Below are 228,624 nucleotides of genomic sequence, written 5' to 3' on the forward strand. Positions count from 1 at the left end.
CGAAAACGCTGGTGAATGTGCTTTACGGCACCCAGACCGGCAATTCCGAAATGCTGGCCGAAGAGGTTGCGACCCGCGCCCGCGCCATGGGGTTCGACGCCCGTGTGCAGCCAATGGATGATGTGACGCCCGACGCACTGGCGGCGATGCGGCACGCGATCCTGATCTGCTCTACCTATGGCGAGGGCGAGATGCCCGACAGCGCCGCGCTCTTTTGGGACGCGCTGACCTCTTCCGCCGCGCCCCGGCTGGAGGGGCTGCATTACGCGGTGCTGGCGCTTGGCGATACCGGCTATGACGGGTTTTGCCAGGCCGGCAAGCTGATGGATACAAGGCTGGCGCAGCTGGGCGCGCAGCGGATGGCCGAGCGGGTCGATTGCGACATCGACTTCGAGGCCCCGGCCAATGCCTGGATCGCCGCCACGCTGCCGCTGATCGGCGGAAAGGCCGAAGCGCTGGTGGCAAGCACCGCCCCGGCCGGGGCAAAGCCGGGTTACAGCCGCAAGGCACCCTTTGCCGCCCGCCTGGCGGTCAACCGGCTTTTATCGGGCGCGCACTCGTCGAAAGAGATCCGGCATTATGAATTCGACCTCGGCACCTCGGGGCTGAGCTATGAGGCTGGCGATGCGCTTGGCGTGGTGCCGGTCAATGACCCAGGCCTGGTGGCTTCGGTGCTGGAGCAGGTCGGGGCTGGCCCTGACACCCTGGTTGCGGGCCAGGACCGCCCGTTCGGCACTTTGCTGACGGATGCTTTCGAGATCGTCACGCCGTCGCGCGAGATGGTGGCGGCGATCGGCGCGCGGGCCAATGACGAGGCGCTGAGCCATGTCCTTGCCGGCGGCGACCGGGAGGCGCTGGACGCCTGGCTCCGGGATCGCGACCTGCTGGATCTCCTCAGAATGCTGCCGAAGGGCGGCATGGATGCCGGCACGCTGACCGGCCTGCTGAAGCCGCTGCAACATCGCGCCTATTCGATCTCATCAAGCCCGAAAGAGGCGGCGGGATCGGTGCATCTGACCGTCGCGTCAGTGCGCTGGAGGGCCGAAGGCCGCGCCCATGGCGGCGTCTGTTCCACCTTCCTCGCCGACCGCGCCGGTGAGACGGCGGGGATATTCGTGCAGCCGAACAAGGCCTTCCGCCCGCCCGTCGATGATGAGGCGCCGATGATCATGGTCGGCCCCGGAACCGGCATCGCGCCCTTTCGCGCCTTCCTTCAGGAACGCCGGGCGCGGGGCGCGAAGGGGCGCAACTGGCTTTTCTTCGGCGATCAGCACCGCGAGAGCGACTTCATCTATGATGGCGAATTGTCGGGGATGGCAGAGCAGGGCCTGCTGACCCGGCTGGATCTGGCTTTCTCACGCGATCAGGCCCAGAAGGTCTATGTCCAGACCAGGATGCGGGAAAATGGCAAAGCGCTGTTCTCCTGGCTTGAGGAAGGCGGCTGTTTCTATGTCTGCGGCGATGCGACCAGGATGGCGCGCGATGTGGATACCGCCCTTCACGAAATCATCGCCACCCATGGAGGGCTCGGCCCCGAGGCCGCGACCGACTATGCCAACGGCCTGAAACGTGCGAAGCGCTATCTGCGCGATGTATACTGACCGGAGGCATTACCAGGGCTGGGGCCAGGACTTGCGCCAGGGCTGGGGCACCGAACGCGGATAATGCCTTATGGCGATGCAAAAGACCGGCCGGGATTGCCCTGGTCCTGCCAGAGCCGCAGCCATCGCGCCGCCTGGGCCCCGGCGCAGCCTGGCCGGGCTGGCCGCAAGCGGCGCGGCGCTCTCTGAATGGGAGGCCGGGGTGCTGACCCTGCTTATGCCGATATTCGCGCGGGTTTCGGGCGCCACCACCGGCCGCCATGCCCTGATCAGCGAGCGCGGCGCCTATGGTCCGGTGCGACTGGCCGGGCAGTGGCTGGCGATTTGTGCTGCGGCTGATTGCGGGCCGGGGCGAGCGGCTGGTGATACGCGCGGCCGATCCGGCGCGGCGCCAGCCCGCCGGGCTGCATCTGTTCGACGCGGAGGGGCGGCTCCGCCACCGGCCTGAGATCGCCGTATCCGAGGATCTGATCCTTCTGGCCTCGCTTGATCGGGAACCCGGCTGCGGGGCGCCGCCGGATATTCCGGCAGAGGATCTTGCCCCCGTTACGCGGCCCGCCCCGATCCCCGGGATCCACCGCGCCCGTCCGGCTGGCGCGGAATGGATGTCCGTGCGCCTGGCCTCAGCCCGCATCCGGCAGCGCGAAGGCGATCACATAATCGCCCCGATCAGGGGATTGCCGCGCGCCGCCGGCGACCACGATGATATATTGCCTGCCGGTTTTCGGCGACACATAGCGCATCGGATTGGCCTGGGCGCCGACCGGCAGCGGGCCTTTCCACAACTCTTCACCCGTCGCCATGTCGATGGCGCGCAGATAATAGTCCTGGGTCCCGGCATAGAAGGCGATGCCCGAACCGGTCACCACCGCGCCCGACAGCGTCGGCATCCCGATCGGCACCGCAAGGCCGGGGCGGATGCCGCCAGGGCTGATATCCTCCAGCGTGCCGGCGGGTTTCTGCCAGACCAGTTCCGGGATTTTCAGGCTGATCGCGGCAAAGACGCCCCATGGCGGTTGCTGGCAGGGCAAGCCGGGGAACGAGTTGAACGTCTCATGGTCGATGACAAAGGGCGTCCCCACCATCGGACAGGTCGAGCCGACACCCTGGCCAGAGCTCAGCGCCTCGAAATCAACGCCTTCGGCAGGGGGCAGTGTCACCACCTGCGGCATGCGGATATCGTTGAGGAAGAGGTAACCCGAGGCGCGGTCCAGCGCGGCGGAACCCCGGTTGAAACCGCCATAATAGCCCGGACAGATCAGCGTCGACTCCAGCTGCGGCGCGGTGAATTTCCCCTTGTAGTTCAGCTTTCTGAAGGCGATGCGGCAGGAAAGCTGATCGAAGAAGGGGGTGCCCCCATATCCACCTCGGTCAGGGGCGCTGCGCCGAAAGCGGCATCCCGGACGACGAGGGCCGGGTGGGCGCGACATAATCGCCAAAGGCCACTTCTTGCGGCACCGGGGGCTCTTCGACCACCGTGACCGGCGCGCCGGTGCGGCGGTAGAACATGAAGATCTGGCCGCGCCTGGTGATCTGACCAAGGGGGGCGTGCCGTCAGGCAGGTCGTAAAGCGTCGTTGCGAGCCGATATCGTAATCCCAGATATCGTGATGCGCGGTCTGGAACAGCCATTTGTCGCGGCCCGTGGCCAGATTGACCGCCACCACCGCCGAGGAATATTTATCCGTCAGCGCCGGGCGGTCACCGCCCCAGAATCGGGCTGCTGATTGTCATCCGGCAGATAAACGAGGCCAGGCGCCTCATCCACCGCCGGATGGGTACACATATTCGGGGTCGATCGGGTATAGGCCTCGCCCTCGGGCGGCAGTTTCGCAATCGCGGGATTGCCCAGATCCCAGGCACAGACCAGCGCATCAGTGTCTGCCGAGAAGGCTCGCACCACGCCCGAGGGCTCGTCCAGCGCACGACCGTCAAACACCCAGCCGCCGACCACGATCAGATTGCCCACAACGGCCGGCTGCGAGGGATAGGCCCAGGAGAAGCGCGGCCCGAATTTCACATCGCCGATCCCGACCATCATCGAGACTTTGCCATCCTGGCCGAAATCGCGGCAGATCGCGCCGGTATTGGCATCATAGGCGATCAGGTCCGCATCCATCCTGGCCTGGATGATGCGGCGCGAACACAGCGCGCCCGGGGCCGGAGCGATACGGGTCTCGCCCTCGGCCGGATAGACCTTCGTGACCTTCGCCGCCTCGTAAAAGGCCACGCCGCAGCAGCGGTTCCAGACGGTTCTGGTGTTTTTCAGCTCTTCGCGATGCTTCTATTTTGCGGCCCGATATCGACATCATCGGCGATGATCTCGGAGGTGGGCGAGCAGTAAATACAGCTTATCGCCGACCTGGATCGGGGTGTTTTGATCCTCGGAGGCGCCGGTCGCCAGCGCGCCGGTACGCGCCTGCCAGGCGATTGTCAGGTCAGACACATTCTTTTTGGTGATCTGGTCAAATGGCGCATAGCGTGCGCCATCGAGGTCATAGCCATATTGCGTCTGGTTGACGGAGCCGTCATTGACCATCGACACCGCATCCGGGACGGGCCCTGGCGGTGATCACGCCATGTTCGAGGAAGGCGGCAGAGGCACCGAAGACCAGCGCCAGCGCAGATACGCCCGCCACCGCGAAAGACGGCAGCCGCCGGTCATCAGCGGATTGATCAGCCCGGCGATCAGCCCCATCACGAGGAAGGGCGCAAGGTGCGGCACCAGCGCTCAGTAATTCGCGCCCGCCTCCCAAAAGGCCCAGGCGACGGTGCCAAGGGTGACCAGCGCCATCACAAGCATCGCGACCGGTTTCCTGAGGATGTTCAGCACCCCCGCCACCACCAGCCCGGCGCCGGCGATCAGGTAATACCAGCTGCCGCCCAGCGAGATCAGCTGAGCGCCTCGCATCGCCAGCCAGAGCCCGGCCAACACCATCAGCGCCCCCGGCAGCCAGAAGACAAAACGACGCCCGCCCGGGCCGCGCTCCCCGGGATCAGAGAGTTTATCCATGAGTGTCCTCGTTGTTCCCAGTGTTCCGCCAGGACGTGCCGCCAGAGGCTCTTTACAGGGTCAGTCTGGAACGGGGTGCATCATAAGACCGAAACCATACCGTTTCTTTAATGAAAATCGGAACGGATGAAAAACACTTGGTCGCAGCATCCGGGCCCTCGCGGTCTTGCGTCAGAGGCGCATCCCCGCCCCGGCGCGGCCGCCCTCCTGCGCGCGGGCAGGGGTGACGCCGAAGGTGCGCTTGAAGGCGGTCGAGAAATTCGCCGGGCTGGAATAGCCGGCGATAAAGGCGGCCTGGGCCACATTGGCGCTGCCCCGGCTCAGCGCGGCAAAGGCCGCCTCCAGCCGCTGCGCGCGGATGAATTCGCCCGGGCTGCAATCGAGCTGCCGCCGGCAGAGCCGTTGCAAACTGCGCAGCCCGAGGCCGCAGGCGCGGGCCAGCGTCTCGGGACCCAGATCGGGATCGCCCAGATGGCCGGCAATATAGCCCGCCAGCACCGCGATTTTCGGATCCGGCCGCGCGCCCTCGGCCGGGCGCGGCGCGGCCAGTGCGGGCTCCGCCGCCTCCAGCGCGGCGCGGTACAGCTCGATCCCGCGCGACATCAGCACCAGATTGCCATGGCCGGGCCGATGCGCGTAATAGCTGCCGCCCCGGTGGTCATCGGCGATTGCCTGGGCCAGCGCCAGCATGGCCGCATCGGGGCGCCATTGCCGCCAGGAGATGCCGCCCGAGGGGCTGTGCCGCATCTCCGCCCCCATGCCGTTGACCTCACCCGCATGATCCAGCCAGTCGGGATCGGTGGTGATCGCCAGCTTGATCAGCGGCTGGCCATAGCTTTCCAGATATTGCAGTTCTGCCTCGACCCCGATCCGCAGCAGAAGCGCCCTGGGGCCGGGATCGCCGGGGATCACAGTCGAGAGCAGGAACTCGGTCTCATTGACGCGAAAGCGCTGATGGCCGTTCAGCATCAGAAGCAGCATCTGTTTGGGCGTGATCCTGGCCGGGCCAGGGTCTTCGACCCCGTTCACCGTTTCATGCATGACGCCGATCCTCAGATTGCCAGGATAGCGAAACACCGTCATCTCTGTCCTCCGCGTCTGGCCGCGCCGCCATCCTGGCGCCCCGCCAAACAAGATTGTCGCCCGGTCAAAGCTCTGCCGCATGGAGCAGTGGCCCCGAGTTCTATAATAATCGTGTAAAATACTCAACAACTCTCCCCTCCGGCAAAACGGGGGCGGAGAAGATGTGCCGAAGGACGAAAGGGACAGTTCATGGCAGGCGGCAAGATGCTTCACCGCGCAATGGGAATTCTGCTGACGACCAGCGCACTGACCGTGCTGGCGCCGGTTGCGCAGGGGCAAACCACGGAAAATCTCGGGACGGTGGTGCTGGAGGCGACGGGCGGCTATGCGGCCGGAAAATCGCGCGCGGGCACCAAGACCGAGACGCCGCTTGAGGAAACGCCGGCCTCGGTCTCGGTGGTGACCGAAGAGCAGATCGCAGATCAGTCGTCGAAATCGGTGGCCCAGGCGCTGCGCTATACGGCGGGCGTCACTGCGGAATATCGCGGCGCCTCGAATATCAGTGACGAGGTCTATATGCGCGGCTTCGGCTATGTGCCGCGATATGTGGACGGGCTGTCCTTTGGCGGTTCGGGGCAGCAGATCGACACCTGGCTTCTGGAAAGCGTGACGGCGGTGAAAGGGCCGGCCTCGCTGCTTTACGGCCAGGCCAATCCGGGCGGGCTGATCGACAGCACCACCCGCAAGGCGAATGGCAGCACGATCAACCGGATCGGCTTCTCGACCGGATCCGGATCACGGGCCGAAGCGCGGTTCGACTTTGCGCGGCCGGTCGAGGGCACCGACTTTTCCTGGCGGCTGGTGGGGATCGCCGCCCAGGCCGATACCCAGGAAGAGGGGCTGCAGACCCGGCGCCTGTCGCTGGCGCCCTCGTTCCGCTGGACGCCGACCGATGCCACCTCGCTGACTGTCTTCGGCATGTATCAGCGCGAGCCCGATGCCGGTTACCGCAATTTCCGTGAATATGCCGGGACGGTGGCACCGACCGCCTATGGCTTCATCCCCGCCGATTTCCTCGTTGGCGACCCGGATTTCGAACTCTCAAGCCGCACCTCTTATGCGCTTGGATTCGAGCTGGAACACAAGATCTCGCCCAATCTGACCCTGCGCAGCAAGGGCCGCGTCTCAAGCGGGGAATGGACGCAGCGCACCCTGGTCTGGGGCGCGCTGGCGGCGGATGGCCGCACGATCTCGCGCACGGTGACCGAGAGCTGGTCGGATACGCGCCAGGCCTCGCTTGACACCCAGGCCGAGCTGAAATTCACCACCGGCGCGGCAGAGCATCTGCTGCTTGCGGGCTTTGATATCCAGTATACGCGCGGTCATTCGACCAGCAGCTATGGCGCCGCAGTGGCCCCGATCGACTGGACTGATCCCAGTTCCGGCGCGATCGGCACCATCGGTGCCCCGCGCGGCACCAGCGACACCCTCAGCCGGGTGCGCCAGCAGGGCCTTTACCTCCAGGACCAGATCACCTGGGGCGGGCTGCATGTCCAGGCCGGGCTGCGCTATGACTGGGCCGAAAACAGCGCGGTCAACAATCTGGCCGGCGCCACCACCAGTTTCGATGCCGAAGCGCTGTCCGGTCGCCTTGGTGCGCTATACGAATGGGGCAATGGTTTCGCCACCTATGCCAGCTATTCTACCTCGTTCGAGCCGGTGACCCAGGTGCCGCTGGCCGGCGAGGATGCGTTCAAACCGACCGAGGGCGAACAGGTCGAGATCGGCCTGAAATGGGTCAACAGCGATGAGACGCTTTCGGTGACTGCGGCGCTTTACGATCTGCGCCAGCTTAATGTGCTGAAAGCGGTGCCGGGCACCTCGCCCAGCCGTTTCGAGCAGGTCGGCGAGGTCCGCAGCCGGGGGTTCGAGCTTGAGGCCCAGGGCCGCGTCAGCGACGCTTTCTCGCTGATCGGTGCCTATTCCTATAATGACTCGCGCATCCATAAATCCACCAATGCCAGCGAGATCGGGCTGCGCAATGACCGGGTTCCGGTGCATCAGGCCTCGCTCTGGGGCAAGTATGAATTCGACAATGGCTGGGATCTGGCGCTTGGCCTGCGCTATATCGGCAAGAGCTATGACCGCACCAATTCCTGGAATGCGCCCGGCGTGACGCTGATCGACCTGGCGGTGGGCTATGATGTCGGGCAGCTGGACAGCCGTTACGAGGGGCTGAGGGCGCAGCTGAACGTCTCGAACCTGGCGGATGAGTTCTATGCCGCCTCCTGCGCCGGTCGTTATGCCTGTTTCGTCGGCAACGAGCGGGTGGTGACGCTGGGCCTTGATTACCAATGGTAAGCTGCGGGGTCAGAATGGGGCGGGGCCTGCTTGCCTCGTTCCTTATCGCCGTCACTGTCTTCGGCCCGGGAAACACCCGGGCTGAAGACCTGTCCGGGCCGCTGCTGGAAACCGGAATTCCGGTGACCGCGCCGCTGGCGGGGGGGGCGGGCGTTTACCGTATCACCGCCAGCCCGGGCGATTATATCGCGGGCGAGATCCAGGGCAGTGGCGCCGCCCTGACCGCCGATCTTCTGTTCCCCGATGGCAGCCATTTCCGCCGCATCGCCGAGGCGGCGACCGGCAGGACGCGGTTTCAGATCGTCTCGGAAAGCGAGGGGCTTTTGCTGCGGATCAGCGGCAGCGGCACTGCCCGGGTGCAGATCGACGCCCGCGTGACGCCGGCGGACCAACAGCCGGCGCCTGCCGCCTATCTCAGCCCCCGCATCGAAGCGCTGGCCGATCATCTGGCCGCCGGAGGCTCTGCCGAGGCCTTCTGGCAGGAGGTCGCGGCCCAGGGCACGCCGCTGGTCGAGACCATTGACGGGCAGAGCGTGATGACCTTTCTTTGGCGCGGCGCCTCGCGCAATGTGCGGCTGCTGGGCGGGCCTGCCAATGACCATATCTGGCTTGCGCGTCTGGCGGAAAGCGATGTCTGGTTCGCCAGTTTCAAAGTGCCCCCGGCCACCCGCCTCGCCTATCAGCTGGCGCCGGATGTACCCGATATTCCCGGCACGCCCCGCACCCGGCGCGGCGCGCTGCTGGCGACGGCGCAGGTCGATCCGCTGAACCTGAACCCGGCGCCCGGCAATGCACCGGACCGTTTCGCGCTGGAATCGACCATTGCCCTTGCGGCCGCGCCCGAGCAGCCCGGGACGCCCCCGGCCCCGGATGCCGATCCGCTGATCACCAGCTTTACCTTTGCAAGCACGCAGCTGGGGAACAGCCGCGAGATCACCATCAGCCATCCGCGCGGGCTGGACCCCTCCGACCCGCAGGCGGTGCTTTTGTTCCTTTTTGACGGTGAAAAGGCGCTGAGCGAGATACAGGCGCCGCAGATGCTGGAGACGCTGACCCGCGAGGGGCGGTTGCCGCCGGTGGTGGCGGTGCTGATCCCCTCGATCGACACCGAAACCCGCTCGCGCGAATTGCCGGGGAATGACGCTTTCGCCGATGCCCTGGCACGCGAGCTCTTGCCCGAAGTGCTGACCCGCACCGGTCTGCGCCACGACCCCGCCCGCACCGTGCTGGCCGGAGCCAGCTATGGCGGCCTTGCCTCGGCCTGGGTGGCGATGCGCCATCCCGAGGCTTTCGGCAATGTCCTTTCAATGTCGGGCTCGTTCTGGTGGGCGCCCGAAGGCGCAGATACCGACGGCACGCCCTTTGTGGCGGCCAGGATCGCCGCTGCCCCGCCGCTGCCGCTGCGGTTCTTCCTGTCGGCCGGGACATTCGAGACCGGGCGCGAGGCGACTGCCGGCATCCTGGAGACTTCTCGCATCTTGCGCGACACTTTGCGGATGAAGGGGAATACCGCGCTTTGGCGCGAATATGCCGGCGGCCATGATTATGTGATCTGGCGCGGCGCGCTGGCCGATGGGCTGATCGCGCTGTTCGGGCAATAGCGGCGCTTTATGCCGGCCCCCGGGCGGGCCGGTAATCCACCGCCTGTTCGGATCGCAACGCCACTGGCACCAGATCCGCCGCGGCCAGATCGACGATCAGCAGGGCCTCTCCTCTCGCGCCGGCACTGGCCAGCGGCTGACCGTCCGGCCCGGCAATCACCGACAGGCCGCCAAAGGTCAGATCCCCCTCGGGGCCGACAAGATTGGCATAGGCGACAGTGCAATTCCCTTCAGAGGCGCGGGCCGGCACCAGGATGCGCTGCACATGTTCGAACCCGGCCGGATTGGCGGTTGGAACAAGGATCAGCCCGACGCCCGCGCGCGCCAGCGCCCCGGCATGCTGTGGGAATTCAACATCATAGCAGATCAGCATCGCCAGCCGCCGCCCCTCAAGGCTGAAGACCGGACAAAGCGTGTCACCGGGAAGAAACGAGCTCCGCTCCATCGGGCCGAAGAGCTGGATCTTGCGATAATGCGCCAGCACAGCGCCATCGGGGCCGATGGTGGTGGCCGCATTATAGACCCTGTCACCGTCGCGCTCGGCCCAGCCGAAACAGAGACCGCAGCCCTGCCTGGCCGCCTCTGCGCGAAGCCTGGTGACCCAGTCTCCGTCCAGTGGCTGCGCGAGGCTTTGATGCAGATCGGGGCGGTTATAGCCCGGCAGGATCAGCTCTGGCACCAGCAAAAGCCGTGCCCCCGCCGCCGCAGCCGCCCGCAGCTGCGTACAAATCGCCGAAAAAACCGCCTCAATGTTTCCATTGCCAGGCGTCGCCTGCCAGAGTGCCAGCTTCATCCGGGGCCTCCTGCCCGTTACTCTCGCCCAAGCCTGCCCCAGTTTGCTACACTCTGCAAATCATCAGCCAGAAAACCCGGTGACCATGACCTCTGACAAGCCTGTAACCGCCTTTGGCCCGGATTTCCCCTTCGCCTATGATGACTGGCTGACCCATCCGGCCGGGCTGGGTGCCATCCCGGCGGCGCGGCTTGGCGAGAAGGTCGCTGTGATCGGGGCAGGGGCCGCGGGCATCATCGCGGGCTATGAGCTGATGAAGCTGGGCCTGCACCCCGAGATCTACGAATCCGGCAAATTCGGCGGCCGGTTGCGGTCAGAGCTGTTCGAGGGCACCGATGATGTCATCGCCGAGCTGGGCGGCATGCGGTTCCCGGTCTCGTCGCGCGCCTTTTACCATTATGTCGATCTGCTGGGCGTCGAAAGCCGCCCCTTTCCGAACCCGCTGACCGAGGCCGCCGGCTCGACGGTGATTGATATCGAGGGCGAGACGCATTTCGCCCGCAGCCTCGACGATCTGCCGCAGCTTTACCATGAGGTCGCCGCCGCCTACCGCGCCGCGCTTGAGGAACATGCCGATTTCCAGGCTCTGACCGAGGCGGTCCGCAACCGCGATGTGGTACGGCTCAAGGCGCTGTGGGATCCGCTGGTCGCGAAATGGGATGAGCGGACATTCTACGATTTCGTCACATCGTCCAGCGCGTTCCAGGCGCTTGGCTTCCGCCATCGCGAGGTCTTCGGCCAGGTCGGGTTCGGCACCGGCGGCTGGGACAGCGATTTCCCCAATTCGATGCTTGAGATCCTGCGCGTCAACCTGCTCGAACTGGATGACCATCAGCGCTATATCGTGGGGGGTGTCGAGGGGGTGCTGCACCGGCTCTGGCAACAACCCGCGAACCCGGCGCATTGGCCCGGGGGCACCACGCTGGCCGGGCTGAATGGCGGCGCGACGCTGGGGCGGGCTGTGCGGATCGCGCGCGGCGCCGGGGCTGGCTTCACCGTCACCGATCAATGGGGGGTGGCGCGCGAGTATCCGGCGGTTCTGGTCACCTGTCAGAGCCATTTGCTGACCACTTCGGTCGCGGTGGATGAGGCGCTGTTCGACCAGAAGCTCTGGATGGCGCTGGACCGCACCCGCTATATGCAGGCGGCAAAAACCTTTGTCATGGTTGACCGGCCCTTCTGGAAGGATGCGGGCCCCGACGGCCGCCCGCTTCTGTCGATGACGCTGACCGACCGCAACACGCGCGGCACCTATTTCTTCGACAATGGCTCCGACCGGCCGGCGGTGATCTGCCTGTCTTACAGCTGGATGACCGATGCGCTGAAAGTGCTGCCTTACGGGCCGGAAAAGCGGGTCGAACTGGCGCTTTCGGCGCTGGAGCGGATCTATCCCGGCGTCGATATCCGCAGCCATATCCGCGGCAATCCGATCTGCGTCAGCTGGGAGGCGGATGACAATTTCCTTGGCGCTTTCAAGGGCGCGCTTCCGGGGCATTACCGCTATAATCTGCGGATGTATGGCCATTTCATGCAGGCCGATATGCCGCAAGGCCAGCGCGGGATCTTCCTCGCGGGCGATGGCATCAGCTGGACGCCGGCCTGGGTCGAGGGGGCGGTGCAGACGGCGCTGAACGCGGTCTGGGGGATTATGACCCATTTCGGTGGCAAATCGGACACCGCCAATCCCGGCCCGGGCGACCTTTGGGAGGTGCTTGGCCCGGTGGCGGCTGAAGAGCCACAGCGGCGGGGCTGAGGGGTCAGGGCAAAGTCAGCTCGGCCTCGCCAAGCGGGGCGAGCAGTGCGGCGACCTCTTCCGCCGGCACCGCGCCCGGGGCGTGGCGCCAGACCGGGCGGCGATCCTTGTCGATCAGCTGGGCGCGGACGCCTTCGCCAAGATCGGTTGCCCCTGGATCGGCCGCGCGCCAGGTGAAACGGTATTCGTCGCGCAGGGCGGTCCGGATACCGGCCCCTGCCGGAAAGCCGCGCAAAAGCGCCAGCGATGCGGCCATCGACAAGGGCGAATTGCGCGCGATGGCCGCCGCCGCCTCATCCGCCCAGCCGGCGCCGGTCGCAAGCAAAGCGAGGCGGGCGGCTTCGGCATCCTGCCCCGACAGTGCCATGTCGATCTGATCCGCCTGGGCCGCAAGCGGGCTGTCAGAGGCGGGCAGGGCGGCCTCTGCAAGGATGCCGGGCGCCGCCCCGTCGCAAAGCGCCGCGATCAGCGCGGGCCATTCGGCCCCGGCGATCACATGATCGGCGAAACCGGCGTAAAGCGCATCACCCGGCCCCATCCGCGTGGCGGTCAGCGCGAGAAAGGCGCCGAGATGCCCCGGCGCCCGCGACAACAGCAGGGTGCCGCCCACATCGGGGATCAGCCCGATATTGCATTCGGGCATCGCCATCCGTGTCGAAAGGCCAATGATGCGCGCCCTGACATGGCAGCCAAGGCCGACACCGCCGCCCATGACAAAACCCTGCATGAACGAGATGACCGGCTTCGGATAGTCTGCCAGCCGCGCATTCATCCGGTATTCATCGCGCCAGAAGCTGCGCCCCGCCTGCGCGTCTCCGGCCATGCCTGCGCGCCAGACGGCGGCCACATCGCCGCCAGCGCAGAAGGCGCGTGCCCCTGCGGCGTCGATCACGATCCGGGTGACGGCAGGGTCATCGGCCCAGGCGATCAGGGCGGCGTCGATCACCTGCACCATCGCATGCGTCAGCGCGTTCAGCGCCTGCGGCCGGGTCAGCGTGATGCGGCCGGCACAACCCTCAATACGGCAATGGACATGGGGGCTGTCACTCATCTTGCGGTCTTTCCAGGGTGGTTTTCCATCAGGCACGGGACCAGGCGCCCTCGGGCACCAGCGAGAGAGGGTCGGCGGGGCGCTCACCCGGGGGCGGATCAAGCGCGGCCAGCGCCGTCACCTTTGCCGCCCATGCCTCAAGCAGCGCCGCTCGGTCTTCGGCGGAGATGCGGGGCACGCCATGGCTGACAAAGGGCGGCGCCACCTCGAAGCCCATATAGTCCAGCGCCAGCCGGCTGATCGGGCGCAGGATCGCGTCGATCGGGCCATAGACGCCATCGGGGGCGAAACGGGCCGGGGTGCCGCCGGTGGTGACGGAAAGCACCGCGCGGCGCCCGCGGAACAGGCCGGTGCCGAACCGGGCACCGTCGACATAGGCAAAGCCGTAAGCCATCACCCGGTCGATCCAGCCTTTCAGGATGGCCGGCGGGCCGCCCCACCAGAGCGGGAATTGCAGGATCAGCAGATCCGCCGCCTCCAGCCGGGCCTGTTCGCGGGCGATCTCGGGGGCGAAGCCGGCATTCCGGCAGGCATTGGCCTGTTCGGACTGATAGTGAAACCGGTCGGGATCGGCGGCGGCGGTGAAATCATGCCAGCCCGCCGCCGGGTCAAACCCCTCGGCGCAAAGGTCGGACAACACGACCTGATGCCCCGCCGCCCGCAAAGCCGAAGCCGCGCGGGTGCTGAGCGCCTGGTTGAACGAGGCGGGTTCGGGATGGGCGGTGACGATCAGCACCGATTTGGCTGTGCCCCCCATCAGAAACCCACCTGATCGCCGCCCTTCAGGCCCAGCATCGCGCGCGCCTCGGCGGGGGTGGCGATCTGCAGGCCCAGCCCCTCAAGGATCGCGCGCGCGCGGGTGACCTGTTCGGCATTGCTTTCTGCCAGCCGCCCCGGCCCGGCCCAGAGCGAATCCTCCAGGCCCACACGGATATTGCCCCCCATGGCGGCGGCCATGGTGATGACCGGCAGCTGCGCCCGGCCCGCACCCAGCACCGACCAGTGATAATCGGTGCCGAACAGCCGCTCGGCGGTGCGGCGCATATGGGCGACATCCTCGGGATGGGTGCCGATGCCGCCCAGGATGCCGAATACCGATTGCACGAAGAAGGGCGGTTTGATCAGGCCCCGGTCGGCGAAATGCGCCAGTGTATAAAGATGCGCGGTGTCATAGCATTCCACCTCGAAGCGGGTGCCGTTATCGGCGCCGATCTTCAGGATGGTCTCGATATCGGCAAAGGTGTTTTTGAACACCCGGTCGCGGGTCGATTCCAGATAGGCCGGCTCCCAGTCGTGGCGGAAGTCTTTGAAGCGGCCCAGCATCGGATAGAGGCCGAAATTCATCGACCCCATATTCAGCGAGGCGACTTCGGGCGCGAACCTCGCCACCGGCTGCATCCGTTCCCCGACCGTCATGGTCGGAGCGCCGCCGGTCGTGAGGTTCAGCACCGCATCCGAGCGCTGGCGGATAACCCTGAGGAAGGGCTCGAACAAAGCCGGGCTCTGGTCAGGGCGCCCATCTTCGGGGTTGCGGGCATGGAGATGGATGATCGCCGCCCCCGCCTCGGCCGCGCCGATGGCGGCATCGGCGATCTCTTCCGCAGTGACCGGCAGATGCGGTGACATCGATGGCGTATGGATACCCCCCGTCACGGCACAGGTGATGATGACCTTCTTTGCAGGTGCCGCCATGGATCAGACCCCCTTTGCCAGCAAAGCTTTGGCGGAACCGCCCACGACCTGGCGGATCACCGTATCCGGCACGCCGGCGTCGATCAGATCCGAGACGATCATGCGGAACCCATCGACCGGCTTTGGCGCCTGGGTCAGGCCGAGATCGGATCCGAGAATGGTCATCTCCGGCCCTGCAAGGTCGATCAGATGCACCAGATCGGCGGTGATGTGCTGTCTTGCCCGGCTGGGAATGAACATGCAGATCGAATGTTCCATATAGACACCCATCGCGACCAGCGCACGAATATCGTCATCCGAGCAGCCGATCAGATAGGTCGGATGGTTCACCATCATCTTCTGAACGCCGCGCTTTTTCGCCTCTTCGAACATCAGAAGCTGTTCGGTCACTGGCAAATGGCCGCCCGCAAGAATGATATTGCCGCCCGCGATCAGGTCGAGGCATTTCAGCAGATCATCGGTCAGCCTTCCATTGGCATCGACCCCCGACAGCGGCACCGGCGGCATCATGGGGCGCGCGGTTTTCGGAAAGCTTTTGGCGGCATAGGCCTCGATATGGTTTTTCGCCGAGAAGGTCGGCATCCAGACGATCTGACCGCCAAGCGCCACGCAATGTTCGACCGCATAGGGGTTGATGCCGCCAAGCGCATTGTTCAGCGCGACGCCGGAGTAAAGCCTGATCTTTTTGTCGGGGAAAACATCGTTCAGCACCGCGACATGGTTCATGCCGGGATAATAGTGATCCTTGTAGAGCAGCACATCGAAGCCCGCCTCTTCGGCCGCTTGCATCGCCTCGGTATGGCCCAGGATGCGGGGCATGGCGGCGGGGCCGGAATGGCAATGCAGGTCAACCGCGCCTTGCAGCAGGCGGGCGACATGGGCGGTGCGCTCGGCCGTCATCTCGGGCAGCGCAACGATGGTGGGCAGGGGGGAAGTCACGTCGGCCATGATTGGTCCTTTCAGTTTGCGCCTTTGCGCACATCGGCAAGGGCCTTTGCCGCGCCCACGCGCAGAAAGCCCTGATCAGAGGAGGTGATAAAGACAGAGGCCCCCATTTCACGGTAACGGCCTGTGTCTTCGGTGCCGCCGGACATGATGGCAACGGGTTTGCCGTGCCGTTTGGCGGCTTCCATGATGCGGGTGCAGGCCTCGATGATCTCGGGCGCTTCCATGCCGCTGGCGCCCATGGCGACGGTCAGGTCGCCCCGGCCGATGAACGCGGCATCCAGCCCGGGGGTCGAAAGGATTCCGTCCAGATCGTCCAGCGCCCCGGGATCTTCGATCATGGCGATGAAAACGGTTTCGGCATCGTGCTTTTCCACATGGTCCCACAGGCCGAGGCCACCAAAAGCGCCGGCGCGGGTGGTGTTGGAAAAGCCTCGTTTGCCGCCGCGATACCGGCAGGCGGCAGCCATTTCCCGCGCCTTTTCCGCCGAGGAGACATGCGGGACCAGCACTCCGGCCGCCCCGTCATCCAGCACCGACAGGATACGCGAGGCCACCGGGTCCGAGACCCGCACGAGGCCCGCGATACCCGCAGCCCGCGCGCCCAGCAAGGCGGTGTCGATGGTCACCCGGTCCCATGGCGCATGTTCCTCGTCCAGCACGACGAAGTCAAAACCCAGCCCGCCCAGAAGCTCCACCGCATGCGGGATCGGGAATTTGCAGAATGTGCCGATCAGGGGTTCGCCGGCCAGCAGGCGGCTGCGAAAAGCGGGGGTGTCGGTCATGTCTTGTCCTTTCTTCCCATTACGGCGTGGGCATCATCAGCTGCGGCAGCGCCAGGGTAATCGGCGGGATCAGCGCGATGGCGGCGAGAAGTGCGAGGCAGATCAGGAACATCGGGAAGACCGCTTTTGATACCGCGCCCAGCGAGGCCCCCGAGATCGCGCAAACCACAAAGAGACAGACCCCGACCGGTGGCGTCACCATCCCGATCACCACATTCAGCGTCACCATCACGCCGAACTGCACCAGGTCCATCTCGATCATCGTGGCGACCTTCAGCAGGATCGGCATGGTGATGATCATCACCGAGATCGGCTCAAGGAATTTGCCAAGGATCAGCAGCATGACATTGATCAGCAGCAGCACCACCAGCTTGTTGTCGGAAATCGACAGCAGGCTTTCGGCGAATTTGGTCGGAACCTGTTCGACCGTCAGGGCGAATGCGACGATCGAGGCCATGGCGAGGATAAACAGCAGGCCCGAGGTGGCGATCGAGGTGAAGACAAGCGCCTCCCAGATCTTCTTCATCGACAATTCGCGATGCAGCGCGCCGACGATCAGCGCATAGGCGACAGCCACGGCGGCGGATTCCGTCATGGTGAAGATGCCGGATTTGACGCCGCCGACAATGATCACCGGCAGCATCAGCGCGGGCAGGGCGGCCACCAGCGCCTGGCCGCGCGCGGTCCAGTTGGCGCGCGGCATGGCGGGGTAATTATGGCGGTGGGCCTGCCAGGCGGCATAGACCAGCAGCGCGATGCCCAGCAGGACCCCCGGCACGATGCCCGCGATGAAAAGCTGCGCGATGGAAACACCCGACAGCACACCGAAGATGATCATGGTGATCGAGGGCGGGATCAGCGGGTCGATGACCGAAGACATCGCCACCAGCGCGCCGCCATAGGCTTTGGGAATGCCCTGCTTGTCCATCGCCGGGATCATCAGCGACCCGATGGCCGAGGCCTGGGCAATGGCGCTGCCGGAAATGCCGGCAAACAGGACAGAGGCCAGCACGGTGACCAGCGAAATACCGCCCTTGTAATGCCCGATCAGCGCATTGGCGAAACCGATCATCCGGCTCGACAGCCCGCCCAGATTCATCAGCGCTCCGGCCAGCAGAAACAGCGGAATGGTCAGCAGCACGAACTGATCGACGCCCGCAAGCATCCGTTGCGGCATGGCCTGGACCAGCATCCAGTTATCGGTGAGCCAGAGATACAGGATCCCGCCCGCGCCAAGCGCCAGCGAAATCGGAATCCCCAGCACCAGCAGAACGATGAAGATACCCAGAAAGCTGATCATGGCTGTCCCTCTTCAGGATTGGCAGCGGAAAGGGGGGCAATCACGGATTTCGCATGCGGGTCCGGCCTGCCGGTCGCAAAGGCCCAGAGATCATGGCCAAAGCTGCCGATGAGATGCACCAGCAAAAGCCCGCACCCGACCGGCACCGCGACATAGACCCAGAAAACCGGCAGACTGGCCGGCTGGCCGGTAAGGCTTTGCCAGATGAAATCAACGGCGGGGATGCTTTGCCCGGTAAAGCGGCTGGCATAGGTCAGGCCATGGTCGACCATCAGCCACAGGAACAGCCAGACCGGCAGCGAGATCACCAGCCGCAACACAAGCAGCATGCCGCGTGACAGCCGGTGGCTCAGCAGATCCAGCGCCACCAGCTCGCCCTGGTGATATGCAAGGCCGATCAGCAGGAAGGTCTGCCAGATCAGGATATAGCGGCACAGCTCTTCGGCCCAGATGATCGAGCCGCCAAAGAGATAGCGCGCCGCGACCTGGGCGACCATCACCACGACGACGACCAGCATCGAGACACCGGCAAAGACTTTCAGCGCCGTGACATACCCCGACCACAGCCGCAGGACTGCAGCTGCCGGGGCCCCGCCGGCGGGCGGCGAAGCAGAAGGGTTCATGGGCAGTTTCCGATGGGTTCAGGGGATGCGGGCCACCCGGGCGGCCCGCAGTTCAGGAAGGGTGACAGCGATCGGGCTGATGCCGCGCGGCCAGGAAATCAGGTCGTCGCCTGCGCGACCCTGATGAATTCCGCAATCAGCGGGGATTTGGCCGACCATTCGGACACGAGGGGCTCTACCAGCATGCGCATCTCTGCCAGATCGGTCAGCTCATGGATCTCGACCCCCTTGGCCCGCAGCGCATCGCGGCCTTCCAGGTCCTGCGTTTTGGCATAGAGCATGGTCGGCGGGATCGCATCGCGGCCGGCCTGGCGCATCGCCTGTTGCAGTTCAGCCGGCAGACCGTCGAAGACCGGCTTGTTCACCGCCATCACCGCATGCCAGGGGTAATGCCCGGTCAGGGTGAACTGCTTGCCCACCTCCCACAGGTTTTCACCAAGGATCGAAGAGACGTTGATCTCAAGCGCGTCCAGAACACCGGTCTCCAGCGCACCGTAAACCTCGCCGTAAGGCAGGCCGATGGGGGCGGTCCCCAGCTTCTCCCAGATTTCCTTATGCAGCGGCACCGGCACGATGCGGGTCTTGAGCCCGGTGAAATCGGCAAGGCTCAGCACCGGCTTTGTCGTCGACAGGAAGTTGCGCTGCCCGATATCGACTGTGCCCAGCCCGACAATGCCGGTATCATCCAGATCCGCAAGGATCTGCGCGCCGATATCGCTGAGCGCCATTTTCTCCATATGATCGTAATCGCGCACCAGGAAAGGCAGCTGCCAGGCATTCAGCGCCGTCTTGCCCGTCACCATCGGGAACAGCACGCCGGAACAGGTGGACAGCTGGATCGCGCCCGAGATGGTGGATTCCAGCAGCTGCTTGTCATCGCCGAGCTGGCGGTTGGGGAAAATCCGGATATTGAAGGCACCGGGCGCCAGCGTCTCCAGCGCCTTCTGGAATTCCAGCGCGAAGATGTGGTTGGGATGCAACTCGGCCGAAGCATGGGCCAGCATCATATCGACCTGCGCGGCGCGCAGGATGGATGGTGCAGACATGGCAACGGCCATCGAGCCCGACATGGCGAGCATCTGGCGGCGGTTCAGCATAACTATCCTCCCGTTTCGTAGTGCAGAACACTTGATGCAAAAATAGATTATCTGTTCTGAAATATGTCAAGATAATTCTTTGTAGCGACTGAATCAGTCTATTTACACGGATTATCAGACAGATCGCGACTCATTGCGCGGAGGATTGACATTTAATGAAGCATTCGTTCTGTTATACGAAACGTTAAGAGGCGCCAAAATGTATGACACAACCGATCCGCGCAGCAAACTCACCGGCAAACCGGCTGCAGCCGCGACGGCAGCGGGCGCCGGCTTTGCCGATGCCGATCTCGGCCTGTTCTGCGAGACTGCGCCGCAGATCGAAGCCCCGGGCACCAGAACCTGGATCACCCGGGGGCAGAATTTCCTCGTCGCCCATAGTGAGACACAGCCCGGCGCCGTGCTTGAGCGCAGCGCCCAGCCCGACGAATATGCGCTGATCCTGTTCTCGCCCGACACGCCGGCGATCATCACCGCCGGGGGTGAACGGGCAGAGGTTCCGGGCCATTCGCTGGTCTTCATTCCGCCGGGCGACAGCCGGGTCGGTCTGCCCGTGGGTGGCAAGGTTCAGCGGGTTTTCTCCTGCGTTCAGAATGACCTGTCGGCGCTTGCCTCGAATGCCGCATCCTTCGTGACCCGCAGGCCGCAGATCCCGGCCTGGCAGCCCTGGCCCGCGCCGAAAGACGGCTGGCGCATCCGCAGCTACAGCCTTGATGTGGCGCCGCAGCCGGGGCGGTTCGGGCGGATCTTTCGCTGCTCGACCCTGATGATCAATATCATCGACCCGCAGGTCGGGCCGCGCGACATCACCCGGCTTTCGCCGCATCACCATGACGATTTCGAACAGGGCTCACTGGCGCTGGAGGGCAGCTTCGTCCATCACATGCGCTGGCCCTGGACGGTGAATATGAACGACTGGCGCGAAGACCGGCATCCGCTGTGCCATGCGCCCTCGCTGACCGTGATTCCCGCCCCTGCGATCCATACATCGCGCGGGGTCGGTCAGGGCGTGAACCAGCTGATCGACATTTTCGCGCCACCGCGCGAGGATTTCTCGAATCAGCCCGGTTGGGTGCTGAATGCAGATGACTATCCGATGCCAACCTGACAGGGGCCAACCTGACAGGGACGCGACCGGGATCAGTGTAAGGGTGGCTAAGATGCGCGACGGCAATGAGGACAGCGAGAAGGCAGGCCGCGATGGGGCAGCCAGCCGCGGCGGCACCATCCAGGCGGTCGAATTCGCGCTGCATATCCTGGAATTCATCGTCCAGGCTCAGGCCTCTGTCGGCGTGTCCGAGCTGGCCCGCCAGTTCGGCACCACCAAAAGCCGGATCTACCGGCATTTGCAGACCCTGGTATCGGCCGGCTATCTGCTGCGCGATGCCGATACCGAACGCTACGGTATCAGCGCGCGGCTGATGGCGCTTGGCCAGGCCGTGGGCGAGAACTTCGAACTGGCCTCGGCCGCGCGCTTCATCGCCCGCGACCTGCGCGACCAGCTGGGCCATGCGGTGACCGTCAGCCAGCGTGAGCCCGGCGGCATGCGGGTGCTGCTGCTGATCGCCAGCCGCTCGGATATCGAGATCAGCGTCAAGCCCGGCTCGCTGCTGAGCCTGCATGGCAGCGCCCAGGGCAAGGTCTGTCTGGCCTTTGGCGATCAGCTGCTCTTGCCCCGGATCTGCGATTCCGCGCTCGAGAAACACACCGCCTATACGATCCTCGACCCCGAACAGCTGCGCGCCGAGATCGAGATGGTGCGCCGTCAGGGCTGGGCGGTGGCCCCGAATGAGACGATGGTGGGGCTGAACGCGCTGTCGGCGCCGATCTTCGATGCGCTCGGCTCTTATGTGGGCGCGGTGACGATGGTTGATTCCATCCAGTTCCTCGGGCCAGCACCCGATCAGGAGCATATAGCCGGCATCAAGACGGCAGCGGCGCGGATCTCGGCCAATCTCGGTTATCGCGGCCAGCCCGGCGGCGCGCCGTAACCGCACGCGTCCCTTATCTGGCGGCTGCAGGATTCTGCTCCGGGGCGGAAAGCGGCGCGCCCACAGGATGCTCATTCCCGGGCGGATCAGGCTCCGGTTGCGCGGCGTCCTGGGGGGGCAAGAGGGGGCGGATCGGGCGGCGCCAAAGGGTGAGCCTGAGACTCGGGCAACCGGGGTGATGCGGCGGGCGGTTCAGCGGGGGCGGTTGGGGCCGCCCCGGATCGGGCACCGGGAACAGACAAAAGCTGCAAAAAGACCAGCGCGAGACCTGCCAGCAATGTCAGATACCGCGCCAGCGCGCGATCAATCGGCCCGGGCTCCAGCGGCACCGGGTCATGGCCGATCCGCCTTTCGATCATCAGCACCGGCCGCATCCCGCGATTGCCAGCCTCGACATAAAGACCCATGCCCTTATCCAGCTGCGTCAGGTCGATCAGCAGATCCACCAGCAGCGGGCTGTCGCCGTCACACTGCGCCAGGCTGACCACGTCGAAAGGGTCGATCTGACCCTCAGGCGTGACCACATCGGCGCCGCCGGACACACGCCCGACAAAGCGGTATCTGCCGCCGGCCAGAAATGGTTCGCGCTGCTGATGGACGAAAGCCATGGAAATCCTGCGCACTTTGCTGCGCTTTTGCCGGCCTGGCGGGTGGCGGTGGATCAGACCGCGCCGGGCCTGAACAGCTGGCTCGACGCAGAGTTCCCTGGCCTCAGTGCGCAGTTCGACGCCTATTGTGGTGATCTGGCGCAATAGTGCCGCGACCGCAGTGAAACCATCCCCGACCATGCCCTGACCGAAGGCAGCCCGACTTATCTTACGCAAATAGCCCTGCTGATGACCCGTGAGCGCGGGGGCTGTGATGACAGGCGGCAGCGGATCCTGCTGCGCGCCGCCGCCATTGATCCGGCGGGATTTATGGCAAAGTCGGCGCTGGCCGGGCTTCCCGACAAAGCGGTTTGCGCCGGGGAGGCGCCGGAGTGCCTGACCGTTCGACAGCATCTCGACACCTCGGACGAACTGGTCGCGACGCTTGATGACCATTTCCCGCTGACAAAGGAAGCCTGGCACCATGCGACCGACGAGGACCTGGACTGGCTGCGGCAACGGGCGACCAGGGCAGGCTCGGCCACCGCGCGTTTCTGGAGCGCAAATACGCTGATCAACGGGCCGAAGCTGCCGAGTGAGATGAAGGATGCGGACGCCGAATTCGCCACCCGCGCCACCATCGGCTTTCTCCTGTCGAAAGCATCGGCCGCCACGGATATGGCGACCCGCTGCACCGCCGCGACCAGGCTGTCGGAACTGTCCTCGACGGATCGCTATCATGGTACGCTTGACACCGATGCGCTGACCGATCTCGGGCTGTTGCTCCTCGCCTGTTGCGGCGGGTTTGAGTCGGAAAGGCCTGACCTGGTCCTTTGGTTCCATTATCAGGACGAAGCAGTCACCCGGGCGATCCAGCGCCGGCTGGGCGTCACCCCCTATGGCCGTTTCGGCGCGCTCAGCTGGCAGGCGGCCGATACCATGGGGGAGATCCTGTTCGGGCATGCCCAGGTCCCCGCCGCCGATGGCTCGGTTGTGGAAACCGTCTATGTCTCAACCGCTCCCGATAAGGTCCAGGGCCGCGCTGCGCGGCTGGATGGTGGAAGAGGCGCTGGAAAGGGCGCGCACCGCTTTCGGAATGTAGCGGCCCCTTCCGTCTGCCCTGATCAGCTGAGAACGATCCCGCCATCGACATTCAGCGTCTGGCCGGTGACAAAAGCGCTGTCATCCGAGCAGAAGAACGCCACCGGCCCCGCCACATCCTCGGGTGCGCCGATGCGGGCCATGGCGGTTTTCGCCTTCCAGGCATTGCTGATCGCCGGATCGTCCAGGTTCACCCGCCCCATATCGGTCAGGATGATGCCGGGGCAAATGCAATTCGCGGTGATGCCAAGCGGTCCGACCTCTTGCGCCAGCACGCGGGTAAAGCCCATGACGGCGGCTTTCGAGGCCGAGTAATGCGCCTGTTCCGGCGCGCCATGTTTGCCACCGATGGACGAGATGTTGCAGATCCGCCCGTAACCCTGCGCCTTCATCACCGGCAGCAGCGCCTGGATGACAAGGAAGGTGCCCTTGGCATTCACATCCATCACGGAATCCCAGTAATCCTCGGGGCAGTGTTCGACATCGGACGCCCGCAGGATGCCCGCATTGTTGACCACCGCATGAACGGTGCCAAGCCGCGCCACGGCATCCGCCACCATCGCCTGGACCTGCGCCTTGTCCGAGACATCGGCGTAAAGCTCCTCGACCCGGCGGCCCATGGCGCGTGCCTCATCCGCCGTTTCCTTCAGAGCCGCTCCCTGCGCCTCGATATCATTCAGCGCCAGGTCAAAGCCGCGCGCTGCGAGGCCAAGCGCAATCGCCCGCCCGATGCCCCGACTGGCGCCGGTGACCAGCGCGATCCTGCCATTTCCGCTCATATCAATCTTCCCTGTCAGAGTGCGGTATAGCCGCCGTCCACGGTCAGGACGGTGCCGGTGATGTAGCTGGCGGCGTCGGAGGCAAGGAACGCCACCGCCAGCGCGATCTCGCGCGGGGTCGCCAGACGGCCCATCGGAATCCCGGCCAGCCAGGTGTTGAACCATTCGGGTTTTGACCGTCCCAGTAGCGTCAGCTCCGTCGCGGTATAGCCCGGCGCCACCGCATTGACGCGAACCTTGCCCGCCCATTCGACGGCCAGAGACTTGGTGATCATATTCACCCCGGCCTTGGCGGCGTTATAGGCGATCTGCGGCTGCGGATGGACGACGATCTCGGCGGCCATCGAGGAGGTGTTGACCACCGCCCCCTTACCCGCCGCCACCATATGGCGGCCAAAGGCACGGGCGGTGTAGAAGACACCGTTCAGATCGACGTCGATGACCCGCTGCCAGTCGGCAATGTCGATCTCCAGCGCCGGGCCGTTCTGCACGATGCCGGCATTGTTGACGAGGATCATCGCCGGGCCATGCTCTGCCGCAAGCCGCGCCGCTGCGGCCTCGGCCGCCTCCGGATCGGTCACGTCGAGCGCCAGCGGAATCGCATCCAGCTCACTCGCCAGCGCATGGGCGGCATCGGGGTTGCGGTCGGCGATGACCACTTTCGCGCCCGCCTCGGCCAGCACCTCGGAAATCGCCCGGCCAATCCCCGCCGCGCCGCCGGTGACCACAGCCAGCCGGCCCGAGAGATCGAATTCGCGGATCATGCGAGTGCCCCTTTCAGCGCCGGATAAAGCGCCAGGTAATGTTGATAAAGTTCCGCATAGCGGGCGGTGTTCTTCGGATCCGGCTCGATGCTTTGGCCCGGGCGCACCATGGCGGCGATCCCCTCGTCAATCGAGGCAAACCGCCCCGCGCCATGCGCCGCCAGCACCGCCGATCCGGTCGAAGGCGCATCGGGCGAGGCCGGGATCCGGACCGGCAGCCCGGCAGTATCGGCATGGATCTGCATCCACAGGCGCGAGGCTGTCGCGCCGCCGCCCACGGTAATCTCGGTTGAATTATAGCCGCCCGCTTTGAACGCATCGAGAATGGCGCGGGTGCCGAACCCGATCCCCTCCATGATGGCGCGGAAGACGTGATGCGGCTCATGCGCCAGCGTCAGCCCCACAATCGCGCCGCGCGACAGCGGGTCGGTATAGGGGGTGCGGTTGCCCTGGAAATGGTCCTGGACGATCAGCCCGTCAGCGCCGGGCTCCAGCGCTGCCGCCTTCTGGTTCAGCTCGGTCAGATCGAGATTGCCACCGCAGAACCGCCTGAGCCAGTTGATCACCGACCCGGTCGAGGTCTGGCCGCCCTCGACGATCCAGCGCCCCGGATAGACGATATCGGGATAGGCGCCCCAGACGCCCGGCGCATGCAGCGGCGCCTCGGTCACCCCGAATTGCAGATGCGACGACCCGGTGATCAGCGCCAGCTGACCCGGCTGCGCGACGCCAAGCCCGATCATCCCGATCAGCGCATCGGCGCCGCCCTGCACCACTTTCACCGAGGTTTTCAGCCCAAGTGCATTGGCCGCCGCCACTGTCAGCGTGCCGACGACCTCGCCCGGAGCCACCACCCGGGAGGGCCATTTCTGCGCCAGATCCTCAAGCCCCAGCGAGGCGAGGATTCCCGTCGCCCAACCGCCATTGCGGCTGGAATAGTGCCATCTGAGCCCCGCATTATCGAGGCTGGCACAACGCTCGCCGGTCAGGCGCAGCACGAGGAAATCCTGGTATTCGCAGATCGTCGTCGCGGCGTCATAGACCGCGGGTTCATTGCGCTTCAGCCAGAGCGATTTGGGGATCATCCATTCGGCCGAGACCGGCCCCTGACCGGCCCCGTTGATCGCCAGAGCCGCGTCGCCGGTGGCGAGAACCGCATCCGCCTCGGCATGGGCGCGCACATCCATCCACATCAAAGCGGGGCGCAGTGCGCGGCCATCGCGGTCCAGCGCCACCACGGTGCAGCAGGTGGTGGCAAAGCACATCGCCTCGACCTCGGCGGCGTCGATCCCGGCCTCGGCAATGGCGCCCGCCGTGGCGGAAACCAGCGCCGCCCACCAGTCTTCCGGATTCTGCTCGGCCCTTGCGCCGGGGGCGAAACGGGTCTCGTAAGCCACCGCCTTCTGGCCGAGGCACTTGCCCGAAAGATCGTAGATCCGCGCCCTGAGGCTTTCGGTGCCGCCATCGGCGGTCAGGTAATAGCCCATCTTTCCTCCCCTTCGCACCGCTCCCCCGGTGCAATTCCCTCAGCTCAGCGCACGAAACGCGTCAAGCGCTTTTGCCGCGTACATGATCGCCGGGCCACCGCCCATTTCGACCGCAACCTCCAGCGCTTCGACCAGGGCGGCCTCGTCAGCGCCATGCTTTCGCGCGGCATCAAGGTGGTAAAGGATGCAATCCTCGCAGCCTTTCGCCACGGCAACCGCCACCGCCATCAGCTCTTTCTGCGCCGCCGAGAACTGGCCCGGCGTGGTGGCCTGACGGCTGATCGCGCCGAAGCCCTGCATCAGCGCGGGCGCGGTTTTGGCGAAGGCCCCAAGCCGGGCCTTTGCCGCCGCGAGTTTCTCTTTCGTCTCAGCCATCGCGGCCCCCTTTCAGGATCAGATCGGCCACCTCACGCGGGGCATCCCATTGCGGCATATGGCCGGTGGGCAGGAAATGCGCCGCGACCCGGCCGGGCAGGTTCAACGCATCACTGGCGGCAACGATCCGGTCTTCGATACCAAAGACAGCCGTGACCGGGATTTCACCCGCAAGCTGCGCAAGCGGGCGCAGAATGTCGATCCGCTGCCGGCCCGAAACGGTCGCAAGGCCCTGTGCCAGAGCGATCAGCCTGCCCTTCGCCATCTCACCCGCCATCTGCGCCAGCACTGCCTCTGACAGCGCGCCGCCATTCGGACCAAGAAGCCGCAAAAGATGCGAGACCTCGCCCGCAGTTCCGGCCCCGGCCATACCATGCACGAATTCCGCACCGATTTCCGGCCCGCAGCCCGCCGGGGTCAGCAGCACCAGCCGCGCGACCTTTGCGCCAAGCCGGCCGGCAGCGATCACCGCGACGGCGGCACCAAGGCTGTGGCCCACAAGCGTCAGCCGCCCCGGCAGCGTTCCGGCCAGCCGCGTCACCGCATCGGCCAGCGCGCCGCTGTCAGGCGCGGCGAGCGTGGTGGCGCCATGACCCGGCAGGTCCGGCACCACGGCAATGTGCCCCGCCCGCGCAATCGCCGCCGTCAGCTGCGCCCATGCCGAGCGTTCGCCGGCAAAGCCGTGGATCAGCAGGAAGGTCTCGCCGCCCTGGCCGGTCACGCTGTAAACCAGCCGGCCGCCGGGCAGGTCCAGACCCGCCTCACCGGCGGTGACGGCAAGGGTGACGGTGCCCGCCCTTTCAACATCGGCCCGTTCGATCCGGCCCCGGCGACCGGTGCCGGTCAGAGCCTCCAGCGCCAGGCCTTTTTGCCGCGCGAGGCGGCGGGCCAGCGGCGTTGCGCGCAGTTTCTCGCCCTCGGCCCGGGTCGTGACGGCAACCACAGGCGCGGCGGCAACCGGGATGGGCGCGGGCGTTTCCCCGCCGACAAAAGGCTCGACCTCGCCCTCGACCTCGGCGATGGGGGCACCGACCGGAAGCTTCTCGCCCGGCTGTGCCAGAGCCCGCAGCAGGCGGCCATCGTAAAGCGCCGGCACTTCGGCCACGGTCTTGTCGGTCTCGATCTCAAGGATCGCGTCGCCCCGGGCGTAAGTGGCACCCTCGGCCACCATCCAGCCGACGATCACCCCCTCCTCCATCGTCTCGCCCAGACGCGGCATGCGAAGGATCGACGGGCCAGCCGTCGCAGCGGGGAGGGCCGGCACTGGCCCGGTTTCGGGCGCATCGCCCGACAGCTCGGCCCATTCCGCCGCCACTGCAACCGTCGCGCGGGCGATGGGGCTGCCGACCGCAATCCGGTCGCCCGGGCCTGCCAGCGTCTCGTCGATCACCCCATCGCCAAGCGCGGGGAATTCCACCACGGTCTTATCGGTCTCCAGCTCAAGGATCGGCTGGCCGCGCCTGAAACGCTCGCCAGGCGCCACCATCCAGCCGACGATCAGCCCCTCTTCCATCGTCTCGCCGAGACGGGGCATCGTGAGGGTCAGGCCCGTCTCACTGAGGCCCGTCTTACTGAGGCCAGTCATGCCGGCACCTTCCCGAGCATTTTCAGCCCGGTCTCATAGATCAGCTGTGCGCCCGGCACCGAACCGGTTTCCAGCGCGGTTGAGACGGAGATCGGGATATCCTCACCCGCGACCCGCACAACCGGGTCTTCGAGATAGTCGAAGCATTCCTCGGTGATCCGGGCCGACAACTCGGCGGCGACACCGGCGGTCATCACGCCTTCGGACACCACCATCGCGCGGCCGATGCGGCTGACCGCCTCGCGGATCGGGTCGAAGTCCAGCGGGTTCAGGGTGCGCAGGTCGATCACCGTCGCCTCGATCCCCTGAGCCGCCAGTTTCTTCGCGGCCTCCAGCGCATAGTGCAGCTGGCGAGAATAGGTGACGATCACCAGATCCTTGCCCTCGCGCCGCACGGCCGAGGTGCCCCAGGGCAGGGCGGGGGCGTCCAGATCGACCGTCTCCTTCATCGTATAGAGCGCCTTGTGCTCGATGAAGACGACCGGATCGGGCTTGGTCAGCGCCTGGCGCAACAGGTGGTAGGCATCGGCCACGGTCGCGGGCATGGCCAGACGCAGGCCGGGGGTGTGCATCACATAGGCCTCAAGGCTCTGGCTGTGCTGGGCTCCAGCCGAGCGACCGGTGCCGCCCTGTGTGCGCAGAACCATCGGCACACCGATCTGGCCGCCGAACATATAGCGGATCTTCGCGGCCTGGTTGCCCAGCTGGTCCATCGTCATGCCGATGAAATCGACATACATCAGTTCCGCCACCGGGCGCAGACCGGCCATCGCGGCGCCAACGGCGGCCCCGATGATCGCGGGTTCGGAAATCGGGGTGTCGATCACCCGCTCGCCGCCGAATTCCTTGATCAGATCCTTGGTCACGGCATAGGCGCCGCCGTAACGGCCGACCTCTTCGCCCATGATCACCACATCGGGGTTTTCGCGCATCGCGTCGATCAGCGCCTGGCGCAGGGCGTCGCGGTAGGTAAGTTCCTGGAGTGCCATCGTATATTCTCCTCAGTCCCGGGCCAGAACGCGGTCGATGCGGGTGCGCACCGGCTCGGGCTCGGGCTCTTCGGGGGCATAGACATCGCGGAACATGGTCGAGAGCGGCGGCTCTTTCTGCGCGATGGTGAAGTCGATGGTCGCATCCATCTCGGCGCCGACCTCGGTTTCCAGCGCGGTCAGCTCGGCCTCGGTCGCAAGGCCGCGTTCCAGGAGAGCGGCGCGGGCGAAGGCGACCGGGTCCTTCTGGCGACCCTGTTCCTCTTCCGCCGGGTCGCGGTAGGGGGATTTGTCTTTGCGGGCATGGCCGTAGAAGCGGTAGCAGTCGATCATCAGGAAGGCGGGTTTGCCCTGGCGGACGCCCGCGACCAGGCGGTCGGCGGCTTCGGAAACCGCCTCGACATCCAGCCCGTCCACCCGTTCGCCCACCAGCCCGAAGGCCCGGGCGCGTTCGTGGATCTCCGGGTTGGCGGTGGCCTGGTCGATCCTTGTGCCCATGCCATACTGGTTGTTGATGCAGACGAAGAGGCAGGGCAGGCTCCAGAGGGCCGCCATGTTCATGCTCTCATACAGGATGCCCTGGCCGGTGGCGCCGTCGCCGAAGAACGCGGCCGAGATCTTGCCGCTGCCATGGTGCCGCGCCGCAAGCCCCGCGCCGACCACTGCCGGGATGCCGCCGCCGACAATGGCGTTCGCACCCAGATGCCCCAGCCCCATATCGGCGATATGCATCGAGCCGCCTTTACCGTGGCAGTAGCCCGCCTCTTTACCGCCGATTTCCGCCATCATCCGGTTCGGATCGGCGCCGCGGGCGAGAAAGATGCCGTGGCCGCGGTGATGGGTGGTGAAAGTGTCGCCCTCGACCATCGCGGCGCAGACACCGGCGGCGGCGCTTTCCTCGCCGATCGAAAGGTGCAGCATCGAGCCTGCCGACTGGCCGCGCACAAAGAGCTCGCCCACCCGTTCCTCAAAGGTGCGGATGCGCAGCATCATGCGGTAATGGCTGGTCAGATCCGTATTCGGCCTGGGCGCCGGCGTGTGAGCCACGGGCTTGGTCATCGCCTTATTCCAATCTTTACAGGAGGTTGAGTTTCGTGCTGCGCGAGACGACCGCGACCGCGACGAGAATGATGGCGCCCTTCACGATGGACTGGATATAGGTGTCCATTCCCATCAGGTTGAGGCCGTTATTGATGATCCCGATGAAGAGCGCCCCGAAGAAGGTGCCCAGAACCGTGGCCGTACCCGGGCGCAGCATGGTCATGCCGATGAAGACCGTGGCCAGACCATCCAGCAGGTAACGTTCACCCGCATTGGGCTGGCCCGATCCCAGCCGTGCCGCCAGCAGCATCCCCGCCACGACGGCGAAAAGCGAGCAGACGACCAGCGAGGCGGCGCGGTAGCGGCGCACCTGGACGCCCGAAAGTTCCGCCGCTTTCTGGTTGCCGCCGACGGCATAGATGTAGCGGCCAAAAATGGTGCGCTCCATCACGAACCAGGCCACAGCCACCGCGCCCAGCATGAACCAGGCCAGCACCGGAATGCCCAGAAGCCGCCCCTGGCCCAGCCAGAGATAGCTGTCGGGCAGCCCGCCATAGATCGCGCGCCCGCCGGTCATCAGGAAGTTGATCCCGAACAGGATCGAGCCCGCCGCCAGCGTCGCGATCAGAGACGGAATACCGATCACGGTGACGAAAAACGCATTGCAAAGCCCGACCAGAAGCCCCGCCCCAAGCCCCGCCAGCAGCGCAAGCGGCAAAGGCGTGCCGCCGACCAGCAACAGGGGCACCAGCACCCCCGCCAGCCCCACGGTAAAGCCCACCGAGAGATCCATCTCACGCGCGGCAAAGCCAAAGGTCAGCCCGGCGCCCACGATGGTCAGCATGGAAATCTGCTGCGCGATGTTCATCACATTCTGCGAAGTCAGAAAGCGGCCAACAAACAGGCTGAAGCCCAGCACCATCAGAGCCAGCACCACCAGGGTCGAATAACGCTGGATGTGATCCTTGCGGACAAGGCCGAAAACCCGGTCGATCTGCGGGGAGGTGGCGATCTCGCTCATGCTGCGGTTCCTGACATGGCGGCGATGAAAATGGCCTCGGAGAACCGCTCCTGCGGGATTTCCGGGCCGGGCCGCTGATTGGCAAAGGGGATGACGCGATGCGCCACGGATTCGATTTCAAGAAGGTCGGAAGAGGCGATGATGATCCCGACCCCTGTGGCCGCAAGGCGGCGCATCTCGGCATAGATCTCGGTCTTGGCGCCGATATCGACGCCCTCGGTCGGCTCGATGAAGATCATCACCCGGTAGCGCTCACCCGCGCCATAAAGCCATTTCCCGATCGAGATCTTCTGTTTATTGCCGCCAGACAGCTCTTTCAGCAGCTGACCAGAGCTGTGGGCTTTGACATTCATCAGCCGCATGACGCGGCCCGCCTCTGCCTCTTCGCGCCGGGGCGACAGGATGCCGGCACCGATGCTGCCCTGTTCGGGATGCACCATTGCGAGGTTCTCGCGCAGCGTCCATTCGCCGATCAGCGCATATTCCATCCGGTGATCGGGGACGAGCGCCACCCCCGCCGCCTGCATCTGCGCCGGGCGCCCCGGAGCGATGGCCTTCCCCGCCACCTCCATCCGTGCAGCGCGGGCACCGGCCGAATTGTGCAGCGAGCGGGCAAAGCCGAAATGGCCGGCGCCGGTCAGCCCGATCAGCCCTACGATCTCACCGGCGCGCAGGGTGAAGTCCGGCACCTCGACCGCGCCGACATGCCAGCCTCGCAGCATCAGCACCACCGGACCCTGCGCCTCGCTCGCGGTGGTTTTGGCCTTGAGCGCGGCACCGCCGGTGCGGCGCAGCATCAGCTCGACCAGCTTTTCCTCGCTGAGGCTGGCGGCGGGTTCGGTGCAGATGTGGCGCCCGTCGCGCAACACGGTGATCGTGTCGGACAGGGCTTTGATTTCCGAGAGGAAATGGCTGATCAGCACCACACCGACACCGCGTTTCGGCAGGCTGCGGATGATCTGCCAGAGCTGTTCTTTCTCGCGCGCGGGCAGCGTCGCGGTCGGCTCGTCGAGGATGACGATTTTTGGGTTGCCGCGCAGCGCCCGCACGATCTCGATCACCTTGCGCTCGGCCATCGGCAGATCGCCCACCGGGCGCGACAGGTCGATGGAAACGCGGGGAAACCATTCGCGCAGCAGATCCGCCGCCTGCCGGCGCAGTGCCCGGGTGCGGATCAGCGCACCGCCGAGGCGCGGCTCGTGACCCAGCAGGATATTCTCGGCCCCGGTCAGGCCCGAGACCAGATTGCCCTCCTGACTGACATGGGCGATGCCATGGGTCAGCGCCCCATGCGGCGAGCCAAGCCGCACCGGCCGCCCGCCAATCACCACCTGGCCGGTCGTCGGCGTCAGGCTGCCGCCCAGCACATTCACCAGCGTCGATTTACCAGCGCCGTTCTCGCCGATCAGCCCATGCACCTCGTCATCCCGGAAGGTGACACTGACGCCATCCAGCGCGCGGGTGCCGGGAAACTGCATCACGATATCGGTAAGCCGGATATCCATTCGGTGACCTTCGATGACAGGGGTTGCGGACGGGGAGAAAGCCGGACGGGGCCGCGCGGGCGGAGGGGAGTGCCCCGCCCGCGCGGCCCCGATACAGTCTCAGATCAGGGGATGACCCGGATCAGAGGAGGTTCGTGATCACAGGAAGTCCTGGCAGTTCTTCTTGGTGATCAGCGGCGCGTCGAGATAGACGATTTCCGAAGGGATCACCTCGGCAGCGGGCTTGCCTTCGACCACGATGGCGTCGATCCATGCCGCGACCTGGGCGCCCATCTCTTCAAAGGGCTGGGCCACGGTGGCAATCAGCTGGCTGTCGGGTTTGCAGACCTCGGCAATCGCTGCCGGGTGGCCGTCAATGCCGATCACCTTCACATCGGTCAGACCAGCCGCGTTCAGCGAGTTGACCACCGCCTGGGCAGGTTCATCCCAGGGCGCCCAGACCGCGTCGATATCGGTGCCGAAGCGCGCCGCAAAGTCTTCCATCGTGCGGGCGGTATCCTCGAAGAAGGCGGTGTAGTTGATGTTATGCTCGGCCAGCACCTTCACGCCGGGATATTCCTTCAGCACCACCTCCATCACATCGCCGCGTTTGCGGGTGCCGTGATGCTCGGCCATGCGGAAGAATACCAGATTGCCTTCGCCCTTCAGCTGGTCGAGCAAATAGACCGAGACATCCGAAGACATCGCCCAGTTATTCGTCGTCACATCGACCACAACGCCGTCGACAAAACCGGAATCCACGGCGAAAACCGGGATATTGGCGGCTTTGGCAGCATCCAGCGCCGCGCGGCTGGCGCGCAGATCGGCCATGGTCACCACGATGGCGTCAACGCCGCGATTGGCCGCGTCCTGGATATTGGTCGCCGTTGCCTCGCCCGAGCCGCCGCTGTCGAGATAGCTGACATTCCAGTCCGACTTGCCATTCTCGGCGATCCAGGCCTCGAACCCGGCTTTGGTGCGCTGATCCGACTGCGCGGCGGCGTTCGAATTCACCATCACGATGTCCAGCGCCTGCGCCGCAGTGGCACCGGCAAGCAACGCTGCGACAGAGCAAACGAATCCGATACCGGAAATCCGGTTTTTCATATGCAAATCCTCCCTGAGCCAGATAACCCGGGGCAACCTGGTGCCGGGCGGGTTTCTGGTTTTCCACGCCGGTCCTCTTCCGGCAGGTTAAGCCTGAGCCAGTCGATTACAGTTGTCAATACGGATTACATTTGTCACGATGCAAGAATGAGGCGGAGGAATGAGAATGGCGGCTGCAATGGTGGAAACGCCGGAAGATGAAGTGCTTATGGCGCGGGCGGCCTGGCTTTATTACATCGGCGGCCTGAACCAGGAGGCGACGGCAAAGCGGCTGAACACCACCCGCGCCCGGGTCAACAAACTCTTGTCAGATGCCCGCGACGCAGGCCTTGTGAGCATCACGATCAACCCGGCCAATGTCGGATTGCTGCCGGTGGAGGAGCTGATTCGCACCCGATACGGGCTGGATTTCTGCATCTGCACCCCGGCGCTTGGCCCGGAAAAGGGCGATGAGACCGACCGCATCCTCGCGCCTTTCGCCTTCCGCGCAGTCGGTGCTGCCGCCGCCGCTCATCTGCGTCGCCACCTGGCCGAAGAGCCGCGGGCGGTGATCGGCACCGGCTGGGGGCGCACGCTGGAGCAGATGACGCTGCAAATGGCAGGCGTCACCGCGCCGGGTGCGCGCTTCATCAGCCTGATGGGCTCTCTGACCGCGAATTCGGCCTGGAACCCGTTCGAGGTGGTGCAGTCGCTGGCGCGCAGCACAAGGGGCGAGGGCTATTTCCTGCCCGTCCCCTTCATCGCCGACACGCCCGAAGCGCGTTCGGTGCTTGTCTCGCAGCAATCGGTGCAGGACGCGCTGGATCTGGGTCGTCGCGCGACGATGGCCTATATTTCCCTTGGCGAGCTGCGCGAGGATTGTCTTTTGCGCCGCCAGGGCATGATCACCGGCGACGAACTGGCCGAGCTGCGCTCCAGGGGGGCGGTCGGCGACACCAATGGACTCTTCTTCGATGCGGCGGGACGGGGGGTGGACCATCCGCTCAATCACCGCACCATCGGGCTGGGGCTGGAAGATCTGCGCCAGATCCCGACCGTGGCCCTGGTGGCCGGACGCGCCAAACTCGAAGCCGCGCGGGGATTTCTGGCAAGCGGCATCGTCAGCGGCCTGATCATCGACGGCGACACCGCGCTGGAACTGGCCGGAAGCGCCCCCGCCTGAGCCTTGGGCGGGCCACAGGGAAAGCCCCGGCACTGATCGCGACCTTCTTCCCGGATTGCCGATATTGGCGGTCTCCGTTTCGATCCCCTTCCGCTCCGGAGGGTCATGCCCGGTCAGGAAAGAGGCCCATGTCTTTTCCTGTCCCCGAAGGAGCATCCGGCGCCTGCCGGATCGCCCGGTTCAGATGTCCTGCGCCTGGCTCTTGTGTCAGAACGGGCCATGCGGGGCCGCCTGTTGGCGCCAGGGGCAAAGGTCATGGCGGTGACGGTCGTTTATCGCGCCCGCACCGGGATCACGGCCGGGGATGGCAGCCGTTCAGTCCCGGGATCCGGCGGGTCTCGTCAGGCCTCCTGCCCGCCCTTCACGCGCAGGATATCCTCGGGCAGACCAATTACCCGCAGCAGAAGCGAAGGACGGCTCAGCGCGACATAGATCAGCTCATCCTCAAGCAGCTGGTCTATATCGACCAATACCACGCATTTCGCCTCAAGCCCTTTGAAACGTCGCACCGTGTCGCACCAGATCCGGGTCTTGCCCCTGGGATCAGAGGCCGAAACCGGCACCGCCCCGCCGATCTGCGCCTGAGAAAAGAGGATGCATCTATCGCGGGCGCCGCCGGTCAGGATGGCGATATCCGAGGCCTGGAGCTGCGCCGTTTTTGTCAGATCGGCGACAAAGACACTGGCATTATTATAGGCCTGCTCTCTGGATCTGACTTCAATCCAGTCCACCGGCTGCCCCGCCGGCCCGGCCGAAAGCGCGCCCCGCGCATCATACCAGGGTTTGAGGCTGCGGTGAATGGCACGGGTGTTGCGCAGATTGCGGATCAGGCGGAATGACAGTTTCGGCAATTCATCGGCAAAACCCTGACCGCCGCCGTAAATCCGCTGATTATCATCATAAAAGACGTGGAATATGCTGGTATCCAGGTCTTTCAGTGACAGCCGCAGCGCATCATACCAGGGGCGTTCAAAGTCCTGGCCCTCGTCGATGATGATCGCGTCAAAGGCCAGACCGGGGCGCTGCTGCATCGCCTGTTCAAGCGCTCCGGGCAGAACGCGGCTGTAAAACGCCGGGTCCTGAACATTGTCGAGCGGCACTTTCGCCAGATGCGCCACCTTGCCGCAAAACTCGTGAAACCCGGCAATGGTCAGGTTCTTCACCTCGCCCACCAGGCCCTTGAGATGGGCCGCCAGCGCGGTGTTGAAGCAGGTCAGCAGACTGCGCTGGCCGTCTCTGGTGCAGCGCATCGCTTTTTCCAGCGCCAGCAGGGTCTTGCCGGTGCCCGCGGCGCCCGCAATCGCCATTTGCGGATTGCCGGCCAGCGAGTCCAGCACATAGGCCTGTTCGGCGGTCAGGAACCCGATCTTCTTCATGTCATGCGCCAGCGCGCTTGCCAGATGGGGGCGCAATTCGAATTCTGCCGCGATGATCTCATGCAGCGCCCGCATCCCCTCCGGGCCAGGCGCATCGCAGGCGGCCGCCCCGCGCGAAAGGGTCTCACGCACCCAATCGCCCAGCCGGCCCGCGCCGATCTCATTGCTAAAGGCGAACAGCTCCAGCGGGGCATCGGCCCCAAGCGGGCGTATGGGGCGGATATTGTCGGGCAAAACGACGCCATGGCAGAGGTTGAGCTGACGGCGCTCCAGGCCCGAGACCTTCTTCAGCCGGTTGCGCAGCTCATATTTGCCCTCCATCGCCTGGGTGATGGGGCTGCGTTTCAGGTTATAGGGCGTGCCGCTGTGGGACTCCGAAACCCATTGGCCCTGATCGTCGCAAGAGACCGTGCCGCCCTTCACTTCCAGCGCCAGAATGCCCAGGGTCGGATGGGCGATGATGAAATCCACCTCGCCGTCGCGGCCGGTGCCATCGGGGCGGAAGCGATGCCAGGGGCGCGACCAGTAAACCGTAAAATCGCCCCCCAATTCCCGGTCAAGCGAGTCATAAACCTGCCGCTCGGCCTGGCGCTTTGGATCACTCACCAACAGATCCGGAATCGCGGATGGAACCATTTTAGCCATTTATTTCAGGTCCTGCAGGAAAGAAGGCAAGGGATTGCGCGGTGCCCTGACCTTCGGTCAGGTCTTCGGGCCTGCCGGTCACAAATGCACGGTCGAGATATTGGTTGAAATGTTCGCAAGCGGTTTCGGGCAGGAAGGCGCAGGCATGGCATGCCGCGTGATTGCCGCTGTCGAACAGCGCGGCAAGCCCGTCAGAACAGAGCGGGTCCGAGGAACACCAGCGCGTATCGGCCACCGCTTTGCGCAGGGTCGCGCCAAAGCGGTCAGACCGGCCCTCGCGCGACAGGCCCCCAAGCGTGCCATCCGCCCCGGGCGCCGAGGTATAGATCAGGAATCCCGCCATGTCGCTGCCCTCTGCCCCGGCATAAAGCCGTTCGCGCACCGAGGAACCGGAATAACCGCAATCAAGGGCCAGCCGGTCGATCACCGCATGGCAAAGCGTATGGATCAGCACAAAGCGCGCGCTGAGCGGCCAGGGCGGAACCGGCGTGCCTCCCCCTTTGCGCCGCTGCATGGGCCAGCTGAGCGTTCAGCTCCTGCACCCGCTCCCGCACCGGCGTACGCGTCTCCCATTCGCGTAGGCGGGCAAGGTCCAGCGCCACGAAAATCCCCTCGCCAAAGACCTCAACCGCCGGCAGCCAGTTCTTCCTGGCGGCGGAAAGCTTTGCCGGTTCGCGGGCCTGCGTCTCCTGGCCCCGGGCGGATAGCCTGGTGAACCCGGTCAGAACCCGCACCTCGCGCAGACGTTCGACCCGGACCAGATGGCCCAGAAATCCCTCCAGCCCCGGGGGGAGCGTCTCGCATTCGATCCTGAAATTGCGATCCGTTACGCCCTGACCCGGCGGCGTTACCAGACGGCCATATTCCTCGGCGCGCAGATCGGTCCCTTCGCCCTGCTGGTTGCGCTCCAGAATGCGCCGGATCTGCGCCTCCATCTCACGCCGCGTCATCGGCGGGCCGGTCCATTCCTCATCAAGCCCGGTATCTTCGATCACGCCGCGGATATAGGCCGGATCGCTGACCGCCCTGAAAGCCTTCCAATACTGTTCCTGCCGGATGAAATGGCTGAATTCCTCGCTGAAGGGCGGAATATCAATGGCGCTTTCAACGATGGGAAACCAGGCATTGGAGGCGCCGCGCTGGATGACGGCCGCCGGGTGGGTGCAGGCCTCACGATGGGCATTGGGCAGCCAAGGGATCTGCAAACTGTAATCAAAGCCTGGACCAGCCGCAAACGGGTGATCGAAGCCGAAGGCGAGCTCCTTGCCCGGGTCTTTCGCAACCGGGCAGGGGCACGGGCCAGGGTCGAGAACCAGAGTATGGCCGCCGCGCAACGGGGTCTTGTAGAGGCCGATGAGCGGCGCGCGACACTGGCGCTTCTGATGGCCAAAGCGCGGATTGAATGCACGACAGAGCTGATTGCCAAAGCCATCCAGCCGCAAGCGCCCAAATTTCTGCATGCCTGTTTGCACTTCGTCGCACCGGAAAACAGCTGAGAAGCAAACAAATCGCGTCGCAGCCAGGCGTTGCTCTGGCCTCTGCACACCGCATTCCCTGCTTGCCGCGCGCGCCCTGCCGAACCGAAAGGCCGCAAGACAGATCCAATGCGGAGATTTCCGGGTGGAAATCTGCATCGGCTCATCTGTGGATATGCCGCAGGGAAATCGGGGCCGAAGGGGTCCTCGTCCGGCCTGAAAACGGCCTTCGGTCCCGAGACCGCAGGGGATTTTTGACCGGCGCGGGCAAGGGCCTTGTCGGTCAGATCGGGGCTCAGGTGTTCTGATGCCGCGCTCGATGGGGTCGAGGACAAAGGGCCCAGGGAAGGGTGGGGCTGTTGCTGAGATGGGACATGGCAGACCCCTCTGCCCATCTCTGCTTCAGGCCGCATCAGGCCCGGCTGCGAGGCGTGAAATCGTTCTGATCTTGGCAATCTTGCGATATTCGCGCGGCGTCATGCCGGTTTCCTGCCGGAAGGTGCGGTTGAAATTCGACAGGTTGGAAAACCCCGCCTCAAAGCCGGCATCGGTGATCGCGATATCTGTCTCAGCCAGAAGGCTGCAGACGCGGGAAATTCGTACCGCGCGCTGATAGTCCGTGAAGGTCATTCCCGTCAGCGCCCGGAAACTGCGCGAGAAGGCCGAGGGCGCCGCCCGGACACTCCTTGCCGCCTCATACATGGTGATGGCGGGGTTTGACTGCAGCAACTGGATGGCATCATTGACGCGGGCGTGGCGGCCGCTGGCATGCGGCGCATAGCCCGAGACAAAGCCAGGACTGGCCAGCAGCCTGATATTCTCTGCCCGGGCAAAAAGCGCCAGAATCCCGACAAAGAGGCCCAGCCCCTGGGCGGGCGGCGCCTGCTCCAGCGCAATCATCAGCGCGCCTGCCTCAGCGGCCTCTTCTCCACGCAATTCGATGCCCCGTTCTGCCAGCGGCAGAAGCGTCTGAAGCGGGCGCAGTTCCGCGAGGCGCGGCCCGGCATCCAGAAGATGCCCGGCATTGAATTGCAGCACATAGTCACGGCCAGGCGCGACAAGCCCGGGGGACACCCAGTTATGCGGCAGATTGCTGCCGCAAAGCGCGATATGACCGGGTTCAAAACTGCCGATATGGTCACCGACATAGACGAAACCGCGGGCTTCGGGGATGAAATGGATCTCCCATTCGGGATGGTAGTTCCAGGTACAAAGCGGGTGCGGGTAGTCATCGCGCCGTATCAGATAGGAACGCTCCTCGGGAATGCGGATGCTTTCGCGCGTAGCCTCGGTGGGGCGGAGCGCCAGCGGCAGAGGCGAATCGCTGTCTTCCGACAGATCGACCAGGCGGTGCCGCTGCAGCCTTGTTTGCGCCAAAGGTGGTGATTTCTGCATCTGCAAACGCTGTTTTCTGGTAGATTACTGCATAATAGTATCAGAAATGCGCAAGTGAAAAGCTAGTGACAACGACGCTTTCAGGAAACTCTTAAGGAGCACATTCGGGGAAAACCCCGGGCTCTTGGGAGGAGACCACTGTGAAACGGACATTTGCATCCGCCAGCATCCTGGCGGTTCTTTTTAGCACTGCCGCCTGGGCGGAACCTATCTGCAACAATGACTTGCGCATTCTGGCGCAGCCCCGGGACGGGCTGACCCTGCTGGAGGAATATGTCGATGAATTCGAAGAGCTTTCCGGAGCGGGCTTTGAGATCGACTATCTGAACGAGAATGACCGTCGCGCGAAATCACAGGCCGATGCCTCGACCGTCGGCAGCTACGATGTGTATTATGTTGATGAGGCCAACCTGCCGCTCTTTGCCTCTTCGGGCTGGATCGTGCCGCTGGACGGCTATTACCCTTCTGAATACGATTATGAAGATTTCGACGCCGGGATGCGCACGGTCGCCAGCTATGAGGGCAAGCAATGGTTTGCCCCGATCCAGGGCGGCGGCGATCTGCTGGTCTGGCGCACCGACCTGCTGGAGGCGGCCGGAATCGCGCCGCCCACGACCTGGGAAGAATACACCGCCGCCGTGGCCGCGCTGCATGATCCCTCGAAGGGGATCTACGGCGTCGCCCTGCGCGGCCAGCGTGGATCTGGCGCGAATGTCTGGCGCTGGCTGCCGCTGTTTGCAGCCAATGGTGGCAAATGGGTCGATGAGAGCGGCGCCTTCGCCTTCAACTCGGAGGCCGCAGTCAAGGCGACCGAAGAGTATCTGGCTTTGTTCAAATATTCCGCGCCCGGCACCCAGACCGGATCGTTCGATGAATCGACCGGGGCTTTCCGCTCCGGCAAGGTTGCGCTGATCATCGAATCCGCACCGCTCGGCGCGATGTCGAAAGACCCGTCGCAAAGCCAGGTCGTGGATGTGGTGGCTTTCGCGCCCCCGCCCACACCGCTGCCGGGCTCGGGCTATGCCCATGGTTTCGCGATTGCCAGCAAGGCGAACCCGGATGATGCGGAGAAGGCCTGCGCCGGCCTGTTTGTGGCCTGGTCCACCTCGAAAGAGCAGGAGGCACGTCGTCTGGCCAAGGGGCAGCCAGGCGAGCTGACCCGCAAGAGCACTTATGAAAGCCCGGAATATGTGGCGACCTTTGGCGAGAACCTCTCGGTCGCCATGGCCGCAACGGGCGCGAAGACCGAGGTGCTGTTCTGGCAGGATCCGCGCTGGCAGGAGCTGGGCAATGCCTGGGGTATCTTGCTGGAAGAGCTGATCACCGGCTCGCGCACCGATGTGAAGGGCGCGCTGAACGAGCTCGATACCTTCGCCAAATCTCTCTGAGTGCAGTGACGCGTGCGGGGCACCTTTCCAGGGTGCCCCCTATTCCCGACTTCCGGGGGGAATCCGATGAGACAAAGAACAGCCCTTCCCTATCTCTTCCTTGGCCCCGCGCTGGTGGTGCTGGTCATCCTGGCCGCAGTTCCAACCATCTATGCGGTCAATATCTCGCTGCAAAACCGCACCCTCAGCGCGCCGGATGCCGATTACGTCTGGTTCGCCAATTATCTGCGTCTTTTCTCGGATGACCGCTTTCTGAACGCGCTCTGGGTCTCGCTGAAATGGGAACTGCTGACGGTCTCGGCCACGATGGTGGTGGGGATTGGCCTCGCACTTGCGATGTTCGAGGCGGCGAACGCGCGCTGGCGGGCGATCCTGTGCCTGCTTTTCATCATCCCGGTTTTGCTGCCGCGGGTCTGTGCCGCTTTCGTGTGGAAATTCTCATTCCATCCGCTTTACGGCGCCACGACCTGGCCGGTGCGGGCGCTGACCGGCGAAACGCCTGATCTTCTTGCGACACCCTGGGGCGCGATGTTGGCCGTGGCCTTTGTCGATGTCTGGCAATGGGGGCTGTTTTTCGCTGTCATCATCCTGAAACTTCTGGAATCCCTGCCGCCGCAACCGATCGAGGCCGCAAGGATCGACCGCGCTAAGGGCTGGGAAATCCACAGCTTCATCACGCTTCCGATGCTGAAATTGCCGCTGATATCCCTGGTGCTGGTCAAGGCAATCGAGTCGCTGCGCTCTTTCGATCTCGTCTATGTGATGACGCGGGGCGGGCCAGGAATTTCGACAGAAACCCTTGATATGTATGCCTATTCCCAGGGCTTCATCGAGGCCGGCAATATCTCATATGCCTCATCTATGGCGGTGATTATGATGGTGCTGACCGTGGTTATGTTCACCACGATCTGGAAGCGGGTGCAGAAATGAAGCTTTCAACCCTTCTTCTGCGCCTCTTGCTGATATTGGCCGGGCTGCTCGTTGTGCTGCCGCTTTTGTGGACGCTGCTCAATGCCTTCAAGACCAATGCCGATCTGCTGGTCTCGACGCCGAAACTGTTCTTCACGCCGGTGTGGGACAATATGGATTATGTGCTGAACCGCCGTTCAGTGGCGCGGGCGCTGGTCAATTCGCTGATCATCTGTTCCTCGGCGGTGGCGCTTGGTGCGCTGCTTGGCGTGCCGGCAGCCTATGTGATCGCGCGGTACAAAAACCGGGTCACGCGTGAGGCCCAGTTCTTCGCCCTGTCGCTGCGCTTCCTTCCGCCGGTCGCGGTGGCGATCCCGATGATGGTGATCTGGCTGGGCCTTGGCCTTTATGACAGCCGCCTGTCGCTGATCGTGACCTATATGACGATCACGGTCTCGATCACGATCTGGCTGTCAATCCCGGCCTTCGAGCGGGTGCCGATGGCCGTCGAAGAGGCTGCCCGCGTCGACCGTCTTGGCCCCTACGCCACCTTCTTCCTGATCGCATTGCCGATTGCGCGGCTCCAGATCCTCTCAGCCATCGCGTTTTCCTTCATCCTGGTCTGGAACGAGTTCCTGCTGGCGATGATGCTGACCACCTCGCGGGCCAAGACACTGCCGATCATAGCCTCCGAGATGTCGCAGCTTGGCATGAATGTGCCCTGGGGCATCCTGAATGCCGCCGTGGTGCTCTTGTCGCTGCCGCCTCTGATCCTGCTTGCGCTGATCGGCGCCGGGATGAACTCCGCTTTTTCCAGAAAATCCGCTCAGGACTGACAAAAAATGAAAGCTCTCGTTCTTGAACGTGTCGGCGAACTCGCCCTGCGCGATATCGACCTGCCGACCCGGATGGGCCCCGATGATGTGCGCATCCGCCTGCATACGGTGGGAATCTGTGGCTCGGATGTGCATTACTATACCCATGGCCGGATCGGTGATTTCGTGGTGAACGCGCCGATGGTGCTGGGGCATGAGGCTTCGGGCACGGTGATCGGGGTTGGCGCGAATGTCCGCCACCTGGCTGTCGGAGACAGGGTCTGTATGGAGCCGGGCATTCCCGATCCGACCTCGCGTGCCACGAAGCTCGGGATCTACAATGTTGATCCGGCAGTGACATTCTGGGCGACGCCGCCGGTGCATGGCGTTCTGGTGCCGGAAACCGTGCATCCGGCCGCCTTCACCTACCGCCTGCCCGACACTGTCTCCTTTGCCGAAGGCGCGATGGTCGAGCCTTTCGCCGTCGGCATGCAAGCCGCCAAACGCGCGCGGATCGAGCCGGGTGATACCGCCGTGGTGATCGGCGCGGGCACGATCGGCATCATGGTGGCGCTGGCAGCCCTTGCCGGAGGCTGCGCGCGGGTGCTGATCTCGGACCTGTCCGCAACAAAGCTTGCCATTGCGGCCGGTTATAAGGGGATCACCGGCATCAATATCCGCGAGATGTCGCTGCCCGAAGTCGTCGCGCGCGAAACCGAAGGCTGGGGCACCGATATCGTTTTTGAATGTTCGGGCGCCGCCCCGGCGATGAAGGATCTGTTCCGCATCCTGCGCCCGGGCGGCACGGTGGTTTTCGTCGGCCTGCCACCGGATCCGGTGGCGCTGGACATTTCAGGCGCCACGGCCCGCGAATGCCGGATGGAGACGGTGTTCCGCTATGCCAATGTCTATGATCGCGCGCTGGCCCTGATCGGCGCCGGCAAGGTGGATCTGAAACCGCTGATCTCGGCCACCTTTCCGTTCGAGGACAGCATTGCCGCCTTTGAACGCGCGGCCGAGGCGCGGCCCGAAGATGTGAAACTCCAGATCCTGGTCAATCCGGCAAGCGAGGCTGAGTGAGATGGCACATGTAGAATGCCGCAATATCCGCAAATCCTATGGCGGGCATGAGGTTATCCGCGATTTCAACCTCTCGGTTTCCGACCATGAATTCGTGGCTTTTCTTGGCCCTTCGGGCTGCGGGAAATCGACGATCCTGCGCATGGTGGCAGGGCTGGAGGAAATCTCCGGCGGCGATCTGATGATCGGGGGGGCGCGGATGAATGATCGCGACCCAGGGGATCGCGGCATCGCCATGGTGTTCCAGAATTACGCGCTTTATCCGCATATGTCGGTGCGCGGCAACATCACGTTCGCGCTTGAACGCGCGGGCGTGGCAAAAGATGAGATCGCGCGCCGCCTTGGCGCGGTGGTCGAGACGCTGGGGCTGGGGGCCTATCTTGAGCGCAAGCCGACCGAATTGTCGGGCGGTCAGCAGCAACGCGTCGCCATCGCCCGCGCGATGATCAAGACACCCGAGGTCTTTCTGTTCGATGAACCGCTCTCCAACCTTGATGCGCGGCTGCGCGGGCATTTGCGGGTCGAAATCGCAAAGCTGCACCGTGCGCTGAAAACCACCTCGATCTATGTCACCCATGACCAGCTGGAAGCGATGACTCTGGCGGACCGGATCGTTCTGATGAACCAGGGCCGGATCGAACAGATGGGTACGCCGGAAGAGATCTATACCCGTCCCGCCACACTGTTCGCGGCGGGGTTCATCGGCACGCCGAACATGAATTTCCTCGAATTAGAGGCCGCCGAAGGCCGGCTTCGCGATGGGGTGCTGGACCTTGCGGCTCCTTTCGCACTGGCTCCGGGAAAAGTGACGCTGGGGATCCGGCCGGGGGCGGTTAAGCTGGTCGCCGAAGGAGACCCCGGCGCCTTCCCGGTCCTGGCCGAGCGGGACGAATTCCACGGTGAAACCCGGCTTCTGGCGCTCAGAAGCGGGTCGCAGAGTTTGCTCGCAGCGATTCCTGCCACAGTAAGAATTGCCGAGGGCGAGCGTCTGTGGGCCAGAGTTGAGGAAGCGGCAATGCATGTTTTCGATACAGGCAGCGGCATGCGCCTCGCCGCATGACCGGCGGCTTCCGAAGGCTTACACCAAGGCATCTGCCCGGCACGTCCGGCAGCAAAGGGCAGCTGGTGTTGCACACCTGGCTGGTGATGGCGGTTTGATTGCAGATCTCCGCGCCGGCGGAGAGGTTCAGTGCCAAATCACCCTGCAGCGCGCGCCGCTGCCGGAACCGGCCCGCACGGGAGGCCAGCATCCAGGGGATGGCCCAGGGCGGTCTGATCAGCTCTTCGCCTGCCTGGCAGACACAGACCTCGCGTTTCGGATCACGGGCGAAACCGGTCTTCACACAGATGCCCCTGGCAGCATTACCGTGATGGCCGGGCGCAGCACGGTGGTGGTGATGCCCGTGAATAACCCTTGTCGGCAATGGCGTGCAGGTCGTCGCGGTGGCGGCCTCTTTGGCTGCGATCCCCATCGGGCTGAGCTGGTCGCGGTCAAACCCTGACCGGAGACCTCATGCACGACGATGATGGGGCTCCCGACAACAATGGCGCGTTGAACAGTATAGCCGGCCATGCTGCTGTTTCGGGCGCTCGTCGCCATTGCGCGGGCGTCCGGATCGGTGAGGGAGAACTGCCGGTCCGGGGCATCGGCCAGGGCTTTGCCTGTCGCCTGCAGTCGCACTATTGCCTGCCGGATGCAGCCGTAGCGGCGGGTCAGGAGCATGGCGGGCTACCGCCATGCAGGCACGCCCAGGCCGGCGATTTCCGCACGGCACGTTGATCTGCTGCGAGATTCGGGGCGCGTCGGTTCCTCCCGCTGCAGGTCTGCCGCTGCCCGCGCGTGGCCAGAACATGCCAAACGGTCTGGTCGTCGATGGCCCCAAGGGCTGGCTGCAACCGGCCACCACCGGCTTCCTTGCCTGTGTTTCGACCATCAAAGGGCAGAGATCGCGCGCCGTAACAGGAAGATGACGTGTCGGGCATAAAAATTATTGACTGATTGGTAAAAATAACCGGTGCTATAAGTCAGGAACCCGGAGTGCGCCATGCCCTATGAGCTTGCTACAAACTTCACAGGTCTTCAGTTCGTAAACCCCTTCGTTCTGGCCTCTGCGCCGCCGACCGAAAGCAAAGCCAAAATCCTCAGGGCATTCGAGGCGGGCTGGGGAGGGGTCGTCACCAAGACCATCGGCATGCACCCGGTTGAAAACGTGGCCGGTCCGAAAACCATCTATCAGCGCGCCAGCGACACCAAACCCTATGTCTCGCGCTACAAGCGGCCTGACACCGTGTCCCATTCATCCTGGAACTGGGAACTGATCTCGGACCAGCCGCTGGATCTGTGGCTGCCGGATCTGGAAGAGATCAAGACCACTTATCCGGACCGTATGCTCATCGGCTCGATCATGGCCGGCGCCGGCGGTGAAGAGGAAATGGAACACTGGCGCAAGCTCGCCCGGTCTGTCGTGGCAGCCGGATGCGATGCGATCGAGCTGAACATGTCCTGCCCCCATATGGACCGCAAGGATATGGGCGCGCATATCGCCAATGATGAGACGATCATCCGACAGGTGCTGAGGGCCGTGAAAGAGGCGGTTTCCGTTCCGATCTGGGTCAAGCTGACGCCGTCCTCCTCGTCGCTGATTGACGGCGCGCGCGCGGCCTATGACGCCGGTGCGGCCTCGATTTCACTGTGCAACACCTTCCCCTCATTGCCACTGATGGACCCCGAGACCCTGAAATTCGAGGTCGAGGTAGACGGGTTCGTCACCTCCGGCGGCCTCGGCGGGCTGGCCATCCTGCATCAGGCGCTCCAGCGGGTTTCCGATATCGCGCGCGCCTGTCCCGACAAGGCGATTTCCGGCATAGGCGGGATCCGTGGGTTTCGCGAAGCCTTCAACTTCATTGTCCATGGGGCCGGAAACCTGCAGGTCTGCACCGCAGCGATGGAGGACAAGGGCAGCGGCGGCGTCGGCACCAATCTCATCAAAGAGCTGACGGGCGATCTTGGCGACTACATGGAGCGCAAGGGATATGCCTCGATTGAAGAGTTTCGCGGGATTGCCTGCGAAAGGGTCGTCGAACATTCCCGGATCCGCCGCAAAAGCGAGGCCTATAACGGCGGCTACGAGCAATCCGCTTAGCCGCGCCCCGTATTGTACGCCGCTGGAACTGCGCGCATCCCACCGGTTGCGCCCGGTGCAGGGGGGTGGTGGGACACAGCGCCCGTCAGGCTCTGCGTTCCCCGGACCGCAGATCAGGAGAACCCGGAGGAAACCTCAGGACGGACCCAGACCATCGCATCCGGTCCACGCGGGTCGACAGAATAAAATTCCGGCCGGACGCGAAGATTGCCGCAGATCCTGACCTGGGTATCCGGTTCGCGCGCCCCCTGGCGCCCGGGATGCTGGTGTCGGCGATCAGGGCAAAGATCTCTCGGCAACAGTCGTGTTTCGTAATCGTTTCCTGGCTCCCAGCTTCCGGCTCTCATCGTGATGGGTTCTTTGGACCCTGGTGCTTGTTGGAATAGATTTTCTCCATGGAGACTACATTGGAGGTTCTCCCGTTTGGCGGTCGTGGCCGTCGGAACCGGAAGTGGCCTGATGAGGTGATGGACCGCGTTGTGCCGTGGGCGCTGTGGAGCGGCCCGAGATCATCGCGGGCGCGGTGGCGATCCGTTTGGAAACCGGAGCCTCGGCGGAGCGGATTGCGTCGGTCGTGCGCGCCCTGGCTGCCAGCCCATGATGTTCCCCTTGAACCGGGTGCGGATCATGGTCGCGACGAAGCCGGTCGATTTCCGGAAGGGGCATGACGGCCTGGCTGCACTGGTGTCGTCGGTGCGGCGCAAGGATCCGTTCACGGGCACGGTGTTTATGTTCCGCTCGCGCCGGGCTGACAGGCTGAAGCTGCTTTAGTGGGATGGCACGGGTCTGGTGATGGCCTGCAAGCAACTGGAGGAGGCGCAGCGCGCGGCGGTTCAGGCGTTGCTGGAAGAGGTGGCGGCCCTCAAGGATATCACCAGACGCCAGGAACATCTGATCGCCGAGCTGAACCATGCGCAGCATGGCAAGCGGTCGGAAAAGCTGACCGAGGCTGAGCGGCAGCTGGCGTTCGAGGACTTGTCCATCGCGCTGGCTGAGGCGGAGGCGGAGAAGGAAGAGCGGGCCGCCCAGGCGGGTGACGGAGCAACAAGGCCTGCCCCCAACGGCATAGAGCCCTTCGCCTGTCTCAAGGCCACCCTCACTGCGATCGCCAAAGGCCATCCGCAAAGCGACATCGACGATCCCCTGCCATGGAACTTCAAGCCGTAAAGCTAAGCCGCCGGTCGGGGCCAGCGAACGCTTACAGCCGTTCCTGACCAGGGCGAGCCATTATGCGCCTGGTTCAGGAGCAATGGCGGGCGGCCCTGCCGCACGCCCCGAAAGTGTCGGGAATCAAGCCCTGGAACGCCCTTGGTTCGAGTGACCAGGCCAGGGTCCACAGACCAGCGCCAGAGCGGCACCGGCCTGTGACTGCTGCGCCCGCTTGCGGCAAGGGGACAGGTCAGATGGACGGTATCGGAAAATAAGGTGATGCTCCGGGCCAGCGAATCCGTCGATATCGACTGGCCGGCCAAAGCCTCCGCCGCGCAATCCTTTGGCCGGCCGCAGGGCCGTCTTTCGGGGTGCTTGATGCGCGCTGCCGCACATCTTCCTGACGCTGGCGGCGGGAACTTTCTACGGGTTGGCCAGTCTGTCATTCCTGACGGCGGCCAATCCCGGCCATGTCCAGCGAAAGACGGAAAGGCGATGGCAGAGCGGAAGCGTACACCTTCCGGCGGCAGATGCCTTCAGAATACAATTGCCAAAGGGCATCGGGAAGGCAGACGCGTCCGGTGCCACCTTCTCTTCACCAAAATTACATCTGTCCTGCCGCAACGAGAAAAATGCCCTACCTCTGCGGCAGCAAGGGTAGGGCCGCCCGCCCGATAAGCTGTCTCTGATCGCATTTCACAAGTGCGGGCAGAAACAGACCAGGCTTTACTGAGTATCCGGCGTGCTGCCGCCGCCGCCCGCAGCAACGGCAAGACCAACAGCCGCCGCTGCCGCCGCCGCTGCACCACCGCCAAGACCGACAGCGCCCGCAGCGAGCGGAGCGAAGCCCGTTGCTTCTCCGCAACGCACAATTATCCGGTTACTGGTTTCGCTTTCGTAGGACGCTTCCGTGACAGCCTTATCCGCCCCGCAGCTTCCAAGTTCAGTTGCATAGGCGACCAGCTCCTCCGTGGACATGCGGCCCTGGCTGGCCGCGACAAGAGGAGTGAAAACGAAACCGAAGGTTACAAATACAGCCGGAACAAAAGGTCTCATGGATGCCTCCTTCAATAGATAGATGAGACTGCTATCACAGAACACGCCGGGCGCCTAGTCACTGTGCGAGACCAGGTGAACTGAACAGGCTGCACCCGCATCGCCGCCAATCTGCCCAGAGCAGGGCCCGGGCACTTATAGTGGACCCGGGAGCGTCGCGAACCACCTTTGGATATGGCGAACGGCGTTCCCGACAGTTTTAATCGAAAGCCAGAAGTTTTGTAGTCAGCCATTCATCGCGGCTCTGAAATGTCGGAATTGCGATTCCCGGATTGAAGTGTTCGCCGCTGTTCCGAGGCGATTAAGAGCTATCTGTCCCAAGGTGTTTTTGCGCTGTCTGCAAGTTTCATCGCCGCTATCCTCATCATCCTTACCAGACGCCTGCATGGCCGGTTCTCGCTGGACAGTGATCCAGGCGTGCAGAATCTGCATAAGATCCCGACCCCGGGAATCGGCGGTGTAGCCCTTCTGGCAGGCGCCGTCGCCGGTGGTCTTGCCCAGCCAGCGGAATCGGCAACCCTCTGGTGGCTGGTCTGCCTTGCCACTTTACCGGCGTTCATTTCCGGTCTTGCCGAAGACATCACCAAACGGGTCGGGGTGAGGGAACGGCTCGCGGCCACGATTATCGCCGGCCTGATCTTTTGACTGCTGACCGGCTTCCAGATCCGCGCAACCGGGATTCCGGGGCTGGACCAGGTTCTCGCTTTCGGGGTTCCATCGCTCTTGTTCACCGCCTTTGCCATCGGAGGCATCGCCAATGCCTTCAGTCTTATCGACGGGATGAACGGCCTCGCCTCTGGCACGGCGATCATGATTCTCATCGGCTTTGCGCTGATCAGCTGGCAACAGGGCGATACCGCGATGATGGGCGTTTGCCTGGCGGCGATCGCAGTCATGCTGCCGGCGCGAAATCCCGAGCTGTCGCCGCTTATGCCACTGCTGGCTTTGGCCTGTCCGGTGATTGAAACGCTGGTCTCGATCCATCGCCGCCTTGTGCGCGAGGGCGGCCATCCGGGCCGGCCGGACCGGTTGCATCTGCCCAGCCTTGTTTAGCGCAGCGTAGCGCGCGATCTGGCCCAGACTCTTGGGGGCGCCGCAACTGCGCAACCGCCTTACATCTGTTCCTATCTGGGCATTGCCGCTGCTGACCTCGGCACTGAGCGTCCTCTGTGCGACCAGCAGTTCAATGGTCCTGGCAAGCCTGCTGATCGTCATGCTGTTCTATCTGAGCGCCTGTCGCCGCGTCGCGCTGATCCGCAAAGGGCCGGTGCGGCGCGGGCTATGGCTGCGCTTGTTCGCGCTTGACTGAAGGATTGCCGAAAACGGCGCCTGCGACAGCCGACAATACGCCAAGGCTGTGACCTGCTTTTGCCGGCCCCTCACCGCAAAGGCCAGCGCAGGCTTCGGAACCGGCGCCGGATCGCGTTTGCCGTAACATTCAGGCTTCCGGATTGCCGCAGCCGGTGCCGGGTTTTCCTGTGGGTGGATTGGATTCGGGCATTGGCATCAGGTGGCTCTTCCCCTATCCAGACAGGAGTTAGTCAGGAGCCTGGTCATTGGGTCAATGACCGTCCTATTGCCTGTTGACCCGATGTTTCCATCGAAAACTAATTTGTCGGAGCTGGAATGAAAATCTGGATTGCCGTCCTCCTTGCTTTGGTGTCGCTTGCGGCCTGTGATGTGACCCGCACGGATTTTCCCGTCCGCACCGAGGCTGTGCGGACCGAGGTGGAAGAGCTCGCGACCAATGTCGCCATCGTCAAGCTCTCGGCGGATAATATCGAGGCCTTCAACAAGCCGCGCAACCTTGGTGGCTCACGGACAACGATGCCCTCGGGTGATGGCTGGGATTATAAGGTCGGTGTCGGCGACGTGCTCGACATCGTGGTCTGGGACTATCCCGAACTGACGATGCCGGCCGGCGAAGGGCGCACGCCGCAGGAATCGGGTCTGCGCGTGCAGGCAGATGGCACCTTCTTTTACCCGCATGTCGGCCAGATCCAGGCGCGTGGCCGCAACCCGGAACAGATCCGCAGCGATCTGACGCGACGGCTGGGCGAATTCATTCCCAATCCGCAGATCGAAGTGCGGGTCGTCAGCTATAAATCCCAGGCGATCTCGGTGACCGGCGAGGTCAGCAAACCAAGCCGCCAGGCGCTGACCGATGTGGCACTGACCCTTCTCGATGCGATTGACGCGGCCGGCGGCCTGACCGCCGAGGCCGATGCCAGGGCCGTGCTTGTGCGCCGCCAGGGCCGCAGCTTTACCGTCGATCTGGAGGCCTTCCTTGAAAACGGCGTGGGCGCCAACAATCCGACGCTGCGCGCGGGTGATGTCGTCTCGGTGCCGCGCCGCGGCCTGCAGGAGGCCTATCTGCTGGGGCAGATCGTCAAACCCTCGACCGTCGATCTGACGCGCGAGAATGTCACCCTGACCCAGGCACTGACCCGGGTGGGCGGCCTGCGCGAGGAAAGCGCCGATGCACGCGGCATCTTTGTCTTCCGTGACACCCCGATGGGGATCACCGTCTACCAGCTCGATGCCTCGAATCCGGCGGCCTATCTGATCGGCACAAGGTTCATCCTGCATCCGCAGGATGTGATCTACGTTACCTCTGCGCCGCTCCATCGCTGGAACCGCGTCATTTCCAGCCTCCTGCCGACCCTTGCCACCGTGCGGGCGGCAGATAGTATCAGTACGAATTGAGGGCAGGAGATGTTCGGCCCGGTTCTTATTGTGTGCGTTGGAAACATCTGCCGTTCACCTCTGGGCGAGCGGGTTCTGGCGGCGGCGCTGCCCCAACACCCCATCACATCGGCCGGGCTGGCGGCTGTGGTCGGCCACGGCGCCGATGAAACGGCGGCCATGGTGGCGGCCGAATCCGGGATCAGCCTGGCGGACCATGTCGCCCGACAGCTGACCGCAGAGATCGGCGCCGCGCATGACCTGATCCTGGTGATGGAGCCCGGGCACCGCGGTGAAATCGGGCGCCGTTTCCCGCAGCTTGCCGGCCGCACGATGCTGTTCGACCACTGGACCGGTGCGATAGGGATCGCCGATCCCTATCGCAAACCCGCAGATTTCCACCGTGAGACGCGCGATCTCATCCTCGCCGCCGGGGCCGCATGGGCCACCCGGCTGAAATCCTGAAAGAGGAAAGAGCCGCCATGCCAATGACTGACCCGCTTTCGGGAAACCTCAGCAGCAATGACCGCGATCCGGAGCTTTTCGAGATCCTCGGCCATCTCTGGTCCGGCAAATATCTTATCGCGGCGGTGACCATTCTGGCGCTGGCGGTCGGTGCGTTTCTCTCCTTGCGGGCAAACTCGGTCTATCAGGCCAGTGCGCTGATGCAGCTGGAGACGCGGTCCGGCGCGCTTGCACTGCCCGAGGGGATGCAGGAACTCCTCGGCGGTGACAGCAAAAGCGGTGTCGCGACCGAGACCGAATCCGAGATTATCCGCTCGCGCATGGTCATCAGCGCAGCGGTCAGCGAACTGGATCTGCAAAAGCAGATCACGCCGCTGCCCCTGCCGATCCTGGGCCAGCTGCCGCGCAGGCTGAGCCTGCCCGATACCGGGATCGCCCTGCTGGCGCCCTATCAATGGGGCAATGAGCGTCTGACCGCAGACCTCTTCACGGTTCCCGATCGCTGGCTCGGGCAGAGTTTCACCGTCACGGTCACCGGGGCGGACAGCTACAGCCTTGTCCTGCCGGATGGCAGCAGGCATGACGGCCGCCTGCGCGCGGAACTGGTCCTCGCGGAAAGTGGCGTGCGGCTCGGGATTGACGATATCAATGCGCCGGTCGGGCGGCGGTTCATCCTGAAGCGCCTGTCGCTGGAACAGGCCGTGCGCGAGGTTCAGCGCGAATTCACCGTCACTTCGACCTCGCGCAACTCGTCGATCCTGCGGCTGCGCTTCAATGACCCGGATCCCCGCCAGGCCGAGCGGGTTCTGGATGCCATCGCCCGCGCCTATGTTGCGCAAAACATCTCGCGCAGCGCCGCCGAGGCAGAGAACAGCCTTTCCTTCATCGAGACCCAGCTGCCTTTGGCCCGAACCGAGGTCGAACGCGCCGAGCAGGCGCTGAACACCTATCGCCAGGAGCAGAACTCGATTGATGTCGATTACGAGACGCGCAGCCTGCTGGAACGGGCGACCCGGATCGAAGGCGAGCTGAACGCACTGACACTGCAGGAAGAGGAACTGCGCAAGCGCTATACGATCAACCACCCGACCTACCAGCTGCTCATGGAGAACCGCAGCGGGCTGGAACGCGAACTGGAGCAGGTCCGCAAAGAAACCGCAGGGCTTCCGGAAACGCAGAAAGAAATCTTCAACCTGACCCGCGATCTCGATGTCGCCCAGCAGGTTTATTTCCAGCTGCTGAACCGCGCCCAGGAGCTGCGGGTGGTGCGGGCCTCGACCGTCGGCTCGGTCCGGATCATCGACACCGCCTATGCCGATGGCAGCCGGGTCAGCCCCCGCACCGGACTTTATCTTGCCGTGGCCGGCGGCCTCGGTCTGGTTCTGGGCGCGGCAATCGTGCTCTTACGGCGGATGTTGCGGCGCGGGATCCGTGGCAGCGAAGAAATCGAAAAGCTTGGCCTGCCCGTTTTCGGCACGGTCAGCTATGCCCCCGGCGCCTCCGATCACCGGCGCCAGCGCGGCGACCTTCCGATCCATGCGCTGGAACATCCCGAGGATCTGGTGGTCGAGGCCATGCGCTCTCTGCGCACCGCACTGCGCTTTGGCATGCTTGATACCGGGTCGAAAGCGGTGCTGCTGACCTCGGCCGCGCCTGGTGCGGGCAAAAGCTTTACCGCGATCAATCTCGCTGTGGTAACGGCTCAGGCCGGGCAGCGGGTCTGCGTGATCGACGCCGATCTGCGGCGCGGCTATTTGCGGCGCTACCTGAAACAGCCGAAAAATACCCCCGGGCTTGCCGAATATCTCTCCGGTGAAAAACAGCTGCAAGAGGTGCTGCATGAAGGGCCTGTTCCCGGCGTTTCCTACATCCTGACCGGGCGCTACCCGCCCAACCCTTCCGAACTGCTGATGCGCGACGGGTTCCGGACCTTGCTTGACGAGATCAACCCCCATTACGACCTGATCATCGTCGACAGCCCGCCGGCCCTCGCCGTGACAGATCCGGTGGTGCTGGGGCGCTATGTCGGCGCGACGATCCTCATCACCCGCCATCTTGAGACTATGGCCGGCGAAATCGAAGCGGTGCGGCGCAGTTTCGAGACCGCTGGCTCCAGGCTGGCAGGAGCCGTGCTGAATGGGTATAAACAGGAAGAGGGTAGCCGCTACGGCGGACATTATCAGTATTACAATTACCGCTATTCCTATCGCAGCGAACGCGAATGATTTTCGCCGGCTACCCGCATTAAGGAAAACCAATGACGGATCTCAGGCTGCCCCGCCGGATGCCCTGCTGCGCGACCCTGACCGGCGCCCTGCTTCTCGCCATGGTGGCCGGTGTGGCAAAGGCCGAGGCGCCGTCTCAGATCCTGTCCTGGGGCTATAACAGCTTTGGCTCCCCCGGGCTGATCGACATGCCCACGGCGCAAAGCCGCGAGGATGGCGAATTCGGCCTGACCCTGAGTTATTTCAGCAACCAGACCCGCGCCACGCTGACCTTCCAGGTGTCGGACCGGCTCTCGGCCTCGTTCCGCTACTCCAATATCGAGAACCTGCGCCCCAATCTTGCCTTGCCGTGGAAGATCGAAGACCGGATCGACCGCAGCTTCTCGGTCCATTACCGCTTTATGGATGAGGGGATCTGGCTCCCGGCTATGGCGGTCGGCATCAATGACCTCGTGGGCTCGGGGATCTATGGCGGTGAGTATGTCGTAGCCACCAAAACCATCAATCCAAGGCTGCGCGCAAGCATCGGTCTCGGCTGGGGCCGGCTTGGCAGCTATGGCGGCTTTTCCAACACGCTGGGCGTGGTCAGCAGCAGCATGAAGACGAGGCCGAACCATTCCGACGGTCTGGGCGGGACCTTCGAGCCGGAACTGTGGTTTCGTGGCGATGCCGCGCTTTTCGGCGGCATCGAATGGCAGGTGAATGACCGGCTGCGGCTGATCGCCGAATATTCCTCGGACGCCTACGAGCGCGAGGACGGGCTGGCTTTCGACCATAAATCGCCGGTCAATCTCGGCGTTGAATGGCGTTACAGTGATCGGCTGAACATCTCGGCCAATTACCTTTACGGGTCTGAAATCGGCATCGGGCTGAACTGGGCCTTCAACCCCAAACGGTCGCGCCATGGCAGCGGACGTGAGGCTGCGCCACCGCCGGTGCTGCCGGCCTCTGCGGCTGCGGCAAAGAGCTGGGGCGATATCAGCCAGATCGGCTTCGAGGGCCGGCTGAGCCGGGACCTCGGCCGCGAAGGCCTGGATCTGGAGGGGCTGGAGGCGCGGGGCACTCTTTTGCGCGTCAATATCCGCAACAACCGCTATGCCATCGCCGCGCAGGCCGTGGGTCGGGCGGCCCGGGTGATGAGCCGCATCGCCCCCGCCGAGGTCAGCCGGTTCGAGATCATCCTGTCGCAAAACGGCATGCCGGTCACGTCGGTTACGGTTCAGCGCAGCGATCTGGAGGAGCTGGAGTTCCACACCGTCGCCCCTGATCTGCTTCGGGTCAACACGGTGATCACCGATACGCGCGATCCGCTGAACCGCCCGGGCGGCATTTACCCGCGCTTCAGCTATGGGCTCGCCCCCTATCTGACGCCCAGCTTCTTTGACCCCGATGATCCGCTGCGCCTTGATGTCGGGGTGGCGCTGAATGGCCGGTTCGAGCCGCTGCCGGGCATCGTCTTCTCGGGCCAGATCCGCCAGAAGATCATCGGCAATCTCGACAAGGGGGACCGCGCCTCGACCTCGGTGCTGCCCCGGGTGCGCTCGGAATCCTATCTCTATTACAAAGGCGGCGACACCACGCTGCAGGATTTGACCGGCGCCTGGTATTTCCGCCCTGCTCCGGATTTCTTTGGCCGTGTCACCCTGGGCTATCTCGAAAGCATGTTCGGTGGCGTCTCGACAGAAATCCTGTGGAAGCCGCAAAACAGCGCGCTCGCCCTTGGTGTCGAGATCAACTATGTGCGCCAGCGCGATTTCGACCAGATGTTCGGTTTTCAGGATTACGCGGTCACCACCGGCCATGTCTCGGCCTATTACGAGATGGCCGGCGGCTATCAGGCACAGCTGGATGTCGGCCGCTACCTCGCCGGTGATTTCGGCGCCACGCTGACGCTTTCGCGGGAATTCGACAATGGCTGGAAGGTCGGGCTTTTCGCCACCAAGACCGATGTTTCCGCCGAGGATTTCGGCGAGGGCTCTTTCGACAAGGGCGTCTTGCTGACCATCCCGCTTGACTGGGTCACCGGACGCGCCACGCAGGAAAGGATCAGCCAGACCATCCGCCCGGTGCAGCGTGACGGCGGCGCCAGGCTGATCGTGCCGGGCCGTCTTTACGAAGGGGTGCGCAATCTGCAGGCCACCGAGCTTGATCCGACATGGGGGCGGTTCTGGAAATGATGATGCGTGCTGTCGCCGGATTCTGCCTGACGCTTCTCCTTGCGGCCTGCCTGCCCGGCCAGGGCTCTGCACCGCCGCCGCAGAACCTGCGCTTTACCCCCGGCGAGACCGCGATGCGCCTGGGACTTCCGGCGCATGGGGTTGAAATCAACATGAAGCATGCCGGCGATAACGGGCCGGTTCGGAACTGGCTGAGCGCGGACAATTATACCGTGTCAGAGCATAAGGGCGTCGTCGTCGCCACGCGCGGCTTCGGCTTTGACCTGATGGCAGCCGATCCCGGGCCGACATTGTCGGCAATCGCTTCGGGATCGAACGAGATCTATTCCCGCCGCATGCGTTATCTGACCGCTGATAATCACTCGACCTGGTTGCAGGCCGGTTGCAAAATGACGGAAGCAGGCTCTGACAAGGGCCTGCGGCGCTTTGACGAATCCTGCGAGGCGCGCGGCAATAAATTCACCAACAGCTATTGGGTCGGCCCCGAGGGCACGATCCGCAGCACAAGGCAATGGATCTCCACCGGCACCGGCACAATGGTTCTGAGCTGGATCCGCATGTAAGCTGAGGAAAATCTTCTCCAGGCAGAAGATTTTCCTACTCAGTCAGGCTCCAGGGTATAATACTGCTGTTCAGGAGCCGGTTTCGCCGGACCCCTTCTCATTACTGAGGGAATGGCAGCATGATTTATCTCCATATCGGGGTGCATAAGACCGGCACGACGACCCTTCAGGCCTTTCTGGAACAGCGCGGCGACCGCCTGCGCGACCAGGGGCTGCATCTATTCCAGGGCAGCATTATCGCCTCGAACCATATCGAACTCTATCTCTCCTGCCTCGATGAGGGCCGGGATTCCCTTGCGCTGCAATCGCTGAAGATCGGCTCGCTGGAGGCGCTGCAACAGCGCACCCTTCCCCTGGTCGCGGATCATATCCGCAAGGCGCATGATGCGGGCGATCATGCCCTTTTCACCTCGGAGGGGCTGTCCCTTTTGCGCAGCCCGGCCGAGCTGGCCAGGCTGCGCGTGATGCTCGGCGGTGGCGCCGTCCCGATAACGGTCATCTGCGCGCTGCGCGATCGCGAGGATTATCTTGAAGCCTATCGCAAGCAGATCCTGAAAGTGCCGGGCCGCAAACCCTCTGCTGACCCGAAAAGTTCGCTCTATGTCGAGCCGGACAGCTGGCTGGCAGATTTCCAGGCCCTGTTGCGCATCTATGGCGAAACCTTCGGGCGCGAAGCGATCCGTGTCGTCGATTACGATGCCGAAACGGCCCGCAGCGGCGATGTCTTGCAGGCGCTCCTCAGGGCGATGGACCTGCCCGAGACCCTGATCCCGGCGCCGAACACGATTCGGCGCCAGAACACCAGCTCATGGTGGAACCGGATACGCCAGAGCGGCGTCCGCCTCGCCCATAATGTCGGCCTGCGTTAAGACGCATATCGCATTAAGAATTTCCGGATCGGGAATTCCGACTTCCGATACAGAGCAAAATGCTCTAACAGCGGCGGTGCGGCAGCTGTTAACGAGGGGCCGCCCGGGGGCAGCGGATTAAAGATATCCGTGCCCGGGCGGGAAAGAAGTATTTTAGTCACCCGGCTGCCTTGCCCATCGATTCTGCTCTTATCGAGCACCCGAAATTAACATGACCATCAGCGAGCCCGGACCATATGCCATCAAAACGGGAAGAACCGCCTCGCGCCAGGGGCGGAACGGCTGAGTGATGCATGTTCTGATGTCGGTCAATGCGGCCTGGAATATTCGCAACTTCCGTATGCCGGTGCTGCAGCATCTGCTGGATGAGGGGCACCGCGTCACCATTCTCGCACCGCGCGATGAATCGGTGCCGGAGCTGGAAGCGCTTGGCTGTCGTTTCATCGCGCTGGAGATGGATGCCAAGGGGCTCAATCCTCTGAAAGGCCTCGCATTGCGGAGACGGCTGGCGCGCATCTTCGCGTCCGAGAAACCCGATGTGATCCTGTCCTACACGATCAAGAACAATATCTTCGGCGCGCTGGCGGTGCGGCGCAGCGGCATCCCTTTCGTGCCGAATGTCTCGGGGCTGGGCACCGCCTTCCTGTCGGGCGGGCTGCTGCAACGGGTGGCCGAAGGGCTGTACCGCCGCGCTTTCCGCCGGCTTGATACGGTCTTCTTCCAGAATGACGAGGATCGCGACCTCTTCCTCGCGCGCCGCCTGGTGCGCCAGGATCAGGCACAGCTTTTGCCGGGCTCGGGGATCGACCTCGACCATTTTCCGGCCACCGCAATGCCCGAGCCCGCCCGCCCGCCGGTCTTTCTGATGATCGCCCGGCTGCTGCGCGACAAGGGCGTGATGGAATATGTCGGGGCCGCCCGCCTGATCCGCGCCCGCCATCCCGGCGCGCGGTTCCAGCTGCTTGGGGCGACCGGCAGCGAGAACCGCACCGCCATCGGTCCCGAAACGGTTGCCGCCTGGGAGGCCGAGGGCGTGATCGAATATCTCGGCACCACCCGCGATGTGCGCCCCTTCATCGCCGCTGCCGATTGTGTTGTGCTGCCCTCTTACCGGGAAGGCGCGCCGCGCACCCTGATCGAAGCCGGTGCCATGGCCCGCCCGGTGATCACCACCGATGTGCCGGGATGCCGGTCGGTGGTGGCTGTGGGCGAGACGGGCCTGCTCTGTAACCCGCGCGACGCCGAAAGCCTGGCGCAGAGCTGCCTTGGTTTTCTGGCGCTTTCACCGGATGACAGGCGGAAGATGGGCCTGGCCGGACGGCAGCGGATGGAGCGTCTTTATGACCAGCAGATCGTGGTCGACGCCTATAAGACTGCGATAGGCGAGGCCGTTACCCGCAGGCAGAAGGAGCAGGCATGACCGGAAGCCTTGTCATTTCCCTTGATTTTGAGCTGCTCTGGGGGGTGCGGGATCACGCCACACGCGGCAGCTATGGCGCCAATATTCTTGGCGGGCGCAAGGCCATTCCCCGGATGCTTGATCTCTTTGCCCGTCACGGGATCCGGGCGACCTGGGCGACTGTCGGCTTTGTGTTCTGCGAAAGCCGCGAAGAGCTTTTCGACGCGCTGCCGCCCGAAGAGTTGCGCCCGCGTTATGACAATCCGGCACTCTCGAATTACCGCTATCTTGATGAGGTCGGTAAAGACGAGGCCGCCGATCCATGGTATTTCGGAAAATCGCTGGTCCGGAAGATCGCGGACACGCCTGGCCAGGAGATCGGCACCCATACGCTTTCGCATTGCTATTGTCTTGAAAGCGGCTTCACGCCCGAGGCATTCGACGCCGATCTGAGCGGGGCAAAGAAGCTGGCCTCGCGCCAGGGCATAGATCTGCAATCTGTCGTTTTCCCGCGCAACCAATATGCGGATGCTTATCTGGATGTCTGCCGCCGCCAGGGGCTGAAAACCTTTCGCGGTAATCCGCAATCCTGGGCGTATCGCCCGACGGGAGGCAGCGGCCAGACCCGGCTTCGCCGCGCCCTGCGCCTTGCGGATGCCTATAGCGGTGTGCTGGGATCACATATTGCCCGGACCAGCAGCGAAAACGGCCTGACCAATGTTCCGGCGAGCCGCTTCCTGCGCCCCTGCGCCGGAAAGCTGGCGCCGCTTCACCCACTGCATATCAGGACAATCTGCCGCGGCATGACCAGAGCCGCCCGCAGCGGCTCGGTTTATCATCTCTGGTGGCACCCGCATAATTTCGGAAAATCAACAGAAGAAAATATTACGGCGCTACAACAGATCTGTATGCATTTTGAAAGACTAAGGTCAGATTACAATATGTGCTCTCTCCCCATTAATTCATTCATGGAGAACGCCGATGACGCCTGAAGCTGGCGAAAATTATATCTTCCGAGAGGCCTCTCTGCAGCGAGAAGGTTTCGCACTTTACGAAAAAATTTTCGCCAATAATGAAATGCCTCGCAAGGATAATTTTCTGGAGTGGAGATACCAGAAAAATCCTGGCCATACGACAAGTGCGATTAATATAGCATTCCATACGAGTACAGGTGACCCTGCTGCGGTCTATGCAGTTATGGGAGTGAATTTTTGCATAGATGGCACGCGGGTTCCCGGGGCTCAGTCTCTCGATACCCTGACCGACAGGAATCACCGAGGGCAGGGCCTCTTCCCGAAACTCGCCCGGCTTACTTTTGAGGACGTAGAGAAAAAGGGGAGCGGCCTGATATACGGATTCCCCAATCATAATTCCTGCGGAACATTCCAAAAACATCTGAACTGGAACATATATGGTGCCGTCGATTTTCTGATCTGCCCAATCAGACCGGGATATTTCCTGCAACGCGCACTGAAGCTACCCTCTGCTATCCGATCTCTTCCCGGCCTGAGACTTCCGGTTCGCGCTGCGACCGTAAAAGGAATTACGCTGCACGAGGTTACATCTTTCAGTGACGACCATACTTATATTTGGGAACAGCGGTCGAAAAAAATAGGTATCGCAGTCGATCGATCTTCAGATTATCTGAACTGGCGCATTTTCCAGCGGCCTGATGGGAAAAAGTACAAAATTATCGAGGCCCGCGCCGAAGAGACTGTCCTCGGATATGTCATCTGGTGCATCGAGGACAAGCACGGGGGACGTGCAGGATATCTTATGGAGTGCCTTACCCTGGAAGGGAATGACACCATTTCAGCCATGCTCATTCGTCACGCATTGCGAGCGATGTCGGCGGAAAAGGCAGACTTCGTCCTTGCGTGGAGTCTGCCTCACCTTCAGGAACGCCTGAACCTGACACGCAGCGGTTTTCACAGCCTTCCTGTGCGCTTCCGTCCGACCCAGCTTTATTGGGGCATGCGAAGCAACGGTGGCCGTCCATCGGAATACAAGTCTTCTGACTGGTATATCAGCTATCTCGATAGCGATACCGTATGAAACATAAGTGAGCTCAGAATGCCTTCACGTCAAAATCACGTCCTCATCACCGGAACGGCTGGTTTTATCGGCTTCCACCTCGCGAAACTGCTGTTGGCCGAAGGGTTCCGCGTTCACGGCTATGACGGGATGACGGATTACTATGATGTCCGCCTCAAGCAACGCCGCCACGCGATGCTGCTCCAGGATGGAGCATTCTCGGCCACCGAAGGGATGCTGGAAGACCAGAAGCTCTTTGACCAGGTTGCCGATGAATTCCGCCCCGATGTGATCGTCCATCTCGCCGCCCAGGCCGGCGTGCGCTACAGCCTGGAGAACCCGCGCGCCTATATCGACGCGAATATCATCGGCACTTTCAACGTGATGGAGGCCGCGCGGCGGCTGGAGGTGCAGCATCTGCTGATGGCCTCGACCTCTTCCGTTTATGGCGCGAATGAGGAAATGCCCTTCATCGAGACCGAGAAGGCCGATACCCAGCTGACCATCTATGCCGCCACCAAGAAGGCGACCGAGAGCATGGGCCATTCCTATGCCCATCTGTGGAACCTGCCGGTGACGATGTTCCGCTTTTTCACGGTCTATGGCACCTGGGGCCGCCCCGACCTGGCGCTTTACAAATTTGTTGACGCAATCCTCGATGATCGCCCGATAGACATCTACAACCATGGCGACATGTATCGCGATTTCACCTATGTGGACGACCTCGTGCGGGGCATTCGTCTGTTGATTGACGCCGTGCCTGTCAGGCCCGCCTCGAAAGAGGAAATCCGCGAAGGCGACAGCCTCTCGCCCGCCGCGCCCTATCGTGTTGTCAATATCGGCAATTCCGACAAGGTGCGTCTTCTTGATTTTGTCGATGCGATTGAGGAGTGCCTCGGGAAAAAGGCGATCCGCAATTACATGGAAATGCAAAAAGGCGATGTGCCCGCCACCTGGGCCAATGCCGATCTGCTTCAGCATCTGACCGGATACCGCCCGCAAACAGATTTTCGCGACGGGATAAAACGCTTTGTCGATTGGTTCAGGGAGTATTATGAAAAATGAACAGGCCACGGCAGAAAGCCGGTATGTCTGCTGCGAGGGTCATTATTCATCGCCTGTTCCCGTTTCCCCTGTTCAACACTCTCACAGCCCGCATTTTTCAACCCTTCCACAGCCCCTCCGCGCATGACGGAGAGGTCTCGATGCCCGGCAGTCGTAACAGGTTGATATCCGGCCTGGAATGCTGGCACGGGCGCCAGACATGTCCGCAGTCGGGCAAATATTCGATGATCCGGGATACCAGATTTGCAAGTGGAGGTTACAGCGTTTTGACCATATTGCTACGGCAAAGTGCGAAAGAAAAGCGCTGTTTATTGCCAGAAACCCTGAGAAATCACGGGCAATTGGGCGGTCGGTCACTTTACCTTCGGAGCGCGCTGCATGACTAAAGATACACCCGTCGCCGTGATCGGCCTTGGCTATGTCGGCCTGCCTCTGGCGGTCGAGTTTGGAAAATCCCGGCCGGTCATCGGCTTTGATATCAACGAGGCCCGGATTGGCGAGCTGACTTCGGGGCGCGACCATACGCTTGAGGTCACGCCCGAAGAACTGGCAGAAGCGAAACATCTGCGTTTCAGCTCGGATATCACCGATCTGGCCGAAGCGCGGATTTTCATCGTCACCGTCCCGACCCCGATCGACGCGCATAAGCGCCCCGATCTGACACCGCTGATCCGCGCCTCGGAAACCATCGGCAAGGTGCTCAAACGCGGCGATATCGTGATTTACGAATCCACCGTCTATCCCGGCGCGACCGAGGAAGACTGTGTGCCGGTGCTCGAACGTGTCTCGGGCCTCAGGTTCAACACCGACTTCTTTGCCGGCTACAGCCCGGAACGCATCAATCCGGGCGACAAGGCGCATCGGCTGACCACGATCCGCAAGGTCACCTCGGGTTCCACCCCGGAAGTGGCCGAGGTGGTCGACGCCCTTTATGCCTCGATCATCACAGCAGGCACCTGGAAAGCGGCCTCGATCCGGGTGGCCGAGGCCGCCAAGGTGATCGAGAACACGCAGCGCGACCTCAATATCGCGCTGATCAACGAACTCGCGCTGATTTTCAGCCGCATGGGGCTGGATACCGAAGCGGTGCTGGAGGCAGCGGGCACGAAATGGAATTTCCTGCCCTTCCGTCCCGGTCTGGTGGGCGGCCATTGCATCGGGGTCGATCCCTATTACCTGACCCACAAGGCCGAGGCGCTCGGCTATCACCCCGAGGTGATCCTGGCCGGACGGCGGATCAATGACGGGATGGGGGCATGGGTCGCGGGCCAGATGGTCAAGGCGATGCTGCGGCGCCGCATCCATGTCGAGGGCGCGAAGGTGCTGATCCTTGGGCTGACCTTCAAGGAAAACTGCCCGGATCTGCGCAATACCCGTGTGGTCGATGTCTGGCGGGAGCTGCGCGAATATGGCGTCGAGGTCGATCTGCATGACCCGCTGGCCGACCCTGACGAGGCAAAGGCGGAATATGGCATCGACCTGGTCGCCACTCCGGAAAACCGGGCCTATGACGGTATCATTCTCGCGGTCTCGCATGAAGAATACCGGGTATAACGGCCAGGTCAACGGCTATATCGCGCAAGGGTTCAACCCGCTGGCCGCGATGCCGGATAAGAACAAGACCTCCAAAGCGCTGGCGAACCTCAAGTTTCTGGTGATCATCGACCCGCTGGCGACCGAGACCTCGAATTTCTGGCGCAACGAAGGCCGGTTCAATGATGTCCCCACCGGGGAGATTATGACCGAAGTGTTCCGTCTGCCCTCGAACTGTTTCGCGGAAGAGGACGGCGCGATTGTGAATTCGGGCCGCTGGCTGCAATGGCACTTTGCCGGGCAGGAGCCTCCGGGTGAGGCGCGGCACGATCCGGCGATCCTTGGCGGCATTATGATGGAGCTGCGGCGCCTTTATGAGGTCGAAGGCGGCGCCTGGCCCAGGCTGCGCGGGCGGTGGCTTTGCCGCCGAAGACCGATGAGGAAACGACATATTGCCCGATCTGCGGATCGCATCCGGTGGCCAGCCATATCCATAGCGGTGACCGCCAGGGGATGCGATACCTTCATTGCGCGCTTTGTGAGAGCGAATGGCATATGGTGCGGGCGAAATGCTCGTGCTGCGGCGATGCGGGGCAGCTGGATTACCTCAGCTTTGACACGCCCGAGGCGGCGATCCGGGCCGAGGCCTGCAATGCCTGCGGCGGCTATCTCAAGGTGATCAGCGCTGAGCGCGATCCCGATATCGAGACGGTGGCCGATGATCTGGCCAGCCTCGTGCTGGATGACGTGGCGGTGGCCGGGGGCTATGGCCGCACCGGGTTCAACCCTTTCGCGCTGCCGGGCTGAGCGCGGCCCTGAGCGTCCCTGAATGGTTCGGTGATTTCACCGCAATGGCTTTTCCCCAATGCGGGCACAGGGGATAAGTCTGGATCCGGGATCGGATCGGTGGAGCCATGGCCACGTTTGACTATATCATCATCGGGGCGGGCTCGGCCGGCGCGGTTCTGGCCGACCGGCTGAGCGCCTCGGGCCGCCTTTCCGTCTTGCTGCTTGAGGCGGGCGGCAGTGACCGGCGGTTTATGATCCGGATGCCGGCGGGCTATGGCCACAGCTTTTACAATCCGAACGTGAACTGGTGTTTCTGGACCGGCCCGCAAGAAGCGCTGGCAGGGCGACAATCCTACTGGCCGCGCGGCAAGGTGCTGGGTGGGTCGTCCTCGATCAATGCCATGGTCTGGGTGCGCGGCCAGAGCGGCGATTTCGACGACTGGCAGGCGCATGGCAATCCGGGCTGGGGATGGGATGATGTGCTGCCGCATTTCCGCGCCATCGAGAGCTGGGAAGGCGGCGAGGATGCCTTTCGCGGCGGCTCGGGCGGGGTCAGGGTCAGCAGCATGGCAGGATCGGTGCATCCCCTCAGCCACAGCTGGCTGGCGGCGGCGAAAAGCGCGGGTTTCGCGGAAAGCCCGGATTATAACGGCGCCACGGCAGAGGGCGTTTCGATCTACCAGATCAGCGCGGCAAAGGGGCTGCGGTCTTCCTCGGCGACGGCTTTCCTGCATCCGGCGATGCGGCGGGCCAATCTGCGGGTGGAAACCGGCGCGCTGGTCCATCGGGTGGTGACCCGGGACGGGCGGGCCACGGGGGTCGAATACGCGCAAAACGGCCAGATCCTGACCGCAACGGCGCGGGCCGAGGTGATCCTTTCGGCGGGGGCGGTGCTCTCGCCGGTGATCCTGCAACGCTCGGGGCTGGGGCCGGGGGCTTTGCTGCAGGAAAAGGGCGTTGCGGTGATCCGCGACTTGCCAGCGATTGGCGCTAACCTCCAGGATCATCTGGGGATCGACTATCTGTTCCGCTCGCGCGTTCCGACGCTGAACAGCCAGCTCAGGCCGTGGTTGGGCCGGGTCATGCTGGGGCTGCGTTATATGCTGATGCGCGACGGGCCGCTGGCGATTTCGGTCAACCAGGCGGGGGGGTTTGTGCGCTCGCGCCCCGGGCTCGACCGGGTGGATCAGCAGCTGTATTTCTCGCCGGCCAGCTATTCGAAACCGACGCCGGGGCGGCGGCGGCTGACGCTGCCCGACCCGTTTCCGGGGTTTTTCATCGGCATCCAGCCCTGCCGGCCGGAAAGCCGGGGGCGGATCAGCCTGGCCTCGGCAGACCCGCATGATGCGCCGCTGATCGAGCCGAATTACCTTTCCGCGCCCGGAGATATGGCGCAGATGATCGACGGTGTAAGGCTGATCCGGCGCATTGCGGAACGGCCCGAGATTGCCCGCTATATCGAGGCCGAAATGCAGCCCGGCCCGGATATCAGCGATGAAGAGGCGCTGATCGAAGATATCCGCGCGCGTTCGGGCAGCGTGTTCCATGCCTGCGGCACCTGCCGGATGGGGCCGGATGACGGCAGCAACGCCGTCGATGCGCAGCTGCGGCTTTACGGGGTGGATGGACTGAGAGTGGTCGATGCCTCGGCCTTTCCGAATGTGACCTCCGGCAATATCAACGCGCCGGTGATCATGCTGGCCGACCGGGCGGCCTCGCTGATCCTGGCGGGGAACTGATCTGGCCGCTGATTTGCGCCTCAAGGACTGAAGCCAGTACATCAACCCCGCGCTGGATCGCGCGGGGAGGGATGGCGGTGACGCCCAGCACGAGGCCCGCAGGGCAGGGGTCGGGGCCAAAGCGAAAGCGGTCCAGCCCCGAGACCACCAGCCCCGCCGCCTCGCAGCCCGGGACCACGCCGGTCTCGGTCAAAGCGGGATGGGCGAAGGTGGCGATCCGGTGGAACCCCGCCACCGGGCGCGAGGGCAGCGCCATCAACCCGGTCAGCCGGGCGGCGGCGGCATCGGTAAAGGCGTTGTGGCGGGCGGCATAGATCTCGCGCATCCGGCGCAGATGGGTGGCGAAATGACCCTCTGCGATAAAGCGGGCCAGCACGGCCTGGCTGTCCAGCGACACGCCTTGCAGGAAGGCGCGCGAGAGATGCGAAAAGACATCAACCAGCGGCGGCGGCGCGATGTAGAACCCCAGTCGCAGCGCAGGAAACAGGTTCTTGGAAAAGGTGCCGACATAGATCACCCGATCGGCGCGGTCGGCGCTTTTCAGGGTCGGCAGCGGGCGGCCATCATAGCGGAATTCACCGTCGTAATCATCCTCGACGATCCAGCCGTCGCAGTCATAGGCGGCGCGCAAGAGCGCCGCGCGGCGGGCAAGGCTCATCTCGGCCCCGGTCGGATGCTGATGCGAGGGCGTGACAAAGGCCAGCCGGAACGCGGGCGCGCGGGCAAGGCCCTCCCCGACATCCAGCCCTTCGTGATCCACCGGCACCGGCACCAGATCGGCGCCGCAGGCGATCAGGCTGTTCCTCGCCCCGATGGCGCCGGGGTTCTCGAACCAGACCGGGTCGCCGGGGTTCAGCAGCACCCGGCCGATCAGGTCAAAGGCCTGCTGCGCGCCGGCGGTGATGAACACTTGTTCAGGGTCGCAGGAAACGCCGCGATTGGCGCGCAGGTGATCGGCAATGGCGCGGCGCAGATCCGGGTCGCCCTCGGGTTCGGTATAGCCGAGGATGCGGCCGCGGGTCGATCTCCAGTGGCTTGCCGTCAGCCTGGCCCAGATCGCCAGCGGGAAACTGTCGAAATCCGGCAGGCCGGTGACAAAGGCGCGCGGTTGATGCGGATGCGGCAGGCGCTGGCGAAAGCGCTGCGAGGCGGCGCCGATGGTGGTTGAAAGCCGGGTGGTGAGGGTCTCGGGCGGTGGCTCGACGCCGATTATCTCTTGCGGCAGATCCGTGCCGGCCTGGGCCGAGACATAAGAGCCCGAGCCGGTCCTCGCCTCGATCAGCCCTTCGGACAGCAGGCGGTCATAGACCGCGACGGCAGTGGTGCGCGAGATGTCGAGATCCAGCGCGAGGCTGCGGCTGGACGGCAGCCGCCGCCCGGCGGGCAGGTCTCCGGCAAGGATCAGCCCGCGCAGGGCGGCATAGACCTGCAACGTGACGGAGGCAGGCAGGCTGCGGTCGATGCGCAGATCGAAAAGCAGCTCTCCTGACGAGCGTTTCACCAATCCTGTAACCCTCCCCGCGCGGCCCCAGGCTGCAACCGGTTTCCGATAATTTCGAAAGTGGACCTTATCCCCCCTGTCCGGGCCGGGGCAATCTCCTGCTGACAGGCAACCCGACGCGAGGAGAAAGCCGTGAAGATCACCCGTATCGAGACCTTTTCCTCCCGCTATATCGGATTCGTGCGGGTCACCGATGCCAGCGGCGCGCAGGGCTGGGGTCAGGTCTCGACCTATAATTCCGATATCACTGCCCAGGTGCTGCACCGCCAGGTCGCGCCCTGGGTGCTGGGGGTGGAATTCGACGATCTCGATGCGCTGACCGACAAGGTGTTCGAGCGCGAGCATAAATTCCCCGGCTCGTATCTCAAGCGTGCCATCGGCGGCTTCGATACCGCGCTCTGGGATCTGCGCGGCAAGCTGGCGGGCCTGCCGGTCTGTTCGCTGATCGGCGGCAGCCCGGGGGGATTGCGCTGCTATGCCTCTTCGATGAAGCGCGATATCACGCCCGCTCAGGAGGCCGAGCGCTTCCGCCGCCTGCAGGGCGAATTCGGGTTTGACGCCTTCAAATTCCGCATCGCCGCAGAATATGGCCATGATATCGACGAATGGCCGGGCCGGACCGAAGAGATCATCCCGACAATCCGCCGCGCGCTCGGGCCGGATGCGAGCCTGCTGGTCGATGCCAATTCCGGCTTTTCGCCCAAACGCGCCATACAGGTCGCGGATATCCTGATCGACAACGGGATCGAACATTTCGAGGAGCCCTGTCTTTACTGGGAGCTGGACCAGACCGCTGAGGTCACCCGCGCGCTGGCGGATAAACCCATCGCCGTCACCGGCGGCGAGCAGGATTGCGAAATGCCGGTCTGGCGGCAGATGATCGAGGGCCGGGTGGTCGATATCGTGCAGCCGGATATCCTTTACCTTGGTGGTATCAGCCGCACGCTGCGGGTCTGCGAGATGGCCCGCCAGGCCGGTCTGCCGGTCACGCCGCATGCTGCCAATCAGGGGCTGGTGACGCTTTTCACCATGCATTTGCTCCGGGCCATTGAAGGGGCGGGGAAATATCTCGAATTCTCGATCGAAGGAGCGGATTACTATCCCTGGCAGTATGGACTTTATGCAGAAGACCCTTACCGTGTTGAGGGTGGCCATGTCACGGTCAGCGACCGGCCGGGCTGGGGGGTTGAGATAGATCCGGAATGGCTGGCGAAATCGGCCTGGGCTGTCTCGGACGCGGCGGATATCTGAGGGGAGGCTATGGCGGGAAAGCGGTCTGGTCATTCATCGAAAACGGACCTTAGCCCCCGTCAGGATGGGACACATAGTCCTTGCATATAACACGAAAGAGCCAGGCCCCGATGCCCGGCCCATACCAACAAAGGGAGCGAACCATGACTGTGAGGAAAAGCCTGACCGCCAGACTGCTGGCCGCCACGATCTGCGCCACGGCCCTGTTGCCCGGCGCCGCCATGGCCGAGACGCTGCGTCTGCTGACCTGGGGCGGCTATGCCCCCGACAATGTTATCGCGCTGTTCGAGAAGGAATATCCCGATATCGACGTCGAGGTGACGCTGTCGAACAACGAGGAAATGGTTGCCAAACTGCGCGCCACCGGCGGTGCCGGGTTCGACCTTGCCCAGCCCAGCCATGACCGCATCTTTGCTGCGCAAAGCGAGTTCGACATCTATAAGCCGCTTGATCTGTCGAAGATCGAGACCGGCAAGATGCAGGCCAATCTGCTGGAGGCCGTGAAGGCCAATACCACCATCGACGGCGGGGTCTATGCCGTGCCGCATCAATGGGGCACCACCGGCCTTGTGGTCGATGTGACCAAGGCGCCGGATGTGAAAGACTGGGCCGATCTGTGCAAAGAGGAATACAAAGGCAAGACCTCGATGCGCCTGCGCCGGACCATCCTTCTGGGGATGGGCTTCTCGCTCGGCTATGATCCGTTCGCGCTTTACAACGACACCGCCGCCTATACCGAGATGCTCGACAAGGTGGCCGAGAAGATGATCGCCTGCAAATCGGTGATCAAGACCTACTGGAATGGCGGTGATGACCTCTCGACGCTCTTGCTGTCGGGTGAGGTTGTGGCCTCGGAATCCTGGGATTCGACCGCGTTCAAGCTGTATGGCGAGAACCAGAACCTCGTCTATGTGCCGCCGTCCTCGGGCGCGCTGACCTGGATCGACACCTTTGTGATCCCCTCCAAGGGCCGCGCCGATGATGCCGCCTATAAGTGGATCAACTTTGTGATGCGGCCGGAAATCGTGACGATGATGTCGGATTCGACCGGCGCGATTGCTGCGGTCGAGGGCGGGATCGAGCTGCTTCCCGAGGCGAAGAAGGCTGCCGTCAAACTGGCCTTTGACGATGCCGCCATCGCGAATATGAAGTTCTTCGCGAATATCCCTCCGGGGCTGGAAGACATCGAAGGCAAGGTGCTGGAACGTATCAAGGCGGCCTCGGGCAACTGACACCTCGGTTCCTGAGCCGGTGGCAGGCGGTGCGCCGCCTGCCTTCGCGTTTTCCCCTCTTTCATGGGCGCCAAATGCACGATCTGGAATGTGTGAATCTGACCAGGATTTTTGGTCGCCATATCGCGGTGAATGATGTCTCTTTCACCGTGCCGCGCGGGTCGTTCTTTTCGATCCTCGGGCCCTCGGGCTGTGGCAAGACCACGCTGATGCGGATGATCGCGGGGTTCGAGACACCGGATTCCGGTGATATCCGCATCAAGGGAAAATCGGTGCTGGAGGTGGCGCCGAACAGGCGTTCGGTCAAGATGGTGTTCCAGCACCTGGCGCTGTTTCCGATGATGACGGTCGGCGAGAATATCGCTTACGGGCTGAAATGCCGGGGCGAGAACCGGTCGGATATCACCCGCAAGGTTGCCGATGTTCTGGCCAGGATCGGGTTGCCCGGGGTTCAGGACAAGCAGATCTCGCAGCTTTCGGGCGGGCAGAAGCAACGCATCGCCATCGCGCGCTGCATGGTGCTGGAGCCGGATGTCCTGCTGCTGGACGAGCCGCTCGGCGCGCTGGATCTGAAGCTGCGCGAGCAGATGAAGATCGAGCTGAAGCTGCTGCAGCACCAGTTCAACACCACCTTCCTCTATATCACCCATGACCAGTCCGAGGCGCTGGTCATGTCCGACAATGTCGCGGTGATGAATGCCGGGCGCTTCGAGCAGATCGGCACTCCGAAAGAATTGTACAACCAGCCCGGCTCGGGCTTTGTTGCGGGCTTTGTCGGCGATACCAATCGCTGGCTCGGGCGGGTTACCGGCCTCAGCGGTGACGAGGCGCGGATCGCGCTGGACGCTGGCCCGGAAATCATCGCCCGCGCCGGCGGGGCTCTGGTCGCAGGCGCGCGGGCCGAGATCTTCTTTCGCCCCGAAACGGTCTCACTGACCCCGATCGAGGGCGCCAACCAGCTTTCGGGCGTGGTTGACAGTCTTTTGTTCAACGGCGCCAATTCGCGGATCCTGTTGCGCAGCTCCGACCGGCTGATCGAGATCGCCCAGGGTGTGATGGATGCGACCACGCCGGTTGCGCGCGGCGATTCTGCGATCGCCTGGTTCCGCCCTGCCCATGCGCTGGCCTTTGCCGCGCCAGAGGCGGGCTGAGGCGATGAAAAGCTCTGACGCCAGCCGCCTGACGCTGATCCTCCTCTTCGCGCCTTTCGCGCTGTGGATCATATTGCTGATCATCCTGCCGCAGATCGGGGTCGGCTGGCTGTCCCTGCGCGAAAAGCTGGGGCCGCGGGAATATGCGTTCGGTTTCGGCAATTATCTCGATTTCTTCCGCGAGCCGATCTACTGGAACACGCTTTTGCGCACCGCCTGGATCTCGGTGCTGGTCACCATCCTCGCGCTGCTGATCGGCTTTCCGGTCGCCTGGTATATCGCGAAAATCGCGCGGCAGCGGTCGCGCGCGGCTTTGTTCCTGATGTGCCTGATTCCGCTTTGGGTGTCGGACCTGGTGCGCGCTTTCGGCTGGATCCTTTTGCTGCGCGAGACGGGGATCGTCTCGGGCATGTTGCAATGGGCGGGGCTGAGTTCCGGCCCGGTCGAATTGCTTTACAACGACATCACCGTGGTGATCGGCATGGTCTATACGGTGGTTTTGTTTATGATCGTGCCGCTGGTCTCGACGCTGGATGGTATGGACAATGCGCTCTTAGAGGCCGGCTACAATCTCGGCGGCAGCCGGATGACCGTGTTCCGCCGCATCGTCATTCCCTATGCGATGCCGGGGATCGTGGCGGGCTGCATCATCACCTTCATGCTGGCGGCGGGCAGCTATCTGACGCCGATCCTTCTCGGCGGCAAAAACTCCATGTGGTTCACCGAGCAGATCTACGAGCAGTTCGTCACCCGCTATAACTGGGAATCCGGCGCGACTTTCGGCGTGCTGCTTCTGGTCTTCACCTCGGCCGTGGTCTGGCTTGGGCTGCGGCTGACGGGGCAGAACCTTGCCTCCACCGTGGCGAAGGAGTGAGCAGATGAACGTCGCCGCCCCCCGCTCCGGTCTGATGCGTGGCCTTTATATCGGCTATATGCTGGCCTTTTTCTTCTACCTCGCCGCGCCGCTGGCCGCCGCCGCGATCTTTGCCTTCAACGATTCCCAGTTCCCGGCGCTGCCCTGGAAAGGGTTCACCCTGAACTGGTTTTTCGGCAGTACCGAGCCTCAGATCGGCCTGTTCAACGACCGCCGCCTGATGGCGGGGCTGATCAATTCGCTCTGGATCGGGGTGATCGTCTCGGCACTTTCGGTGGTGATCGGCACCTGCAACGCGTTTTTGTTCGAGCGGAAGAGCTTCCCCTTCAAAAGCGCGCTTTATGTGCTGATGATCGTGCCGCTGGTGATCCCGGGTGTGATCCTCGGCATCTCGATCCTGGTGTTTTCCAGCATGATCGCCAATGGCGTCAGCGATGCCTTTTGGTGGGAATGGGATTTCCTGCGCCCGGGCGTGTTGCTGGTGATCCTGGGGCAGTTGTCATTTCTGGTGACGATCACCACGCTGGTGATCTCGGCCCGGCTGCGGAAATTCGACATCGCGCTGGAAGAGGCGGCGCTGAACCTTGGCGCGTCCAGGGTCAGGGTGCTGGCAACAGTGACGCTGCCTTACCTCGCGCCGGCGCTGTTTTCCGGCTTTGTGGTGGCGTTTCTGGTGTCGTTCGAGAATTTCAACACGACGCTGATGCTGGTCGGCTCGGATGCTCCGCTGACGATCACCATGTATGACCGCATGGTCAAGGTCGGCTCGACGCCGGTTCTGAATGCGGTTTCGGTGTTCCTGATGATCGGCTCGGGGCTGCTGGCGCTGGCCAGCGTCTTCGCACAGCGCCCGCGTCGCGGCGAGGGCTGAGCCCCGCCGCGCGCTGATGTGTCAGCGCAGGGCCGCTTCGATATTGCCGCCATCCACGGTCATCACATGGGCGGTGGTGCGGGCCGCGCTTGCCAGCGCAGTGAAACCCTGCGCGACATGGCTCGCCTCGACCTCGCGGCCGAGAAGATTTCCCCCCATATAGCTGGCCTCATCAAGGCCGCGCGCGGCGGACCGCGCCGCGATCATCTCGCCGGTCAGGAGGCCCGAGCGGATACGGTCCGCATTGATCCCGTTCACGCGGATCCCCTCGGATCCCAGTTCCAGCGCCAGCTGGCGCAACAGGAAGAAGGTTGTCGCTTTGGGCAAGCCATAGGCGCCGAAATTCCTGCCCGGGTTCACCGCCTGTTTCGAGACATTGATCAGGATCTGCCCGGCATCGCCCGCGCCGCGGGTGCCGCGTGCCGCGGTCTGGGCGCGGAACACCGCGACAGCCGCGCGGGCAAAGGCCTGATGGGCAAAGAAATTCAGCTCGAAACTCTGCCGCAGGATGTCATCCGGCAGGGTTGCGATCTCGCCATTGATCGCCGCGCCGGCATTGGAGACGAGGATATCAAGCCCGCCGAACCGCGCCACACAGGCCTGCACCGCAACCTCTGCCGCGCCTTTCAGCGTGATGTCGCAGGCAATCCCGCCATGGTCGCGGCCAAGGGTCTTCAGCGCGGTATCAAGCAGCGCCTCGTCCCGGTCGACAAGGAACAAAGCCGCCCCTTCCGCTGCAAAGGCCCGAGCCGTGGCGAGGCCAATCGCGCCTGCGCCGCCGGTGACCAGCACCACCTTGCCCTGAAAGCGCGGCGGCTTGCCTTTGCCAAGCTTGGCCTGTTCCAGCGACCAGTACTCCATCTCGAACAGGTCGCGCTCGCCAATCGGATAAAACCCGCCAAGCCGCTCGCCATCCGCCATCACGCGGGTGGTCTGGCTGCCGATATCGCCCGCAATCCGCGCCGCCGCCGCATTGGCGCCGATACCGACCACGCCCTCACCCTCGATCCAGGCGAGGCCGGGCATCGGCGAGAGCATGGTCTTCGGCGTTGCGGCCTGGGGCGCCTGGCGGTCAAAATAGGCGCCATATCCGGCGGCGAAATCGCTTACCGCCTTGCGCAGCGCATCGGGGCCACCGGCCAGGGTCTCGCGGGTGATCACCAACGGGTTGCCCTTGGTGCGGATCACATGATCCGGGGTTGCCACGCCGCGTTTCGCCAGCGACGCGAGATCGCCCCGCAAGGTAAAGGCGCGGATCGCATCATCGGCGCGCAGATCGAGGACCGGCATTCCCGCAGTCTCGGGCAGACAGGATGCCAGCGCGCCGCGCAAGCCCGCCAGCACTTCGGCCAGCCGGGGCGGCGGCAAAGCCGCGCCGGGCCAGACCGGGCCGGGGCGGCGTTGGGCCAGCCAGGCCTCGACCTCATTGGTGTGGGAAATCAGCCGGTCGTAAGAGGCCTTCGCCCCGGGTCCCCAGGTGAAATGGCCGTGATTGACCAGCAAAAGGCCCTCGGCTTCGGGATTCGTGTCATAGGCATCCGCCGCCGCCTTGGCCAAAGCAAAGCCCGGCATGATATAGGGAAGCAGCGTCAGCCGGTCGCCGAAAATCTCACGCGTGGCCGCCGCGACCTCGGGCAGGTTCGCGAGTGTCAGAAAGGCCGTCGCATGGGTGTGATCGACATATTTATGCGGGATCCAGGCATGCAGCAGCGTCTCGACCGAGGGGTTGGGGCCTGAACTGTCCATCAGATTGGCGCGCTGCACGTCGACCATCGCCTCGTCGGACAGCGCGGCCAGCCCGCGCAGCCGCGAAAGCGGCGCCATGCGCACGGCGGGCAAACCGGCGGCGGCAATCGTCTCGAGATCCCAGCCCGAGCCCTTTACATGCAGCACATCGACGGTGTCGCCGTAAACGTCGACGGCCTGCGCCTTCATCGAGGTATTGCCGCCCCCATGCATGACCATATCGGGGTCGCGCCCGATGATACGCGAGGAATAGACCCTGAGCGCCAGTTCCCGCGCCGCCGGATCGGACCCCGCCGCATCCTGCAAAGCCCGCGCCTCGGCCTCATCCCAGAGATTCACCCTCATTTGCACCCTCCCCGGTGGATGATTAAGACTGCCTGCTCACAGGCGATTGCAGGACTGTCCGGCATTGTCTACAAATGTCAATTATACCTGTCAAACGTAGAATGGAGTCAGCGGTGACCCCCACCTCCCGGCGGCGCACAATCGGCCAGGTCAGCGGCGAGAATGCCGTGATCGAGGTGGCCTGGCTTTATTACCACGAGGGGCTGAACCAGAAGGACATTGCCGAAACGCTGAGCATCTCGCGCGCGACGGTGGTGAATTATCTGCAGGAGGCGCGCGAGCGCGAGCTGATCCGGATCACCCTGGCGGCGCCGGCCTTTACCACGCATCGGCTGGCTTCGGATCTCTGCTGCCGCTTTGGTCTGAAAGCGGCCTATGTGGTCCCCGATGAGGGCGCCGGGGTCGAGGATGCCTTTCGCCGGGTGGTGAAAGGTGCTGCGCTCTGGCTGCCGGATCTGCTGGCGGCGGGCGACAATCTGGGCGTGGCCTGGGGGCGCACCGTATATGACCTCGCCGAGGCGCTGGAGATCACCCGCACCGAAGAGATGACCGTGTTGCAGCTGGTTGGCTCGATGGCGACGCCTTATGGCTTTACCGCCGAGGCCTGTTCGACCCGGCTGGCGCAGCGTCTCGGGGCGCGCTGTCTGAACCTCCACGCCCCGGCGATCCTGTCCAGCGCCGAGCTGGCCGGCGCGCTGAGGGCCGAGCCGATCATCCGGGTGCAGCTTGATGAGATCGAAAAGCTGAACAAGCTTTTGTTCTCGGTCGGCACTGCGGCAGAGGACAGCCATATCGTGTCCAGCGGTCTCGCGACCATGGAGGATCTGGCGCATTACAGGGCGCATGGCGCGGTGGGGGTGATCTGCGGCCGGTTCGTCGATGCCAAAGGCCGCCCGATCCCCGGCCCGATGGAGGATCGCATGATCGGCATCCCGCTGGAGCGGTTGACGGGCCTTGATATGGGCATTCTGGTGACCCCCGGCCATGACAAGGTTCAGGCCACGATGGCGGCGATAAGGGGCGGTTATGCCACGCATCTGGTCACCGGGTTGACCGTGGCCGAGGCGCTGCTGGCGCAGGATCTGTAACCCCGCGCCAGCCCATTCCTGTGCCATCATCGTTTCAGCGCGGCGGCCTTCAGATCGCCGAACATCGCCTCCATCGCGTCCGCATCTGCGGCCACAACACCGCGCTCGGTGATCAGGCCGGTGACCAGCGCCGCCGGTGTCACGTCAAAGGCCGGGTTGCGGCCGCCTGTGCCGTCGGGGCTGATCTGCACCTGGATGATTTTCCCCGAGGCGTCTTTGCCCTGGACATGGGTGACCTCGGTGTCCGAGCGCTCTTCGATGGGGATTTCCTTCACCCCGTCCACCACCGTCCAGTCGATGGTGGGCGAGGGCAGCGCGACATAGAAAGGCACGCCATTGGCCTTTGCCGCCAACGCCTTCAGGTATGTCCCGATCTTGTTGCAGACATCGCCCTGGGCGGTGGTGCGGTCGGTGCCGACGATCACCAGATCGACCTCGCCATGCTGCATCAGATGGCCGCCTGCATTGTCGACGATCAGATCATGGCTGACGCCCGCCGAGTTCAGCTCCCAGGCGGTCAGCTGGGCGCCCTGGTTGCGGGGCCGCGTCTCATCGACAAAGACATGCACCGGAATGCCGGCGAGGGCGGCGTGATAGATCGGCGAGGTCGCGGTGCCCCAGTCGACCGTCGCGGGCCAGCCCGCATTGCAATGGGTCAGGATATTGACCCGTTGCCCCGGCTTTCTGGCCGCAATCTCGCGGATCAGCGCGAGGCCATGTTCCCCGATCCGCCGGTTGATCTCGACATCTTCATCCGCGATCTCGTCGGCGCGTTTCGCCGCCGCAGCCGCGCGGGCCCCGGGCGCCAGCGGGCGCAGCAGCCGGTCCATCTCATCCAGCGCCCAGCGGAGGTTGATCGCGGTGGGGCGGGTTTCGTGCAGCACCTCCCAGGTCTCAGTGAGGGAGGCATCCGAGGGGTCGCGCGCCATCTGATCCGCCACGCCGTAAGCCGCCGTCGCCCCGATCAGCGGCGCACCACGCACCCACATATCGCGGATCGCGACCGCATAATCGTCGCGCGTGGTCAAAGGTACGATGCGCAGCTCATGCGGCAGCCAGCGCTGGTCGATGATCATCACCTGGCCCGTCGCCTCGCGCCAGATCGAGCGGTAGGGTTTGCCATTGATCTTCACAGGTGGTTCTCCTGGGCAATGCGCCGCGCAAGGTCGAGCACGGCAGGGGTTCCGGTCAGGCCATTGCGGCCATGGATCAGCGCAGTGCCAAGCGCCAGCGCGCGTGTCTCGCAGGCGGCGCGGGTGGGCTCGTCGCTGATCCGTTCGAAATCGGCATTATGGGCGAGGCCAAGGACGCGGCGATGGATCTCGACCCCGCAGAACCCAAGCGCATCGCGCCAGATCGCGCCGAGGCGTTCGGTGCGGGCGATCTCGCTGGCGAGGCTGTGGCCCTGATCCTCGTAAAGTGTCGCCTGGTAGAGGATGCCACTCCGCTCTTCGCGCCAGAGGCGGGTGAATTCGGCCTCGAACATGGTCCAGATGGTCTCGGTGACGGCAAGCAGCCAGTCCTGATAGACGGCCCTTGCGCCGGGTGTCGTCTCATGCCCGGGCTGCGCCATAAAGGCCATCAGGAAGTTGGAAATCAGCATGCCCACGTCAAAGCCAATCGGGCCGTAAGTGGCGAATTCCGGGTCGATCACGCGGATATCGTCGTCTGAGACCATGATCGAGCCGGTATGGAGATCCCCGTGCAGCATCGTCTCGGCCTGCGAGGTGAAGGCCATTTTCAGATGCTGCGCCGCGACTTTCAGCGTCATATCGCCCTGGATCCGGGCGATGGCACCCTCAAGCCCCGGCGTGTGCCGGTTCAGACTGGCATTGAAGTACGGGTCAGAAAAGACAAGGTTTTCTGTGATATCGCACAGCTCGACATTGCCCGCAAACAGCGCCAGATCGGCCTTTTTGTCGGCGGTTTTCATCGAGAGATCCGAGCCCCGGAACAGCGTCCGCGCGCAGAATTCCCCCAGTCTTTCGCCGAGGTTTTCGTAGCGTTTTCCCTGGATCAGCCCATGGCGCAGGATGATATGGGGCGTCAGGAATTCCATCACGACAATGGCCTGCGTCTCGTCGAAATACCAGATCTCGGGCACCGAGCCAGGGTCGCGCGCCTCCTGCCGGATCAGCGCGTTATACTCAAAGAAGCTGCGTTTCAGCGGCAGCGGCCAGGATTCCCCCACCAGCCGCACATAGGGAAGCGCCTGTTTCACAATCGCCGCGCCCAGCCTGCCGCGCAGGATGAAAACAAGGTTCAGGTTGCCATCGCCAACCTCCTCGACCTGCCAGCTGTCAGCCGGGCCAACACGGTCCAGCAACACATCCAGCCCGCCCAGACGGGTTGGCAGCGTCTCGGGCGTCAGCGCCCGGTAATCAGACGGAATCACGGTCTCTCCTCCCGGAATCGGGGCCTTGCGCGGAAGGTGCAGGGCCCTTGTCCTGTTCGGCCAATGGGCGGATTCCTCCTGCCGCCCACTGGCTTCGCAGCTCAGAATTTCCATTCTTCCGGCATTTGTCAAACGTTATTGACTTTTGAATAATCACAGCGATAGCCTGGGGATGGGAGAGGAGACCACCGTGCCGCAGGATGCCATCGTTATTACGGGGCTGACCCGATCTTTTGCGCGCAACCATGTGCTTCGCGGGGTGAATCTGACCCTGCCGGCGGGCAAGGTCACCGTGTTGATGGGCGCGAACGGCGCGGGGAAATCCACGCTGGTCAAGATTCTTTGCGGCGTGCAGCGGCGGGATGCGGGTCAGATCACACTGGACGGTATGCCCTTTGATCCGCCAGACCCGGCCGCTGCGCTGCGGGCCGGGGTGGTGACGGTGCATCAGAATATCAATGACGGTGTGGCACCCGATCTCGACGTGGCCTCGAACCTCTTGCTGGATGAACTGGCTGCGGGCTCGTCCTTCTTTCTGAATACCCGCCGGATGCGTGAAGAGGCGCGGCGGATTGCCGGTGCCGTGGGGCTGGAGGTCGATGTTTCGCGCCCGGTGCGCGAGCTGGTGCTGGCTGACCGCCAGCTGGTTTCCATCGCGCGGGCCATGTCGCATCACCCGCGGCTGTTGATCCTGGACGAGCCGACCTCGTCGCTTTCGGCGGCAGAAACGGAACGCCTGTTCACATTGATCGACCGGCTCAGGGCCGAGGGGGTGGCGATCCTTTATATTTCCCACCGCATGTCGGATATCCGCCGCCTTGCCGACCGGATCGTGTCGATGCGGGACGGTCAGATTTCCGGCCAGTTCGAGGGGGATACCCTTGATTACGCTGGCGCGGTGCGCGCCATGCTGGGCCATGAGATCACCGAGGTCGATATCGCCATTCCGCCCCAGGGTCGCGCCGTGATCGAGGCGCGCGCGCTGCGTCTGCGGCCCGATTCGGTGCCGTTTGACCTCAGCCTGCATGAGAATGAGGTGGTTGCGATCACCGGCCTCGTTGGTTCGGGGAAGTCGGCCTTCGCCGAGGTGCTTTACGGCGTCTCCCGCGCGGTCGGGGGGCAGATCACCCTGGACGGAAGCGCCTATACGCCGCAGAATCCCGGCGTGGCGGTCAAAGCGGGGGTGTTCCTTTCGGCCAAGGACCGGCTTTTGAATGCGGTGATCCCGGAATTCGACATCACCCGCAATATGACGCTGCCCTTCCTGTCGCGCCATGCCGGGCTGTTGGCGCTGCTCCGCCCCGGCTCCGAGCGCGGCACCGCGACAAGGATGATCGGTGAGATGGGGGTCGTCTGCCAGAGCCCGAAGGACAGCATCCTGACGCTTTCCGGCGGCAATCAGCAAAAGGTCGTGGTCGCGCGCTGGCTGGCCGAAGCCTCGCGCCTTCTGATCCTCGATGAACCCTTCCAGGGCGTCGACATCCAGGCCCGCCGCGATATCGGTCGCCATATCCGCGCCAGTGCCTCGGGGCGTGCCACGCTCGTCCTTTGCGCCGAGATCGACGAGGCGCTGGAGGTCGCGGACCGCATCCTTGTGATGAGCGAGCACTCGATCATCGGCGCCCATCGCAACCAGAATATCGACCTTGGCCTTGTCATGGCGCAGGTCACCGAATCCGCCGCAGGACATGTCGCATGAAAAGAGACTTCAATTTTACCGATTTCGCGATCCGCTACGGGTTTCTGATCCTGATGGCAGGGCTGGTGATCGGGTTTTCCATCGCGCAGCCGGCCTTCCTGACCGCGCGGAGCGGCGTGTTCATCCTGCAATCGGTTGCGATCACCGGCATTCTGGCGCTTGGGGTGACGGCGACGCTGGTGGTCGGCGGGTTTGATCTGTCCATCGGGGCGGTGGCGACTTCGGCCCTGATGCTTTCGGCCTATACGATGGTGATCTGGGATCTGGGCGCGGTCGAGGCGGTGGTGTTCTGCCTGGCGATGGGGGCCTTTGTCGGGTTGGTGAACGGGCTGCTGATCGTCAAGATGCGGGTGCCGGATCTGCTGGCGACGCTAGGAATGATGTTCCTGCTGATGGGGCTGCAGCGCATCCCGACGGAAGGAAATTCCATCTCGACCGGTATGTCGCTGCCTGATGGCAGCACCGCGAGCGGGGTCTTCTCGCCCGGCTTCCTGATGCTGGGGCGGCATCGGCTGGATTTCATCCTGGATGATCTGGTGCCGCTGTCGGTGGTGTTCCTGATCGTGATCGCGCTGCTGGTCTGGGGGTTTCTTGAACTGACCCGCCATGGCCGCGTGATGTATGCGATCGGGTCGAACGCCAAAGCCGCGAGCCTCGCGGGGATCAACGTGAATTTCTATCGCGTGCTGGCCTATGTGATTTCGGGCACACTGGCCTCTTTCGGCGGCATCCTCTTGTCGGCGCGGCTGGGGCGCGGCGATGTGGCCTCGGGGAACAACCTGCTGCTGGATGCGGTCGCTGCCGCGCTGATCGGCTTTGCCGTGCTGGGCGCCGCGAAACCGAACGCCTTTGGCACCGCCATCGGTGCGCTGTTTGTCGGCATCCTCTTGCAGGGTCTGACGATGCTGAACGCGCCCTATTACACCCAGGATTTCATCAAGGGCGCCGTTCTCGTCGTCGCCCTCGTTTTTACCTTCGCGCTTTCCGGTCGGGGAGGCCGGGCGCGCGGCTAGTCACGCCGAATAATGGAGAAGAGGGAGGAAACCATGATCTCCAGACGGATGTTTGCAGGGCTTTTGGCCGGGGTCGCGCTGATCCCGGGGCTGGCGGTGGCGCAGGATGCGCCGGCGCCGTTCGACAAGCCGGGCGAGGTGAAGATCGCGCTGGTGCGCTATCTTTCCACCGGTGATTTCTTCCAGGCCTATCTTTCGGGTGTGGAAAAGCAGTCAGAGGCCCTGGGCGTCAGCCTCCAGGTGTTTGACTCGCGCCAGGATGCGGCTTTGCAGGCCGATATGGTCGATCAGGCCATCGCGCTTGGGGTTGATGGCATCATCATCCAGCACGGTCTGACCGAATCGATGAAAGAGGCCGCGCAGCGCGCCGTCGATGCCGGAATCAAGGTCGTCGCTTTCGACGTGAATGTCGAAAACGCCGCCATCCCGCAGGTCGAACAGTCTGACCGCGACCTGGCACGTCTGGCGCTGGAACAGGCGATCAAGGATCAGGGTGAGACCTGGACCGCCGGTTACGTCTATGTCCCCGGCATTGCGCCGCTTGACCGCCGCGACGAGACCTGGAAAGAGTTCAAGGCGAAATATCCGGGCATCACCGAGAAAGCGATGTTCGGCACCATGGACAACCCGATCGCGAATTCGGTCGCGAACCAGGCGCGCTCGGTGCTGTCTGCCAACCCCGACATCCAGGTCGTCTTTGCCCCCTATGACGAATTCGCCAAGGGCGTGAAGATCGCCGTCGACGAGGCCGGCATGGGTCAGGATGTGGCGATCTATTCGGCGGACGTGTCGACCGCCGATATCGCGCTGATGCGCGAGGAAGGCTCCAGCTGGAAAGCCACCGCCGCGACCAACCCCGCCGTGGTGGGTGAGGTCTCGGTGCGCACGCTCGCGCAGCTGCTGGCGGGCGAAGAGGTCGGCGCACAGGTCATCGTTCCGCCGACGCTGATCACCCAGGCCGAACTGAATGAGCTGAACATCTCGAATATGGAAGAGCTGGGCGCGAAGATGCCGGCCTTTGTCCATGCCGAGGTCTCGGTCAGCCCCTGGATGAAGCTGCCCGCACGTTGAACACTGACCGGGGCCGGCCTGTCCGGCCCCGCCTTTCCGCGATGAGGCCACAGATGCAAAATTCCCGAACCACCGAAGATGTGGCCCATGGCATCCGCTGCCGCGTTTTTGAGCACACGATGCGCAACAATGGCGGCTATCTGAGCCAGGCCTGTTCCGCTGCCGAACAGCTGGCGTTTCTTTACAACGAGGCGCTCAATCTCGGCCCCTCGACCATGCCGCTGGTGCCGCCGCCTTTTGGTGGCGTGCCCTCTGCCGGTAACCATGATTACCGCACCGGCGCCGGTTATAACGGGCCCTTTGACATGGTGCATGACCGGCTGTTCATCGCGCCTGCCCATTACGCGCTGGTGGCTTATGCCTGCCTGATCGAGGTGGGTCGCATGGCCCCCGAAGGGCTGGAAATGTTTAACCAGGACGGATCTTCGGTCGAGATGATCGGCGCCGAACATTCCCCGGGGATGGAGGTGCATAACGGCACGCTCGGCATCGGGCTCTCCACCGGCGCCGGCCTCGCCTGGGGCCGCAAACGCAAAGGCGAGACCGGCGAGGTTTGCGTCTATATGTCGGATGGTGAGGTCCAGGAGGGCCAGACATGGGAGGCGGTTCAGGCCGCCGCCCATCACGGTATAGACAATCTCTGGGCGCTGATGGACGTCAACCGTCAGCAATGCGACGGCGCAATGGATTCTGTTATGACCGTCGGCGACATCGCCACCAAATTCCGCAATTTCGGCGCTGTGGTCGCCGAGGTCGATGCCCATGACCTGACCGCTCTGCGCGAGGCCAAAGCCACGCCCCATGCGGGCCAGCCGCTGATCATCCTCGCCCATTCCAGCCCCACGAAAGGCATGGACTTCCTCATGCGTCGCTTTCCGCGTCTGCATTACGTCCGGTTCAAATCCGATGAGGAACGCTGTGAGATGAACATCGCCATCGCCGCCGGGCTTGGCATCGAGCCTGTCGATCTGGGGGAGCACTGAGATGGAAATGGTAAACCGCCCCTATGCCAAAGCCTTCGAGGATTACGCGGTGCAGCACCCCGAGGTGCTTTGCCTCTCTGCCGATCTGACCTCCAGCTGCGAGATCGACGGCTTTCGCGACCGGCACCCGGGCCAGTTCCTCTCGCTCGGCATGGCCGAGCAGAACATGCTGTCTTTCGCGGGCGGGCTGGGGCTGGCGGGCTTCCGGCCCTTCCTGCATTCGTTTGGCGTCTTCCTCTACCGTCGCCCCTATGACCAGCTGATGGCCTCCATCGCCTATCCGCGCCGCCAGGTGCGGCTGATGGGCTTCCTGCCCGGCATCACCACGCCGGGCGGCATGACGCATCAGGCGATCGAGGATATCTCGGTCATGCGCACGATCCCGAATATGACCGTGCTGGAAGCGGGCGACGCCACCGAGGTCGAGAGCATCGTTGCCGCCGCTGACAGCGTTGATGGTCCGGTCTATTGCCGCATCCTGCGCGGCGCGGTGCCGCGCCTGTTCGATACCCCGCTGGAGATCGGCAGGATCCGGGTGCTGGCCGAAGGCACGGATGTGCTGATCATCACCGCCGGCATCACCACCGAAGAGGCGATCCGGGCGCGGGCTGCGCTGAATCGGGCGGGGGTCTCGGTTCGGCACCTGCATCTCAACACGCTGAAACCCTTCGACGCCGCGACGATCCTCGGCCATGCGGAGGCGGTGAAACACGGCGTCATCACGCTGGAAAACCACCTGGTGACCGGCGGCATCGGCTCGATGGTGGGTGAGGCGCTGGCCGAGGCGGGGCTGCCGCGCCGGTTGATCCGGCTGGGCTTGCAGGACACCTATGCGCATGGCGGTTCGCGCCATTATCTCATGCGCTATTACGGTATGGATGCGCTGAGCCTTGTTCGCGCGGCAGAGCGTCTGACCGGTCAACAGACCGGCATTGATGAGGAGGCACTTGGTGCGGTCCGGGTCGAGGCGGTGCATTCGGTGGTCAAGGCCGAGGCGCTTTGATGCGTTTCACCGTCACCTACCGTATCCGCGCCGCAGACCTGGCCGATGCCCGCGCCCGCGCGGAGGCCGTCGCGCTGGAGCAGACGGTCGAGATCCCGCGGGCGGTGGTGCCCAAAGGCTATGTCAAGGATGAAATCCTTGGTCGGGTCGAGGAGGTCGGCACCCTGACCGAGGGGGTCTTTCAGGCAAAAATCTCTTACTCGCCCGACAGTGCCGGGGATGAATTCAGCCAGTTCCTGAATGTGGTTTTCGGCAACAGCTCGATCCAGCAGGGGATCCGTGTCACCGGGGTCGAGCCGGGCGAGACCATGCTGAAGCGCTTTCCGGGGCCGCGTTTCGGGATCAGAGGCATCCGCGCGCGGGTGGGTCGTGCAAAGGGCGGCATGATCGCGCCGGTGCTGAAACCGATGGGCCAGCCGCCCGGGGCTTTCGCGGCGCTGGCGGCGGGTTGTGTGCGGGGTGGTGCCGATATCATCAAGGAAGATCATGGGCTTGCTGGCCAGGCCACAGCGCCGTTCGAGGCGCGGGTCGAGGCGGTGGCGAAAGCCGTGGCCCGCGCCAATCGTGACCATGGCCGCAGCGCGATCTATATCCCGAACCTCTCAGGCCCCGCCGATCAGATCGAGGCGCGGCTCAGGTTCGCGCGGGATGCCGGGGCGGGGGGTGCCATCGTTATGCCGGGGCTTCTTGGCTTTGGCATGGTGCATAGGATCGCGCGGGATGCGGGGCTTGACCTGCCGGTGATGACGCATCCGTCCTTCCTTGGCCCCTGGGTGCTGTCGCCCGATACCGGCATGGATCACGGGGTGATTTTCGGCACGCTTCCGAGGCTGGCAGGGGCGGATATTTCGGTTTTCCCGAATGTGGGGGGACGTTTCGGCTTTTCAGCCGCAGAGTGTAGCCAGATTGCCGATGCCTGCCGTGATCCGGCCGGGCCGGGGGCTTTGACGCTCCCCAGCCCGGGCGGCGGCATGAGCGTTGGGCGCGCCGGCGATATGGTGCGGATGTATGGCCAGGATGTGGTCTATCTGCTGGGCGGCAGCCTGCTGGCCGATCCGCCCAATATCCACCTGGCCGTTGCCGCGATGCGTGAGGCAGTCGACCGGGCCGAAGAGAGCTGAGCCTCAGCCCGCCGCGCTGCCGGGGGTGAACCGCCGCTCCAGCGCCTGGCCGTTTTCGTCGAACAGATGACAATCGGCGGCGTTGAAGCCGATGGTCACCGGCCGATCCGCGACGACATGCTGATCGCCGGGCAGGACGGTGCAGAAGGGCGCGGCGCCCTCGCCCTGGCTGGCCCAGGCGATGGTTTGCTGGCCGAGATGTTCGACCACCGAAGGCGTCACGGTCAGGGTCATCTCGCCTCCGGTCAGCAGCAGATGCTCGGGGCGGATGCCCAGCGACAGGGTCTTTCCGACCGCATCAGGGGGCGCATCGACCGGGATCGTCACCGCCTTGCCCTGCCAGTCGATCGCCGCGCCGGCATCGGTGGCGGCGGTGCAGGTCACGGGCAGGAAATTCATCCGCGGATTGCCAATGAAGCCGGCGACAAAGGTGTTTTGCGGTTTGTGATACAGCTCAAGCGGCGCGCCGACCTGGGCGATATAGCCCGCATTCAGCACCACGATCCGGTCGGCCATGGTCATGGCCTCAATCTGGTCATGGGTGACATAGATCATGGTGGCACCCAGCTGTTTATGCAGCCGGGTGAGCTCGATCCGCATATCCGAGCGCAGGGCGGCATCGAGGTTCGACAGCGGCTCGTCAAAGAGGAAAATCCCGGGCTCGCGCACGATGGCGCGGCCGATGGCGACGCGCTGGCGCTGACCGCCGGACAGCTGGCCGGGCTTTTGTTGCAGCCGCTGATCCAGATGCAGGATCCTGGCCGCCGCCGTGACTTTCTCGCGGATCACCGCCTCGGGCGCCCTCTCAACACGCAGCGGGAAGGCGATATTCTCGAAGACGCTCATATGCGGATAAAGCGCGTAAGACTGGAACACCATGGCAATGCCGCGTTTCACCGGCGGCAGATCGTTCACCCGCTTGCCGTCGATCACGATATCGCCCGAGCTTGTATGTTCCAGCCCGGCAATCATCCTGAGCAGCGTGGATTTCCCGCAGCCCGAAGGCCCGACAAAGACGACGAACTCGCCCTCGGCCACATCGAGACTGACCCCTTTCACGACCTCGAACTGGCCGAAGGTTTTCACCACGTTTTTCAGCGACAACTGGCCCAAAGAGCGGATCCTTTCAATGCGGGGTTCACGGCGGCAGGGGAGAGATGCCGCCGTGACAGGGCCGGGACCGGCCAGAAAGAGAAAGCCGGTCCCGCAGCTGTTACTTATACTCTTCCAGTGCAGCGGCGGCCTTGGTCAGCGCCGCCTGCGGTTCTGCGGTGCCGGTCACGACGGACTGGACCATCTCGATCATCACGTTCTGGAAGCCTTTGTAATCGGTGAACAAAGGCTCGGGTCCGCCGAATTCGATCCCGTCGATGAACGGTTTCCAATAGGGAGAGGCCGCCAGCATCGCATCCACCGCCGGGCTGGGGCGCAGGGGCGTCAGACCGGCGGCGCCACCGGCCTCATATTCTTCCTGAACCCTGGACGAGGTGATGAATTTCGCGAATTCGATGGTTTTTTCCTCGACGCCCGACCCTTTGAACACCGCAAGGCTGTCGGTGATCAGAAGCGTGCCCTTGCCCTTGGCCGAAGGCCCCAGCGGCAGGTCGGTGACACCCCATTCGACCTTGGTATCTGCAAGCAGGAAGGCCGCGCCGACCGAGGCCTGGATCATACCCACCTGGCCATCCAGGAAGATCGCGCGGATCTCGTTCTGCTCATAGGCGGTAGCGCCTTCGACCGAGTAGGGCGTGATGTCCTTATAGGCCTGGAGCGCGGCCAGAACATCCGCATTGTCGATGGTCACATTGCCTTCGGCATCAATGACCTGGCCGTTATTGGTGTAGACCCAGTGCAGGAACTGGTGAACGGTATTGTCAAAGGTCTTGGCGGGCAGGCCATAGCCGGCCTTGCCGGTTTTTTCCTTGATGGTTTTGGCGAATTCGATCTCTTCCGCCCAGGTGGTCGGGGGCTTTTCCGGATCAAGCCCGGCCTCTTTGAACAGACCCTTGTTCCAGTAAAGCGCCTTGGTCGAAAACGCGATCGGCACGCCCCATTGGGTGCCGTCAAAGGTCACGGTGTCGACGATATGCGGGTAATACCCCGCCTTTTCCTCGTCCGACATCGGCACTTCGACGATCAGATCATTCAGCGCGAATTCCTTCAGCGTACGCGAGCCGACATAGGCCATCGAGGCGGGCGAGCCGGCGGCCGCGAGCGTGGTCGCCTTGTCCTGGCACTGGCCCCAGCCGACAACCTCGGGCTTGACGGTCCAGCCTTCATTGGCGGCTTCCCACTCCTTGATATATTTCTCATGGACCGGGTCCATCTTGTCGCCGCAATAAATCCAGCTGATTTCCTCGGCCAAAGCGGGCAGGGCGGTGGTACAGGCCAGCACCACGCCGATCAGGCTTTTCTGAAACAGGTTCGACACGTCACATACTCCCGGTTGTGAAGGGTTTTTGTTATTTCACCGCACCAGCGGTCAGACCGCCGACGAGATATCTTTGCAGGAAGAAGATGATGACCATTGCCGGGGCGATGCCCACGAAGGCGGCGGCCATCAGCTCGTTCCAGACCACGTCCTGCTTGCCGAAAAAGGCATAAAGACCAATCGGCAGCGGCATATATTCGGTCTTGGAATTGAAGGTCAGCGCGAAGATGAATTGCTGCGAATAGGCGCCGATGAAGGTGACGATCGCGACCACGATGATACCGGGGCTGGCAATCGGCAGGACGACGCGGCGAAAGGTGTAGAACTGGCTGGCGCCATCGGTCCAGGCGGCCTCGTTCAGCTCATTCGGGATGCGCATCATATAGGTGCGCAAAAGCCAGATCGCCGAGGGGATCAGGAAGGCGGCGCCCGGGATGATCATCGCCCAATAGGTGTTGAGCATGCCCAGAGAGCGCATCAGCCGGAACAAGGGGATCAGCAGCACCGCGCCCGAGAACATGGAAACCGCAAGGAACCCCCCCAGCACCAGCCCCATGCCGCGGAAATCAAAGCGCGCAAAGGCATAGGCGGCGGGCACGACCAGCAAGAGCACGATCAGGGTTGAAACCGTCGAGATCAGGAAGGAGTTGAACACATACCAGGCAAAGCCCGGCACCCTTTCCCACATGGTGACATAGGCGGTGAAAGAGCCGTTTTCCGGCCAGAAGCTGTAAGGGGTCGAAAACAGCTCTGCCAGCGGTTTCAGGCTGACCAGAAAACCCTCGATAAAGGGTGCCAGCAGGAAGAACAGGAAGACGAAGATCCCGGCATAGATCGCGATCACCTCCCACCAGCGGTAGCGGTCGATCATCGGGGTGTTTCTGTCATGGAACAGCGCCATGGATCACTCCTTCCCGCCCAGGTTCTGCAGCTTTCGCGTCACCCGGAAATAGGCGAGGCAGAACAGCGACAGGAAGATGCAGATCACCACAGCCCTCGCGGCGCCCTCGCCGTATTTTTTCGACCCGATTGCGGTGTGATAGGTGTCGATGATCATCGTGGTGGTCGAGCCCGAGGGCCCGCCTTGCGTCAGGATCCAGATGATGTCGAAGGAGTTGAAGGTCGCGATCAGCGACAGCATCGACATGGTGATGACGGCCGGCATCATCAAAGGCAAAGTGATGCGGCGAAAGCGGGTCCAGCGGCTGGCGCCATCGGCCCAGGCAGCCTCATAGAGGTCTTTCGGGATCGCCTGGATCGCGGCGAGGAAATAGATCGTCACCATCGGCACGCCGATCCAGACATCGGTGACGATGGTGGCCCAATAGGCGGTCTCGCCGTAAGCCAGGAAGGCCACCGGCCCGTCGGTCAGGCCAAAGCGCTGCAACAGCCCCGAGATCATCCCGAACTGGCCGTTATACATCCAGCCCCACATGAAGATGCCAATCGCCATCGGTACGATCCAGGGTGGCATGGTCAGGATGCGGAACAGATGCCGGCCCGGCACGGCGGCGTTCAGCAGCACCGCGCCAAAGGTGCCGATGATCATCTTCAGCGCCACCGAAAAGAAGGTCCAGGTGAAGGTGCGCCAGATCACACCGAGGAAGGTCTCGTTGAAGATCTTCTCGTAATTGGCGGTGCCGACATAGTTGGTCACCTTGCGCAAGGACGCATCGGTAAAGGAAAGGCGGAAGGTCTCAACCAGGGGCCAGGCCACGATTACCAGCACATAGAGGATCGCCGGCGCCAGCAGCGTCCAGGCGAAGATCCAGGCGGCGCGTGAGCTGGTCATGCGGCCCCCTTCCGCGTCAGGGCCTCGTCATAACGGTCCCAGACCGGGCGCAGATCGACCACCTGGCGGGAATGCCGCGCCTGATCCATCGACAGCGCCAGCACCCCCGCCTCCAGCGCGTCCAGCGTCGAGACCGGCAGCGGCGCGCCTTTGGTGACATTTGCCACGATCCCGGCGGCCATTTCCTCATCGGCACCGTAATGCTGCGACAGCGCCGTCGCCTTGTATTCGCGGTCGATCAGCCGCTTTTCCGACAGAACATCGGTCACGCGGAAGAAGCCGCGAATGAAATCGCCCTCGGCCTGGGCTTTGGTGCCAAAGGCGGCAAAGCGACGGAACTGGTCGGGCGCGTTCAGATTGGTGTGGAAATTCATGCCCACGCCATTCGCGTATTCCACAATCGCGACCTGATAGTCGATGATATCGCCATCGGAATCGAAGACCTTGTCCGACCCGTTCCAGCCCGAGGGCTTTTTGTGGAACAGATCCATGTCATTGACGCCGTAGGTCCGGGGATCATTCGCCGGGATAAAGGTCTTCCGGCCACCGAAAGAGGCCACCCGCTCAGGGCGCGCGCCGATCAGGCCGTTATAGAGGTCGAGATCATGGCAGCATTTCTCCAGCATGAAGCTGCCGGACCATTTCTCATAACGCCGCCAGTCGCGCATGAAAAACGCACCGTGATACGGGTAGATATGCTCGGCTGCCTCGACCGAGACGATATTCCCCAGCGTGCCGGCATCGCGCGCCGCCAGCACGTCGCGGTACAGCGGCGCATAGCGCAGGACGAGGCCGACCGAGAGGTTTTCATGGCCGTAACGCGCCAGCAGCCGCGCCAGGGCATAAGTGTCCTCAATCGACGAGACGATGGGCTTTTCGCTGAAAACCTTCACTCCGGCCTCAAGCCCCAGGCGGATGTGATCCAGGTGGAAATGGTTCGGCGAGCCGATCATCAGAAGGTCAAAGCCGCCGGCTTTTATCAGCGCTTCGGGGCTGGCATGGGAAATGCCCGGCGATATGCCATGTTCGATCAGCTGCGCCATGCCGGCGGGGGCAGGATCGTAGTAGCCCACGATCTCGAATTCCGGATCCATCTCCCGGAATACATGTCCAAGATAGCCGAGGCGAAAGCCGAGGCCGATGATCGCGACTCGCATTACTTGCTCCCTGCGGAGAAATTCTTTTTCTGCATAATGGAGGGTTGCGCGGCATTGCGTCAATGAATTTTCTGCATTCGCCCTAAAATATGTAATTTGTTTTCATGTCTGCGGTGAAAAATCGGCCGAAGCCCCGAAACAGGGCCGTCAGGGCAGGGCTGCGCGGGGTCAGGGCTGGCGCAGGCGGTTAAGGCCAAGCACTGCTGCGCCGACAAGGCCGGGCTCGATAGGGCATTCGGCGGGAACGATCAGCGGGCGGTGCAACTTTTGCAGGACGCGCGCGCGCACGGCCTCATCCAGCGCCGCCAGCAGCGGGCGGGAATTCGAGAGGCCGCCCCCCACCGCCATAACCCCGGCACCGAGCATGTTCTGGACCATGGCCAGCGGCCCGGACAGCAGCTCAAGCCAGACCCCGATGCTGCGGGATGCCGCCGGCGCCCTCGCCTGCCAGGCGGCGATGATCTCTTCGGCGGTGGAGGTCTCGCCGCTCAGGGTCAGATGCAGTTTCTCCATGCCGCGCGCAGAGCAGACCGCGTCGAGGCAACCGGTCAGCCCGCAGCCGCAGGGAAAGGCGGGCAGCACGGTGTTGCCGATGATCCGCTGTGCCACCGGGCCATGACCCCATTCGCCGGCGAAGCCGCCCGAGCCGTTGATCAGGTCTCCGCGCACCACGATGCCGCCGCCGACCCCGGTGCCAAGGATGATGCCGAACACCACCGCATGGCCGCGCCCGGCGCCGATGGCGGCCTCGGCCAGGGCAAAGCAATCGGCGTCATTGCCCAGCACCACCGGCAGGGAAAGCCGTGCCTCCAGCTCGGCCTGGAGGCGGCGCCCGGTCAGGCAGGGGATATTCGCCACTGTCGCCTGCCCGGTTTCGGGGTCGATCACCCCGGCAATGGAAAAGGCGAGGCATTCGGGCCGCTCAGGCGCGGCGTCGATGGCGGCCTGCAAAACGGCGGTAAAACCCGCGAAATCCTGGCCCGGGGTCGGCACACGGCCTCTGGGGCGGATATCCTCCAGGCTCCAGGCCTCGGCGATCTTGATCGCGGTGCCGCCAATGTCGAAACAAAGGATCATGGCCGCATCCCCCCGGAAGGGGTGCCGCCGGCGGGGCGGCCCGCGATCCAGCTGCCGGTCACGTTCAGCCCTTCATCAAGGCAGATCAGATCCGCCCTGGCGCCGGGGCGCAAATGGCCGCGATCAGCCAGGCCAAGCGCCGCTGCCGGTGCCGCCGACCCCAGCCGCAAGGCCGCCGCCAGGTCAAGCCCAAGCCGCTGGTGGCAATAGCGCACCGCATCCGCCAGCGCGATATCGGCGCCGGCGAGAGTGCCATCGGCAAGCGTCAGCCGCCCCGCGCTGCGGAAAATCTGCCGCCCGTTCAGGGTGAAGCCCGTCAGATCGCTGCCCACCGTCGCCATCGCGTCCGATACCAGAAAAATCCCCTCCGGCTGTGCCCTGAGCGCGACCAGCATCGCCGCATCGGCAACATGAAAGCCGTCGGCGATCAGCCCGGCACAGAGGCCGGGCAGGCTGAGCGCGGCGCCCACGAGGCCCGGGGCGCGGTGGCCCAGCTGGCTCATCGCGTTGAAAAGATGGGTGACCATGCCGGCGCCCGCCGCGATATAGTCGCGTGCGGTGTCATGGTCGCAATCGCTGTGGCCGAGGCTGACCGTCACCCCTGCCGAGGCAAGGGCGTGAACCTGCCGCCGCGTCGCCGATTCCGGCGCCAGCGTGACGATCAGATGCGGAAGCTGCCCGGCTGCGGTCAGGATCGCGGCAAGATCCGCTGCCTCCATCGCCCGGATCAGCGCCGGGTCATGGGTGCCCTTCTTCGCCAGCGACAGATGCGGGCCTTCGAGATGCAGCCCGAGGAAACCCGGGCAGTCCGCAACCCCGGCAGCCGCGACCGCGCGGGCAGTGACATCCGGCCGGTCGGTGATCAGCGTCACCATGGTCGCGGTGGTGCCAAGGCCGGCATGGGCGGCGCAGATCGCCCGGATGCCCTCTGGCGTGGGGTCATTGTTGAAGAGCACCCCGCCGCCGCCATTGACCTGGAGGTCGATATAACCCGGCGCGATCAGGCCGGGCAGGCGCGGGCCCTCGGGCGCCTCATGCGAGGGGAGGATGCTGGTGACCCGGCCAGCTTTGATACTGATCGCGGCATTCTGGTGCCAGGCCTCGCCATCGAAGATCCTTGCGACGTGAAAGGTTCCGCTTCCCATGCTCACCAGACCGTGCCCCTGGCCGCCAGCGGCTCCACCCGGGTCACCACGCCGTTTTTGTGGAACACCATCCGGTCGAAAAGGTTCGAGACCACGCAGGTATGGTTCGGCACCACCCGCACCAGATCGCCCACCTCTGGCCGGGCGCCGGTGCAGGCGCTCAGATCGACCACGGCATGTTCCTCGGACAGCCCGGTGATGCGCGCGCCGGGAAGACCCTCGATCTCGCCGTAATCGGTAAAGCCCAGAAGGTCCGAGGTCAGCGCTTTTGATCCGCAATCAAGCACCGCCCGCGTGGGCGTAGGGCGCGAGACCACGGTGGCCAGCACATGCATCGCCAGATCCCCTGGCGCGCATGCGCCGGCCCGGACCATCGAGCGGTCATTATAGACATAGGTTCCGGCGCGGTGTTCGCTCGCCGAGGGCACCAGATGCGCCTGCCAAAGATCGGGCGAGCCGCCATTCGTCCGCATCGGGCAGGGAATGCCGACCGCCGCCAGCAGCGCCATGGTCTCTTGCAGGAAGGTCTCGACCCGGGCGGCGGCGCCTGGCGCGGGATAGGTCATCAACCCGCCGAAGGTCAGGCCGGGCGCCGCATGGATCTGCTGCGCCAGCGCGAAGGCATCCTGAGGCGTTTGCACCCCGCAGCGCCCGCCGCCGGTATCGCATTCGATCAGCACGGTGAGGGGTTTCGCGCCCGCAAAAGCCGCGGCCAGCCCGGCCACCGTCATCGCAGAATCCGCCGTTACCGCCAGATGTGCCACCTGAGCGTTCAGCGCCACCAGCCGTGCCAGCCGCGCCGGGCCAAGGATGTTATAGGTGATCAGGATATCGTCGAAACCGGCAGCGGCGAAGGCTTCGGCCTCGGTCAGCTTCTGGCAGTTGATGCCCACGGCTCCGGCCGCGATCTGCTGGCGGGCTATGGCGGCGATCTTATGGGTCTTGATATGGGGGCGGAAATTCAGCCCATGCGCGGCCATATACTCCTGCGCCCGCGCGATATTGGCGGCGAGACGGTCTTCGTCGATCACCGGCAGCGGTGTGGGCAGATCTGCCAGCGGGGTGCCCGGTTCGGGCCAGGGAAAACCGGATGCCGCAAAATCTGGGGGTGGAACGCTCATTGCGCCTCTCCGAAAGGGTCTTCCATGCGCGGCCAGATATCCGTCCGGACCAGCCGATAGGGATTGGTTGCCGGATTATTCGGATAGGGTTTCCCGGCGCTGCAATAAAGCACTTCCGCAGCGATGGGTGCAAATGCTGCGTAGAAATGGTTGGTCGATTTGATCACGAGGATCTTTTGCGCCAGCGGGTCGATCCCGAGCGCGGTGAAAAGCGAGGGGTCATAGCTTTGCACCCGCACGGTGTTGAGGATGACCTCGATCCCGGTTTCCTGGCCGGTATTGTCCAAAAGCGCGATCCGCGCCGCCGGGCCAAAGAGCGCGATGCTTTCGCCAAAGCGCATCTCGGCCCCGGCATTCAGCCGGACGACCCGGATCAGCGCATCACAGGGCTCGCCGGTCTCGGGCGCCGATTTGGCGCCGAAGCGCAAGGGCATTTCCGCGCCTTCGCCAGCCACGAAACACAGCTGCACCGCGACCGGATCCCAGATGGTGCCGATCGCCACGCCCCGCGCGCGCGCCGCCAGCAATTCCTTGAGGATGACCGTGGCATCCCCCGCCGTACCGCCGCCCGGATTGTCCCACATATCGGCGATCACCACCGGCCAGGCCGTTGCCGCCATCGCGCGCGAGACGGCCTCGTGCTCGTCGATCTGCGGCATCATATGCTTGCCGCGATTGGCAAAGAGCATGCGGCCGAGTTCTTCGGCCAAAGCCGAGCCATAAGCGGCATCGCCATCGGTTATCGCCACCATTTTCGTGCCCATTTCAGGCACGTCGCCGGCCATGAATCCATGGATCGCCGACAGCGAAAGCACCTTCGGATCGGTGGTCTCGATCCTGGTCATGCGGTCGACAAAGCTGCGCATCGGCTCGCGTGATGTTGGAAAGACGTCGATCATCCGGCAGTCAAACACCGAGACCACCGGCGTAACCCGACCTTCGAGCGTGTCGGTCAGGATGCGCCAGAGATCCTCGGCCCGCTCGACGAAATCGGTATGGGGGAATTCCTTGAAGACGGTAAAAAAATCCAGCGCGGCGACGCGTTTGGCGGTCAGATGGCTGTGCGGGTCCATCTCGGCGCAGAGGATCACATCCGGGCCGATCATCTCGCGGATGCGGGTCAGGAAGTCGCCCTCGGGGTCCAGATGGCCCTGGGCCACCATGGCGCCATGCAGGCCCAGCACCACCGCATCCACCGGCAGCGCGCGGTGGAGTTGCGCGAGGATCTCGTCCCTGAGCCCCTCATAGGCGCCGCGCGAGATCAGCCCGGCCGGGTCGGCCCAGGCGGCGGTGCCCTCGATCAGCGCCCATCCCTTTTCCGCGCAGACCCGCCGCCCGACCGGGATCGGGGCGGTGCACAGGGTCGGTGTCACCGGATGCTGGCCCGGGGCTGCGTAAAGCGAATCCTCAAATCCTTTGCGGTCGATCACAATGGGCGAGAAGGTGTTGGTTTCGGTGGCAAGCGCCGCCACGAAGATCCGCCTGGAGGTGCCGTTGGGGCTGCTGCTGCTGGCCATGATCAATCCCTGATATGAGGCAGATAGCCCACAAAGCCCGCGATCTTCCAGTCCCCACTTTCCCGGCGGCAGATATAGAGCGTTTGCCAGTTCATCCGGTCGCGGCTGCCATCAGCGCGCGGCAGCCAGCCGTTGAACTTCTTGCGCACCAGCGCGGCATCGCCGGTGATCTCGATCTCTTCCAGCCGGGTGGCGGCGTAGATATGCGGGCGCGGATCGCCGTCAAACCGCCCGGCGGCGCGGTCGGCCAGATGGGCCTGTGCCTGGTGCAGCCATTCCTCGCGGTAAAGCGCCAGGCTGGGAAAGGCGAGGGTAAAGCCCTGGGGGTCGGGCTGATGATTGCCCGAAAGGCCGATAAAGGGCCCCTGGCTGAAGTCACCCGCCACCCTGTCCCAGTCGGCACTGGTCCAGGCGTCGATATCGCGGGGCACCAGCATTTCCCAAATGGCGCTGCGATCCTTGTCCGCTTTGGGAAAAGGGTTCGCGAACGGGTCGCGCTCTGCGGTCATTTGGCTCGCTCCGTGAAAATTATTTCAGCTTGTCCGCTTATTATCTGGAGTATTCGAAAGGATCATGGCTAAATGTCAAGAAGAAACGAAAATTAATTTCGGACTCCAGCACATGCTTGACCAGGCCGTTCTGACAGGTTTCCTGGGGGGTGAAACTGCCCCGCCCCGGCCTGCGACCGCATGGGCGCGGCCCGCAGCCTTATGGTCATGGAGATCCGAATGAACAGCCCGAACGAGACCATCAGCCAGACCTCGCCGGAACTGATTTCGGCGCTCAGCGATGAGGAGGGGCGGCTTTCCACCATGGAAAAGCGCCTGGCCGAGGTGGTTCTGGCGGATGTGACCTATGCGACCAATGCCTCGATCACCGAGATCGCGGCGCGGGCGGGCGTGTCGCCGCCGACGGTGACGCGGTTCTGCCGGCGGCTGGGTTGCTCCAGCTTTTCGGATTTCAAGGTGCAGCTGGCGCGCTCGGCCTATGTCGGTCTGCGCTATCTCAAGCCGGAATCGGTGACCTCGACCCCGGCCGAAGTGGCCGAGGATATCGTGACCAAGGCGCAGAACGCGCTGTTTCAGATGCATCGGGCGCTGGATCTGACCGCAGTGGAACGCGCGGTGGCGCTGATCTCGGAGGCGCAGATGGTGCATGCTTTCGGCTCGGGCGGCAATTCGGCGATGATCGCGAATGAATTGCAGAACCGGCTGTTCCGGCTGGGGATCCGCATCTCGGCCTCGAATGATCACGGCATGCATCTGATGATCGCGGCAGCGGCCGAGCCGGGGACGGTGGTGTTCGGCTCGTCCTTCACTGGCCGCAACCACGAGCTGGTGCGCTGCTTCGGGCTTTTGCGTGAGCGCGGCATTCCCACCATCGCGATCACCCAGACCGGCACCCCGGTGGCCGAGGCCGCCGATGTGGTGATCCCGGTCGATCTGCCCGAGGGGCGCAATATCTTCCGCGCCACATCGACCCGTTTCGCCTTCCTCGCAGTGGTCGATATCATCGCGAACCTTGTTGCCTATGCCGACAAGCCCCGCTCTGCGCGGATCCTGCGCGGCATCAAGGAACAACTGATCCGCCACCGCGACGGCGACGACCGCCAGCTGCTGGGCGACTGAGTCCGGGCCGGGGGCGCTGGCGGCCGCCCTCTGGTCTTTGTCATCCTGCCGCGAAGGATGTGACTTTTGGACCCGCGCCCCATTGCTCCGCGTCTCGCTGTCGTCACCGGCGCCGCCGGTGATATCGGCCGCGCCATTGCCCGGCGCCTGCGCCAGGACCATGACCTCGTGCTGATGACCGATCTCGATGCCAGCGCCGCAGCCAGCGCCGCGACAGAGCTGGGCGAGGGCTTTCTGCCCTGGCAGAGCGATGTGACCGATCCGGCAAGCTGCGCCGCGCTGGCTGTCGGGGCCGCGCGCCTGGGTCAGCTGGTCACGCTGGTCAATAATGCGGGCGGCGTAAAGGCTGCGGGGCTGCATTCGACCACGGTGGCGGACTGGCAGGCGGATCGGGCGCTGAACCTTGATGCTGCCTTCCTGACCTTTCAGGCGCTCGCGGATCAGCTGATTGCAGGCCAGGGGTCGGTGGTCAATATCGCCTCGGTCAACGGGCTGGGCGTCTATGGCCACCCCGCCTATTCCGCCGCCAAAGCCGGGATGATCCATCTGACGCAGCTGATCGCAGTGGAATATGGCCGCCATGGCCTGCGCGCCAATGCGGTGGCGCCCGGCACCGTCCGCACCCGCGCCTGGGAGGCGCGCGCCGAACAGAATCCCAATGTCTTTGCCGAGGCGGCGCGCCATTACCCGCTGGGCCGCATCGCGCGCCCCGGGGATGTGGCCGAGGCGGTGGGATTCCTTGCCTCACCGCTGGCGGCGGCAATCACCGGCATCTGCCTGCCGGTCGATTGCGGGCTGACCGCCGGCACGCCTTCGCTGGCGCGTACCTTTACCCAGTCGCCGGACTGGTAAGTCGGGAGAACGCAGATGCTGATTTTGGAAAACTCCTGGGCAGAGGCACCGCTGCCCGCCGGCACCTGGTCGCTGCGGCTGACCAATCTGTCCGAGGATGTGCTGGCGGGGTTCACGCTGTCACTGACCTCGATCACCCGGGTGGTGGCGGGCTATGAGATCACCGGCGGGCGCCTCGCCGGGCGGCATGCGAATTTCCACCTTTTCGCGCCGCCTGAGGGGGTGGCCATCGCCCCGGGTGAAAGCTGGTCTTTTGCGATCACCGGGCTGAACCGCTCGCCCTTTCACCGCAATGATGCGGCAAAGACGGCCTGGGTCACGCTGGCGGATGGCAGCCATGTGGATTGTGTGACCGGCGATCTGATGTCTGGCTCTTCGATCCCCGCCCCGCCGCCGCCCCGCCTGCCCGAGGGGCGGCTGACGTTGCCTTTCGCGCTGATCCCCTGGCCGAATGCGATCACGGCGGCGGCGGGGCCAGAGACAGAGCCGCCGCCCGTGATCCTGCACCTCGCGCCCGGCACCAGCCTGGCCGATCAGCGGCTGGCGCTTTCGGTGGCAGAGCTGCATCGCCGGCTTTTCCCGGCGGGGCGGCGGGTGTTCCAGCTCTCGCCCTGTCCGGGCGCGCGGGAGGTGGCATTCGCCTATAGCGCCGCGATCCCCGAGGAGGGTTTCCGGCTGGATTTCGGCGCAGCGATCACGCTGACCGCCAGTTCGGCGCTGGGGCGCCGTTACGGGCTGATCGCGCTGGCGCAGATGCTGCATGGCGCCTTCAGCGACCCGAAATTCCGCTTTCCGGCCAGCGGCAGTATCGAGGATGCGCCCCGCTATGGCTGGCGCGGTTGCCATCTGGATTGCTCGCGCCATTTCTGGCGGTTTGATCAGGTGAAGCGCGTGGTCGATATCATGGCCTGGAACCGCTTCAACCGCTTTCACTGGCATCTCACCGATGATGAGGCCTGGCGGGCCGAGATCCTCGCCTATCCGGAGCTGACCAGCATCGGCACCACGCGCGCGGCCGGTCTGCCCTTGATGCCGCCGCAGCTGGGCGACGGGCCGGGCCGGGTCTCGGGCCATTACAGCCAGGATGAGATGCGCGCGCTGGTGGCTCATGCGGCCGGCCTTGGCATCGAGGTGATGCCCGAGATCGAGACGCCGGGCCATGCGGCCTCGGTTGTCGCCGCGCTGCCGCAACTCGTTGACCCGGATGAGCCGCCGGAAAGCTATCACCCGGTCCAGGGATTCCCGAATAACGGTTTTAACCCGGGAATCCCTGAGACCTTCACGGTGCTGGAAACCATCATCGACGAGCTTTGTGCGATCTTCCCGTCGCGCTGGTTCCATATCGGCGGCGATGAGGTGGCGCGGAATGCCTGGCTCGACAGCCCGCGCGCGCGGGTGCTGATGCAGCGCGAGGGGCTGGCGGGGACGTTCGGGCTGCAAAGCTGGTTCCTGCGCCGGATCAAGGCGATGCTTGAGGCGCGCGGCAAGATCCTTGTCGGCTGGAACGAGGTCGCGCATGGCGGCGGGGTGCCGCCGGAAAACACCCTGCTGATGGCCTGGGAAAAGCCCGAAATCGGGATTGCGCTGGCGCGCGAAGGCTATGATGTGGTGATGACGCCGGGCCAGGCTTATTACCTCGACATGGTGCAGGGGCCGGACTGGCTGGAAAACGGCGCCGGCTGGGCCGGGCCGGTAAGGCCGGAACAAAGCTACCGATATGAGGCGGCGGGCGATTTCCCCGAGGGTCTCGCGCATCATATGAAGGGCGTCCAGGCCTGTATCTGGTGCGAGCATTTCACCACCGATGCCTGGTTCAACGACCTTGTTTTCCCGCGCCTGCTGGCGGTGGCCGAGGCCGGCTGGACCCTTCCCGGGAACAAGGACTGGCTGCGCTTTGCCGCCCAGGCCCGGCTGCATCCGACACTCTAGGAGGCTGACATGCGTATTGCCATTGGTGGCATCCATACCGAATGTTCGACCTCTTCCCCGGTTTTGATGCGGGCTGAGGATTTCCGTGTGCTGCGGGGGGCGGCGCTGACCGAAAGCGACTATTTCGCTTTCCTGCACCGGCATCCGGTCGAAATCGCACCGCTCTTTCACGCGCGCGCGGTGCCGGGCGGCCCGGTCTCGCGCGAGACCTATGAGACGTTCCGGACGGAATTCCTCGCTGCTCTGGAGGCGGCGAAGCCTTTCGATGCGGTCTGCCTCGCCATGCATGGCGCGATGAAGGTCGAGGGCGTGTGGGATGCCGAGGGCGACTGGATCGAAGCCGTGCGCCAGGCGGTCGGGCCGGATATGCTGATCGCCACCAGCTATGACCTGCATGGCAATGTCTCGGCGCGTGTGGTCGACCAGATCGACATTTTCGCAGCCTATCGCACCGCGCCCCATATCGACACGCCCGAGACGATGGAGGCGGCGTTTTCGATGCTGGTGCGCGCGCTGCAAACCGGCGCGCGGCCGGGCGTCATGCGGGTGCCGGTGCCCTTGTTGCTGCCGGGAGAGCGGTCCTCGACCGAGGATGAGCCGGCGCGCTCGCTTTACGCCGCGCTGCCGGGGCGGGAGGGGCCGGGTATCTGGCGGACCGATCTGATGATTGGCTATGTCTGGGCGGATGAGCCCCGCGCCACCGCCTGCGCCATGGTGACGGGCACCGACCCTGTGGCGATGGCTGCCGCCGGCACAGGGATCGCCGCTGACTTCTGGGCGGCGCGGGAGGCGTTTCGCTTCGGGCCAAAGACCGGCCCGCTGGATCGGATGCTGGATCTGGCGGCGGCAGCCGGGACGCAGCCGGTGATCCTTGCCGATAGCGGCGACAATCCGACCGGCGGCGGTGTCGGCGACCGCGCCGATGTGCTGGAGGCTCTGATCGCGCGCGACTGGCAGGGCGCGCTGGTGGCGGGGATCACCGACCGGCCTGCCGTTGCCGCCTGCTTTGCTGCGGGGCCCGGCGCGCGGCTGGACCTGCGGATCGGTGCCAGCCTTGATCCCGCCGGAGTGAGTGTCACGGCGCTGGCCGAGGTGGTCTCGCTGCATCCCGGGGCCAGCCCGGCAGAGGATCAGGCGGTGGTGCGGATTGGCGGCATCACCCTGGTGCTGGCGGCGCGGCGGCGGCCCTGGCACGATCTGGCGGATTTCCTCCGGCTGGGGCTCGACCCGCGCGCGGTGGCACTTCTCGTGGTGAAATCGGGCTATCTCTCGCCCGAACTGGCGCCGCTGGCGCGGCCGAACCTGATGGCGCTGACTGCCGGAGTGGTCAGCCAGGACATCCCCGCGCTTGCGAACCTGCACCGGCAAAAGGGGATGCTGCCCTTTGATCCCGCGCCGGATTACCATCCCCGGCCCGAAGCCTCGCGACGCCTGCTGCGATGAACCCCTGGATCTCAACCCTGAAGCGGCATCGGGTCGTGCGCGCCTCGGCAGCCGCGATCTTTCTTTACGGCTTTGCCGGCGCCGCCACCGTGCCCTATCAGGCGCTGGTCGGCATCAGGGAGTTGAGGCTCTCGGACGCTGAATATGCGATGATCGCGCTGGTGGCTTCGATCACCAATGTGGCGCTGGCGATCGGCTTCGGGCTGCTCTCCGACCGGTTCCAGAGCTACCGCCGCCCGCTGGTCTTCGTCTCCTCCTTTGGCGTGATCGGCTATGGCATGATCTGGGCCGTGCCCTCGGCGCTGACCTTCGCGATTGCGATGATCGCGCCGCTGGCGCTGTTCCACGCGACGAATTCGATGCTGTTCGGCAATGTCCGCGCCCAGACCGCGCGGTTCGATCCGGAAGAGGCTGCCATCGTCAACGCCTTGATGCGGATGATGATTTCGCTGTCCTGGGTGCTGGTGCCCGGCGCGGTCGGGCTGATCCTTTCCGGACAAGAGACGATGATCGGGTCCTATCTGATCGCGGCGTTGCTGGCGGGCTGTTGCCTTGCCACCATCCTCTTCTGGCTGGAGCCCGATCACCGGTCCGATCACCGGCCCGCCCGCGAGGCGGCGCCCGAAGGGGGCACCGGCACCTCACTGCTGTCGCCGTCAAGCGGGCGCACCGACCGGCCGGCCCAGGTGCGCATAGTCGGGGCCAGCTTCGCGGGCATCGCACAGCTTTTGCACCCCGGCATTCTCAGCCGTGTGCTGGGCGTCGCGCTGATCAGCCAGGTGCTGCATGTCAATTCGGCGGTGCTGCCACTGATCCTGACCGGCCAGGCCCAGGGTGAGGCAGGCGAGGTCGGCGGCATTGTCGGCATGGTGGCGGCGCTTGAGGTGATCTTCATGTTCTTCTGGACCAGGGTGACGCGGTCGATGCCCCTGATCCATGCACTGGCGATCACGGCGGCGCTGTATCTGGTCTACCTGACCGCGCTGGCCTTTGCGGCGGCGGTCTGGCAGATCTGGGCCGCGAGCCTGATCGCGGGCTTTGCCGCAGCCGGGATCATCTCGCTGCCGATCAGCTATCTGCTGGATCTGATCCGCGACCGGCCAGGGCTTTCCGCTTCGCTGATCGCGGTGAACATGTTTCTGGGGGGCGCGCTTGGCGCCGGGGTCTTTGCCTTTGGCAGCTGGATCGGCGGTTATCCCGCGGCCTCGATCCTGTCGGGCGTCGGCGGTGTGCTGGGCGCGGGGCTGTTGCTGGGGCTGGAGAGCAGGAAATGACCCGGATCACGCTGGAAATCTGTGTCGATGATGCGGCGGGGATCATCGCCGCGCAGGAAGGCGGCGCCGACCGGATCGAGCTATGCGCGGCCCTGGCCCTTGGCGGGCTGACACCTTCGGCCGGGCTGATCGCGCTGGCGGCGGGCTGTGGTCTGCCGGTGATGGCGATGATCCGGCCCCGCGCCGGGGATTTCTGCTGGTCGGCCTCTGAACTGGAGGCCTGCAGCGCCGAGATCCGAGCCTGTCATGCTGCGGGGCTGGCGGGGGTGGTGATCGGTGCCTCGCTGCCGGATGGCAGGCTTGACGAGCCCGCCTTGCGCCGGCTGATCCATGAGGCGCAGGGGCTTGATATCACGCTGCACCGCGCCATCGACCTGACCCCGGATCCCGCAGTGGCGATGCGGCTGGCGGCGGGCCTTGGCATCCGCCGGGTGCTGTCATCGGGAGGCGCCAGGGCGGCGCTGGCCGGGATGGCACGGCTGCGCGCGATGGAGAGGGCCACGCCAGGGGTGACGGTGATGCCGGGCGGCGGGGTCTCGGCGGAGAATGCGGCCGAATTCGCGGCTGTGCTGAGCCTGCGCGAGATCCATGCCTCGGGATCAGCGCCGCTTCCGGCGCCGGCGCTGCCAGCGGTCACGGAATTCGGCTTTCAGCCCGCAGGCGCGCGGGGCACGGAACGCACGAAAGTGGCGGCTCTCAGGGCGCGGCTGGATCAGATTTCGGCCTCGCGCCCGTCGGGATGCACCAGCTCGTAATAATCGCGCAGCCGCAGATCCGCCGCCGCCTCGCGGTCGATCACCACCGTCACCTTGCGGTGCATCTGCAGCGCGGATGCCGGGCAGGAGGCGCAGAGCGGCCCCTCGATCATTGCCGCCACCACCCTGGCCTTTGCCGCGCCATGGGCCAGCAAAAGCACATCTGACGCGCGGGTGATGGTGCCGATCCCCATGGTGATCGCCAGGCGCGGCACATCCTCGGGCCGGTCAAAGAAACGCGCATTGGCGTTGCGGGTCGATTGCGTCAGCGTCTTGATCCGGGTGACCGAGCTGAGGCTGGAAATCGGCTCGTTGAAACCGATATGCCCGTTCAGCCCCAGCCCAAGGAGTTGCAGCCCGATATCGCCGGCGGTCTCTATCGCCGCCTCATAGCGCGCGGCCTCGGCCTTGGGGTCAGGCGCATCGCCGCGCGGCAGATGGGCGCGAGCCTGGTCGATATCGACATGATCGAAGAGCTGGCGCCGCATGTAATGCCAGTAGGAACAGGGATGATCGGGCGCGAGGCCGACATATTCGTCCAGATTGAAACTGGTGACCCCCGCAAAGCTGAGCCCGGTCTCGCGGTGATCCCGGATCAGCCGTGCGTAAACCGCCTCCATCGTGCCGCCGGTGGCAAGGCCAAGCACGGTTTCCGGCCTGGCGCGCAGCCGCGCGGCGATCAGCCCGGCCGCGCGTTCGGTCGCTGCGGCGGCGTCGGGCAGGATCAGAACCTTCATCTCCCTCTCCTCAGCCTGTCACAGAGCAGGTCACAACGGCTTCCAGGCGATGGCGTCGATTTCGATCTTCGCATCCACCATCAGCCGCGCTTCCACGGTCGAGCGCGCCGGGGGGTGATCCATGAAATGCTTCTCGAACACGGCGTTGAAGCTGGTGAAATCGCGCGGATCATCCAGCCAGCAGGTGACCTTGATCACATCCTCCAGCCCGCAGCCGGCCAGCTTCAGCACTGCCTTCAGGTTTTCGATCACTGCCTCGGTCTGGGCGATGATGCCGCCCTGGACGACCTCACCATTGATGGTGGGCACCTGGCCCGAGACATGCACATAATCGCCGGCGCGCACCGCGCGGGCAAAGGGGCGGCGGGTGCCGCCGGCCTGCGGATCGGCAATGTCGTAGCGGATGAGTCGTTTATCGGCCATATCAGCCCCGGATGTGGAAATGCTTTTCATCATATTCGGCAATATCATGGAATCATCAAGCCGGAATTCCAGAATTCCCGCAAGATGATGAAACTGGATTTCATTGACGGCAGGATGACTGGATGACGATTGGCCTGCTCGGCCAGAGTTTCGTTTTCACAGGCGAAATGAGCTTCGCAGGGGCAGCCCACAGGCCGGGTGTGGCGGAGTCAGCCACGAGGGCAGAGCGCATAAGCTGCGGGCATCCCCCGAACCGGGGGCAGGGATCTTCCCGATTTTTTTGAAAGGACGCTGCTGCCATTCCGGACTGCCAGGCTCTGCCCGCTGATGCAGGACGCGGTGAGGATCGTCAGTGGCTTCACCCATCCGGTGCCGCAACCCGGCCACCAATCTGACAATGCGGTGGATTGCCTTAGTAAATTACACAGGATAATTGGAACGCGTTTGCGGGCCATGCCTGACGCCGGCCTGCCCAGCCGAAAGGGATATAATGATCCTCTCGTCCCGTGCCCCGCTTGCTGCGGTTTTTCTGATGGCCGGGCTGGCTTTGCCGGCGCTGACCGTGCCAGCGCTGGCCGAGCCCGTCACCATCCTCCATTCCCAGGGGGAAACCACCATTGATGCGCCCGTCGAGAAGGTGCTGATCCTCGATGTCAATGCCCTCGATATCGCGGCGGCACTCGGGGCAGAGCCGGCGGGGGTTCTGGGCAGCAATATCCCGGCCTATATGGAGAAATTCGCCTCGGACAGCTATCCGAAGGTCGGCACGATTTTCGAGCCGGATTACGAGGCCATCGCAGCCTCCGGCGCCGGTCTGATGATCCTCGGCACCCGCACCGCGCCGGCTTACGCACAGATGTCGCAACTGCTGCCGACCGTGGATCTGAGCCTTGGCGAAAAGCATTTCGAGTCCGTCAAAGCGAATATCCTCAGCGTCGGGCAGATCTTCGGGCTGAATGACAAGGCGGCGGCGCTGGTTGCCGATCTTGACGCAAGGATCGCGTATCTGCAGCAGGTGGCGCCACATTCCGGCACCGCGCTGATCCTTGTCACCAATGGCGGCAAGCTGGGGGCTTACGGGCCGGCTTCGCGGCTGGGCTGGATCCATAGCGAGCTGGGTTTCGCGCCCATCGAAGAGGGGATCGACGACCGTTTCCATGGCGGCGATGTGATCTCGTTCGAATATATTCTTGAACGGGACCCGGACTGGATCTTCGTTGTCGACCGTGATGCCGGGGTCGGCGATGTCGGGTCCAGCGCTGCGGCCATGCTGGACAATGCGCTGATGGCGGAAACCAGCGCCGTGAAAAACGGCCGACTGGTCTATCTCGACCCGCAGGCGGCCTATATTTCCTTTGGCGGCTATACGGCGATGACGATCCTTCTGGGCCAGATCACCGATGCGCTTTCGGGCGCGGCAAAGGCCGAGTGACGCTTGCGGCTGGGCCTCGCCTTTCTGCTGGTTGTGGTGCTTGCCGGGATCAGCCTTTGGGTGGGCGTCTCCGGCATCAGCCTTGCGCGGCTGGCCGGGGGCGACCCGCGTGACTGGCTGATCCTGTGGGAAAGCCGGGTGCCGCGGATGCTGGCGCTGGTGCTGTCGGGGGCTGCGATGGCGATTGCCGGGCTGCTGATGCAGATCGTGATCCGCAACCGCTTTGTCGAGCCATCGACCACCGGCACGGTCGAGGCGGCGGGGCTGGGGCTCCTCGTGATGACGCTGATGGCGCCCGGCGCGCCGGTGATCGTGAAAATGGCGGTGGGGGCGGTGTTTGCGCTTGGCGGCACCGGGCTGTTTCTTATGGTGCTGCGGCGGGTGCCCTTGCGGGATCAGATGATGGTGCCGCTGATCGGCATCATCCTGACCGGGGTTTTACACGCGGTCACCACCTTCATCGCCTATCGCGCCGACCTGATGCAGACGGTGCTGGCCTGGACGCAGGGCGATCTCTCGGGCGTGTTGCGCGGGCGGTATGAGCTGTTGTGGCTGGGCGCCGCGATGGCGGTTATCGCCTGGATCGCCGCTGACCGCTTTACGCTGGCGGGGCTGGGCAAGGATATGGCGACCTCGCTTGGCCTTGCGCATGGGCGGGTGCTGGCGCTGGCGCTGGTGATCGTTTCGGGCGTGACGGCAGTGGTGGTGGTGACGGTGGGGACCATCCCCTTTCTGGGGCTGATCGTCCCGAACCTCGTCAGCCTCGCGATGGGGGACAATATGCGCCGCGCGGTGCCCTGGGTTGCCGTATCGGGCGCGGGGCTGGTGCTGGTCTGCGACATTCTGGGCCGGATCTTGCGCGCGCCTTATGAGATCCCGGTCGGCACCATTCTGGGGGTGATCGGCAGCTTTACCTTCCTGATCCTGATCCTCCGGAGGCGCCGCGATGTCGCCTGAGCGTCGTGCAACCCTGGCCCTTGCGCTCCTGGCCGCCGGGGTGGCTTTGGCGATGCTGGCCTTTATGACGCTGGGGGTCAAAGGCAGCTGGGCCTTTGTGCTGCAGTTTCGCGGCATGAAGCTTTTGGGCCTGATCCTCGTTGCCCATGCTGTCGCGGTCTCGACCGTGCTGTTCCAGACCGTCACGGCGAACCGCATCCTGACGCCCTCGATCATGGGGTTTGATGCGCTGTTCGTGCTGTCCTCGACGCTGCTGGTGGCGGTGCTGGGCTCGACCGCGCTGGCCTCGGTCGATGCAAGGGCATTGTTTGCCGCCAAGCTGGCGCTGATGACCTGCTGTTCCATGGCGCTGTATCGCTGGCTGTTCCTCGGCGAGGAGCAGAGCCTTCACCGTCTGCTTCTGACCGGAGTGGTGTTCGGTATCTTTCTGAGAACGCTGGCAGAATTCGTACAACGCCTGCTGGATCCGAATGAATTCATGGTGCTTTCCGATATGCTGTTTGCCAGCTTTACCGGCATCAACCCGGTGCTGATGGTCTTCGGCTGGGCGCTGGTGGGCGCGGTGACGCTCTGGCTGGGGATGAACCTCGCGCGGCTGGATGTGATCGGGCTGGGGCGGCCGGTGGCGGTCAATCTGGGCATTCGCTGGCGGCGCGATGTGCTGGCGGTGCTGGGGATCGTCTCGGTGCTGGTCTCGGTCTCGACAGCCCTGGTCGGGCCGGTCACATTCTTCGGCCTGCTGGCGGCAAGTCTTGCGCGGCTGGCGGTCGGCACCTCACGCCATGCGGTGCTGTTGCCGGCGGCCAGTCTGACCGCGATGCTGCTGCTGATCTCGGGCCAGACCATTCTCGAACGATTGTTCGCCTTCAACACCGCGCTTGGCATCGTGATCGAATTCTTCGGCGGCGTGGTTTTCCTGCTCCTTTTGCTGAAAGGCGGTCGCAAATGATCGAAACCAGGGATCTGCGCAAAAGCTATGGCACCAGCCTTGTGCTGGACGGGGTCAGCGTCACCCTGCCGCGCGGCGGCATCACCACCATCATCGGGGCCAATGGGGCCGGGAAATCGACCCTGCTTTCAGTGATTTCCCGGCTGTTGAGCCCCGATTCCGGCACGGCCCTGATGGATGGCGAGGATATTTTTCGCATCAATGGGCCGGAGCTTGCGAAAAAGCTCGCGGTGCTGCGGCAAGAGAACCACCTGACGGCAAGGCTGACTGTCAGAGAGCTGGTCAGCTTTGGCCGCTATCCGCACAGCAAGGGCCGGCTCAGCGATGCCGATCGCGCCGCCGTCGCCCATGCGCTGCTCTGGCTGGATCTGAACGATCTCCAGGACCGCTTTCTCGACCAGCTTTCCGGCGGCCAGCGCCAGCGGGCCTTTGTCGCGATGGTGCTGGCGCAAGAGACCGATTACATCCTGCTTGATGAGCCGCTGAACAATCTCGATATGAAAAACGCCCGCGCCATGATGCTGATCCTGCGCGAGGCGGTGCGGGAATTGCAGAAAACCGTGGTCATGGTGCTGCATGACATCAATTTCGCCTCGGTTCATTCCGACCGGATTATCGCGATGAAGGCGGGAAAAGTGATCCACAGCGGCGGGCCGGACGAGATCGTCGCCCCGGCGATATTACGCGAAATCTACGATATGGACATCGAGGTGCGCGAGATCGAAAATCGCCGATTTGCCTTCTATTACGGATAGTTGCTCTCGCTTTGCCGGGCGGGCTGGCCTATAGTCGGGCATCCCGTATCCGCCCAGCAGGAGCGCCCGTGACAGATACCCCGGATCCGACCCCCGAGGGGGTCCTGACCGAAGAACAGGGCGCCGCGTTTTACGGTGATGACGACAGTTCCATCGCCTATAACCGCGTCTATTTCGCGTTGCAGCGGATCCAGCGAACCCTGATGCCCGAGATCGAGAAAAGCCTGCGCGCGCTCGGGATCCAGGACCCGATCTGGTATGAGATCCTTGAGGCGGCCGAACTGGCGGGCGAGGAAGGCGTACGGATGCTGGCGCTGCAAAAGCGGCTTTTCGTGCCGCAATATGCGCTTTCGCGCCATGTCTCGCGCATGGTCAAGGCCGGGCTGATCGAGCGCGAGGCCTCGGGCGATGCGGGGCGGGCGCAGATCGTGCGGCTGGCTCCGGCGGGGACGGGCATCACCGATGGCATCTGGGATGTCTATGTCGAGAAGATCCAGCGCGCCTTTGGTCCGCGTATCGGCCGGGGCGAGGCCTATACGCTTTTGCGGATGCTGAACCGGCTTTATGACTGAAAAAGGGGCGGAAGATCCGCCCCTTCCCGTAACTGCCTCGCCGGTCAGAACTTCATCGAGGCCACGATCTGGACCGAGCGGCCCGGCTCGTAAAGCGGTGTGATCGAATTGAAATCCTGGCCATAGGTGGCGCGGTCGGCATAGGTCTTGTCGAAAAGGTTGTTGATCTCGGCCCGGATCACCAGACCCTCAACCGAAGGGGGCTGATATTCGGTAAAGAGGTTCAGCACCGCATAGCCCGCGATGGTCTTGTCGGCCCAGGCGTCTTTATGGCTATAGGCGCGCGCCGCCTCGACCGAGCCGCCGAAGGTGAAGGCGCTGTCCAGCGGCGTATGTTGCGCCTCGATGGCCAGCACGCCGCCCAGCGGAATGCCAAGATCGACCGCGCTCCAGCTGTCGGTTCCGGCGCCGTTCACCTCGATCTTGCTGTCTGAATAGCTGGCGCGCAGATAGCCGCCATCCCAGCCATAGCCCAGGCCCAGATTGAAGCCGCGGCTTTCCATATCGTTCAGGATCACCCGGTCGCGGGCATCGTCGATCCTGGTCAGGAAGATCTCGCCATCAAGGCTGAGATTGCCGGTCTCATAGTCAAAGCCCAGCGTGTAATTCGTCGAGCGCGAGGCGCTGAGCCCGCTGTAATCCCAGCGGTCGTCATAAACGAAATTGTCCTCAAGGATCAGCCCGCCAAAGACCGAGGAAACCCCGCCGCGCAGCGTCAGCGTATCGGTCACATCATAGGCAATCGAGGCATTGCCGCTGAGCCCCGAGAAATCGCCCTTCCAGCCCGAGATGCCGGTGAAACTCTGATCATCCCAGCGAAGCCCGAAGGAGGTGGAGAGCCGCTCGACCGGCTCAAGCCGGGCCTGGACATAGAGGCCAAGATTGCGGGCTTTCTCGGCCACCGGGCCGTAGCTGGCGTCGCGATAGGTGCTTTCCTTGTCGTAGTAGTCGACGCCGGCGGTGATGGTGTTCACCTCCGAGAGGTGGAAACGGTTCTCGAACCGGGCCGAGAAGGTCTCGTTCAGGCCATGGCTGACCCCAAGGCCAACGATGCGGGGCGGGATATCGGGCTGATCTACCGCGATATCGACCTTTGACCAGCCCAGCACCAGGCGCGGATCCCAGAGCCCGCTGGCCTGGGTATTCTCATATGACAGCGAGATGGTCTGGCGCTGCGTGTCATAGCGGCGCAGGGGCTGCGGCGTGCGCACATCGGAATCAGACGCGAAATTCGAGCGGTAGGGGCGCAGCGAGTCGTCATCCATGCGCTGGCCCGACAGCTCGACACGGTGACCTTCGGGGGTCTCATAGGCCAGTTTCAACAACGCCGACGTCATATCGGCGCCACTGCCCTCGACCACATTGCCGGCGCCGGTCTTGTAATCCTCGCCATCGGCGCGTTTGGCGTAAAACAGCCATTCAAAGCCGGAATAGCGGCCGGCCAGGGTGGTGGAACCCGCCATGGTCTTGCCATTGCTGGCATAGGAAAGCCGGGCATTGCCGCCGATATCGCGGCCATCCTCCAGGATGTCGCCTGCATCGACCGTCTCCATCACCACGGCGCCCGCCATGGCATGCGGTCCGGCATCGGCCGGCGCCGCACCGGCATCGACGCGGACGAATTTCATCAGGCCGGGGTCGAAAGCATTTGCGGAAACATGGTGGAAGACGCGGTTGTTCTGCGTCACCCCATCGACCGAGACCGCGAGGTTCAGCATATCGACGCCATTGACGAAGATCTTCTGCGCCACCGGGATCGCGCCGCCCACCGAGACCGAGGCGATGCCGGCGAACAGATCCTTCAGATCGCCCATCCGGGCGCGGTCCAGCTCGGCTTCGGCGACATATTGGCTGTTGGCGCGGTCGGCGGCATTGCCATCGGGATCGCTGGCACGGCTATGGGCCGGGTCGAGCAGGATTGTGCCCAGAAAAACCGGGTCTTCCTCGCCGCTCTGGGCGAAGGCCGGGTTGCAAAGGATCAGCGCACTGCCGGTCAGGAGTGCGGTGAGAACGGGTCTGTCGATACGGGGTGCGGCCATGTGGATCTCCTGTCGGCAATGCGGCTGAGACAGGGTCCTGGCTGAAGAAGATCATAGCATCATCGGGATGAACATGCAATCGCATGTTTAGATCTTTTGCCAGGCGATGCACAGGCTGGAGGCCCCCCCGCCGGCGATGCTGCTGCGGGGCGGGCGCCGGTTCAGCCGGCGGATTTACGGGCCTCGCGCGCGGCGATTTTTTCCTTGCGCTTGCGATAGCGGGCCTGCATCCGCGCTTCGCCTTCGGGGGAGCCGTCATGCCAGGTGCCGAACCAGCGGTCCAGCGGCAGCAGGGCATCGCCGTAATTCACCTCGAAATATTTGTGATGCAGGTAATGGGCATAGGAATGGCTGTCGACGGCATGGTTTTCCCCTATCTCGACCTTGTCGAAGCCGACATGGCCGGGAATGGCGCCGAACCCTGCGACATGCAGTTGATATAGCATCAGAACCGGGCACGACGGCAGGATCAGGTGATAAAAGGCGGTTCCGAAATACAGCAGATGTTCAACCGGATGCATCGCGAGCGAGGACCAGGGCGAGGGGTTGACCGAGTTGTGATGCACAGAATGCACCCATTTATAGAGGAAAGGCGTGTGGATCAGCCGGTGGATGCAGAAGAAATGCAGCTCATGGATCACCGGGATCAGCAGGAAGACGATCAGCAGGATCCAGGGATGTTCGGCAATGCCCAGCCAGGGCGCATAGCCATTGGCATAGGCCCAGAGCATGAAGACCTCGATCGCGGTCCAGATCGTCACGCCCGAGGCAAAGGTGCGGATGATGCAATCGATATCCTGCCTTTTGAACATAAAGGCCTCGGACCGCTGTTCGGCCGGGAATGTACCGTTATATTTGAACCGGTTCTTCTGGTGTCTCAGCACATAGAGACGCAGCTCGAAGGCTCCGTAGAACAGGAAAACCGCCACGGCATTCACCAGGAAAAGCCAGCCGGCCCAGTGCCAGTCCAGCGTTTTCATCACCTCGGTATCGGGGATGATCCAGGCCCAATACGCAAGGGCAAGCGCCAGATACATCACATTCCAGGGCAGAAAGTAATGCGGCAGCCATTTCACGATGGCCAGCAGGCGCGGCGGGAACCTGTCCAGCAGCGGTGCCACCTGTATCGGCGTATCAGGAGCCCAGTCGCCGCGTTTGTTGCGGCGGCCGAATTTCAGGTCGTCCATGTCTTCCTCCCTCCGCGCCGCCTTGCTCCCGGGCCATGGGCGCCCGGGCAAGGTGGCATCCATCCTCTGTTGCCATAAATACGCCCGGGGGCGGGGGCTTTCCTCAGTTTCGCTGATCAAATCAGATCAGATGCACTGGTCGGTATAGGTGATAAAGCGGATCGGCGAGGGGTCGGGTTCTTGCCCGGAAAGGCCCAGACGGAACAGCATCCAGTCCACCGCGCGGCGGGCCTGGGCCTCGGGCGACTGGTCCAGCACGATATGCATATGGCCACGTTTCAGCGCAGCCATGCTGTCAGAGCACAGCTCATGCCCCACGAAGAAGACATCACCGGCACGACCGGTCTGGGTCAGGGCCGACAAAACGGCGGAATTGGCGGCGCCGACATTGTAGATGCCGGCAAGATCCGGAAAGACCTCCAGCGCCTTACACACCACCGCATGGATGCGCGGTGCCTTATCAAGGCCGAAACCGATCCAGGTGAAGGGCATTTCCGGATGCGGATGGTTCTGGAAATACCCGGAAATCCCCCGCAGCCGGTCACGATGCACCTGGTAGATCGGATCGCCGATGGCGATGACGGGGCCGGGCCGCCGCTGCATCCGGGTGATGAAATGGCCGGCGCTGCGGCCTGCGGCGATATTGTCGATGCCGACCAGCGGCAGAGTATCGCCGCCGGCGCGGGTCACGACATGCACCATGGGAAGGCCCGAAGCCTCGACCTTGCGCAGGGCCTCGCACAGCGGGGGCTGATCGGCAAGTGCCAGGATCAGCCCCGAGCGCCGGGTCTTTGGGTCAAGGATGCGCCGCGCGATTTCCTGCGGCTGATCGGGATCGACAAAGCTGCGCTGGATCTGCACGGTCGCATCCAGTGTCGCCGCCACCCGCTCGAAGGCGCGCGAGAGCCGCCGGAAGAAGTCGCTCTCTGCCTTCAGCAGCAAGACCTCGATCCGAAAAATGCCGTGATGCGCTTCGGGCATATGGCGCGGCGTGTTCAGCGCCCTTGCCGCGAGGATCACCTTTGCCGCCGTTCCGGGCCGCACGAGGCCGCGCCCGTTCAGCACCCGCTCGACCGTGGCGGTGCCCACACCGGCCCGGGTGGCTATCTCGCGGAAGGTGGGTTTGCGCATGGTTGCGGCCTTTGCTGGCATGCCGGGCAAGGCGAGAAGGCCATGTTCCCCGCCGCCGCGCAAGCATCCGGGTCCGGCCGGGCTGATGGCATTCGCATCAGGCTGCCAGCGCCACCGCATCCGGGCCGGCCGGGAAATGCAGCCGGTCAGAGCTGTCATTGATGGCCAGCCACACGGCTTCGGCCACATCACGCTCGGTCGTGGTCAGGGGCGGATTGGCGAAGGCCTCAAAGATCGGGCGGGCGAAATCGCCATAGGCAGGTGGCACCATCCGCTCGGGCGCCAGCGAAATCCCCCGGACGAAACCGGTGGTCGGCGCATAGCCCGGCTCGATCAGCTTTACCCGCAGGCCAAAGGGGCGCAGCTCATGCGCGAGCGAGCCGGTAAAGCCCTGGATCGCCTGTTTGCTGGCGGTATAGGCGGCGACCAGCGGCATCGGCGCCAGCGTCGCGCTGGAGGTGACATTCACGATCACCCCCGACCGGCGCGCCCGCATCTGCGGGATCATGGCCTGAACCATCGCCATGGTGCCGAAGGTGTTGGTTTCAAAAACCTGGCGGATATGATCCATCGGCGCAGACTCGAAGACGCCGGCAAGGCCGATCCCGGCATTGTTGATCAGCACATCGACAGGCCCCGCCGCCGCCACCGCTGCCGCAATGCTGGCCGGGGCAGTGACATCCAGCGGCAGGATCCGCATATTCGCGGGCAAAAGCCCGGGCTGCGGCCTGCGCATGGTGGCGATCACGTCGCAGCCAAGGCTGTGCAGATGGCGGGCGGTTTCCAGCCCATAGCCCGACGAGGCGCCGGTAATCAGAACGGTCGTCATGGAAGCTCCTGTATCTGTTGACAGGATGGATTTAACGCGGATGATCCGTACTTACATCAATCAGAAGTCCTGATTGAATTGCCGAAAGTCCTGGAATGTCGGATCCATTGGAACAGGTGATCGGGCTGTTGCGCCCCGAGGCGGTCGGCGCGAAAGAGATCAGCGCCGCCGGGTCCTGGGCGGTGCAATATGTCGATTTCGGCAAGCCCGCCTTTGGCGCGATGACCCAGGGGCGCTGTCTGCTGCAGCTGGAGGGGGAGGCGCCGCTTTTGCTGGAGGAAGGCGATTTCCTGCTTTTGCCCGCGACGCCGACTTTCACCTTTTCCTCGCTGCAGCCGGCGCCGGTGCAGCGGATCGACGAGGCCTCTTCGCTGCCGCGCAATCAGGTGCGCTATGGCCGCCAGGACGGCCCGCCCGAGATGCGGCAATTCGGCGGCTGGTTCCGCTTTGGCTCGCCCGATGCAGATCTGCTGGTCTCGCTTTTGCCGCGTATGGTGCTGCTGCGCGGTGTGCCGCGGCTGGCGCAGCTGGTGCGGATGCTGGGCGAGGAAGCGGCGCGGGGCGATATCGGGCGCGATCTGATCCTCGGGCGGCTGGTCGAGATCCTGCTGATCGAGGCCCTGCGCGCCGCGCCCTCAGACCAGACGCAGCCCGGGCTTTTGCAGGGCCTTGCCGATCCGCGCATTGGCGCCGCGTTGCGGGCGCTGCATGGTGATATCGCGCGGGCCTGGACGGTGCCGGATCTGGCGCGCGAGGCCGGTATGTCGCGCTCGGTCTTTTTCGGGCGCTTTGCGGCACTGGTTGGCAGTCGGCCGATGGCATATCTGGCGACCTGGCGGATGGCGGTGGCGAAAGACCTGCTCCGGCGCGGCGGGACCACGCTGGAGCAGGTGGCAGAGCGGGTGGGTTATGGCTCGGCCAGCACCTTCAGCACCGCCTTCAGCCGGCATATGGGCCAGCCACCCGGGCGCTTTATGAAGGCCACCGGCTGAGGACCGATGCGGTCAGGCCGCTTTGTCGGGCGAGGGGCCTTCTAACTTGATTCTGTGGTGATCGGCATAGTCTGCCCGCACCCTCTCCCATTCGCCACCATCGCGCGCCGCAAGACAGTCCGCCGGATATTCCCAGCCCGCCGGGCGCCCGACCCCGGCCTGGGGATCCCGGTCGCTCGGATGCAGCACTTTCGGGATCTTGCGCCAGTCGAAAGGATCAACGCCGTCATTGCCGACATAGCGGTCGATATGGCCCTCGACATTTCTGACTGTGACGGTCAGCGAAGGCCAGTTCAGCAGCCGTTCCGAGGCCTGCGCCACCCAGTCATGGCTGACATCATAGAAGATCCGCCCGGTCAGGATTGCCGCCGCACAGGCCGGGCTGTTCCCCGAGGTCGCCAGCTGCCTGCCGTCGCCGATCGGCCGGGCGCCGACCACCAGGATATCCTCGCCCGGGCGCAGGCCGGCGGCCTGGATCTCGGCAATCGCGCCCGGGGCCACATCGTCATTCTGTGCCAAGATGCCTTTCAGCCCGGGATGGCGGGTCAGCAGATCCTCCGTCGCCTTCAGCTAATCTTCGCGGTTCCATTTGCCCGGCAGCGTATCGACCAGCCTGGTCTGCGGGAAATCGCGGAAAGCATAATCGCGCCTGCGCGAGTGTAGCAGATCGGTGAGATTGCCATTGGTGCCGGTGACGCCGCCACTATCGCCGCCACCGAAACGCTTGGTCACGGCCACCAGCAGATGCGCGGTCACGGCGCGATGGGCCTCGAATTCCTCGGGCAGGGTATACAGCGTCCAGTAATCCGAGGCCTCGAACGGGGTGAACCAGGGCAGGCTGTCCCGGACATTGGCAACACAGACCCTGTTCTGATCGGCCGGCCGGCTGGCGCCCCGGCTGGTGCCGCCATGGGCGAGGCTGAAGATCCCGGCCTGCCCGCCCGAGGTCACCTGTTGCCCGAACTGGTCGAACTGGCGCTCGCCGTCGAACTGGCTGTCGAGCCCGGTATAAGAAAATCCAGCGCTTTGGTGGTGGATCCAAAGGTGCCATTCAGGATCTGGTTATCTTCATTCGACATGAAGGCCGGGATGAAGGCGGGTTTGCCATTCCCCGAGGCCAGCGCCACATTGGGCAACCCCGCTGTCACCGCAAAGGCCAAGGCCGCCGCCCCGGCCGAGGCCTTGGCGAGAAAATTGCGGCGTAAAACGCCCCGGAGTATCAAGGCGCTCCACATAGCGCCCGACCACTTCCGGATCATCGGGATCGCGCATCCAGCGCGGGAGGGTGGGGTCGCCCAGTGCTGTCTCCGGATAATGGGAATTGCGGGGGGAGGCGGCGAATTCCGTCCCCCCTGATCACGACTGCTCAGGCCGGCTTGTTGGGGGACGGGCCGTCGAATTTGATCTTGTTGCGGGCTGCATACTCCTCCCGGACCTGGTCGAATTCGCCGCGCGCCTTCGCCTCGGCGAGGGGCGCGGGCAGTGACCAGCCATCGGGGCGCGGATAGCCTTTCCAGATTTCCTCGGTTTCGGCCGGGTAGATATAGGCCTGCGGATCCCAGTCATCGGGGTTCAGCACCCGCGAGAACCTGCGGAAATCAAAGGGATCAACGCCGCTATTGTCGACATAGCGTTCGACATAGGCATCGACATTTTCCCTTGTCACCACAGTGGGTTTCCAGAACAGCTGACGTTCCGCCGCGCGCGGCTTCCAGCCATTCGCCACGTCGTAGAGCCAGCTTGTGAGGAAGGCGCCGGTAAAGACCGGACTATTGCCGCTGGTCGAGGTCTGCAGCCCCTCCTGGATCGCCTTTGCTCCCAGCGAGGTGCCATCCGCGCCGCCGACAAAGAAATCTTCGCCCGGCCGGAGCCCGGCATTCCTGAGCGCCGTCAGCGCGCCCTGGGCCTCGTCGTCATTCTGCGCGACGATGCCTTTCAGATTGCCGTTGCGGGTCAGCAGATCCTCGGTCGCGCGCAGGCTCTCTTCGCGCAGCCATTTGCCAGGCAGCTCATCAGTCTGGCGGATATTCGGGAATTCCTCCAGCGCGAGATTACGGCCGGCATTGCGGGAAATCTCGCACCAGTTGCCGGGGGTGCCGGTCAGCGCCGCGACCTCACCCTCGCCGAATTTGTCGGTCACCGCCTGATAGACCGCGCGGGCGACGCCGCGATGGGCCTCATCCTCATGCGGGTTCAGATAGACGGTGAAATAATCGCCGACATCAAAAGGGGTGAACCAGGGCACGCTGTCCCAGATCGCGGCAAAGAAGGTCTGGTTCTCTTCGGCAAACTGCCCGGCACGGCGCAAAGCCGATCCGTCAAGGATGTTGAAAAAACCGCCGATCGCCTGTTCGGTGCCCAGCTGTTCGAACTGCGACAATTGCCGCCCGGAATCGATCTGGCCGTCGAAAAAGCTGTAATTCAGCCCAAGCGCTGCTGCCGCCTTTTCGGCGCCAAGGCTGACAAGCTGATTATACTCGGTGCTGGCGCTCCAGGCGAGATAGGCCACCTTGTTCGACCCGGATGCCACCGCGACATTGGGCATGCCAAGCGCTGCCGCCGCCGCACTGGCCGCCACCCCGGCCGAGGCCAGCGACAGGAAATCGCGCCGCGACACGCCGGTTGTGTCCAGCCGCTCCATATGGCGGTCGATGATCTTTTTCTGCGTGAAGTCTGGCAGATGCCGGGGGTTGAAGCGTTTGCGGACCATGATGGCCTCCATGAGGGTACAAGAGCCTGCATCGCGCCGCAGCAAGCGGGCGAAGGGCTTCGGGGACAAGGGGGAACCCGGCCCTTTCAGGGGCCGGGAAAAGGGTCAGGCCGCTTTGTTCGGCGAGGGACCGTCATATTTGATCTTGTAATGATCGGCATATTCGGCGGCGACCGCCTCACGCTCGCCATTCGCGCGCGCCTCGGTATAGGCGGCGGGGTATTCATAGCCCTGGGGTTTGTCGATGCCGGCGAAATTGTTGTCGATATCCAGCGGATAGACCTGGTTCTGCGGATCCCAGTCCCCGGGAGACAGCACTTTAGACATGCGTTTGTAATCAAAGGGTTCGACATCGCCATTGTCGACATAACGCTCGATCCAGCCGTCGATATTCGACTGGTCCAGCGTCACCGTGTTCCAGTTCAGCAGCCGCTCGGACGCGCGCGGCACCCAGCCGTTCAGCACGTCATAAATCCGCGTGGTGAAAAGCGCTGCGGCGAAGGCACCGGTATTCCCTTTGGTCGCGAGGATCTCGCCATTTTTCACCGCTTTCGACCCCAGCCCGGTGCCCGAAGTGCCGACGACCAGCACATCCTCGCCCGGGCGCAGACCGGCGGCTTTCAGCGCCGCAATGGCACCAAGCGCAATGTCGTCGTCCTGGGTCACGATGCCGACCACATTGGGGTTGCGGGTCAACAGATCCTCGGTCGCCTTCAGCGCGTCTTCGCGGTTCCACAGACCCGGCAGTTCATCGACCAGCTTCGTCTTCGGGAATTTCTCAAAGGCCTGATCGCGGCCACGGTTCCTTTGCAGCTCCAGCAGGCTGCCTTTCGATCCGGTCACCCCGATGATGTCACCGCCGCCGAATTTTTCGGTGACTTCGGCCAGCAGCACCTCGGTGATCTCGCGATGGGCGGTGACCTCCTCCGAGACGGCGAAGAGGGTGTAATATTCATCGGCATCGAACGGGGTGAACCAGGGCAGGCTGTCCCAGACATTGGCGACATAGATCTTGTTTTCCGAGGCAACCCGCGAAATTCCCCTGATCGCGCTGCCATCGGCCAGGTTGAAGATCACGCCATTGGTGCTGGCCGCGACCTGGCTCTCAAACTGGTTATATTGCTTTTCCCCGTCCAGAGAGCTGTCGAACGAGCTGTAATTCAGCCCCAGAACCTCACCCGCCTTTTTCGCGGTGCGGTCAAAGGTGAAATTCCATTCATTGATCAGAAAACCGGTGAGATAGGCGAATTTCCCGTTTTCCGAGGCAATGGCCGTGGCGGGAAGGCCAAGATACGCCGCGCCAGCCGCCGCTGCCGCGCTGGCCGAGGCGAAGGAGAGGAAATCGCGCCGCGACACGCCGCTGGTGTCAAGCCGTTCCATATGGGCGTCGATCACCTTGAGGTTCGTGAAATCGGGCATCCGATGGGTGAAGTCTTTGATATTCATAGTGTAGTGCCTTGGTTTCTTGTGTTGGTTCATTTGGCGGGGACGGTGGCGGCTTTCGCGACGGACGCGGCCGCTTTTGCGAAAGCGCCGCGATAACGGGCGGCGGGGTGGCGGGTGTTGACGCGCGCACCCTCGCCGAACAGCTTTTCGCGGTAGGTGCCGGGGGCGTAGTCGCGCTGTGCGAGGCCGCGTTTTTGCAGCTCCGGCACCACATGTCCGGTGAATTCGAGGAAGGAGGCCGGCAGGCGGTGATAGCTGACATTGACGCCGTCGATCCCGGCCTGCTGCCAGACCTCAAGCGCGTCGGCGATGCTCTCCGGCGTGCCGGTGATATTGCCCGCTTTTGCATAGACCTGGCCCAGATCGCGCACTTTCGGGGTGACGCCAGGATTGGAATCCTCAAACGCGCGGACCACGCCCTGGACGCCCTCGATCTCCAGCTCTTTCACCGGGCGCTCGGGATCAAGGACACCCAGGTCGATGCCCAGATCGCGGCTGAGATGGGCGAGATAGCCGTCGAGGCTGACATCCTCGGCGATGTCGCGGGCCTTGCGTGCTGCTTCTTCCTCGGTCGAGCCGATGATGAAGCTCATGCCCTGGATATATTTCAGATCGCCAACCTTGCGCCCGGCCTCAATGAGGTAGCGGTTGGTTTCCTCGATCTGGCGCCGCGCCCCTTCGGGCTTTTGCGCCACGATATAAGTGCCCTCGGCATTGCGGGCGGCGAAGGCGCGACCGGCGGTCGAAGACCCGGCCTGGAACAAAAGCGGCACCCGCTGCGGCGAAGGCTGCGACAGATGCGGGCCCAGAACCTTGTAGCGTTTGCCCTCATGGTGGATACGGTGGATTTTCGCCGGATCGGCGTAGCGGTTGCCTTTCTTGTCGGCCAGCACCGCGCCCTCATCCCAGGAGCCTTCCCAGAGCTTATAGACCACGTCGGCATATTCATCGGCCCAGGAATAGCGCTCGTCATGTTTGACGATACGGTCAAAGCCGAAATTCTGCGCGGCGTTATGACTGACCGAGGTAACCAGGTTCCAGCCGATCCGCCCTTTCGACAGGTGATCCAGCGTCGAGATCTTGCGGGCGAAATTGAACGGATGTTCCTGCAGGATCGAAGAGGTCAGCGTCAGGCCCAGCTGATCCGTCGCGCCGATCAGCGCGGCAATCAGCGCGCCGGAATCATTGATCGGGATCTGCACCGCTTCTTCGATATAGGTCTCCCAGCCGCCTTTATAGGCCGGGTCGACGCCGATGATATCGGCTGAAAACAGAGCGTCGAATTTGGCGGCCTCAAGGGCTTTGGCCAGCGTGGTCCAGGTGTTCAGGTCGTTGAATTCGGTTTGCAGCGTATCGTCGCGGCGCCAGAGGCCGTGATGGATATGCGAGACGGAATTCATCACGAACCCGTTGAGGATAAGGCGTTTTGCCATGGGACCCGTTCCTTATTTGATGACCTGGTCGGCGCCGGATTTGCGGCTGACCAGCACGGCGGCAATCACGACGAGGCCCTTGATGATCATCTGGAGGAATTGCGAAACCCCCATCAGATTGAGGCCATTGTCGAGGATCGCGATGATGAGAACGCCGATCAGTGTGCGGTGAACGCCGCCGACACCGCCGGCCAGCGAGGTGCCGCCGACCACGATGGCGGCAAGGCTGTTCAAAAGCAGATCAGAGCCCAGCGAAGGGCCGGCGGCGCCAAGCCGGGCGACCGCGAGGATCGCACCAAAGCCGGCCAGCAGGCCCGAAAGCGCAAAGGCGTAGAGCTTGTAACGCGCGACGGGCACACCGGCGGTGCGCGCAACCTGCTCGCCGCCGCCGATCAGATACATGTAGCGGCCAAATCGGGTGCGCTGCCCGATAAAGACCAGCACCACCCAGGCGAGGATCGCCCAGAGTGCGATATTCGGCAGGCGCGGGATCCATTGACCGATCGAGATGTTTTCCAGCCCCGGCGCGTTGAACTGGATGGCACGGCCATCCAGCAGCGTCAGCGCGATACCCGAAAAAACAGAGAGAGTTCCTAGTGTTACGATGAAAGAGGGGATCTTGCCTTTGGTATAGATCAGCCCGTTCACCAGCCCGAGGCCCGCGCCGACAAGCGCGGCAAAAGGGATCACAAGCCAGCCGATGTTCAGCGCGTTCAGCACCGTGACCGAGACCGCGCCAACCAGCAGCACGATGGCACCGACAGAAAGGTCGATCGACCCCATCAGCACGATGAAGGTGGCGCCAAGGCAGACGATCAGCAGCGTCGCCGCCTGGCCGCTGACGGCCGAGAAATTGCGTAAAGTGGCGAAACTGTCGGTCATCAGGCTGAAAAAGACGAACAGCGCCAATACGACCCCGATGGGGAACCAGAGCGAGGTCTCGACCCGTGAAAAAAGGCTGGTGAGGGGGGAAAGGAACGTGCGGCCCTGGGGATGCGGGGTGGTGGTCATTCTGCGGCTTCCAGATGGGTTTCGGGTGCAGCCGGAGCCGGGATCTTGTCCCGTGCTGCGGGCTGTGGATGAGAGGGCGCCTGGCCCGGATCGCTGAGCATCAGGCCAACAAGGGTCTGTTCCGAGGGTTTGTCCTCGGCGGGCGCGGGAACTTCGGCCACCACGCCGCCATGTTGCAGGATCAGGATGCGGTTCGAGAGGCCGATCAGCTCCAGCAGTTCATCGGTGATCAGGATGATCGCGACACCCTGATCGGTCAGGTCGCGCAACACGCGGTAGATTTCCTGTTTCGCCCCGGCATCGACGCCCCGCGTCGGGTTGTCGAGGATCAGCACATCGGGTTTGCGTTCAAGCCAGCGGGCCAGCACCACCTTTTGCTGATTGCCGCCCGAGAGCCGCGACATGGCAAGATCCGGCGTGGCCGAGCGGATCGCCAGAGCGCCGATATGGGCGCGGACGGCGCGGCGCTCCTTGCGGCCGCGCCAGAATCCGAAGCGGTTCGAGAACAGGTCGCCGCCGCTGCCGGTCGAGAAATTCCAGGCGGTGGGGAAAGAGGGGATGATGCCCTCGGCCAGGCGCTCGGCCGGGATATAGCCAAGGCCCTCGCGGGTGGCGCGGCCGATCTCGGGGCGCCGGAGCGGGCCGGTGCCAATCGCGACCTGACCGCCAATCGGGCGGATCACGCCGGCAATGGCCTTCCCGAGCCGCGACTTGCCGGAATCGAGCAGCCCGCCAATGCCGACAATCTCGCCGGGGCGGATTTCCAGATTGATCTCGGGCCCGTCGGCCAGCACCCGCACCCCCTCGGCCCGCAGGGCGGGGGTGGTGGGCAGCGCGGTCTGCTGGCGGTTCTCGTAATAATAGTCGGTGGCGCGCTCACGCCCGACCATGAAGCCATGCAGCTGATGTTCATCGGTTTTTTCGGGCGTGACCCGGGTAACCATCTCGCCGTCTTTCAGGACGTAAATCACATCCGAGATATCCAGCACCTCGGTCAGCCGGTGCGAGACGAACAAGAGCGAGCCGTATTGCCGGATCTTACGCACCAGGTCGAAAAAGCCCTCCTCATCGCGCCGGTCCAGCGCCGAGGTCGGCTCATCCAGCAGCACCAGCGGCTCTTTGATGCCGCGCAGCAGCGCAGGCGTCAGGCAGGCGCGGGCGATCTCGATGGATTGCCGGGTCGAGAAATCGTAGTCACCGGTGCGGCGGCGCACATCGACATCCAGTCGCGCCTCTTCGATGATACGGCGCGCGGCGCGGATCATCGCGTCGCGGTCAACCCATTGGCCAAAGCGGCTGAACCGCGCCTCTTCGCCCAGCAGCAGGTTCTCATAGACCGGCACATTCTGGACCAGCGACTGTTCCTGAAACACCCGGGTGATGCCATGCGCCACCGCCGCACGGTGGCTGGCCGGCGCGAAAGCCTTGCCGTCAAGCCGCACTGTGCCGCGATCCGGGCCAGTCAGACCGGAGAGAATGTTGAAAATCGTCGATTTTCCGGCGCCATTCTCGCCCACCAGCGTCACGACCGAGCGGCGCGGCACATCGAAGGAGACATCCGAGATCACCTGCACCGGGCCATAGGATTTCGAGAGGTTGCGTACCTCAAGCAGATTGCCGCTGGCCCTGGCAGCGTCTTCCGGCCGGGTTGCCGGGTAGGAATTTCCTGTTGATCTGGATGACATTTCGCCTGTTCCGGATTGGATGCGGCCAAACGCCTCTTTGCCTGGAGGGGGCAAAGAGGTCAGGAGCGCCGCCGGCCACGGACCTCCGCAGCCTTATTCCGGGAACTATAGTTGTGTCAGGAAGTATGTGTTTCCAAACAGAGCCCCTTTGCCGCAATGCAGAATTCTGAAATCACGATTCTTGCAGGCGATATTTTCTCTGACCCCACCACCGAGAAGATTTTGCCGAAGTTTCGGGCGATTCTGTTGCGATTTTGCGCGAAAATCAGCGCGGGCATGCAAAGAAACCGCCGATGCGCGTAGAATTATTTTTGTCATATGATGGGCCGGACAGGTGAATTGATCTTTTGCACGGAATTCTTCTGTCCGGAGCGGTATATTCAGAAAAATTCGTCTGCAACCTTGCGTTGAATGAAAGAGATCCGCCTGAGGTCCCTGTGTCATCTGTTCTGGCATCAGGCCTCGATTCGCAAGAATCAGCTGTGGCCGATCCAGATTCGGAGACATTCCATGAAATTCCTGAAACAGGCCGGCGGCTGGTTCTCGCCGGACAATACGGGTGCCGTTGATCGCCATCTTGACCGGCTCGACACCCGAGATGTGTCGCGGCGCGATCTGCTGGCGCTCGGCTCGGCGGGGATCGCGGCGACGGCCTTTGCCGGGCTCAGCGGGATCCCGAATGTGGCTATGGCCTCGGCGGATGGAAAACTGGCCTATCTGGCCTGGACCAGCAGGGTCGAATTTATGATCCAGGCCAGCCGCGCGACCGAGGCGGCAACGCGCGAGCTGGGCTTTTCCTATACCTATCTCGACGGCCAGATGAACAGTCAGACGCAGCTGGACCAGGCTGAACAGCAGCTGGGTAAGGGCGTGAACGCGATCATCCTTCATGCGCCCGATGGCAGCGCGGTCCGGCGGATCGCGGAATACTCGGCGCAGAACAAAGCCTATTTTTCCAATGTCTGGGCGACTTTACCCTGGCTGACCCCGTTCGACGTCAGCGATTACTACACGCTTTATGCCGTTCCCGAAGAGTTCGGCGCCCATGGTGCGGTGACCCGGATCCTGCTGGATGAGGTGACAAAGCGCTTTGGTGGCGGCAAGATCGTGGGGGTGACGGGGGTTCCCGGCTTCTCGACTGATACGGTGCGCAGCCGGGGCCGCGATGCCGCCTTTTCCGATTTCCCGAAAACCACTCTGGTCGATCAGCTGCCGGGCCTTTTCAACCGCGAGGATTCGCTTAACGCGGCCCAGGATCTGCTGACGCGGCATTCCGATATCCGCGGCGTCGTGGCGCAGAATGACGATGTGGCGATGGGGGTTATTGCGGCTTTGCGCGCCGCCGGTCTGGTGCCCGGAGAGGATGTTCTGGTGGTCGCCGCCGATGGCACGGCCGAGGGGCTGCTGGCGGTGAAAAGCGGGCAATTGCTGGCCACTTCGGCCAATTCTCCGGCCTATCAGGCGGGGCTTTTCTCATCGCGGCTTTACGATGTTCTGAATGGCTGGAAACCGCGCGCATCCGAACGGATGCAATACTGGAAATCGCTGATCGTCACGGCTGAAAATGTTGATGGCTATATCGCGCGCCATGTCGAGAATGGTGATGTTTTGCCCTTTGATTACCGCCGTATGTCCAAAGTTCTGTATCCCGATGACTGGGATCCCCAGGCCGATGTCACACCGCTGGATATTGACCATGAATGGAATGGATTTGAAAAACCGCCGGGATGGGATTACCCGGCGGAATACAAGGCGGCCAAAGAGAATGGAGAATGGCAGGCGGTGACGCAGGAATATGCGGATCACTACCGGATTGCCTTTGAAGGTCCGTCTCCATTCGCGAAATCCTGATCCTCAAAGATGGATGGGGCCGCGCATAAAACGCCGGGAACGGCGGTCATCGTGATCGGTGACGGGCTTTCGGGGGCGCTGGCGGCGGCTGCGCTGCTGAACAGGGGGTATGGGGTCACGCTGATCGGCGTCAATGGCCGGCCGGGGCAGGGGACGGCCTATGCCGATGGGGCGGATATCCATCAGGCCAATGGGCCCGCCTCGGCGCTGAGTGCGGATCCGACCGATCCAGACCATTTCAGCAACTGGCTTGAGGCGCGCTATGGAAGGGGCGGCATTCCGGGCGCCGGGGCGGATATCCCGGCGGCGGATGCCTTTGTGCCGCGCTGGCTCTATGGCCGCTATGCCGCAGAGATTTTGCAAGCGGCGGCCCGGGGCGGCGGGCTGACCTGCCTCGGCGCAGAGGTCACCGATCTGGAGGCCGGTCAAAGCGGGGTGCGGGTCACGCTTGCCGATGGGCGGCAGGTCGCGGGCAGCCATGCGGTGCTTGCGACGGGGCTGCATTTCACAAGGCCGGGCCGCGATCCGGCTGCGGGCGCGGCGTTTGCGCCCTGGGATATCGCCCGGATGCGGGCGCTGCCGGTGCTGGCCGACGTGGCGATCATCGGCTCGGGGTTGAGCATGGTCGATGCGGTCTCCTCGCTTGCCGAGGCGGGGCATCAGGGCAGGATCACCGTCTTTTCGCGCCATGGAAGGCGACCGGAGCCGCGCCGCCTGGCTCCGGAATGGCCGGATTATCTGACCGGGCTGCCGGACCGCATCACCATCCGCGCCCTTTTCGCGCTGGTGGTCAGGCAATGCCGGCTGGCCATCGTTTCGGGCGGGGACTGGCAGTCGCCGCTGGATCTGGTGCGCGCCCATATCGGGCGTTGGTGGTGGGCCTCGGATGATGTAGAGCGCCGGCGTTTTCTGCGTCATGTCCGCAGCCTCTGGGAGGTGCATCATCACCGCGCGCCGCCTTTGGGCCATGCCAGAGTGGCGGCTGCGGCGAGCCGGCTGACCCATATCGCCGCGACGGTGCAGCGGGTGGAGGCCGACCCCGGACAAACGGGCCCCGGACATGCGGACTCCAGACAGGCGGTCACCATTCACCACAGGCCGCGCGGCGGGGAGGCGGTGCTTGCCTTGGGCTTCGACGCGGTGATCCTCTCGGCGGGGGTGGAGTATGACTGGCGGCGGATCGACCGCCCGCTTGTCCGCGCCCTCTTGCGGCGCGGCCTGGTGCGACCCGGCCCGCTTGCGCTTGGCATCGACGCCACGCGGGAGGGCAGGGTGATCGATCGCGATGGTGAGGCCGCCTTGCGGCTTTTCGCGCTTGGCCCGCTTTTGCGGGGCCTGTGGTGGGAAAGCACGGCCATCCCCGATATCGCCAGGCAATCTTTTGAAATCGCTGAAATTATCAACCCGGAACCCGCCCTTGTATCTGATCCGGGCGCCGGGCCATGGAAGGAGAAAGTCAATGAGCCAGATTGAGCAGCTTTGGGGTTCGGCCCCGGCGGCGCAGACGGATCCGGGCAGCCGTTATGAAGAGATCGCGGCCGGTTTCCGCCCGCTTCTGACCGCCATCACCGATGCTTTCGGCAGGCGCGAGCGCGAGCATTCCCTGCCGCTGGAACAGATCGCCGCGCTGAAGCAAAGCGGCTTTACCGCGATCCGGTTGCCGGTGTCTGAGGGGGGCAAGGGGCTCAGCTTTCCGGAGTTCCTGAACCTGATCATCGAGCTGGCCGAGGCGGATTCCAATATCGCCCAGGCGCTGCGGGTGCATTTCGGTTTTGTCGAGGATGTGCTGAACCAGCGCGATCCGGCACGTCGCGCGCTCTGGGCGCCGCGGCTGGCGGCGGGGGATCTGGTCGGCGTCGGCTTTACCGAGACTGGCGAGGCAAAGGCAGACCGTTTCTCGACGCGGCTCAGCCAGACTGTCGGGGGGCTGCGGCTGACGGGGCAGAAATTCTACACCACCGGCACACTTTACGCCGACTGGATCGACGTTTCAGCCAGCGACGATCAGGGCGAGACGGTTTTTGCCTTTATCCGCCGCGATGCCCCGGGTGTGACGGTGCTGGACGACTGGGACGGCTTTGGCCAGCGGCTCTCGGCCTCGGGCACCAGCCTTTACGAGACCGTCGCAGTCGCGCCGGAAAACCTCTGGCAGGGGGGCGAGCGGCTGCGCTATTCGACTGCCTATTATCAGCTTTACCATCTGGCCACGCTGGTGGGGATCGGGCGGGCGCTGGTGCGCGACACCGTGGCGGAACTGGGGCTGCGGCGGCGCACCTTCAGCCATGCCAATGCCGCGCTGCCGCGCCATGACCCGCAGGTTCTGGCGGTGCTGGGCAAGCTGCGCGCGCAGGTCTATGCGGCCCAGGCGATCACGCTCAAGGCTGCCGAGGCGGTGGGACGCGCCTGTGCCACCCGTTTCGCCGGTGATGAGGCGGCCGAGGAGGCCGCCAATATCGTGGCCGAACTGGAATCGGCCCAGGCGCAATCGGTGGTGATTGATCTGATCCTGGCGGCGACGACCGCGCTGTTCGATGCGCTGTCGGCCTCGGCCACCCGCAGCGGGCTGGGGCTGGACCGGCACTGGCGCAATGCCCGCACGCTCGCCTCGCATAATCCGCGCATCTACAAGGACCGGATCATTGGTGACTGGGCGGTGAACGGCACCGCGCCGCCGCCGCAATGGATCGCGGCGATCCGGCCGGATGCCGCGCCGGCGGTGGCATGAGGGGGCGGCGATGACAGTGCGGGATAATTCTGTCTGGTTCATCACCGGCGCCTCCACCGGTTTCGGCGCGATTTTCGCCCGTCAGGCGCTGGAGGCCGGGCATCGCGTGGTCGCCACCGCGCGCGACCCGGGGGCGCTGGCCGCCCTCGCGGAACGTGGGGGGGAGCGGGTGCTGACCCTCGCGCTGGATGTCACCGATGACGCGGCGCGCCGGGCGGCGGTCGCGGCGGCTGAGGCACGGTTCGGGGCGATTGACGTCCTGGTCAACAATGCCGGTTTTGGCTATCTGGCCGCGCAGGAAGAGGGCCAGGACGCTGAAATCCGTCAGGTTTTTGAGGTCAATGTCTTCGCCCTCGCTGCCCTGACGCGGCTGGTTTTGCCGGGGCAGCGGGCGCGCGGCTATGGTCATATCGTCAATATCAGCTCGGTCGCCGGTCTCGCGGCAAAGCCTGGCGTCGGCTATTATGCGGCGACGAAATTCGCGGTCGAGGCGCTCTCGGAAGCGCTGGCAGAAGAAGTGGCCGAGTTCGGGATCCGGGTTCTGCTGGTCGAGCCGGGGCCGTTCCGCACCGATTTCGCCGGGCGCTCCATCCTGGCGGCGCCGCAGATCGCGGATTATCACGGCCGTGTCGCGCATCAGCGCCCTGCCTCGATCCGGGCCGGTTCGGGCCAGGAGGATGGTGATCCGGAGCTGGCGGTGCGGCTGGTGCTGGCGCAGCTGGCGCGGGACGAGGCGCCGCTCAGGCTGGCGCTTGGCGCCATCGCGGTTGACCGTGCGCTGGAAAAGCTGGAACCGCTGGTGGCAGAGCTGAAGGCGCAGCGTGCGCTCTCTGTCGCCGCCGACCGCAAAGCGGAGGGGGTTGCATGAGCCGCAAACTGCGCCTTGGCGCCTTTTTGCCCGGCGGCGGCCAGCATGTCGCCGCCTGGCGCCACCCGGATCAGCCGCTTGACGGGGCGGTCAGTCTCGCCTTTCACCAACAGCTTGCGGCCCTGGCCGAACGTGGACTGTTCGACGCCTATTTCCTTGCCGATACGCTTTCGGCCGAGATCGGCGGGCGGGAGGGTGGCAGCGCAAAGGCCGCCGGGTTCGAGCCGCTGACCCTGTTCGCCGCGCTGTCGGTGACCACGAAACATATCGGCTTCATCGCCACCGCCTCGACCAGCTATGAGGAACCCTATCACGTCGCGCGCCGTTTCGCCTCGCTCGACATGATTTCGGGCGGGCGCGCGGCCTGGAATGTGGTGACCTCGCATGGCGACGGGCCGGCGCGGAATTTCGGCCTTGCCGCGCAATATGGCCATGAGGCGCGATACGCGCGCGCGGCCGAGCATCTGGATGTGGTCAGGCAGCTCTGGGACAGCTGGGATGACGACGCCTTCCCGCGCGATCGTGCCACAGGCGTTTATTTCGACCCGGAAAAGGTGCGGCCGATCCGGCATCAGGGCAAGTATTTCCGTGTGGAGGGCCCGCTGAACGCACCCCGCCCGCCCCAGGGCCATCCGGTGATCGTCCAGGCCGGGCAATCCGCGACTGGCCGCGATTTCGCCGCCGCCTCGGCCGAGGTGATCTTTACCACCCAGCAGGATCTGGCCTCGGCCCAGGGCTTTTACGCCGATGTGAAGGGGCGGGCGGCGGCGCTTGGCCGCGCAGAGGACGAGATCCTGATCATGCCGGGCCTTGCACCGTTTATCGGCGCGACAAAGGCCGAGGCCCAGGCGAAATATGACGCGCTGAACGCGCTGATCCTGCCCGAGGAGGGGATCGGGCTTCTGAATGCGCTGACTGGCGGCACGCTTGATCTGGCGGGCTATCCGCTGGACGGGCCGCTTCCCGAGGTGCCGGTGACCGAGGGGATGAAAAGCCGCCAGCAGCTTTTACGCCGTATCGCGGATGAAACCGGGTTTTCGATCCGCCAGCTTTACGCCTGGGTCGCCACCGCACGCGGCCATCTGACGCTGATCGGAACGCCGGTCGAGATCGCCGATCTGATGGAGGAATGGCTCACCGGGCGCGGCGCTGACGGGTTCAACATCCTGCCGCCCTGGCTGCCGGGCGGGTTGCAGGATTTCGTGGATCTCGTCATTCCCGAGCTGCAAAGACGTGGCATTTTCCGCACGGAATATGAGGGGCGGAGCCTGCGCGAAAATCTCGGCCTGAAGCGGCCCACGAACCGCTGGGCGGTGGGCGGGGCGGGCCAGGGGCTCGCGGCGGAGTAGATCTGCGGGCGGCGCCCCTGCCGCCCGTCACGCTTTCAGGAGGATCCGCAACCGCTCAAAACTGGCTTTGGGTCCGCCGAGGGGCGCCTGTTCGGCAAGGAAGCCGTCCAGCCCGGGCCAGAGCCGGATCGCCCGGTCGATCTGAGGGTCACTGCCCGCGACGTACAGGCCGGCATGGATCATCATTTCCGCCTGGTCATAGGCCGAGAGGAGCTTGCGGGTCTCGGTGATCACCTCGTTTTCCTCAGCCGTGGCCGCGCCGGGCAGGCTGCGCGAGACCGAGCGCAGCAGATCCACCGCCGGATAGCGCCCGCGCTCGGCAATATCGCGGCTGAGCACGACATGTCCGTCCACGGTGCTGCGGATGATGTCGGCAATCGGCTCCTCCATATCCGAGCCGGCGACCAGCACCGAAAACACCGCCGTGATATCGCCCGAGCCCTCGCCGCCCGGCCCCGCGCGTTCGCATAGCGACATCAGGGCATGGGCGGTCGAGGGCGGGTAGCCGCGCAGCGAGGCCGCCTCGCCCGAGGCGAGCGCCACCTCGCGATGCGCCTCGGCAAAGCGGGTGACGGAATCGACCAGCAGCAGCACATGTTTGCCCATATCGCGGAAATGCTCGGCCACTGTCATCGCCGATAAGAGGCAGCGTTTGCGCATCAGCGGCGACTGATCCGAGGTTGCAGTGACGACGACCGAGCGCGCCATCCCCTCCGGCCCCAGCACCTTGTCGGTGAATTCCCTGAGTTCGCGACCGCGCTCGCCCACCAGCGCGATCACCGCCACATCGGCCTGGACGCCGCGCGCAAACCGCGCCAGCAGCGAGGATTTCCCCACGCCCGAGCCCGCGAAAAGCCCGATCCGCTGCCCCCGGACCAGTGGTAAGAGCGTGTCGAACACCGCCACTCCGGTCGAAAGCCGGGCGCCAAAGCCGCGCCGATGCGCGGGGTCGGGCGGGTTGGCGACCATCGGCCGGCGCTCGGGCCCGCAAAGGATGGGCCGGCCGTCAAGCGGGCGGCCCAGCGGGTCGATGATACGGCCCAGCCAGGAGCTGTCTGGCGCCAGTTCCGCCTTGCCGACCAGTTCCACCCGGTTGCCGATGCTGAGGCCGCCGGTCTCCCCCTCGGGCAGGATCAGGGCGCCCGATTCTGAAACGCTGATCACTTCGCCGCCCAGTTTTATCGCGCCGGCAAGCACCCGGTCGCCGGGTGAGGCACCGTATAAGCCTTTGACAACAAGGCTGCCCATCGAATTGCCGGCGATGCGGCCCACCTCGCGCACCGGGGTGATGGCTGCGATTTCCGCACGAAGTGATTCAAATTCGAATGCCATTCGGGAACCTCCTGTTCTGCAATTACGGTTTCTAAAGGAATCACCCTTAAACCTTGGTGAAGCAGATGAGGGAAACCGCATCCGAAGGGAGAACCCCGGTGTTCGCTAAACTTGAACTGACCAGAATGGCCCAGGCCCTGGCGTCCCATGCGGGGGCCCGTATGGATGTCATTGCCCGCAATGTCGCAAATGCAGACACGCCCGGCTATCGGGCGCGTGATTTATCGGCATTTGCAGAAGTGTATAAAAGTGATTCCGATATGCGCGCCACGCGCCCTGGCCATTACAGCCGGAGCGACAGTGCTGCCGGGCCTGAGATTATCGCTGGCGGCGGCGCCGAGGCGCCCAATGGCAATGACGTTTCCCTTGAAATGGAAATGGTGAAATCCGCCACCGCCCGCCAGGACCATGAAATGGCTCTGGCTATTTACCGCGCAACCTCTGGCGTTATCCGCGCTTCGCTCGGGCGCAATGGCTAAGGGCTGACAGGATGAATGATCTCACGACCTCGCTCGCCGCCTCCGCCTCCGGGATGGAGGCCCAGGCCACCCGTCTGCGCCATGTTTCCGAGAATATCGCCAACGCCGATACGCCCGGCTATCGCCGCAAGGTGATCAGTTTCGACCAGGTGATGGATACGGGAACGGTGCAGGCCGGCAAGGTGCGGCTTGATCCGCGTGAACTCCCCGAGATTTACAGCCCCGGCCATCCGATGGCCAATGATGCCGGATATTACACCGGTTCCAATGTCGATCTGATGATCGAGATCGCTGACGCCCGCGAAGCGCAGCGCAGTTACGACGCAAATGTCAGACTCTTCGATCAGGCAAGGCAGATGATGCAGAGCCTGTTTGAGGTTCTGCGCCGCTAGGAGACACCAGAATGGATGTAAACACTTCTTTTGCCGCAGCAAACTACGCGCAGGCCAGAACGGCCGCAGCGCCAGGCTCCGGCAGCGGTCTCAGCTTTGCCTCTGTGGCGGGCGAGTTTACCGATACGCTGATGCGTCACGAGATGACGGCGCGCGATGCGATGGCCGGCAATACCAGCCCCAATGCCCTGGTCGCGGCGCTGTCCTCGTCGCAGCTGGCGGTCGAGACGGTGGCGACGGTGCGCGACAAGGTGGTCGAGGCCTATCAGGAAATCCTGAGGATGCCGGTATGACCGAGGCGGCCTTTTTCGATGCCCTGCGCCAGGCGCTCTGGGTGGGCGTGAAGATCTCGGCGCCAATCCTCGTCGTGGCGCTGGTGACGGGGGTGGTGATCGGCCTCTTCCAGGCGCTGACATCGGTGCAGGAAATGACGCTGACCTTCGTTCCGAAACTGGCGGCGATGCTGGCGGCATTCTGGATCTCGATGGGCTTTATGACCACCTCGCTGAGCTCGCTTTACGGCGATTTCATCATCCCACTGATCGAAGGAGGCTGAGCATGGATTCCGCAGGTTATATCGCGCTCAGCCGGCAATCCGGGCTGATGCGGGAAATGCAGATGGTGGCGAATAACGTTGCCAATATTTCGACCAACGGCTTCCGGCGCGAGGGCATGGTCTTTGCCGAACATGTGGCGCGGCTGGACAATGAGCCGTCGCTCTCGCTCAGCCATGGCAATGCGCGCATCGCCGATCTGACCCAGGCCGGCGTGACCATGACCGGCGGCGCCTTTGATCTCGCGATCCAGGGCGACGGTTTTTTCCTTGTGATGACGCCCGAGGGCGAACGCCTCACCCGCGCCGGCAGTTTCACGCCCTCGGTCGATGGCGAGCTGGTGACGCCCGAGGGCTATCAGCTGCTGGATGCGGGAGGCGCCCCGGTCTTTGTGCCGCCCGGTACGAAAATCGGCATCGGCGAAGATGGGACGATTTCGGCCAATGGCGAGGCGGTCGGGCAGGTCGGGCTCTGGCAGCCGGTGGATTCGCTGGCCTTGCGGCACCGCTCTGGCACCTTGTTCGATGGCGGCATGGTCGAGCCGGTGGGCACCGGCAAGATCATGCAGGGCTTTCTTGAGGAGAGCAACGTGAACCCGGTCGCCGAAATCGCCCGGATGATCGAGGTGCAACGTACATATGAGATGGGCCAGAAATTCCTTGAGGCCGAAGACAACCGGGCCCGCAACGTCATTCAGACCCTCGGCCAATAGGTGAGCAGATGAAAGCACTTCAGATCGCCGCGACCGGCATGTCTGCCCAGCAGATGAAGGTCGATGTCGTCTCGAACAATCTCGCGAATATGTCGACCAATGGCTATAATGCCCGGCGGGCGGATTTCGCCGATCTGCATTACCAGCAATATGCCCGCCCCGGCACGGTCTCGGCCAGTGACGGCACCATGCTGCCGACGGGGGTGCAGGTCGGTCTGGGTGTGCGGCCTTCGGCGGTCTCGGTGGTGCTGCAACAGGGGTCGCTGTCGCAGACCAATGGCGATCTTGATGTCGCCATCGACGGAAATGGCTATCTTGAGGTCGAACTGCCCTCGGGTGTCTCTGCCTATACGCGCGACGGGGCGCTGAAACGCTCGGCGGATGGGCTGATTGTGACCTCCGACGGCTATCCGGTGGTGCCGGGCATCACCATCCCGCCTGAAACGCGCTCGGTCGCGATCAATGCGGCCGGGGAGGTCTGGGCCTATTTTACCGATCGGGTGCAGCCCGAGCTGCTGGGCCAGTTCACTCTGACCGATTTCACCAATGAGAAAGGGCTTGAGGCGGTCGGCTCGAACCTCTTCCTTGAGACTGCGGCCTCTGGCCCGCCTATCGTGAATGAACCGGGGACCGAGGGTCTCGGCACCCTGCGCCAGGGATATCTTGAGGAAAGTTCGGTCGATGCGGTGCGCGAGGTCACCGAACTGATCAAGGCGCAGCGCGGATATGAGCTGAACGCCAAAGTCATCACCGCCGCCGATCAGATGCTCGGCGCAACCTCGCAGCTGCGCTGATGTGGCGGCTCTTTTCCATGTCAGTCCGGGCCTTGCTGATCTGGGCCCTGCTGACCCGGGCGGATTCAGCGGCGGCTGAAAGCCTTGTTGCCGCGCGCAATCTGCCGGCCCAGACCGTGATTGCGCCCGCCGATCTGATGCAGGTCGAGGCCAATATAAGCGGGGCATTGACCCTGCCCGCCGAGGCTGTCGGTCAGGAGACCCGTGTAGCCATCTACGCCGGCAGGCCGGTGCGGGCCTCGGATATCGGCCCGCCTGCCCTGATCGAACGCAACGCCATCGTCGCGCTGGAATACCGCTCCGGCGGGCTGGTGATCCGTGCCGAGGGCCGTGCCCTGGCCCGTGGCGGTGCGGGAGAGACGATCCGCGTGATGAACCTTGAATCGAAAACCACCGTTTCGGGCCGCATCGGTGCCGATGGTCTGATCCTGGTTGGAGGATTGCCATGAAATACCCCCTTCTTCTCTTGCCCCCGCTTGCCATGATGGGCTGCGGCGATCTCTCTCAGGTCGGCAAGGCACCCGAATTCAGCCCGCTTGAGGGCAGCTATCAGCATCACGCGATCTATTCGACGCCCATGCCGCGCACGACCATGCCTTCCGGCGCGGCTTATGATTCGTCGCTCTGGACCGCGAGTTCGGAATCCCTGCTGGGCGACCGCCGCGCGGCGCAGCGCGGGGATATCCTTACGGTCGTGATCGAGATCGACGACAGCGCCGAGATTTCCAACTCGACCGGCCGCTCCCGGACCGGGTCGCAAAGCATGGGCATTCCGCAGCTTTTCGGCATTCCTCAGCGTCTGGACGAGAAGCTCCCCGATGGTGCGAGCATGGGGAATGCGGTGGATACGAACTCCTCCTCGACCTTCTCGGGCAGCGGGGATGTCTCGCGTTCGGAACAGCTGACGCTCCGCATTGCCGCCACGGTTGTCGAGCAGTTGGCGAACGGTGTTTTGCGCATCGAAGGCCAGCAGGAGGTGCGGGTGAACAACGAGCTGCGCGAGTTGATTGTGACCGGTTATGTGCGCCCGACCGATATCTCGCGCCAGAACGAGATCACCTATGACAAGATTGCCGGTGCACGAATTTCCTATGGCGGCAGGGGGCAGATCACCGATGTGCAGCAACCCCGCTATGGTCAGCAGATCACTGACATTCTGCTGCCGTTCTGACCATGAAAAAGCTGTTCCTCCCGTTATTCCTCATCCTGATCGGCCTCGGTATCGGTGGTGGCGCCGGCTATTTTCTGCGCACCGCGCCTGAGGCAGATCAAGCGGGCGAAGTTGTCGAACCGGACTCGGCCGCAGCACCTGATCCTTCGCTGGTGGAATTTGTGCGTCTCAACAACCAGTTCATCGTGCCGGTGATGGAAGGCGGGCGGATTGTCTCGCTGGTGGCTGCGTCGCTGAGCCTGGAAATAACCGCAGGGAAATCGGATACGGTCTTTGCGCGCGAGCCGAAATTGCAGGATGCCTTTCTTCAGGTTATGTTCGACCATGCGAATTCCGGGGGCTTCCGGGGCTCGTTTACGGATTCCTCAAACCTGGTGACCCTGCGGAAGGCATTGCTGGAACAGGCAAAGACTGTGTTGGGCGAGATTGTCAGTGACGTATTAATCACCGAGATTGCGCGGCAGGACAGCTAGGGTCAGGACTCGTTACCGGCTCATAACCAGAAGATGACGGTCGCTGCGAGGGCTGTGGCGCCGCCTGTCACAAGGCCTCGTCGCGACAGGGCATCACCGCATTTAACTGGCATATCCTCTCCCGCATAACGACCCCGCTTTCGCGGATTTCATAGCTCAGGCACATGCCTGTCGGCCTCGCTCACCGAGAATACCCTTCCTGAGGCTGTTCATAACCCCACCGGGTGCTGCGTGAAAACCGGTGCGTGATCAGGTGTTGCAGACGATGACGAGCCATCAGGCCCAGCCTGCCGACTGGCGCACAGGCGGATATACTGAAGAAACACAATGTCGGGCGAGCATCAGCCGACTTTATGTCCGGGAGAAAGTACTCAGCAAGGAAGACCGTAGAATTGATAGCCGGGCCCTGGATCTGCCCCGCCCGGGTCTGACCTTTGAAGGCGGGCCGCTGATCATGCAGAGCTGTGCCCGGCTGCGGTGGTCAAAGCCGCCCTGGCAGCCGGGGGTGAATTTTCGTCTGCGCGACTCCGATGGAGTGACGGTGTTATTCTCGGCGGACCGATACAAGGCGGACGGGTTTGCGCTGCGGGCGCGTCACCTGGCCCGCTTCGGAGCGATTGATCTGACCGAATATGAGAGGCTGACAGCCCTGCCAGTTCCGATCAAATGCGGCGTGGTCGGGACTGTCCGCACGCTTTTGGAACGGGGGCAACCCGAACACCCTTGGCGTGATCGCATGCTATGTCGGATCGCGCCTTTCGGGGGCGACCCAGGCAATCAATGTGCCGGTCGGCAAGGCAGAAGCGCACGATGCCCCAACCATCGACCTTCTGTCACTGCTGACACGATATGGGCTCAGACTATCGGCAACCGGGAGGTTCGATGCACTGACGAAGACTGTAGGCAGCCCCCGCCAACCGCAGGATCGAGAACAGTCTGTAACCTCATCTCCAACGCGCAGAGGCTGGCGCGGTTCACACCGCGCAGTCAGCCGCGTGATATCTTTGCCGGGCGGGTTGATTTGTGCAGGACACACTTCCGCACCGGCCATCCCAGGTCTGGCCAGGCTTTCAGCGTGAAGAACGATGCTCCTCACGTTCACGGCAAGCGAACCGGGGCAAGCGCTGCAAGAAAAATCCCGCGGGTCCCGGTTCACGATCAGGGGCGCAGGATGCCAATTTGCAGATCCGCAGCTGCGAAAGGCCGGCCATGGTATCAGGGACAGGTCAGGAGGCCGGCGATGCAATGCAATGATGATCCGGTCTTCAGGATTGCACCGTTCAAAGATGATTTCCGGACCCTGGAGGTCGATGGCCGTCCGGCCTTTCGCTTCACTCCCCTATGCGAGACGGGCATCCGTTTGAATATGGCGATCTGTGACGAATTTTCGCTTTGTTCGAACCGATCCTGCGCCGTGACAGGACGCATGTGACGATGTTCACCTCGAAGGGCTCACGCCCAGGCGGAAGGCAGCCGATAGGGCAGGCGACTGGTGGAAGCCCTTCGCTTTCATGCACAACCAATTCCTCGCATGAGCAGAGCCAGGGTCGGACCACTCCACCTGCCACTGGAACGGGTCCGATTTCCTGTCGGGGCTGGAAGAGCCCGCCGCCCATAAAAACTTGCATCGCTATCCTGGTCCGGTCAGGTTCAAACCCCGGGGCAAGGGCTGCACGAGTGCAGAGAGCGACTGGCTGCGCCCCTTCACGGATATCATGCGTCATGGATCAATCTCAAATGGGTGCGCCGCTTCTGTGACGGCCCCGAGGGCGGTCTTGATTGATACGAGACTTCGGCTTTCCCATCGACTGGCGCGGTGAGACAACGGCGCTGGCCGGGGCAGGAAGAAGCAAGGATCGTGGCGTTCAGGCGCCACAGGTTGCTGCCTTGGACGACTGCCTTGATGCCCCGCACCCGCCCTGACACGCCCGGCCTTGCTCCGTTGCCTTCAGCGCAATGGGATATCGCGCCTGAGGTCCGGCTTAATGCGATATGCGTTTTCCATATTGCCGGCGCCGATACTGACAGGTCTCCGGCCCGGATCGAAGGGCCGTCCCCCTTGCGCAGGAGGCTGATCTGATCAGCCTGCCGCTGTCGCACAGAAGCCGGCGCGGAAGAGGTCGTCCGGATCGGAACCTAACCCCGCTTCGCGCGGTCAAAGGCCCGATCCAGTCCGGCGGCAACCTGATCGACATCTGACAGCGTCAGGCACAAAGGCGGCACCATTCGAAGGGTCGAGCGATGCGGCCCGGATTTCGACAGGATCAGCCCGGCTTCACGGCAGGCCTCAAAGACAGCGCTGGTGGTTGCGGCGTCCGGCGTCTTTTTTACCCGGTCAGAGACCATCTCGATCGCCAGCATCAGCCCGCGTCCCCGCACATCGCCGATCACCGGGTATTTCTGCCGCAGCTCTGCCAGCCGCGACAGCAGCGCGGCGCCCACCTCTTTCGCGTTTTCCTGCATGCGGTCGCGTTTGAGGATCTCCAGCACCGCGCGCCCGGCGGCGCAGGAGGTCGGGTTCGACCCGTAAGTGTGGAACATGAAACGCTCCGCCATCGGCTCGGCGATCTCGCGCCGCGCGACAACCGCGCCCAACGGAAAACCATTCGAGATGCCCTTGGCCATCACGACGATATCGGGGATGACGCCATCGGCCTCGAATCCCCAGAAATGATTGCCGGTGCGACCAAAGCCGGATTGCACCTCGTCAGCGATATAGAGGCCGCCGGCCGCCCGGATCCGCTCTGCCGCGCCAGACATATAGCCGGGCGGCATTTCGATGATGCCGCCATAGCCCTGGACGCTTTCCACGAGGATGCCGGCGACCTGGCCCGTGGTTGCAGTCTGGATCACCCGCTCGATTTCATCGAGGTAGGGCGCCGCTCCGGCATTCTCGCCGAAAATGCCGCGATACTGGTTCGGCTCGGCGACAAATGCCACGTTGCCGGGCATTCCGGGATGGCGCCAGCCGGCAATTCCTGTCACCGATTGCGCGGCTGCGGTCGGGCCGTGATAGGCCGTGCGCAAAGCCAGCAGGTCGAGATTGCCGGTAAAGCCCCGCGCCATTGCCATTGCCAGATCAATTGCCTCGGACCCCGAATTGGTGAAATGCACCACCCATTCGATATCGCCCTTCGGCCCTTTCGGCATGGTCGCAGTCAGTTCTTCGGCGAAATGGGCGGGCACCGGGTGGTAGAACATCGTCGTGCAATGGGTCAGCTCGGCCGCCTGATCCATCGCGGCCTTCACCACTTCGGGATGCGAATGACCGACCGATATGCAGACATTCATGCCCAGAAGGTCGGTATATTTCCGCCCCGCCTCGTCCCACAGGTACTGCATCTCGCCGCGGCGAAACACCATCGGCTCGCGGAAGGGGACGAATTTACGCAAGGCGGCGGAGTAATAACGGTCGCGCCGCGCGGCTGTTTCTTCCAGATTCCAGCTGGTCTGAAGCGTCATGCTCTTTCTCCGGTGATCTCAAAGGTGCGGCGGGCGACGAAATCGTCCAGCGCCTCGTGGATGGCGATATCCATCGGCGGCGCCTCGTAATCGCGCAGGATCTGCTTCGCGCGCGCGGCGGCGCGGTCCTGCTGCCAGAGGCCACCTTCGGCGGTCCATTGCTCGTAAGTGCCATTGTCTGACATCTCGCCCAGCCAGAAGGCGCTCTCGAAATTCTCGCGGGTATGGGCGGCGCCGAGGAAATGGCCGCCGGGGCCGATCTCGTGAAAGGCCTCCATCGCCTGAGCGGCCTCTGAGAAATCAATGCCCTGCGTAAAGCGCGCCATGGCGGCGCAGCGGTCGGCATCCATCACGATCTTCTCGTAGCCGGTGGTCAGCAGCCCCTCCAGACAGCCGGTGGCATGGATGATGAAATTCACCCCGGCCATGACCGCGCCCATCAGCTGGGCCTGGGATTCATACCCGGCCTGAGCGTCGGGCACCTTGGAAGCGGTCAGCGCGCCGACCGAGTGGAAGGGCAGGCCCAGCCGGTCCGCCAGCGTTTTGGCGCACATCTGGAACTGGGTGCCCTCGGGGGTGCCAAATGTCGGCGCGCCGGTGCGTAAGGACAGCGGCGAGAAGAACGTCCCGAACACCGAAGGCGCGCCGGGCCGGATCAGCTGGATCAGCGCCACGCTCGCCATCACCTCCGCCATCACCTGCGCGAGCGTCGCGGCCACCGTGACCGGAGACATCGCGCCGCCCAGCACGAAGGGCGACACCACCACCGCCTGGCCCGCGCGCGCATATTCCTTCAGCGCCCAGAGCATGGTCTCATCCAGCACCAGCGGCGCATTGGTATTGACCACTGAATAGAGCACGCAATTCGCATCGACGAACCCTGCCCCCATAGCGAGTTTCGCCATTTCAATCGTGTCACGGGCACGTTCGGGCGCGGTGACGGCACCCATGAAGGGCTTGTCGGAATGGGTCAGATGGGTATGCGCCATATGCAGATGGCGGATCGGCACCGGCAGATCGACCGGCTCCACCACCACGCCGCCGGAATGGTTCACGGCATTGAGGCTGTAATGCAGTTTGGTGATCTCGTGGAAATCGTGGATCGTGGCATAGCGGCGGCCCTTTTCCATGTCATGGACGAAAGGTGGGCCGAAGCTTGGGCAGAAAAGCTGCGCCTCGCCGCCGATCTGGACCGAGCGGGCGGGGTTGCGGGCGTGTTGGGTAAAGATCTTCGGCGCGGTTTTGATCTTGTCGCGGCACCAGCCGGGGTCAAAGCGCACGCGCTCCCCCTGGACCCGCGCGCCGGCCTGGCGGAAGATCTCCAGCACCTGCGGATCGCCGCGAAACTCCATGCCGATCTCGTCAAGAATGCGGTCGGCATTGCGCTCGATTATGGCGACCGCCTCGTCGTCGATCAGGCTGACAATGCCGATACGGCGCAGCACATAGGGCGACGAGACTTTGCTCTTCGCGCTCCGCTCCTGCATCCGGGCGCTGCGGCCCCGCCTTTCCTGCATCGCTGTCTCCATCGGCATGTTGACGGGGTGACGATAGCGGGGCCGGGTGCGCTGCAAAGGTTAAACTTATACTATCGGAAATCCTAATGGGGCGGATTAGCGATGTCGTGGTAGCTCACCTGGCTGGCAATGTCGGGAAAGTGGTGATCAAAGGCGCGTCGCAGGACCCGCTGGCTCTCCAGGGCGATCCTGACCGGGATCGTCCCCAGGTCGTCACGGCGCGAAACGAGGCGGATGGTGCGTTTCAGGGGCGCGAAGGGCAGCGGCTCGATCCTGAGCCGCATTCCTTCGGCGACGCCGTCGATCAGCAGCGTTGGCGACAGGATCGCAAAGCATTTGCCGGTGATGACACCGGCCATCACCATGGCGGTGCGGTCGGCCTCGATGGCGCGCGGCAGGTCCAGGCGGCAGCGCTGCAAATGCTGGTCAGTACGGCGGCCAACCGGGGTGGTGGTGCCGAAACGCGCCAGCGACAGGTGGCGCGAGATGATATGGATGTCATTCGCCGGGCCTGTGTAACTGTCGGGAAGAATAAGATAAAACGGCTCATCCAGCAGCGGGATGAAACTGTATCCGGCTCCGTCCTGCAACCGCTCTGACGTGACCGCCATGTCGATCCGCCGGTCATTCAGCGCCGCGAAATGGTCGGTGGCAAGCCCGGCCGAGAGGATCAGTTCCGGCACCTTCATCGCGTTGTTGACGAGATCATACAGCGCCGGGGTCAGCGTTGTCGCAATCGAGGCCAGCAGCCCGATCCGCAGCGCCGGCAGTGAAGAGGCGCCCAGATGCTGCATGTCACGCTTCAGATCGTCGATCTGATTGAGCAACCGGAACCCATGCCGTTGCAGCGTCTCGCCGGCATAGGTCAGGGTGATCGGCCGGGTCGAACGGTCGATCAGCGCCATGCCAAAGATCACCTCAAGGTTCTTCAGATGCTGCGATGCGGCCGATTGCGTGATCCTCAGCGCCGAGGCCGCAGCCGTCACCTGCCGCATCTCGGCCACCGCCATAAAGACTTCGATGGCGCGGAACAGGTTGATATCGGGTTCGTCTTTGCCGCGCTGGCTCATGGATATGACCGGGTTGCCGTTCTGATAAGAATTAGTATCCCTAATGTTTCCTGTCCATCCTTGCGTGAAAGGCCCCGCCTCTGTCTGATTTTGCCAGACAGAGCTGGACAGACCCATGCGGAAGATCGTGATCATCGGGGGCGGCGCGGTGGGGCTGAGCCTCGCTTACCACCTGAGCAGGGCCGGTGACGCATCGGTAACGCTGCTGGAACGCGGCGCTCTGACCTCGGGCACCAGCTGGCATGCGGCGGGGATCGTCGGGCCGCTGCGCGCCACACCGAATGCGACGCGGCTGGCGATGTATGCGGGCGCGCTTTTCCCGCAGCTTGAGGTCGCGACCGGCATGTCGATCGGCTACCGGCGCACCGGCGGTTACTGGCTGGCGCGCGACCCGGCGCGGATGGATGAACTGCACCGCATCGCCGCGCTTGGCCGGCATTTCGGGCTGCATCCGACGATCACCGAGGCGGATGGCGTCGCTGCGCCGGGACTCGATCTGAGCGGAATCGTCGGCGCGATGGCGGTCGGGGAAGACGCCAATGTGAACCCGGTCGATCTGTGCATGGCCTATGCCCGCGCGGCGCGGGCGCAAGGCACCGTGATCCGCGAGGGCGCGCTGGTCGATCGGATCCTGACTGCGGGAAGCCGTATCACCGGCGTCCGGCTGGCCGGGGGCGAGGTGATCCGGGCCGACCAGGTGGCGCTTTGTGCCGGGGCCTGGTCGAAGCGGCTGGCCGATCCGCTGGGCGTCGCGCTGCCCCTCCAGGCGGTCGAGCATATGTATGTAGTGACCGAACCGATGCCCGCGATGCCGCATCCCTTTCCGGTGCTGCGTGACCTGGATCGCGGCATCTATATCAAGGGCGATGCCGGCAAGCTGGTGATCGGCGGGTTCGAGCCCAATGCCAAATGCTGGGATGCTTTCGGCCCATCGGGTGACCGGCCGTTTCTGGAACTCCCCGAGGATTGGGAGCAGTTCTCCCCTTTCATGGAGGCCGCGCTGGCGCTGATCCCGGGTCTTGCCCGGGTGGGGATCCAGCATTTTATGAACGGACCGGAGAGTTTCACCACCGACACCAGGATGCTGCTGGGCGAGACGCCGGCAGTGGATGGGCTGTTCGTCGCGGCGGGGATGAATTCGGTCGGCGTAATGTCTTCGGCGGGTGTCGGGCGCGTCATGGCCGACTGGATGCGCGCTGGTCACGCGCCGATGGATCTGTGGGAGGTCGATATCGCCCGCGCCGATCCGCTGGCTGCGGCCAGTGCGCATGTCGAGGCGCGGATGGAGGAGGCGGTGGCCGATGCTTTCGCGCTGCATTGGCCGTTCCGACAGCCGAAAGCCGGGCGCGGTCTGCGCGTCTCGGCGCTGCATGCGGAATGGGAAGCCGCCGGTGCGGTCTTTGGCCTGACCGCCGGCTGGGAACGCGGCCTCTGGTATGCAAAGGACAGGGCAGAGCGCGACCTGCCGCTCTCGGTCGGCGCGCAGCCCTGGTATCCGATTGCCACCCGCGAGGCAGCGCAGATGGCGGCGGGGGCGGTGCTCCTTGACCTGTCGCCTTTCGGGAAATTCGATATTGCCGGTCCGGATGCGCTGGCTTTCCTGCAGGAGATCGCCACCGCCAATATGGATGTGCCGCCTGGCCGCGCGGTCTATACGCTGCTCCTGAACGCGCAAGGCGGGATCGAGGGCGATGTTACCATCCGCCGCGCGGCGGATCACTTCCGCCTCGTCTCGGGGGCGGCGACCCGCTGGCGCGATATGGCCTGGCTGCGGCGGCGCGCGGCGCGGTTTGATGTGATCATCCGGGACGCCACCGAGACCGAAGCGGTGATCGGCGTGATGGGGGCGGGGTCGCGGCCGCTGCTGGCGCGGATTTCGCCCGATGACTGGCAGGATTTCCCGTTCTCCACCGCCCGCGAGGTTACGGTTGCGGGCCAGACCTGCCTCGCCCAGCGGGTGAGTTTCGTCGGCGAGCTGGGCTGGGAGCTCTACATCCCGACCACCAGCGCGGCGCAGGTCTTTCGCGCGCTGAGCGGTGCCGGCGCGCGACCGATGGGGCATTACGCGCTCGACGCCTGCCGGATCGAGAAAGGGTTTCGCCATATGGGCCACGACCTCGGCCCCGAGATCACCGCGCTGGAGGCGGGGCTCGGCTTCACCATCGACTGGTCGAAGGAGTTCATCGGCAAACCTGCGCTTGTCGCACAGCGCGAGGCTGGGCTGACCCGCCGTCTGACCCTCTTTGACCTGCCCGGTCACCCGTTGGTGCTGCATGATGAACCGATATGGGAGGCGGGCCGTGTCGTCGGCCTGACCACATCCGGCGCGAAAGGGGCGCGGACGGGCAAAACCCTGGCGCTCGGGCTGGTGGATGTTGCGCCGGGCGAGACGCCTGCCAACACCGCCGCGCGGAGCTTCACAATTGAAATCGCCGGGAAATTTTACGAGGCGCAGGCGCTGATCTGCCCGCCCTTCGATCCCGCCGGCGAGAGGATGAAAGCATGACTTCTGACGCGCAGGTTCTGATCATCGGCGGCGGCGCCATGGGTGTCTCGCTGATGTATCACCTGGTGAAAGCGGGCTGGACCGATGTGATCCTGACCGAGAAAAACGACCTCACCCATGGCTCGACCTGGCATGCGGCGGGGCTTTGTACCCATTTCGCGCATAACCCGACCATCCAGGAGCTGCGCGCCACCTCTGTGCGGCTTTACCGCGACATCCTGCCCGCCGAGACCGGCGAAAGCTGCGGTTTCCACCCTTCGGGCGCGATGCGCATCACCTCGAATCCCGAGCGGATGGCCGAATTCGCCCATGTCGCGGGCCTGTCGAAATTCACCGGCTATGAGCTGCGGCTGCTGAATTCACCCGAAGAGGTGGCGGCGCTGCATCCGCTCGCGCGGACCGGGGGCATCATCGGCGGGATTTATGAGCCCGATGACGGCCATGTCGATCCGACTCTGGCGACCAATGCGATGGCCAGGGTTGCGCGGCAGCTCGGTGCGGTGATCCTCAGGCGCAATCCGGTGCTGGGGATCCGGCGCGAGAATGGCGTCTGGGCGGTCGAAACGCGACAGGGGCTGATCCGGGCGCAGCATATCGTCAATGCCGCCGGCACCTGGGGGTTCGAGATCGGGCGTATGATGGGGGCGAATGTGCCCTCGGTGCCGGTGCTGCATCAGTATCTGGTGACCGATAGCGTGCAGGCGGTTGCCGACCGGATCAAAGCGGGGCTGCCGGAACTGCCGATGATCCGCGACCCTGAAGAAAGCTGGTATGTCCGCCAGGAGCGCGACGCCCTGATCCTTGGCCCCTATGAGAAAGAGGCCCAGGTCTGGTCGGTTGACGGCGTGCCGCCAGAATTCGGGGCCGAGCTGATGGAGCCCGACCTTGACCGGGTCGAACATATTCTGATGGCAGCCATGGCGCGGATCCCGGCGCTGGAGACCGGCGGTGTGAAATCGGTGGTCAATGGCCCGATCACGTTCACCCCCGACGCCAATCCGCTGATCGGGCCGGCCTGGGGTCTGGAAAACGCCTGGCTGCTGACGGGCTCGTCGATGGGGGTGATGGAGGGCGGCGGCTCTGGCTGGTTCCTCGCGCATTGGATGACCCATGGTGCGCCGCCGATGGATGCGCTGGCGGTGGACAGCCGGCGGTTCGGCCCATGGGCGGATCGCGATTACCGGGTGGCGAAGGCGATCGAGTGCTTCGGCCTCCAGTTCGGCGTGCATTACCCGCATGAGGAACGCCCTGCCGCGCGGGGAAAACGCCGCACGCCGCTTTACGATCTGATGCTGGCACGCGGCGCACAGATGGGGGCGGCCTATGGCTGGGAGCGGCCGAACTGGTTCGGTGCCCCGGCGCGGCTGACTTTTGGCCGCCCGGACTGGTTCGATTCTGTCGCAGGGGAATGCCGGATGGTGACCAGCGGCGCGGGCCTTGCCGATATGTCGGTCTTCTCGAAATTCGAGGTGACGGGGAAGGATGCGCGGGCCTTTGTCGATGCGCTTGGCTGCAATCTGGCGCCAAAGCCGGGGCGGGTCGGGCTGACCTATGCGCTGACGCAAGCAGGCGGGACGGAGTCGGAATTCACGCTCGCCTGCCTTGCAGAGGATCATTTTTACCTGACCTCGGCGGCGGCGGCGGAGATGCGCGATGATGATCTCCTGCGCGCGCGGATGCCCGGTTTTGATATCGAAATCCGCCGGGTTAGTGACGATTTTGCGGTGATTGCGCTGATGGGACCAGCGGCGCCGGCCATCCTCGCAAGGCTGAGCCAGGACCCTCTCGGTCCCTGGATGTCGGTGCGTCAAATCACGGTGGCAGGCATCGCAACCCGGGCGCTGCGGCTCTCTTATATCGGTGAAGCCGGGTGGGAGTTGCATGTCCCCGCCGCCCGTGCGGCAGAGTTGTTCCTCGCGCTGGAAGCCGCCGGCCAGCCCGAGGGGATCGGCTGTTTCGGATCTTACGCGATGAATGCGATGCGGCTGGAAAAGGGCTACCCCGCCTGGGGTTCTGACTTCACCACCGAGCGCACGCCGGCCGAGACCGGCATGGGCTTTCTCGTGAAACCGGATCACGATTTCCCCGGCCGCGAGGCGCTGATGGCCCGCATGGCCGACCCGAAGCGGTGGGAGATGGTGCTGCTGGAGGTCGAACCCGGAGCGGCAGAGCCCTATTATTCGCATTCGGTCTGGCAGGGCACGGCCTGCATCGGCGTGGTGACCTCGGCCGCGACCGGGCACCGCACCGGCAAGGTGCTGGCACTGGCCTGGCTGCGCGACCGCCAGGCGAAAGACGGGCTGGAGGTCGAGATCCTGGGCACCCGCCGCAAGGCGCGCATCCTTGAGCGCCCGCCCTTCGACCCCGACAATCTGCGGCTGCGAGGTGCCGGATGAGCCAGCCCGCGCCGCACCCTGTCGCCATCGTGACCGGAGGCCTTTCCGGCATCGGTCATGCCGTGGCGCTGGATCTGGCGGGGCGCGGCTACCGCGTGGTGGTCGGCGCGCGCGATCTGGAAAGCCGGGCGCGGATCGCGGCTTTCGGGGCGCTGACCGGGGCGGCGCTGGCGGGGGGCGGCGAGGTCCGGGCGGATATGCTTGACCTTACCGACCCGGCCTCGGTCACGGCGTTTTGCGACCGCAGCACCCAACGGTTCGGCCCCGCCGATGTGCTGATCAACGCCGCCGGGATCACAGCCGAACAGCCGGTCGAAGGGCATTCGGATGCGCTTTGGCAGCAGATCATCGACACCAATCTGACCGGCGCCTTCCGTATGATCCGCGCCTGTCTGCCGGCGATGAAGGCGCGCGGCTGGGGGCGGATCGTCAATATCGGCTCGACCGCCGCGACGGTGGGCTGGCAGGACAACCCGGCCTATTGCGCCTCGAAAGCGGGGCTGCTGGGGCTGACACGCTGCGCAGCACTTGAGGGCGCGGCGCAGGGCGTCACCTGCGTGATGGTCAGCCCGGCCTGGGTCGATACCCCGATGATGGAGGCTGACCTTGCGCAGATCGTCGCGCGGGAAGGCAAGGGGCGCACGACCACCGAGGCCCGCGCCGCGATTGCCGCCGAAAACCCGCAGCACCGCATCATCGCAGCGGGCGAGGTCGCGGCGCTGGTCGCTTTCCTGATCACCGATGCCGCCAAAGGCATCACCATGGAGGAGGTGAAGATCACCGGCGGCGCACTCTGGTGAGCGCTTCCGGCTTTGCAAAACACACCAGGCAACCGACAGGGAGATTACAATGACAAAGAAGAGCATGAATGCCGCTGTGTCACTGCTTGCACTGGCCGCCGTAACCTGCGGGCCGGCGCTGGCTGCCGGGCCCGGCGCGGTCGATGAGCCGATCAGGCTCGCCATGCTGGAATGGACCGGGGCGCAGATTTCCGCCCGGATCGCCGGCAAGGTGCTGGAGAAGGCGGGCTATAAGGTCGATTATGTGACCGCCGGGAATTATCCGCATTTTCAGGGTCTTGCAGATGGCGATATTGCCGCCTCGGTCGAGATCTGGCTGAACAATGTCGGCGATGTCTATCCAAAGGTTCTGGCCGAGGGCAAGGTCGAGGATATCGGCAGCCTGGGGCTTACCACCAATGAGGGCTGGATCTATCCGAAATTCATGGAGGAGATCTGCCCGGCGCTGCCCTCATGGGAGGCGCTGAAGGATCCCGATTGCGTGGCGCTGCTGGCGACGCCCGACACGCTGCCGAATGGTCGTTTCCTCGATTATCCGGCCGATTGGGGATCGCGCGCGGCGACGATCATCGCCGATAACACCCTGCCGCTGACGGCGGTGCCTTCGGGGTCCGAGGGGGCGCAGATTGCCGAACTCCGCGCCGCATCGGCGGCAAAGACGCCGCTGGTGATGATGTTCTGGGCGCCGCATTTCATCCTTGCCGAAGTCGAGGTCGGCTGGGTCGAGATGCCGCCCTGCAAGGACCAGTCGAATGAGCATTGCATCATGCCGCCCGACGTCAACAAGGTGGTCTGGTCGGGTTTTTCGCAGAAATGGCCGGCGGCTTATGAAATCCTGAAAGCCTTCCGGTTCTCGACCGAAGATCAGCAGCAGATGATGCTGGCGATCGACGAAAAGGGTCAGTCGCTGGATGCGGTGACCACCGAATGGGTTGCGGCGAATGAGGCCACCTGGCGCCCCTGGCTCGATCAGGCGCTGAACTGAGGCCGGGGCGGTGGTGAGCGAGAGCATCATGCTCAGCTGCCGGGCGCTGTGGAAGGTCTTCGGGCCGCGCCCGGGCTATTACTTTGACACATCCGGCTACCGGATCGACCCCGAGGCGCTGGTCACGCGCCTCAGGCAGGAGGGGCATATTCCGGCGGTGGCGGACGCCACATTCGACGTTCGGAAGGGCGAGATTTTCGTGATCATGGGCCTGTCGGGGTCCGGAAAATCGACGCTGGTGCGCTGCCTGTCGCGGCTTCTCGATATCGAGCATGGGGTGCTGGAATTCGAGGGGCGGGATCTGTCGCGGGTCTCGGGGCGCGAGCTGACCGAAATCCGGCGGCGCAAGATGGGGATGGTGTTCCAGAGTTTCGGGCTGATGCCGCATCTGACCGCGCTGGAAAACGTCGCCTTACCGCTGAAATTGCAGGGCATGGCCCGGGCGCCGCGCGAGGCGCGTGCGCGCAAGATGCTGGAGCTGGTTGAACTTGCATCCCGCGAGGATGCGCTGCCGGCGCAGTTGTCGGGGGGGCAGCAGCAAAGGGTCGGCATCGCCCGCAGCCTCGCGCCCGATCCGGAGCTGTGGTTCCTGGACGAGCCGTTTTCGGCGCTGGATCCGCTGATACGGCGACAGATGCAGGATGAATTCCTGCGGCTGCAACGGCAGCTGAAAAAGACCATCATCTTCATCACCCATGACATTATGGAGGCTTGCCGGCTGGCCGACCGCATCGCTTTGATGCAGGGCGGGCGGATCATCCAGATCGGCACTCCGGCTGATATCCTGCTGAAACCGGCCGATGACTATGTCGCAAGCTTTACCGCAGAAGTGGCGCTGAGCCGGGCGATCCGGGTGCGTGATCTGGCGCAGCCGGGCGCGGCAGAAGGCCCGCCAGTCGCGCCTGAGGCCTTGTTAGAGACGCTTTTGGCCGACCTGGCCTCCGGACGGCAGCGGTTTCCGGTGCAGGGCCAGCCGGGGCAGGTTCTTGAGGCCGATGCGGTGCTGGCGGTCTTGCGCCGCGATGCGGGGGGCGGGTGATGGCACGCTTCAGCCGCAGCGAAAGGCTCTGGGCGGTGTTGCTGGCGGTCTCGGCGCTTATGGTCGTGCTGGCGCATCAGATGCCGGTGCTGCGTGGCTTTCCCACCGCCCTGACCCTGCCGCTGTCAGAGGCGCTGAACGCGGTGATCACCCCGGTTTTTGAGGCGTTGCGGCCCATCGGGCGGCTGCTTTCAACCATGATCGAGGCGCCGCTGGCGGCGATCCGCGCGGGCCTTGCCTGGGCGCCCTGGCCTGCGACGGTGCTGGGGCTGGCCATGCTGGCGCTTTATGCCGGCGGGCGGAGGCTCGCGGTTTTCGCACTGCTGGCGCTTGGGGTGGTCGCCTTGATGGGCTATTGGCCAAAGGCGATGAACACGCTGGCGCTGGTGTTGATCTCGGTGCCGCTGGCGGTCGGGATCGGGTTTGCACTGGGGGCGCTTGGGCATCTGGTGCCGAAGGCGCGGGCGGGGCTGATCTTTCTGCTTGATGTGATGCAGACCTGGCCCGCCTTTGGCTATCTGATCCCGCTTTTGCTGATGTTCGGCTTTGGCCCGGCGGCGGGGCTGGCGGCGAGTGTGATCTTCTCGATCCCGCCGATGGTGCGCAATACGATGCTGGGGCTGGATGAGGTGCCGCCGGCCATCGTCGAAAGCGCGCTGATGGCGGGCGCGCGACCGGGACAGCTGTTCTGGCAGGCGAAGGTGCCGGTGGCTATGCCGCAGCTGATGGTGGGGGTGAACCAGACGACCATGGCCTCTTTGTCGATGGTGATTATCATCGCGATCATCGGCGGCTTCAACGATATCGGCTGGGAGGTGCTGTCCGCGATGCGCGCCGCCGAACTGGGGCGTTCGCTGGGGGCGGGGCTGGTGATCGTGCTGATCGCGGTGCTGCTGGACCGCATCACCCGCGGATTTGCCGGGCGGCGGCGTGGGGTTGCCCCGCGCTGGCTGGGCCCTGGGCTCATGGCCGCGCTGGTGCTGGCGCTGCTGCTTCCGGGCGAGGCGTTGCTGCCGGACGAGGAGGGCCAGCGCTGGTTGCGCCGTCTTGACGCCTGGCTCCTTGGTTTCGTCGCCTGGAGCGCGCCCGTCTTTGCCGTCCTGCGCAATGCGATCACTTATGGCGTCATGCTGCCGATGCGGCTGGGGTTCTCGGGCGCGGCCAGCCCGATGGTCTGGGGTTTTGCCCTGAGCGCGCCGGTCACCCTGACCTATATTGCGGTCAGCCTGGGGGGCGTGGTTGCCCTTGGCTGCCGCGCCCCCTGGCGGGGGATCGGTTTCGGTTTTGCCGCGCTGGTCTTCTGGACCGGGCTGCCGGGCTTCCCCTGGCCCGGGGTCTTTCTGCTGATGGGATTTGCCACCTGGCGGGCCGGCGGCGCGGGGCTGTTTGCGCTGGCGATGGGGGCGCTCCTGTTGGCCGGTGTTTCGGGCCTCTGGCAGCCGATGATGCAATCCATCTATCTCTGCGCGGTGGCCGTGCTGATCTCTTTCGCCATCGGCGCCACGCTGGGGGTGATCGCGGCGGAAAGCGACCGCTTCTCGGCCCTGCTGCGCCCGGTCAGCGACACGCTGCAGACCATGCCGCAATTCGTTTTCCTGATCCCGGCGCTGATGCTGTTCCGGGTGGGAGAGTTCACCGCCCTGATCGCCATCGTGCTTTACGCCGTGGTGCCGCCGATCCGCTATGTCGAACATGGGTTGCGTTCGGCCAGGGCCGATCTGACCGAGGCGGCGGTGCAGATGGGGGCTACGCCCTGGCAACTTCTGTGGCAGGTCAAATTGCCGCTGGCCAGGGGATCGGTGCGGCTTGGGCTGAACCAGACCATCATGGCGGCGCTGTCGATGCTGGTGATCGCGGCGCTGGTGGGCACGCGCGAGCTGGGCCAGCAGGTCTATGTCGCACTGTCAAGGGCCGATGCCGGCGCCGGGCTGATTGCAGGGGCTGTCATTGCCGCCATCGCGCTGGTTGCCGACCGGCTGCTCCGGGCGCCGGTTGCATAGCATGACAATGAGGAGGATCAGATGAACAGGATCTATGCGCTGTGGTCACATCCGCGCTCGATGTCGACCGCGATGGAGCGGGTGATGCGCGAACGCGGCGATCTCGACTGTGCGCATGAGCCCTTCATGTATGATTATTACGTCCATCGCGCGATCCGTCAGATGCCGCATTTCGATATACGCCCGGATCATCCGGTCAGCTATCCGGCGATCCGCGACCACCTGCTGGCGCGTGCGACAAAGGGGCCGGTCTTCTTCAAGGACATGTCCTATTATGTGATGCCGCATATCCTGGAGGACCAGGCTTTCGCGCCGCATCTGGTCAATGCTTTCCTGATCCGCGATCCGCTGGCCTCGATCACCTCATATTACAGGCTCGACCCCGGGGTGAGCCGCGAGGAAATCGGGCTTGAGGCGCAATGGCGTCATTTCAGCGCGCTGAAGGCGGCGGGGCAACAGGCGGTTGTGCTGCGGGCCGAGGCGGTACGGGAAGACACGCGCGGCACCATGGCGCGGTTCTGGCAGGCGGTCGGGCTGTCGTTTTCCGAACGCGCCTTCATCTGGCAGGATGAAAAGCCAAAGGACTGGGATCAGGTCGGTGGCTGGCATGGCGATGTCAGCGCCTCGAAAGGGATCCGCCCGATCAGTGCCGATGAGGCGGCGGAAACCCGTACCAAATTCGATGCCCTGGCGCAGAACCATCCGCGCATGAAACACGACCTCGCGCATCATCTGCCGTTTTATCAGAGGCTTCTGGCCGAAGCCCTGTGCTGAGGCCCCGTGCCTGAGGTCCTGTGCCTGGAGTCCGGTGGTGAACCAGGCCGCAGCCGTGCGAATCGCCTGGGCGGCGCAGGAAAAAGCCTCTCCGCCGACCCTGTCGGAGAGAAGATATCCCCTGCCGGAGGGCAAAGTCCGACCGGCGGCTTCCCTTGCCGCACCGGGCCGGAAACGAGACTATTTCGCCTGAAATCACGGGTGAAACCATGTCTTATGCTGCCGGTCCGGCCAAAGATGCCGGTCAATCCTCTCGCTCCGGGCGCTCGCTCGGGGATATCGCGCTGCGGCTGACGACCAGGCGGGCGGGAGATACGGCGATCAGCCTGCCGCCGGGGTGCCAGCTGCGGCTGGCCTCGCCGGTCTGGTATGAGATCTGGTCGCGCGATACCGCGCGCCTGGCCCGGTTGGGGGTGGCGGTTCTGCCCGAACAGATCGCCTCGCTTGCCAGTGACGAACGCCAGGCGCTGGTTTCCGATCAACTGGCGCGCGCGGGCGCCGGGCCGGTGCTGCCCGACTGGCTGAAACCCGCGCTGGCCCGGGCCCGGGCGCGGCTGGCGGCGCGGCTGTCCTGGCTGGACTGACCTGACCTCAGCTCTTGCCGATCCAGGGCAGGAACCGCCGCTCCATCCAGCGCAGCAGGATCTCGGACAAAGTGGCCAGGACCGAGATCACCAGGATCCCCGCGATCACCATATCGGTGACCAGGAACTGCGCCGCCGACTGGATCATGTAGCCAAGGCCCCTGGTCGCCGCGACCAGCTCGGATGCCACCAGCGTCGTCCAGCCGGCGCCAAGCGCGATGCGCATGCCGGTAAAGATCGAGGGCAGTGCGGCGGGCAGCATCACCTCGCGGATCAGCTGGGCGCGCGTGGCGCCAAAGGTGCGGGCGGCGCGGATCTGGTTCTCGCCGGCGGCTTTGACGCCCGAGACGGTCGAGATCACGATGGGGGCCAGCATGGCGATGCCGATCACGAGGATTTTCGAACCCTCACCAATGCCGCACCAGATGATGATCAGCGGCAGATAGGCCAGCGGCGGCAGCGGGCGGATGAACTCGACCAGCGGGTCAAGGATGCCGCGCCCGATCTTTGAGGTGGCGATCAGCAGCCCGACTGGCACACCGATCAGCATGGTGAAGAACAGCGCCGCAAAGACCCGCCAGAGGCTGGCCCCCATATGCTCCAGCAGCGTCGCATTGGCATAGCCATCGGTCGCGACGCGGTTCAGCGCCGCCCAGACCCGGGCGGGAGAGGGCAGGAAAACCGGCGAGGCCCAGCCCGCCCAGGAGGCCAGCGCCCAGAACAGGATCAGCGCGCCGATGGTCGAGACACCCAGAACGAGGCCCCAGGGCAGGCGGAATTTCTCGCGCGGCACTGGTGCGGTGAGGGCGGTCGTGTCTGCGGTGCTGTCCGTCATCACACGGGTTCCTTCTCATAGATTGCGGCGAGCAGGCGTTCGCGGGCGGCGATGAAGCCCGGCTCGGATTTCAGCGCGCGCGGGTCTTCGCCCCGGATGAAGCGGCGGCCGTAATCATAGTCTTCCTGAAAGCTGATCCGTCCGGGATCGGGGGCCAGAACCACCACCGAGGTGGAAAGAAACAGCGCCTCCTCGACCGAATGGGTGATCAGGAGCGCACCGGTATGGCTTTGATCCCAAAGCTGCAGCAGCAACTCGTGCATGCGGTCGCGGGTCATGGCATCCAGCGCGCCAAGCGGTTCGTCCATCAACAGGAAATCCGGCCCCGAGGCCAGGGCGCGGGCAATGCCGACGCGCTGCCGCTGGCCGCCGGAAAGCTGCCAGATATGCTTGTCCTCCTGGCCCTCCAGATGCACCGAAGCCAGCCAGCGCCGGGCGGTGGCCTCGCGTTCGTCCCGCGCCACCCCGGCCAGTTTCAGCGGCAATGCGACATTCCCGACCACAGTGCGCCAGGGAAACAGCGCATCGTCCTGAAACACCACGGCCCGATCCGGCCCCGGCCCGGTGACCGGGCGCCCGCCGATGGTAACCTGGCCCGAAGAGGGCCGCAGGAACCCGGCTGCCAGGTTCATCAGCGAGGTCTTCCCCGACCCCGAGCGCCCGATCACCGAGATGAAATCACCCTGCGACAGCGACAGCGTGATGTCTTTCAGCACCGGGGCAGGGGTGCCGTCATAGCTGAGCGAGACGTGAGAGAGGTTGAGAACCGACATGGTACAGATTTCCGAACGGCAAAGCCCGGCGCGGGATGCGCCGGGTCTGGCTGGCTGGCATTGGGCTTATTTCAGCGCTTCCTCGGCAAAGCTCTTGTTCACAAAAGCGGCGTAATCATCCTTTGCGGTGGCCGAGCCCTGTTCTTGCAGGAAGGCTGCGGTGTTTTTGATCGCCGCAGCCGTTGCGCCGCCCAGGAAGGCCTCGGATGTCTGGTCTTTCAGGCCGGCAAAGACATAGCCCTTCAGCAGCGCAGGCACATCCGCCGCCGGTGCGCCGGTCAGTTCGGCGATCTTTTTCGCCTGGTCGCTGTCGGCGCTCCAGGCATCCGGATTGGCCAGATAGGCGTCGGTCGCCTCGCCGGTCACTTTGACAAAGGCGGTGACGATGGCAGGGTTCGCCTCGGCATAGTCCTTGCGCACGATCCAGGCATCAAAAGTCGGGCCGCCCCATTCCGCCACATCGGCGCTGTCGGCCAGCACGGTGCCGCCAGTCGTCTTGATCTGGTTCAGCACCGGATCCCAGATATAGGCGCCGTCGATGTCGCCCCGCTCCCATGCGGCGGCGATTTCCTGCGGGCGCAGGTTCAGAAGGTTCACCTCGGAAGCCGGGATGCCCCAATGTTTCAGCGCCGTCAGCAGTGAGTAATGCGCGGTCGACACGAAAGGCGTCGCGATCTTCTTGCCCTTCAGATCCTCGGGCTTGTCAAAGCCCTTGACCGCCAGCGCCTCGGCCTCGGCGATATTGCCGACGATATAGATGGTCTCGATCGGCAGATCCTGCGAGGCGGCTGCGGTCAGCGGCGACGACCCGACATAGCCGATATCAATCGAGCCCGCCGCGACCGCCGCGATCACATCAGCGCCGCCGCCGAACAGGTGCCATTCGACCGTCGCGCCGGTGGCGCTTTCATAGGTCTTGTCGGCCTGGGGCACCCGCGAAGGCTCGACGATCTGCTGCCAGCCGATGCGCAGCGTCTCGGCAAGTGCGGGCAGTGAGACGCCGGCAAGCAGGCCGGCAAGGGTCAGGGTGGTGGTCAGTTTGCGAAGGGTCATGATGATCTCATTCCGGTTTGACACAGCCGCCAGGGCGGCGTTTGCATGGGCCAAATCTGGCCGGGAAAGCCGTCTCAGGCCATTCTGAAGAGGCCGCCGGTTAAAGCGAGCGCCATTTGCCGGCGCTGCTGGGAGGAGAAAAATATTCTCCTCCTTCGCCCGGCATCGCCTCTGACAGGGCAGAATCAGCCGGCGGCGCCCATTTCGCCGGCGGCCCGGTGTTTGAGGTGGTTGCAATAACATGACAATCAGCGGTCACCATGCCCGCCAGCTGCCTTCCGATCTGGCCCCGGCCCCGGCAAGACCACGCTGCTGTTCCATATCCTCAACATCCACGAAGGCCGCCGGGTCACCGCCATCGTCACTGACATGTCCGAGGTGAATATCGACGCCGACCTGATCCGCAGCGGCGCGGAACTGTCGCGCTCCGAGGAAAAGCTGGTCGATATGACCAATGGCTGCATCTGCTGCACGCTGCGGGATGATCTGCTCAGCGAGGTGGGGCGCCTCGCGCAGGAGGGGCGGTTCGACTATCTGCTGCTCGAATCCACCGGCATTGCCGGGCCGCTGCCCGTCGCCGCCACCTTTGACTTCCGCGATGCCGATGGTGCCGGCCTCTCGGATCTGGCGCGGCTGGATACGATGGTCACGGTGGTTGATGTGGTCAATCTGACGGCAGCTTTCTCAAGCCATGATTTCCTTGCCGACCGGGGCGAGAGCCTGAGCGAGAATGACAGGCGCGATCTCGTGAGCCTGTTGACCTGCCAGATCGAATTTGCCGATATGATCGTTCTGAACAGGATCGGGCTGGCCGGGTCGGCATGGCTGGACCTGGCCCGCAAGATCGTATGGGCGATGAACCCCGAGGCGCGAGTGATCGAGACCGATTTCTCGCGCGTGGCGCCAGCCGATATCTTCAATACCGGGCTGTTCGATGTCGACCGCGCCCATCTGCACCCGATGTGGGCGCAAAAACTCTATGGCTTCGCCGATCACCAGCCCGCGACCGAGGAATATGGCATTTCCTCTTTCGTCTACCGCGTGCGCCAGCCCTTTTATCCGCAAAAGATCCATGATGCGCTGCATGGCGATCTGCCAGGGGTGATCCGGGCCAAGGGGCATTTCCGGATCGCCGCGCGCCCCGACCGGGCGGTGGAATTCTCGCTGGCCGGAGTAATTTCGGGACGATTTCCGGGGGCGACGCCGCTGGGGAGCTGGTGGGCTGCGGTGCCCCGGGATCGCTGGCCGACCCATCCCGACAATCTCGATTCCGTGCTGCAACACTGGGCCGGACCCTGGGGTGACCGCCGCCAGGAGCCGGTCTTTATCGGTGCCGATATGGATGAGGCGGCGATCAGGGCGGTGCTTGATGCGGCGCTCATGGCGGGGGATGCCCCGGATGCTGTCTGGAGGAAGTTGCCCGATCCCTTCCCCGACTGGTGCCCGCGGCCGCGCTGAGCCATGGGGCACAGCCTCGTGGCCAGTCTGCGCGGCAGGCCGCGCCTGCGCCCGATGGAGCGGTTCGACCGCCTGCCGCCGGAGCTGGGGCGCTGGCTGACACGGGCGGCGCTGCCCTGGAGCCCGCATTCCGCCTCTGGACGCGGTTACGGCGCGGGACCGGCGGCGACCTTGCGCGGATGCCGGAGCGGCTGAAGCAGGCGGAACAGAGACTGATTTCGCGGGATGTAAAGGTGGTCTGGGGCGGGGCGCCGCCTGGCTCGGGCAGGGTTGGCGGACGGCTTCCCGCCAGGGCTGGCCGACAGAATGTGCCGCTGTGAATTGCAGCTCTTCTGCCTGCTGGTCTGTGGAAGGGCATGTTGCTCCGGCTCTTCTGCCTTCTTCTCTTTGTCCTGCCGCACGCAGCGTGGGCGCATCCGCATGAATTCGTCGAAACCGGCCTTACCTTCCGCTTTGACGACCAGGGCAGGCCGGGCGCGGTCTCGGTGGACTGGGTCTATGACGACCTTGCGTCTTTGCTGATCCTGGCCGATCTGGGGATGGATATGAATGGCGACGGCATGCTGACCGGGGCCGAGGCGGGCAGGCTGAACGAAATGGCCACCGGCTGGCCCGAGGATTTCAATGGCAATCTCTCGCTGAGCCCGGCGGGCAGGCGGCTTACCCTGTCGCTCCCGCCTGAGGGTGAGGCGGGGCTGCATGATCTGCTGGCCCGCCACCTGATCTCCACCACCTGATTTCGCTGCAACGCGACTTCCGGAATGCCCTGGGTCAGACCCTGCGGGTACTGCGGGCCGGCGCGGCGCCGGGTTTCTCTGGTCTTTGCTTTGCCTGTGGATAGTTCCATGCGCTCGGGTCGGGTCGGGTCGGGGCATGGCGAGGCGCTGATCGCGGGCTATGGCTTTGCCAGCCAGGCGACGCTGCGGCGCCTGGTCTGGATTGCAGGGAGGGCAGCGCCTGACCAGACGCTGGTTGCGGTTGAGGTTATCTATACCGGCATCCGGCTTTATGAGGGGCCCGTGACCGGGTCGAGGGGTTCGCCACACTGATCGAGCCACTGGCCATGCTGGCCATTGCAGCGCTTGGGCTGATGCTGCTGATCTGCGGGCTGCGCATCACGCGCTGCATCACCACCACCATGGCAAGGATTGCGGCCGTGCCCACGCCCACGCCCATGCCCCAGACCAGGCCGCCCGGGAGCAAAGCTGGCGTGAGGTGCTGGCGCTGGTCGCGGGGATTGCCTTGCGCTCCTGCACCGGCGCGCTGTTCCTGACGATCCTGACCTGGCGGCCGGGGCTGGACGGGCTGGGGATCCCTGGCACTTTCGTGATGGCGGCGGCGACCTTCCTGATCACGGCGTTTGCCGCAGCCCTTGCCGGGCTGACGCGGTGCAGTCTGAAGCGTGCCTTGCCGACGGGCACTCCGCGCCTCTTTGCCGCAACCAAGATGCCGATCGGCGCCATGATGCTGATTCCTGGCCTCAGCACCGCCTTGCGGCTGGTCTGAGCTCCGGTTCCGTCCGACAGATGTGACCAATCTGTCATTGGAGCGTTTCGCGGTCATGCCCAGATGACGGCGGAAAACAGGAGTGAGTCCATGTTCTCGCTATCCGGCAAAAAGATCCTGGTCGTCGGTATCGCCAATCGCGACTCGATTGCCTGGGGCTGTGCCCGGGCCTTTCGCGAACAGGGTGCCGATCTGGCGGTCACCTGGCTGAATGCCAAAGCCGAACCCCATGTCCGCCCGCTGGCTGAGGAGCTGGGCGCCGAAATTATGATGCCGCTCGATGTGCGTGAACCGGGTCAGACGGAGGCGCTGTTCAACCGGATTTCGGCAGATTGGGGCAGGTTGGACACTGTTTTGCACTCTATCGCCTTTGCGCCGAAAGAGGATCTGCATGGCCGCGTGGTCGACTGTTCGGTCGATGGGTTCACGCTGGCGATGGATATCTCGGTTCATTCCTTTCTCAGGATGATCCGGCTGTCAGAGCCGCTGATGACGGAAGGCGGCTGCTGCCTCTCGGTTTCGTTTTTCGGATCGTCGCGCGTCGTGCGCCATTACAACATGATGGGCCCGGTGAAGGCCGCGCTGGAAAGCGCCACCCGCTATGCTGCTGCTGAACTGGGCGAAAAGGGCATCCGGGTGCATGCGCTCTCACCCGGGCCGCTGAAAACCCGCGCCGCCTCGGGGATCGGGCATTTCGACGAAATGCTGGACCAGGCCGCAAGCCGCGCGCCGACGCATCAGCTGGCATCCATTGAGGATGTAGGCGCGATGGCGGCCTTCCTCGCCTCTGACGAGGCCAAAAATCTGACCGGCGGTGTGCATGACATCGACGGTGGCTTCTCGATTACCGCCTGAAGGATCCAGGATCATGGCAAGCCTCTTCGAACTCTTTGACCCGAAACAGCAGCCCGGCATGCCGCGCGCCCAGTCGGATGCGCTTGACGCGCTTGAGGCCGGTGCCGAGGCCGCCCGTGCCGAGATCGCCGCGATCTCGGAGACCGGCAAAATCCAGTCCATCGCGGCCACGCGCCACAGCCAGCGCATCATGGAAAACCATTCGCAGCGCACCAACCGGCTGATGCAGGCCGGCCAGGCGCTGCTTGACGGGCTGCGCCATTTCCAGACCGGAGGCAAACTGGCCCAGGCCTTTGCGGAATACACCCGCGACGCGTCCGAGCGTGCCGTGCTGACCGCCGACACCCTGCGCAAGCGTGGCGATATCTTCCTGGAGCATGAGGCCGCCAACTGCCCGCCGGTGCTGATCTATGATTATGAAACCGTGATGGATGGCCGGGATCTGACCTGGCCCTGCAACTATATGCTGCTGAAAATCACGCCACCTGTGGGTGTGACCATCGACGACACCAGGCGTCCCTATATGATCATCGACCCGCGCGCTGGCCATGGCCCCGGGATTGGCGGCTTCAAGACCGACAGCCAGGTCGGTGTGGCACTGGCTGCCGGGCATCCGGTCTATTTCGTCGCCTTCCGCTCGCGCCCCGAGCCGGGGCAGTACCTGTCCTATGTCACCCGCGCCGAGGCGGCTTTCGTGCGCGAAGTGATGCGTCGCCACCCCGAGGCGCCGAAGCCGGTGATTACGGGAAACTGCCAGGGCGGCTGGGCGACGCTGTTGCTGGCGGCCACGAATACCGACCTCACCGGCCCCATCGTGATCAATGGCGCCCCGGTTGCGCCCTGGTCGGGCAAGGTCGGCCAGGATCCGATGCGCTATAATGGCGGTGTGCTGGGCGGCACCTGGATCCCGATGTTCCTTGCCGATCTTGGCGGCGGAATCTTTGATGGCGCGCATCTGGTGCAGAATTTTGAGGTGCTGAACCCCGGCCGCACGCTTTTCCGCAAATATACCGACCTCTTCCGCGACATCGACAAGGGCGACAAGAGCTTCCTCGAATTCGAGAAATGGTGGGGCGGCTTCTTCATGCTGACCGAGCCCGAGATCAGGTGGATCGTCGAGCAGCTTTTTGTCGGCAATCGCCTCTCGAAAAACGAGGCGCGGCTTGAACCCGGCCGCCCGGTCGATCTGAAAGCGATCCGCGCTCCGATCATCGTTTTCGCCAGCCACGGCGACAATATCACCCCGCCGCAACAGGCGCTGAACTGGATCGCCGAGACCTGGTCCGATGTGCAGGAGATCCGCATCCGCGGCCAGCGCATCGTTTATATGGTGCATGACCAGGTCGGCCATCTGGGCATCTTCGTCTCGTCGCAGATCGCGAAAAAGGAACATGCCGAGGTGGCATCGACGCTTGAGACCATCGAGGCGCTGGCGCCGGGTCTTTACGAGATGCGGATCGAGGATATTGAAGAGAAGGATGGCCGCAAGGTCTTTACCGTCTCCTTCGTCGAGCGCGGTCTGGAAGACATCCGCGCGCTGGATGACGGTTATGAGGATGAACGCCCCTTTGCCGCCGTCGCCCGCGCCTCCGAGGTTCAGGCACAGCTTTATGACGCGGTGCTCCGCCCGGCGGTGAAGGCCATGGTCACGCCGACCAGCGCCGAGCTGTCGCGGGTACTGCATCCTAAACGGGTCGAGCGCGCGCTTGCCTCGTCGCAAAATCCGCTGATGAAAAACGTCACTGATATGGCGGAAAACATCAAATCAGATCGTCACAAAGCGGCACCGGACAATCCTTTTCTCGCGGCCGAGCAACTCTGGGTCGATGGGGTCGAGCAGATGATCGACTTCATGCGCGACACCCGCGATATGATGTATGAGATGAGTTTTTATTCGATGTGGTCGAACCCCTGGATGCGGGTCTTCGGACGCAGCCATGAGGCGCGGCGTACGCTGAAAAATACCGATGAGCTGCTGGGTCTGCCCGAAGTTGCGGCGGCGCTTTACAATATCGAGCGCGGCGGCTTTGCCGAGGCAGTGATCCGGATGCTGGTCCTCCTGGCCGAGAACCGGCGTGGTGTGCGGCGTGACCGGCTGGAACGGTCGTCGAAAGTGCTGACCCAGGACGAGCCGTTCAAATCGCTGGGTGCCGAGCGCAGGGCGCTGATCATCCACGAACAAACCCTGATCGCCACCTATGAGCGCGAGCGCGCCATCGAGACGCTGCCCGCGCTGCTGACCACGCCCGGGGAACGCGACCTTGCGCTTAAGGTTGTCCGCTTCATTCCCGGTCTGACCGGGGAAATGTCGCCCGAAACGCAAACCATGCTGCACCGTTTCCACGACGTTCTGGGCGTGCCGGTCAGCACCGGCGATGTGATCCAGGACCCGCTGGAGGCCGTTCAGCCCGAACAGGCCGCCACCGCTCAGGCCAATCACGAAACCGATCGCGCTGTCACGGCTGCCCGTCGCCCACGCCAACCCACGCCCGCCGGAGAGTGACATGATGCGCCTTGTGAACCGCACCTTCACCGAGCTTCAGCCCGGCGAGACGGCTGAGTTGCGCCGTCTGATCACCCAGGATGACCTCTATGTCTTTGCCGCCGCCTCGGGGAATTACAACCCGATGCACCTGCCCTCTGGAGATATGGACGGCGATGGCCAGCCCGAGAATATCGCGCCGGGGATGTTCGTCGCCTCGATGATTTCCGCCGTGTTGGGGACACTTTTGCCCGGGCCGGGTACGCTTTATCGCCGCCAGGTGGTGGATTTTCACGAGCGTGCCCATGCCGGTGAGGAACTGCTGTGCAAGGTCGCGGTCACCGCGAAAGCGGCGGATGGGACGGTGACGCTTGAAACCGTAGTCACCCGGCCCGCTGACGGTGCGCTGATCGTGACCGGCACCGCCCAGGTGCTGGCGCCAGAGGTGAAATTCGACCGCGACGATATCGAAGTGCCGGGCCTCGTGGTGCAACGCCACCGCCATTTCGAGGCGCTGGTCGAACGGGCGAAGCAGCTTCCGCCACTGCCTGTCGCGGTGGTCTGCCCCGATGACGCCAATTCGCTGGGCGGCGCGCTGCTGGCCGCGCGCGAGGGGATCATCACCCCGATCCTGATCGGCACCGAATCCGCGATCCGCGCGGCTGCCGGGGAAAGCCTTGACGGGATCGAGATTATCGACATCGAGGGTGATCAGGCTGCCGCGCTCCAGGCCTGCAAGCTGGTGCATGAAGGCCGGGCCAGCGCGGTTATGAAGGGGCATCTGCACACCGATGACCTCTTGAAACCGATGCTCGACAAGGCTTTCGGCCTGCGGGTCGGGCGCCGCTTTACCCATGTTTTCGTCATGGATGTGCCGGGCCGCCCCGAGCCGGTGATGGTCACCGATGCCGCGATCAATATCGCGCCCGATCTCGCAACCAAGGTGGATATCACGCAAAACGCCATCGACCTCGCCCTTGCCATCGGGATGCAGCCGCGCGTCGGCGTGCTGAGTGCGGTTGAGACGGTGAACCCCGCGATCCAGTCCTCGATCGACGCGGCGCTTTTGTCGAAAATGGCCGAGCGGGGCCAGATCAAGGGCGGCCTCGTTGATGGCCCGCTGGCGATGGACAATGCGGTCGATCTGGGTGCGGCGCGCATCAAGGGGATCACCGGTGGTGTGGCGGGGCGGGCGAATATCCTGGTCGTGCCGGGGATTGATGCCGGTAATATGCTGGCGAAACAGCTGTCCTTTGTCAGCCATGCCGAAGGGGCGGGGCTGGTTCTGGGCGCGCGGGTGCCAGTCATCCTGAACTCGCGCTCGGACAGCCCGATGTCGCGGCTGGCATCCTGCGCGGTCGCCGCGCTGCATCATGCCGGGGGAAAGGCGGGGGAAAAGAAATGAAGGATCTCATGCTGTCCGAAGCGGGCTTTCTGGCGCTGAATGCGGGGTCTTCCTCGCTGAAAGTGGCGCTGTTCCCGGCCGGTGGGGACGAGCCGCTGATGACCGGTCAGGCCGACCGTATCGGGCCTGAGGGTGCGCTGAAGCTGAAAGATCAGGACGGCGAGGTGCTGGAAAACGCGCCTGGCCTGATCGACAGCCACACCAATGCGCTGGCGGTGGTGATCGCCACCATCAAGCGGGTTTTCCCCGAACTGCGTATGGCGGCGGTCGGGCATCGGGTGGTGCATGGCGGCCTCGACTATGCCGAGCCTGTGCTCGTCACCGAAGAGGTGCTCGCGAAACTCGCAGACCTGGAGCCTTTTGCCCCGCTGCATCAGCCGCATAACATCGCCGGCATCCGCGCGGCGGAAGAGGCCTTTCCTGGCGTGCCGCAGGTCGCCTGTTTCGACACCGCCTTCCATCGCGGCCAGCCTTTCGTGAACGACACTTTCGCCATTCCGCACCGCTATTACGAGAAGGGTGTGCGGCGGTATGGTTTTCACGGTCTTAGCTATGACTATGTCACCAGTGAACTCGCCCGCATCGCGCCGCATCTGATGCAGGGCCGTGTCGTGGTGGCGCATCTGGGCAATGGCGCCTCGATGTGCGCAATCTATCGCGGGAAATCGGTCGCGTCTTCGATGGGGTTCTCGGCGCTGGACGGGCTGCCGATGGGCACCCGCTGCGGCCAGATCGACCCTGGCGTCATGCTCTATATGCTCGACCGCGAGAATCTCGACACCGCGCAGATCCGCCAGATCCTCTATAATGAATCGGGTCTGCTGGGGCTGTCGGGCGGGCTGTCGAATGACATGCGGACGCTGGAACAGGCCGATAATGCGCAAAGCCATCGCGCCATCGACTATTTCGTCTTCCGCGTGCAACGCGAGCTTGGCGCCATGGCGGCTGTGATGGGCGGCATCGACGCGCTCGTCTTCTGCGGCGGCATTGGCGAGAATTCCCGGGTGGTGCGCCGCCGCGTCTGCGAGCGCCTCGGCTGGATGGGGATTGAGATAGATCACGGCAAAAACGCCGAAAACGCCACTATTCTCAGCTCGGAATTCTCGCGCACCACGGTGATGATCGTGAACACGCGCGAAGATCTGGTCATCGCCCGCGCCGCCCGCTCTGCTGCCGGGATCACGGAAGGAACCGATGCATGAAGGGCACTCTGAAAGCCGAGGCCGCCGCCAGCCTGATCCCCGATGGGGCCAGCCTGATGATCGGTGGTTTCATGGGTGTCGGCACCCCCGAGCGGCTGATCGACGCGATTGTGGCGCGGGGGGTGCGCGACCTGACGGTGATCGCCAATGACACCGCGCTGCCGGGCAAGGGGATTGGCAAGCTGATCTCGGCCGGCGCGGTTTCCCGCGTGATCGCCTCGCATATCGGGCTGAACCCCGAGACCCAGGCGATGATGATCTCGGGTGAGATTGAGGTTGAGCTGGTGCCGCAGGGCACCCTGATCGAGCGCATTCGTGCGGGCGGCGTGGGGCTTGGCGGCGTGTTGACCCCGACCGGCATCGGCACCGAGGTCGAGATCGGCAAACGCGTGATCGAGGTCGATGGCAAGCCCTACCTGCTGGAGACCCCGCTCAAGGCCGATTTCGCGCTGATCGGTGCCTTCCAGGCCGATTATGTCGGCAATCTGAACTACCTGCTGACCGCGCATAATTTCAACCCGGTGATCGCGATGGCGGGGGCGCATGTCATTGCCGAGCCCGAGGCCATTCTGCCCGTCGGTCTGATCCCGCCCGATGCGGTCAAGACGCCGGGCGTGCTGGTCGACCACCTTGTCATTCCGAAGTGAGGGCCGCGCTATGGATGTGAAAGAGCTGATCGCGCGCCGCGTCGCGCAAGAAATCAAACCCGGCAGCCTCGTCAATCTCGGGATCGGGTTGCCGTCCCTGGTGGCGAATTTCGTCCCCGCCTCGGCAGGGGTCTATTTCCAGGCCGAGAACGGCATTATCGGCCTTGGCGCGCGCCCCGAAGAGGGCATGGAAGACCCGCATCTGACCGATGCCGGTGGTGGCCATGTGACGGCGGTGCCGGGCGCGGCCTCGATTGACTCGGCCATGAGCTTTGGGCTGATCCGTGGCGGGCATCTGGATGTGACGGTGCTGGGAGGCCTTCAGGTCGATGAAAAGGGCCAGCTTGCGAACTGGAAGGTGCCGGGAAAGATGGTTCCGGGCATGGGCGGCGCGATGGATCTGGTGACGGGCGCGGCCCGCGTGATTGTCGCCATGCAGCATAGCGCCAAAGGCACCGCCAAGATCGTGCCGGAATGCACTTTGCCGCTGACTTCGACCCGCCGCGTCAGTCTGATCATCACCGAACTGGCGGTGATCGAGCCGACGGATCAGGGCCTGATCCTGCGCGAAACCGGGCCCGGTGTCTCGCTTGACGAGATCCGTGCCCAGACCACGGCCAGCCTGATCATCGCCGATGATCTGGTGGAAATGCAGCTTTCCTGAGGGACCCATGCCTGAATTTCGCACTGCTGTCGTGACCGGCTCCACCTCGGGGATCGGCCTTGCCGTCGCGCGCGCTCTGGCCGAGGCCGGGCATGCGGTGATGCTGAACGGGCTGGGGGATCCGACCGAGATCGAGACTGTTCGCGCCGGACTGGCGGATGAGACCGGAGCGCCGGTCGCGTTCCACGGCGCAGATATGTCAAAGCCCTATCAGATCGCGGATCTGGTGGCCGCGACCGAAGCCCGATTCGGTCAGGTCGACATCATCGTGAACAATGCGGGTATCCAGACGGTTGCGCCGATCGAGGACTTCCCGGTCGATCGCTACGACCTGATCATGGCGATCAATATGTCCGCCGCCTGGCACCTGACCCGGCTGGTCATGGCGGGGATGAAGGCGCGCGGCTGGGGCCGGATCGTCAATATCGCCTCGGCGCATGGGCTGGTCGCCTCGCCCTATAAATCGGCCTATGTCATGGCGAAACATGCGGTGATCGGGCTGACAAAGACCGTCGCCCTGGAAGGCGCCGAGGCGGGGGTGACCTGCAATGCGATTTGCCCGGGCTATGTGCTGACGTCGCTGGTCGCGGGTCAGATCCCCGAGACCGCAGCCGCGCGGGGCATCACCGAGGAAGAGGTGATCCGTGACGTGCTGCTGGCCGCGCAGCCGACGAAACGTTTCGTCCAGGCGGGCCAGATCGGCGCGCTTGCGGCATTCCTTTGCAGCCCGGCGGCCTCTGAGATGACCGGAGCCGCGCTTCCCGTCGATGGCGGCTGGACCGCGCATTAAGGATCAGATCCATGAAAATCGAAAAAATCGGCGTCATCGGCGCGGGCACCATGGGCAATGGCATTGCCCAGGCCTTCGCGGTGGCGGGCTTTACGGTCGTCCTTCAGGATCTGTCCGAAAAAGCGCTGGAGCGTGCGCGGATCACCATGGAGGGAAGCCTCGCCCGCCAGGTCAAAAAAGGTACTATGCCGGCGGAAAAGGCCGCTGAGGCCATGGCACGGATCACCACTGTCACCACGCTTGACGCCATGGCGGACCGCGATCTGGTGATCGAGGCGATTGTCGAAAAGCTGGAGGTCAAGGCCTCGGTCCTCGGCCAGCTGGACAGGATTTGCCGCGAAGATGCGGTTCTCGCCTCGAACACGTCCTCGATCTCGCTGACCCAGCTTGCGGCACAGACGGCGCGTCCCAGCCGCATCATCGGCATGCATTTCTTCAATCCGGTCGCGATGATGCAACTGGTCGAGATCATCCGGGCGCTGCAAACCTCGGACGCGGTGGCCGAGGCGATCACCGACGTCACCCGCGCCATCGGGAAAGTGCCGCGTGTCTCAAAGGACAGCTACGGGTTCATCGTGAACCGGTTGCTGGCACCTTTGATCAATGAGGCGATCAATTGCGTCTATGAGGGGCTCGCCACGCCCGAGGATATTGATTCCATGATGAAACTGGGCGCTAATCACCCGATGGGGCCGCTGGCTCTGGGCGATCTGATCGGGCTGGATGTGGTGCTGAACATCATGGAGACGCTTTATGGCGGCTTTGACGATCCGAAATACCGCGCCAGCCCGCTGCTGAAGCAGATGGTCCATGCCGGCTGGCTGGGCCGCAAGACCGGCAAGGGTTTTGCCGAATATCCGGGCTGAGGGGCCTGAAGGGGGGATATGCGGGGCAGTTTCACCGCGAAAGACGGCACGAGCCTTGCCTTCCGCGACGAGGGCGAGGGCAAGGTCTTGCTGGCGCTGGCCGGGCTGACGCGGGACGGTCGCGACTTCGACTATATGGCGCGGCATCTGACGGGGGTGCGGCTGATCAGGCTCGACAGCCGGGGACGTGGCGCCTCGGGCCGGGCCGACCCCGAGACCTATACCGTCGCGCAGGAGGCGGCAGACGCGCTGGCGCTGATGGATCACCTGACCATTCCGCGCGCGGCGGTGATCGGCTCTTCTCGCGGTGGGCTTCTGGCGATGGCGATGGTGGCGATGGCAAAGCCGCGCGTGGCGGGGATCTGTTTCAACGATGTCGGGCCGGTTTTGCAGCAGGACGGGCTGAGGCGGATCGGCACCTATATGGGGGTGAAGCCCGATGTGACGACGCTGGAAGAGGCCGCCGACCGCATTCCGGTCGCCAATCCCGGCTTTGTCGGTGTGCCTCAGCTGCGGTGGGAGGAAGAGACCATCCGCCATTATTTGCAGGAGGCGGACGGGCTGGGCCTGACCTATGACCCGGCGCTGCGCATAGGTTTTGACCGTGCGATGGCCGCGCCGCTGCCGGATGCCTGGGCGCTGTTCGATCTGTGCGAAGGGATCCCGCTGGCGTTGACCCGCGCCGCGAATTCCGATGTGCTGACGCGGGAAACGGCGGATCAGATGCAGATCCGCCGCCCCGATCTGATCCGGGCGGAAATCCCGGATCGCGGCCATATCCCCTTTCTCGACGAGCCGGAGGCGCTGGCCGCGATCACCGCCTGGCTGGCGCTTTGCGAGACCGGCTGATCAGAAGATCAGGAAATCGGCCGCTGTGATCACCGCCCCGGCCTGCAGCGTTGCGACCAGCACCGCAGCCCCGGCGCCGTTGCCATCGGCGTCGTACCAGACGGTTGCATCGGAGGTGCGGTACATAAAGCGCACTGTCGCATTGGCCGCCACATTGGACAGGCCCGACTGGAAGGCTGCTGCCGCCAGTGCCCCCGCCGTCAGGCCGCCGCCGAACCCTGCGGCACTGATCTGGAAGGTATCGTTGTTTCCGGCGGCATTGCCGAAATCCATGATCCGGTCACCGCCATCATTGACGCTGAGATACTGGAAAATGTCATTGCCCTGGCCGCCCGCCAGCGTATCCGCGCCCGCGCCGCCGCGCAGGATGTCGTTCCCGTCGCGACCATGCAGCCAGTCATTGCCGTCTTCGCCGGTCAGCACATTGCTTGCGGCATTGCCGGTGATGATGTCTGCGGCCTGCGAGCCGAAAACGTTTTCCATATTGTAATATTGATCGCCCAGAGACTGGCCAGAGTTGGTTCGCGTGTAATCAAGCGCCACGATCACGCCCCCGCCATTGCGGAAGTCCAGCGTATCCACCCCGGTATCGCCATTGACGATTTCCGTCTCTGTCGGGTTCAGGATGATGACATCATTGCCGTCGCCACCGAAAATGGTGCCCTGGACCTGACCGGCCCTGGTGTCGAGAACGTCATTGCCCGATCCCAGACTGATATCACCGTTGACCCGGCCGCGATTGAGGAAATAGTCATTGCCGCCGGACTGGTCCACAAGGCCATTCATGGTGCCGTAATTGACGAGGCGGTCCTCGAAGCTGGCATCGCCATAATAGGATCTGGAGGCGCCCGACACGGTGCCATAATTATAGAAGATGGAGGCGGATCCCGCGTCGTCCGAGATCGAGAACATCTGCACACCGTAGTAGCCGGAGATCATACCGGTATTCATCAGAACGACATTATTGCCCGACATCACCACACCATTATTCGTGGTGCCGCCGGAAATTGTTCCATGGTTGGTGACACGTGTGTTGGACGAGTCGGAGATACTGATCGCGCTGGAATAGGCGGAGCCGACCGACGCTCCGGCATAGATCGTGATGTTCAGGTTACTGCCCGTGGACCATCTTATACCGAGGCCATAGGCAAAAACATGCCCGGCAACGGTCACCGACTGATAGCTGCCGGTGCCTTCGATCGCGTTGTTGTCGGAACTCAGGACAGTGGCGTTCTCGCCGACGAAAAGACTGTCCGTTGTGCTGAGATCAAAGCGGATCCCGGCACCGGAACTGTTGGTGAGTGCGTATTGGAGGGGCATTTTGCGGGTCTCCTGCATAAGATGAGGAATGAAAACCGGGGTCCGGTTGCGTCGCCTGCACGTCGTCGTTTGCTCGTTCGCAGATGGCCTGGTCCGCTGGCTTCATCTGCGTTCAGCTATGGCCTGGCAGTCAGTATCAGTCATTGTCATGGCTTCGGCAGGCCCGTATCCGTCCGGCGCAGGCGAAGGTGACCATGCGCAAATCTAGCCGCCTCATTTCGCCATTTCGCAAGCGGGATTTTTGCGCCAGGTCGATTCAGGCCTGCGGGGCGGGCAATTCCCGACCCTGGGTTGCAGTGCGGAAGGTCAGGTTCAGGCGGGCCGTGCCGCAAAGCGGGTGCTCGCCGGGTTTCAGCGCGTTGATGCCGTGGAAATTCAGCCGCGAAGGCCCACCCCAGACCACCATATCGCCATGCAGCAGCGGAATCTTTCGCGCCGGGTCACTGCGGCTCGGCCCGCCGAAACGGAAGATCGCTGCCAGGCCAAGCGAGACCGAGACGATGGGGTGGGAGAAATCCGCCTCGTCCCGATCCTGATGCAGCGCCATTTTCGCACCCGGCTGGTAGCGGTTGATCAGGCAGACATCGGCGTCGAAGCCTGGAAAGCCGGCCTCGGCCGCAGCGTCCCGGGCGAGGGTGCGGAACAGGGCGGGCATCGCTGGCCAGGGCCTGCCGGTCTCGGGGTCGGTCGCCTGGTAGCGATAACCCCGCCGGTCACTGACCCAGCCGGCGCGGCCGCAATTGGTCATCGCGACCGACATCGCAAATCCGCCCCGTGTGACCATATGACGAAAGGGAGACACTGCGGCGATGGCTGCGATACCTTCGGCGATTGCGCCGGCCACGGCCAGCGCCCGGCTGCGCAGCAACACAGCGCCCGGGGCCAGATCCTCGCGGCCCTGCTGAGCGGGCTCTGCTGCGCCGAAAAGATCTGTCATTGCCGCCTCCGCCCGATCCTGGGCCATTATCGCGGCAGGGCCGGACGAGCGCAAAAGAAAAGGGCCGTCCCGGGCTGATCCCGGGCGACCCCATCCGTCGTAAATCCGGTGCGGCGATCAGCCGTTGACCAGATCCTTCAGCGCCTTGGCGATGGTGAACTTCACCTGCTTGTCGGCGGGTTTGGTCATGGTCTCACCGGTGGCCGGGTTGCGGACCTGACGCTCGGGGCGCTCTTTGCAGGCAACTTTGCCGAGGCCCGGCAGGGTGATGGCGCCGCCGGAAGTGACTTCTTTCGCAACCACGTCAGCAATCGCATCCAGCGCGGCCGAGGCGGTTTTCTTGTCGGCGCCCATTGCTTCAGCAACGGCGGCCACAAGCTGGGTCTTGGTCATCGGCTTGGACATTGTTGTCTCCTGTTCTCGTTCGGCTTGTCCTTTTGATCCCATGGCGCGCAGAGCGGCTGTGGAACCCCCTTCTTCAGGGCTGCCGCTCAGTCACCTGGAAAGCGGGATGAAATCAAGCCCCAGAACGCATTTCCCGCCGGAATTAGGCGGTTTTCACCGGAAATTGCCATGGCTCAGAGGAAGGCGGTTTCCTCGAAGCTGCGCAATTTGCGCGAATGGATGCGTTCCAGCGGCGTTTCCCGCAACAGTTCCATGGCGCGGATGCCGATCTGCAGATGGCGCCCGACCTGGGCGCGGTAGAATTCGGTCGCCATGCCGGGAAGTTTCAGCTCGCCATGCAGCGGCTTGTCCGAGACGCAAAGGAGCGTCCCGTAGGGCACGCGGAAGCGGAATCCGTTGGCTGCGATGGTGGCGGATTCCATATCCAGCCCCACCGCGCGAGACTGCGACAGCCGCCGCACAGGGCCGCTTTGATCGCGCAGCTCCCAGTTTCTGTTGTCGATGGTGGCAACGGTGCCGGTCCGCATGATGCGCTTCAGCTCATAGCCTTCCAGCTGGGTGACCTCTTCCACCGCATCTTCCAGCGCGATCTGGATCTCGGCCAGAGCCGGGATCGGCACCCAGACCGGCAGATCGTCGTCGAGAACGTGATCCTCGCGCAGATAAGCATGGGCGAGGACATAGTCACCAAGCGCCTGGGTGTTTCGCAGCCCCGCGCAATGGCCGACCATCAGCCAGGCATGGGGGCGCAAAACCGCGATATGGTCAGTGGCGGTTTTCGCATTTGACGGGCCGACGCCGATATTCACCAGGGTGATGCCGTCGCCATCGGGGCGTTTCAGATGATAGGTTGGCATTTGCGGCATCTTGCCGGGTGCCGTGATGCGGCCCGAGCCGGAGGTGATCTCCTGATCGCCGGTTGCCACAAAGGCGCTGTAGCCCGAATTCGGGTCATCCAGAGCGGCGCGGGCAAAGGCCTCGAACTCATCGACATAGAACTGGTAATTGGTGAAGAGCACATGGTTCTGGAAATGCACCGGGCTGGTGGCGGTGTAATGGGCCAGCCGCGCCAGGCTGTAATCGACCCGTTGCGCGGTAAAGGGCGCCAGCGGCATCGAGCCATCGGCGAAATGCTCCAGCGTGCCGTTGACGATGTCGTCATTGGTGGTGGCAAGATCGGGCACGTCGAAGACATCACGCAGCGGAAAGTCGAGTTCTCCGGCCTGGGGGATGATCAGGTCGGGCTGGCCGGCAACGGCGAAATGGAGCGGGATCGGCGTGGTGGATGGGCCGATGGTGACCGATACCCCGTGATTGCGGATCAACAGGCTGATCTGCTGGATCAGGTAATTGCGGAACAGATCCGGGCGGGTCACCGTGGTGGAATAGGTGCCTGGCCGCGCCACATGGCCAAAAGACAGGCGGCTGTCGACATTCGAGAAACTGTCAACCACCAGCCGGATCTCGGGATACCAGGCGCGCACCCGGTGGGCGGGCCGGCCATGGATCAAAGCCTCTCGGAACTGGCTGATCAGATGGGCGGTGGCCTCATCATAAAGCGCATGCAGCCGGTCGACGGCTTCGGTGGCATCGGTGAAGCTCTGGGCCTCGGTGGGGTCGGGCAAAAGAAGGATCGACACGTTGTCCTTTGGATCGCTGCGGCCTGGCGGGAAATCCGGCGGGCCATTTGGCCGAGTTAAGCGCAAAGCGGGGCGTGCAGGCAAGTGAACTCCAGGTAACGGCGGGGAGTGGGGCGCGGTGGTGCTTGCAGCTTCGGGCGCTGAGAGAGATAGTCCGGTGCATGAAAACACTGCTTTCCCTTGGACATGGATATTGCGCCGCCGCGCTGGCGCGGGGCCTGTTGGCCGATGGCTGGAGCGTGATCGGCACCACCCGCGATGTGGCAAAGGCGCCGGCACTGGCGGAACTGGGTATCGAGCCGCTGATCTGGGATCCGGCGCGCGGGGCCGATCTGGCTCCGGCGCTGGCGAGGGCCACGCATATCCTGCATTCCGCCAGCCCCGATGAGTCGGGCGACCCGTTCCTGAACGCCTGGCCAGAGATTCGCGAGGCGCGGGTGGCGTGGATGGGGTATCTTTCGACCACCGGAGTTTATGGCGATACCAAAGGCGCCTGGGTCGATGAGACATCGCCGGTGCTGCCGGCCCGCGCCCGCTCGGGCGAGCGGGTCCGGGCCGAGCGCGACTGGCTGGAGAGCGGGCTGCCGGTGCATGTGTTCCGCCTGGCCGGGATTTACGGCCCGGGGCGGGGGCCATTCGAGAAGATCCGCAATGGCTCGGCGCGGCGGATCCTGAAAGAGGGCCAGGTGTTCTCGCGCATCCATGTCGATGACATCGTGCAGGTGCTCCGTGCCTCGATGGCGCGGCCCGATCCGGGTCGGATCTACAATGTCTGCGATGACCTGCCCTCTTCGGCGGCCGAGGTGCTGAGCTATGCCGCGGGCCTGCTGGGCGTGGCCGAGCCGCCGGCGGTTCTGTTTGAAGAGGCGAAGATGGGGCCGCTGGCGCGCAGTTTCTATGAGGAATGCCGGCGGGTCAGGAACGGGCGGATCACGGGGGAGCTGGGGGTGCGTCTGATCTATCCGGATTACCGCTCTGGCTTGCGGGGGATCCTTGCGGCTGAGGGCTGAGCATCTGGCCGGCTGCGGATGCCTCCGGCGGGGATATTTATGGACAGATGAAAGCCGCTTTCCAGAAGCGGGAAGAGGCGGCGATGGTGAGTATTCCGGATTTCAGTTCCGAGGCGGAGCTGCTTGCGGGTGGCGCTGCCTTTGTTGCTGGGGTCGATGAGGTCGGGCGCGGGCCGATTGCCGGGCCGGTGACGGCGGCGGCGGTGCGGCTGGATCCGGCGAATATTCCGGACGGGCTGAGGGACAGCAAGGTGATGAGTCTGGCCGCGCGCGAGCGGCTGTCAGACTGGCTGCTGGCCCATGCTGCGGTGTCGGTTGCCCATGCCAGCGTCGAGGAGATCGACGAGATCAACATCCTGCGCGCCAGTCATCTGGCGATGGAGCGGGCGGTGGCGGGGCTGGGCGTCGTCGATTTCGCGCTGATCGATGGCAATCTTCTGCCGCGCGGGCTGACCTGCCCGGCGCGGGCGCTGGTCAAGGGAGATGCCCGCTGCCAGTCGATTGCCGCGGCCTCGATTGTCGCCAAGGTTGCGCGTGACCGGATCATGGTGGATCTGGCGCAACAGTTTCCCGGTTACGGCTGGGAGCGAAATGCCGGCTATCCGACAAAGGCGCATCTCAGCGCGCTCCTGGATTTTGGCGTGACCCCTGTGCATAGACGGTCTTTCAAACCTGTCCACAATATCTTGTATCAAGATCTTTCTGTAACCCCTTGATTCAATAAACAATTTGACGGCGAATCGCCTCTGTCCCATTCTTATCCACAAGACGGCACACAAGAATTGCCGCTGACAGAGGCAGAATATGGCGACGAAAAAAGCACCGGCGGAACATGCGCTTCCGCTGAACGAGATCCTTGCGGGCGACTGTATCGAGATCATGGAGAGCCTGCCGGCGGGCTCGGTTGATCTGATTTTCGCAGACCCTCCTTACAACCTTCAGCTGAAAGGCGATCTGCACCGGCCGGATAATTCAAAGGTCGATGCGGTGGATGATCACTGGGATCAGTTCGCCTCTTTTGCCTCTTATGACGAATTCACCCGCCGCTGGCTGGCCGCCGCAAAGCGTCTGCTGAAACCGAATGGCGCGATCTGGGTGATCGGGTCGTATCACAACGTCTTCCGTCTGGGGGCCGAGCTGCAGAACCAGGGCTACTGGATCCTGAATGATGTGGTCTGGCGCAAATCGAACCCGATGCCGAATTTCAAGGGCAAGCGGCTGACCAATGCGCATGAGACGCTGATCTGGGCCTCAAGGGACGAGAAAGCGAAATACACCTTCAATTACGAGGCACTGAAGGCGCTGAATGAGGGTGTGCAGATGCGCTCTGACTGGGTGCTGCCGATCTGCACCGGCCATGAGCGGCTGAAGGATGAGCATGGCGACAAGGCGCATCCGACGCAAAAGCCCGAATCGCTGCTGCATCGCGTGCTGCTGGCCACGACCAATCCCGGGGATGTGGTGCTGGACCCGTTCTTCGGCACCGGCACCACTGGTGCAGTGGCCAGGATGCTGGGCCGCGATTTCATCGGGATCGAGCGCGAGGAGGCCTATCGCAAGGCTGCGACCGAACGGCTGGCCCGGGTGCGCAAATTCGATGCCTCGGCGCTGGAGGTTACCGGCTCGAAACGGGCCGAGCCGCGTGTGCCCTTTGGCCAGGTGGTCGAGCGCGGCATGCTGCGCCCGGGTGAGGAGCTTTATTCCATCGGTAGTCGCTTCAAGGCCAAGGTGCGCGCTGATGGCACGCTGATCGGCGACGATGTCAAAGGCTCGATCCATCAGGTGGGGGCGGCTTATGAACGGGCGCCGTCTTGCAATGGCTGGACTTACTGGCATTTCAAACGCGACGGGAAAATGATCCCGATCGACGCGTTGCGCCAGCAGATCCGCGATGAGATGGGTGTGGGGTCGCGTCCGAACTGACCGAATTTCAACAGGTTACATGAACGCCTGCGCCCTGGTCCGCCTGGGGCGCCACTGCCCCGCCATGATCTCATGGCGGGGTTTTTTCGCACCCGTTCAGATAGTCTTCGCGGCGAAGGCTGCGAATTTCTGCAGCACAGAGCCAAGGAATTTCGCGGTATCGGGCTTCAGCCCGCCCTGGTCGTCGAGCATATTCTGCACCTGGGCCAGATAGGCCTCGGGCTGTTGCAGCGTCGGCATATCGAGGAAGACGAGCGACTGGCGCAGATGGTGATTGGCGCCGAAGCCCGCGATATTCCCCATCGAGCCCGAGATCACCGCCGCCGGTTTGCCACCCCAGACGCTGTGCCCATAGGGGCGCGAGCCGACATCGAGCGCGTTCTTCAGCGCGGCGGGCAGCGAGCGGTTATATTCCGGCGTGACGAAAATCACCGCCTGTTTCGCGGCAATCGCCTTGCGGAAGGCGGTCCAGGCGGCGGGCGGGGTGCCCTCGTCAAGATCGGGGTTGTAAAGCGGCAGCCCGGCGATCAGGATGATTTCCAGCGCCATGCCCTCGGGCGCGATGGCTTGCAGCCCTTTGGCGACCGAGAGGTTGTAAGACCCGGCGCGCAGGCTTCCGACGAGGATGGCGACGTCCAGCTTGGACATTTGAAGGCTTCCTTCTGTTGATCCAGGCGGTCAGTGTTGCGCAAGCGGGCCTTGGCGGAAAGGCTTGTGCGGCACAGGCAATGTGCAGATCGGCAAGGATCAGCCGCGCCCCACATAGGGCATCGCGGTGGCCATGATCGTGGTGAAAAGCGTGTTCACCGCCAGCGGCTGCTGCGCGATCATCAGAACCATATCCGCGACATGGGACACATCCATCACCGGCTCGGGCCGGATCGAGCCATCGGCCTGCAACATCCCTTTCGACATATCGGCGGTCATTTCGGTCGCGGCATTGCCGATATCTATCTGGCCGACGGCGATGCCATGCTCGCGCCCCTCCAGCGCCAGCGCCTTTGTCAGGCCGGTCACGGCATGTTTGGATACCGCGTAGGAAATCGTCTGCGGGCGCGGCACATGGGCCGAGATCGAGCCGTTGTTGAGGATGCGCCCGCCTTTGGGCTCCTGCACCAGCATCTGCCGCCAGGCCTCACGCGCGCAGTAGAAGGCGCCGTTCAGGTTGATCGCGATCACCGCATCCCAGGCGTCGGGCGTGGTGTTTTCGACCCGTGCCTGGCCACCAAAGGCGCCGGCATTGTTGAAGAGAAAGTCGATCCGGCCGAACTGTGCCACGATCTGTGCGAAGGCGTCGCGCACCTGACCCGACTGGCTCAGATCGGCGGTGACGGTCAGCATGCGGTCGCGATGGGGGCTTTGGGCCGCGGTCTCCGCCAGCGGGGCCTCACGCCGGCCCAAAAGCGCACAGCGCCAGCCGGCGCGATTCAGCGCGATGGCCACCGCGCGCCCGATCCCCGATCCGGCGCCGGTGATCACGGCGACAGGCGTTTCTTTTGCACTCATCTCAACCCTCCCCGGCCTCGGTGATATCAACCGAATGGCGGCCCTCTTGCTGCCCGTCTAGCCGCAGCATCCCCGTCACCGGTGCCACATCGGCGTAATCGCGGCCCATGCCGACATCAATATGGTCGGCTCCGGTGAAACAGGCATTGGTCGGGTCATAATCAATCCAGCCGCGCTGAGGGCCGCCCCAGGCCCTGACCCAGGCATGCATCGCATCGGCGCCGACCAACCGCTTTTGTCCCGGCGGCGGCAGGGTGCGCAGATAGCCCGCCACATAGGCGGCGGGGATCCCCAGACTGCGCAGCCCCCCGACCATGATCTGCGCGAAATCCTGGCAGACGCCATGGCGGGCTGCGAAAGCCTCGGCGGGGGAGGTGTCGACATCGGTGGCGCCGGCCTCGAATGTCATATGGCCATGCAGCATCAGGCCCAGCCGCTCGGTCACCATAGCGACGCTGTCATCCTGCCCTTGCGCCTTTGCCGCGAAGCCGCTGATCGCGTCGACCTGGGGGATCCGGCGCGAGGGCAGGCAGAAATGCAAGGGCGAATCCGGCCCGAGGCTGCGGATTTGCGCGAGTTCCGGCCCAAGCGCCGCGACCGGGACCGAGAGGTCCAGCCCCTCGGGCTGCGCCAGCCGCTCTACCTGGGCCTCAAGGCTCAGATCCAGCCGGGTCAGCCCGGCAGGGATCGCGGCCTCGACCACGCTCGTCCCGAAAAAATCGGTGAAAAAGCCCAGCTCGCCCGGTTCCGGCTCCAGCGTGACCAGCGAGCCGAGCACCCGCTGGCGCCCCGGCAGGCTGGCCGGCAGGATGCGGAAATGCTGACGCCCCGCGCCGCTGGGCCGGTCGAATTCATAGCTGATCTGCAGGCGCAGGTCGTAAATGCTCATCGGAAATAGCGCTCCGAGATCAGGTCAGACACTTCGCCCAGCCGCGCCTGAAGGGCGTAAAGCGCCTCGCTGCCCAGCGTTTCCGGCGTGGCGGTGGCAAGGTCGGTTTGCAGCCGCAGCAGCGCCCGGGCGGGCGCACTCAGCCGGTTTTCCACCAGGGCCTCGGGCAGCATCCGCACCAGATCCATCATGCCATCGACCTGATTGCGGATTGCGCGCGGGTTCAGCGGGTCCAGCGCCAGGAGGCCGATCACCGGCCCGCGCCCCGAGACCATCGAATAGCGGCGGCGATGGGTCATCACGGAATCGCCCAGCTCGATGCAAAGGTCGATGCCGCCCGGATCGGACCCGGGATCGGTCAGCGCCGCCAGCCAGCCCGCCATATTGCGGGCGCGTTCCTGCATCCGCCCCAAAGTCAGAAAGCGCCAGCCCATCAGCCTGTACATATTCTCATGCACCAGCCCCGAAAACCCGGCCAGCTTGCGCAAAAGCGCCGAAAGCGCCTGGGCTGCGTCATCACCCGGGCTGACCTGCAAGGCCAGGCGCCGCGCCGATTTGTCGAGATCCTTCAGCGCCGCCCAGCCATCGGTCGAAAACCGGTCCCTGAGCTGCGCCGCCGAGGAGACCGCACGCCCGATCGTGGCCAAAAGCCCCTCGGGGATCGGCTCGGAAGGATCGAGACCGGCGGCCTCCAGCAGTGCATCGGCCTCGGCCAGCAATGGGAGTGTGCCGGTGCCGCTTTCGGCGATGCGGCCATGGCGGGCGCGCAAGAGCCGCACCATGCCCTCGGTGCGTTCGACATAGCGGCCCAGCCAGAACAGGTTGTCGGCGGCGCGGGCGGGCAGCTCATCGGGCTCGGGCGTGCCGCTTTGCCCCGCCGGGCGGTTCATCAGCGTATCGCCCCCGACATGGTCGGGCGATATGATCCAGACATCTGCCGCGCCGCCGCCCCTTTGCATCGCCAGCGCGCCTGGGTCGGTGGTGGCGCCGATCCGGGCGAACCCGCCCTGCATCACCCGCCACCCCGAGGCGGTGCGGGCAAGATAGACACGCAGCGACATCGGGCGCGGCGTGATCCTGCCATCGACCAGCGCCGGGGTGGTCGAAAGCGTCACCGCCTCTTGCGCGACGAGGCTGCCGCTTTCGCGCTCCAGCCTTTCGCCCAGCGCATCGGGGGGCAGGCTGGCTGCGGCAAACGGGTCATCCATCCGGTCATAGGGCAGCCCGGTGCCCAGCGCGGGCGAAAGGATCATGCGATCCGCTGCTTCGATCACCGCCGCGCGGGCAGAGGCATCGCCGCACCACCAGGTCGCGATATTCGGCAGCATCAGGGCCGAGCCGGTCAGGACCGGCGCGAGGCGGGGCAGAAAGGCCATCATCGCCCGCGTCTCAAGCACGCCCGAGCCCGGTGGATTGACCATGGCCAACCCGCTTTGGCGCAGCGCGGATACAAGCCCCGGCGTCCCCAGCCGCGAGGCCGGGTCGAGTTCCAGCGGATCGGCGAAAGAGCCATCCAGCCGGCGCCAGAGCACATCGAGCGGTTTGAGACCCGAGACCGTGCGCAGCATCAGCCGGCCATCTTCGACTGTCAGATCCTCGCCCTGGACAAGACTGATCCCCAGATATCGCGCGAGCCAGGCCTGTTCATACCAGGTCTCGTTCCAGGGGCCGGGGGTGAGGATCGCCACCCGTGCCGCCGGATCGGCCCGCATCGACAGAAGGTGGTCGCGGAAGTCGCGGAAGAACCCGGCCAGACGGTGCAGCTGCTGGCCGAAAAGCTGCGGGCCAAAAGCGCGGGTGGTCGCCACCCGGGTTTCCAGCGCATAGCCGGCGCCCGAAGGCGCCTCGGTGCGGTCGGCCAGCACCCACCATTGCCCGTCGGGGCCGCGCCCGATCTCGAAAGCGACGAAATGCAGGTAATGGCCCGCGCGGGGCCGGATCCCCACCATCGGCCGCGCCCAGGCCGGGTTGCCCGCCAGCAGATCCGCCGGCAGATGCCCGTCGGCCACCATCTGGTTCGGCCCGTAAATATCGGCCATCAACAATTCCAGCAGATCCGCGCGCTGGATCAGCGCGGCGGAAAGCCGGGTCCAGTCTGCCTCGTCGATCAGCACCGGCAGATGGCTTAACGGCCAGGGCCGTTCGACCGAAGCGGTGCCGGCGGTGGTGTCATATTGCCGGTAGATCACCCCGGAATCGCGCAAATAAAGATCGGCGCGCTCGATGGCGCGGGTCAGATCGGTGTCTGACAGCTTTGCCAGATGGTTCAGCAAAGGCTGCCATAGCGGGCGCATCTGCCCGTCCGGTCCGATCAGCTCATCGGGAACGCCGGGCAGGGGGCGATACTCTGCCAGGCCGAAATCGTGACGCGGTTCCGCTCCGGGGGGCGGAACGCTGGCCGGAGCGGAAGGGGAAGGCAACTCACCAGTCATGTCCAGGACTAGATGCCGATGGGGCGCCTCAGGTCAAGGGTCAGCGGGAATTCCGGGTGCCGCGCCTCGGCCTCCGGGCGCCAGAGGCTGCCGGTGCCGCCAAAGGGCTGGAACCGCGCCAGACGCCGCGCCTCGGCCTCGTTTCCGTTGACCGGGAAAGTGTCGTAATTCCGCCCGCCGGGATGGGCGACGTGATAGGTGCAGCCGCCAAGCGAACGGCCCGACCAGCGGTCATACAGGTCGAAATTCAATGGCGCCTGGGCGCGGAGGCGGGGATGGATCGCCAGCGCAGGCTCCCATGCCTTGAACCGGACACCCGCCACCGCCGCGCCACCACCGATCGCGGTCAGCGGCAGTTCCCGCCCGTTGCAGGTGACCGCATAGCGCGACGGGTCGGCGGTGGTCAGTTTCACCTGCAGCCGCTCGGTTGAGCTGTCGGTATAGCGCGCGGTGCCGCCGATGGCGCCGGTCTCGCCCAGCACATGCCAGGGCTCCAGTGCCTGACGGATTTCGAGGTGGTTGCCCTCATATTCGGCCTCGCCGCAGAAGGGGAAGCGGAACTCTCCTTGCGCCTTGAACCATTCCTCTTTCAGATCGAACCCATGCGTGCGCAGATCGGCCAGCACATCGCGGAAATCCTGCCAGACGAAATGCGGCAGCATGAAGCGGTCATGCAGGCTGGTGCCCCAGCGGGTCAGCGGGCCGGAAGCGGGCGCGGCCCAGAACCGCGCGATCAGGGCGCGGATCAGCAGTTGCTGCGCGAGGCTCATCCGCGCATCCGGTGGCATCTCGAAACCGCGGAACTCGACCAGACCCAGACGGCCGGTCGGCCCATCGGGGGAATAGAGCTTGTCGATGCAGATCTCGGCCCGGTGGGTGTTGCCGGTCACATCGGTCAGCATATTCCTGAGCAAGCGGTCGGTCAGCCAGGGCAGGGGGGGCTCGCCCTCGGATGGCGCGGAGATCTGCGACAGCGCGATTTCCATCTCGTAAAGCGCATCATGGCGGGCCTCGTCGATGCGGGGCGCCTGGCTGGTCGGGCCGATGAACAGCCCCGAGAACAGGTAGGAGAGCGAGGGATGCCGGTTCCAGTGCAGGATCAGCGAGCGCAAGAGGTCAGGCCGGCGCAGGAAGGGGCTGTCCAGCGTGGTGGCGCCGCCGACCACGACATGATTGCCGCCGCCGGTGCCGGTGTGCTTGCCGTCGATCATAAATTTCTCGGCGCAAAGGCGGCTTTGGCGCGCATCCTCATACACGCCATTGGTGATCGCGACGCAGTCCTCCCATGAGGTCGCCGGGTGGATATTCACCTCGATCACGCCGGGATCGGGGGCGACACGGATCACGTTCATCCTTGGATCATGGGGGGGCTGATAGCCCTCGATATGAACTTTCAGGCCCAGTTTTGCCGCCGCCGCCTCGGTGGCTGCGAGCAGGTCGAGATAGTCCTCCAGCCGCACCACGGGGGGCATAAAGACCGAAAGCCGTCCCTGACGCGGCTCGACCGAAAGCGCGGTGCGCACCGCGCCGCCGAGCTCGGAACCTGCGATCTGTTCGACGATCTGCTGGCCCCCGGTTGCGGCGGTGAAAGCGGCCCGGGCCTGTTCGGGAGCGGGGTGTTCTTCGGGCACCGGCAGGTCGGGGCGTGGCTCTGTCGGGTCGGCGGGGTTCAGATAGGGATACTCAGCCGCCGAGAGATGCGGCAGGCTGCCAAGTGGCAGGCGGTAGCCCACGGGGCTGTCGCCCGGCACAAGGAAGACCCTGCCGCGCCGCGAGGTCCACAGCTCCGACACCCATTTCCGCGCGCTTTCGCGGCCCTGCCAGGGCTGTACCGGCAGCACATAGCCCACCGGCTCGGTCAGCCCGCGCGAGAAGACCTGTGAGATGCGGTGCCGCTCTTCGGGGTCTTTCAGTTTTGGGTTCTCGGGCGTGACGTTTTCCGGCAGGTTCGATTCCCTGACCAGCCATTCGGCGGGGTCCTCATAGGCGGGCAGGATGAAGTCTTTCGGCAGGTCCAGCTGTTGTGCGATCTCTGAGAGCAGCGCCGCCGCCTGTTCCGCCGTAGCACCCTGATCCTCGCCTTCGGGGGCGATCAGGCTGGCATCGCGCCAGACCGGATAGCCGTCGCGCCGCCAGTAAAGCGAGAAGGTCCAGCGCGGCAGCGTCTCGCCCGGATACCATTTGCCCTGGCCGTAATGCAGGAACCCGCCCGGCGCGAAACGGTCGCGCAGGCGGCGCACCATCTGATCGGCGAGGGCGCGTTTTTGCGGGCCGACGGCGTCGGAGTTCCATTCCGGGCTCTCGAAATCGTCGATGGAAACAAAGGTCGGCTCGCCGCCCATGGTGAGGCGCACATCGCCCGCGGTCAGCGCCTGGTCGACGCGGGCGCCAAGCGCGTTCAGTTCTTCCCAGGCCGCATCGGAAAAGGGTTTGGTGATGCGCGGATGCTCGGCGATCCGGGTCACGCGCATGTCGAAATCGAAACCGACACGGGCCTGGCCGGTAAAGCCGCCGGTGATCGGCGCGGCGTTCCTGTAATGCGGTGTGGCGGAAAGCGGGATATGGCTCTCGCCCGTCAAAAGACCCGAGGTCGGGTCAAGCCCGATCCAGCCGGCGCCGGGCAGATAGACCTCGGCCCAGGCGTGGAGATCGGTGAAATCCACCTCGGTCCCCGAAGGGCCATCCAGCGCTTTCAGATCGGGTTTCAGCTGGATCAGATAGCCCGAGACAAACCGTGCGGCAAAACCCAGATGCCGCAGCAGATTGACCAGCAGCCAGGACGAATCGCGGCAGGATCCCGAGGCCAGTTGCAGTGTCTGCTGTGGGGTCTGGACGCCAGGCTCCATCCGGATCAGGTAATTCACCTCTGATGAGAGGCGCGCATTCAGCCCGACGATGAAATCGACGGTGCGCATGGGCTCGCGGCTGATCGAGGCGAGGAGCGCGGCGAATTCGGTGCCTTGCGGTTCCACCTGACGATAGATCGAGAGATCCTGGATCAGATCGTCGGGATAGGTGAAGGGGAAGGTCTCGGCGCTTTCCTCGACGAAGAAATCGAAGGGGTTATAAACGGTCATATCCGCGACCAGATCGACCTCGATCTTCAGCTCGCGCACCGGCTCGGGAAAGACGAAACGCGCCAGCCAGTTGCCGTAAGGGTCCTGCTGATGGTTCACGAAATGGCCGCCGGGGCTGACCTTCAGGGTATGGCTGATCACCCGCGTGCGGCTATGCGGCGCCGGCCGCAGCCGGATCACCTGAGGGCCAAGCATGACCGGCTGATCATAGATGTAATGGGTCAGATGGTGGATTGCGGCCTTGATCGACATCGGTTGTTCCTGTTGGCGACCAGAAAGCGCATCCCCTCCGGCCCGGAGCCCCAGAGTTTCGGGCAAATCGGGGTCGGACAAGGGGTTTTTGCAATCGCTTCGCGCAAATGGCGCGAATTCGGGCAGTTCATGCCCATCAATCGGGCAGTCGGCGCCAGGCTTTACCCGTCGGCGGTTGAAACCACGGGTGGCAGCGTGGCGGTCTGCGGGTGCTTGCGCGCCTCATCCTCTTTGATCTCGCGCTGCCATTCGCGCCAGATCGACATCAGCAGCGCCATCAGCACCGGCCCGACAAAGAGGCCGACAATCCCCATTGTCTTCACGCCGCCGATCAGCCCGAAGAAGGTGGGCAGGAACGGCAGCCGCACCGGGCCGCCCACCAGCATCGGGCGGATGGTCTTGTCGACGATGAACAGCTCGACCGAGCCCCAGGTGAAAAGCGCTAACCCCGCCCAGGGCGAGCCGGAGGCCACGAGATACAAAGAGGCCAGCGTGAAGGACAAAGGCGCGCCCCCCGGGATCAGCGCCATCACGCCGGTGATCACCGCGAAAGTGACCGGCGAGGGCAGGCCGGCAAAGTAATAGGCAATGCCCAGCACCACGCCTTCGCCGATCGCGATCAGCGTCATGCCGGTCACCGTGGCCGAGATGGTCGCAGGTGCAATGCGCGACAGGCGGTTCCAGCGCTCGGGCAGGATGCGCTGGCCGACGCGGTCGATCTGTTCCACCACCCGGTCACCGTCACGGTAGAAGACGAACAGCGCGATCAGCATGAAAACAAGGTTCAGGAACAGGTGGAAGGCGGTCGATCCGGCGCTGAGCACGCCGCGATAGATCGACCCGATATTCTCGCCCGAGATCAGCTGGACCAGCTCTCCCACACCGCCGGGATGACCGATGGTCGCCAGCCATTTCTCGTTGATCCAGGGGCCGATCTGCGGCAGTTCGATCAGCCAGAGCGGCGGCGGCGTGCCGGTATTGTTGATCCGGAACCCCCAGGAGATCCAGTCGCGCAATTCATGGAAGGCGTAGAACAGCGCCGCAAGGATCGGCAGCACCAGAAAGCAGATCAGCACCAGGACAAGCGCCGTGGCGGTCAGCGTCCGCCCCATTTTCGGCAGCGATCGCTCTCGCAGGGGCCAGCTGGCGACGGCGATCACGGTGGCGGCCAGCACCGGCACTATAAAGCCGTGGAAGAAATAGACCGAAGCCGCGAGGATCGCGAGCAAAAGCCAGCGTGCCGCAGAGATATCGGTGATCAGCGGGCGACGAAAGCCATGCCGCGTCTCCCCGGCAAAGGGTGATTCATAGCGGGAAGGGGGCTGGGGCGTCGTTGCGGCCATGTTCCGTTCTTTTCCATTTTCCGGCATAGTCGCGCCCCGGGGCGCCTAAGTCGAGATGCTGGTTCAGAAATCGCCGATCCGTGATACATCCCGATGAAATTCTTTCATTTGCGACGGTGATTTCGCACGATTCTGTCGACAAAGCCACCCGCCCCAGATGGGGAGGCCCTGGCGCGCACGCAACCCCTGCCTGTTACCCGGGAGGGGGCGCGGAAAACGCCCGGCCTCCCGTTAAGGGGCTGTTTGCAGATTATGGCCCAGGGTAAAGCTGGCCCGGGCGGAGAGGAGGCGGGCATATGGCTCCGAAATTTGGCACCAGCGGGTTGCGTGGTCTTGTGTCTGAGCTGACCGAAGACCTGGTGGCGGATTATATCCGCGCCTTTCTTGCCGCCTGCCCCCCGGGTCGCGGGCTGTTTGTCGGGGGCGATCTCAGGCCCTCGACCGGCCGGATTGCCCGGACGGTGATCGAAACCGCGCTCAATGAAGGGGTTGATGTCACCGCCTGCGGCGCACTGCCGACGCCTGCGCTGGCTTATCTCGCGCGGGGGGCGGCTGCGGCGGCGGTGATGGTGACCGGCAGCCATATCCCCGCTGATCGCAACGGGCTGAAATTCTATACGCCTCTGGGTGAGATCACCAAAGCCGATGAGGCGGCCATTCTGACAGCGCTTGGCCGCCGGCCCGGAAATTTCGCACCCCCGGGCCGTTTGTTGTCTGAGACCAATGGCAATGCCGCCTTCACCCATCGCTATGTTTCGGTCTTTGGGTCCGGGGCGCTGCAGGGCAGGCGGATCGGCGTCTACAGCCATTCGGCGGTGGGGCGCGGGGTGATGCTGGCGACCCTGCGCGGGCTTGGTGCCGAAGTGGTGGAGTTTGGCCATTCCGACACCTTCATCCCGGTCGATACCGAAGCGGTGGATCCTGACGTCGCGCGCCAGATCGCCGTCTGGGTGCAGGGCGAAAAGCTTGATGCGCTGATCTCGACCGATGGCGATTCCGACCGGCCGCTGCTGGCGGATGAGACCGGGCGGATCGTGCCCGGCGATATCCTCGGCCAGATCGCGGCGCAGGCATTGGGGGCGGAGGTGGTGGTGACGCCGGTTTCCTCGAATTCCGGCGTGATGCGGAAGGGGTTCGCGTCGGTGCTCCGCACGAGGATCGGCTCCCCTTTCGTGATCGCCGCGATGGAAGAGGCGGGGGGCCGTGTGGTCGGTTATGAGGCCAATGGCGGTTTCCTGCTGGGGTTTGACGCCGCAACGCCCGGCGGCGTGATCACCCGGCTTCCGACCCGCGATTTCCTGCTGCCGCTTTTGATGGTGCTGACGGCGGCAAAGGGTGGTTCGGTCTCGGACCTCGTTGGGCGGGAGCCGCCGGTGGTGACGCTCTCTGACCGGCTGCAAGAGATCGCGCCGGAACGCTCCGGCCCCTTCCTTGCGCGGCTGATCCGGGATCCGGCGGCGCGGGTGGCGTTTCTGGCGGGCCTTGGCCAGCGCGAGGCGGCGACCGATCTGACCGACGGTTTGCGGATCACCCTTGTCACAGGGGCGATCCTGCATCTGCGCCCCTCTGGCAATGCGCCGGAATTCAGGCTTTACACCGAGGCGGAAGATGCCGCCGCCGCGCGCGATCTGATGGACAGGGGCCTGAGTGCAGTGCGCCAGGCGCTGACCGCTTGAAGGATGAAAGAGATGGCAGAGACTCGCAAGGCGCTGGTGACCGGATCATCGGGATTTATCGGCTATCATCTGTGTCGGCGCCTGCTGGCAGACGGGTTCCAGGTGATCGGGCTCGACAATATGTCGGATTACTATGAGGTGGCCCTGAAACAGCGCCGCCAGGCGATGCTGAGCCAGGATCCGGGGTTTCAGGTCGTCAATGACCAGGTGGAAACGCCCGGTCTGATGATGGGCCTTTTCGAGGCGCATCGCCCCGATGTGGTGATCCACCTCGCAGCCCAGGCCGGGGTGCGCTACTCCATCGACAATCCGCGCGCCTATCTTGAAAGCAACATCACCGGCACTTTCGAGATCCTTGAGGCTGCGCGCGCCTTCCCGCCCGCGCATATGCTGCTGGCCTCGACCTCTTCGGCCTTCGGGGCCAACACCAGGATGCCCTATGCGGAAACCGACCGCGCTGATCACCAGATGTCCTTTTACGCCGCCACTAAAAAGGCGACCGAGGGAATGGCACACAGCTATGCGCATCTCTTCGGCCTGCCGGTGACGATGTTCCGCTTTTTCACCGTCTACGGCCCCTGGGGCCGCCCCGATATGGCGCTGTTCAAATTCACGAAGAGCATCCTCAAAGGCGAGGCGATTGACGTCTATAACCACGGCGATATGAAGCGCGATTTCACCTATATCGACGATCTGGTCGAAGGGATCCGCCTGCTGATCGACGCCGTGCCCGTTCGCCCGGCGGATGGTATCGTGCCCGAGGGCGACAGCCTCTCGCCGGTCGCGCCCTGGCGGGTGGTGAATATCGGCAATTCCGATGCGGTGCAGCTGACCGATTTCATCGCCGCCATCGAGGCCGCCACGGGCCGCGAGGCGATCCGCAATCTGATGCCGATGCAGGCCGGCGATGTGCCCGCGACCTGGGCCGATGCGAGCCTGTTGAAAAGCCTGACCGGCTATCAGCCTAAAACCCGGGTGCCCGAAGGCGTGGCGGCTTTCGTCGCCTGGTATCGGGACTATTACAATGTCTGAGGCCCGGGCGATGCAGCATGTATTGGTGACCGGCGGCGCGGGCTATATCGGCTCGCATGCCTGCAAGGCACTGGCAAAGGCGGGGTTCATCCCGGTGGCCTTTGACAATCTTTCCACCGGCTGGGCGGAGGCGGTGAAATACGGGCCGCTTGCCCGGGGCGATCTGATGGACCGCGCCAGCATCAAGGCCGCGCTGGCGCAATATAAGCCGGTGGCGGTGATGCATTTCGCCGCGCTTTCGCTGGTGGGCGAGTCGATGACGGATCCGGCGAAATACTGGCGCGTCAATGTCGGCGGCGCGCTGAACCTTGTCGAGGCGACCATCGCGGCGGGGATCCGGAATTTTGTGTTCTCGTCAACCTGCGCGACCTATGGCGATCAGGACGGCGTGGTGCTGACCGAAGACACGCCGCAATATCCGATCAATGCCTATGGTGGATCAAAGCGCGCCATCGAAGATATTCTGCGCGATTTCGGCGCCACCGGCGCGATAGACCATGTGATTTTCCGCTATTTCAACGTGGCCGGCGCCGACCCCGAGGGCGAGCTGGGCGAGCAGCATTACCCGGAAACCCATCTCATCCCGCTGATGCTGGATGCCGTGGCCGGCAAGCGCCCGGCGCTGACGGTTTTCGGCACCGATTACCCGACGCGCGACGGCACCTGTGTGCGCGACTACGTCCATGTCTCGGATCTGGTCGATGCGCATGTGCTGGGCCTCAGCTGGCTGATCGGCGGCAAGGGCAGCCGGTCGTTCAACCTTGGCACCGGCGCGGGCTTTACCGTGCGCGAAGTGATTGATGCCAGCCGCGCGGTGACCAATCGCGAGGTTCCGGTGATCCCGGGTGCGCGCCGCGCCGGGGATGCGGTGGCGCTGGTCTCCGGCTCGGAGCGCGCGATCGGCGAGCTGGGATGGGAGCCCACCCGCTCGACGCTGAGGCAGATGATCGGCGATGCCTGGGCCTGGGCCGGCAAGCCCCCCTATCAGCGCTGATCCTGACCCTGCGTCAGGCCAGATCCGGCCCCCTTGCCCTTTCCCGCCCGGAGGGCTCTGATTGGGTCAGGTCGCGAAAGGGCGGGTTATGGATTTCGACAAGGCGTTGCACCAGTTTCAGCCGGTTCAGGTTCCGGGGATCGGCGCAGGTGAATATGCGGCGCGGGTGACTGCGCTGCAGGCGCGGATGCTGGCGACAGGGGTTGGGGCGGTCTGGCTCGACGCCTCTTCCTCGCTGCGATATTTCCTCGGGCACAGCCTTGGCCTGTCAGAGCGTATCCATGGCGCGCTGATCCCGGCGCGCGGCGCGCCGGTTCATATCAGCCCGGTCTTTGAGGAGCCGAAACTGCGCTCTCTCCTGCGCGAGGCGGGCCGGGTTGCGGTCTGGGAGGAAGACGAGGATCCCTATGCCCTGATCGCCGCCGAGGTGGCGGGCCTTGCGGGCGAGGGCGCGACCCTCGCGCTGGACCAGGCGACGCCCTGGCTGTTCGCGGCGCCCTTGCTGGCGGCGATGGAGGGGCGGGTGGTGTCGGCGCAACCGCTGATTTCCGGGCTGCGCCAGGTGAAATCCGCCGCCGAGATCGCCATCATCCAGACCGCGATGAGTGCCAGCCATCAGGTGCAGAAAGCCGTCTGGCAGGGGCTGCGCGCCGGGATTTCCACCACCGTGACCTGTGCCTTCATCACCGCCGCGCATAAAGCCCAGGGCATGAGCCCGCTTTTCGCGGCCGCGCAGTTCGGCGAGGCCACCGCCTATCCGCATGGCGTGCCCGAGCCGCAGATCCTTGCGGATGGCGATATGGTGCTGATCGACCTTGGCGCCACGCTGCATGGCTATTGCTCGGATATCACAAGGACTTATGTGTTCGGCACGCCGACCCCGCGCCAGCGCGCGCTGTGGGGCCATGAACAGGCTGCCCATGCGGCGGCTTTCGCGGCGGCTCAGATCGGAGCGCCTTGCGAGGCGGTGGACGCCGCCGCCCGCGCCAGCCTGGAGGCTGCGGGTTTTGGCCCCGGCTACCGCGTGCCCGGCCTGCCGCATCGCACCGGACACGGGCTGGGCATGGATATCCATGAGGAACCCTTTATCGTCAAAGGCAACCGCACCCCGCTGGAACCCGGCATGTGCTTTTCAGTCGAGCCGATGCTTTGCCTTTACGGCGAATGCGGCATCCGTCTGGAGGATATCGCCTTTATGACGCCGGAAGGGCCGCATTGGTTCTGCCCGCCATCGGTCAGTCTGGATCGGCCATTTGGCTGATTGCAGGCATATGCGGTCAAAATGCTGGCGAATTATACGGCATTCCGACAATTTGAAGTAGAACATCGGCGCTATGGAGTTGTATGCAAACATAATACAAGCCGGACCCATGGCACGAATCCGGAACAACAGACGTTCAACAGTGAGTGAAAGGACCGCTCCATGAAGCTTCTCTCCCGCAGCCTGATCGCCGCCTCGGCCCTTGCGCTGAGTGCTGCCGCGCCGGCCATGGCGAAAACCTTCATCTATTGTTCAGAGGCCTCGCCCGAGGGCTTTGACCCGGCCCCCTACACCGCCGGCACCACCTTTGACGCGGGTGCGCACCCGATGTTCAACCGCCTGGCCGAGTTCAAAAAGGGCACCACCGAAGTCGAGCCGGGCCTTGCGGAAAGCTGGGACGTCTCGGAGGACGGCACCGAATACACCTTCCGCCTGCGCAAGGGCGTCAAGTTCCACTCGAACGACAAATACACGCCCACCCGCGATTTCAACGCCGATGACGTGATCTTTTCGTTCGACCGTCAGGGCAATGCCGAAAACCCCTGGCATCAGTATATCCCGGGCATCACCTACGAATATTACACCTCGATGGCGATGCCGGACCTGGTGAAATCGGTCGAAAAGGTCGATGATTACACCGTCAAGATCACGCTGAACCAGCCCGAGGCGCCGTTCCTTGCGAACATCGCCATGCCCTTCATGTCGATCGTGTCGAAAGAATATGCCGACGCGCTGGACGCTGCCGGCACCCGCGAAGAGTTCAACAATGCGCCCATCGGCACCGGCCCGTTCAAATTCGTGGCCTATCAGAAGGACGCGGTGATCCGGTATACCAAGAATGCCGATTACTGGGGTACCCCGGCGATCATCGACGATCTGGTTTTCGCGATCACCCCGGATGCCGCCGTGCGTCTGCAAAAGCTGAAAGCCGGCGAATGCCACCTGATGCCCTATCCGGCCCCGGCCGATATTGCCGGCATCAAGGCTGACAGCAATCTCAAGCTGGACGAGCAGGCTGGCCTCAACGTCGGCTACCTCGCCTATAACACCACGCTGGCGCCCTTCGACAATCCGAAGGTCCGCAAGGCGCTGAATATGGCGATCAACAAAGAGGCCATCGTCGCGACCGTGTTCGAGGGCCAGGCCGAGCCGGCGAAGAACCCGATCCCGCCGACCATGTGGTCCTATAACGAGTCGATCGTTGACGACCCCTATGATCCGGAAGCCTCGAAGAAGCTGCTGGAAGAGGCGGGCGTTTCGGGTCTCTCGATGGAGATCTGGGCGATGCCGGTGCAGCGGCCCTATATGCCGAATGCCCGCCGCACCGCCGAGATGATGCAGGAAGACCTTTCGAAAGTCGGCGTCAAGGCCGAGATCGTGTCCTATGAATGGGGCGAGTATCTCGACAAGTCGATGGAGCCGGGCCGCACCGGTGCCGTCATCCTTGGCTGGACCGGCGATAATGGCGATCCGGACAACTTCCTCTCGGTGCTGCTGAGCTGCGCCGGTGCGGCACCTGGTGGGGCCAACCGCGCCTTCTGGTGCAACGAGGACTTCTCGGCGCTGTTGCAAAAGGCCAAGGTCTCGTCCGACCCGGCCGAACGCACCAAACTCTATGAGGAAGCCCAGGTCATCTTCAAGGATCAGGCACCCTGGTTCACCATCGCGCATTCCACCCAATATGTGCCGATGAGCAATAAGGTCAGCGGCTTCGTGATGAGCCCGCTGGGCGATTTCACCTTCGAAACGGTTGATATCGCCGAATAATCCGCTCTGGACTGACCATCCGGGCGCGCGGGGAAGGCAAAACCGGCCCCGCGCGCCTCTTTCACAGGAAAGAGGCGTATGTTTCGTTTCATTCTTTCGAGACTACTCTATCTGGTTCCGACCTTTTTCGGGATCACCCTTGTCACCTTCACCTTTCCGCGGCTGCTGAAAGGGGATCCGGTCCTCTTGATGGCCGGCGAGCGCGGCGTTTCGCCCGAACGTCATGCCGAACTGACGGCGCAGCTGGGTCTCGATAAAAATATCGTGGTGCAATATTTCGATTTCATCGGGCGGCTGTTTCAGGGCGATTTCGGCAATTCTCTGGTGACGAAAAAGCCGGTTCTCTCGGAATTCCTGACCCTGTTCCCGGCAACGGTCGAGTTGGGTCTGGTCGCCATTCTGATCGCGATCCTGGTGGGGGTGCCCATCGGCGTGCTGGCGGCGATCAAGCGCGGCTCCTGGTTCGATCAGGTCTCGATGTCGGCGGCACTGGTAGGCTTTTCGATGCCAATCTTCTGGTGGGGCCTTTTGCTGATCATCTTCTTCTCGGGAACGCTGGGCTGGACGCCGGTTTCGGGCCGTATCTCGCTGATGTATTTCTTCCCCGATGTGACCGGATTCATGCTGATCGACAGCCTCATTTCGGGGCAGAAGGGCGCCTTCCTCTCGACGGTGCATCACCTGATCCTGCCGTCGGTCGTGCTGGCCACCATCCCGCTTGCGGTGATCGCGCGCCAGACGCGCTCGGCCATGCTGGAGGTTCTGGGCGAGGATTATGTCCGCACCGCCCGCGCCAAAGGGATGCCCGCGCGCCGCGTGATCGGGGTCCATGCGCTGAGAAACGCCATGATCCCGGTGGTGACCACCATCGGCTTGCAGATCGGCGTGTTGCTGGCCGGCGCCATCCTGACCGAGACGATTTTTTCCTGGCCGGGCATCGGCAAATGGATGATCGAATCCATCTCGCGCCGTGACTATCCTTCGGTGCAGTCCGGGTTGTTGCTGATGGCCGGCATCGTGATGCTGGTCAATCTGCTGGTCGATCTGACCTATGGCCTTATCAATCCGAGGATCCGCAAATGAGTGACACCACCGTCAAACTCACCGATGCGCAGATCCGTCGCCGGATGCTGGCCGAATTCTGGTTCTATTTCTCGCGCAACCGCGGCGCGGTGATCGGGCTTTGTGTCTTCGTGACGCTGGTTCTGATGGCGATCTTTGCCGATCTGATCGTGCCGCATGATCCGACACTGCAATATCGCGGCATGGAGAAACTGCCGCCGGTCTGGGAGGCCGGGGGCAATCCGGATTTCTGGCTTGGAACCGATGCGGTTGGCCGCGATATGCTGTCACGGCTGATCAAAGGGTCACAATATTCGATGTTCATCGGGGTGGTGGTCGTTTCCATCGCGTTGCTGGGCGGTGTCGTGATCGGCCTGGTCGCCGGATTTTTCGGCGGCTGGGTCGATGTGCTGATCATGCGGGTGATGGATGTGATCCTCGCCTTTCCCTCCTTGCTGCTGGCGCTGGTTCTGGTCGCGATTCTGGGGCCGGGGCTGACCAATGCGATGATCGCCATCGCCATCGTCTATCAGCCGCATTTCGCGCGGCTGACCCGGGCGGCAGTGATGTCCGAACTGAAACGCGATTATGTTTCGGCCGCGCGGGTTTCGGGTGCGGGCAATATCCGGCTGATGTTCAGAACCATCCTGCCGAATTGCCTCGGGCCGCTGATCGTGCAGGCAACGCTGTCGTTTTCCTCTGCCGTGCTGGATGCCGCAGCGCTTGGCTTCCTGGGCATGGGGGCAAGGCCACCCGCCGCCGAATGGGGAACCATGCTGGCCGAGGCGCGCGAATTCATCCTCAGCCATTGGTGGATCGTGACCTTCCCGGGCCTTGCCATCCTGATCTCGGTGCTGGCGATCAACCTGATGGGCGATGGTCTCAGGGACGCGCTTGACCCGAAACTGAAGCGGAGCTGACGCCATGGCTTTGTTGAAAATCCGCAATCTGACGGTCCGCTTCGCCACCTCGACCGGCTCTTTCACCGCCGTTGACGGGATCGACACGCATGTCGACCGCGGTGAGGTGCTGGCCATCGTGGGCGAATCCGGCTCGGGCAAATCCGTCTCGATGCTGGCGGTGATGGGGCTCCTCCCGGACACCGCCACCATCACGGCTGATGAGATGAGCTATGACGGCCACGACCTTTTGCGCATGACAAAGGCCGAACGCCGCCAGCTGATCGGCCGCGAGATCACCATGATCTTTCAGGAGCCGATTGCGTCGCTGAACCCCTCTTTCACCACCGGTTTCCAGATCGAGGAGGTGCTGCGGCTGAATCTTGGCATGTCGCGCCGGGAGGCAAAGGCGCGGGCGCTGGAGCTGTTTCAGCAGGTCGGCATTCCGTCCCCCGAGGAAAAGCTGAAAGCCTATCCGCATCAGATGTCGGGCGGGCAGTGCCAGCGGGTGATGATCGCCATGGCGATTGCCACGAAACCGCGTCTTCTGATCGCGGACGAGCCGACCACGGCGCTCGACGTGACGATCCAGAAGCAGATCCTCGATCTGTTGATGAGCCTGCAGGAAGAATATGGCATGGCGCTGATCCTGATCACCCATGACATGGGGGTGGTCGCGGAAACCGCCGACCGGGTGGTGGTGCAGTACAAGGGCAAGAAGATGGAAGAGGCCGATGTGCTGAGCCTGTTCGAGGCCCCGAAACACCCCTATACCAAGGCGCTGCTGTCGGCTTTGCCCGAGAATGCCACCGGTGACCGGCTGCCGACCGTATCGGATTTCTTCGGGGAGGGCGCACGATGACGGTGGTTCTCGAAGGGCGTGACATCACCCAGGATTACCATGTCCGGGGCGGTATGTTCGGCGGTGCAAAGACGGTCAGGGCCTTGAAAGGCGTCAGCTTTTCGGTGGAAAAGGGCAAGACGCTGGCGATTGTCGGCGAATCCGGCTCGGGCAAATCGACGCTGGCGCGGATCATTGCGCTGATCGACCCGCCCAGCGGTGGCGAGTTGCTGATCGAAGGCCAGCCGGTGAACATCTCGCATAAGCGCCCCGGGCCCGTGCTGCGCTCCAAGGTGCAGATGGTGTTCCAGAACCCCTATGGCAGCCTCAACCCGCGCCAGAAGGTTGGCTCGGTGCTGATGGAGCCGCTGGTGATCAACAAGCCGGAAATCCCGGCCGAAGAACGCCGGCTGCTGGCCGAGGCGATGCTGGTCAAGGTCGGCCTCGGGCATGAGCATTTCAACCGCTATCCGCATATGTTCTCGGGCGGGCAGCGGCAGCGGATCGCGATTGCCCGGGCGCTGATGCTGAACCCGTCGCTGCTGGTGCTGGACGAGCCGGTTTCGGCGCTGGATCTCTCAGTCCAGGCACAGGTGCTGAACCTGCTGGCGGATCTCCAGGAGGAATTCGGCCTGACCTATGTTTTCGTCAGCCATGACCTGTCGGTGGTGCGCTATATCGCCGATGATGTGATGGTGATCAGCCAGGGAGAGGCGGTCGAGCAGGGCACGCGCGAGGCGGTTTTCGCCCATCCCGCCCATCCCTATACCCGCCAGCTTTTCGCCGCGACGCCCGAGACGGATGTTGAGGCGATCCGGGCGCGGGTGGCGAAACGCCAGGCTGCCCGGCAGGCTTCCGGGGTCGCGCGCTGAGACAGTGTCCCGCGAATGACGCGGTTCGGGGCTGTTTCCGGGCCGTTTTCCCGTCAAATGGGCGGATCAGTAACTGGGTGGCGTGATGGCGCTGATTATTCTGGCCACCCCTTCTCCCAGATTTCTGAACCGATGCGGCAGGTTGCTGTCAAAGTAATACCCATCACCGGGGGCCAGCACCCAGCTTTCCTGACCGACGGTCAACTCGATCCGACCCTCCAGCACCAGCCCGGCCTCTTGCGCATCATGCGAGAAAATGGCGCCGGTATCGGCCAGCGGCTGATAGGTCTCCATCAAGACCTGCATCTTGCGGGCGGGCTGGTTGAAACCGATCACCCGATATGAGATTTCATCAGGGTTTCCGATCTCTACGAAATCATCCGGGCGGTAAACCGGGCTGTAATTATAGCTGCTGCGCAGGCCCGAGAAGAACTCGACCAGGGTTGTCCCAAGCGCATCCACCACCGCGCCCAGCGTGTCGATCGAGGGGCTCATCCGGTCGCGCTCGATCAGCGAGACGGTGGAATGCGAGATGCCGGCGCGGGCCGCCAGCTCACGCGAACTGAGCTGGCGGCGGCGGCGCAACTCGCGCAAATGGCGGCCGATCTGCGGCATGGGGCGCTCCGGTCAGGGCATTTCGGTGAGTATACGCACCACGGTTCTGGCGGTCCATTGCCGGAATCAGGAGAAAGCCGGAAGAATTGAGCCTTCCCTGACCGGATCCCTCTTTCAATGCAACCAGTGGACCAGACGACATGACCAGGCTTTCCGACGACCTTGAATCCCGCATTTCCCGCGTCAAGGCGCCGGCCCGCGATGCGGTTTCGGACAATTCGCCGGTCGAGGTGCTGGTGAAAGAGATCATCGCCAATGTGGCGGCGCGCGGTGACGAGGCTGTGCGGGACTATGCGCTGAAATTCGACAAATCCGATCTGGAGGTGCTGGAGGTCAGCCGCGAGGCCCGTGAGGCGGCGGTGGCCGGTCTGGACCCGCAGACCCGTGCCGATACGCAATTCGCCATCGACAACGTGACCGCCTTTGCGAAGGCGCAGCTTGGCACCATTCTGCCTTTGGAAGTCGAGACCCTGCCGGGCGTGCATCTTGGCCACCGGGTGATCCCTATTGACCGCGTCGGCTGCTATGTGCCGGGCGGGCGCTATCCGCTCTTGTCGGCGCCGGTGATGACTATCGTTCCGGCAAAGGTCGCGGGCGTCAAAGAGATCATCGCCTGCCTGCCGCCCAATGCGCATGAGGCGATGATCGCCGGCTGCCATATGTCCGGCGCGGACCGTATTTTCCGCGTTGGTGGCGCCCAGGCAATTGCGGCCATGGCGCATGGTACGGCCTCGATCCCCAAGGCGGACAAGATCGTGGGACCGGGGAATGCTTTCGTGAACGAGGCCAAGCGCCAGGTTTTCGGCCCGGTCGGCATCGACCAGCTGGCCGGCCCATCCGAGATCTACACGCTGGCCGATGAGACCGGCAATCCGCGCATGATCGCGACCGACCTGCTGGCCCAGGCCGAGCATGACATCCGCACCCGTGTCGGCCTGATCACCACTGACAAGGGGCTGGCAGAAGCCGTGCTGGCCGAGGTCGAAAAGCAGTTGAAAGACCTGCCCACCGCCCCGGTCGCCGCCGAGGCCTGGCGCGATTATGGCGAGATCATCGTCGTTCCGGATGAGGCGACCATGATCGCCGTTTCCGATCTGATCGCGGCCGAGCATCTTCAGGTCCATACCAAAGACCCGAAGGCTTTCGCGCAGCGGCTGACCTCTTACGGCTCGCTCTTCATCGGGGAAAATGCCTCGGTGGTCTATTCCGATAAATGCATCGGAACCAATCATACGCTGCCGACCATGGCGGCGGGGCGCTATACCGGCGGGCTCTGGGTTGGCGCCTATGTCAAAATCTGCACCCATCAATGGCTGGAAGACGCGGCCATCCGCCAGGTGGCAGAACCCGCGATCCGGCAAAGCGCCTCGGAAGGGCTGGAGGGGCATCGCCGGGCTGCGGCATTCCGTCTCGAACAGAACTGAAAATGCGCTCCGTCCGGGCTTGTCATTGCCCGGGCGGAGTGTCTAAAATTTGATCAACAGGGAGAAAAACATGAAAAACTCGGGTAAGATTTCCAAATTCGGCAAGGTTCTCGCCATGGGCGCGGCCATGACCATGGCGGGTGCTGCGGCCCAGGCGCGTGACCTGACCGTGGTGTCCTTTGGCGGCAACTTCCAGGACGCGCAGCGCGAACTGTTCTTCAAACCCTTCGCCGCACTGACCGGCAAGCCGGTGCTCGATGAGGCCTGGGAAGGCGGTTACGGCGTGCTGCAGGCCAAGGTGAAAGCCGGCACCCCGAACTGGGATGTGGTCCAGGTCGAGGCCGAAGAACTGGCGCTTGGCTGCGCCGATGGCATCTATGAAAAGCTCGACTGGGAGAAGCTGGGCGGCCAGGACAGCTATATCGAGGGTGGCGCGACTGAATGCGGCGCGGGCCATATCGTGTGGTCGGTGGCGATTGCCTATGACGGCAACAAGCTGACCGGAGCGCAGCCCACCAGCTGGGCTGATTTCTGGGATGTCGAAAAGATCCCGGGCAAGCGCGCGCTGCGCAAATCGGCGAAATATGCGCTTGAGGCCGCGCTGATGGCCGACGGCGTTTCCGGCGCCGAGGTCTATGATGTGCTCGCGACCCCGGAAGGCGTTGACCGCGCCTTCGCGAAACTCGACGAGCTGCGCCCCAATCTGGTCTGGTGGGAGGCCGGCGCGCAGCCGCTTTCCATGCTGCAAACCGGCGATGTGGTGATGGCCTCGGTCTATAACGGCCGCATCACCGGGCTGAACCGCACCGAGGGCACCAATCTGAAACTGGTGTGGAATCAGTCGATCTATGCGGTGGACAGCTGGGTGATCCTGGCGGGTGCCGAGAACAAGGATGCAGGCAATGACTTCATCGCCTTTGCCAATGCGCCCGAGAATCTGTCGAAACTGCCGGAGCAAATTGCCTACGGTCTGCCGGTTAAAGCGGCTGCCGAACTGATCCCGGCGGAATATGCCGTCGACCTGCCGACCTATCCAGATAACCTTGCGGTTTCGGTCAATCTGGATGTGGATTACTGGGTCGATAACTCCGAAGAACTGACCGAGCGTTTCAACGCCTGGGTTGCACAGTAAGCGTCCGGGCCGGCCAGGAGATACCCGGCCGGCCCGTTGCTTTCGGACGGTGAGATCAGGATTAAGACGCATCCGGGAAACTGAAGATCGCAACGACGCGGATTTCCCGGCTTTTGATGGCTACAGGGGGTCCCGTGTCAGAGAATTTCATAAGATTTCAGAAGGTTACCAAGGATTACGGCACCGTTCGCGTGGTCGAAAACCTGGATCTCGACATCGCAAGGGGCGAGTTTGTCAGCCTGCTCGGGCCGTCGGGTTCGGGGAAGACCACGCTTTTGATGATGCTGGCGGGGTTTGAAAGCGTCAGCGGTGGGGCGATCATCCTTGACGGGCATAAGATCAATGATCTGCCGACGCACAGGCGCGATATGGGCGTGGTGTTCCAGAATTACGCGCTTTTCCCGCATATGACGATTGCGAAGAATGTGGCCTTCCCGCTGGAGATGCGCGGCATCCCCAAAGCCGAGGTCGCCGGGCGGGTGAAGAAGGCGCTTGATATGGTGCAGCTCGGGGCTCTGACCGACCGGTTGCCGGGTCAGCTTTCGGGCGGTCAGCAGCAGCGGGTTGCGCTGGCGCGGGCGCTGGTGTTTGAGCCCCGCGTCGTGTTGATGGATGAACCCCTTGGCGCGCTGGACAAGCAGCTGCGCGAACAGATGCAGCTGGATATCCGCGATCTGCATCACCGGCTGGGCCTGACGATCATCTTCGTCACCCATGACCAGGACGAGGCGCTGACCATGTCCGACCGGATTGCGGTCTTCAACCATGGCCAGATCCAGCAATGCGCCAGCCCGCGCGAGGTCTATGACCACCCGTCGAACCGTTTCGTGGCCGAATTTATCGGCGAGACCAATCTGCTGGAAGGCACGGTCAGCGCGGTTCAGGGCGAGGTGATCACCCTGGAGCTGCCGGGCGGCACCGCGTTTCGCAGCCATGGCATGCCGGGCTTTGCCGCCGGCGACAAGGCGCTGTTGTCGCTGCGCCCCGAGCGGATCGACCTCTTCTCCGAAGGTGCCGCGCCCGAGGGCAGCAATTGCCTCAGCGGTGAGGTCACCGATACTGTCTACCAGGGCGACCATCTGCGGGTGGTGGTCGAGACCGGCGCCGGTCGCATCATCGCGCGGATCAACCGCAAGGCTTCGGAATGGGCCAATGGTGCGCGGGTCACGCTGGGCTTTCGCGCCCAGGATGGCTGGGTGATCGCGCCATGACAGGATCCTCTCGCTTTCGGTCTTCTGGCTTCAGGGCGCTGATCCTTATCGCGCCGCTGCTGGTCTTTCTGGGCCTGTTCTTCGTCTGGCCGCTGATCACCGTGATCACCCAGGCGGTTTCCGACCCCGCCGTTTCGCGGGTGTTGCCGCAAACGGCGGCGGCGATTGGCGACTGGGATGGCGAAGGCGTGCCCGCGCCCGAAATCCAGGCCGCTTTCCGCGCCGATATCGCCGCCAATACCGATGATCAGGCGATGGGCGATGTGACGCGCCGGCTGAATTCCTCGAAATCGGGCTTCCGCTCGCTGATGGGGAAGACGGTTTCGGCGGTCAGAGAGAACCCCGATATCGACCTGGCCGAGGTCGATAAACGCTGGGCCGATACCGCCTTCTGGAAGGCGATCCAGGACAATGCCTCGCCCTATACCGATGCCTTCCTGCTGGCATCCCTTGATATGGAGCGCGACAGCGCTGGCTCGATCACTTCGATGAAAGAGGGGACATCGGCGAATTTCGCGATCCTGATGCGGACGCTCTGGACCTCGGCATTGGTGACTTTGAGCTGTCTTATCATCGGCTTGCCCTATGCAATGATTGCGGCATCGGTCTCGGGCTGGAAACGGGCGGTGCTTTTGGGGGCGGTGCTCTTGCCTTTGTGGACCTCGCTTCTGGTGCGCACCGCCGCCTGGATGATCATCTTGCAGGATAACGGCATCATCAATCAGTCGCTGATGGGGCTGGGCGTGATCAAAGAGCCGCTTGTGCTGATCTATAACCGCTTTGGCGTGGTGCTGGCGATGACGCATGTGCTGCTGCCCTTTATGGTGCTGCCGATCTATTCGGTGCTGATCACCGTGCCGGGGAATCTGATGAGTGCGGCGGCCTCTTTGGGCGCGCATCCGGTCAGGGCTTTCCTGCGCGTGCTGTTGCCGCTGTCGCTCAGGGGCGTGATCTCGGGCGCGCTTCTCGTCTTCATGGCCTCGATCGGCTATTACATCACCCCGGCGCTGCTGGGTGGGGCGGCGGATCAGATGATCTCTTCGGTGATCGCCGATTACTCGATCAAATCCGCGAACTGGAGCATGGCCGCCGCGATTGGCCTGATCCTGCTGGTGCTGACCCTTGCGCTTTATGCGGTTTATAACCGCCTGTCGCGCGATCCGATCCAGGCGAGGTGAGGCAATGAAATACGCAAAAGCCATCTATGCCAGCCTGATCGTCTTTTTCCTGCTCGCGCCCTTGCTGGTGATCCTGCCGCTGGCCTTCACCTCCAGCGCCTTCCTGACCTATCCGATTCCCGCCTTCTCGACGCGCTGGTTCGAAGAGCTGGTGGTCAATTCGGTCTGGAGCCGGGCCATCGTCAACAGCCTGCTGATCGCCGCCGCCACCACGGTGCTGGCGACGGTGCTGGGGACGCTGGCGGCGCTTGGGCTCAGGTCGCAGGAACTGGGGATGAAGTCGCAGATCCGCACCCTGTTTCTGCTTCCGATGGTGGTGCCGGCGGTGGTGCTGGGCGTGGGGATGCAGTCGCTGTTCGTGCGGTTTGGCTTCAACTCGACCTATTGGTCGGTGATCTTCGCGCATACCGTGGTGGCGATGCCCTTCGTGGTGATCTCGGTCTCGGGCGCGCTGACGGGGATCGACCGGCGGGTAGAGCGCGCGGCGCTGAGCCTTGGCGCACCGCCCTGGAAGGTGTTCGGCCTTGTCACCCTGCCGCTGGCGATGCCGGGCGTCCTGTCGGGTGCGGCGCTGGCCTTCGCCACCTCGCTGGATGAGGTGGTGCTGACGCTGTTTGTCGCCGGGCCGAACCAGCGGACGCTGGCGCGGCAGATGTTCTCGACCTTGCGCGAGAATATCAGCCCGGCGATTGCTGCGGCGGCCTTTATCATCATTGTCGGCACGGTGGTGATCGCGCTGGTGCTGATGCTGGCACGCCGCAAGCGGGCCTGAGGCCCTATGACAGAACCTTGTCGAGCGCTTCGAGGAAGTGCCCGACATGCTCTGGCCGGAACGGCAGCGGCGGGCGGATCTTGAGCGCATCGCCTTTGGCGCCCGAGGCGGATATCAGCACACGCGCGTCGCGCAGGCCATTGACCACCCGCGCCGCCGCTTCTGCCGAGGGTTTGCCGTCTTGCAGGATATCGACCGCGAGGAACAGCCCGGCACCGCGCCGGGGGCCAAGCGCCTCATGCCGGGAGGCAAGGTCGCCAAGACCAGCGAGAAAGGCCGCGCCGGTGTCGCGCGCGTTTTCCATCAGACCTTCATCCTCGATGACGGAAAGCACCGCTCCGGCCACGGCTGCGGCCACCGCATTGCCGCCAAATGTGTTGAAATACCGCGCCTTCGCACCGAAATCGGCGATCACATCGGGGCGCAGCACCAAAGCCGCAACCGGATAGCCATTGCCCATCGGTTTCCCCATCGAGACCATATCCGGCACCACGCCATGGCGCTGAAAGCCCCACATCGTGGCTCCGGTGCGGCCAAAGCCCGGCTGCACCTCATCGGCCAGGAACAGCCCGCCCTCGGCCCGGATGGCATCCGCCGCGGCGGCAAGAAAACCCTCCGGTCCTGTGATCAGCCCGTCTGATGAAAAGATCGTATCGACGATCAGCATGGCCGGGCGGATGCCCGCCTCGCGCATCTTCGCGCAGGTGTCGCGGATCGCGCGCGCGAAACCCGCCGCCACGCCTTCGGGATAATTCGCCGCCACCGGCGCCGGGATCGGGAAGACCTCGGGGCCGGGCGCCACCGCCGGGCCAATCGACATCGACATCTGCGCGGTGGCGAGCGTGACGCCGTGATAGGCATTCGAGGTCACGATCACGCCCGACCCACCGGTCGCCGCGCGGGCGATGCGGTAAGCCAGATCATTCGCCTCGGATCCGGTGCAGGTGAACATCACATGCGACAGCGCCGGCGGAAAGTAACCGAGCAAGCGTTCGGCATAGTCCAGAATGCCCTCATGCAGGTAACGGGTATGGCTGGCCAGCGTCGCCGCCTGTTTCGCCATCGCCTCCACCACGCGCGGGTGGCAATGGCCGACCGAGGCCACATTGTTGTAGCAATCGAGCCAGGGCTTGCCGTCAGCGTCGTAAAGCCAGACGCCCTCGCCGCGCACCAGATGCACCGGTGTCTCGTAGAACAGCCGGTAAGCCGGGCCGAGCGCGGCCTCACGGCGGGAGACCAGCGCCTCCTCTGCCGGGTTCAACCGGGCGGTGGCGCGGTCAAAGGCGTTGACCATGGTTCCCCGGTTCATCTCAGCGGTCATATCAGGCTCCTTTTGCGGCGAGATGGAAGGCGCGGGCGGCGGCATCGGCGCCAATCGCGCGGAAAGCCTCCAGCCCGGCGCGGGCAGCGGGCGCATTCCTGAGGATATAGGGCGCGTTCTCCGGATAACGTGCCGCCCGCCAGGAGGTGATCGACAGGGTGGTGATCATCCGCGCGGTGATCATGTCGAACAGGAGGTCCAGCTCGGGCGCGGTCAGCGGCAGCACCGAAGCGTAGCCCGCCACAAAGGCCGAAAGCCGCTCAAGCGGACGGGCAGGGTCGATCTGATAGGCGGCGGCGACGCCCAGGTCGCAGATGCGTGGCGTGTAAACCATATCGCCGAAATCTATGAGGCCGGTGATCCGGTCGGGCGCGGCAGGATCGACCAGCAGGTTGTGCGGATTCAGATCGGAATGGCAGATCTGCCAGGGCAGCGCGGCGAGGCGCGGCGTGATCTCTGCCGAGAAACGGGCGACAAAGGCGCCGGCCCCGGCGCGCAAAGCCTCATCGGTGATCGAGGGCAAAAGCGGCACCAGGCGCGGTGTCTGGCGGATATCCCACAAGAGCACATGATCCGCCGCCGGATGGCTGTAATCCGCCAGCGCCCGGGTCAGCCGCGCCAGCACCACGCCCGATTGCCGCGCCTGGGCGTCCGAGCGTGCGCCGGCAGACATCGGCTGCCCCTCAAGCCAGGAAAGCACCCTGAGCCGCCCCTCGGGCAATGCCACCCAGAGCGCGCCATCCACCGGGCGGATCACGCGCGGCACCGGCAACTCCGGGTCGCGCTCGGCGACATGCACGAGGGCGCCGGTCTGGAATTCGGTCATGCCGAGGCTTTCGGCCGGATGGGTCAGCTTGACGAGGTATTTTGCGCCCTGGGCGGTGGTCAGGCAGAAATTCAGATCCCGCTCGCCCGCCAGCGGCTGCATCCCGCCCGAAAGACCCCAATGCTCCGCCAGCGCCGCCGCGATCACAGCATCGGCGATCTCTGGCTTGGGCAGGGTCAAAAGCGCGCCAAGCGCGTCATCGGTCGCAGTGGAAACGGGGGCGGGGGGGATGGCTGCATCTGTCATGCCCCGCTTATCGGGCGCAGGGCGGCACAAATCCAGATGCCGCGCAATCTGTCCCTATCAGAGGGGACAAACTGGACTGCCGGCGCGTAAAGGGGGGAAAGGTGAGAGGCTGGACTACGACCCAAACGGATCTCGTTACGGCTGCTTCCTTCCGGACCTGACCGGGTTGGCGAGGCGTTCACCCGCGCCAACCTCTCAACGCCCGATATAGGCCCCGGGGCGCCATCACGCAAGAGGGGGCGCGCAGGGGGCCAGACATGAGCTGGCAGACAAGCGGGCAGGCGGGTTCAGAAGGGCAGGCCCGCGAGGCGCGCGCCTGTCAGCAGGTCATCGGCGACGTGATGCGCCCAGCGGCCTGTGGGCGTCACCACATCCTTCACCTGGATCACGGTGCAGCCGGCGCGGTGGCCGGCCTCGGCGCCGGTCTCGCTGTCCTCGAACACGAGGCAGCGCGCCGGGTCGAGATCCAGCATCCCCGCCGCCATCAGATAGGGCTGCGGGTCGGGCTTGGGCCGTGTCACCTCATCCAGCGTGATCACCCCGGCAAAGGCCGTATGGATGCCGGTCAGCTCCAGCTTGCGGATCGCGCCGGGGCGGCCGGACGAGGTGACCAGCACCGCCGGCACCTCCAGCCCGTCGAGGAGCTGCCTTGCGCCGGGTTTCAGATCCAGCCCGGCTTCGAGATCCTCATAAAAGGCGCGGTGGAGGTCGGATTGCAGCTGGCCTGCATCAAGGCCTGGCAGCGTCTCGCGCAGATATTCGGTGATCGAGGGCTCATCCTTGCCGATCATCGCATGGAGGAAGGCGGGTTCGACCGGATGGCCATGTTCGGCAAAGACCCGCAGATTGGACCGCAGCGCCAGCGCTTCGGTATCGACCAGGGTGCCGTCGAGATCAAAGAAAACCGCGTCGAACATCTCAGCCCCTACTCTTTGCGTCTGTCCGGGGCGGACCCTGCACCATCACAGATGCAGACGGAAGCGTGAAAAGCCCGATGGCATCAGGCCGACCGCTTCGGGGCGCAGGGCTGCGGCAGAGCCGAGCCGCCCGGCGGCACCGCTGCCGCTGTCATAAAGCACGCTGGTGCCGGGCATCGGCACAAAGCGCCAGCCGGGGCTGTCGTCGAACCCGATCCGCCCGGCCTCGCGGATGTGATCGGTGATGACATCGGTACAAAGCCGCCCCTCGTCCAGCACCAGCTGACCGGCGGCGCGGCGCGGGTCGTCGGTGACGTAATTGTTGACAACGAGGATCAGCGGATCCGTCGCCGCAATCGGATGCCCGCCGATGCGGAGGTCCCGGATGCGGTCGGTGCCAAAGAGGCGGGTGACCCCTGGCTGGGCGGCGGGCAGGCTCAGGTCGATCTGATAGGATGCCCCGATTGCCGAGGCAAAGCTGAAGGCGGGGATGCCCGGATCGGTCAGCAGCTGATCCCGGATCCCCGGCACGATCCGGTTGAACAGGGCAGAGGACAGGTCGAGCCGCGCCGAAAGCTCGGCGCCGGTGGTCAGGATTGCGGTCAGCGTATTGGGGAAAGGGTAAAGACTGAACACATGGCGCAGCGAGATATTGCCGGGCGGGATATCGACGTAATTCATCGGCCCGCCCCGGCCACCCGAGCGGAAGGAAGAGACCAGCGCCACCACCGGCAGCGTGCTCAGCGCTCCTCCGGCAAGGCGGGAGCGGGTATGGTCGATCACCGCCGCACCGATCAGCCGCATGGCCTGGCTGTCGGCGACATTGGCGAACCAGGTCGAAAGCGGCTCGGTCAGGGTGGCAAGGCGCTGCCGCATCCGGAACAGCGCCGCCGAATGGTCCTGGGCCAGCGCAAGCCGCAAGGGCGCCGAGGCCTCGCGTATGGCGCGGGCCGGCATGCCGGCAACCGCCTCAAGGCCGGCGATCAGTCGCGACTGGCTGCGGGTCACCTGCCAGCGGCGGTTCGGATTGCCGTTGACCGGTCGCAGCCAGAGGTCGATCAGCCCCAGATGCGAGCCCTCATGCCCCGGCTGCACCACCGGCGTGCCGGCGATATGGCCGCTGACCCCGTCCACCCGCGGATCGGCATGGTTGCGGCGGTCGGGAAAGATCAGATGGCTGTGGCCGGCGATCACCGCATCAAGCCCGGGAATGGAGGCGATCTCGGCGGCCTGGGTTTCTCCCGGTTCGCCCAGGGCCGCCTGGGCAATGCCGGTATGGGCCAGGCAAATCACGACATCCGCCCCGCGTGCCCGCAATTCGGGAACCCAGGCACGGGCGGTTTCCTCCATCTGGCGGATATCAAGCTGGCCCCGGATCCAGCGCGCATTCCATTGCAGGGTCTCGGGCGGGGTCAGGCCGAAGATGCCGATGGTGATCGCCCGCCTGGTGCCATCGGGCAGCGCGATCTCGCGGTTGAGCAGCACCGCCGGTGTGGCGAAATGCCGGTCATCGACCGGCGAGCCTTCGCGCCGGTGCAGCACATTGGCCGACAGAACCGGAAAATTCGCCCCGGCAATGGCGCGGTTCAGCACCTCAAGCCCGTAATCGAATTCGTGATTGCCAAGCGCAACCGCATCATAGCCCAGCGTGTTGAAGGCGGTGATGGCGGGATGCGACCGCCGGCCGCGTTTCGAGGCGCCGATCTCGGCCAGGGCGCCGCCTTGCAGGAAATCGCCATTATCCAGCAAGAGCGAGGCCGGCGCACTTTCGCGGGCGGCGGCGATCAGGCAGGCGATCTGCGCAAGGCCGGTGCCGGGCAGCTGCCGGTTCGAGAAATAGTCATAGGACAAGATCTGGGCATGCAGGTCACTGGTCGCGATGATCCGCAACAGGCCCGAGCCATCTGACGGAGTTTCGCCTGAAAACAGAGGTCCGGCGGACCATGATCTCGCAGGATCAGCAGACACTCTGCCATGCCTTTGAATATGATAGGATCGCAGTCATTACAGTCATATAGGGTTAAAACACGATTGACGTTCAAATGTACAACCAAAGGTTGTCATGCCGGGCGCGCAGCCGCAAGCCCTTGATTGAAACTCTGCGCTGCCGTGGCAAAGGGGCTTTCGGATATCGGGCGGTCATGCCATCACCGCCCCGCAGATCCCTTAAAATACCGTGGCGGAGCGAAAAATGCGACAGGCCAGTTCTGTGACTTTCGGCGGCACCGGGCGCGACCGGGGCCATGCCCTGCGCAGTGATCCCGAGGCGCTGGCCGCTTTACTGGCTTCGGGGCTGGTGCTGCCTTTGTGGCGCGGCATGCCGCTGGCCGATGACAGTGCGCTGTGTTTTCTGCACGCCGGAGATCCGATGCTGGCCGATGCGCCCGAGCCGGTCTTTCTGGGGCTCTGGCGGGAGAAGGGGGTGTTTGCCACCGATCTCTCTGCCTGGCGGCCCGAAGAGGGCCTGCCGACCGAGACCATATTCGATGCCGGGCGGCAGCCGCATCCGCTGGCCCCTGCCGGGCGGCAATTCATCGAACTGCGCCAGATCATGGCGGCGCTGGATCCAGACGAGGCCGAGATGGCCGCGACTGCCCGCGCCTTGCTGGAATGGCACCGCTCACACGGTTTCTGTTCGGCCTGCGGTGCGAAATCCGCAGCCGGCGGCGCCGGCTGGCACCGCAAATGCGCCTCCTGCAAGGCGATGCATTTTCCACGCACCGACCCGGTGGTGATCATGCTGGTCACCCGCGGCAATGACCTTTTGCTGGGCCGCAGCCCCGGCTGGCCCGAAGGCATGTATTCCACCCTCGCGGGCTTTATCGAGCCGGGCGAGACCGTCGAGGCCGCCGTGCGCCGCGAGGTGCATGAAGAGACCGGCGTGATCTGCGGCCCGGTGCGCTATCTGGCCAGCCAGCCCTGGCCCTTCCCCGCCTCGCTGATGATGGGATGCCATACCGAGGCGGAAAGCTCGGAAATCACCATAGACCCCGAAGAACTGGACCATGCGCTCTGGGTCAGCCGCGAGGATATGGTGCGGGTGGTGAATGGCACCCATGCGGTGGTGCGCCCGCCACGCAAGGGCTCGATTGCACGGTATCTGATTGATAACTGGCTTGCCGACCGGCTGAATTAAGAGAATTGTCAGATGATCAGGCTGCGGCCTGTAGCCTGCCGTTGGCGGGATGGCCGAAATGCGCTATCAAAACGATGAACAGGCGTTGTGACCCAGCCTGTTGTAACGGTATCTCCGGACAGGTTGCGCCGGCGCAATTCATCCCGACCACGCAGCCTCCCGGGCCCGGGCGGATGCGGGCGCGACCAAAGGCAATGCAGACAGGCAGGTTCTGACATATGAGATTCAGCTCGAAACAGGATATCGAGGCACCGCTGGACTTTGTCTGGAAGGAAATCACCGATTTCGAACATTTCGAGCGCATGGCCGTGCGGCGCGGGGCCGAAGTCGAGCGGATCGACCATCTGAAACGCCCGGCTGCCGGCATGGGATGGCGCTTGCGCTTTGCCTATAAGGGCAAGCCGCGCAAGGTGCTGCTGCGCATTGCCGAGATGTCGCCGAACGCCGCGCTGGACCTGGATTTCGACAGTCCCTCGGTGGCGGGCGGCATCCGGCTGGAACTGCTGGAACTGGCGCCGAAACGCACCCGGATCTCGCTGGCGGCCGATACCCGCCCCAAGACCATTGCGGCGCGGCTGGTGATCCAGTCGCTGCGGCTGGTCAAGGGGCGCACACAGCGCAAGCTGGATGGCCAGATGGGCAAATTCGCGAAAATGATCGAGGAGCGCTGGCTGGAAAGAGCGGGCTGAGCGCGGCTCGGGCCCAGGCTCGGGTTCAGGATCAGGCGGGCATGCCGCCATCGGAATCGTCGCCCGCCTCGTCCAGCAGGCGGCGGTAATCCGGGATCTCGATCAGCCGCTTGCCATGCAGCCGGATGATGCCGTCGCGCTTCAGGGCCGAGATCTGGCGGCTGACGGTTTCCAGCGTTAGGCCCAGGTAATCTGCCATCTCCTCGCGCGTCAGCGGCAGTTCGACCGAGACCTTGCCCTGCGTGTCGCGCATATGCAGCGAGGCATCGCGCCGCGCCACAATCGCCAGCAGCGAGGCGATCTTTTCCCGCGCCGTCTTGCGGCCCAGCAAAAGCATCCATTCCCGCGCCGCGTCCAGCTCGTCCAGCGTCATTTCCAGCAGGCGCTGCGCCACATGCGGGGTTTTGACCAGCATGTCCTCGAACGGTTTGCGGCGGAAGCAGCACATGACCAGATCGGTCGTCGCGGTGACATCATAGCTGGCAATGGACCGGCCCGGGCGCCCGACGAAATCCGAGGGCAGCAAAAGCCCGACCATCTGGCGCCGCCCATCCTCCATCGTCTGGGTCAGCGTCGCGATCCCTGAGACCACCGAGGCCACGAAATCCATCCGGTCCCCCGACCAGATCACCGTCTGGCCGGCCTGAAAGCTGCGGTAGAATTTCAGCTGCTCCAGCGTTTCCATCTCGGCGCTGTCGCAACGCGCACAGACGGCACGGTGGCGGATCGGGCAACCGCCGCACTCCATGTGCAAGGCCTGTTTTTCGTGCAGCGTCACGTTCACGCCGTTTCCTCTCCGTTGCCATTGATCTGCGTCAAGGAAGATCAGCCTCTGGCGACCTAAAGTAGAGGCATGAAGCCAGATAAGCAACTTGAACGGCTGGGACTTTTTGACGCGAAGGTGCCCCGCTACACCTCATACCCGACTGCGCCGCATTTCCAGGGCGGCTTCGGCGCAGGAGAATTTGTCTCCTGGCTGGGGCAGATACCGGCGGGGTCGCGCATATCGCTTTATCTTCATGTACCTTTCTGCCGCAGGTTGTGCTGGTTCTGCGCTTGCCGCACACAAGGCACGCAATCTGAAGATCCTGTGATCGCTTATGCACAGACCCTGCGCGACGAGATCGCGCTTCTTGCGCGGCATCTGCCTGAAAAAATTACGCTTTCCAGGCTGCATTGGGGCGGTGGCACCCCAACCCTCTTGCCTCCGGACGAAATCAGGCGCCTGGCGGATGCGATTTTCTCGGTGGTTCCGATGGCGCCTGGCGGCGAATTCTCGGTCGAGATCGACCCGAACGAGGCCGATGATGCGCGCCTTGATGCGCTGGCCCGGGCGGGGATGAACCGGGCCTCGATCGGGGTGCAGGATTTCGATCCCGAGATCCAGAAAGCCATCGGCCGCAACCAGAGTTACGAGTTGACAAAACGTATTGCCGACGGGCTGCGTGCCCGGGGAATTGGCAGTCTGAACGCCGATATCCTTTACGGTCTGCCGCATCAGGACAAATTGCGTATCGCTGATTCGGTGCAGAAACTGCTTTCGCTGGGGCCGGACCGGGTGGCGCTTTACGGCTATGCCCATGTGCCCTGGATGAGCCGGCGTCAGCAACTGATCCCCTCGGACAGCCTGCCGACCCCGCAGGAGCGGCTGGCGCTGTTCGAAACCGCCCGGGCGCTTTTCGCCGCAGATGGCTATGACGAGATCGGCATCGACCATTTCGCGCTGCCCGCGGACGGGCTGTCGCAGACCTGGAAAGAGGGGCGTCTGCGCCGCAATTTCCAGGGCTATACTGATGATCAGTCGGGGGTTCTGGTGGGCCTTGGCGCCTCGTCGATCTCGCGCTTCCCGCAAGGCTATGCGCAGAACGCGCCGGCCACCGCCGCCTATACCAAAGCGATCCGGGAGGGGCGGTTTTCCGTGAGCAAAGGGCATGTCTTTCAGGGGGAGGATCTTTTGCGCGGCCGCATTATCGAGGCGCTGATGTGCGATTTTCGCGTCTCGGGCGCCGGGCTTATCCGCGATTACGGTGCCAGCCCGGCCCGGCTTGCGACACTGTTTAAGGCCGCAGAAGAGCGGTTTGGCGATATGGTCACGCTGCAAAACGGTGATCTGCTGATCCCCGACCAGGCGCGGCCGCTGACCCGGATGATTGCGCGCATGTTCGACGAATATGACAGCGCGAAGGCGCAGCATTCGGCGGCGGTCTGAGGCCTACGCCTCTGCCATCAGGCTTTCCACCAGCGCGACCTGGGCGGGCAGACAGACCCGTTTCAGATCATATTTCGCGATCACCTGTTCGCGGGCGTGTTGCCGGATCGCGTCGAACCGCTCTGGCTCTGCCAGGCATTCCGCCAATTGCCGCGCCCAGGCCTTCTGGTCGAAGAAATCCACCAGCAGCCCGGTCTCGCCATGGCGGATCATCTCTTCGACCGGCGCCGTGCGCGAGCCCACCACAAGGGCGCCCGCCGCCATCGCCTCGACCATCGACCAGGACAGCACGAATGGATAGGTCAGATAGGCATGCGCCCGGCTGACCTGCATCAGCCTGAGGTAATCGGCATAGGGCAGTTTGCCGGTGAAATGGATGCGGGACATATCCAGCCGGTCCCTCACCTCATTCAGGATGACATCCTTCCAGCCCCTGGCATCCTTCGGGGCCGCGCCATAGCTGACCTCGTCACCGCCGACGATCACCACCTGGGCATTCGGGCGCTCGCGCATCAGGCGCGGCAGCATCCGCATAAAGACATGATAGCCGCGATAAGGCTCCAGATTGCGGTTCACGAAGGTCAACACCTCATCCCCGGCGCGCAGAACCTGGCCCGAAGGCGTGGTGAAGCGCGCCCCCGGATCGGGGCGGACGGTATCGGTATCAACGCCGTCGAAAATCACATCGACCATAGGGCGCAAGGCCGCCGGCAGGGTCGAGGCCTGCCACAGGGTCGGCGTCATGCCCCGGTCGGCATGGATCAGCGACTGGCACAGATGCGCGGCGCGGCCCTGGGCGATCATCACCTGGTCGAAGCCGCCGGGCGAGAATTCCGGGTCGAAACCCACATCCTGGCCGGTGCCGCGATAATAGAATTCCGAATAGACCAGCAGTTTGGCCGCCGGCCAGACCTCTTTCAGAAACAACGTCTCGCCCCAACCGGAATGGCCGATGATCAGATCCGGCGAGAAGCCCTCGCGGTCGCGGATGGCGATCGCCGCGCGGGCAGCCACCACGGCGCGGTCGGAATGGGTGGTGTAATTGCGCCCCAGCCGCGTGACGCGCGGGTCGATCACCTCGGGGGTGAATTTGTAGCGCCAGGTCGGAATCCTGGTCTGGCGGTCATTCACCTGATCGGTCAGCGCCCGGCAATCATGGCCGCGCCGGACCAGCTCTGGCGCCAGATGCGGGAACTGGCCGGGGAAATTCTGATGGACGAAAAGGATCTTCAACGTGCGGCCTCCTCGGCCGTGACACGCAGCTCGCCGAAAGCGGCCTCCATCAGGGTGCGGGTGTAATCGCTGGCGGGGCGCTGAAAAATCTGTTCGGTCGGGCCGGATTCGACCACATCACCCGCCCGCATCACCATCACCTTATGCGACATCGCGCGGATCACCCGCAGGTCATGGCTGATGAAGATATAGGCCAGCCCCCATTTCTGTTGCAGCCCGCGCAGGAGATCGACGATCTGCACCTGCACCGTCATATCCAGCGCCGAGGTCGGCTCGTCCAGCACAACGAGTTTCGGGCGCAGGATCATGGCGCGGGCGATGGCGATCCGCTGCCGCTGACCGCCCGAGAACTCATGCGGGTAGCGGGTCATCGTTGCAGGGTCCAGCCCGACCTCCTGCATGATTTCCGCCACCATATCGCGGCGGTTGCGGCCTGGCTCCACCCCGTGGACGCCAAGGCCCTCGGCGATGATCTGCTCTGCCGTCATCCGGGGCGAGAGACTGCCGAACGGGTCCTGGAACACGATCTGCATATCGCGGCGCAGATCGCGCAACCCCTGGCCACGCAGCCGGGTGATATCCTTGCCCATATAGAAAACCGGCCCTTCAGAGCCGATCAGCCGCATCAGCGCCAGCGCCAGTGTCGTCTTGCCCGAGCCGCTTTCGCCGACGATTCCCAGCGTCTCACCGGCGCGGACCGAGACATTGGCGTCATTGACCGCCTTCACATGGCCGACGGTGCGCTGGAGAAAGCCTTTGGTGATCGGGAACCAGACTTTCAGATGCTCGGACCGCACCACTTCCGGCGCGTCTGCGGCCACTGGCCCGGGGCTGCCGCTGGCCTCGGCGGCAAGGAGCTTTTGCGTATAGGGATGCTGCGGATTGGCAAAGACCTCAGCCGCCGGCCCCTGTTCGACGATGACACCGTTTTGCATCACACAGACCCGGTCGGCGATGCGGCGCACGATGTTCAGGTCATGGGTGATGAACAAGAGGCTCAGCCCCTCTGACGCCTTCAGCTCGGCCAGCAATTCGAGGATCTGCTTCTGGATCGTCACGTCGAGCGCGGTGGTCGGCTCGTCGGCGACCAGCAACTCTGGCCCATTTGCCAGCGCCATCGCGATCATCACCCGCTGCCGCTGACCGCCCGAAAGCTGATGCGGCCAGGCGTTCAGCCGGCTTTCAGGGTCGCGAATGCCCACTTTGGTCAAAAGCTCAATCACCCGCGCCCGCGCTTTGGCCCCGCGCAACCCCTGGTGCAGCTCCAGGCTTTCGGTGATCTGCCGCTCGATGGTGTGGAGCGGGTTCAGGGAGGTCATCGGCTCCTGGAAGATGAAGCTGATATCGTCGCCCCGGATCTGGCGCAGCTCTGGCTCGGAGAGCTTAGCGATGTCGCGGCCCTGCCAGGAGACGGTGCCAGTGACCGTGGCATTATCCGCGAGCAGCCGCACCGTCGACAGCGCGGTGACGGATTTCCCCGAGCCGCTTTCACCGACCAGGGCCACCGTCTCGCCCTTGGCCACGGAAAAGGAAACCCCCTTCACCGCCTCGATCAAACGGCCGTCCTGGGCAAAGCTGACGCGCAGATCCTTGACGTCAAGCACGCTCATCGGAAGGTCTTTCTGGGGTCGAATGCGTCACGGATGCCTTCAAAGATGAAGATCAGCAGCGTGAGCATGATGGCAAAGGTAAAGAACGACACAAAGGCCAGATGCGGCGATTGCAGATTGGCCTGGGCCTGGCGCGACAGCTGGCCAAGGGAGGGCGCCGACAAGGGCAGGCCAAAGCCCAGGTAGTCGAGCATGGCGAGCGTGCCGATGGTGCCGGTGACCATGAAGGGCAGCATGGTCAGCGTGGCGACCATCGCATTCGGCAGCATATGGCGGAACATGATCTGGATGTCGGGCACGCCAAGCGCCCGCGCCGCCCGCACATATTCGAAATTCCGCGCGCGCAGGAATTCGGCCCGCACGACGCCCACCAGACCCGTCCAGCCGAACAGCACCAGAAGGAACACCATCAGCCAGAAGCTTTTCGCCCAGATCGCGGTCAGGATGATGATGACATAGATCGAGGGGATCGAACCCCAGAGCTCGATCACGCGCTGGAAGATGAGGTCGGTCTTGCCGCCGAAATAGCCCTGGACCGCGCCGGCCGCGATGCCGAAAACCGCGTTCAGCGCCGTGACGATCAGCGCGAAAGTAACCGAAAGGCGGAAGCCATAGATCACCCGCGCCAGCACATCGCGGCTGGCATCATCGGTGCCCAGCCAGTTCTGAGGGGTGGGGCCTGCGGGCGCCCGGCCGCCGGTATCCACGATGGTGTTGTATTGATAGGGGATCGGCGGCCAGAGGATCCAGCCTTTCTGTGCCGGCTCGCCCAGCACGGTGCCTTTCTCTTCCAGCTCGGCCATTACGGCTTCGGTATCGTAATCGCATTCCTCATTGCCGCCGGTCATAATCAGGCATTGCACCTCGGGCTGGCGGTATTTCGCCTCGGTCCTCAGCACGCCGCCAAAGGCACTTTCGGGGTAAAAGCTGAGGAACGGCGTGTAATACGCGCCCTGGTAGCGCACCAGCAGCGGCTTGTCATTCGCCACCAGCTCGGCGCCAAGCGAGAGGAGATAAAGCACCGAAAACAGGATCAGCGACCAGAAGGCCCGTTTATTGGCCTTGAAATTACGCCAGCGGCGCTGGTTCAGCGGCGAAAGTGCCATCAGCCCGCCCTCTTCGAGAAATCAATGCGGGGATCGACCAGCACATACATCAGATCCGACAGGATCCCCACCACCAGCCCGATCAGGCCAAAGGCGAAAAGCGTGCCGAACATCACCGCGAAATCGCGCTCGACCGTGGCGCGGTAGAGCAGCAGGCCCAGCCCGTCCAGGGTGAAGATCATCTCGATGATCAGCGAAGAGCCGAAGAAGACCCCGAGGAACAGGGCCGGGAAGCCCGCGATCACGATCAGCATCGCATTGCGGAAGACATGGCGGTAAAGGACGCGCCGTTCGGAAAGGCCCTTGGCACGGGCGGTCATCACATATTGCTTGCGGATCTCGTCAAGGAAGCTGTTCTTCGTCAGCAAGGTCAGCGTGGCGAAACTGGCGATCAGCTGCGCCGTGACCGGCAGGGTGATATGCCAGAGATAATCCCTGATCTTGCCGAACCACGAAAGGCTGTCCCAGTTATCCGAGGTCAGCCCCCTGAGCGGGAACCATTGCCAATAGGTGCCGCCTGCGAACAGAACCATCAACAGGATCGCAAACAGGAACCCCGGTATCGCATAGGCCGCGATGATGATCCCCGAGGACCAGGTGTCGAAGGAAGAGCCGTCTTTGACCGCCTTGCGGATCCCCAGCGGGATCGAGATGAGATAGGCGATCAGCGTCGACCACAGGCCCAGCGTGATCGAGACCGGCATTTTCTCGATGATCAGATCGACGACCGAGATTTTGCGGAAATAGCTTTCGCCAAAGTCAAAGCGGGCATAATTCCACATCATAATGCCGAAACGCTCCCAGAAGGGAATCATTTCCTTCTCGCAGGCCGGGTTGGCGGTAGAACGGCGGCCGGAGAAGCCCTCTTCGCAGATGATGCGGGCAAAGCCGAACTGTTCCTCAAGCTGGGCGCGGTACTCAGGCGACAGGCCCTGGGCCCCGGTATAGCCCGATTGCCCGGTGTCGCCGGTGCCGGCATCGCCACCCGCGCCGCTGATTCCCGCTACCGCATCGCCCGAGCCCTGCAGCCGCGCCTCGATCTGGTCAAGCGGCCCGCCCGGCACCACATTGGTCAGGGCGAAATTGATCAGCATGATGCCGAACAGAGTCGGAATTACCAGTAACAGCCGTCGCAGAATATAGGCGCCCAAGGTCGTCCTGCCTGTTCGTTCAGAGATCGGTTGGAGTAACGGTCACTGCCGCAGCGCGCCGCTGGCCTTCAGCGCGGCGGCTTTTTCCGGGTTGACCCACCACCAGCTCAGCTCTCCCGTGGAATAGGGCGGCAATTCGGCCGGGTGCTCATACATGTCGTAATAGGCGACCCAGGATTCCGGCTTGTGCCACATCGGGATGCGGAATTTGTCGGCGCGCAGCACCCGGTCCAGCGCCCGAACCGCTGTGGTGACATCATCGCGCGACTGCGCGGCCATGATCACCTCGATCAGCCGGTCGACGGCCGGATCCTGCAAACCGGCAAGGTTCCTGACCGAGACATTGGCCTCGGCCGAGCCCAGCCATTGTTTCAGCCCGGAATCGGGAAAATAATCGAACACAAAGAAGGTGTTGGTGACGTCGAAATTATATTCCGGGTTGCGGGTCCGCACCTCGTATTGCGCGGAATCGATCAGGTTCAGGCTGGCATCAATGCCCACATCGCGCAGGTTTTCGACAAAGGGCGCCAGCACCTTTTCAAAGGTCGGATTGTCGTCGAGGAATTCAAGTTTCAGCACTTCGCCCTTTGCGTTGCGGCGCATGCCGTCAGACCCCGGCTCCCATCCGGCCTCGTCCAGCAGTTCCGAGGCCCTGAGCAATGCCTTGCGGTCGGCCTGACGGTCGGCGCGCGAGACGGGTTGCATATAGGGCTCATCGGTCAGGATCGAGGCGGGCAGCAGCCCCTCATCGACCAGCGGCGTGAGCAGCGCCACCTCTTCCGGCGAAGGCGCGCCTTCGGCTTCCAGCCAGGAATTCTCCCAGAAGGAATTGATCCGCTCATAACGGCCATAGAACAGGGTGTGGTTGCTCCATTCGAAGTTGAACAGGATCGACACCGCCTCACGGACGCGCGCATCCTGCCAGATCTCGCGGCGCAGGTTGAAGACCCAGGACTGGCCATTCGAGACGCCTTCCTGCGGCAGGGTCTCTTTCTTTACCGTGCCATTCGTCACGGCCGGGAAGTTGTAGTTCTCGGACCATTGTTTCGCGACATTCTCGATGCGGAACGTATAGGCTCCGCCCTTGAAGCCCTCGAACCCGGCATTGGCCTCGGCGAAATATTCGTAGCGGATCACGTCGTAATTGTTCATGCCCTTGCCGAAGGGCAGATCCTGTGCCCAGTAATCCGGATTGCGCCGGTAGCTGATCGAGGTCGGGCTTCTCGACGGCTGCGGCACATAGGCGCCGGTGCCGAGGAAGGGGGTCATCGAGCTTTCCTCAAGATCCATGCCCTTTGCCTCGTAATCGGCCTTTGACAGCACCGGCAGCCCGCCGACCAGCGCGGGCAGATGGCGGCTTGGTACGCCTTCGCGGAAGGTGAATTTCACCTTATACGGGCCCATCACCTCGACCGAGGCGACCTGGGCCTCAAGCTGCGGGCGGAATTCGGCAAGACCCTTGGTCAGGAAGAGATTGTAGGAAAACGCCACATCATCGGCGGTCAGCTGCGAGCCATCGGAAAAGCGTACATCATCGCGCAGGTTGAAGATCACCCAGGAGCGATCCTCGGGATATTCCATCGTGGTGCACATGAGGCAATAGGCCGAGCCGATCTCATCGGCGGTGCCGGTCAGGATCCCCTCGAGCATCATCGCAGCGCCCTGGGCGGCCCGGCCCTTGACCGAGAAGGGGTTCATCGAATCATAGCCGTCCATCACGGCCTGCATGCTGATTTCGCCGCCCTTCGGGGCATTGGGGTTCACATAGGGCAGGTGGGTCATATCCGCCGGATGCAGCAGCGTGTCGGAGTTGAACGTGGCGATCCCATGCGAGACGATCACTCCGGCCTCGCCTCCGGGGATGCTGTTATCTGCGGGTTCCGGCGTGGCTTCGGGCGGGGTCCCGGGGGCGGTGGTGGTCTCCTGCGCGCGCAGTGCCTGCGCAGTTGCCAGCGCCGCGGCAAGCGACAGCGCTCCGGTCAGCAGAAAGGCCCGCATCCGCGAGAAGCGGGAGACATCCCCGGTGCTGGTTGCGACCCTGCCGCCCGCCATCCGGCTCCTGTCGTCGCCCCGTTTGCCCTTGCGATCCGCCGCTGCCGCCATTCGATCCTCCGGTTTCTGTCCGCTCCGGTCTGCAATGCTAAAGCGAGGAAAGGCGCGGGGAAAGGCGCGAATGCGTTACCCCGGCATGAGGGCCATGAAAAAGGCCGCACCAGGCGGTGCGGCCGGGAATTTCAGCGGTATTTTTCCCCGCCTGGTGGAGGGCGTCAGTTCTGCTGCTGCAGATAGGCGATCAGGTTGATCCGCTCATCCTGTTTCGGCAGGCCGGCGAAGGACATTTTGGTATTGGACGCAAAAGCCTTGGGTGCCTTCAGGAAGGCGTCCAGTGCCTCGGGCGACCACGGGGTGCCGGCATGTTCTGCCATCGAGGAGGAATAGGCAAAGCCCGCTATGCTGGCAATTTCACGATCAACCACGCCGTTCAGATGCGGGCCTGTGCCGTCGATACCATTCAGTTTGTGGCAGGCCTTGCATTTGTTGAAGACCTTCTCGCCCTTGGCGGGATCAGCGGCGGCCATCAATGCGGCTATATCGACCACTTCGGCCGTTTCCTCGCCGCCGGCGGCTGCACCGGTGTCGATCGTATAGGCCTGGGCAACCTCTTCCCCATGGCCGCCGCCAGGCGGCTCAGTGTTGTAAAGCGAAGACGCAGCCCAACCGCCCAGCAGAAGCACGAGAAGCGCTCCACAGACAGCTCCGGTCGCCTTGGTCATCGTCATTGTGTCGAACATGTCGAACGCATCCCTTGGTCGTCTTCACGGGTATTAGCCGCTTCCCTGTATGCCTTGCAAGGTGTAGGAGCGCGACCAATCGCCTCTGCGGCGCGAAACCCGCGATTTTTCAGGAGTTCATGCCATGTCCGCACCAGTCGCCGACACCGGATCCGGCCTGATTTCCTTTCAGGGAGAGCCCGGCGCCTATTCACATCAGGCCTGCGAGCAGGCACGGCCGGGGATGGCGGTGCTGCCTTGCGGCACTTTTGAGGAGGTGGTCGAATCTGTTCGTGACGGTCGGGCAGAGCTGGGGATGCTGGCGGTCGAGAACTCGACCTATGGCCGGGTGGCCGATGTTCACAGCCTGCTTCCGAATTCCGGCCTCCATATCATCGACGAGACTTTCGTGCGGGTGCATGTGAATCTGCTGGGCGTCAAAGGTGCGAAGGTCGGGGATGTGCGCGAGGCGCATGGCCATGTGGTGATCCTGCCGCAATGCGCCGGTTTCCTGAAGAAACACAGAATTCGTGGCGTGATCAGCTCGGACAATGCGAAAGCCGCGCGTGAGGCGGCGGAGGCCGGTGATCCGGCCCATGCCGCGCTGGCCAGCGAGCTGGCGGCGGGGATCTACGGGCTGGATGTGCTGGCCCGCCATATCGAGGATCACGCCAACAACACCACCCGCTTTCTGGTGATGAGCCGCGAGCCTGACCATCGGCGCCGGGCTTCCAGGATGGTCACGACCTTTGTGTTCCAGGTCAGGAACATCCCGGCGGCGCTTTACAAGGCATTGGGTGGTTTTGCCACCAATGGCGTCAACATGACCAAGCTGGAAAGTTATATGGTCGGTGGCCATTTCACCGCCACCGCCTTTTACGCCGATGTCGAGGGGCATCCCGAAGATCCGCCTCTGGCCCGCGCGCTGGAAGAGTTGCGCTATTTCACCACCGAGCTGGATATCCTCGGCGTCTACCCGGCCTCGGGTGAGCGGCGCTGAGCGGGCGGCTTTGCGTCACCCGCCTGCTTATGCCTTCAATGAGCCATGAAAACAGGCACTTCGGCGCTTTCCAGCATATTGCGGGTGGCACCGCCCAGGATCGCCTCGCGGAAACGGGAATGGCCGTAAGCCCCCATCACCAGCATCCCGGCGCCTATATCCTGGCATTGCCGCGCCAGCACATCCGAGACGCGCGGCAGGGTGCGCGCCAGCACCGAGACCTCGGCCCTGACGCCATGGCGCACCAGGAGCTGGCAGAGGCTGCCACCGGGGTCTGAGCGCTCGGGCCCATAGGCCGAAGGGTCGACCACGGTGATCACCACCTGTTCGGCCCGTTTGAGGAAGGGCAAAGCGCGCCGCGCCGCCACCATCGCCTCGCGGCCTTGATTCCAGGCCAGCACGATGCGTTTGGGCCAGGCCGATGCCAGGCCGGATTCCGGCAGCACCAGCACCGGGGCCGAGCCGTCGAACAAAGCGGCCTCCAGCACGGCCTCGCCTTCGGCGCCCTGGCCGTCGCCATAGGGCTGCGGCAGCACCACCAGATCGCTGTAGCGGGCGCGGGCGCCGACCAGCTCTCCCAGGGCGCCCAGCTGGCAGACCGCCGAATCAAGCGACCAGCGCAGATCCTGGCCCTGGGCATCAAGGGCCGCGCGCAGCTCTTTCTCGCGCGCCGCCGCCTCTTCGGCCGCCCGCTCCATCGCGACCTGCATGATCACCGCCCCGGTGCCGACATAGGCATATCCCAGCTGCGACCGGTCGATCCCGAGCGCCAGCGTCTCCAGATGCGCATCCATCGCAAGCGCGAGCGTTGCGCTGGCATCGACCGCCATGCGCGTGCCGGCATCCGGGCCGGCAATGGTGAGAAGCGATTTATAGGCCATGATCCATATCCCGCAGGGTGTTCGGAGGTTCATCCACAATCAGAACGCTAGGGCGGCAGCCACGGTTCCGCTTTGATTGAGGTCAAATTTTCGCGCGCGGCAACATGCCGCAAGACCAGGACGTGTTGACGCAGATCAAGGCGCGTGTCGCCGGACTATAGCACAATGCAGACAGTCCGGAGTCTGTCAGAGGGGAACCAACCCCGCTCAGTCGCCGAGGATATAAGACGAGGGAACGCCTTATGTGGGATTACGTCAAACTGATCGCGCTTGGCCTGATAGCGGTTCTTGCCGCCATCGCGGCCAATTTCGCGCGCGATCTGGCCTATCAGATCAATGCGATCACGGTCATGCTGGCCGCCGCCATCACCTTCGTGGTGGTGCTGCGCGGCGTCGGTGAACCGAAGGTCATCAACAAGAACGAATATATGGACGGCGTTGTCCGTGCCGGCGTGATCGCCACCGCCTTCTGGGGCATCGTGGGCTTTCTGATCGGCGTGGTCATCGCGAGCCAGCTGGCCTGGCCCTGGCTGAACTTTGAATTCCTGCAAGGTGTTGGCAACTTTGGACGTCTGCGCCCGCTGCACACCTCGGCGGTGATTTTTGCCTTTTGTGGCAACGCGCTGATCTGTACCGCCTTTTACGTTGTGCAGCGCACCTGTGCGACACGGCTCTGGGGCGGCAATCTCGCCTGGTTCGTGTTCTGGGGCTGGCAGCTGATCATCGTGCTGGCGGCAACCTCCTATGTCTTCGGCGCAAGCCAGGCCAAGGAATATGCCGAGATGCCCTGGCATGTCGACATCCTGATCACCGTCGTCTGGGTGGCCTTCCTGGCCGTCTATGCCGGCACCGTGATGAAGCGCAAAGAGCCGCATATCTATGTGGCGAACTGGTTCTATCTCGGCTTCATCATCACCATCGCGATGCTGCATATTGTGAACAATATGGCGGTGCCCGTCTCGATCTTCGGCTCGACCTCGATCCAGGTCACCGGCGGTGTGCAGGATGCCATGATCCAGTGGTGGTATGGCCATAACGCGGTGGGCTTCTTCCTGACCGCAGGTTTCCTCGGCATGATGTATTACTTTGTGCCGAAACAGGCCGAGCGTCCTGTCTATTCGTATAAATTGTCGATCATCCACTTCTGGGCGCTGATCTTCCTTTATATCTGGGCCGGTCCGCACCACCTGCATTACACCGCGCTGCCGGAATGGGCCTCGACCCTTGGCATGGTGTTCTCGATCATCCTGTGGATGCCGAGCTGGGGTGGCATGATCAACGGTCTGATGACGCTTTCGGGCGCATGGGACAAGCTGCGCACCGACCCCGTTCTGCGGATGATGGTTGTGGCCATCGGCTTCTACGGCATGGCGACCTTTGAAGGGCCGATGATGTCGATCAAAGCCGTCAACTCGCTGTCGCATTATACCGACTGGACCATCGGGCACGTCCATTCCGGCGCGCTTGGCTGGAACGGGCTGATCACCTTCGGCGCACTTTACTACCTTGTGCCGAAACTTTGGAACCGCGAGCGCCTCTACAGCCTTGCCCTTGTGTCCTGGCACTTCTGGCTGGCGACCATCGGGATCGTCCTCTACGCCTCGGCGCTTTGGGTCTCGGGGATCATGGAAGGCCTGATGTGGCGCGAAGTCGACGCGAATGGCTTCCTCGTCAACGCCTTCGCCGACACCGTCGGGGCCAAATACCCGATGAACGTGGTGCGGGTGCTGGGTGGCCTTCTCTATATGAGCGGCGCGCTGATCATGTGCTGGAACCTCTGGATGACCGTCCGGGGGCAGGAGGCGAAAGCCCCCGTCAATGCCAACAACGCCATTCCGGCCGAGTGAGCGAGGGTTAAATGTCCATTCTCGACAAACATAAGAAAATCGAAACCCACGCGACACTTTTGATGGTGCTGGCTTTCCTGGTGGTGACCATCGGGGGCCTCGTGCAGATCGTGCCGCTCTTCTACCTGGAAAACACCATCGAGAAGGTGGAGGGGGTTCGCCCCTACACCCCTCTCGAACTGGCGGGCGCGCAGATCTACAAGAATGAGGGCTGCTATGGCTGTCACAGCCAGATGATCCGCCCGATGCGCGATGAGGTGACCCGTTACGGTCACTATTCTCTGGCGGCAGAGTCGATCTATGACAAGCCGTTCCAATGGGGTTCCAAACGCACCGGACCGGATCTGGCACGGGTCGGCGGGCGCTATTCGGATGAATGGCATGTGGATCACTTTACCGATGCCAAACAGGTGGTGCCGGAAAGCCTGATGCCGCCCTATGGCTTCCTGAAAAACCGGGTGATCGACGGCAAATATATCGCCGATATGCTGGAAACCAGCCGCATCGTGGGTGTGCCTTACACCGATGACATGATCGCCAATGCCCAGGCCGATTTCCTGGCCCAGGCCAACCCGGATGCCGACAGTTCGGGTCTCGAAGAGCGCTATGGCGAGGCCGCTTTTGGCCGCGCGGTGAATGTGCGGAACTTCGACGGTTCGTCGAAGATCACCGAAATGGATGCGCTGATCGCCTATATGCAGGTCCTGGGCACGATGGTCGATTTCTCGACCTTCACCCCGGATCCGGCACGCTGAGGAGGGGCAAGGAATGGAACTCTATACTTTCCTGCGCGCAACTGCCGACAGCTGGGGCCTGTTGTTCATGTTCCTGGTGTTTGTCGGCATCGGGCTCTGGGCCTTTCGGCCCGGCTCGAAGAAGACGCATGAGGACATTGCCAGCTCGATCTTCCGCAATGAGGACCGCCCCGCAGGCGATCCTGCGGATCCCCGTAACAGCCAGCGGACGGAGGCGTGATCCATGTGCGCCAGGAAGATTACAAAGGTCGAGCATGAAGTTCCGACCACCGGCCATGAATGGGACGGGATCCAGGAATATGACAATCCGATGCCGCGCTGGTGGGTCTGGGTGTTCTATGTCACCATCGTCTGGGGCATCGGCTATACCATCGCCTATCCGGCCTGGCCCCTGCTGACCCAGGCAACCCAGGGCGTGATCGGCAACAATGAACGTGCCAATGTCGCGGCCGAGATCGCCGACTGGAACGAGAGAAATGCCGGCATCCGCAACAAGCTGGTCGAAACCGATCTGAATGCGATCGGCGGCGATCCCGAGCTTGCGGCCTTTGCCGAAAATGCCGGCGCCGCAGTCTTCCGCACCAATTGCGTCCAGTGCCACGGCGCCGGTGCGGCGGGGGTGCAGAGCCTTGGTTATCCGAACCTGCTGGATGATGACTGGCTCTGGGGCGGCACGATGGAGGCGATCCACCAGACCGTCAGCCATGGTATCCGCAACACGACCGATGCCGATGCGCGTTACAGCCAGATGCCGGCTTTCGGTAAGGACCAGCTGCTTGAAAAGCCGCAGGTCGCCGAGGTGGTCGAATATGTGTTGCAGCTCTCGGGCCAGGAGCATGACGCCACGCTGGCCTCTGCCGGGGAGACGGTTTTCGCGGAAAATTGCGCGTCCTGCCATATGGCAACCGGCAAGGGCGACCGCGAACAGGGCGCGCCCAATCTGACCGATGCGGTCTGGCTTTACGGCGGCTCGCGCGAGGCGATCGCCTATTCGGTGAACAATGCGCGCTTTGGTGTGATGCCCGACTGGGCGGGGCGGCTGTCTGAGGCCGATATCCGCGCGGTCAGCTGGTATGTCCACAGCCTTGGCGGAGGCGAGTGAGACAGGAAACGGGCCCTTCGGGGCCCGTTTCCATTTCCGGGCCCGGTTTTTCCGGGCTGAGTTTTTTTAGGGCTCAGACCGAGACAGTGGCGCGTAATGTCTCACGCGAGAGGGCGGATTTTTCGCCCTCCAGTGCGATGGTGCCACGTTTCAGGACATAGAAACGGTCGGCGAGCCCATAGGCGAAATCGAAATATTGCTCGACCAGGAGGATCGCCATATCGCCCTTTTGCCGCAGATAGTCGATCACCCTGCCGATCTGCTGGATGATATTGGGCTGGATGCCCTCGGTCGGCTCATCAAGCAGCAGCACTTTCGGACGCATGATCATGGCGCGGGCAATGGCGAGCTGCTGTTGCTGGCCGCCGGACAGGTCGCCACCGCGCCGGTGGAGGAAGTCTTTCAGGATCGGGAACAGCTCGAATGTCTCATCCGGGATGCGGTGTTCAGATTTCGGCAAAAGCGCGAAGGCGGTCTCCAGGTTTTCCCGCACGGAGAGCAGCGGGAAGATCATGCGGCCCTGCGGCACATAGCCGAGGCCTTTGCGGGCCATCGCCTGGGCGGGCACCCGCCCGATTTCCTCGCCATCCAGAATGACCTTGCCGCCCGAGCGCGGATGCCAGCCTGAAAGCGCGCGGAAAAGCGAGGTTTTGCCGACACCATTGGTGCCCATGATGCAGGTGACCTGACCGGCCAGCGCCTCGATATTCAGCCCGTAGAGGATCTGCGAGCCGCCGTAATGGAGGGTGAGGTTTTCGGTTTTCAGCATGGGCGCTCGTGCTTTCCGGCGGGCCGGGCGCGGGGGGCCAGCCCCCCGGACCCCCCGGGATATTTAAGGACAGATGAAAGGGGATCAGCGGCCAAGATAGACCTCGATCACCTGGGGGTTGGCGGTGACGTGATCGAGGGAGCCTTCGGCGAGGACGGAGCCCTCATGCAGGACGGTGACGCGGCAGTTGAGGCGGCGCACGAATTCCATGTCATGTTCGACCACCACCACGGCGCGGGTTTTCGCGAGTTCGGTGAGAAGGGTGGTGGTCTGTTCGCGCTCGGCCAGGGTCATGCCAGCAGCGGGTTCGTCAACGAGGAGGAGTTTCGGCTCCTGCGCCAGCAACATGCCGATTTCCAGCCATTGTTTCTGGCCATGGCTGAGTTCGCCGGATTTGCGCGAGAGCGCCTGGCCGAGACCGACCTGCGTGGCCAGGGTCTCTGTGCGGTCGAGATCGGGGCGGCGGGGTTTCCAGCGCAGTACGGCGAAGGGGCTGCGCGGGGCCTTCAGCGCCATGATCAGATTTTCCCGGACGGTCTGGTCTTCGAAGACGGTGGGGCGCTGGAATTTGCGCCCGATGCCGATGCGGGCGATCTGGGCCTCGTTCATCGCCAGGAGAGAACGCGAGAGCGGTCCCCACAGAACGCGACCCTCATCGGGGCGGGTCTTGCCGGTGATGATATCCATGAATGTGGTCTTGCCGGCGCCATTGGGGCCGATGATCGCGCGCAGCTCCCGCTCGCCAATGGCGAAGGATAGGTTGCGGATCGCCCTGTAGCCATCGAATGTGACCGACAGGCCGGAAGCTTCGAGAAGCGTGGCGCCAGTTGTTTGGCCAGTCATTCGCGGGCCTCTTTTTCCTGGAGGGCTCCCGGATCGGGGCCGAGCGGCGCACCGCCGCGACGGGGCGTGAGGGGACCGGCGAGGCGTTGCAACAGGCCCGCGAGGCCCTGGGGTGCGAAGAGGGTGACGCAGACGAAGCCGAGCCCCAGCAGGATCAGCCACCAGTCCACCCATTTGATGGTGTAAAAGCCCAGAGGCAGATCGGGCGCGCGGCCTCCGGTGAACCAGGACGACAGGAGCGAGACCAGCGCCGCGCCCAGCACCGCGCCCCAGAGTTGCCCCCGCCCGCCGATCGCCACCCAGACCGCGAGATAGATCGAGGCGATGGGGGCAAGCTCGGCCGGGTTGATGATGCCGGCCTGCGGATAATAGAGCGCACCGGCGATGGCGGCGATCAGGGCGGCGAGGGTGAAGACGAAGAGTTTATAGCTCTCGACCGGATAGCCCAGAAAGCGCATGCGGGTCTCGTCATCGCGGATGGCGCGGATCACAGAGCCGAATTTGCCGGAGGTGATGCTGCTCAGCAGCAGATAGCCGAGCGCGAGGGCGAGAGCGGAGGCGAGGAAGAGCCAGATCGAGATTACATCCTGGCTGGTCTGGCCGAGGCCGGGGATGTTTTGCAGCCCGGACAGCCCGTTATTGCCCCTGAGACCGGAATCGTTCTGGAAGAGCCAGAGCGCCAGCGTC

The 228,624-nt window shown here is 64.0% G+C and carries 208 protein-coding genes, 1 other RNA gene and 4 pseudogenes (2 of these 213 running past the window's edge); 118 read left to right on the forward strand and 95 right to left on the reverse strand.

Translation table 11 applies throughout. The features are described 5' to 3' along the window. A protein-coding gene (locus DRF71_RS10500; protein WP_112310503.1) for a diflavin oxidoreductase crosses the window boundary here: on the forward strand, positions 1-1,601 show its 3' portion. It extends 136 nt beyond the left edge of the window; 1,601 of the gene's 1,737 nt are visible here — the last part of the coding sequence; its start codon lies off the left edge, out of view; it ends in the stop codon at positions 1,599-1,601. Positions 1,602-2,224: 623 nt separating this feature from the next. Here DRF71_RS10500 and DRF71_RS27995 read toward each other — a convergent pair. From DRF71_RS27995 to DRF71_RS10515, 6 genes and pseudogenes are all read right to left on the reverse strand, one after another. Further along, positions 2,225-3,031, reverse strand: a complete 807-nt coding sequence (locus DRF71_RS27995) for a PQQ-binding-like beta-propeller repeat protein (RefSeq protein ID WP_198672146.1) — start codon at positions 3,029-3,031, stop codon at positions 2,225-2,227. Continuing rightward, entirely contained in the window at positions 2,973-3,110 is a 138-nt protein-coding gene (locus DRF71_RS28000; protein WP_198672147.1) for a hypothetical protein, read from the reverse strand. Before DRF71_RS28000 ends, DRF71_RS27995 begins: the two co-directional genes overlap by 59 nt. A 121-nt stretch (positions 3,111-3,231) precedes the next feature. Next, a pseudogene (locus DRF71_RS29620) lies at positions 3,232-4,139 on the reverse strand (membrane-bound PQQ-dependent dehydrogenase, glucose/quinate/shikimate family); the annotation flags it as partial. 33 nt (positions 4,140-4,172) lie between these two features. Further along, positions 4,173-4,325 carry a hypothetical protein gene (locus tag DRF71_RS28015; protein WP_198672150.1) on the reverse strand — a complete coding sequence of 51 codons (153 nt, stop codon included), beginning with the start codon at positions 4,323-4,325 and terminating at the stop codon, positions 4,173-4,175. Between the two features lie 6 nt (positions 4,326-4,331). Continuing rightward, on the reverse strand, positions 4,332-4,613 hold the full coding sequence (locus DRF71_RS28020) for a glucose dehydrogenase (RefSeq protein WP_198672151.1): 282 nt from the start codon (positions 4,611-4,613) through the stop codon (positions 4,332-4,334). A 171-nt stretch (positions 4,614-4,784) separates the two neighbouring features. Beyond that, the gene (locus DRF71_RS10515; RefSeq protein ID WP_157971034.1) at positions 4,785-5,696 is read right to left on the reverse strand and encodes a helix-turn-helix domain-containing protein; all 912 of its coding nucleotides are present in this window, start codon (positions 5,694-5,696) and stop codon (positions 4,785-4,787) included. A 204-nt stretch (positions 5,697-5,900) separates the two neighbouring features. On the opposite strand from DRF71_RS10515, the gene DRF71_RS10520 reads away from it, so the two are divergent. Together DRF71_RS10520 and fes are read left to right on the forward strand one after the other, a co-directional pair. Then, positions 5,901-7,997: a TonB-dependent siderophore receptor gene (locus tag DRF71_RS10520; protein WP_198672152.1), complete on the forward strand. Its 2,097-nt coding sequence runs from the start codon at positions 5,901-5,903 to the stop codon at positions 7,995-7,997. Positions 7,998-8,011: 14 nt separating this feature from the next. Further along, positions 8,012-9,598 carry an enterochelin esterase gene (fes, locus tag DRF71_RS10525; protein ID WP_157971035.1) on the forward strand — a complete coding sequence of 529 codons (1,587 nt, stop codon included), beginning with the start codon at positions 8,012-8,014 and terminating at the stop codon, positions 9,596-9,598. A gap of 7 nt (positions 9,599-9,605) precedes the next feature. On the opposite strand, the gene DRF71_RS10530 is transcribed toward fes, so the two are convergent. Then, positions 9,606-10,391, reverse strand: a complete 786-nt coding sequence (locus DRF71_RS10530) for a carbon-nitrogen hydrolase family protein (RefSeq protein WP_112310508.1) — start codon at positions 10,389-10,391, stop codon at positions 9,606-9,608. An 85-nt stretch (positions 10,392-10,476) separates the two neighbouring features. Here DRF71_RS10530 and DRF71_RS10535 point away from each other — a divergent pair, with 85 nt between their 5' ends. Continuing rightward, positions 10,477-12,144: a flavin monoamine oxidase family protein gene (locus DRF71_RS10535; RefSeq protein ID WP_112310509.1), complete on the forward strand. Its 1,668-nt coding sequence runs from the start codon at positions 10,477-10,479 to the stop codon at positions 12,142-12,144. Between the two features lie 4 nt (positions 12,145-12,148). Here the strand turns inward: DRF71_RS10535 and DRF71_RS10540 are convergent, their stop codons facing one another. From DRF71_RS10540 to DRF71_RS10575, 8 genes are all read right to left on the reverse strand, one after another. After that, positions 12,149-13,195: an enoyl-CoA hydratase/isomerase family protein gene (locus DRF71_RS10540; RefSeq protein ID WP_112310510.1), complete on the reverse strand. Its 1,047-nt coding sequence runs from the start codon at positions 13,193-13,195 to the stop codon at positions 12,149-12,151. Positions 13,196-13,223: 28 nt separating this feature from the next. After that, positions 13,224-13,952, reverse strand: coding sequence for an NAD(P)H-dependent oxidoreductase (locus DRF71_RS10545; protein WP_112310511.1), 729 nt, complete (start codon positions 13,950-13,952; stop codon positions 13,224-13,226). Next, the gene (locus DRF71_RS10550) at positions 13,952-14,887 is read right to left on the reverse strand and encodes a BKACE family enzyme (RefSeq protein ID WP_112310512.1); all 936 of its coding nucleotides are present in this window, start codon (positions 14,885-14,887) and stop codon (positions 13,952-13,954) included. Before DRF71_RS10550 ends, DRF71_RS10545 begins: the two co-directional genes overlap by 1 nt. A 3-nt stretch (positions 14,888-14,890) precedes the next feature. After that, positions 14,891-15,835, reverse strand: a complete 945-nt coding sequence (locus tag DRF71_RS10555) for a DUF6282 family protein (protein ID WP_198672153.1) — start codon at positions 15,833-15,835, stop codon at positions 14,891-14,893. Positions 15,836-15,846: 11 nt separating this feature from the next. Continuing rightward, positions 15,847-16,617 carry an HpcH/HpaI aldolase family protein gene (locus tag DRF71_RS10560; protein WP_112310513.1) on the reverse strand — a complete coding sequence of 257 codons (771 nt, stop codon included), beginning with the start codon at positions 16,615-16,617 and terminating at the stop codon, positions 15,847-15,849. A 19-nt stretch (positions 16,618-16,636) separates the two neighbouring features. Beyond that, entirely contained in the window at positions 16,637-17,917 is a 1,281-nt protein-coding gene (locus DRF71_RS10565; RefSeq protein ID WP_112310514.1) for a TRAP transporter large permease, read from the reverse strand. Continuing rightward, the gene (locus DRF71_RS10570; protein WP_112310515.1) at positions 17,914-18,540 is read right to left on the reverse strand and encodes a TRAP transporter small permease; all 627 of its coding nucleotides are present in this window, start codon (positions 18,538-18,540) and stop codon (positions 17,914-17,916) included. The genes DRF71_RS10565 and DRF71_RS10570 overlap by 4 nt, the downstream gene beginning before the upstream one ends. Positions 18,541-18,638: 98 nt before the next feature. Continuing rightward, complete coding sequence (locus tag DRF71_RS10575; RefSeq protein WP_112310516.1) at positions 18,639-19,637, reverse strand: TRAP transporter substrate-binding protein; 999 nt, start codon at positions 19,635-19,637, stop codon at positions 18,639-18,641. 199 nt (positions 19,638-19,836) lie between these two features. Between DRF71_RS10575 and DRF71_RS10580 the strand changes: the two genes are divergently transcribed. From DRF71_RS10580 to DRF71_RS10585, 3 genes are read left to right on the forward strand one after another with little or no spacing between them, the layout of a single operon-like run. After that, complete coding sequence (locus DRF71_RS10580) at positions 19,837-20,745, forward strand: cupin domain-containing protein (protein ID WP_112311255.1); 909 nt, start codon at positions 19,837-19,839, stop codon at positions 20,743-20,745. After that, positions 20,742-20,786: a hypothetical protein gene (locus DRF71_RS29430; RefSeq protein WP_408634538.1), complete on the forward strand. Its 45-nt coding sequence runs from the start codon at positions 20,742-20,744 to the stop codon at positions 20,784-20,786. The genes DRF71_RS10580 and DRF71_RS29430 overlap by 4 nt, the downstream gene beginning before the upstream one ends. Before the next feature lie 11 nt (positions 20,787-20,797). After that, positions 20,798-21,628 (forward strand): IclR family transcriptional regulator, encoded by an 831-nt coding sequence (locus tag DRF71_RS10585; protein WP_198672154.1) that lies wholly within the window; start codon positions 20,798-20,800, stop codon positions 21,626-21,628. Between the two features lie 86 nt (positions 21,629-21,714). Here DRF71_RS10585 and DRF71_RS10590 read toward each other — a convergent pair whose 3' ends face one another. From DRF71_RS10590 to DRF71_RS10640, 11 genes are all read right to left on the reverse strand, one after another. Further along, entirely contained in the window at positions 21,715-22,452 is a 738-nt protein-coding gene (locus DRF71_RS10590; RefSeq protein WP_157971036.1) for a hypothetical protein, read from the reverse strand. 887 nt (positions 22,453-23,339) lie between these two features. Next, entirely contained in the window at positions 23,340-24,095 is a 756-nt protein-coding gene (locus DRF71_RS10595; RefSeq protein WP_112310519.1) for an SDR family NAD(P)-dependent oxidoreductase, read from the reverse strand. 14 nt (positions 24,096-24,109) lie between these two features. After that, positions 24,110-24,859: an SDR family NAD(P)-dependent oxidoreductase gene (locus DRF71_RS10600; protein ID WP_112310520.1), complete on the reverse strand. Its 750-nt coding sequence runs from the start codon at positions 24,857-24,859 to the stop codon at positions 24,110-24,112. Next, the gene (locus tag DRF71_RS10605) at positions 24,856-26,346 is read right to left on the reverse strand and encodes an FGGY-family carbohydrate kinase (protein ID WP_112310521.1); all 1,491 of its coding nucleotides are present in this window, start codon (positions 26,344-26,346) and stop codon (positions 24,856-24,858) included. Before DRF71_RS10605 ends, DRF71_RS10600 begins: the two co-directional genes overlap by 4 nt. A 39-nt stretch (positions 26,347-26,385) precedes the next feature. After that, on the reverse strand, positions 26,386-26,721 hold the full coding sequence (locus DRF71_RS10610; RefSeq protein WP_112310522.1) for a carboxymuconolactone decarboxylase family protein: 336 nt from the start codon (positions 26,719-26,721) through the stop codon (positions 26,386-26,388). Continuing rightward, entirely contained in the window at positions 26,714-28,306 is a 1,593-nt protein-coding gene (locus DRF71_RS10615) for an alpha/beta fold hydrolase (protein ID WP_112310523.1), read from the reverse strand. The genes DRF71_RS10610 and DRF71_RS10615 overlap by 8 nt, the downstream gene beginning before the upstream one ends. Next, positions 28,303-29,295, reverse strand: a complete 993-nt coding sequence (locus tag DRF71_RS10620; RefSeq protein ID WP_112310524.1) for an alpha-ketoacid dehydrogenase subunit beta — start codon at positions 29,293-29,295, stop codon at positions 28,303-28,305. The genes DRF71_RS10615 and DRF71_RS10620 overlap by 4 nt, the downstream gene beginning before the upstream one ends. Before the next feature lie 12 nt (positions 29,296-29,307). Further along, entirely contained in the window at positions 29,308-30,354 is a 1,047-nt protein-coding gene (locus DRF71_RS10625; RefSeq protein ID WP_198672155.1) for a thiamine pyrophosphate-dependent dehydrogenase E1 component subunit alpha, read from the reverse strand. 16 nt (positions 30,355-30,370) lie between these two features. After that, positions 30,371-31,357: an ABC transporter permease gene (locus DRF71_RS10630; protein WP_112310525.1), complete on the reverse strand. Its 987-nt coding sequence runs from the start codon at positions 31,355-31,357 to the stop codon at positions 30,371-30,373. Continuing rightward, positions 31,354-32,862, reverse strand: a complete 1,509-nt coding sequence (locus DRF71_RS10635; protein ID WP_112310526.1) for a sugar ABC transporter ATP-binding protein — start codon at positions 32,860-32,862, stop codon at positions 31,354-31,356. Before DRF71_RS10635 ends, DRF71_RS10630 begins: the two co-directional genes overlap by 4 nt. Before the next feature lie 138 nt (positions 32,863-33,000). Then, complete coding sequence (locus DRF71_RS10640; protein WP_112310527.1) at positions 33,001-33,948, reverse strand: substrate-binding domain-containing protein; 948 nt, start codon at positions 33,946-33,948, stop codon at positions 33,001-33,003. Between the two features lie 166 nt (positions 33,949-34,114). Here DRF71_RS10640 and DRF71_RS10645 point away from each other — a divergent pair, with 166 nt between their 5' ends. Continuing rightward, positions 34,115-35,110: a sugar-binding transcriptional regulator gene (locus DRF71_RS10645; protein ID WP_232831442.1), complete on the forward strand. Its 996-nt coding sequence runs from the start codon at positions 34,115-34,117 to the stop codon at positions 35,108-35,110. A gap of 341 nt (positions 35,111-35,451) precedes the next feature. Here DRF71_RS10645 and DRF71_RS10650 read toward each other — a convergent pair whose 3' ends face one another. The 4 genes from DRF71_RS10650 to DRF71_RS10665 form a co-directional block, all read right to left on the reverse strand. Continuing rightward, positions 35,452-37,092: a nuclease-related domain-containing DEAD/DEAH box helicase gene (locus DRF71_RS10650; RefSeq protein ID WP_198672156.1), complete on the reverse strand. Its 1,641-nt coding sequence runs from the start codon at positions 37,090-37,092 to the stop codon at positions 35,452-35,454. 31 nt (positions 37,093-37,123) lie between these two features. After that, complete coding sequence (locus DRF71_RS10655; RefSeq protein ID WP_198672157.1) at positions 37,124-37,585, reverse strand: Zn-binding domain-containing protein; 462 nt, start codon at positions 37,583-37,585, stop codon at positions 37,124-37,126. Continuing rightward, on the reverse strand, positions 37,536-38,591 hold the full coding sequence (locus DRF71_RS10660; RefSeq protein WP_112310530.1) for a hypothetical protein: 1,056 nt from the start codon (positions 38,589-38,591) through the stop codon (positions 37,536-37,538). Before DRF71_RS10660 ends, DRF71_RS10655 begins: the two co-directional genes overlap by 50 nt. 417 nt (positions 38,592-39,008) lie before the next feature. Further along, entirely contained in the window at positions 39,009-40,001 is a 993-nt protein-coding gene (locus tag DRF71_RS10665; RefSeq protein WP_112310531.1) for an AraC family transcriptional regulator, read from the reverse strand. 140 nt (positions 40,002-40,141) lie between these two features. Here DRF71_RS10665 and DRF71_RS10670 point away from each other — a divergent pair, with 140 nt between their 5' ends. The 5 genes from DRF71_RS10670 (at position 40,142) to DRF71_RS10690 (ending at position 45,253) form a co-directional block, all read left to right on the forward strand. Then, the gene (locus DRF71_RS10670; protein ID WP_112310532.1) at positions 40,142-41,389 is read left to right on the forward strand and encodes an ABC transporter substrate-binding protein; all 1,248 of its coding nucleotides are present in this window, start codon (positions 40,142-40,144) and stop codon (positions 41,387-41,389) included. A 66-nt stretch (positions 41,390-41,455) separates the two neighbouring features. Next, positions 41,456-42,319: a carbohydrate ABC transporter permease gene (locus tag DRF71_RS10675; RefSeq protein ID WP_112310533.1), complete on the forward strand. Its 864-nt coding sequence runs from the start codon at positions 41,456-41,458 to the stop codon at positions 42,317-42,319. Next, the gene (locus tag DRF71_RS10680; protein ID WP_112310534.1) at positions 42,316-43,134 is read left to right on the forward strand and encodes a carbohydrate ABC transporter permease; all 819 of its coding nucleotides are present in this window, start codon (positions 42,316-42,318) and stop codon (positions 43,132-43,134) included. The genes DRF71_RS10675 and DRF71_RS10680 overlap by 4 nt, the downstream gene beginning before the upstream one ends. A 6-nt stretch (positions 43,135-43,140) precedes the next feature. Beyond that, positions 43,141-44,193, forward strand: a complete 1,053-nt coding sequence (locus DRF71_RS10685; protein WP_112310535.1) for an NAD(P)-dependent alcohol dehydrogenase — start codon at positions 43,141-43,143, stop codon at positions 44,191-44,193. A 1-nt stretch (position 44,194) separates the two neighbouring features. Continuing rightward, positions 44,195-45,253: an ABC transporter ATP-binding protein gene (locus DRF71_RS10690; protein ID WP_112310536.1), complete on the forward strand. Its 1,059-nt coding sequence runs from the start codon at positions 44,195-44,197 to the stop codon at positions 45,251-45,253. A gap of 217 nt (positions 45,254-45,470) precedes the next feature. Here the strand turns inward: DRF71_RS10690 and DRF71_RS10695 are convergent. Beyond that, positions 45,471-45,910, reverse strand: a pseudogene (locus DRF71_RS10695) (IS5/IS1182 family transposase); the annotation flags it as partial. 328 nt (positions 45,911-46,238) lie between these two features. On the opposite strand from DRF71_RS10695, the gene DRF71_RS10700 reads away from it, so the two are divergent. The 3 genes from DRF71_RS10700 to DRF71_RS10710 all read left to right on the forward strand — a co-directional run bounded on the left by DRF71_RS10700 (position 46,239) and on the right by DRF71_RS10710 (position 48,503). Further along, positions 46,239-47,336: a tRNA-dihydrouridine synthase gene (locus tag DRF71_RS10700; protein WP_112310538.1), complete on the forward strand. Its 1,098-nt coding sequence runs from the start codon at positions 46,239-46,241 to the stop codon at positions 47,334-47,336. Between the two features lie 627 nt (positions 47,337-47,963). Next, the gene (gene tnpB / locus DRF71_RS27400; protein ID WP_157971037.1) at positions 47,964-48,107 is read left to right on the forward strand and encodes an IS66 family insertion sequence element accessory protein TnpB; all 144 of its coding nucleotides are present in this window, start codon (positions 47,964-47,966) and stop codon (positions 48,105-48,107) included. 21 nt (positions 48,108-48,128) lie between these two features. Continuing rightward, on the forward strand, positions 48,129-48,503 hold the full coding sequence (locus tag DRF71_RS10710) for a transposase domain-containing protein (protein WP_232831443.1): 375 nt from the start codon (positions 48,129-48,131) through the stop codon (positions 48,501-48,503). 708 nt (positions 48,504-49,211) lie between these two features. Here the strand turns inward: DRF71_RS10710 and DRF71_RS10715 are convergent. After that, positions 49,212-49,541, reverse strand: a complete 330-nt coding sequence (locus tag DRF71_RS10715) for a hypothetical protein (protein ID WP_157971038.1) — start codon at positions 49,539-49,541, stop codon at positions 49,212-49,214. 417 nt (positions 49,542-49,958) lie between these two features. Between DRF71_RS10715 and DRF71_RS28590 the strand changes: the two genes are divergently transcribed. From DRF71_RS28590 to DRF71_RS10790, 17 genes and pseudogenes are all read left to right on the forward strand, one after another. Beyond that, positions 49,959-50,186 (forward strand): MraY family glycosyltransferase, encoded by a 228-nt coding sequence (locus tag DRF71_RS28590; RefSeq protein WP_232831444.1) that lies wholly within the window; start codon positions 49,959-49,961, stop codon positions 50,184-50,186. A 42-nt stretch (positions 50,187-50,228) separates the two neighbouring features. After that, positions 50,229-50,594: a hypothetical protein gene (locus DRF71_RS28595; RefSeq protein ID WP_232831520.1), complete on the forward strand. Its 366-nt coding sequence runs from the start codon at positions 50,229-50,231 to the stop codon at positions 50,592-50,594. A gap of 133 nt (positions 50,595-50,727) precedes the next feature. Further along, positions 50,728-50,850 carry a hypothetical protein gene (locus DRF71_RS29030; RefSeq protein WP_269814360.1) on the forward strand — a complete coding sequence of 41 codons (123 nt, stop codon included), beginning with the start codon at positions 50,728-50,730 and terminating at the stop codon, positions 50,848-50,850. A 317-nt stretch (positions 50,851-51,167) separates the two neighbouring features. Then, positions 51,168-52,247: a polysaccharide biosynthesis/export family protein gene (locus DRF71_RS10725; protein WP_112310540.1), complete on the forward strand. Its 1,080-nt coding sequence runs from the start codon at positions 51,168-51,170 to the stop codon at positions 52,245-52,247. Positions 52,248-52,277: 30 nt separating this feature from the next. Next, complete coding sequence (locus DRF71_RS10730; protein WP_332872062.1) at positions 52,278-52,691, forward strand: arsenate reductase/protein-tyrosine-phosphatase family protein; 414 nt, start codon at positions 52,278-52,280, stop codon at positions 52,689-52,691. Positions 52,692-52,708: 17 nt separating this feature from the next. Further along, positions 52,709-54,916 carry a polysaccharide biosynthesis tyrosine autokinase gene (locus DRF71_RS10735; RefSeq protein ID WP_232831445.1) on the forward strand — a complete coding sequence of 736 codons (2,208 nt, stop codon included), beginning with the start codon at positions 52,709-52,711 and terminating at the stop codon, positions 54,914-54,916. 32 nt (positions 54,917-54,948) lie between these two features. After that, positions 54,949-57,093, forward strand: coding sequence for a YjbH domain-containing protein (locus DRF71_RS10740; RefSeq protein ID WP_112310542.1), 2,145 nt, complete (start codon positions 54,949-54,951; stop codon positions 57,091-57,093). A 2-nt stretch (positions 57,094-57,095) separates the two neighbouring features. Next, positions 57,096-57,656: a YjbF family lipoprotein gene (locus tag DRF71_RS10745; RefSeq protein WP_157971039.1), complete on the forward strand. Its 561-nt coding sequence runs from the start codon at positions 57,096-57,098 to the stop codon at positions 57,654-57,656. A gap of 119 nt (positions 57,657-57,775) precedes the next feature. Next, the gene (locus tag DRF71_RS10750) at positions 57,776-58,525 is read left to right on the forward strand and encodes a hypothetical protein (protein ID WP_112310544.1); all 750 of its coding nucleotides are present in this window, start codon (positions 57,776-57,778) and stop codon (positions 58,523-58,525) included. 289 nt (positions 58,526-58,814) lie between these two features. Then, complete coding sequence (locus DRF71_RS10755) at positions 58,815-59,945, forward strand: glycosyltransferase family 4 protein (RefSeq protein ID WP_112310545.1); 1,131 nt, start codon at positions 58,815-58,817, stop codon at positions 59,943-59,945. Then, positions 59,942-60,916 carry a polysaccharide deacetylase family protein gene (locus DRF71_RS10760; protein WP_112310546.1) on the forward strand — a complete coding sequence of 325 codons (975 nt, stop codon included), beginning with the start codon at positions 59,942-59,944 and terminating at the stop codon, positions 60,914-60,916. The genes DRF71_RS10755 and DRF71_RS10760 overlap by 4 nt, the downstream gene beginning before the upstream one ends. Beyond that, entirely contained in the window at positions 60,906-61,979 is a 1,074-nt protein-coding gene (locus tag DRF71_RS10765; RefSeq protein WP_112310547.1) for a GNAT family N-acetyltransferase, read from the forward strand. The genes DRF71_RS10760 and DRF71_RS10765 overlap by 11 nt, the downstream gene beginning before the upstream one ends. Before the next feature lie 18 nt (positions 61,980-61,997). After that, positions 61,998-63,023 carry an NAD-dependent epimerase/dehydratase family protein gene (locus DRF71_RS10770; protein WP_112310548.1) on the forward strand — a complete coding sequence of 342 codons (1,026 nt, stop codon included), beginning with the start codon at positions 61,998-62,000 and terminating at the stop codon, positions 63,021-63,023. 378 nt (positions 63,024-63,401) lie between these two features. Continuing rightward, positions 63,402-64,577 carry a Vi polysaccharide biosynthesis UDP-N-acetylglucosamine C-6 dehydrogenase TviB gene (gene tviB / locus DRF71_RS10775; RefSeq protein WP_112310549.1) on the forward strand — a complete coding sequence of 392 codons (1,176 nt, stop codon included), beginning with the start codon at positions 63,402-63,404 and terminating at the stop codon, positions 64,575-64,577. Between the two features lies 1 nt (position 64,578). Further along, positions 64,579-64,956 (forward strand): annotated as a pseudogene (locus tag DRF71_RS29035) (formate dehydrogenase-N subunit alpha); the annotation flags it as partial. A gap of 20 nt (positions 64,957-64,976) precedes the next feature. Continuing rightward, the gene (locus DRF71_RS10785) at positions 64,977-65,363 is read left to right on the forward strand and encodes a formate dehydrogenase accessory protein FdhE (RefSeq protein WP_198672158.1); all 387 of its coding nucleotides are present in this window, start codon (positions 64,977-64,979) and stop codon (positions 65,361-65,363) included. Positions 65,364-65,470: 107 nt separating this feature from the next. After that, the gene (locus DRF71_RS10790; RefSeq protein WP_112310551.1) at positions 65,471-67,084 is read left to right on the forward strand and encodes a GMC family oxidoreductase; all 1,614 of its coding nucleotides are present in this window, start codon (positions 65,471-65,473) and stop codon (positions 67,082-67,084) included. Here the strand turns inward: DRF71_RS10790 and pdxR are convergent. After that, on the reverse strand, positions 67,038-68,585 hold the full coding sequence (gene pdxR, locus DRF71_RS10795; protein ID WP_198672159.1) for a MocR-like pyridoxine biosynthesis transcription factor PdxR: 1,548 nt from the start codon (positions 68,583-68,585) through the stop codon (positions 67,038-67,040). The genes DRF71_RS10790 and pdxR overlap by 47 nt on opposite strands. A gap of 132 nt (positions 68,586-68,717) precedes the next feature. Here pdxR and DRF71_RS27405 point away from each other — a divergent pair, with 132 nt between their 5' ends. The 5 genes from DRF71_RS27405 to DRF71_RS10815 all read left to right on the forward strand — a co-directional run bounded on the left by DRF71_RS27405 (position 68,718) and on the right by DRF71_RS10815 (position 73,964). Then, positions 68,718-69,836: a mandelate racemase/muconate lactonizing enzyme family protein gene (locus DRF71_RS27405; protein WP_157971041.1), complete on the forward strand. Its 1,119-nt coding sequence runs from the start codon at positions 68,718-68,720 to the stop codon at positions 69,834-69,836. 143 nt (positions 69,837-69,979) lie between these two features. Then, entirely contained in the window at positions 69,980-71,068 is a 1,089-nt protein-coding gene (locus DRF71_RS10800) for an extracellular solute-binding protein (RefSeq protein ID WP_112310553.1), read from the forward strand. Between the two features lie 74 nt (positions 71,069-71,142). After that, complete coding sequence (locus DRF71_RS10805; RefSeq protein ID WP_112310554.1) at positions 71,143-72,219, forward strand: ABC transporter ATP-binding protein; 1,077 nt, start codon at positions 71,143-71,145, stop codon at positions 72,217-72,219. Between the two features lie 4 nt (positions 72,220-72,223). Continuing rightward, positions 72,224-73,093 carry an ABC transporter permease gene (locus DRF71_RS10810; protein ID WP_112311259.1) on the forward strand — a complete coding sequence of 290 codons (870 nt, stop codon included), beginning with the start codon at positions 72,224-72,226 and terminating at the stop codon, positions 73,091-73,093. A 4-nt stretch (positions 73,094-73,097) separates the two neighbouring features. Further along, positions 73,098-73,964, forward strand: coding sequence for an ABC transporter permease (locus DRF71_RS10815; protein WP_112310555.1), 867 nt, complete (start codon positions 73,098-73,100; stop codon positions 73,962-73,964). Positions 73,965-73,985: 21 nt separating this feature from the next. Here DRF71_RS10815 and DRF71_RS10820 read toward each other — a convergent pair whose 3' ends face one another. After that, positions 73,986-76,055 (reverse strand): bifunctional aldolase/short-chain dehydrogenase, encoded by a 2,070-nt coding sequence (locus tag DRF71_RS10820; protein WP_112310556.1) that lies wholly within the window; start codon positions 76,053-76,055, stop codon positions 73,986-73,988. A gap of 113 nt (positions 76,056-76,168) precedes the next feature. Between DRF71_RS10820 and DRF71_RS10825 the strand changes: the two genes are divergently transcribed. Beyond that, a complete protein-coding gene (locus DRF71_RS10825; protein WP_112311260.1) occupies positions 76,169-77,143 on the forward strand; it encodes a sugar-binding transcriptional regulator in 975 nt (324 codons plus the stop codon). Between the two features lie 26 nt (positions 77,144-77,169). Here DRF71_RS10825 and mtnA read toward each other — a convergent pair whose 3' ends face one another. Continuing rightward, a complete protein-coding gene (gene mtnA, locus DRF71_RS10830) occupies positions 77,170-78,276 on the reverse strand; it encodes an S-methyl-5-thioribose-1-phosphate isomerase (RefSeq protein WP_112310557.1) in 1,107 nt (368 codons plus the stop codon). Further along, a complete protein-coding gene (mtnK, locus tag DRF71_RS10835) occupies positions 78,273-79,538 on the reverse strand; it encodes an S-methyl-5-thioribose kinase (RefSeq protein WP_232831446.1) in 1,266 nt (421 codons plus the stop codon). The genes mtnA and mtnK overlap by 4 nt, the downstream gene beginning before the upstream one ends. Positions 79,539-79,728: 190 nt before the next feature. Between mtnK and DRF71_RS10840 the strand changes: the two genes are divergently transcribed. The 6 genes from DRF71_RS10840 to DRF71_RS10865 are packed head-to-tail and all read left to right on the forward strand — an operon-like array spanning position 79,729 to position 86,428. Beyond that, complete coding sequence (locus DRF71_RS10840) at positions 79,729-81,237, forward strand: sugar ABC transporter ATP-binding protein (protein WP_232831448.1); 1,509 nt, start codon at positions 79,729-79,731, stop codon at positions 81,235-81,237. Continuing rightward, positions 81,234-82,250 carry an ABC transporter permease gene (locus DRF71_RS10845; RefSeq protein ID WP_112310560.1) on the forward strand — a complete coding sequence of 339 codons (1,017 nt, stop codon included), beginning with the start codon at positions 81,234-81,236 and terminating at the stop codon, positions 82,248-82,250. The genes DRF71_RS10840 and DRF71_RS10845 overlap by 4 nt, the downstream gene beginning before the upstream one ends. A gap of 33 nt (positions 82,251-82,283) precedes the next feature. Beyond that, complete coding sequence (locus DRF71_RS10850; RefSeq protein WP_112311261.1) at positions 82,284-83,321, forward strand: substrate-binding domain-containing protein; 1,038 nt, start codon at positions 82,284-82,286, stop codon at positions 83,319-83,321. A gap of 53 nt (positions 83,322-83,374) precedes the next feature. Continuing rightward, positions 83,375-84,304: a transketolase gene (locus tag DRF71_RS10855; protein ID WP_112310561.1), complete on the forward strand. Its 930-nt coding sequence runs from the start codon at positions 83,375-83,377 to the stop codon at positions 84,302-84,304. Position 84,305: 1 nt separating this feature from the next. Then, complete coding sequence (locus DRF71_RS10860) at positions 84,306-85,307, forward strand: transketolase family protein (RefSeq protein WP_112310562.1); 1,002 nt, start codon at positions 84,306-84,308, stop codon at positions 85,305-85,307. Then, positions 85,307-86,428 (forward strand): RuBisCO large subunit C-terminal-like domain-containing protein, encoded by a 1,122-nt coding sequence (locus DRF71_RS10865; protein WP_112310563.1) that lies wholly within the window; start codon positions 85,307-85,309, stop codon positions 86,426-86,428. The genes DRF71_RS10860 and DRF71_RS10865 overlap by 1 nt, the downstream gene beginning before the upstream one ends. 3 nt (positions 86,429-86,431) lie before the next feature. Here the strand turns inward: DRF71_RS10865 and DRF71_RS10870 are convergent, their stop codons facing one another. The 10 genes from DRF71_RS10870 to DRF71_RS10915 all read right to left on the reverse strand — a co-directional run bounded on the left by DRF71_RS10870 (position 86,432) and on the right by DRF71_RS10915 (position 97,177). Beyond that, on the reverse strand, positions 86,432-87,541 hold the full coding sequence (locus DRF71_RS10870) for an ABC transporter ATP-binding protein (protein ID WP_112310564.1): 1,110 nt from the start codon (positions 87,539-87,541) through the stop codon (positions 86,432-86,434). 100 nt (positions 87,542-87,641) lie between these two features. Next, positions 87,642-88,859, reverse strand: coding sequence for an ABC transporter substrate-binding protein (locus DRF71_RS10875; protein ID WP_232831450.1), 1,218 nt, complete (start codon positions 88,857-88,859; stop codon positions 87,642-87,644). A 31-nt stretch (positions 88,860-88,890) separates the two neighbouring features. Further along, positions 88,891-89,760 (reverse strand): carbohydrate ABC transporter permease, encoded by an 870-nt coding sequence (locus DRF71_RS10880; protein ID WP_112310565.1) that lies wholly within the window; start codon positions 89,758-89,760, stop codon positions 88,891-88,893. 3 nt (positions 89,761-89,763) lie between these two features. Next, a complete protein-coding gene (locus tag DRF71_RS10885) occupies positions 89,764-90,651 on the reverse strand; it encodes a carbohydrate ABC transporter permease (protein WP_112310566.1) in 888 nt (295 codons plus the stop codon). After that, entirely contained in the window at positions 90,648-91,808 is a 1,161-nt protein-coding gene (locus DRF71_RS10890; RefSeq protein WP_112310567.1) for a Gfo/Idh/MocA family protein, read from the reverse strand. The genes DRF71_RS10885 and DRF71_RS10890 overlap by 4 nt, the downstream gene beginning before the upstream one ends. 168 nt (positions 91,809-91,976) lie before the next feature. Beyond that, a complete protein-coding gene (locus DRF71_RS10895; RefSeq protein WP_112310568.1) occupies positions 91,977-92,885 on the reverse strand; it encodes an ROK family protein in 909 nt (302 codons plus the stop codon). Beyond that, positions 92,882-94,030 carry an N-acetylglucosamine-6-phosphate deacetylase gene (gene nagA, locus DRF71_RS10900; RefSeq protein ID WP_112310569.1) on the reverse strand — a complete coding sequence of 383 codons (1,149 nt, stop codon included), beginning with the start codon at positions 94,028-94,030 and terminating at the stop codon, positions 92,882-92,884. Before nagA ends, DRF71_RS10895 begins: the two co-directional genes overlap by 4 nt. Before the next feature lie 2 nt (positions 94,031-94,032). Next, positions 94,033-95,151: an alanine racemase gene (locus tag DRF71_RS10905; RefSeq protein WP_112310570.1), complete on the reverse strand. Its 1,119-nt coding sequence runs from the start codon at positions 95,149-95,151 to the stop codon at positions 94,033-94,035. Further along, complete coding sequence (locus tag DRF71_RS10910) at positions 95,148-96,668, reverse strand: M81 family metallopeptidase (protein WP_112310571.1); 1,521 nt, start codon at positions 96,666-96,668, stop codon at positions 95,148-95,150. The genes DRF71_RS10905 and DRF71_RS10910 overlap by 4 nt, the downstream gene beginning before the upstream one ends. A gap of 2 nt (positions 96,669-96,670) precedes the next feature. Further along, a complete protein-coding gene (locus DRF71_RS10915) occupies positions 96,671-97,177 on the reverse strand; it encodes a hypothetical protein (RefSeq protein ID WP_112310572.1) in 507 nt (168 codons plus the stop codon). A 219-nt stretch (positions 97,178-97,396) separates the two neighbouring features. Here DRF71_RS10915 and DRF71_RS10920 point away from each other — a divergent pair, with 219 nt between their 5' ends. The 6 genes from DRF71_RS10920 to DRF71_RS10945 all read left to right on the forward strand — a co-directional run bounded on the left by DRF71_RS10920 (position 97,397) and on the right by DRF71_RS10945 (position 104,549). After that, entirely contained in the window at positions 97,397-98,296 is a 900-nt protein-coding gene (locus tag DRF71_RS10920) for a MurR/RpiR family transcriptional regulator (RefSeq protein ID WP_112311263.1), read from the forward strand. Positions 98,297-98,362: 66 nt separating this feature from the next. Beyond that, on the forward strand, positions 98,363-99,148 hold the full coding sequence (locus tag DRF71_RS10925) for an SDR family oxidoreductase (protein ID WP_232831451.1): 786 nt from the start codon (positions 98,363-98,365) through the stop codon (positions 99,146-99,148). A gap of 15 nt (positions 99,149-99,163) precedes the next feature. After that, the gene (locus DRF71_RS10930) at positions 99,164-101,077 is read left to right on the forward strand and encodes a beta-N-acetylhexosaminidase (RefSeq protein ID WP_112310573.1); all 1,914 of its coding nucleotides are present in this window, start codon (positions 99,164-99,166) and stop codon (positions 101,075-101,077) included. Between the two features lie 9 nt (positions 101,078-101,086). Then, positions 101,087-102,520, forward strand: coding sequence for a M81 family metallopeptidase (locus DRF71_RS10935; protein ID WP_112310574.1), 1,434 nt, complete (start codon positions 101,087-101,089; stop codon positions 102,518-102,520). Next, entirely contained in the window at positions 102,517-103,794 is a 1,278-nt protein-coding gene (locus DRF71_RS10940) for an MFS transporter (RefSeq protein ID WP_112310575.1), read from the forward strand. Before DRF71_RS10935 ends, DRF71_RS10940 begins: the two co-directional genes overlap by 4 nt. Next, positions 103,791-104,549: a copper homeostasis protein CutC gene (locus DRF71_RS10945; protein ID WP_112310576.1), complete on the forward strand. Its 759-nt coding sequence runs from the start codon at positions 103,791-103,793 to the stop codon at positions 104,547-104,549. The genes DRF71_RS10940 and DRF71_RS10945 overlap by 4 nt, the downstream gene beginning before the upstream one ends. On the opposite strand, the gene nagB is transcribed toward DRF71_RS10945, so the two are convergent. Next, positions 104,507-105,286 (reverse strand): glucosamine-6-phosphate deaminase, encoded by a 780-nt coding sequence (gene nagB, locus DRF71_RS10950; protein WP_112310577.1) that lies wholly within the window; start codon positions 105,284-105,286, stop codon positions 104,507-104,509. The two genes, DRF71_RS10945 and nagB, sit on opposite strands and share 43 nt — an antisense overlap. Before the next feature lie 30 nt (positions 105,287-105,316). Further along, positions 105,317-105,709, reverse strand: a complete 393-nt coding sequence (locus tag DRF71_RS10955) for a RidA family protein (protein WP_112311265.1) — start codon at positions 105,707-105,709, stop codon at positions 105,317-105,319. A 490-nt stretch (positions 105,710-106,199) separates the two neighbouring features. Between DRF71_RS10955 and DRF71_RS10960 the strand changes: the two genes are divergently transcribed. The 5 genes from DRF71_RS10960 (at position 106,200) to DRF71_RS10980 (ending at position 110,374) form a co-directional block, all read left to right on the forward strand. Further along, on the forward strand, positions 106,200-107,141 hold the full coding sequence (locus DRF71_RS10960) for a siderophore ABC transporter substrate-binding protein (RefSeq protein WP_232831453.1): 942 nt from the start codon (positions 106,200-106,202) through the stop codon (positions 107,139-107,141). 3 nt (positions 107,142-107,144) lie between these two features. Further along, positions 107,145-108,098 carry an ABC transporter permease gene (locus DRF71_RS10965; RefSeq protein WP_112310578.1) on the forward strand — a complete coding sequence of 318 codons (954 nt, stop codon included), beginning with the start codon at positions 107,145-107,147 and terminating at the stop codon, positions 108,096-108,098. Then, positions 108,088-109,047, forward strand: a complete 960-nt coding sequence (locus tag DRF71_RS10970; protein WP_112310579.1) for an iron chelate uptake ABC transporter family permease subunit — start codon at positions 108,088-108,090, stop codon at positions 109,045-109,047. Before DRF71_RS10965 ends, DRF71_RS10970 begins: the two co-directional genes overlap by 11 nt. Beyond that, positions 109,044-109,802: an iron ABC transporter ATP-binding protein gene (locus tag DRF71_RS10975; RefSeq protein ID WP_112310580.1), complete on the forward strand. Its 759-nt coding sequence runs from the start codon at positions 109,044-109,046 to the stop codon at positions 109,800-109,802. Before DRF71_RS10970 ends, DRF71_RS10975 begins: the two co-directional genes overlap by 4 nt. A gap of 68 nt (positions 109,803-109,870) precedes the next feature. Next, a complete protein-coding gene (locus DRF71_RS10980) occupies positions 109,871-110,374 on the forward strand; it encodes a MarR family winged helix-turn-helix transcriptional regulator (RefSeq protein WP_232831455.1) in 504 nt (167 codons plus the stop codon). 44 nt (positions 110,375-110,418) lie between these two features. Here DRF71_RS10980 and DRF71_RS10985 read toward each other — a convergent pair whose 3' ends face one another. From DRF71_RS10985 to DRF71_RS11000, 4 genes are all read right to left on the reverse strand, one after another. After that, positions 110,419-112,413, reverse strand: coding sequence for a TonB-dependent receptor (locus tag DRF71_RS10985; RefSeq protein WP_112310581.1), 1,995 nt, complete (start codon positions 112,411-112,413; stop codon positions 110,419-110,421). Between the two features lie 161 nt (positions 112,414-112,574). Continuing rightward, the gene (locus DRF71_RS10990) at positions 112,575-113,600 is read right to left on the reverse strand and encodes a sterol desaturase family protein (RefSeq protein ID WP_112310582.1); all 1,026 of its coding nucleotides are present in this window, start codon (positions 113,598-113,600) and stop codon (positions 112,575-112,577) included. A gap of 126 nt (positions 113,601-113,726) precedes the next feature. Then, positions 113,727-114,731 (reverse strand): LacI family DNA-binding transcriptional regulator, encoded by a 1,005-nt coding sequence (locus DRF71_RS10995; protein ID WP_112311268.1) that lies wholly within the window; start codon positions 114,729-114,731, stop codon positions 113,727-113,729. A gap of 97 nt (positions 114,732-114,828) precedes the next feature. Continuing rightward, positions 114,829-115,560, reverse strand: coding sequence for an SDR family oxidoreductase (locus tag DRF71_RS11000; protein ID WP_112310583.1), 732 nt, complete (start codon positions 115,558-115,560; stop codon positions 114,829-114,831). Between the two features lie 95 nt (positions 115,561-115,655). Between DRF71_RS11000 and DRF71_RS11005 the strand changes: the two genes are divergently transcribed. Continuing rightward, positions 115,656-116,552: an AraC family transcriptional regulator gene (locus tag DRF71_RS11005; RefSeq protein ID WP_112310584.1), complete on the forward strand. Its 897-nt coding sequence runs from the start codon at positions 115,656-115,658 to the stop codon at positions 116,550-116,552. Positions 116,553-116,564: 12 nt separating this feature from the next. Here the strand turns inward: DRF71_RS11005 and DRF71_RS11010 are convergent, their stop codons facing one another. The 9 genes from DRF71_RS11010 to DRF71_RS27410 all read right to left on the reverse strand — a co-directional run bounded on the left by DRF71_RS11010 (position 116,565) and on the right by DRF71_RS27410 (position 125,344). Continuing rightward, positions 116,565-117,071 (reverse strand): hypothetical protein, encoded by a 507-nt coding sequence (locus DRF71_RS11010; RefSeq protein WP_112310585.1) that lies wholly within the window; start codon positions 117,069-117,071, stop codon positions 116,565-116,567. Positions 117,072-117,122: 51 nt separating this feature from the next. Further along, on the reverse strand, positions 117,123-117,503 hold the full coding sequence (locus DRF71_RS11015; protein WP_112310586.1) for a hypothetical protein: 381 nt from the start codon (positions 117,501-117,503) through the stop codon (positions 117,123-117,125). Beyond that, on the reverse strand, positions 117,500-117,811 hold the full coding sequence (locus DRF71_RS11020) for a twin-arginine translocation signal domain-containing protein (protein ID WP_112310587.1): 312 nt from the start codon (positions 117,809-117,811) through the stop codon (positions 117,500-117,502). Before DRF71_RS11020 ends, DRF71_RS11015 begins: the two co-directional genes overlap by 4 nt. A 107-nt stretch (positions 117,812-117,918) precedes the next feature. Beyond that, entirely contained in the window at positions 117,919-119,262 is a 1,344-nt protein-coding gene (locus tag DRF71_RS11025) for a sugar ABC transporter substrate-binding protein (RefSeq protein WP_157971042.1), read from the reverse strand. Positions 119,263-119,367: 105 nt separating this feature from the next. Then, positions 119,368-120,708 (reverse strand): sugar ABC transporter substrate-binding protein, encoded by a 1,341-nt coding sequence (locus DRF71_RS11030; RefSeq protein WP_157971043.1) that lies wholly within the window; start codon positions 120,706-120,708, stop codon positions 119,368-119,370. A 29-nt stretch (positions 120,709-120,737) separates the two neighbouring features. Further along, complete coding sequence (locus tag DRF71_RS11035; RefSeq protein ID WP_112310590.1) at positions 120,738-122,141, reverse strand: NtaA/DmoA family FMN-dependent monooxygenase; 1,404 nt, start codon at positions 122,139-122,141, stop codon at positions 120,738-120,740. Positions 122,142-122,153: 12 nt separating this feature from the next. After that, on the reverse strand, positions 122,154-123,152 hold the full coding sequence (locus tag DRF71_RS11040) for an ABC transporter permease (RefSeq protein ID WP_112310591.1): 999 nt from the start codon (positions 123,150-123,152) through the stop codon (positions 122,154-122,156). Next, positions 123,149-124,837, reverse strand: a complete 1,689-nt coding sequence (locus DRF71_RS11045) for a sugar ABC transporter ATP-binding protein (protein WP_112310592.1) — start codon at positions 124,835-124,837, stop codon at positions 123,149-123,151. Before DRF71_RS11045 ends, DRF71_RS11040 begins: the two co-directional genes overlap by 4 nt. A 105-nt stretch (positions 124,838-124,942) precedes the next feature. Beyond that, on the reverse strand, positions 124,943-125,344 hold the full coding sequence (locus DRF71_RS27410) for a hypothetical protein (RefSeq protein ID WP_157971044.1): 402 nt from the start codon (positions 125,342-125,344) through the stop codon (positions 124,943-124,945). 3 nt (positions 125,345-125,347) lie between these two features. Between DRF71_RS27410 and DRF71_RS11050 the strand changes: the two genes are divergently transcribed. The 5 genes from DRF71_RS11050 to DRF71_RS11070 are packed head-to-tail and all read left to right on the forward strand — an operon-like array spanning position 125,348 to position 131,630. Continuing rightward, positions 125,348-126,688, forward strand: a complete 1,341-nt coding sequence (locus DRF71_RS11050; protein WP_157971045.1) for a sugar ABC transporter substrate-binding protein — start codon at positions 125,348-125,350, stop codon at positions 126,686-126,688. Positions 126,689-126,697: 9 nt separating this feature from the next. Beyond that, the gene (locus tag DRF71_RS11055; RefSeq protein WP_112310594.1) at positions 126,698-128,161 is read left to right on the forward strand and encodes an FAD/NAD(P)-binding protein; all 1,464 of its coding nucleotides are present in this window, start codon (positions 126,698-126,700) and stop codon (positions 128,159-128,161) included. Beyond that, on the forward strand, positions 128,148-129,413 hold the full coding sequence (locus tag DRF71_RS11060) for an acyl-CoA dehydrogenase family protein (protein WP_112310595.1): 1,266 nt from the start codon (positions 128,148-128,150) through the stop codon (positions 129,411-129,413). Before DRF71_RS11055 ends, DRF71_RS11060 begins: the two co-directional genes overlap by 14 nt. Positions 129,414-129,423: 10 nt before the next feature. After that, entirely contained in the window at positions 129,424-130,281 is an 858-nt protein-coding gene (locus DRF71_RS11065; protein WP_112311269.1) for an oxidoreductase, read from the forward strand. Then, entirely contained in the window at positions 130,278-131,630 is a 1,353-nt protein-coding gene (locus tag DRF71_RS11070; protein ID WP_112310596.1) for an LLM class flavin-dependent oxidoreductase, read from the forward strand. The genes DRF71_RS11065 and DRF71_RS11070 overlap by 4 nt, the downstream gene beginning before the upstream one ends. 27 nt (positions 131,631-131,657) lie before the next feature. Here DRF71_RS11070 and DRF71_RS11075 read toward each other — a convergent pair whose 3' ends face one another. Further along, the gene (locus tag DRF71_RS11075; protein WP_112310597.1) at positions 131,658-132,962 is read right to left on the reverse strand and encodes a FliI/YscN family ATPase; all 1,305 of its coding nucleotides are present in this window, start codon (positions 132,960-132,962) and stop codon (positions 131,658-131,660) included. 65 nt (positions 132,963-133,027) lie between these two features. Here DRF71_RS11075 and DRF71_RS11080 point away from each other — a divergent pair, with 65 nt between their 5' ends. Genes DRF71_RS11080 through DRF71_RS11120 form a run of 9 tightly spaced genes read left to right on the forward strand, consistent with a single transcriptional unit; the run spans position 133,028 to position 137,537 of the window. After that, the gene (locus tag DRF71_RS11080; RefSeq protein ID WP_408634530.1) at positions 133,028-133,441 is read left to right on the forward strand and encodes a FlgB family protein; all 414 of its coding nucleotides are present in this window, start codon (positions 133,028-133,030) and stop codon (positions 133,439-133,441) included. An 11-nt stretch (positions 133,442-133,452) separates the two neighbouring features. Further along, complete coding sequence (flgC, locus tag DRF71_RS11085; protein WP_112310599.1) at positions 133,453-133,833, forward strand: flagellar basal body rod protein FlgC; 381 nt, start codon at positions 133,453-133,455, stop codon at positions 133,831-133,833. A gap of 11 nt (positions 133,834-133,844) precedes the next feature. After that, entirely contained in the window at positions 133,845-134,126 is a 282-nt protein-coding gene (fliE, locus tag DRF71_RS11090) for a flagellar hook-basal body complex protein FliE (protein WP_112310600.1), read from the forward strand. Beyond that, positions 134,123-134,389 (forward strand): flagellar biosynthetic protein FliQ, encoded by a 267-nt coding sequence (locus DRF71_RS11095; protein ID WP_112310601.1) that lies wholly within the window; start codon positions 134,123-134,125, stop codon positions 134,387-134,389. The genes fliE and DRF71_RS11095 overlap by 4 nt, the downstream gene beginning before the upstream one ends. Before the next feature lie 2 nt (positions 134,390-134,391). Next, the gene (locus DRF71_RS11100) at positions 134,392-135,099 is read left to right on the forward strand and encodes a flagellar hook-basal body complex protein (RefSeq protein ID WP_112310602.1); all 708 of its coding nucleotides are present in this window, start codon (positions 134,392-134,394) and stop codon (positions 135,097-135,099) included. A gap of 8 nt (positions 135,100-135,107) precedes the next feature. Beyond that, the gene (flgG, locus tag DRF71_RS11105; protein ID WP_112310603.1) at positions 135,108-135,893 is read left to right on the forward strand and encodes a flagellar basal-body rod protein FlgG; all 786 of its coding nucleotides are present in this window, start codon (positions 135,108-135,110) and stop codon (positions 135,891-135,893) included. A 17-nt stretch (positions 135,894-135,910) separates the two neighbouring features. Then, the gene (gene flgA / locus DRF71_RS11110) at positions 135,911-136,342 is read left to right on the forward strand and encodes a flagellar basal body P-ring formation chaperone FlgA (RefSeq protein WP_112311270.1); all 432 of its coding nucleotides are present in this window, start codon (positions 135,911-135,913) and stop codon (positions 136,340-136,342) included. Then, a complete protein-coding gene (gene flgH / locus DRF71_RS11115) occupies positions 136,339-137,064 on the forward strand; it encodes a flagellar basal body L-ring protein FlgH (protein WP_112310604.1) in 726 nt (241 codons plus the stop codon). The genes flgA and flgH overlap by 4 nt, the downstream gene beginning before the upstream one ends. A 2-nt stretch (positions 137,065-137,066) precedes the next feature. Continuing rightward, positions 137,067-137,537, forward strand: coding sequence for a flagellar basal body-associated FliL family protein (locus DRF71_RS11120; protein WP_112310605.1), 471 nt, complete (start codon positions 137,067-137,069; stop codon positions 137,535-137,537). Positions 137,538-139,673: 2,136 nt separating this feature from the next. On the opposite strand, the gene DRF71_RS11130 is transcribed toward DRF71_RS11120, so the two are convergent. From DRF71_RS11130 to DRF71_RS11140, 3 genes are all read right to left on the reverse strand, one after another. Further along, positions 139,674-140,999, reverse strand: a complete 1,326-nt coding sequence (locus DRF71_RS11130) for an aspartate aminotransferase family protein (RefSeq protein ID WP_112310607.1) — start codon at positions 140,997-140,999, stop codon at positions 139,674-139,676. Beyond that, positions 140,996-142,516, reverse strand: a complete 1,521-nt coding sequence (locus DRF71_RS11135) for a trimethylamine methyltransferase family protein (protein WP_332872063.1) — start codon at positions 142,514-142,516, stop codon at positions 140,996-140,998. Before DRF71_RS11135 ends, DRF71_RS11130 begins: the two co-directional genes overlap by 4 nt. Before the next feature lie 83 nt (positions 142,517-142,599). Beyond that, complete coding sequence (locus tag DRF71_RS11140) at positions 142,600-143,586, reverse strand: LysR family transcriptional regulator (RefSeq protein WP_198672160.1); 987 nt, start codon at positions 143,584-143,586, stop codon at positions 142,600-142,602. A 115-nt stretch (positions 143,587-143,701) separates the two neighbouring features. Between DRF71_RS11140 and DRF71_RS11145 the strand changes: the two genes are divergently transcribed. The 8 genes from DRF71_RS11145 (at position 143,702) to DRF71_RS11180 (ending at position 154,670) form a co-directional block, all read left to right on the forward strand. Beyond that, the gene (locus DRF71_RS11145; protein ID WP_112310610.1) at positions 143,702-146,092 is read left to right on the forward strand and encodes a GcvT family protein; all 2,391 of its coding nucleotides are present in this window, start codon (positions 143,702-143,704) and stop codon (positions 146,090-146,092) included. Continuing rightward, entirely contained in the window at positions 146,089-148,488 is a 2,400-nt protein-coding gene (locus DRF71_RS11150) for a GcvT family protein (protein ID WP_112310611.1), read from the forward strand. Before DRF71_RS11145 ends, DRF71_RS11150 begins: the two co-directional genes overlap by 4 nt. Further along, positions 148,485-149,288, forward strand: coding sequence for an SDR family NAD(P)-dependent oxidoreductase (locus tag DRF71_RS11155; protein WP_112310612.1), 804 nt, complete (start codon positions 148,485-148,487; stop codon positions 149,286-149,288). Before DRF71_RS11150 ends, DRF71_RS11155 begins: the two co-directional genes overlap by 4 nt. A 49-nt stretch (positions 149,289-149,337) precedes the next feature. Next, positions 149,338-150,273, forward strand: a complete 936-nt coding sequence (locus DRF71_RS11160; protein WP_112310613.1) for an ABC transporter substrate-binding protein — start codon at positions 149,338-149,340, stop codon at positions 150,271-150,273. 13 nt (positions 150,274-150,286) lie between these two features. After that, positions 150,287-151,312, forward strand: a complete 1,026-nt coding sequence (locus tag DRF71_RS11165; protein ID WP_232831460.1) for an ATP-binding cassette domain-containing protein — start codon at positions 150,287-150,289, stop codon at positions 151,310-151,312. Then, positions 151,312-153,312 carry an ABC transporter permease gene (locus DRF71_RS11170; protein WP_112310614.1) on the forward strand — a complete coding sequence of 667 codons (2,001 nt, stop codon included), beginning with the start codon at positions 151,312-151,314 and terminating at the stop codon, positions 153,310-153,312. The genes DRF71_RS11165 and DRF71_RS11170 overlap by 1 nt, the downstream gene beginning before the upstream one ends. A gap of 21 nt (positions 153,313-153,333) precedes the next feature. Continuing rightward, a complete protein-coding gene (locus DRF71_RS11175) occupies positions 153,334-154,086 on the forward strand; it encodes a sulfotransferase-like domain-containing protein (RefSeq protein WP_112310615.1) in 753 nt (250 codons plus the stop codon). A gap of 209 nt (positions 154,087-154,295) precedes the next feature. Beyond that, positions 154,296-154,670 (forward strand): hypothetical protein, encoded by a 375-nt coding sequence (locus DRF71_RS11180; RefSeq protein WP_112310616.1) that lies wholly within the window; start codon positions 154,296-154,298, stop codon positions 154,668-154,670. Positions 154,671-154,677: 7 nt separating this feature from the next. Here DRF71_RS11180 and DRF71_RS11185 read toward each other — a convergent pair whose 3' ends face one another. The 3 genes from DRF71_RS11185 to tauA all read right to left on the reverse strand — a co-directional run bounded on the left by DRF71_RS11185 (position 154,678) and on the right by tauA (position 157,331). Next, positions 154,678-155,505: an ABC transporter permease subunit gene (locus tag DRF71_RS11185; RefSeq protein ID WP_112310617.1), complete on the reverse strand. Its 828-nt coding sequence runs from the start codon at positions 155,503-155,505 to the stop codon at positions 154,678-154,680. Further along, complete coding sequence (locus DRF71_RS11190; RefSeq protein ID WP_112310618.1) at positions 155,505-156,278, reverse strand: taurine ABC transporter ATP-binding protein; 774 nt, start codon at positions 156,276-156,278, stop codon at positions 155,505-155,507. Before DRF71_RS11190 ends, DRF71_RS11185 begins: the two co-directional genes overlap by 1 nt. A 66-nt stretch (positions 156,279-156,344) precedes the next feature. Further along, positions 156,345-157,331, reverse strand: coding sequence for a taurine ABC transporter substrate-binding protein (gene tauA, locus DRF71_RS11195; RefSeq protein WP_112311272.1), 987 nt, complete (start codon positions 157,329-157,331; stop codon positions 156,345-156,347). Positions 157,332-157,622: 291 nt separating this feature from the next. Between tauA and DRF71_RS11200 the strand changes: the two are divergent. The 14 genes and pseudogenes from DRF71_RS11200 to DRF71_RS11265 form a co-directional block, all read left to right on the forward strand. Next, a pseudogene (locus tag DRF71_RS11200) lies at positions 157,623-158,789 on the forward strand (GTP-binding protein); the annotation flags it as partial. A gap of 3 nt (positions 158,790-158,792) precedes the next feature. After that, the gene (locus DRF71_RS11205; RefSeq protein WP_198672161.1) at positions 158,793-158,984 is read left to right on the forward strand and encodes a DUF6525 family protein; all 192 of its coding nucleotides are present in this window, start codon (positions 158,793-158,795) and stop codon (positions 158,982-158,984) included. Between the two features lie 161 nt (positions 158,985-159,145). Then, the gene (locus DRF71_RS11210; RefSeq protein WP_112310619.1) at positions 159,146-159,526 is read left to right on the forward strand and encodes a DUF1007 family protein; all 381 of its coding nucleotides are present in this window, start codon (positions 159,146-159,148) and stop codon (positions 159,524-159,526) included. 108 nt (positions 159,527-159,634) lie between these two features. Next, complete coding sequence (locus tag DRF71_RS11215) at positions 159,635-159,838, forward strand: hypothetical protein (protein WP_112310620.1); 204 nt, start codon at positions 159,635-159,637, stop codon at positions 159,836-159,838. 166 nt (positions 159,839-160,004) lie between these two features. Then, a complete protein-coding gene (locus tag DRF71_RS11220; protein ID WP_112310621.1) occupies positions 160,005-160,295 on the forward strand; it encodes a hypothetical protein in 291 nt (96 codons plus the stop codon). Between the two features lie 90 nt (positions 160,296-160,385). After that, the gene (gene fabI / locus DRF71_RS11225) at positions 160,386-161,150 is read left to right on the forward strand and encodes an enoyl-ACP reductase FabI (RefSeq protein ID WP_112310622.1); all 765 of its coding nucleotides are present in this window, start codon (positions 160,386-160,388) and stop codon (positions 161,148-161,150) included. Between the two features lie 13 nt (positions 161,151-161,163). Next, the gene (locus DRF71_RS11230; RefSeq protein WP_112310623.1) at positions 161,164-163,653 is read left to right on the forward strand and encodes a DUF3141 domain-containing protein; all 2,490 of its coding nucleotides are present in this window, start codon (positions 161,164-161,166) and stop codon (positions 163,651-163,653) included. A 4-nt stretch (positions 163,654-163,657) separates the two neighbouring features. Continuing rightward, on the forward strand, positions 163,658-165,037 hold the full coding sequence (locus DRF71_RS11235) for a bifunctional enoyl-CoA hydratase/phosphate acetyltransferase (RefSeq protein WP_112311273.1): 1,380 nt from the start codon (positions 163,658-163,660) through the stop codon (positions 165,035-165,037). Continuing rightward, positions 165,034-166,239, forward strand: a complete 1,206-nt coding sequence (locus tag DRF71_RS11240; RefSeq protein ID WP_232831463.1) for an acetate/propionate family kinase — start codon at positions 165,034-165,036, stop codon at positions 166,237-166,239. The genes DRF71_RS11235 and DRF71_RS11240 overlap by 4 nt, the downstream gene beginning before the upstream one ends. Beyond that, the gene (locus DRF71_RS11245; RefSeq protein ID WP_112310624.1) at positions 166,236-166,886 is read left to right on the forward strand and encodes a CoA transferase subunit A; all 651 of its coding nucleotides are present in this window, start codon (positions 166,236-166,238) and stop codon (positions 166,884-166,886) included. Before DRF71_RS11240 ends, DRF71_RS11245 begins: the two co-directional genes overlap by 4 nt. A 10-nt stretch (positions 166,887-166,896) precedes the next feature. Beyond that, positions 166,897-167,550 carry a 3-oxoacid CoA-transferase subunit B gene (locus tag DRF71_RS11250; protein ID WP_112310625.1) on the forward strand — a complete coding sequence of 218 codons (654 nt, stop codon included), beginning with the start codon at positions 166,897-166,899 and terminating at the stop codon, positions 167,548-167,550. A gap of 7 nt (positions 167,551-167,557) precedes the next feature. Further along, a complete protein-coding gene (locus DRF71_RS11255) occupies positions 167,558-168,340 on the forward strand; it encodes a 3-hydroxybutyrate dehydrogenase (RefSeq protein WP_112310626.1) in 783 nt (260 codons plus the stop codon). Positions 168,341-168,351: 11 nt separating this feature from the next. Beyond that, positions 168,352-169,206: a 3-hydroxybutyryl-CoA dehydrogenase gene (locus DRF71_RS11260; RefSeq protein WP_112310627.1), complete on the forward strand. Its 855-nt coding sequence runs from the start codon at positions 168,352-168,354 to the stop codon at positions 169,204-169,206. A gap of 18 nt (positions 169,207-169,224) precedes the next feature. Then, positions 169,225-170,055: an alpha/beta fold hydrolase gene (locus DRF71_RS11265; protein ID WP_112310628.1), complete on the forward strand. Its 831-nt coding sequence runs from the start codon at positions 169,225-169,227 to the stop codon at positions 170,053-170,055. Here the strand turns inward: DRF71_RS11265 and DRF71_RS11270 are convergent, their stop codons facing one another. The 4 genes from DRF71_RS11270 to DRF71_RS11285 all read right to left on the reverse strand — a co-directional run bounded on the left by DRF71_RS11270 (position 170,056) and on the right by DRF71_RS11285 (position 174,357). Beyond that, positions 170,056-171,375, reverse strand: coding sequence for a calcium-binding protein (locus DRF71_RS11270; RefSeq protein WP_198672162.1), 1,320 nt, complete (start codon positions 171,373-171,375; stop codon positions 170,056-170,058). A 256-nt stretch (positions 171,376-171,631) separates the two neighbouring features. Then, positions 171,632-172,312 (reverse strand): DNA oxidative demethylase AlkB, encoded by a 681-nt coding sequence (gene alkB / locus DRF71_RS11275; protein WP_112311275.1) that lies wholly within the window; start codon positions 172,310-172,312, stop codon positions 171,632-171,634. Positions 172,313-172,429: 117 nt separating this feature from the next. After that, positions 172,430-172,717 carry an HU family DNA-binding protein gene (locus tag DRF71_RS11280; RefSeq protein WP_112310630.1) on the reverse strand — a complete coding sequence of 96 codons (288 nt, stop codon included), beginning with the start codon at positions 172,715-172,717 and terminating at the stop codon, positions 172,430-172,432. A 173-nt stretch (positions 172,718-172,890) separates the two neighbouring features. Continuing rightward, positions 172,891-174,357 carry an AMP nucleosidase gene (locus tag DRF71_RS11285; RefSeq protein ID WP_112310631.1) on the reverse strand — a complete coding sequence of 489 codons (1,467 nt, stop codon included), beginning with the start codon at positions 174,355-174,357 and terminating at the stop codon, positions 172,891-172,893. Positions 174,358-174,518: 161 nt separating this feature from the next. Here DRF71_RS11285 and DRF71_RS11290 point away from each other — a divergent pair, with 161 nt between their 5' ends. From DRF71_RS11290 to DRF71_RS11300, 3 genes are all read left to right on the forward strand, one after another. Further along, positions 174,519-175,367 (forward strand): SDR family oxidoreductase, encoded by an 849-nt coding sequence (locus tag DRF71_RS11290; protein ID WP_112310632.1) that lies wholly within the window; start codon positions 174,519-174,521, stop codon positions 175,365-175,367. Positions 175,368-175,450: 83 nt separating this feature from the next. After that, positions 175,451-176,083: a ribonuclease HII gene (locus DRF71_RS11295; protein WP_112311276.1), complete on the forward strand. Its 633-nt coding sequence runs from the start codon at positions 175,451-175,453 to the stop codon at positions 176,081-176,083. A gap of 88 nt (positions 176,084-176,171) precedes the next feature. After that, positions 176,172-177,290 (forward strand): site-specific DNA-methyltransferase, encoded by a 1,119-nt coding sequence (locus tag DRF71_RS11300; protein WP_112310633.1) that lies wholly within the window; start codon positions 176,172-176,174, stop codon positions 177,288-177,290. A gap of 96 nt (positions 177,291-177,386) precedes the next feature. Here DRF71_RS11300 and DRF71_RS11305 read toward each other — a convergent pair whose 3' ends face one another. From DRF71_RS11305 to DRF71_RS11330, 6 genes are all read right to left on the reverse strand, one after another. Then, positions 177,387-177,938, reverse strand: coding sequence for an NADPH-dependent FMN reductase (locus tag DRF71_RS11305; protein ID WP_112310634.1), 552 nt, complete (start codon positions 177,936-177,938; stop codon positions 177,387-177,389). Positions 177,939-178,037: 99 nt separating this feature from the next. Continuing rightward, entirely contained in the window at positions 178,038-178,796 is a 759-nt protein-coding gene (locus DRF71_RS11310; RefSeq protein ID WP_112310635.1) for an SDR family oxidoreductase, read from the reverse strand. Position 178,797: 1 nt separating this feature from the next. Then, complete coding sequence (locus tag DRF71_RS11315) at positions 178,798-179,685, reverse strand: transglutaminase family protein (protein WP_112310636.1); 888 nt, start codon at positions 179,683-179,685, stop codon at positions 178,798-178,800. After that, positions 179,682-182,039, reverse strand: coding sequence for a circularly permuted type 2 ATP-grasp protein (locus tag DRF71_RS11320; protein WP_408634539.1), 2,358 nt, complete (start codon positions 182,037-182,039; stop codon positions 179,682-179,684). Before DRF71_RS11320 ends, DRF71_RS11315 begins: the two co-directional genes overlap by 4 nt. 86 nt (positions 182,040-182,125) lie before the next feature. Further along, positions 182,126-185,446: a transglutaminase family protein gene (locus DRF71_RS11325; RefSeq protein WP_112310638.1), complete on the reverse strand. Its 3,321-nt coding sequence runs from the start codon at positions 185,444-185,446 to the stop codon at positions 182,126-182,128. 161 nt (positions 185,447-185,607) lie between these two features. After that, positions 185,608-186,789, reverse strand: coding sequence for an AI-2E family transporter (locus DRF71_RS11330; protein ID WP_112311277.1), 1,182 nt, complete (start codon positions 186,787-186,789; stop codon positions 185,608-185,610). A 296-nt stretch (positions 186,790-187,085) separates the two neighbouring features. On the opposite strand from DRF71_RS11330, the gene DRF71_RS11335 reads away from it, so the two are divergent. The 9 genes from DRF71_RS11335 to DRF71_RS11375 all read left to right on the forward strand — a co-directional run bounded on the left by DRF71_RS11335 (position 187,086) and on the right by DRF71_RS11375 (position 197,193). Further along, the gene (locus DRF71_RS11335; protein WP_112310639.1) at positions 187,086-188,465 is read left to right on the forward strand and encodes a phosphohexomutase domain-containing protein; all 1,380 of its coding nucleotides are present in this window, start codon (positions 187,086-187,088) and stop codon (positions 188,463-188,465) included. Positions 188,466-188,477: 12 nt separating this feature from the next. Continuing rightward, on the forward strand, positions 188,478-189,497 hold the full coding sequence (locus DRF71_RS11340) for an SDR family NAD(P)-dependent oxidoreductase (protein WP_112311278.1): 1,020 nt from the start codon (positions 188,478-188,480) through the stop codon (positions 189,495-189,497). Between the two features lie 10 nt (positions 189,498-189,507). After that, the gene (gene galE, locus DRF71_RS11345) at positions 189,508-190,491 is read left to right on the forward strand and encodes a UDP-glucose 4-epimerase GalE (protein ID WP_112311279.1); all 984 of its coding nucleotides are present in this window, start codon (positions 189,508-189,510) and stop codon (positions 190,489-190,491) included. Positions 190,492-190,552: 61 nt separating this feature from the next. Next, complete coding sequence (locus tag DRF71_RS11350) at positions 190,553-191,752, forward strand: M24 family metallopeptidase (protein WP_232831465.1); 1,200 nt, start codon at positions 190,553-190,555, stop codon at positions 191,750-191,752. Positions 191,753-191,914: 162 nt separating this feature from the next. Further along, complete coding sequence (locus DRF71_RS11355) at positions 191,915-193,519, forward strand: ABC transporter substrate-binding protein (RefSeq protein WP_112310641.1); 1,605 nt, start codon at positions 191,915-191,917, stop codon at positions 193,517-193,519. Between the two features lie 78 nt (positions 193,520-193,597). Further along, a complete protein-coding gene (locus DRF71_RS11360) occupies positions 193,598-194,602 on the forward strand; it encodes an ABC transporter permease subunit (RefSeq protein WP_112310642.1) in 1,005 nt (334 codons plus the stop codon). After that, positions 194,599-195,501 carry an ABC transporter permease subunit gene (locus DRF71_RS11365; RefSeq protein ID WP_112310643.1) on the forward strand — a complete coding sequence of 301 codons (903 nt, stop codon included), beginning with the start codon at positions 194,599-194,601 and terminating at the stop codon, positions 195,499-195,501. Before DRF71_RS11360 ends, DRF71_RS11365 begins: the two co-directional genes overlap by 4 nt. Before the next feature lie 4 nt (positions 195,502-195,505). Next, positions 195,506-196,342: an ABC transporter ATP-binding protein gene (locus DRF71_RS11370; RefSeq protein WP_112310644.1), complete on the forward strand. Its 837-nt coding sequence runs from the start codon at positions 195,506-195,508 to the stop codon at positions 196,340-196,342. Beyond that, complete coding sequence (locus tag DRF71_RS11375) at positions 196,339-197,193, forward strand: ATP-binding cassette domain-containing protein (protein ID WP_112310645.1); 855 nt, start codon at positions 196,339-196,341, stop codon at positions 197,191-197,193. The genes DRF71_RS11370 and DRF71_RS11375 overlap by 4 nt, the downstream gene beginning before the upstream one ends. Before the next feature lie 66 nt (positions 197,194-197,259). Here DRF71_RS11375 and DRF71_RS11380 read toward each other — a convergent pair whose 3' ends face one another. Then, entirely contained in the window at positions 197,260-197,808 is a 549-nt protein-coding gene (locus DRF71_RS11380) for a cupin domain-containing protein (RefSeq protein ID WP_112310646.1), read from the reverse strand. Positions 197,809-197,948: 140 nt separating this feature from the next. Between DRF71_RS11380 and hisD the strand changes: the two genes are divergently transcribed. The 5 genes from hisD (at position 197,949) to DRF71_RS11405 (ending at position 203,525) form a co-directional block, all read left to right on the forward strand. After that, a complete protein-coding gene (gene hisD, locus DRF71_RS11385; protein ID WP_112310647.1) occupies positions 197,949-199,232 on the forward strand; it encodes a histidinol dehydrogenase in 1,284 nt (427 codons plus the stop codon). Between the two features lie 70 nt (positions 199,233-199,302). Continuing rightward, on the forward strand, positions 199,303-200,364 hold the full coding sequence (locus tag DRF71_RS11390) for an ABC transporter substrate-binding protein (RefSeq protein WP_112310648.1): 1,062 nt from the start codon (positions 199,303-199,305) through the stop codon (positions 200,362-200,364). 134 nt (positions 200,365-200,498) lie between these two features. Next, positions 200,499-201,575 carry an ABC transporter ATP-binding protein gene (locus DRF71_RS11395; protein ID WP_198672163.1) on the forward strand — a complete coding sequence of 359 codons (1,077 nt, stop codon included), beginning with the start codon at positions 200,499-200,501 and terminating at the stop codon, positions 201,573-201,575. Then, positions 201,572-202,753, forward strand: coding sequence for an ABC transporter permease (locus tag DRF71_RS11400; RefSeq protein ID WP_112310650.1), 1,182 nt, complete (start codon positions 201,572-201,574; stop codon positions 202,751-202,753). The genes DRF71_RS11395 and DRF71_RS11400 overlap by 4 nt, the downstream gene beginning before the upstream one ends. Before the next feature lie 4 nt (positions 202,754-202,757). Then, positions 202,758-203,525 carry an ABC transporter permease gene (locus DRF71_RS11405; RefSeq protein WP_112310651.1) on the forward strand — a complete coding sequence of 256 codons (768 nt, stop codon included), beginning with the start codon at positions 202,758-202,760 and terminating at the stop codon, positions 203,523-203,525. Between the two features lie 4 nt (positions 203,526-203,529). Here the strand turns inward: DRF71_RS11405 and DRF71_RS11410 are convergent, their stop codons facing one another. The 5 genes from DRF71_RS11410 to DRF71_RS11430 all read right to left on the reverse strand — a co-directional run bounded on the left by DRF71_RS11410 (position 203,530) and on the right by DRF71_RS11430 (position 208,803). After that, positions 203,530-204,834, reverse strand: a complete 1,305-nt coding sequence (locus tag DRF71_RS11410; RefSeq protein WP_112311280.1) for an aspartate aminotransferase family protein — start codon at positions 204,832-204,834, stop codon at positions 203,530-203,532. 13 nt (positions 204,835-204,847) lie between these two features. Continuing rightward, the gene (locus DRF71_RS11415) at positions 204,848-205,918 is read right to left on the reverse strand and encodes a phosphotransferase (RefSeq protein WP_112310652.1); all 1,071 of its coding nucleotides are present in this window, start codon (positions 205,916-205,918) and stop codon (positions 204,848-204,850) included. Positions 205,919-206,018: 100 nt separating this feature from the next. Further along, positions 206,019-206,115: signal recognition particle sRNA small type (ffs, locus tag DRF71_RS11420), an RNA gene on the reverse strand. A 90-nt stretch (positions 206,116-206,205) separates the two neighbouring features. Beyond that, entirely contained in the window at positions 206,206-206,835 is a 630-nt protein-coding gene (locus tag DRF71_RS11425) for an HAD family hydrolase (protein WP_112310653.1), read from the reverse strand. A 45-nt stretch (positions 206,836-206,880) separates the two neighbouring features. After that, the gene (locus tag DRF71_RS11430; protein WP_112310654.1) at positions 206,881-208,803 is read right to left on the reverse strand and encodes a metallophosphoesterase; all 1,923 of its coding nucleotides are present in this window, start codon (positions 208,801-208,803) and stop codon (positions 206,881-206,883) included. A gap of 223 nt (positions 208,804-209,026) precedes the next feature. Here DRF71_RS11430 and nudC point away from each other — a divergent pair, with 223 nt between their 5' ends. Continuing rightward, entirely contained in the window at positions 209,027-209,971 is a 945-nt protein-coding gene (gene nudC / locus DRF71_RS11435) for an NAD(+) diphosphatase (RefSeq protein ID WP_112310655.1), read from the forward strand. Between the two features lie 218 nt (positions 209,972-210,189). Further along, a complete protein-coding gene (locus DRF71_RS11440; protein ID WP_112310656.1) occupies positions 210,190-210,660 on the forward strand; it encodes an SRPBCC family protein in 471 nt (156 codons plus the stop codon). A gap of 31 nt (positions 210,661-210,691) precedes the next feature. Here DRF71_RS11440 and fnrL read toward each other — a convergent pair whose 3' ends face one another. Then, positions 210,692-211,438, reverse strand: coding sequence for a transcriptional regulator FnrL (fnrL, locus tag DRF71_RS11445; RefSeq protein WP_112311281.1), 747 nt, complete (start codon positions 211,436-211,438; stop codon positions 210,692-210,694). Between the two features lie 75 nt (positions 211,439-211,513). Between fnrL and hemN the strand changes: the two genes are divergently transcribed. After that, positions 211,514-212,869: an oxygen-independent coproporphyrinogen III oxidase gene (hemN, locus tag DRF71_RS11450; protein ID WP_112310657.1), complete on the forward strand. Its 1,356-nt coding sequence runs from the start codon at positions 211,514-211,516 to the stop codon at positions 212,867-212,869. Positions 212,870-212,872: 3 nt separating this feature from the next. Here hemN and DRF71_RS11455 read toward each other — a convergent pair whose 3' ends face one another. The 6 genes from DRF71_RS11455 to DRF71_RS11480 all read right to left on the reverse strand — a co-directional run bounded on the left by DRF71_RS11455 (position 212,873) and on the right by DRF71_RS11480 (position 220,761). Next, the gene (locus DRF71_RS11455) at positions 212,873-214,102 is read right to left on the reverse strand and encodes a glycosyltransferase (protein ID WP_112310658.1); all 1,230 of its coding nucleotides are present in this window, start codon (positions 214,100-214,102) and stop codon (positions 212,873-212,875) included. Further along, positions 214,099-215,712: an ABC transporter ATP-binding protein gene (locus DRF71_RS11460; protein ID WP_112310659.1), complete on the reverse strand. Its 1,614-nt coding sequence runs from the start codon at positions 215,710-215,712 to the stop codon at positions 214,099-214,101. The genes DRF71_RS11455 and DRF71_RS11460 overlap by 4 nt, the downstream gene beginning before the upstream one ends. After that, positions 215,709-216,818 (reverse strand): ABC transporter permease, encoded by a 1,110-nt coding sequence (locus DRF71_RS11465; RefSeq protein ID WP_112310660.1) that lies wholly within the window; start codon positions 216,816-216,818, stop codon positions 215,709-215,711. Before DRF71_RS11465 ends, DRF71_RS11460 begins: the two co-directional genes overlap by 4 nt. Then, on the reverse strand, positions 216,818-217,969 hold the full coding sequence (locus tag DRF71_RS11470) for a microcin C ABC transporter permease YejB (RefSeq protein ID WP_112310661.1): 1,152 nt from the start codon (positions 217,967-217,969) through the stop codon (positions 216,818-216,820). Before DRF71_RS11470 ends, DRF71_RS11465 begins: the two co-directional genes overlap by 1 nt. A 42-nt stretch (positions 217,970-218,011) precedes the next feature. Next, positions 218,012-220,072 (reverse strand): extracellular solute-binding protein, encoded by a 2,061-nt coding sequence (locus DRF71_RS11475; RefSeq protein WP_112310662.1) that lies wholly within the window; start codon positions 220,070-220,072, stop codon positions 218,012-218,014. Between the two features lie 164 nt (positions 220,073-220,236). After that, complete coding sequence (locus DRF71_RS11480) at positions 220,237-220,761, reverse strand: c-type cytochrome (RefSeq protein ID WP_112310663.1); 525 nt, start codon at positions 220,759-220,761, stop codon at positions 220,237-220,239. A 124-nt stretch (positions 220,762-220,885) separates the two neighbouring features. Between DRF71_RS11480 and DRF71_RS11485 the strand changes: the two genes are divergently transcribed. After that, complete coding sequence (locus DRF71_RS11485) at positions 220,886-221,740, forward strand: prephenate dehydratase (RefSeq protein WP_112310664.1); 855 nt, start codon at positions 220,886-220,888, stop codon at positions 221,738-221,740. A gap of 35 nt (positions 221,741-221,775) precedes the next feature. On the opposite strand, the gene DRF71_RS11490 is transcribed toward DRF71_RS11485, so the two are convergent. After that, on the reverse strand, positions 221,776-222,621 hold the full coding sequence (locus DRF71_RS11490) for a universal stress protein (RefSeq protein WP_112310665.1): 846 nt from the start codon (positions 222,619-222,621) through the stop codon (positions 221,776-221,778). A 242-nt stretch (positions 222,622-222,863) separates the two neighbouring features. Here DRF71_RS11490 and ccoN point away from each other — a divergent pair, with 242 nt between their 5' ends. The 4 genes from ccoN to ccoP are packed head-to-tail and all read left to right on the forward strand — an operon-like array spanning position 222,864 to position 226,325. Next, positions 222,864-224,468 carry a cytochrome-c oxidase, cbb3-type subunit I gene (ccoN, locus tag DRF71_RS11495; protein ID WP_112310666.1) on the forward strand — a complete coding sequence of 535 codons (1,605 nt, stop codon included), beginning with the start codon at positions 222,864-222,866 and terminating at the stop codon, positions 224,466-224,468. Positions 224,469-224,479: 11 nt separating this feature from the next. Further along, positions 224,480-225,223: a cytochrome-c oxidase, cbb3-type subunit II gene (ccoO, locus tag DRF71_RS11500; RefSeq protein WP_112310667.1), complete on the forward strand. Its 744-nt coding sequence runs from the start codon at positions 224,480-224,482 to the stop codon at positions 225,221-225,223. Positions 225,224-225,236: 13 nt separating this feature from the next. Next, positions 225,237-225,443, forward strand: coding sequence for a cbb3-type cytochrome oxidase subunit 3 (locus DRF71_RS11505; protein WP_112310668.1), 207 nt, complete (start codon positions 225,237-225,239; stop codon positions 225,441-225,443). Positions 225,444-225,446: 3 nt separating this feature from the next. Continuing rightward, the gene (ccoP, locus tag DRF71_RS11510) at positions 225,447-226,325 is read left to right on the forward strand and encodes a cytochrome-c oxidase, cbb3-type subunit III (protein WP_112310669.1); all 879 of its coding nucleotides are present in this window, start codon (positions 225,447-225,449) and stop codon (positions 226,323-226,325) included. A gap of 73 nt (positions 226,326-226,398) precedes the next feature. On the opposite strand, the gene urtE is transcribed toward ccoP, so the two are convergent. From urtE to urtC, 3 genes are all read right to left on the reverse strand, one after another. Further along, positions 226,399-227,094: an urea ABC transporter ATP-binding subunit UrtE gene (gene urtE / locus DRF71_RS11515; protein ID WP_112310670.1), complete on the reverse strand. Its 696-nt coding sequence runs from the start codon at positions 227,092-227,094 to the stop codon at positions 226,399-226,401. A gap of 84 nt (positions 227,095-227,178) precedes the next feature. Continuing rightward, complete coding sequence (gene urtD, locus DRF71_RS11520; RefSeq protein ID WP_112310671.1) at positions 227,179-227,937, reverse strand: urea ABC transporter ATP-binding protein UrtD; 759 nt, start codon at positions 227,935-227,937, stop codon at positions 227,179-227,181. After that, positions 227,934-228,624, reverse strand: the 3' portion of a protein-coding gene (gene urtC / locus DRF71_RS11525; protein ID WP_112310672.1) for an urea ABC transporter permease subunit UrtC. 542 nt of this gene lie beyond the right edge of the window; 691 of the gene's 1,233 nt are visible here — the last part of the coding sequence; the start codon falls outside the window, past its right edge; it ends in the stop codon at positions 227,934-227,936. Before urtC ends, urtD begins: the two co-directional genes overlap by 4 nt.

The sequence above is a fragment of the Pseudogemmobacter bohemicus genome (assembly GCF_003290025.1).
GTDB classification, from domain to species: Bacteria; Pseudomonadota; Alphaproteobacteria; order Rhodobacterales; family Rhodobacteraceae; genus Pseudogemmobacter; species Pseudogemmobacter bohemicus.

Coding starts and splice junctions, on each gene's coding strand:
- DRF71_RS11180 (WP_112310616.1), top strand. CDS start 154,296: ATGTCTTATGCTGCCGGTCCGGCCAAAGATGCCGGTCAATCCTCTCGC.
- DRF71_RS10990 (WP_112310582.1), bottom strand. CDS start 113,600: ATGGACGACCTGAAATTCGGCCGCCGCAACAAACGCGGCGACTGGGCT.
- DRF71_RS10735 (WP_232831445.1), top strand. CDS start 52,709: ATGCCAATGACTGACCCGCTTTCGGGAAACCTCAGCAGCAATGACCGC.
- DRF71_RS11340 (WP_112311278.1), top strand. CDS start 188,478: ATGGCAGAGACTCGCAAGGCGCTGGTGACCGGATCATCGGGATTTATC.
- DRF71_RS11310 (WP_112310635.1), bottom strand. CDS start 178,796: ATGAGTGCAAAAGAAACGCCTGTCGCCGTGATCACCGGCGCCGGATCG.
- DRF71_RS11005 (WP_112310584.1), top strand. CDS start 115,656: ATGTCGGATCCATTGGAACAGGTGATCGGGCTGTTGCGCCCCGAGGCG.
- DRF71_RS11370 (WP_112310644.1), top strand. CDS start 195,506: ATGGCTTTGTTGAAAATCCGCAATCTGACGGTCCGCTTCGCCACCTCG.
- DRF71_RS10760 (WP_112310546.1), top strand. CDS start 59,942: ATGACCGGAAGCCTTGTCATTTCCCTTGATTTTGAGCTGCTCTGGGGG.
- DRF71_RS10860 (WP_112310562.1), top strand. CDS start 84,306: ATGGAAATGGTAAACCGCCCCTATGCCAAAGCCTTCGAGGATTACGCG.
- DRF71_RS11335 (WP_112310639.1), top strand. CDS start 187,086: ATGGCTCCGAAATTTGGCACCAGCGGGTTGCGTGGTCTTGTGTCTGAG.
- DRF71_RS11415 (WP_112310652.1), bottom strand. CDS start 205,918: ATGACAGATGCAGCCATCCCCCCCGCCCCCGTTTCCACTGCGACCGAT.
- DRF71_RS10725 (WP_112310540.1), top strand. CDS start 51,168: ATGAAAATCTGGATTGCCGTCCTCCTTGCTTTGGTGTCGCTTGCGGCC.
- DRF71_RS11280 (WP_112310630.1), bottom strand. CDS start 172,717: ATGTCCAAGCCGATGACCAAGACCCAGCTTGTGGCCGCCGTTGCTGAA.
- DRF71_RS10765 (WP_112310547.1), top strand. CDS start 60,906: ATGACGCCTGAAGCTGGCGAAAATTATATCTTCCGAGAGGCCTCTCTG.
- DRF71_RS11360 (WP_112310642.1), top strand. CDS start 193,598: ATGTTTCGTTTCATTCTTTCGAGACTACTCTATCTGGTTCCGACCTTT.
- DRF71_RS11305 (WP_112310634.1), bottom strand. CDS start 177,938: ATGTCCAAGCTGGACGTCGCCATCCTCGTCGGAAGCCTGCGCGCCGGG.
- DRF71_RS10530 (WP_112310508.1), bottom strand. CDS start 10,391: ATGAAGCTGGCACTCTGGCAGGCGACGCCTGGCAATGGAAACATTGAG.
- DRF71_RS10675 (WP_112310533.1), top strand. CDS start 41,456: ATGAGACAAAGAACAGCCCTTCCCTATCTCTTCCTTGGCCCCGCGCTG.
- DRF71_RS10850 (WP_112311261.1), top strand. CDS start 82,284: ATGATCTCCAGACGGATGTTTGCAGGGCTTTTGGCCGGGGTCGCGCTG.
- nagB (WP_112310577.1), bottom strand. CDS start 105,286: ATGAAGGTTCTGATCCTGCCCGACGCCGCCGCAGCGACCGAACGCGCG.
- DRF71_RS27995 (WP_198672146.1), bottom strand. CDS start 3,031: ATGTCGCGCCCACCCGGCCCTCGTCGTCCGGGATGCCGCTTTCGGCGC.
- fabI (WP_112310622.1), top strand. CDS start 160,386: ATGTTCTCGCTATCCGGCAAAAAGATCCTGGTCGTCGGTATCGCCAAT.
- DRF71_RS11205 (WP_198672161.1), top strand. CDS start 158,793: ATGGGGCACAGCCTCGTGGCCAGTCTGCGCGGCAGGCCGCGCCTGCGC.
- DRF71_RS11405 (WP_112310651.1), top strand. CDS start 202,758: ATGAAATACGCAAAAGCCATCTATGCCAGCCTGATCGTCTTTTTCCTG.
- DRF71_RS11150 (WP_112310611.1), top strand. CDS start 146,089: ATGACTTCTGACGCGCAGGTTCTGATCATCGGCGGCGGCGCCATGGGT.
- DRF71_RS11505 (WP_112310668.1), top strand. CDS start 225,237: ATGGAACTCTATACTTTCCTGCGCGCAACTGCCGACAGCTGGGGCCTG.
- DRF71_RS11190 (WP_112310618.1), bottom strand. CDS start 156,278: ATGTCGGTTCTCAACCTCTCTCACGTCTCGCTCAGCTATGACGGCACC.
- DRF71_RS10790 (WP_112310551.1), top strand. CDS start 65,471: ATGGCCACGTTTGACTATATCATCATCGGGGCGGGCTCGGCCGGCGCG.
- DRF71_RS11330 (WP_112311277.1), bottom strand. CDS start 186,789: ATGGCCGCAACGACGCCCCAGCCCCCTTCCCGCTATGAATCACCCTTT.
- DRF71_RS10945 (WP_112310576.1), top strand. CDS start 103,791: ATGACCCGGATCACGCTGGAAATCTGTGTCGATGATGCGGCGGGGATC.
- DRF71_RS11210 (WP_112310619.1), top strand. CDS start 159,146: ATGTTGCTCCGGCTCTTCTGCCTTCTTCTCTTTGTCCTGCCGCACGCA.
- DRF71_RS10845 (WP_112310560.1), top strand. CDS start 81,234: ATGAAAAGAGACTTCAATTTTACCGATTTCGCGATCCGCTACGGGTTT.
- DRF71_RS11245 (WP_112310624.1), top strand. CDS start 166,236: ATGAAGGGCACTCTGAAAGCCGAGGCCGCCGCCAGCCTGATCCCCGAT.
- DRF71_RS11140 (WP_198672160.1), bottom strand. CDS start 143,586: ATGAGCCAGCGCGGCAAAGACGAACCCGATATCAACCTGTTCCGCGCC.
- DRF71_RS11465 (WP_112310660.1), bottom strand. CDS start 216,818: ATGGCACTTTCGCCGCTGAACCAGCGCCGCTGGCGTAATTTCAAGGCC.
- DRF71_RS10700 (WP_112310538.1), top strand. CDS start 46,239: ATGCCCTATGAGCTTGCTACAAACTTCACAGGTCTTCAGTTCGTAAAC.
- DRF71_RS11060 (WP_112310595.1), top strand. CDS start 128,148: ATGAGCCAGATTGAGCAGCTTTGGGGTTCGGCCCCGGCGGCGCAGACG.
- DRF71_RS10970 (WP_112310579.1), top strand. CDS start 108,088: ATGTCGCCTGAGCGTCGTGCAACCCTGGCCCTTGCGCTCCTGGCCGCC.
- DRF71_RS10560 (WP_112310513.1), bottom strand. CDS start 16,617: ATGACCGACACCCCCGCTTTTCGCAGCCGCCTGCTGGCCGGCGAACCC.
- DRF71_RS11260 (WP_112310627.1), top strand. CDS start 168,352: ATGAAAATCGAAAAAATCGGCGTCATCGGCGCGGGCACCATGGGCAAT.
- DRF71_RS10895 (WP_112310568.1), bottom strand. CDS start 92,885: ATGATCCTTTGTTTCGACATTGGCGGCACCGCGATCAAGATCGCCGAG.
- DRF71_RS10955 (WP_112311265.1), bottom strand. CDS start 105,709: ATGGCCGATAAACGACTCATCCGCTACGACATTGCCGATCCGCAGGCC.
- DRF71_RS10750 (WP_112310544.1), top strand. CDS start 57,776: ATGATTTATCTCCATATCGGGGTGCATAAGACCGGCACGACGACCCTT.
- DRF71_RS10800 (WP_112310553.1), top strand. CDS start 69,980: ATGACTGTGAGGAAAAGCCTGACCGCCAGACTGCTGGCCGCCACGATC.
- DRF71_RS11135 (WP_332872063.1), bottom strand. CDS start 142,516: ATGCAGGAAAGGCGGGGCCGCAGCGCCCGGATGCAGGAGCGGAGCGCG.
- DRF71_RS11425 (WP_112310653.1), bottom strand. CDS start 206,835: ATGTTCGACGCGGTTTTCTTTGATCTCGACGGCACCCTGGTCGATACC.
- urtE (WP_112310670.1), bottom strand. CDS start 227,094: ATGCTGAAAACCGAAAACCTCACCCTCCATTACGGCGGCTCGCAGATC.
- DRF71_RS11410 (WP_112311280.1), bottom strand. CDS start 204,834: ATGAACCGGGGAACCATGGTCAACGCCTTTGACCGCGCCACCGCCCGG.
- DRF71_RS10975 (WP_112310580.1), top strand. CDS start 109,044: ATGATCGAAACCAGGGATCTGCGCAAAAGCTATGGCACCAGCCTTGTG.
- DRF71_RS11030 (WP_157971043.1), bottom strand. CDS start 120,708: ATGAATATCAAAGACTTCACCCATCGGATGCCCGATTTCACGAACCTC.
- DRF71_RS11460 (WP_112310659.1), bottom strand. CDS start 215,712: ATGAGCGTGCTTGACGTCAAGGATCTGCGCGTCAGCTTTGCCCAGGAC.
- DRF71_RS11040 (WP_112310591.1), bottom strand. CDS start 123,152: ATGACCACCACCCCGCATCCCCAGGGCCGCACGTTCCTTTCCCCCCTC.
- DRF71_RS10580 (WP_112311255.1), top strand. CDS start 19,837: ATGTATGACACAACCGATCCGCGCAGCAAACTCACCGGCAAACCGGCT.
- DRF71_RS11295 (WP_112311276.1), top strand. CDS start 175,451: ATGGTGAGTATTCCGGATTTCAGTTCCGAGGCGGAGCTGCTTGCGGGT.
- DRF71_RS10885 (WP_112310566.1), bottom strand. CDS start 90,651: ATGACCAGCTCACGCGCCGCCTGGATCTTCGCCTGGACGCTGCTGGCG.
- DRF71_RS11490 (WP_112310665.1), bottom strand. CDS start 222,621: ATGGCCTATAAATCGCTTCTCACCATTGCCGGCCCGGATGCCGGCACG.
- ccoO (WP_112310667.1), top strand. CDS start 224,480: ATGTCCATTCTCGACAAACATAAGAAAATCGAAACCCACGCGACACTT.
- DRF71_RS10600 (WP_112310520.1), bottom strand. CDS start 24,859: ATGATCCGCGAATTCGATCTCTCGGGCCGGCTGGCTGTGGTCACCGGC.
- DRF71_RS10535 (WP_112310509.1), top strand. CDS start 10,477: ATGACCTCTGACAAGCCTGTAACCGCCTTTGGCCCGGATTTCCCCTTC.
- DRF71_RS10740 (WP_112310542.1), top strand. CDS start 54,949: ATGACGGATCTCAGGCTGCCCCGCCGGATGCCCTGCTGCGCGACCCTG.
- DRF71_RS10640 (WP_112310527.1), bottom strand. CDS start 33,948: ATGAAAAACCGGATTTCCGGTATCGGATTCGTTTGCTCTGTCGCAGCG.
- DRF71_RS10610 (WP_112310522.1), bottom strand. CDS start 26,721: ATGGCTGAGACGAAAGAGAAACTCGCGGCGGCAAAGGCCCGGCTTGGG.
- DRF71_RS11475 (WP_112310662.1), bottom strand. CDS start 220,072: ATGGCGGCAGCGGCGGATCGCAAGGGCAAACGGGGCGACGACAGGAGC.
- DRF71_RS10880 (WP_112310565.1), bottom strand. CDS start 89,760: ATGGCGCTGTTCCATGACAGAAACACCCCGATGATCGACCGCTACCGC.
- DRF71_RS11025 (WP_157971042.1), bottom strand. CDS start 119,262: ATGGTCCGCAAACGCTTCAACCCCCGGCATCTGCCAGACTTCACGCAG.
- DRF71_RS10575 (WP_112310516.1), bottom strand. CDS start 19,637: ATGCTGAACCGCCGCCAGATGCTCGCCATGTCGGGCTCGATGGCCGTT.
- DRF71_RS10545 (WP_112310511.1), bottom strand. CDS start 13,952: ATGGGGGGCACAGCCAAATCGGTGCTGATCGTCACCGCCCATCCCGAA.
- DRF71_RS11080 (WP_408634530.1), top strand. CDS start 133,028: ATGAGGGAAACCGCATCCGAAGGGAGAACCCCGGTGTTCGCTAAACTT.
- DRF71_RS11365 (WP_112310643.1), top strand. CDS start 194,599: ATGAGTGACACCACCGTCAAACTCACCGATGCGCAGATCCGTCGCCGG.
- DRF71_RS10755 (WP_112310545.1), top strand. CDS start 58,815: ATGCATGTTCTGATGTCGGTCAATGCGGCCTGGAATATTCGCAACTTC.
- DRF71_RS11055 (WP_112310594.1), top strand. CDS start 126,698: ATGGATGGGGCCGCGCATAAAACGCCGGGAACGGCGGTCATCGTGATC.
- DRF71_RS11265 (WP_112310628.1), top strand. CDS start 169,225: ATGCGGGGCAGTTTCACCGCGAAAGACGGCACGAGCCTTGCCTTCCGC.
- DRF71_RS10890 (WP_112310567.1), bottom strand. CDS start 91,808: ATGCGAGTCGCGATCATCGGCCTCGGCTTTCGCCTCGGCTATCTTGGA.
- DRF71_RS11020 (WP_112310587.1), bottom strand. CDS start 117,811: ATGATCCGGAAGTGGTCGGGCGCTATGTGGAGCGCCTTGATACTCCGG.
- DRF71_RS11325 (WP_112310638.1), bottom strand. CDS start 185,446: ATGTCGATCAAGGCCGCAATCCACCATCTGACCCATTACATCTATGAT.
- DRF71_RS10540 (WP_112310510.1), bottom strand. CDS start 13,195: ATGAGTGACAGCCCCCATGTCCATTGCCGTATTGAGGGTTGTGCCGGC.
- DRF71_RS11250 (WP_112310625.1), top strand. CDS start 166,897: ATGGATGTGAAAGAGCTGATCGCGCGCCGCGTCGCGCAAGAAATCAAA.
- DRF71_RS11160 (WP_112310613.1), top strand. CDS start 149,338: ATGACAAAGAAGAGCATGAATGCCGCTGTGTCACTGCTTGCACTGGCC.
- DRF71_RS10685 (WP_112310535.1), top strand. CDS start 43,141: ATGAAAGCTCTCGTTCTTGAACGTGTCGGCGAACTCGCCCTGCGCGAT.
- DRF71_RS11050 (WP_157971045.1), top strand. CDS start 125,348: ATGAAATTCCTGAAACAGGCCGGCGGCTGGTTCTCGCCGGACAATACG.
- DRF71_RS11375 (WP_112310645.1), top strand. CDS start 196,339: ATGACGGTGGTTCTCGAAGGGCGTGACATCACCCAGGATTACCATGTC.
- DRF71_RS10615 (WP_112310523.1), bottom strand. CDS start 28,306: ATGACTGGCCTCAGTAAGACGGGCCTCAGTGAGACGGGCCTGACCCTC.
- DRF71_RS10555 (WP_198672153.1), bottom strand. CDS start 15,835: ATGGCCGACGTGACTTCCCCCCTGCCCACCATCGTTGCGCTGCCCGAG.
- DRF71_RS10905 (WP_112310570.1), bottom strand. CDS start 95,151: ATGAGCGTTCCACCCCCAGATTTTGCGGCATCCGGTTTTCCCTGGCCC.
- DRF71_RS10805 (WP_112310554.1), top strand. CDS start 71,143: ATGCACGATCTGGAATGTGTGAATCTGACCAGGATTTTTGGTCGCCAT.
- fliE (WP_112310600.1), top strand. CDS start 133,845: ATGGATGTAAACACTTCTTTTGCCGCAGCAAACTACGCGCAGGCCAGA.
- DRF71_RS11070 (WP_112310596.1), top strand. CDS start 130,278: ATGAGCCGCAAACTGCGCCTTGGCGCCTTTTTGCCCGGCGGCGGCCAG.
- DRF71_RS11065 (WP_112311269.1), top strand. CDS start 129,424: ATGACAGTGCGGGATAATTCTGTCTGGTTCATCACCGGCGCCTCCACC.
- DRF71_RS10935 (WP_112310574.1), top strand. CDS start 101,087: ATGCGTATTGCCATTGGTGGCATCCATACCGAATGTTCGACCTCTTCC.
- DRF71_RS10660 (WP_112310530.1), bottom strand. CDS start 38,591: ATGCAGAAATTTGGGCGCTTGCGGCTGGATGGCTTTGGCAATCAGCTC.
- DRF71_RS11485 (WP_112310664.1), top strand. CDS start 220,886: ATGTCCGCACCAGTCGCCGACACCGGATCCGGCCTGATTTCCTTTCAG.
- DRF71_RS10520 (WP_198672152.1), top strand. CDS start 5,901: ATGCTTCACCGCGCAATGGGAATTCTGCTGACGACCAGCGCACTGACC.
- DRF71_RS11270 (WP_198672162.1), bottom strand. CDS start 171,375: ATGCCCCTCCAATACGCACTCACCAACAGTTCCGGTGCCGGGATCCGC.
- DRF71_RS11215 (WP_112310620.1), top strand. CDS start 159,635: ATGCGCTCGGGTCGGGTCGGGTCGGGGCATGGCGAGGCGCTGATCGCG.
- DRF71_RS10985 (WP_112310581.1), bottom strand. CDS start 112,413: ATGGCCGCACCCCGTATCGACAGACCCGTTCTCACCGCACTCCTGACC.
- DRF71_RS11130 (WP_112310607.1), bottom strand. CDS start 140,999: ATGACGCTTCAGACCAGCTGGAATCTGGAAGAAACAGCCGCGCGGCGC.
- DRF71_RS11100 (WP_112310602.1), top strand. CDS start 134,392: ATGGATTCCGCAGGTTATATCGCGCTCAGCCGGCAATCCGGGCTGATG.
- DRF71_RS11175 (WP_112310615.1), top strand. CDS start 153,334: ATGAACAGGATCTATGCGCTGTGGTCACATCCGCGCTCGATGTCGACC.
- DRF71_RS11480 (WP_112310663.1), bottom strand. CDS start 220,761: ATGTTCGACACAATGACGATGACCAAGGCGACCGGAGCTGTCTGTGGA.
- DRF71_RS11000 (WP_112310583.1), bottom strand. CDS start 115,560: ATGACGACCGTTCTGATTACCGGCGCCTCGTCGGGCTATGGGCTGGAA.
- DRF71_RS10910 (WP_112310571.1), bottom strand. CDS start 96,668: ATGGCCAGCAGCAGCAGCCCCAACGGCACCTCCAGGCGGATCTTCGTG.
- DRF71_RS10770 (WP_112310548.1), top strand. CDS start 61,998: ATGCCTTCACGTCAAAATCACGTCCTCATCACCGGAACGGCTGGTTTT.
- DRF71_RS11240 (WP_232831463.1), top strand. CDS start 165,034: ATGAAGGATCTCATGCTGTCCGAAGCGGGCTTTCTGGCGCTGAATGCG.
- DRF71_RS11390 (WP_112310648.1), top strand. CDS start 199,303: ATGAAAAACTCGGGTAAGATTTCCAAATTCGGCAAGGTTCTCGCCATG.
- DRF71_RS10635 (WP_112310526.1), bottom strand. CDS start 32,862: ATGGATATCCGGCTTACCGATATCGTGATGCAGTTTCCCGGCACCCGC.
- fes (WP_157971035.1), top strand. CDS start 8,012: ATGGGGCGGGGCCTGCTTGCCTCGTTCCTTATCGCCGTCACTGTCTTC.
- DRF71_RS11440 (WP_112310656.1), top strand. CDS start 210,190: ATGAGATTCAGCTCGAAACAGGATATCGAGGCACCGCTGGACTTTGTC.
- DRF71_RS11290 (WP_112310632.1), top strand. CDS start 174,519: ATGAAAACACTGCTTTCCCTTGGACATGGATATTGCGCCGCCGCGCTG.
- DRF71_RS29030 (WP_269814360.1), top strand. CDS start 50,728: ATGGTCCTGGCAAGCCTGCTGATCGTCATGCTGTTCTATCTGAGCGCC.
- DRF71_RS11095 (WP_112310601.1), top strand. CDS start 134,123: ATGACCGAGGCGGCCTTTTTCGATGCCCTGCGCCAGGCGCTCTGGGTG.
- flgH (WP_112310604.1), top strand. CDS start 136,339: ATGAAATACCCCCTTCTTCTCTTGCCCCCGCTTGCCATGATGGGCTGC.
- DRF71_RS10960 (WP_232831453.1), top strand. CDS start 106,200: ATGATCCTCTCGTCCCGTGCCCCGCTTGCTGCGGTTTTTCTGATGGCC.
- tviB (WP_112310549.1), top strand. CDS start 63,402: ATGACTAAAGATACACCCGTCGCCGTGATCGGCCTTGGCTATGTCGGC.
- tnpB (WP_157971037.1), top strand. CDS start 47,964: ATGGTCGCGACGAAGCCGGTCGATTTCCGGAAGGGGCATGACGGCCTG.
- DRF71_RS11355 (WP_112310641.1), top strand. CDS start 191,915: ATGAAGCTTCTCTCCCGCAGCCTGATCGCCGCCTCGGCCCTTGCGCTG.
- DRF71_RS28000 (WP_198672147.1), bottom strand. CDS start 3,110: ATGTTCTACCGCCGCACCGGCGCGCCGGTCACGGTGGTCGAAGAGCCC.
- DRF71_RS10665 (WP_112310531.1), bottom strand. CDS start 40,001: ATGCAGAAATCACCACCTTTGGCGCAAACAAGGCTGCAGCGGCACCGC.
- hisD (WP_112310647.1), top strand. CDS start 197,949: ATGACCAGGCTTTCCGACGACCTTGAATCCCGCATTTCCCGCGTCAAG.
- ccoP (WP_112310669.1), top strand. CDS start 225,447: ATGTGCGCCAGGAAGATTACAAAGGTCGAGCATGAAGTTCCGACCACC.
- DRF71_RS11145 (WP_112310610.1), top strand. CDS start 143,702: ATGCGGAAGATCGTGATCATCGGGGGCGGCGCGGTGGGGCTGAGCCTC.
- DRF71_RS10710 (WP_232831443.1), top strand. CDS start 48,129: ATGGCCTGCAAGCAACTGGAGGAGGCGCAGCGCGCGGCGGTTCAGGCG.
- DRF71_RS10515 (WP_157971034.1), bottom strand. CDS start 5,696: ATGACGGTGTTTCGCTATCCTGGCAATCTGAGGATCGGCGTCATGCAT.
- nagA (WP_112310569.1), bottom strand. CDS start 94,030: ATGGGAAGCGGAACCTTTCACGTCGCAAGGATCTTCGATGGCGAGGCC.
- DRF71_RS10620 (WP_112310524.1), bottom strand. CDS start 29,295: ATGGCACTCCAGGAACTTACCTACCGCGACGCCCTGCGCCAGGCGCTG.
- DRF71_RS10940 (WP_112310575.1), top strand. CDS start 102,517: ATGAACCCCTGGATCTCAACCCTGAAGCGGCATCGGGTCGTGCGCGCC.
- DRF71_RS10815 (WP_112310555.1), top strand. CDS start 73,098: ATGAACGTCGCCGCCCCCCGCTCCGGTCTGATGCGTGGCCTTTATATC.
- DRF71_RS10920 (WP_112311263.1), top strand. CDS start 97,397: ATGAACAGCCCGAACGAGACCATCAGCCAGACCTCGCCGGAACTGATT.
- DRF71_RS10915 (WP_112310572.1), bottom strand. CDS start 97,177: ATGACCGCAGAGCGCGACCCGTTCGCGAACCCTTTTCCCAAAGCGGAC.
- alkB (WP_112311275.1), bottom strand. CDS start 172,312: ATGACAGATCTTTTCGGCGCAGCAGAGCCCGCTCAGCAGGGCCGCGAG.
- DRF71_RS10570 (WP_112310515.1), bottom strand. CDS start 18,540: ATGAACCCTTCTGCTTCGCCGCCCGCCGGCGGGGCCCCGGCAGCTGCA.
- DRF71_RS11185 (WP_112310617.1), bottom strand. CDS start 155,505: ATGACGGACAGCACCGCAGACACGACCGCCCTCACCGCACCAGTGCCG.
- DRF71_RS11045 (WP_112310592.1), bottom strand. CDS start 124,837: ATGTCATCCAGATCAACAGGAAATTCCTACCCGGCAACCCGGCCGGAA.
- DRF71_RS10605 (WP_112310521.1), bottom strand. CDS start 26,346: ATGGGCTATTACCTGACCGCCGATGGCGGCACCGAAAGCCTCAGGGCG.
- DRF71_RS11300 (WP_112310633.1), top strand. CDS start 176,172: ATGGCGACGAAAAAAGCACCGGCGGAACATGCGCTTCCGCTGAACGAG.
- DRF71_RS10820 (WP_112310556.1), bottom strand. CDS start 76,055: ATGAGGGTGAATCTCTGGGATGAGGCCGAGGCGCGGGCTTTGCAGGAT.
- DRF71_RS11120 (WP_112310605.1), top strand. CDS start 137,067: ATGAAAAAGCTGTTCCTCCCGTTATTCCTCATCCTGATCGGCCTCGGT.
- DRF71_RS10715 (WP_157971038.1), bottom strand. CDS start 49,541: ATGAGACCTTTTGTTCCGGCTGTATTTGTAACCTTCGGTTTCGTTTTC.
- DRF71_RS11255 (WP_112310626.1), top strand. CDS start 167,558: ATGCCTGAATTTCGCACTGCTGTCGTGACCGGCTCCACCTCGGGGATC.
- ccoN (WP_112310666.1), top strand. CDS start 222,864: ATGTGGGATTACGTCAAACTGATCGCGCTTGGCCTGATAGCGGTTCTT.
- DRF71_RS10690 (WP_112310536.1), top strand. CDS start 44,195: ATGGCACATGTAGAATGCCGCAATATCCGCAAATCCTATGGCGGGCAT.
- nudC (WP_112310655.1), top strand. CDS start 209,027: ATGCGACAGGCCAGTTCTGTGACTTTCGGCGGCACCGGGCGCGACCGG.
- DRF71_RS11170 (WP_112310614.1), top strand. CDS start 151,312: ATGGCACGCTTCAGCCGCAGCGAAAGGCTCTGGGCGGTGTTGCTGGCG.
- DRF71_RS11230 (WP_112310623.1), top strand. CDS start 161,164: ATGGCAAGCCTCTTCGAACTCTTTGACCCGAAACAGCAGCCCGGCATG.
- DRF71_RS10865 (WP_112310563.1), top strand. CDS start 85,307: ATGCGTTTCACCGTCACCTACCGTATCCGCGCCGCAGACCTGGCCGAT.
- galE (WP_112311279.1), top strand. CDS start 189,508: ATGCAGCATGTATTGGTGACCGGCGGCGCGGGCTATATCGGCTCGCAT.
- flgG (WP_112310603.1), top strand. CDS start 135,108: ATGAAAGCACTTCAGATCGCCGCGACCGGCATGTCTGCCCAGCAGATG.
- flgA (WP_112311270.1), top strand. CDS start 135,911: ATGTCAGTCCGGGCCTTGCTGATCTGGGCCCTGCTGACCCGGGCGGAT.
- DRF71_RS11315 (WP_112310636.1), bottom strand. CDS start 179,685: ATGAGCATTTACGACCTGCGCCTGCAGATCAGCTATGAATTCGACCGG.
- DRF71_RS10745 (WP_157971039.1), top strand. CDS start 57,096: ATGCGTGCTGTCGCCGGATTCTGCCTGACGCTTCTCCTTGCGGCCTGC.
- DRF71_RS11035 (WP_112310590.1), bottom strand. CDS start 122,141: ATGGCAAAACGCCTTATCCTCAACGGGTTCGTGATGAATTCCGTCTCG.
- DRF71_RS10630 (WP_112310525.1), bottom strand. CDS start 31,357: ATGAGCGAGATCGCCACCTCCCCGCAGATCGACCGGGTTTTCGGCCTT.
- DRF71_RS10645 (WP_232831442.1), top strand. CDS start 34,115: ATGGCGGCTGCAATGGTGGAAACGCCGGAAGATGAAGTGCTTATGGCG.
- DRF71_RS10855 (WP_112310561.1), top strand. CDS start 83,375: ATGCAAAATTCCCGAACCACCGAAGATGTGGCCCATGGCATCCGCTGC.
- DRF71_RS28020 (WP_198672151.1), bottom strand. CDS start 4,613: ATGGATAAACTCTCTGATCCCGGGGAGCGCGGCCCGGGCGGGCGTCGT.
- DRF71_RS10625 (WP_198672155.1), bottom strand. CDS start 30,354: ATGACCAAGCCCGTGGCTCACACGCCGGCGCCCAGGCCGAATACGGAT.
- DRF71_RS10930 (WP_112310573.1), top strand. CDS start 99,164: ATGCTGATTTTGGAAAACTCCTGGGCAGAGGCACCGCTGCCCGCCGGC.
- DRF71_RS11400 (WP_112310650.1), top strand. CDS start 201,572: ATGACAGGATCCTCTCGCTTTCGGTCTTCTGGCTTCAGGGCGCTGATC.
- DRF71_RS11235 (WP_112311273.1), top strand. CDS start 163,658: ATGCGCCTTGTGAACCGCACCTTCACCGAGCTTCAGCCCGGCGAGACG.
- DRF71_RS10995 (WP_112311268.1), bottom strand. CDS start 114,731: ATGCGCAAACCCACCTTCCGCGAGATAGCCACCCGGGCCGGTGTGGGC.
- hemN (WP_112310657.1), top strand. CDS start 211,514: ATGAAGCCAGATAAGCAACTTGAACGGCTGGGACTTTTTGACGCGAAG.
- DRF71_RS11155 (WP_112310612.1), top strand. CDS start 148,485: ATGAGCCAGCCCGCGCCGCACCCTGTCGCCATCGTGACCGGAGGCCTT.
- DRF71_RS11380 (WP_112310646.1), bottom strand. CDS start 197,808: ATGCCGCAGATCGGCCGCCATTTGCGCGAGTTGCGCCGCCGCCGCCAG.
- DRF71_RS10810 (WP_112311259.1), top strand. CDS start 72,224: ATGAAAAGCTCTGACGCCAGCCGCCTGACGCTGATCCTCCTCTTCGCG.
- DRF71_RS10595 (WP_112310519.1), bottom strand. CDS start 24,095: ATGAGCGGAAATGGCAGGATCGCGCTGGTCACCGGCGCCAGTCGGGGC.
- flgC (WP_112310599.1), top strand. CDS start 133,453: ATGAATGATCTCACGACCTCGCTCGCCGCCTCCGCCTCCGGGATGGAG.
- tauA (WP_112311272.1), bottom strand. CDS start 157,331: ATGACCCTTCGCAAACTGACCACCACCCTGACCCTTGCCGGCCTGCTT.
- DRF71_RS27410 (WP_157971044.1), bottom strand. CDS start 125,344: ATGTCTCCGAATCTGGATCGGCCACAGCTGATTCTTGCGAATCGAGGC.
- DRF71_RS10680 (WP_112310534.1), top strand. CDS start 42,316: ATGAAGCTTTCAACCCTTCTTCTGCGCCTCTTGCTGATATTGGCCGGG.
- DRF71_RS10550 (WP_112310512.1), bottom strand. CDS start 14,887: ATGGCGGCACCTGCAAAGAAGGTCATCATCACCTGTGCCGTGACGGGG.
- DRF71_RS11075 (WP_112310597.1), bottom strand. CDS start 132,962: ATGGCATTCGAATTTGAATCACTTCGTGCGGAAATCGCAGCCATCACC.
- urtD (WP_112310671.1), bottom strand. CDS start 227,937: ATGACTGGCCAAACAACTGGCGCCACGCTTCTCGAAGCTTCCGGCCTG.
- DRF71_RS10565 (WP_112310514.1), bottom strand. CDS start 17,917: ATGATCAGCTTTCTGGGTATCTTCATCGTTCTGCTGGTGCTGGGGATT.
- DRF71_RS10585 (WP_198672154.1), top strand. CDS start 20,798: ATGCGCGACGGCAATGAGGACAGCGAGAAGGCAGGCCGCGATGGGGCA.